At 69.8% G+C, this 226,640-nt stretch carries 198 protein-coding genes and 1 pseudogene (1 of these 199 running past the window's edge); 81 read left to right on the top strand and 118 right to left on the bottom strand.

What is annotated here, in order from left to right:
* Positions 1 to 120: 120 nt before the first annotated feature.
* The 7 genes from AB0J16_RS25820 to AB0J16_RS25850 are packed head-to-tail and all read right to left on the bottom strand — an operon-like array spanning position 121 to position 12,652.
* Positions 121 to 2,859, bottom strand: a complete 2,739-nt coding sequence (locus AB0J16_RS25820) for a hypothetical protein (protein WP_358544034.1) — start codon at positions 2,857 to 2,859, stop codon at positions 121 to 123.
* Complete coding sequence (locus tag AB0J16_RS25825) at positions 2,859 to 5,114, bottom strand: glycoside hydrolase family 3 N-terminal domain-containing protein (RefSeq protein ID WP_358544036.1); 2,256 nt, start codon at positions 5,112 to 5,114, stop codon at positions 2,859 to 2,861. Before AB0J16_RS25825 ends, AB0J16_RS25820 begins: the two co-directional genes overlap by 1 nt.
* Before the next feature lie 46 nt (positions 5,115 to 5,160).
* On the bottom strand, positions 5,161 to 6,462 hold the full coding sequence (locus AB0J16_RS25830) for a glycosyl hydrolase (RefSeq protein ID WP_358544039.1): 1,302 nt from the start codon (positions 6,460 to 6,462) through the stop codon (positions 5,161 to 5,163).
* A gap of 1 nt (position 6,463) precedes the next feature.
* Positions 6,464 to 7,312, bottom strand: coding sequence for a carbohydrate ABC transporter permease (locus tag AB0J16_RS25835; protein ID WP_358544042.1), 849 nt, complete (start codon positions 7,310 to 7,312; stop codon positions 6,464 to 6,466).
* Positions 7,312 to 8,241, bottom strand: coding sequence for a sugar ABC transporter permease (locus tag AB0J16_RS25840; protein ID WP_358544044.1), 930 nt, complete (start codon positions 8,239 to 8,241; stop codon positions 7,312 to 7,314). Before AB0J16_RS25840 ends, AB0J16_RS25835 begins: the two co-directional genes overlap by 1 nt.
* The gene (locus AB0J16_RS25845) at positions 8,238 to 9,530 is read right to left on the bottom strand and encodes a sugar ABC transporter substrate-binding protein (RefSeq protein ID WP_358544046.1); all 1,293 of its coding nucleotides are present in this window, start codon (positions 9,528 to 9,530) and stop codon (positions 8,238 to 8,240) included. Before AB0J16_RS25845 ends, AB0J16_RS25840 begins: the two co-directional genes overlap by 4 nt.
* Positions 9,527 to 12,652: a glycoside hydrolase family 38 C-terminal domain-containing protein gene (locus AB0J16_RS25850; protein WP_358544049.1), complete on the bottom strand. Its 3,126-nt coding sequence runs from the start codon at positions 12,650 to 12,652 to the stop codon at positions 9,527 to 9,529. Before AB0J16_RS25850 ends, AB0J16_RS25845 begins: the two co-directional genes overlap by 4 nt.
* A gap of 139 nt (positions 12,653 to 12,791) precedes the next feature.
* On the opposite strand from AB0J16_RS25850, the gene AB0J16_RS25855 reads away from it, so the two are divergent.
* The 3 genes from AB0J16_RS25855 to AB0J16_RS25865 all read left to right on the top strand — a co-directional run bounded on the left by AB0J16_RS25855 (position 12,792) and on the right by AB0J16_RS25865 (position 16,711).
* Entirely contained in the window at positions 12,792 to 13,892 is a 1,101-nt protein-coding gene (locus tag AB0J16_RS25855; RefSeq protein WP_358544051.1) for a LacI family DNA-binding transcriptional regulator, read from the top strand.
* Positions 13,889 to 15,850, top strand: a complete 1,962-nt coding sequence (locus AB0J16_RS25860) for a beta-N-acetylglucosaminidase domain-containing protein (protein WP_358544053.1) — start codon at positions 13,889 to 13,891, stop codon at positions 15,848 to 15,850. Before AB0J16_RS25855 ends, AB0J16_RS25860 begins: the two co-directional genes overlap by 4 nt.
* A gap of 105 nt (positions 15,851 to 15,955) precedes the next feature.
* Positions 15,956 to 16,711 carry a hypothetical protein gene (locus AB0J16_RS25865; RefSeq protein WP_358544056.1) on the top strand — a complete coding sequence of 252 codons (756 nt, stop codon included), beginning with the start codon at positions 15,956 to 15,958 and terminating at the stop codon, positions 16,709 to 16,711.
* Positions 16,712 to 16,762: 51 nt separating this feature from the next.
* Here AB0J16_RS25865 and AB0J16_RS25870 read toward each other — a convergent pair whose 3' ends face one another.
* From AB0J16_RS25870 to AB0J16_RS25880, 3 genes are all read right to left on the bottom strand, one after another.
* Complete coding sequence (locus tag AB0J16_RS25870; protein WP_358544058.1) at positions 16,763 to 18,196, bottom strand: RICIN domain-containing protein; 1,434 nt, start codon at positions 18,194 to 18,196, stop codon at positions 16,763 to 16,765.
* A gap of 8 nt (positions 18,197 to 18,204) precedes the next feature.
* The gene (locus AB0J16_RS25875) at positions 18,205 to 19,623 is read right to left on the bottom strand and encodes a pectinesterase family protein (RefSeq protein WP_358544060.1); all 1,419 of its coding nucleotides are present in this window, start codon (positions 19,621 to 19,623) and stop codon (positions 18,205 to 18,207) included.
* A gap of 145 nt (positions 19,624 to 19,768) precedes the next feature.
* The gene (locus tag AB0J16_RS25880) at positions 19,769 to 20,371 is read right to left on the bottom strand and encodes a LacI family DNA-binding transcriptional regulator (protein WP_358544062.1); all 603 of its coding nucleotides are present in this window, start codon (positions 20,369 to 20,371) and stop codon (positions 19,769 to 19,771) included.
* A gap of 247 nt (positions 20,372 to 20,618) precedes the next feature.
* On the opposite strand from AB0J16_RS25880, the gene AB0J16_RS25885 reads away from it, so the two are divergent.
* Genes AB0J16_RS25885 through AB0J16_RS25900 form a run of 4 tightly spaced genes read left to right on the top strand, consistent with a single transcriptional unit; the run spans position 20,619 to position 25,061 of the window.
* The gene (locus tag AB0J16_RS25885) at positions 20,619 to 21,467 is read left to right on the top strand and encodes a sugar ABC transporter permease (protein ID WP_358544064.1); all 849 of its coding nucleotides are present in this window, start codon (positions 20,619 to 20,621) and stop codon (positions 21,465 to 21,467) included.
* Positions 21,464 to 22,336 carry a carbohydrate ABC transporter permease gene (locus tag AB0J16_RS25890; RefSeq protein WP_358544066.1) on the top strand — a complete coding sequence of 291 codons (873 nt, stop codon included), beginning with the start codon at positions 21,464 to 21,466 and terminating at the stop codon, positions 22,334 to 22,336. The genes AB0J16_RS25885 and AB0J16_RS25890 overlap by 4 nt, the downstream gene beginning before the upstream one ends.
* Positions 22,333 to 23,781, top strand: a complete 1,449-nt coding sequence (locus AB0J16_RS25895; RefSeq protein ID WP_358544068.1) for a glycoside hydrolase 43 family protein — start codon at positions 22,333 to 22,335, stop codon at positions 23,779 to 23,781. The genes AB0J16_RS25890 and AB0J16_RS25895 overlap by 4 nt, the downstream gene beginning before the upstream one ends.
* The gene (locus AB0J16_RS25900) at positions 23,778 to 25,061 is read left to right on the top strand and encodes a sugar ABC transporter substrate-binding protein (RefSeq protein ID WP_358544070.1); all 1,284 of its coding nucleotides are present in this window, start codon (positions 23,778 to 23,780) and stop codon (positions 25,059 to 25,061) included. Before AB0J16_RS25895 ends, AB0J16_RS25900 begins: the two co-directional genes overlap by 4 nt.
* 12 nt (positions 25,062 to 25,073) lie before the next feature.
* On the opposite strand, the gene AB0J16_RS25905 is transcribed toward AB0J16_RS25900, so the two are convergent.
* From AB0J16_RS25905 to AB0J16_RS25915, 3 genes are read right to left on the bottom strand one after another with little or no spacing between them, the layout of a single operon-like run.
* Positions 25,074 to 26,825, bottom strand: a complete 1,752-nt coding sequence (locus AB0J16_RS25905) for a biotin carboxylase N-terminal domain-containing protein (RefSeq protein WP_358544469.1) — start codon at positions 26,823 to 26,825, stop codon at positions 25,074 to 25,076.
* Between the two features lie 2 nt (positions 26,826 to 26,827).
* Positions 26,828 to 27,088 carry an acyl-CoA carboxylase subunit epsilon gene (locus AB0J16_RS25910; RefSeq protein WP_358544072.1) on the bottom strand — a complete coding sequence of 87 codons (261 nt, stop codon included), beginning with the start codon at positions 27,086 to 27,088 and terminating at the stop codon, positions 26,828 to 26,830.
* Positions 27,085 to 28,623, bottom strand: a complete 1,539-nt coding sequence (locus AB0J16_RS25915; protein WP_358544074.1) for an acyl-CoA carboxylase subunit beta — start codon at positions 28,621 to 28,623, stop codon at positions 27,085 to 27,087. Before AB0J16_RS25915 ends, AB0J16_RS25910 begins: the two co-directional genes overlap by 4 nt.
* An 88-nt stretch (positions 28,624 to 28,711) precedes the next feature.
* Here AB0J16_RS25915 and AB0J16_RS25920 point away from each other — a divergent pair, with 88 nt between their 5' ends.
* A complete protein-coding gene (locus AB0J16_RS25920; protein WP_358173446.1) occupies positions 28,712 to 29,386 on the top strand; it encodes a TetR family transcriptional regulator in 675 nt (224 codons plus the stop codon).
* A gap of 6 nt (positions 29,387 to 29,392) precedes the next feature.
* Here the strand turns inward: AB0J16_RS25920 and AB0J16_RS25925 are convergent, their stop codons facing one another.
* From AB0J16_RS25925 to AB0J16_RS25940, 4 genes are all read right to left on the bottom strand, one after another.
* Positions 29,393 to 30,457: a TIGR03617 family F420-dependent LLM class oxidoreductase gene (locus AB0J16_RS25925; protein WP_358544076.1), complete on the bottom strand. Its 1,065-nt coding sequence runs from the start codon at positions 30,455 to 30,457 to the stop codon at positions 29,393 to 29,395.
* Positions 30,458 to 30,466: 9 nt separating this feature from the next.
* A complete protein-coding gene (locus tag AB0J16_RS25930) occupies positions 30,467 to 32,011 on the bottom strand; it encodes an AMP-binding protein (RefSeq protein WP_358544078.1) in 1,545 nt (514 codons plus the stop codon).
* Positions 32,012 to 32,060: 49 nt separating this feature from the next.
* Complete coding sequence (locus AB0J16_RS25935) at positions 32,061 to 32,978, bottom strand: SDR family NAD(P)-dependent oxidoreductase (protein WP_358544081.1); 918 nt, start codon at positions 32,976 to 32,978, stop codon at positions 32,061 to 32,063.
* A 488-nt stretch (positions 32,979 to 33,466) separates the two neighbouring features.
* A complete protein-coding gene (locus tag AB0J16_RS25940) occupies positions 33,467 to 34,087 on the bottom strand; it encodes a TetR/AcrR family transcriptional regulator (protein ID WP_358544083.1) in 621 nt (206 codons plus the stop codon).
* A gap of 109 nt (positions 34,088 to 34,196) precedes the next feature.
* On the opposite strand from AB0J16_RS25940, the gene AB0J16_RS25945 reads away from it, so the two are divergent.
* A complete protein-coding gene (locus tag AB0J16_RS25945; RefSeq protein WP_357952409.1) occupies positions 34,197 to 34,493 on the top strand; it encodes a DUF3817 domain-containing protein in 297 nt (98 codons plus the stop codon).
* Positions 34,494 to 34,635: 142 nt separating this feature from the next.
* Here the strand turns inward: AB0J16_RS25945 and AB0J16_RS25950 are convergent, their stop codons facing one another.
* Complete coding sequence (locus AB0J16_RS25950; protein WP_358544084.1) at positions 34,636 to 36,135, bottom strand: serine/threonine-protein kinase; 1,500 nt, start codon at positions 36,133 to 36,135, stop codon at positions 34,636 to 34,638.
* A 151-nt stretch (positions 36,136 to 36,286) separates the two neighbouring features.
* A complete protein-coding gene (locus AB0J16_RS25955; RefSeq protein WP_358544085.1) occupies positions 36,287 to 36,664 on the bottom strand; it encodes a PPOX class F420-dependent oxidoreductase in 378 nt (125 codons plus the stop codon).
* Between the two features lie 101 nt (positions 36,665 to 36,765).
* On the opposite strand from AB0J16_RS25955, the gene AB0J16_RS25960 reads away from it, so the two are divergent.
* Positions 36,766 to 37,218 carry a helix-turn-helix domain-containing protein gene (locus AB0J16_RS25960; protein ID WP_358544086.1) on the top strand — a complete coding sequence of 151 codons (453 nt, stop codon included), beginning with the start codon at positions 36,766 to 36,768 and terminating at the stop codon, positions 37,216 to 37,218.
* Positions 37,219 to 37,244: 26 nt separating this feature from the next.
* Here AB0J16_RS25960 and AB0J16_RS25965 read toward each other — a convergent pair whose 3' ends face one another.
* Complete coding sequence (locus tag AB0J16_RS25965; RefSeq protein ID WP_358544087.1) at positions 37,245 to 38,303, bottom strand: D-2-hydroxyacid dehydrogenase; 1,059 nt, start codon at positions 38,301 to 38,303, stop codon at positions 37,245 to 37,247.
* 127 nt (positions 38,304 to 38,430) lie between these two features.
* Here AB0J16_RS25965 and AB0J16_RS25970 point away from each other — a divergent pair, with 127 nt between their 5' ends.
* Entirely contained in the window at positions 38,431 to 39,255 is an 825-nt protein-coding gene (locus AB0J16_RS25970; RefSeq protein ID WP_358544089.1) for an IS5 family transposase, read from the top strand.
* A gap of 46 nt (positions 39,256 to 39,301) precedes the next feature.
* On the opposite strand, the gene AB0J16_RS25975 is transcribed toward AB0J16_RS25970, so the two are convergent.
* Both AB0J16_RS25975 and AB0J16_RS25980 read right to left on the bottom strand, forming a co-directional pair.
* The gene (locus AB0J16_RS25975; protein WP_358544091.1) at positions 39,302 to 39,853 is read right to left on the bottom strand and encodes a hypothetical protein; all 552 of its coding nucleotides are present in this window, start codon (positions 39,851 to 39,853) and stop codon (positions 39,302 to 39,304) included.
* Positions 39,854 to 40,143: 290 nt separating this feature from the next.
* Positions 40,144 to 40,860 (bottom strand): FadR/GntR family transcriptional regulator, encoded by a 717-nt coding sequence (locus tag AB0J16_RS25980; RefSeq protein ID WP_358544094.1) that lies wholly within the window; start codon positions 40,858 to 40,860, stop codon positions 40,144 to 40,146.
* Between AB0J16_RS25980 and AB0J16_RS25985 the strand changes: the two genes are divergently transcribed.
* The gene (locus AB0J16_RS25985) at positions 40,861 to 41,634 is read left to right on the top strand and encodes a carbohydrate ABC transporter permease (protein WP_358544096.1); all 774 of its coding nucleotides are present in this window, start codon (positions 40,861 to 40,863) and stop codon (positions 41,632 to 41,634) included. It begins immediately after the preceding gene.
* Positions 41,631 to 43,286 (top strand): alpha-amylase family glycosyl hydrolase, encoded by a 1,656-nt coding sequence (locus AB0J16_RS25990; protein ID WP_358544098.1) that lies wholly within the window; start codon positions 41,631 to 41,633, stop codon positions 43,284 to 43,286. Before AB0J16_RS25985 ends, AB0J16_RS25990 begins: the two co-directional genes overlap by 4 nt.
* Positions 43,287 to 43,334: 48 nt before the next feature.
* Here AB0J16_RS25990 and AB0J16_RS25995 read toward each other — a convergent pair whose 3' ends face one another.
* The gene (locus AB0J16_RS25995) at positions 43,335 to 43,823 is read right to left on the bottom strand and encodes a hypothetical protein (protein ID WP_358544100.1); all 489 of its coding nucleotides are present in this window, start codon (positions 43,821 to 43,823) and stop codon (positions 43,335 to 43,337) included.
* A gap of 209 nt (positions 43,824 to 44,032) precedes the next feature.
* The gene (locus tag AB0J16_RS26000) at positions 44,033 to 44,470 is read right to left on the bottom strand and encodes a MarR family winged helix-turn-helix transcriptional regulator (RefSeq protein ID WP_358544102.1); all 438 of its coding nucleotides are present in this window, start codon (positions 44,468 to 44,470) and stop codon (positions 44,033 to 44,035) included.
* Between the two features lie 114 nt (positions 44,471 to 44,584).
* Between AB0J16_RS26000 and AB0J16_RS26005 the strand changes: the two genes are divergently transcribed.
* Positions 44,585 to 44,977 (top strand): glycerophosphodiester phosphodiesterase family protein, encoded by a 393-nt coding sequence (locus AB0J16_RS26005; protein ID WP_358544105.1) that lies wholly within the window; start codon positions 44,585 to 44,587, stop codon positions 44,975 to 44,977.
* Between the two features lie 65 nt (positions 44,978 to 45,042).
* Here AB0J16_RS26005 and AB0J16_RS26010 read toward each other — a convergent pair whose 3' ends face one another.
* A complete protein-coding gene (locus AB0J16_RS26010; protein ID WP_358544108.1) occupies positions 45,043 to 45,345 on the bottom strand; it encodes a hypothetical protein in 303 nt (100 codons plus the stop codon).
* A 405-nt stretch (positions 45,346 to 45,750) separates the two neighbouring features.
* Here AB0J16_RS26010 and AB0J16_RS26015 point away from each other — a divergent pair, with 405 nt between their 5' ends.
* Together AB0J16_RS26015 and AB0J16_RS26020 are read left to right on the top strand one after the other, a co-directional pair.
* Positions 45,751 to 46,851: a hypothetical protein gene (locus tag AB0J16_RS26015; protein ID WP_358544111.1), complete on the top strand. Its 1,101-nt coding sequence runs from the start codon at positions 45,751 to 45,753 to the stop codon at positions 46,849 to 46,851.
* A 149-nt stretch (positions 46,852 to 47,000) separates the two neighbouring features.
* Positions 47,001 to 47,990 (top strand): GNAT family N-acetyltransferase, encoded by a 990-nt coding sequence (locus AB0J16_RS26020; protein ID WP_358544114.1) that lies wholly within the window; start codon positions 47,001 to 47,003, stop codon positions 47,988 to 47,990.
* Here AB0J16_RS26020 and AB0J16_RS26025 read toward each other — a convergent pair.
* On the bottom strand, positions 47,987 to 48,931 hold the full coding sequence (locus AB0J16_RS26025) for a helix-turn-helix domain-containing protein (protein ID WP_358544117.1): 945 nt from the start codon (positions 48,929 to 48,931) through the stop codon (positions 47,987 to 47,989). The genes AB0J16_RS26020 and AB0J16_RS26025 overlap by 4 nt on opposite strands.
* A 161-nt stretch (positions 48,932 to 49,092) precedes the next feature.
* Between AB0J16_RS26025 and AB0J16_RS26030 the strand changes: the two genes are divergently transcribed.
* Entirely contained in the window at positions 49,093 to 49,533 is a 441-nt protein-coding gene (locus AB0J16_RS26030) for a DUF6010 family protein (protein ID WP_358544120.1), read from the top strand.
* On the opposite strand, the gene AB0J16_RS26035 is transcribed toward AB0J16_RS26030, so the two are convergent.
* Both AB0J16_RS26035 and AB0J16_RS26040 read right to left on the bottom strand, forming a co-directional pair.
* Positions 49,530 to 50,297, bottom strand: a complete 768-nt coding sequence (locus AB0J16_RS26035) for a hypothetical protein (RefSeq protein ID WP_358544123.1) — start codon at positions 50,295 to 50,297, stop codon at positions 49,530 to 49,532. The genes AB0J16_RS26030 and AB0J16_RS26035 overlap by 4 nt on opposite strands.
* Positions 50,191 to 51,081 carry a BTAD domain-containing putative transcriptional regulator gene (locus AB0J16_RS26040; RefSeq protein WP_358544471.1) on the bottom strand — a complete coding sequence of 297 codons (891 nt, stop codon included), beginning with the start codon at positions 51,079 to 51,081 and terminating at the stop codon, positions 50,191 to 50,193. Before AB0J16_RS26040 ends, AB0J16_RS26035 begins: the two co-directional genes overlap by 107 nt.
* Before the next feature lie 135 nt (positions 51,082 to 51,216).
* Here AB0J16_RS26040 and AB0J16_RS26045 point away from each other — a divergent pair, with 135 nt between their 5' ends.
* Entirely contained in the window at positions 51,217 to 52,008 is a 792-nt protein-coding gene (locus tag AB0J16_RS26045; protein ID WP_358544126.1) for an acetoacetate decarboxylase family protein, read from the top strand.
* Positions 52,009 to 52,011: 3 nt separating this feature from the next.
* Here AB0J16_RS26045 and AB0J16_RS26050 read toward each other — a convergent pair whose 3' ends face one another.
* Together AB0J16_RS26050 and AB0J16_RS26055 are read right to left on the bottom strand one after the other, a co-directional pair.
* Complete coding sequence (locus AB0J16_RS26050) at positions 52,012 to 52,527, bottom strand: HAD domain-containing protein (RefSeq protein WP_358544129.1); 516 nt, start codon at positions 52,525 to 52,527, stop codon at positions 52,012 to 52,014.
* A gap of 124 nt (positions 52,528 to 52,651) precedes the next feature.
* The gene (locus AB0J16_RS26055) at positions 52,652 to 53,203 is read right to left on the bottom strand and encodes a helix-turn-helix domain-containing protein (RefSeq protein ID WP_358544132.1); all 552 of its coding nucleotides are present in this window, start codon (positions 53,201 to 53,203) and stop codon (positions 52,652 to 52,654) included.
* A gap of 74 nt (positions 53,204 to 53,277) precedes the next feature.
* On the opposite strand from AB0J16_RS26055, the gene AB0J16_RS26060 reads away from it, so the two are divergent.
* On the top strand, positions 53,278 to 54,123 hold the full coding sequence (locus AB0J16_RS26060; protein ID WP_358544135.1) for an alpha/beta hydrolase: 846 nt from the start codon (positions 53,278 to 53,280) through the stop codon (positions 54,121 to 54,123).
* Here the strand turns inward: AB0J16_RS26060 and AB0J16_RS26065 are convergent.
* Positions 54,107 to 54,613 carry an ATP-binding protein gene (locus AB0J16_RS26065; RefSeq protein ID WP_358544138.1) on the bottom strand — a complete coding sequence of 169 codons (507 nt, stop codon included), beginning with the start codon at positions 54,611 to 54,613 and terminating at the stop codon, positions 54,107 to 54,109. The genes AB0J16_RS26060 and AB0J16_RS26065 overlap by 17 nt on opposite strands.
* 201 nt (positions 54,614 to 54,814) lie before the next feature.
* On the opposite strand from AB0J16_RS26065, the gene AB0J16_RS26070 reads away from it, so the two are divergent.
* Positions 54,815 to 55,636, top strand: a complete 822-nt coding sequence (locus tag AB0J16_RS26070; RefSeq protein WP_358544141.1) for a helix-turn-helix transcriptional regulator — start codon at positions 54,815 to 54,817, stop codon at positions 55,634 to 55,636.
* A complete protein-coding gene (locus AB0J16_RS26075) occupies positions 55,627 to 55,848 on the top strand; it encodes a DUF397 domain-containing protein (RefSeq protein ID WP_358544144.1) in 222 nt (73 codons plus the stop codon). Before AB0J16_RS26070 ends, AB0J16_RS26075 begins: the two co-directional genes overlap by 10 nt.
* Positions 55,849 to 55,924: 76 nt before the next feature.
* Here the strand turns inward: AB0J16_RS26075 and AB0J16_RS26080 are convergent, their stop codons facing one another.
* Positions 55,925 to 56,803: a helix-turn-helix transcriptional regulator gene (locus AB0J16_RS26080; protein WP_358544147.1), complete on the bottom strand. Its 879-nt coding sequence runs from the start codon at positions 56,801 to 56,803 to the stop codon at positions 55,925 to 55,927.
* Positions 56,804 to 56,885: 82 nt separating this feature from the next.
* Positions 56,886 to 57,008, bottom strand: coding sequence for a hypothetical protein (locus tag AB0J16_RS26085; protein WP_358544150.1), 123 nt, complete (start codon positions 57,006 to 57,008; stop codon positions 56,886 to 56,888).
* 448 nt (positions 57,009 to 57,456) lie between these two features.
* On the opposite strand from AB0J16_RS26085, the gene AB0J16_RS26090 reads away from it, so the two are divergent.
* Entirely contained in the window at positions 57,457 to 58,374 is a 918-nt protein-coding gene (locus AB0J16_RS26090; RefSeq protein ID WP_358544153.1) for an aldo/keto reductase, read from the top strand.
* Positions 58,375 to 58,413: 39 nt separating this feature from the next.
* On the opposite strand, the gene AB0J16_RS26095 is transcribed toward AB0J16_RS26090, so the two are convergent.
* Positions 58,414 to 59,853, bottom strand: a complete 1,440-nt coding sequence (locus AB0J16_RS26095) for an NAD(P)/FAD-dependent oxidoreductase (RefSeq protein ID WP_358544156.1) — start codon at positions 59,851 to 59,853, stop codon at positions 58,414 to 58,416.
* Between the two features lies 1 nt (position 59,854).
* On the bottom strand, positions 59,855 to 60,415 hold the full coding sequence (locus tag AB0J16_RS26100; protein ID WP_358544159.1) for a hypothetical protein: 561 nt from the start codon (positions 60,413 to 60,415) through the stop codon (positions 59,855 to 59,857).
* Between the two features lie 139 nt (positions 60,416 to 60,554).
* Here AB0J16_RS26100 and AB0J16_RS26105 point away from each other — a divergent pair, with 139 nt between their 5' ends.
* On the top strand, positions 60,555 to 61,157 hold the full coding sequence (locus tag AB0J16_RS26105) for a helix-turn-helix domain-containing protein (protein ID WP_358544162.1): 603 nt from the start codon (positions 60,555 to 60,557) through the stop codon (positions 61,155 to 61,157).
* A 126-nt stretch (positions 61,158 to 61,283) separates the two neighbouring features.
* Positions 61,284 to 62,459, top strand: coding sequence for a glycerophosphodiester phosphodiesterase (locus AB0J16_RS26110; RefSeq protein ID WP_358544165.1), 1,176 nt, complete (start codon positions 61,284 to 61,286; stop codon positions 62,457 to 62,459).
* Between the two features lie 51 nt (positions 62,460 to 62,510).
* On the opposite strand, the gene AB0J16_RS26115 is transcribed toward AB0J16_RS26110, so the two are convergent.
* The 5 genes from AB0J16_RS26115 to AB0J16_RS26135 all read right to left on the bottom strand — a co-directional run bounded on the left by AB0J16_RS26115 (position 62,511) and on the right by AB0J16_RS26135 (position 65,601).
* Positions 62,511 to 63,710, bottom strand: a complete 1,200-nt coding sequence (locus tag AB0J16_RS26115) for a hypothetical protein (protein WP_358544168.1) — start codon at positions 63,708 to 63,710, stop codon at positions 62,511 to 62,513.
* Positions 63,707 to 64,225: a SigE family RNA polymerase sigma factor gene (locus tag AB0J16_RS26120; RefSeq protein ID WP_358544171.1), complete on the bottom strand. Its 519-nt coding sequence runs from the start codon at positions 64,223 to 64,225 to the stop codon at positions 63,707 to 63,709. The genes AB0J16_RS26115 and AB0J16_RS26120 overlap by 4 nt, the downstream gene beginning before the upstream one ends.
* 208 nt (positions 64,226 to 64,433) lie before the next feature.
* Positions 64,434 to 64,661, bottom strand: a complete 228-nt coding sequence (locus AB0J16_RS26125; protein ID WP_358544174.1) for a CATRA conflict system CASPASE/TPR repeat-associated protein — start codon at positions 64,659 to 64,661, stop codon at positions 64,434 to 64,436.
* Positions 64,648 to 64,803, bottom strand: a complete 156-nt coding sequence (locus AB0J16_RS26130) for a CATRA system-associated protein (protein ID WP_358544473.1) — start codon at positions 64,801 to 64,803, stop codon at positions 64,648 to 64,650. The genes AB0J16_RS26125 and AB0J16_RS26130 overlap by 14 nt, the downstream gene beginning before the upstream one ends.
* A 153-nt stretch (positions 64,804 to 64,956) precedes the next feature.
* The gene (locus AB0J16_RS26135) at positions 64,957 to 65,601 is read right to left on the bottom strand and encodes an acyl-homoserine-lactone synthase (protein ID WP_358544176.1); all 645 of its coding nucleotides are present in this window, start codon (positions 65,599 to 65,601) and stop codon (positions 64,957 to 64,959) included.
* Positions 65,602 to 65,785: 184 nt separating this feature from the next.
* On the opposite strand from AB0J16_RS26135, the gene AB0J16_RS26140 reads away from it, so the two are divergent.
* The 4 genes from AB0J16_RS26140 to AB0J16_RS26155 all read left to right on the top strand — a co-directional run bounded on the left by AB0J16_RS26140 (position 65,786) and on the right by AB0J16_RS26155 (position 70,306).
* Positions 65,786 to 66,217 carry a hypothetical protein gene (locus AB0J16_RS26140; protein WP_358544179.1) on the top strand — a complete coding sequence of 144 codons (432 nt, stop codon included), beginning with the start codon at positions 65,786 to 65,788 and terminating at the stop codon, positions 66,215 to 66,217.
* Between the two features lie 102 nt (positions 66,218 to 66,319).
* Positions 66,320 to 66,958 (top strand): hypothetical protein, encoded by a 639-nt coding sequence (locus AB0J16_RS26145; protein ID WP_358544182.1) that lies wholly within the window; start codon positions 66,320 to 66,322, stop codon positions 66,956 to 66,958.
* A gap of 72 nt (positions 66,959 to 67,030) precedes the next feature.
* The gene (locus tag AB0J16_RS26150; protein WP_358544185.1) at positions 67,031 to 67,984 is read left to right on the top strand and encodes an alpha/beta hydrolase; all 954 of its coding nucleotides are present in this window, start codon (positions 67,031 to 67,033) and stop codon (positions 67,982 to 67,984) included.
* Positions 67,985 to 68,071: 87 nt separating this feature from the next.
* Positions 68,072 to 70,306: an Orn/Lys/Arg decarboxylase N-terminal domain-containing protein gene (locus AB0J16_RS26155; protein WP_358544188.1), complete on the top strand. Its 2,235-nt coding sequence runs from the start codon at positions 68,072 to 68,074 to the stop codon at positions 70,304 to 70,306.
* A 35-nt stretch (positions 70,307 to 70,341) separates the two neighbouring features.
* Here the strand turns inward: AB0J16_RS26155 and AB0J16_RS26160 are convergent, their stop codons facing one another.
* Entirely contained in the window at positions 70,342 to 71,184 is an 843-nt protein-coding gene (locus AB0J16_RS26160; protein WP_358544191.1) for a hypothetical protein, read from the bottom strand.
* A 428-nt stretch (positions 71,185 to 71,612) separates the two neighbouring features.
* On the opposite strand from AB0J16_RS26160, the gene AB0J16_RS26165 reads away from it, so the two are divergent.
* Positions 71,613 to 73,229 (top strand): phospholipase A2, encoded by a 1,617-nt coding sequence (locus AB0J16_RS26165; protein ID WP_358544194.1) that lies wholly within the window; start codon positions 71,613 to 71,615, stop codon positions 73,227 to 73,229.
* Between the two features lie 257 nt (positions 73,230 to 73,486).
* On the opposite strand, the gene AB0J16_RS26170 is transcribed toward AB0J16_RS26165, so the two are convergent.
* From AB0J16_RS26170 to AB0J16_RS26205, 8 genes are all read right to left on the bottom strand, one after another.
* Complete coding sequence (locus AB0J16_RS26170) at positions 73,487 to 78,340, bottom strand: DUF4132 domain-containing protein (protein WP_358544197.1); 4,854 nt, start codon at positions 78,338 to 78,340, stop codon at positions 73,487 to 73,489.
* Between the two features lie 72 nt (positions 78,341 to 78,412).
* Complete coding sequence (locus tag AB0J16_RS26175; RefSeq protein WP_358544200.1) at positions 78,413 to 79,315, bottom strand: SPFH domain-containing protein; 903 nt, start codon at positions 79,313 to 79,315, stop codon at positions 78,413 to 78,415.
* A gap of 160 nt (positions 79,316 to 79,475) precedes the next feature.
* Positions 79,476 to 80,372 (bottom strand): hypothetical protein, encoded by an 897-nt coding sequence (locus tag AB0J16_RS26180; RefSeq protein WP_358544202.1) that lies wholly within the window; start codon positions 80,370 to 80,372, stop codon positions 79,476 to 79,478.
* 184 nt (positions 80,373 to 80,556) lie between these two features.
* Entirely contained in the window at positions 80,557 to 81,039 is a 483-nt protein-coding gene (locus AB0J16_RS26185; protein ID WP_358544205.1) for a S26 family signal peptidase, read from the bottom strand.
* The gene (locus AB0J16_RS26190) at positions 81,036 to 82,937 is read right to left on the bottom strand and encodes an ABC transporter ATP-binding protein (protein WP_358544207.1); all 1,902 of its coding nucleotides are present in this window, start codon (positions 82,935 to 82,937) and stop codon (positions 81,036 to 81,038) included. Before AB0J16_RS26190 ends, AB0J16_RS26185 begins: the two co-directional genes overlap by 4 nt.
* On the bottom strand, positions 82,934 to 83,560 hold the full coding sequence (locus AB0J16_RS26195; protein WP_358544209.1) for a hypothetical protein: 627 nt from the start codon (positions 83,558 to 83,560) through the stop codon (positions 82,934 to 82,936). Before AB0J16_RS26195 ends, AB0J16_RS26190 begins: the two co-directional genes overlap by 4 nt.
* Before the next feature lie 132 nt (positions 83,561 to 83,692).
* Positions 83,693 to 83,878 carry a hypothetical protein gene (locus AB0J16_RS26200; protein WP_358544212.1) on the bottom strand — a complete coding sequence of 62 codons (186 nt, stop codon included), beginning with the start codon at positions 83,876 to 83,878 and terminating at the stop codon, positions 83,693 to 83,695.
* A 157-nt stretch (positions 83,879 to 84,035) separates the two neighbouring features.
* Positions 84,036 to 86,765 carry a BTAD domain-containing putative transcriptional regulator gene (locus AB0J16_RS26205; RefSeq protein ID WP_358544215.1) on the bottom strand — a complete coding sequence of 910 codons (2,730 nt, stop codon included), beginning with the start codon at positions 86,763 to 86,765 and terminating at the stop codon, positions 84,036 to 84,038.
* Between the two features lie 84 nt (positions 86,766 to 86,849).
* Here AB0J16_RS26205 and AB0J16_RS26210 point away from each other — a divergent pair, with 84 nt between their 5' ends.
* Complete coding sequence (locus tag AB0J16_RS26210) at positions 86,850 to 87,371, top strand: MauE/DoxX family redox-associated membrane protein (RefSeq protein ID WP_358544218.1); 522 nt, start codon at positions 86,850 to 86,852, stop codon at positions 87,369 to 87,371.
* A 47-nt stretch (positions 87,372 to 87,418) separates the two neighbouring features.
* Positions 87,419 to 88,330 carry a LysR family transcriptional regulator gene (locus tag AB0J16_RS26215; protein ID WP_358544220.1) on the top strand — a complete coding sequence of 304 codons (912 nt, stop codon included), beginning with the start codon at positions 87,419 to 87,421 and terminating at the stop codon, positions 88,328 to 88,330.
* Here the strand turns inward: AB0J16_RS26215 and AB0J16_RS26220 are convergent.
* The 14 genes from AB0J16_RS26220 to AB0J16_RS26285 all read right to left on the bottom strand — a co-directional run bounded on the left by AB0J16_RS26220 (position 88,317) and on the right by AB0J16_RS26285 (position 102,637).
* Positions 88,317 to 88,868, bottom strand: coding sequence for a HupE/UreJ family protein (locus AB0J16_RS26220; protein WP_358544222.1), 552 nt, complete (start codon positions 88,866 to 88,868; stop codon positions 88,317 to 88,319). The two genes, AB0J16_RS26215 and AB0J16_RS26220, sit on opposite strands and share 14 nt — an antisense overlap.
* A gap of 140 nt (positions 88,869 to 89,008) precedes the next feature.
* On the bottom strand, positions 89,009 to 89,908 hold the full coding sequence (locus AB0J16_RS26225; RefSeq protein ID WP_358544224.1) for a CHRD domain-containing protein: 900 nt from the start codon (positions 89,906 to 89,908) through the stop codon (positions 89,009 to 89,011).
* 210 nt (positions 89,909 to 90,118) lie between these two features.
* Positions 90,119 to 90,991: a BNR-4 repeat-containing protein gene (locus AB0J16_RS26230; protein WP_358544227.1), complete on the bottom strand. Its 873-nt coding sequence runs from the start codon at positions 90,989 to 90,991 to the stop codon at positions 90,119 to 90,121.
* Positions 90,886 to 91,449: a BNR-4 repeat-containing protein gene (locus AB0J16_RS26235; protein WP_358544230.1), complete on the bottom strand. Its 564-nt coding sequence runs from the start codon at positions 91,447 to 91,449 to the stop codon at positions 90,886 to 90,888. Before AB0J16_RS26235 ends, AB0J16_RS26230 begins: the two co-directional genes overlap by 106 nt.
* Positions 91,450 to 91,647: 198 nt before the next feature.
* A complete protein-coding gene (locus AB0J16_RS26240; protein WP_358544232.1) occupies positions 91,648 to 93,483 on the bottom strand; it encodes a glycoside hydrolase family 97 catalytic domain-containing protein in 1,836 nt (611 codons plus the stop codon).
* Between the two features lie 110 nt (positions 93,484 to 93,593).
* On the bottom strand, positions 93,594 to 95,321 hold the full coding sequence (locus AB0J16_RS26245) for a protein kinase (RefSeq protein ID WP_358544235.1): 1,728 nt from the start codon (positions 95,319 to 95,321) through the stop codon (positions 93,594 to 93,596).
* A gap of 207 nt (positions 95,322 to 95,528) precedes the next feature.
* On the bottom strand, positions 95,529 to 96,416 hold the full coding sequence (locus AB0J16_RS26250; protein ID WP_358544237.1) for an amidohydrolase family protein: 888 nt from the start codon (positions 96,414 to 96,416) through the stop codon (positions 95,529 to 95,531).
* A 1-nt stretch (position 96,417) separates the two neighbouring features.
* Positions 96,418 to 97,587: a VWA domain-containing protein gene (locus AB0J16_RS26255; RefSeq protein ID WP_358544239.1), complete on the bottom strand. Its 1,170-nt coding sequence runs from the start codon at positions 97,585 to 97,587 to the stop codon at positions 96,418 to 96,420.
* On the bottom strand, positions 97,580 to 98,443 hold the full coding sequence (locus AB0J16_RS26260) for a MoxR family ATPase (protein WP_358544240.1): 864 nt from the start codon (positions 98,441 to 98,443) through the stop codon (positions 97,580 to 97,582). The genes AB0J16_RS26255 and AB0J16_RS26260 overlap by 8 nt, the downstream gene beginning before the upstream one ends.
* Positions 98,440 to 98,742 carry an EthD family reductase gene (locus AB0J16_RS26265; RefSeq protein ID WP_225295367.1) on the bottom strand — a complete coding sequence of 101 codons (303 nt, stop codon included), beginning with the start codon at positions 98,740 to 98,742 and terminating at the stop codon, positions 98,440 to 98,442. The genes AB0J16_RS26260 and AB0J16_RS26265 overlap by 4 nt, the downstream gene beginning before the upstream one ends.
* Positions 98,736 to 99,755, bottom strand: coding sequence for a molybdopterin cofactor-binding domain-containing protein (locus AB0J16_RS26270; protein ID WP_358544241.1), 1,020 nt, complete (start codon positions 99,753 to 99,755; stop codon positions 98,736 to 98,738). Before AB0J16_RS26270 ends, AB0J16_RS26265 begins: the two co-directional genes overlap by 7 nt.
* A gap of 2 nt (positions 99,756 to 99,757) precedes the next feature.
* Positions 99,758 to 101,194, bottom strand: coding sequence for a molybdopterin cofactor-binding domain-containing protein (locus tag AB0J16_RS26275; RefSeq protein ID WP_358544243.1), 1,437 nt, complete (start codon positions 101,192 to 101,194; stop codon positions 99,758 to 99,760).
* Positions 101,191 to 101,697, bottom strand: coding sequence for a (2Fe-2S)-binding protein (locus tag AB0J16_RS26280; protein ID WP_358544244.1), 507 nt, complete (start codon positions 101,695 to 101,697; stop codon positions 101,191 to 101,193). The genes AB0J16_RS26275 and AB0J16_RS26280 overlap by 4 nt, the downstream gene beginning before the upstream one ends.
* Before the next feature lie 49 nt (positions 101,698 to 101,746).
* Positions 101,747 to 102,637: an FAD binding domain-containing protein gene (locus tag AB0J16_RS26285; protein ID WP_358544245.1), complete on the bottom strand. Its 891-nt coding sequence runs from the start codon at positions 102,635 to 102,637 to the stop codon at positions 101,747 to 101,749.
* 97 nt (positions 102,638 to 102,734) lie between these two features.
* Here AB0J16_RS26285 and AB0J16_RS26290 point away from each other — a divergent pair, with 97 nt between their 5' ends.
* Complete coding sequence (locus AB0J16_RS26290; protein ID WP_358544246.1) at positions 102,735 to 103,412, top strand: GntR family transcriptional regulator; 678 nt, start codon at positions 102,735 to 102,737, stop codon at positions 103,410 to 103,412.
* Between the two features lie 214 nt (positions 103,413 to 103,626).
* The gene (locus AB0J16_RS26295; RefSeq protein ID WP_358544248.1) at positions 103,627 to 104,094 is read left to right on the top strand and encodes a hypothetical protein; all 468 of its coding nucleotides are present in this window, start codon (positions 103,627 to 103,629) and stop codon (positions 104,092 to 104,094) included.
* 81 nt (positions 104,095 to 104,175) lie between these two features.
* On the opposite strand, the gene AB0J16_RS26300 is transcribed toward AB0J16_RS26295, so the two are convergent.
* Together AB0J16_RS26300 and AB0J16_RS26305 are read right to left on the bottom strand one after the other, a co-directional pair.
* Positions 104,176 to 104,457, bottom strand: a complete 282-nt coding sequence (locus AB0J16_RS26300; RefSeq protein ID WP_358544249.1) for a hypothetical protein — start codon at positions 104,455 to 104,457, stop codon at positions 104,176 to 104,178.
* Between the two features lie 548 nt (positions 104,458 to 105,005).
* Entirely contained in the window at positions 105,006 to 105,611 is a 606-nt protein-coding gene (locus AB0J16_RS26305; protein WP_358544251.1) for a hypothetical protein, read from the bottom strand.
* 445 nt (positions 105,612 to 106,056) lie between these two features.
* Here AB0J16_RS26305 and AB0J16_RS26310 point away from each other — a divergent pair, with 445 nt between their 5' ends.
* A complete protein-coding gene (locus AB0J16_RS26310; RefSeq protein WP_358544252.1) occupies positions 106,057 to 107,469 on the top strand; it encodes a hypothetical protein in 1,413 nt (470 codons plus the stop codon).
* An 18-nt stretch (positions 107,470 to 107,487) separates the two neighbouring features.
* On the opposite strand, the gene AB0J16_RS26315 is transcribed toward AB0J16_RS26310, so the two are convergent.
* The 3 genes from AB0J16_RS26315 to AB0J16_RS26325 form a co-directional block, all read right to left on the bottom strand.
* Positions 107,488 to 108,312, bottom strand: a complete 825-nt coding sequence (locus AB0J16_RS26315) for an ATP-binding protein (RefSeq protein WP_358544253.1) — start codon at positions 108,310 to 108,312, stop codon at positions 107,488 to 107,490.
* Entirely contained in the window at positions 108,302 to 109,171 is an 870-nt protein-coding gene (locus AB0J16_RS26320; protein ID WP_358544254.1) for an MEDS domain-containing protein, read from the bottom strand. The genes AB0J16_RS26315 and AB0J16_RS26320 overlap by 11 nt, the downstream gene beginning before the upstream one ends.
* 344 nt (positions 109,172 to 109,515) lie before the next feature.
* Positions 109,516 to 112,056 carry a glycoside hydrolase family 6 protein gene (locus AB0J16_RS26325; RefSeq protein ID WP_358544255.1) on the bottom strand — a complete coding sequence of 847 codons (2,541 nt, stop codon included), beginning with the start codon at positions 112,054 to 112,056 and terminating at the stop codon, positions 109,516 to 109,518.
* 203 nt (positions 112,057 to 112,259) lie between these two features.
* On the opposite strand from AB0J16_RS26325, the gene AB0J16_RS26330 reads away from it, so the two are divergent.
* Positions 112,260 to 113,177: an LLM class F420-dependent oxidoreductase gene (locus AB0J16_RS26330; protein ID WP_358544256.1), complete on the top strand. Its 918-nt coding sequence runs from the start codon at positions 112,260 to 112,262 to the stop codon at positions 113,175 to 113,177.
* A 4-nt stretch (positions 113,178 to 113,181) separates the two neighbouring features.
* Here the strand turns inward: AB0J16_RS26330 and AB0J16_RS26335 are convergent, their stop codons facing one another.
* From AB0J16_RS26335 to AB0J16_RS26355, 5 genes are read right to left on the bottom strand one after another with little or no spacing between them, the layout of a single operon-like run.
* A complete protein-coding gene (locus AB0J16_RS26335; RefSeq protein WP_358544257.1) occupies positions 113,182 to 114,078 on the bottom strand; it encodes an oligopeptide/dipeptide ABC transporter ATP-binding protein in 897 nt (298 codons plus the stop codon).
* Positions 114,075 to 115,169, bottom strand: coding sequence for an ABC transporter ATP-binding protein (locus AB0J16_RS26340; protein WP_358544258.1), 1,095 nt, complete (start codon positions 115,167 to 115,169; stop codon positions 114,075 to 114,077). The genes AB0J16_RS26335 and AB0J16_RS26340 overlap by 4 nt, the downstream gene beginning before the upstream one ends.
* On the bottom strand, positions 115,166 to 116,035 hold the full coding sequence (locus tag AB0J16_RS26345; RefSeq protein ID WP_358544260.1) for an ABC transporter permease: 870 nt from the start codon (positions 116,033 to 116,035) through the stop codon (positions 115,166 to 115,168). Before AB0J16_RS26345 ends, AB0J16_RS26340 begins: the two co-directional genes overlap by 4 nt.
* A gap of 4 nt (positions 116,036 to 116,039) precedes the next feature.
* Positions 116,040 to 117,026: an ABC transporter permease gene (locus tag AB0J16_RS26350; protein WP_358544261.1), complete on the bottom strand. Its 987-nt coding sequence runs from the start codon at positions 117,024 to 117,026 to the stop codon at positions 116,040 to 116,042.
* Between the two features lie 53 nt (positions 117,027 to 117,079).
* A complete protein-coding gene (locus AB0J16_RS26355) occupies positions 117,080 to 118,636 on the bottom strand; it encodes an ABC transporter substrate-binding protein (RefSeq protein ID WP_358544262.1) in 1,557 nt (518 codons plus the stop codon).
* On the opposite strand from AB0J16_RS26355, the gene AB0J16_RS26360 reads away from it, so the two are divergent.
* Entirely contained in the window at positions 118,626 to 118,850 is a 225-nt protein-coding gene (locus tag AB0J16_RS26360; RefSeq protein WP_358544263.1) for a hypothetical protein, read from the top strand. The genes AB0J16_RS26355 and AB0J16_RS26360 overlap by 11 nt on opposite strands.
* On the opposite strand, the gene AB0J16_RS26365 is transcribed toward AB0J16_RS26360, so the two are convergent.
* The 5 genes from AB0J16_RS26365 to AB0J16_RS26385 all read right to left on the bottom strand — a co-directional run bounded on the left by AB0J16_RS26365 (position 118,825) and on the right by AB0J16_RS26385 (position 125,049).
* Positions 118,825 to 121,218: a glycoside hydrolase family 2 protein gene (locus AB0J16_RS26365; protein WP_358544265.1), complete on the bottom strand. Its 2,394-nt coding sequence runs from the start codon at positions 121,216 to 121,218 to the stop codon at positions 118,825 to 118,827. The two genes, AB0J16_RS26360 and AB0J16_RS26365, sit on opposite strands and share 26 nt — an antisense overlap.
* A gap of 92 nt (positions 121,219 to 121,310) precedes the next feature.
* Positions 121,311 to 122,333: a LacI family DNA-binding transcriptional regulator gene (locus tag AB0J16_RS26370; protein WP_358544266.1), complete on the bottom strand. Its 1,023-nt coding sequence runs from the start codon at positions 122,331 to 122,333 to the stop codon at positions 121,311 to 121,313.
* Positions 122,330 to 123,565 carry a CoA transferase gene (locus AB0J16_RS26375; RefSeq protein ID WP_358544268.1) on the bottom strand — a complete coding sequence of 412 codons (1,236 nt, stop codon included), beginning with the start codon at positions 123,563 to 123,565 and terminating at the stop codon, positions 122,330 to 122,332. Before AB0J16_RS26375 ends, AB0J16_RS26370 begins: the two co-directional genes overlap by 4 nt.
* A gap of 69 nt (positions 123,566 to 123,634) precedes the next feature.
* Complete coding sequence (locus AB0J16_RS26380) at positions 123,635 to 124,003, bottom strand: nuclear transport factor 2 family protein (protein WP_358544270.1); 369 nt, start codon at positions 124,001 to 124,003, stop codon at positions 123,635 to 123,637.
* Between the two features lie 335 nt (positions 124,004 to 124,338).
* Positions 124,339 to 125,049, bottom strand: a complete 711-nt coding sequence (locus AB0J16_RS26385) for an SDR family oxidoreductase (protein ID WP_358544271.1) — start codon at positions 125,047 to 125,049, stop codon at positions 124,339 to 124,341.
* 353 nt (positions 125,050 to 125,402) lie between these two features.
* On the opposite strand from AB0J16_RS26385, the pseudogene AB0J16_RS26390 reads away from it, so the two are divergent.
* The 5 genes and pseudogenes from AB0J16_RS26390 to AB0J16_RS26410 form a co-directional block, all read left to right on the top strand.
* A pseudogene (locus AB0J16_RS26390) lies at positions 125,403 to 125,459 on the top strand (twin-arginine translocation signal domain-containing protein); the annotation flags it as partial.
* 57 nt (positions 125,460 to 125,516) lie between these two features.
* A complete protein-coding gene (locus AB0J16_RS26395; protein ID WP_358544475.1) occupies positions 125,517 to 126,806 on the top strand; it encodes a glycoside hydrolase family 28 protein in 1,290 nt (429 codons plus the stop codon).
* Positions 126,807 to 126,900: 94 nt separating this feature from the next.
* On the top strand, positions 126,901 to 128,127 hold the full coding sequence (locus tag AB0J16_RS26400) for a barstar family protein (protein WP_358544273.1): 1,227 nt from the start codon (positions 126,901 to 126,903) through the stop codon (positions 128,125 to 128,127).
* Between the two features lie 57 nt (positions 128,128 to 128,184).
* Positions 128,185 to 130,788, top strand: a complete 2,604-nt coding sequence (locus AB0J16_RS26405) for an AAA family ATPase (protein WP_358544275.1) — start codon at positions 128,185 to 128,187, stop codon at positions 130,786 to 130,788.
* A gap of 169 nt (positions 130,789 to 130,957) precedes the next feature.
* Positions 130,958 to 131,671 carry a hypothetical protein gene (locus tag AB0J16_RS26410; protein ID WP_358544276.1) on the top strand — a complete coding sequence of 238 codons (714 nt, stop codon included), beginning with the start codon at positions 130,958 to 130,960 and terminating at the stop codon, positions 131,669 to 131,671.
* A gap of 2 nt (positions 131,672 to 131,673) precedes the next feature.
* On the opposite strand, the gene AB0J16_RS26415 is transcribed toward AB0J16_RS26410, so the two are convergent.
* From AB0J16_RS26415 to AB0J16_RS26430, 4 genes are all read right to left on the bottom strand, one after another.
* Positions 131,674 to 132,417, bottom strand: coding sequence for a class I SAM-dependent methyltransferase (locus AB0J16_RS26415; RefSeq protein WP_358544278.1), 744 nt, complete (start codon positions 132,415 to 132,417; stop codon positions 131,674 to 131,676).
* 160 nt (positions 132,418 to 132,577) lie between these two features.
* Positions 132,578 to 132,751, bottom strand: coding sequence for a hypothetical protein (locus tag AB0J16_RS26420; RefSeq protein ID WP_358544279.1), 174 nt, complete (start codon positions 132,749 to 132,751; stop codon positions 132,578 to 132,580).
* 235 nt (positions 132,752 to 132,986) lie between these two features.
* On the bottom strand, positions 132,987 to 133,472 hold the full coding sequence (locus AB0J16_RS26425; RefSeq protein WP_358544280.1) for a GNAT family N-acetyltransferase: 486 nt from the start codon (positions 133,470 to 133,472) through the stop codon (positions 132,987 to 132,989).
* Between the two features lie 64 nt (positions 133,473 to 133,536).
* Positions 133,537 to 136,203: a serine/threonine-protein kinase gene (locus AB0J16_RS26430; protein WP_358544281.1), complete on the bottom strand. Its 2,667-nt coding sequence runs from the start codon at positions 136,201 to 136,203 to the stop codon at positions 133,537 to 133,539.
* Between the two features lie 296 nt (positions 136,204 to 136,499).
* On the opposite strand from AB0J16_RS26430, the gene AB0J16_RS26435 reads away from it, so the two are divergent.
* The 3 genes from AB0J16_RS26435 (at position 136,500) to AB0J16_RS26445 (ending at position 138,395) form a co-directional block, all read left to right on the top strand.
* Positions 136,500 to 136,877, top strand: coding sequence for a nuclear transport factor 2 family protein (locus AB0J16_RS26435; protein WP_358544283.1), 378 nt, complete (start codon positions 136,500 to 136,502; stop codon positions 136,875 to 136,877).
* Positions 136,878 to 137,040: 163 nt separating this feature from the next.
* On the top strand, positions 137,041 to 137,622 hold the full coding sequence (locus tag AB0J16_RS26440; RefSeq protein ID WP_358544285.1) for a hypothetical protein: 582 nt from the start codon (positions 137,041 to 137,043) through the stop codon (positions 137,620 to 137,622).
* 14 nt (positions 137,623 to 137,636) lie between these two features.
* On the top strand, positions 137,637 to 138,395 hold the full coding sequence (locus tag AB0J16_RS26445; RefSeq protein WP_358544286.1) for an SDR family NAD(P)-dependent oxidoreductase: 759 nt from the start codon (positions 137,637 to 137,639) through the stop codon (positions 138,393 to 138,395).
* A gap of 4 nt (positions 138,396 to 138,399) precedes the next feature.
* Here AB0J16_RS26445 and AB0J16_RS26450 read toward each other — a convergent pair whose 3' ends face one another.
* From AB0J16_RS26450 to AB0J16_RS26465, 4 genes are read right to left on the bottom strand one after another with little or no spacing between them, the layout of a single operon-like run.
* Positions 138,400 to 138,792 (bottom strand): OB-fold domain-containing protein, encoded by a 393-nt coding sequence (locus tag AB0J16_RS26450; RefSeq protein ID WP_358544287.1) that lies wholly within the window; start codon positions 138,790 to 138,792, stop codon positions 138,400 to 138,402.
* A 10-nt stretch (positions 138,793 to 138,802) separates the two neighbouring features.
* Positions 138,803 to 139,966, bottom strand: a complete 1,164-nt coding sequence (locus AB0J16_RS26455; RefSeq protein WP_358544288.1) for a thiolase family protein — start codon at positions 139,964 to 139,966, stop codon at positions 138,803 to 138,805.
* The gene (locus tag AB0J16_RS26460) at positions 139,963 to 140,751 is read right to left on the bottom strand and encodes a crotonase/enoyl-CoA hydratase family protein (protein ID WP_358544290.1); all 789 of its coding nucleotides are present in this window, start codon (positions 140,749 to 140,751) and stop codon (positions 139,963 to 139,965) included. The genes AB0J16_RS26455 and AB0J16_RS26460 overlap by 4 nt, the downstream gene beginning before the upstream one ends.
* Positions 140,744 to 143,275: a CoA transferase gene (locus AB0J16_RS26465; RefSeq protein ID WP_358544291.1), complete on the bottom strand. Its 2,532-nt coding sequence runs from the start codon at positions 143,273 to 143,275 to the stop codon at positions 140,744 to 140,746. Before AB0J16_RS26465 ends, AB0J16_RS26460 begins: the two co-directional genes overlap by 8 nt.
* Before the next feature lie 355 nt (positions 143,276 to 143,630).
* On the opposite strand from AB0J16_RS26465, the gene AB0J16_RS26470 reads away from it, so the two are divergent.
* On the top strand, positions 143,631 to 144,548 hold the full coding sequence (locus AB0J16_RS26470) for a LysR family transcriptional regulator (RefSeq protein ID WP_358544292.1): 918 nt from the start codon (positions 143,631 to 143,633) through the stop codon (positions 144,546 to 144,548).
* 276 nt (positions 144,549 to 144,824) lie between these two features.
* A complete protein-coding gene (locus AB0J16_RS26475; protein ID WP_358544294.1) occupies positions 144,825 to 146,231 on the top strand; it encodes an MFS transporter in 1,407 nt (468 codons plus the stop codon).
* Positions 146,232 to 146,305: 74 nt separating this feature from the next.
* Here AB0J16_RS26475 and AB0J16_RS26480 read toward each other — a convergent pair whose 3' ends face one another.
* From AB0J16_RS26480 to AB0J16_RS26490, 3 genes are all read right to left on the bottom strand, one after another.
* Entirely contained in the window at positions 146,306 to 147,202 is an 897-nt protein-coding gene (locus tag AB0J16_RS26480) for a sugar phosphate isomerase/epimerase (RefSeq protein ID WP_358544295.1), read from the bottom strand.
* A gap of 9 nt (positions 147,203 to 147,211) precedes the next feature.
* Positions 147,212 to 149,365 (bottom strand): PQQ-dependent sugar dehydrogenase, encoded by a 2,154-nt coding sequence (locus tag AB0J16_RS26485; protein WP_358544296.1) that lies wholly within the window; start codon positions 149,363 to 149,365, stop codon positions 147,212 to 147,214.
* 185 nt (positions 149,366 to 149,550) lie between these two features.
* Positions 149,551 to 150,198, bottom strand: coding sequence for a TetR family transcriptional regulator (locus tag AB0J16_RS26490; RefSeq protein ID WP_358544298.1), 648 nt, complete (start codon positions 150,196 to 150,198; stop codon positions 149,551 to 149,553).
* A 135-nt stretch (positions 150,199 to 150,333) separates the two neighbouring features.
* On the opposite strand from AB0J16_RS26490, the gene AB0J16_RS26495 reads away from it, so the two are divergent.
* From AB0J16_RS26495 to AB0J16_RS26505, 3 genes are all read left to right on the top strand, one after another.
* On the top strand, positions 150,334 to 151,812 hold the full coding sequence (locus AB0J16_RS26495; RefSeq protein WP_358544299.1) for an MFS transporter: 1,479 nt from the start codon (positions 150,334 to 150,336) through the stop codon (positions 151,810 to 151,812).
* A 150-nt stretch (positions 151,813 to 151,962) separates the two neighbouring features.
* A complete protein-coding gene (locus AB0J16_RS26500) occupies positions 151,963 to 153,147 on the top strand; it encodes a PASTA domain-containing protein (protein WP_358544300.1) in 1,185 nt (394 codons plus the stop codon).
* Positions 153,144 to 153,743 (top strand): hypothetical protein, encoded by a 600-nt coding sequence (locus AB0J16_RS26505; RefSeq protein WP_358544302.1) that lies wholly within the window; start codon positions 153,144 to 153,146, stop codon positions 153,741 to 153,743. The genes AB0J16_RS26500 and AB0J16_RS26505 overlap by 4 nt, the downstream gene beginning before the upstream one ends.
* Before the next feature lie 103 nt (positions 153,744 to 153,846).
* On the opposite strand, the gene AB0J16_RS26510 is transcribed toward AB0J16_RS26505, so the two are convergent.
* Complete coding sequence (locus AB0J16_RS26510; RefSeq protein ID WP_357952302.1) at positions 153,847 to 154,218, bottom strand: helix-turn-helix domain-containing protein; 372 nt, start codon at positions 154,216 to 154,218, stop codon at positions 153,847 to 153,849.
* A 68-nt stretch (positions 154,219 to 154,286) separates the two neighbouring features.
* Between AB0J16_RS26510 and AB0J16_RS26515 the strand changes: the two genes are divergently transcribed.
* Positions 154,287 to 155,123, top strand: a complete 837-nt coding sequence (locus AB0J16_RS26515) for an SDR family oxidoreductase (RefSeq protein ID WP_358544303.1) — start codon at positions 154,287 to 154,289, stop codon at positions 155,121 to 155,123.
* A 123-nt stretch (positions 155,124 to 155,246) separates the two neighbouring features.
* Here AB0J16_RS26515 and AB0J16_RS26520 read toward each other — a convergent pair whose 3' ends face one another.
* On the bottom strand, positions 155,247 to 156,848 hold the full coding sequence (locus AB0J16_RS26520; protein WP_358544305.1) for a carboxylesterase family protein: 1,602 nt from the start codon (positions 156,846 to 156,848) through the stop codon (positions 155,247 to 155,249).
* A 381-nt stretch (positions 156,849 to 157,229) separates the two neighbouring features.
* Between AB0J16_RS26520 and AB0J16_RS26525 the strand changes: the two genes are divergently transcribed.
* Genes AB0J16_RS26525 through AB0J16_RS26545 form a run of 5 tightly spaced genes read left to right on the top strand, consistent with a single transcriptional unit; the run spans position 157,230 to position 162,813 of the window.
* Positions 157,230 to 159,872, top strand: a complete 2,643-nt coding sequence (locus AB0J16_RS26525) for a sensor histidine kinase (RefSeq protein ID WP_358544307.1) — start codon at positions 157,230 to 157,232, stop codon at positions 159,870 to 159,872.
* Positions 159,865 to 160,290, top strand: a complete 426-nt coding sequence (locus tag AB0J16_RS26530) for a roadblock/LC7 domain-containing protein (protein WP_357641159.1) — start codon at positions 159,865 to 159,867, stop codon at positions 160,288 to 160,290. Before AB0J16_RS26525 ends, AB0J16_RS26530 begins: the two co-directional genes overlap by 8 nt.
* The gene (locus tag AB0J16_RS26535) at positions 160,287 to 160,637 is read left to right on the top strand and encodes a DUF742 domain-containing protein (protein ID WP_358544308.1); all 351 of its coding nucleotides are present in this window, start codon (positions 160,287 to 160,289) and stop codon (positions 160,635 to 160,637) included. The genes AB0J16_RS26530 and AB0J16_RS26535 overlap by 4 nt, the downstream gene beginning before the upstream one ends.
* Positions 160,618 to 161,199: an ATP/GTP-binding protein gene (locus AB0J16_RS26540; protein ID WP_358544309.1), complete on the top strand. Its 582-nt coding sequence runs from the start codon at positions 160,618 to 160,620 to the stop codon at positions 161,197 to 161,199. The genes AB0J16_RS26535 and AB0J16_RS26540 overlap by 20 nt, the downstream gene beginning before the upstream one ends.
* A 54-nt stretch (positions 161,200 to 161,253) precedes the next feature.
* Positions 161,254 to 162,813, top strand: a complete 1,560-nt coding sequence (locus AB0J16_RS26545) for a helix-turn-helix domain-containing protein (protein ID WP_358544311.1) — start codon at positions 161,254 to 161,256, stop codon at positions 162,811 to 162,813.
* Between the two features lie 40 nt (positions 162,814 to 162,853).
* On the opposite strand, the gene AB0J16_RS26550 is transcribed toward AB0J16_RS26545, so the two are convergent.
* From AB0J16_RS26550 to AB0J16_RS26610, 13 genes are all read right to left on the bottom strand, one after another.
* Entirely contained in the window at positions 162,854 to 163,969 is a 1,116-nt protein-coding gene (locus AB0J16_RS26550) for an NADH:flavin oxidoreductase (protein WP_358544313.1), read from the bottom strand.
* On the bottom strand, positions 163,966 to 164,571 hold the full coding sequence (locus AB0J16_RS26555; protein ID WP_358544314.1) for an urea carboxylase-associated family protein: 606 nt from the start codon (positions 164,569 to 164,571) through the stop codon (positions 163,966 to 163,968). Before AB0J16_RS26555 ends, AB0J16_RS26550 begins: the two co-directional genes overlap by 4 nt.
* Before the next feature lie 83 nt (positions 164,572 to 164,654).
* Positions 164,655 to 165,905 (bottom strand): hypothetical protein, encoded by a 1,251-nt coding sequence (locus AB0J16_RS26560; RefSeq protein ID WP_358544316.1) that lies wholly within the window; start codon positions 165,903 to 165,905, stop codon positions 164,655 to 164,657.
* Positions 165,906 to 165,946: 41 nt separating this feature from the next.
* Positions 165,947 to 166,357: a hydroxyphenylacetyl-CoA thioesterase PaaI gene (paaI, locus tag AB0J16_RS26565; RefSeq protein WP_358544318.1), complete on the bottom strand. Its 411-nt coding sequence runs from the start codon at positions 166,355 to 166,357 to the stop codon at positions 165,947 to 165,949.
* Positions 166,354 to 167,217, bottom strand: coding sequence for an SDR family NAD(P)-dependent oxidoreductase (locus AB0J16_RS26570; protein WP_358544319.1), 864 nt, complete (start codon positions 167,215 to 167,217; stop codon positions 166,354 to 166,356). Before AB0J16_RS26570 ends, paaI begins: the two co-directional genes overlap by 4 nt.
* Positions 167,214 to 168,467 (bottom strand): MFS transporter, encoded by a 1,254-nt coding sequence (locus AB0J16_RS26575; protein ID WP_358544321.1) that lies wholly within the window; start codon positions 168,465 to 168,467, stop codon positions 167,214 to 167,216. Before AB0J16_RS26575 ends, AB0J16_RS26570 begins: the two co-directional genes overlap by 4 nt.
* On the bottom strand, positions 168,464 to 169,693 hold the full coding sequence (locus AB0J16_RS26580; protein ID WP_358544322.1) for an AMP-binding protein: 1,230 nt from the start codon (positions 169,691 to 169,693) through the stop codon (positions 168,464 to 168,466). The genes AB0J16_RS26575 and AB0J16_RS26580 overlap by 4 nt, the downstream gene beginning before the upstream one ends.
* Positions 169,690 to 170,682, bottom strand: a complete 993-nt coding sequence (locus AB0J16_RS26585; protein ID WP_358544324.1) for a hypothetical protein — start codon at positions 170,680 to 170,682, stop codon at positions 169,690 to 169,692. The genes AB0J16_RS26580 and AB0J16_RS26585 overlap by 4 nt, the downstream gene beginning before the upstream one ends.
* On the bottom strand, positions 170,679 to 172,049 hold the full coding sequence (locus AB0J16_RS26590; protein WP_358544325.1) for a lysine 2,3-aminomutase: 1,371 nt from the start codon (positions 172,047 to 172,049) through the stop codon (positions 170,679 to 170,681). The genes AB0J16_RS26585 and AB0J16_RS26590 overlap by 4 nt, the downstream gene beginning before the upstream one ends.
* Entirely contained in the window at positions 172,046 to 173,746 is a 1,701-nt protein-coding gene (locus AB0J16_RS26595) for a class I adenylate-forming enzyme family protein (RefSeq protein ID WP_358544327.1), read from the bottom strand. The genes AB0J16_RS26590 and AB0J16_RS26595 overlap by 4 nt, the downstream gene beginning before the upstream one ends.
* Positions 173,739 to 175,079, bottom strand: a complete 1,341-nt coding sequence (locus tag AB0J16_RS26600) for an FAD-dependent oxidoreductase (RefSeq protein ID WP_358544328.1) — start codon at positions 175,077 to 175,079, stop codon at positions 173,739 to 173,741. The genes AB0J16_RS26595 and AB0J16_RS26600 overlap by 8 nt, the downstream gene beginning before the upstream one ends.
* Positions 175,076 to 175,312 carry a phosphopantetheine-binding protein gene (locus tag AB0J16_RS26605; RefSeq protein ID WP_358544329.1) on the bottom strand — a complete coding sequence of 79 codons (237 nt, stop codon included), beginning with the start codon at positions 175,310 to 175,312 and terminating at the stop codon, positions 175,076 to 175,078. Before AB0J16_RS26605 ends, AB0J16_RS26600 begins: the two co-directional genes overlap by 4 nt.
* A gap of 12 nt (positions 175,313 to 175,324) precedes the next feature.
* On the bottom strand, positions 175,325 to 177,025 hold the full coding sequence (locus tag AB0J16_RS26610) for an amino acid adenylation domain-containing protein (RefSeq protein ID WP_358544330.1): 1,701 nt from the start codon (positions 177,023 to 177,025) through the stop codon (positions 175,325 to 175,327).
* 204 nt (positions 177,026 to 177,229) lie between these two features.
* Here AB0J16_RS26610 and AB0J16_RS26615 point away from each other — a divergent pair, with 204 nt between their 5' ends.
* A complete protein-coding gene (locus AB0J16_RS26615) occupies positions 177,230 to 179,197 on the top strand; it encodes a BTAD domain-containing putative transcriptional regulator (RefSeq protein ID WP_358544332.1) in 1,968 nt (655 codons plus the stop codon).
* Here the strand turns inward: AB0J16_RS26615 and AB0J16_RS26620 are convergent.
* A complete protein-coding gene (locus AB0J16_RS26620; RefSeq protein ID WP_358544333.1) occupies positions 179,170 to 181,047 on the bottom strand; it encodes a S8 family serine peptidase in 1,878 nt (625 codons plus the stop codon). The genes AB0J16_RS26615 and AB0J16_RS26620 overlap by 28 nt on opposite strands.
* Positions 181,048 to 181,092: 45 nt before the next feature.
* Between AB0J16_RS26620 and AB0J16_RS26625 the strand changes: the two genes are divergently transcribed.
* Positions 181,093 to 182,673 carry a hypothetical protein gene (locus tag AB0J16_RS26625; RefSeq protein ID WP_358544334.1) on the top strand — a complete coding sequence of 527 codons (1,581 nt, stop codon included), beginning with the start codon at positions 181,093 to 181,095 and terminating at the stop codon, positions 182,671 to 182,673.
* A gap of 24 nt (positions 182,674 to 182,697) precedes the next feature.
* Positions 182,698 to 183,111, top strand: a complete 414-nt coding sequence (locus tag AB0J16_RS26630) for a helix-turn-helix transcriptional regulator (RefSeq protein WP_358544335.1) — start codon at positions 182,698 to 182,700, stop codon at positions 183,109 to 183,111.
* A gap of 38 nt (positions 183,112 to 183,149) precedes the next feature.
* Here AB0J16_RS26630 and AB0J16_RS26635 read toward each other — a convergent pair whose 3' ends face one another.
* The 6 genes from AB0J16_RS26635 to AB0J16_RS26660 all read right to left on the bottom strand — a co-directional run bounded on the left by AB0J16_RS26635 (position 183,150) and on the right by AB0J16_RS26660 (position 188,370).
* Positions 183,150 to 183,689 carry a DUF1707 domain-containing protein gene (locus AB0J16_RS26635; protein WP_358544336.1) on the bottom strand — a complete coding sequence of 180 codons (540 nt, stop codon included), beginning with the start codon at positions 183,687 to 183,689 and terminating at the stop codon, positions 183,150 to 183,152.
* Positions 183,686 to 184,489: an ABC transporter permease gene (locus tag AB0J16_RS26640; RefSeq protein ID WP_358544338.1), complete on the bottom strand. Its 804-nt coding sequence runs from the start codon at positions 184,487 to 184,489 to the stop codon at positions 183,686 to 183,688. The genes AB0J16_RS26635 and AB0J16_RS26640 overlap by 4 nt, the downstream gene beginning before the upstream one ends.
* Positions 184,486 to 185,454 carry an ATP-binding cassette domain-containing protein gene (locus tag AB0J16_RS26645; RefSeq protein ID WP_358544340.1) on the bottom strand — a complete coding sequence of 323 codons (969 nt, stop codon included), beginning with the start codon at positions 185,452 to 185,454 and terminating at the stop codon, positions 184,486 to 184,488. The genes AB0J16_RS26640 and AB0J16_RS26645 overlap by 4 nt, the downstream gene beginning before the upstream one ends.
* Positions 185,455 to 185,495: 41 nt before the next feature.
* The gene (locus AB0J16_RS26650) at positions 185,496 to 186,401 is read right to left on the bottom strand and encodes a DUF4097 family beta strand repeat-containing protein (RefSeq protein ID WP_358544342.1); all 906 of its coding nucleotides are present in this window, start codon (positions 186,399 to 186,401) and stop codon (positions 185,496 to 185,498) included.
* A gap of 68 nt (positions 186,402 to 186,469) precedes the next feature.
* Positions 186,470 to 187,012 carry a histidine kinase gene (locus tag AB0J16_RS26655; protein WP_358544343.1) on the bottom strand — a complete coding sequence of 181 codons (543 nt, stop codon included), beginning with the start codon at positions 187,010 to 187,012 and terminating at the stop codon, positions 186,470 to 186,472.
* A 158-nt stretch (positions 187,013 to 187,170) separates the two neighbouring features.
* Complete coding sequence (locus AB0J16_RS26660; protein WP_358544344.1) at positions 187,171 to 188,370, bottom strand: DUF1266 domain-containing protein; 1,200 nt, start codon at positions 188,368 to 188,370, stop codon at positions 187,171 to 187,173.
* A gap of 189 nt (positions 188,371 to 188,559) precedes the next feature.
* On the opposite strand from AB0J16_RS26660, the gene AB0J16_RS26665 reads away from it, so the two are divergent.
* On the top strand, positions 188,560 to 189,624 hold the full coding sequence (locus AB0J16_RS26665; protein WP_358544346.1) for a peptidase: 1,065 nt from the start codon (positions 188,560 to 188,562) through the stop codon (positions 189,622 to 189,624).
* A 136-nt stretch (positions 189,625 to 189,760) separates the two neighbouring features.
* On the opposite strand, the gene AB0J16_RS26670 is transcribed toward AB0J16_RS26665, so the two are convergent.
* The 4 genes from AB0J16_RS26670 to AB0J16_RS26685 form a co-directional block, all read right to left on the bottom strand.
* Positions 189,761 to 190,249 carry a hypothetical protein gene (locus tag AB0J16_RS26670; protein WP_358544348.1) on the bottom strand — a complete coding sequence of 163 codons (489 nt, stop codon included), beginning with the start codon at positions 190,247 to 190,249 and terminating at the stop codon, positions 189,761 to 189,763.
* Between the two features lie 243 nt (positions 190,250 to 190,492).
* Positions 190,493 to 192,127, bottom strand: coding sequence for a GMC oxidoreductase (locus AB0J16_RS26675; protein ID WP_358544350.1), 1,635 nt, complete (start codon positions 192,125 to 192,127; stop codon positions 190,493 to 190,495).
* A gap of 75 nt (positions 192,128 to 192,202) precedes the next feature.
* The gene (locus AB0J16_RS26680; RefSeq protein WP_358544351.1) at positions 192,203 to 192,709 is read right to left on the bottom strand and encodes a carboxymuconolactone decarboxylase family protein; all 507 of its coding nucleotides are present in this window, start codon (positions 192,707 to 192,709) and stop codon (positions 192,203 to 192,205) included.
* Entirely contained in the window at positions 192,706 to 193,785 is a 1,080-nt protein-coding gene (locus AB0J16_RS26685) for a dihydrodipicolinate reductase (protein WP_358544352.1), read from the bottom strand. Before AB0J16_RS26685 ends, AB0J16_RS26680 begins: the two co-directional genes overlap by 4 nt.
* A 669-nt stretch (positions 193,786 to 194,454) precedes the next feature.
* Here AB0J16_RS26685 and AB0J16_RS26690 point away from each other — a divergent pair.
* The 8 genes from AB0J16_RS26690 to AB0J16_RS26725 all read left to right on the top strand — a co-directional run bounded on the left by AB0J16_RS26690 (position 194,455) and on the right by AB0J16_RS26725 (position 204,535).
* Entirely contained in the window at positions 194,455 to 196,308 is a 1,854-nt protein-coding gene (locus AB0J16_RS26690) for a DUF1996 domain-containing protein (protein WP_358544354.1), read from the top strand.
* 470 nt (positions 196,309 to 196,778) lie between these two features.
* Positions 196,779 to 199,490 carry a tetratricopeptide repeat protein gene (locus tag AB0J16_RS26695; RefSeq protein ID WP_358544355.1) on the top strand — a complete coding sequence of 904 codons (2,712 nt, stop codon included), beginning with the start codon at positions 196,779 to 196,781 and terminating at the stop codon, positions 199,488 to 199,490.
* A gap of 1 nt (position 199,491) precedes the next feature.
* On the top strand, positions 199,492 to 199,743 hold the full coding sequence (locus AB0J16_RS26700) for an SWIM zinc finger family protein (protein WP_358544357.1): 252 nt from the start codon (positions 199,492 to 199,494) through the stop codon (positions 199,741 to 199,743).
* Positions 199,744 to 199,747: 4 nt separating this feature from the next.
* Entirely contained in the window at positions 199,748 to 200,362 is a 615-nt protein-coding gene (locus AB0J16_RS26705; RefSeq protein ID WP_358544358.1) for a hypothetical protein, read from the top strand.
* Between the two features lie 50 nt (positions 200,363 to 200,412).
* Entirely contained in the window at positions 200,413 to 201,264 is an 852-nt protein-coding gene (locus AB0J16_RS26710) for a PfkB family carbohydrate kinase (RefSeq protein ID WP_358544359.1), read from the top strand.
* Entirely contained in the window at positions 201,261 to 202,052 is a 792-nt protein-coding gene (locus AB0J16_RS26715; RefSeq protein ID WP_358544360.1) for a caspase family protein, read from the top strand. The genes AB0J16_RS26710 and AB0J16_RS26715 overlap by 4 nt, the downstream gene beginning before the upstream one ends.
* On the top strand, positions 202,045 to 202,647 hold the full coding sequence (locus AB0J16_RS26720) for a nucleoside-triphosphatase (RefSeq protein WP_358544362.1): 603 nt from the start codon (positions 202,045 to 202,047) through the stop codon (positions 202,645 to 202,647). The genes AB0J16_RS26715 and AB0J16_RS26720 overlap by 8 nt, the downstream gene beginning before the upstream one ends.
* A 58-nt stretch (positions 202,648 to 202,705) precedes the next feature.
* A complete protein-coding gene (locus AB0J16_RS26725) occupies positions 202,706 to 204,535 on the top strand; it encodes a glycoside hydrolase family 15 protein (protein WP_358544363.1) in 1,830 nt (609 codons plus the stop codon).
* A gap of 84 nt (positions 204,536 to 204,619) precedes the next feature.
* Here the strand turns inward: AB0J16_RS26725 and AB0J16_RS26730 are convergent, their stop codons facing one another.
* Positions 204,620 to 205,819 (bottom strand): esterase-like activity of phytase family protein, encoded by a 1,200-nt coding sequence (locus AB0J16_RS26730; RefSeq protein WP_358544364.1) that lies wholly within the window; start codon positions 205,817 to 205,819, stop codon positions 204,620 to 204,622.
* A gap of 202 nt (positions 205,820 to 206,021) precedes the next feature.
* Between AB0J16_RS26730 and AB0J16_RS26735 the strand changes: the two genes are divergently transcribed.
* From AB0J16_RS26735 to AB0J16_RS26745, 3 genes are all read left to right on the top strand, one after another.
* Positions 206,022 to 207,506 carry an alkaline phosphatase PhoX gene (locus AB0J16_RS26735; RefSeq protein ID WP_358544366.1) on the top strand — a complete coding sequence of 495 codons (1,485 nt, stop codon included), beginning with the start codon at positions 206,022 to 206,024 and terminating at the stop codon, positions 207,504 to 207,506.
* 140 nt (positions 207,507 to 207,646) lie between these two features.
* On the top strand, positions 207,647 to 208,774 hold the full coding sequence (locus AB0J16_RS26740) for an inorganic phosphate transporter (RefSeq protein ID WP_358544368.1): 1,128 nt from the start codon (positions 207,647 to 207,649) through the stop codon (positions 208,772 to 208,774).
* 49 nt (positions 208,775 to 208,823) lie between these two features.
* Positions 208,824 to 209,054, top strand: a complete 231-nt coding sequence (locus AB0J16_RS26745; RefSeq protein WP_358544370.1) for a hypothetical protein — start codon at positions 208,824 to 208,826, stop codon at positions 209,052 to 209,054.
* An 84-nt stretch (positions 209,055 to 209,138) separates the two neighbouring features.
* Here the strand turns inward: AB0J16_RS26745 and AB0J16_RS26750 are convergent, their stop codons facing one another.
* A complete protein-coding gene (locus tag AB0J16_RS26750) occupies positions 209,139 to 209,645 on the bottom strand; it encodes a DUF1761 domain-containing protein (protein ID WP_358544372.1) in 507 nt (168 codons plus the stop codon).
* A 155-nt stretch (positions 209,646 to 209,800) separates the two neighbouring features.
* On the opposite strand from AB0J16_RS26750, the gene AB0J16_RS26755 reads away from it, so the two are divergent.
* The 5 genes from AB0J16_RS26755 (at position 209,801) to AB0J16_RS26775 (ending at position 219,263) form a co-directional block, all read left to right on the top strand.
* Positions 209,801 to 210,658, top strand: a complete 858-nt coding sequence (locus AB0J16_RS26755) for an SseB family protein (protein WP_358544374.1) — start codon at positions 209,801 to 209,803, stop codon at positions 210,656 to 210,658.
* Between the two features lie 28 nt (positions 210,659 to 210,686).
* The gene (locus tag AB0J16_RS26760; RefSeq protein WP_358544376.1) at positions 210,687 to 211,079 is read left to right on the top strand and encodes a hypothetical protein; all 393 of its coding nucleotides are present in this window, start codon (positions 210,687 to 210,689) and stop codon (positions 211,077 to 211,079) included.
* A 132-nt stretch (positions 211,080 to 211,211) separates the two neighbouring features.
* The gene (locus tag AB0J16_RS26765; protein ID WP_358544378.1) at positions 211,212 to 211,595 is read left to right on the top strand and encodes a YbaB/EbfC family nucleoid-associated protein; all 384 of its coding nucleotides are present in this window, start codon (positions 211,212 to 211,214) and stop codon (positions 211,593 to 211,595) included.
* Entirely contained in the window at positions 211,582 to 211,935 is a 354-nt protein-coding gene (locus AB0J16_RS26770; RefSeq protein WP_358544380.1) for a hypothetical protein, read from the top strand. The genes AB0J16_RS26765 and AB0J16_RS26770 overlap by 14 nt, the downstream gene beginning before the upstream one ends.
* 98 nt (positions 211,936 to 212,033) lie before the next feature.
* Positions 212,034 to 219,263 carry a hypothetical protein gene (locus AB0J16_RS26775; protein ID WP_358544382.1) on the top strand — a complete coding sequence of 2,410 codons (7,230 nt, stop codon included), beginning with the start codon at positions 212,034 to 212,036 and terminating at the stop codon, positions 219,261 to 219,263.
* 106 nt (positions 219,264 to 219,369) lie between these two features.
* On the opposite strand, the gene AB0J16_RS26780 is transcribed toward AB0J16_RS26775, so the two are convergent.
* Positions 219,370 to 220,167 carry a hypothetical protein gene (locus AB0J16_RS26780; RefSeq protein ID WP_358544384.1) on the bottom strand — a complete coding sequence of 266 codons (798 nt, stop codon included), beginning with the start codon at positions 220,165 to 220,167 and terminating at the stop codon, positions 219,370 to 219,372.
* Positions 220,168 to 220,306: 139 nt separating this feature from the next.
* Here AB0J16_RS26780 and AB0J16_RS26785 point away from each other — a divergent pair, with 139 nt between their 5' ends.
* The 6 genes from AB0J16_RS26785 to ugpC all read left to right on the top strand — a co-directional run.
* Complete coding sequence (locus tag AB0J16_RS26785) at positions 220,307 to 221,794, top strand: mannitol dehydrogenase family protein (RefSeq protein ID WP_358544386.1); 1,488 nt, start codon at positions 220,307 to 220,309, stop codon at positions 221,792 to 221,794.
* Positions 221,795 to 222,046: 252 nt separating this feature from the next.
* A complete protein-coding gene (locus AB0J16_RS26790; RefSeq protein WP_358544388.1) occupies positions 222,047 to 223,396 on the top strand; it encodes an extracellular solute-binding protein in 1,350 nt (449 codons plus the stop codon).
* Positions 223,397 to 224,332: a sugar ABC transporter permease gene (locus AB0J16_RS26795; RefSeq protein ID WP_358544390.1), complete on the top strand. Its 936-nt coding sequence runs from the start codon at positions 223,397 to 223,399 to the stop codon at positions 224,330 to 224,332.
* Complete coding sequence (locus tag AB0J16_RS26800; RefSeq protein WP_358544392.1) at positions 224,329 to 225,273, top strand: carbohydrate ABC transporter permease; 945 nt, start codon at positions 224,329 to 224,331, stop codon at positions 225,271 to 225,273. Before AB0J16_RS26795 ends, AB0J16_RS26800 begins: the two co-directional genes overlap by 4 nt.
* Before the next feature lie 8 nt (positions 225,274 to 225,281).
* Positions 225,282 to 226,295, top strand: coding sequence for an NAD(P)-dependent alcohol dehydrogenase (locus AB0J16_RS26805; protein ID WP_358544394.1), 1,014 nt, complete (start codon positions 225,282 to 225,284; stop codon positions 226,293 to 226,295).
* Positions 226,296 to 226,310: 15 nt separating this feature from the next.
* Positions 226,311 to 226,640, top strand: the 5' end (the start) of a protein-coding gene (gene ugpC, locus AB0J16_RS26810; RefSeq protein WP_358544396.1) for a sn-glycerol-3-phosphate ABC transporter ATP-binding protein UgpC. Its footprint extends 780 nt past the window's final position; only the first 330 of its 1,110 coding nucleotides appear in the window; it begins with the start codon at positions 226,311 to 226,313; its stop codon lies beyond the right edge, outside the window.

The raw sequence follows: 226,640 nt of genomic DNA on the forward strand, positions 1-226,640 counted from the left end.
ACACCAACACCGCTTGGCCCCGGCCGCCCGCACTTGGGGGCGGTCGGGGCGCCACGGCAGCCCCCCGGGCGCCGCCAAATCGGGGGGGGGGCCCCCCCGCGGGCCCCCACGCCTTGGTGATCAGTTGCCGCGAAGCACCGTCGTGGCCTTGTTGCCGGCGTAGTCCTCCAGGATGGCGACCACCTTGCTGGCGGCGCCGGACATCGTCACCGTCTCGGCGGCACGCGTGGTGCGGCCACGGATGATGTACGGCTTGGCGCCCGAGCCGTAGGTCGTCGTGAACGACTTCGCCTGGCCGTCCTCAAGGATGGTCAGGGTGTGCCAGTCCGGAAGCGTCGGCCGGGAGAAGGTGAAGGTGTTCCCGTTGATCGCCACCGCCGACGCCGGGTAGGGGCTGATCTCGGTGTCGGCGAACGTCCCGCGTACCCCGGTGACCGTGCCCGTTCCCGACCGCAGGGTCAGGAGGTAGCCGTCGCCGTTGACGGGTACGCCGGTCAGCGTCGTGGTCGAGCTCGTTCCGGGGACTTCGACCTCCTTGGTGTACGGATGCGCGGTGTCGAGGCTTGTGACCTTCAGCGTGATCGGCTGCCCGCTCGCCGGAGGCGTCCAGGTGGCCGTCAGCGTGCCGTCCGGCTTCGCCGCCGCCTGCGCCTTGCTCGGCGCCGTGGACAGGTTGAACGACGTGCTCGCGGCCGGGCTCTCTGACCCGTCCGGACCGACCGCCACCAGCTTGATCGTGCCCGAGGTGGCCGTGAAGCGCTTGACGTAGTAGACGTCGTCGTAGGCGCCACCGAGGTAGGTGTCGTCCAGGTAGACGTCGTAGCGGCGTACCTTGTCGTAGGCGGAGCGCTTCCAGGACAGGAACAGTTCGCCGGTCGCGGGGAGCAGCTCGGTGATGCGCAGGTCCTGCGGCGCGGCGGGGGTGTGGTTCGTGCCGTCGCGCAGGGCCAGTGCGCCGAGGTTGACCTGGTATCCCGGGATGGGGCGGGCGCCGGCGGCGACGACCAGGCCGAGCGCGGCCACCTTCTGACCGGCGTACGCCGACAGGTCGGCCGACCGGGTCGTCCAGCCTGTAGTGTGCCGGCCCGAGCCGGTCAGCGGGAGCTGGATCACCTTGGCTGTGCTCATGGTCGCGCTCCCTACGGGCCCGGCCTGGTCACGCAAGCTACCGCTGCCGAGCCCTACTCGCCGCTCCGGGTCGGAGGCGAGGACGAGGCCAAGCCGGAGTTCGGAATCGTCGCTGGCCGACGGCTTGTTGTAGGTCAGGTCCAGGGTCGAGCGCTTGTTGATCCGCAGGTCCGTCTTGTAGAGACGCACGGTGTTGTCGCTGTCGAGGTTCCCGCTGAGGACGAGGGAGCTGCCGCCGTTGTAGGCGCCGATCTTCTGGTAGGAGAACCGGCTCGCCGGTGTGTACGCGGGGCCGTAGTCGAAGTCGGCGCTGAGCGGCGTTCCGGCCGCGTCCACCCACCACTGCCAGGTCACCGGGATGTCCTGGAGGTTGATGTTGCCCCACTCCTGCTGATTGGACAGCCGGCCCTTGGTCCAGGTGGACAGGCCGTGGCCGGTGTTGAAGGAGGTGGCGAACGTGGTGCCGCCGATGACGGAGCGTTCGGCGACGTACTTGGAGATTCCCTTCCAGGTGCCCTCCGGCGTGGTGGTGCCGGCTGAGGAGCCGGTCCACCAGCGGCGTTCCCGGTCGAAGACGTCCCGCTGGGCGGCGTCGTCGGTCTTGTTCGCGTAGTCGGAGGAGACGAAGTCGGCGCCGAGGGTGGCGATGGCGTTCATCGGCGCGCCGTTGGCGTCGAGGTTGTCATCGAGGTTGTACGGCTGATTGAACTGGTACTGCCCGGCCTCGACACCGGCGAAGACGCTCTTGCGGGAGTCCAGGCCCAGGCCGGCGGCGTAGCTCTTGGAGTTGGTGAGCTTGGTCCTGTTCCACCAGTAATTGAGGAAGATGGAGTCGGACACGTCGCCGAGTTTCGCGTCACGCACGAACGGGCCGTTGACCGCGTTGAACTCGTTCTGGTACGAAATGGCGCCGGTGGAGTTGTCGATGGAGTCGTACCACTGCACGTACAGGCTGCCCGCGCGCAGTTGCCGCAGGAACTCCTTGTACGCCGGGATGTCGGCCGGCGCGACCCGCGCCTCCTGGTTGATGAAGTAGCCGTCGAAGCCGTAGAACTTGGCCGTCTGGATCAGCTTGGCGGCGACGGGGAAACCGCCGTCGGCGTCACGGACCAGGAGCTCGTTGTAGGTCTGGTCGCCGCGGTCATTGTCGGAGAAGAAGAGGCAGCCCAGCGAGCGCACCCCGTTCGCGTGGGCCGCGTTGGTGTATCCGGGGTTCGGCAGGTTGAGCATCCCGAACTCGAACCACTTCTCGCGCCAGTCCTTGGTCGGGTCGTAGTAGCTCGTCGGCACCCCCTCGGTGGGCATGCCGTGCCAGGAGCCGTAGAAGTCGGCGTACTGCCAGTAGGAGAACAGGTACTGGCTGAACTCGTTGGTGTAGGGGTGGCTTTCGAAGAAGGCGTTGCCGTAGTCGCCCGCCAAGGTGAGCTGCTGGGTGGCGGCGGGCAGCGCCGGGTCGCGTTGCGTGGCGGCGTTGGCGGCGTTGCGCTTCTGGAGCGGCACCTTGGCGCGTAGGAGCTCGGCGTGGGCGTCGTCGGCGGGGTTCCAGCGCAGCAGGTCGGTGACGGAGTAGCCGTGCTGGTACGGCTGGTTGGCACCGACCGCGCTGTCGCCCGTCCAGGGCAGCGTGTCGCTGGCGGCGGCACCGCCGGCGGCGAGCACGACGGCGAGCATGGCGGCCAGGGCGGCGGTGCCCGCACGGGTCGTCGCCCGTCTGCGATGTGATCGGGCCATCACAACTCCTCACTGTCGGGAATGGGCTCGGCCGCTCCGGAGTGGATGGCGGCCTGGGGGTGACTGAATGGTCGGATGGTCGCGTGCAGGTCTTCGACGTACAGGTCGGTGACGGCCCGGTCCGTCGCGCCCTCGGCGAAGCAGCGCGCCGCGGGCAGGTTCCAGATGACGGTGGTACGGGCGCCCGGCGGGACGGTGACCCGGCGGAAGGCGAGCAGTTCGCGGAGGCGAGGCAACGCGATGCCTCCGGTACGCCGCCCGAACACCGGCACGACGACCTCTGCTTCGTGGACCTCGGCTTCGGTGGCGTCAGGGTTGACGACCTCGACGCTGACCTCGACCGTGTCCGCGTGCGCCGTCGCGGTCAGGCGGTCGAACCTGATGGGCCGGTAGCGCAGGCCGGAGCCGAAGGGAAAGAGCACCGGGTCCGGGGCGTCCTGGTAGACGCCGTGGGCCGGGTGCCGGTCGTTGTGGCGTACCGGTATGGCCCCCGGATGGCGTGGCGCGGTGAACGGTAGGCGGCCGACCGGCTCGTAGCCGCCGAGCAGCGCGTCGACGATCGCGTGGCCGCCGTGCGGACCGGGGTAGCCGGCCCACAGCATGGCGTCGGTATGGGCCAGTACGCCAGTGAGCACGTGCGGCCGACCGGCGATGACGACGGCCACCACGGGGCAGCCCGCCTGCGCGCGGACGGCGGCGACCAGGTCGTCCTGACCGCCGGGCAGGGTTATGTCGGCCAGGTCGACGCCCTCCCCGGCGGTCGCGACGGCCGCTGTGCCGGTGATCGCCCCGTTGGCGGCGAAGTCCTCCGCGTACGTGCGGTGGCTCGTCCCGCCGAGCGCCAGGATCACGACGTCGGCGCCGCTCAACTCGGCCGCCGTGGGTGCTCCGGAGGCGCACACCACCTCGGCGTCCGGTATCGCCTGCCGCAGTGCCAGATCCAGTCCGGCAGCCGAGCTTGCGGGCAGCGGCGGTACGTAGTCGCCCAGCAGGGCGGTGACGTCGCGGGCGTTCGGACCGGCGAGAACGACCTTGGTCAGGGTCCGCCGGTCGAGGGGCAGGAGGTTGTCGGCGTTGTGGAGCAGGACCAGCGACTGCCGGGCCAGACGACGCGAGAGGCCGTCGGCGGCCCCCAAGGTGAGCTTTTCACGACCGGTCTCGGGTGGGCGATCGGCGAGCAGGCCGACACGCTGCTTGAGTGTGAGCACTCGGCGGCAGGCGTTGTCGACCAGCTCAGCCACTCGCGGATCCTCGCGGGCAGCCTGCTCCAGCAGGCCGAAGGAGTCGTCCCAGAGCGACAGATCCACCCCGGCCTCGATCGCGGCCACCGCGGCGGTCGTCGCGTCGCCCGTCATCGCGATGAGTCGATCCACGGCCAGGCCGTCGGCCATGACGATCCCGTCGAAACCGCACTCGGCCCGCAGAAAGCCGGTGAGGAGGTCGCGGTTGGCGCAGCACGGCACCCCGTCGATGTCGTTGTAGGCCGCCATGAACCCCATGGCCCCGGCCTCCACCGCGGCCCGGACGGCCGGGAGGTGCAGCTCGCGCAGGTCGCGGGGGCCGATGACGGCGGATTGGCCGTTGCGCCCGCCGACGGCCTCGCCTTGGGCGGCCAGATGCTTGAGGACGATCGCGACCCCGCCGCGACCCACCGCGCCGCGATCGCTGCCCTGCATGCCGATCACCAGCGCCCTGGTGAGCTCCGCCGCCAGCAGCGGATCCTCTCCGAAGCACTCCTCCGCCCGGCCCCAGCGCGGGTCGCGCAGCAGGTCGAGCGCGGACACCAGGGCCAGGTGCACCCCGCTGGCCGCGAGCTCGGCCGCGACGGCGGCCGCGGCCTCGGCCAGCAGCTCCGGGTCCCAGCCCGCGGCCACCGCGAGGTTGGTGGGCAGCAGCGTCCCGCCCAGCGCCTGGTGACCGTGCGGGGCCTCTTCCGACAGCAGCACCCCGATGCGGTGGTCGCCGGCCCGCGACACCTCGTCCTGGACGAGGGCCGCGACCTCGGCGCGTTCCTCCGGCCGGATCCCGTCGGCCCACGAGCGGCCCGACCAGGCGTCGGCGCGGAAGACCCCGTACAGCGCGCCGAGCCCGCCCCACCGGTCGAGCTCGGCGCGGGCGCGGTCGGTGATCCTGAACCCGCCTCGGGGAGCCCGCTCGACGGCCTGCCAGCCGAAAAGGCGCTGGTTGAGCTGCCCAACCTTCTCCCGCAGGGTCAACTCGGAGAGCAGCCGCTCCACGGGCCCGGCGCTCCGCATGCGCGGCTCCACAGGCCCGGCGCTCCGCACACCTGGCTCGACGGGTTCAGCGTTCCGCATGTGCGGCCGTCCGGTTGAGTACCTCCACGTCGCTGACGGAGCTGTAGAACGTGCGCCCCGTCGGCTCGGCGTGGACGAGCCGTTCGACGCCGCGAGCCCGCAGCGCCGACGGGTCGCCCGCGACCGTGGAGGTGACCAGAGTGGGACGGGCTCCGGCGCGGGCGCGGCCCATCCAGGTCTCGAAGACCCCGCCGCCGGGCGACAGCTCCGCCCGGGACACGGGAACGTCCTCGGAGTCGACCGGTACGACAACGGCCTCCCGCCGTGGGGAAGGCCGCGGCCGGTTCCGCAGTTCGGCGGCCAGTTCGGCGATGCGCCGGCCGATCGGCTTGACGGTGGCGTCGGCGTCAATCAGGCCGAGGCTGTACTCCAGGCCGGGGAAGTCGGCCAGCCGGCGTTCCACGTCGTGCGAACACCACCACGTGACGCCCCACAGGGCGTCGCTGTCGGCCGCCGCGCGCACAGTCGCCTCACAGAAGTCCGGCGCCTGGTCCTCGGTGAGGTGGTTGAGCGGCGCGCCGACCTCCTGCAACCACACCGGGCGGGCCGGGTCGAGGGCGAAGGCGCGCGACAGCTCGATGAGGTACGCGGCGTGGCTGACGCTCTCGTGGGACATCGCGCCGTACCCCTGCGCCGTGCCGTTGAAGATCCACGAGTGGATCACGCTCATCTGGCCGTGCCGGGCGGAGTGCGCGGGGGTGAAGGCGTGACCGTCGGCGTACCAGACGGCATCGTATTCGGCGTTGAGCCGGAAATGGCGCCGGTCGCGCGGGCCATCGCCGTGCAGCGCCCGGAGCCAGGCCGTGACCTGCCGCGCGGTGGCCGGCATCGGGCTCGGGTGCAGGGCGGAGGTGAACTGGTTGACCTCGTTGCCCAGGGTCAGGCCGAGGAAGTTGGGCAGGTCGTACAGGTGCCCGTCAAGCGCCTCGACCAGGTCGGCCTGCGCGGCGATGGCGTCGAGGTCGGTGAACATGCTGCGCCGATGCCAGTCCGTCAGCCAGCTCGGCACGAAGTCGAACCCCGACAGGTGGCCCTGCAGGACGTCCACGCTGGCGTCGAGGCCGGCCTCGCCGGCGATCTCCACGACGCGGCGCACGTCGTCGAGGGCGCGGCGGCGGATCAGCGTCCGGTTCGGCTGCAGAACGGGCCACAGCGGCATGACCCGGACATGATCCAGGCCGAGACCGGCCAATGCCTCCATGTCGCGCCGGGTGACCGCCCAGTCCGGATCCAGCCAGGAGTAGAACCAGTCCCGAGAAGGCGTGTAGTTGACCCCGAATCTCAGCATTTCACCCTTTCAAGCCTCCCGCTTCGAGCCCGCGGAAGAAGTAGCGCTGCAACATGGCGAAGAACGTGACGATGGGCACCAAGGCGATGATCGTGCCGGCCGCGATGAGGCGTGGATCGTCGTAGAAGGTGCCGCGCAGGCGGTTCAGTCCGACGGTGAGGGTGTAGTTGTCCTCGTCGGACAGCACGATGAGGGGCCACAGGAAGTCGTTCCACGAGCCGACGAAGGCGAAGATCGCCACGACCGTGATGACGCCCTTGACCTGGGGAACGGAGACGCGGATGAACCGCTGCCAGGCGTTGGCGCCGTCGATGACGGCCGCCTCGTCGAATTCGGCGGGCAGGTTGGCGAACGCGTTGCGCATCAGCAGGACGTTCAGCGCGGCCACGATCGTCGGCAGGACGACACCCAGCAGGGTGTTGGCCAGGCCGGCACCCCTGACCAGCAGGAACTGGGAGATGAGGACGGTCTCGGCCGGGACGAGCAGGGCCGCGACGAAGATCCCGGCCGCCACCCCGCGCCCGCGGAAACGCAGCTTGCCCAGGGCGTAGCCGGCGCAGGTGGCCCCCACCACGTTGCCCGCGACGGCCATGGCGGCCACCATCAGGGAGTTGACCAGGTAATGGGGTACGGGGATGCGGTCGAGCACCGTGGCGAAGTTCGCCAGCGTGGGATGGCCGGGGATCAGCTCGGGCGGCCGGGCGTACAAGTCGTCGCCGGCGCCCTTGAGCGACAGCGAGAGCTGCCAGATCAGGGGACCGGCCAGCAGCACGGCCATCAGGATGAGGATCAGGTAGCGGCCGACGAGGCCCGGCGAGACGCGCCGCCGTCCGGCGGCGGGGGTGGGCATCAGACGGTCCTCTGCTTGCGCTGCATGACGAGCTGCGCGATCAGCAGCGCGCCGAGGATGACGGACATGACCAGGCTGATCGCGCCGGCGTATCCGGTACGCGCCTGCAGGCCGGTGCCTTCGCGCTGGATGAGCATGGTCATCGTGAGATCGCCGCCGCCCACCCCTCCGGTGCCGTCGGTGAGCACATAGATCTCGCCGAAGACCCGGAAGGCCGCCACGGAGGACAGGACGCCGATGAGCGCCATCGTCGAGCGCACGCCGGGAACGGTGACGTGCAGGAAGGTACGCACCGGGCCGGCGCCGTCCATCGCCGCCGCGTCGTACAGGCTCGGGTCGATGTTCGCCAGCGCGGCCAGATAGATGACCATGTAGTAGCCCAGGCCCGTCCACACGGTGACGAACATCGCGCTGAACAGCAGCAGCCAGCGGTCGGTGAGGAACGGCACCGGCTGGGCGACCATCTTGAGCGTGCCGAGCAGCTCGTTCACCAGGCCCTGCTTGTCGAGCAGGTTCGTCCAGATCAAGCCGACGATCACCGGCGACATGATCACCGGCAGGTACATGGTGGTGCGGAAGAACCCCATGAGCCGCCCGGCGCCACTGAGCAGCGAGGCCAGGACGAGAGGCAGGACCACCATGAACGGCACGACGCACACCACGTACAGGCTGGAGTTCAGCAGCGCGGTGCCGAACCGCTCGTCCTCGAACATCCGCCGGAAGTTGTCCAGCCCGACGAAGTCCCCCGGCCGCAGCAGCATCGAGTCCGTGAACGCCAGCCGCAGCGTGTTCACGAACGGCACGAGGACCAGGACAACGACGACGGCCAGCCCCGGCAGCAGGAACAGCCACGGAGTCGCCCGCCACCGGTGGGTGGCCAGAGCGGTGTCCCCGCCGCGTGGCGGGGACGCCTGGTGCTTGGTCGTCATCCGTGCGAGGCCAGCCGGTCGTTGGAGTACTTCACCGACGCGTCCAGCGCCTCTTTCACCGTCTTCTTGCCCAGCAGCGCCTGGGCGATCTGCTCGCGCAGGGTCTCGGCGTCGGTCGAGCCGGAGAACGCCGGGGGCCACCACACGATCGCCTTCTTGACCTGGGCGGCGCTCTCCAGCCGCACCTTCGTGGCGGGGTCGCCGTCGTCCTTGGTGAAGTACTCGTCGTCCATCGACCCAGCCGACGAGGGGAACACCGACGCCTTCTTGCCGAAGGCGAGCTGGTTGGCGGGGTTGGTCACGTACTTGGCGAAAGCCATGGCCAGCGGCTGGTTCTTGCCGGTGGCGTTCACGACGAGCGACTCGATGTACATGTTGGGCGCGGCGGTGCTGATCCGCGGCCCGATCCCGAGATTCTTGTAGATGTCGGGCGCGGTGTCCTTCAGGTCGTTGAGCGTGTACGAGCTGCCCGACAGGTACGCCAGCCGCCCGGCCTTGAACTCCTCCACCTCCTTGGTCTGGAGGTTGTTCAGCGACTCCTGGGTCAGGCCCCGGCCGGCGTACAGCTTCTTGTAGCGCTCGACGAACTCCACGCCCTTGGCGTCGTTGTAGGTGAACTGCTTGCCCGCGGCGTCCATGAGGGGCACGCCGTACTCGCCGAAGTTCTCGATGGCCGGCATCCTGACGATCATCGACACGTCCGTGCAGTTCTTGGCCATGGTCTCGGCCTGGGTGAACAGCTCGTCATAGGTGGCGGGCAGCTTCTCCGGGTCCAGGCCGCACTTCTTGAACAGCGCCTTGTTGAAGAACGACGGCCCGGTGTTCAGGTACCACGGGTAACCGAAGGTCCCACCGCCCAAGCCGCTGAACGTCATCGCCTGCCACGCCTTGTCCAGGAACAGGCCCTTGGCCTGGGGGTCGGCCTTGTTGAGGTCGAGCAGGACCCCCGCCTGGGCCAGGGTGTAGGCGGCCTCGGGGCCCATGTCGACGACGTCGGGGAGCGCCCCCGCCGCGGCGTCGGCGGACAGCTTGTCCTGGTAGCCCTCGGCGGGCTGGTCCACCCACTTGATGTCGGTGCCCGGATTGGCCTTCTCGAAGGCGGCGATGAGCTCGGTGAAGTAGGGCGTGAACTTGTCGTTCTTCAGGTTCCAGGTCTGGAACGCGATCGATCCCGACAGCTTCCCGTCCGACGCCTTCTGCGTCGTGTCACCGCCGCCACACCCGGACAGCAGCAGCGATCCCAGGGCGAGCGCCGCGACGCCGGTCCAGCCTCTTCCGATTCTGGTCATTGGGGGTCCTCCTTAGGTGATGCGTGAGGGGCGATCCGCAGGGTCGCCACCTGGAAGGGGCCGAGCTCCAGCCGGGCCTCGCTCACGGGACCGCGTCCCTGGGCCAGTGCCACGGGCAACAGGTCCTCGTCGCCGCCGGGCTCGCGTTCGCCGCCGAGCTCACGTTCCTCGCCGAGCTCGCGTTCGAGCAGGTCGGTCTCCCACAGGACGGCTCCCGTGGCGAGTTCCTCGTGGCAGTGCAGCCGGGCGCTCGCCCGTCCGCCCCGCGTCTCGTACACCCGTACGACCAGGTCCCCGGAGCCGTCGTCGGCCAGCTTCACCCAGTCGATGAGCGCGTGCCCGGTGAGCGGCTCCAGCCGTACCAGCGGCGACAGCCGTGACAGCCCGGCGATGTCGGGCGCGTTGAACGCGTAGGCGGCCTCGGCCGCGGCGGGCACGTCCGCGCCGGGCAGCACCGCCCAGCGGAAGGCATGGGTGCCCATGTCGGCGCGGGGGTCGGGGAAGCGGGCGCTCCGCAGCAGGGACAGCCGGACCACGGTGGAGTCGCCGTCGGCGCGGGCGTCGGCTCCGTACATCGAGTCGTTGAGGACCGCGACACCGAAGTCACCGTCGCCCACCTGGACGTAGCGGTGCATCGCCGCCTCGAACATCGCCTCCTCGGTCGCGGTGTTCGACAGCAGCGGACGTTCGACGTATCCGTACTGGGTCTCGAACCGCGCGGTCCGCGCCATGACCCGCACCGGGACGGCCACCTTCAGCAGGCGTTCGCGCTCCTGCCAGTCGACGGCGCACTCGGTCTCGAACCGCCCGGTGCCGGCGCGCAGCCACATGGTCAGCGTGATCGTCGACGTGCCGGCCCGCCGGACCACCTCCACCCCGGCGTCGGGCCCGTCGCGGACCACTCTGCGGCTGGTGACCTGGTCGAGCACCTGGGGGTGGCGCAGCGTGTGCCGGTCCACGTCCCAGGCGTCCCAGCGCACCGGCTCGTCACGGAAGAGCTGCAGCTCGTTGAGGCGCCGGCCGGGCGGGACGACTTCCCGGCCGCCGCGCAGGTCGAGGAGCGAGGTGACGTGGCCGTCGTCGCCGATCACGACCCGCAGCAGGCCGTCCTCCAGTACGGTGCCGCCGTCGTCGGTGACCTCGACGGCGCGCTCGTCCGGTTCCGCTGTGGCGAACGGGGGGAGCGCACTCCGAACAGAGCCGCCTTCACCGTCGCCCAGTGCCGCGCTCGCCTGCTTGATCAGGTCGTTCAGCCGTTCCTCGACCGCCCGATAGGTGTCGCGGGCCTCGCGGTGCACCCAGGCGATCGAGGTGCCCGGGAGGATGTCGTGGAACTGGTGCAGCAGCACTGTGCGCCAGATGTCGTCCAGGTCCGCGTGCGGATAGGGCGCCCCGCGCAGTGCGCTCGCCGCCGCGCTGAGATATTCCGCCGCCCGCAGCAGCGACTCGCAGCGCCGGTTGTGCCGCTTCATGGCCGCCTGCGAGGTCAGGGTGCCCCGGTGCAGCTCCAGGTAGAGCTCGCCACGGTAGACAGGCTCCAGCGGCCCGGCATCACGCAGTTCGGCCTCGGCCTCCTGGAAGAACTCCGCCGGAGACCTGGAGGTCACGCGGGGCGCGCCTTCCAGATCGGCGAAGCGGCGCAGCCGCTCGGCCATCTCCCTGGTGGGTCCGCCGCCTCCGTCGCCGTACCCGTAGGGCAGCAGCGAATGGGAGGCGATCGCCTTGTCCTTGAAGGTGGTGACGGCATGGCGGAGTTCGGCGGCGGTCACCTCGGCGGCGTACGTCTCCGCGGGCGGGAAGTGGGTGAAGATCCGCGTGCCGTCGATGCCCTCCCACCAGAAGGAGTGGTGCGGGAAGACCGTGGTGTCGTTCCAGGAGATCTTCTGGGTCAGGAACCAGCGGGACCCGGCCCGGCGGGCCAGCTGCGGCAGGGCGCCCGAGTAGCCGAACGAGTCAGGCAGCCACATCTCCCGTGGTTCCCGGCCGAATCGGTCAATGAAGTACCTCTTGCCGTAGGTCAGCTGGCGCACCATGGACTCGCCGGTGGGAATGACGCCGTCCGCCTCGACCCACATGCCGCCGACCGGTACGAACCGGCCCTGCTCGACATGACGCCGCACCCTCTCGAACAGCTGCGGATAATGCTCTTCGAGCCAGCTGAAGTGCTGCGCCGCCGACATCGTGTAGACCAGCGAGGGGTCCGCGTCGAGCAGGGCGAGCGCGTTGGAGACCGTACGGGCGAGCTTGCGCACCGTCTCGCGCAGCGGCCACAGCCACGCCGTGTCCATGTGCGCGTGCCCGACGGCGGTGATCCGGTGGGCGCTGGCGTGCGCCGGCGCGGCCAGGAGCGGGGCGAGGATCGCGCGCGCCCGCCGCGCGCCGGCCTCGGCGTCCGCCTCGTCGTAGGCGTCCAGCGCCTCCTCTATCGCGCGCAGCAGCCGCCAGTGACGCGGCTCGTCCGGGCTCAGCTCGGCGGCGAGCCCGCCGGCGACGTCCAGGTCACAGCTCAGGGCGTGGATCTCGGCCGAGTACGCGGCGACCTCCGCGCGGCGCAGCCTGAACTGCTCGAACGGCTCCTCCGCCTGCTTCTCCCCCAGCTCGGTGACGACGAACGGCGGCAACCCGAGCAGCAGGGGGTTCGCCGCCGCCTCGACGTAGAGCAGGAACGCGCCATCGGCGTCGAGCACACCGGGGACGGCTCCGTCACCCCGTAACCGGATGGCGGACTGCCGGGGGTGCAGGCCCTTGACGATCGTGCCGTCCGGGGTGAAGACCAGGCCCTCGCAGTGACCGCCCACGGAGTGGTCGAACCAGCCCAGGTCGAGCACGAGGTCGACGGGGGTGTCCCCCTGCGGTCCGACCGTGCCCCGAATCCGGAACCAGGTCGTCGACCACGCCTCCCCCCAGGCCGCGCCCAGCGGGAAGGGGCGGTAGCCGGGAGGGGTGCGGCCGGGGTCGCGGGCCAGCCCGAGGGCATGCCGGGCACTCACCGGCTCCCCGTCGTCCGCGACCGTCCATGCCTCGACGTCGACACCCGACAGCCGGGTGTGTGTCCGGGACAGGATCCGTTCGCGCTTCACGCGGGCGAGCCGCTCAAGCGTGCGGCTGAGGTGGTTGTGCATCTCGTACCTCTCCGTAGCGGAGATATGACAATATGCCTGATACGTTTTAGTTGTCCTGAGTGACCGCAGACTAATACGTTTGAGTCCCCAAGGTCACCGGGGAGGATCGTCTCGTTTGCGTAACGACGATGGAGGAGCGATGCCGCCGAAAGATGAGGTTCCGTCGCAGGACGCCGCCGCTTCATCGGACCCTCCCGCGGCGCCGGCCCGGCTGCGGAGCACCGACATCGCGCGGCTGGCGGGCGTCTCCGTCTCGGCGGTGTCGCTGGCGTTCAACGCCCGTCCGGGCATCAGCGACGCGACGCGCAAGCGCATCCTCGACGTCGCCGAGGAGCTCAACTGGCGCCCGCACCGGGCCGCGCGCGCCCTCAAGGGGGCCAACAACGACGCGGTCGGCATCGTCATCGCACGTCCGGCCCGCACGCTGGGCGTCGAGCCGTTCTTCGCGCATGTCCTGTCCGGCCTGCAGTCCCGCCTGTCCAACGAGGGCATCGCCACGCAACTCCTCATCGTCGAGGACACCCAGGCGGAGGTGGCCGTCTATCGCCGCTGGGCCGCCGAGTACCGGGTCGACGGGCTCGTGCTCTTCGACCTCGCGGTGGACGACGTACGGCCACGGCTCGTCGCCGACCTCCGCATCCCCGCCGTCGTCCTGGGCGGCCACGGGGCCCCCTTGCCGCTGAGCAGCGTCTGGGTCGACGACCACGCGGCGATGACGCGCGTCCTCGCCTACCTCGCCGGGCTCGGCCACCGGCACATCGGCCACGTCAGCGGCATCCCCTCCTACCAGCACACGCGACGCCGCCTCCAGGCCATCGCCGACGGGCGCGAGACGCTCGGCATCGACATCGTGAGCGTGGCGACCGACTACTCCGACACCCAAGGCGCCTCGGCCACGCGCCGACTGCTGGCGTCGAGCCCTCCGTGCACGGCGATCATCTACGACAGCGACGTCATGGCGGCTGCGGGTCTGGGCGTGGCTACCGAGCTGGCCGTACGGGTTCCCGGTGACGTCTCCATCGTGTCCTTCGACGACTCCATCCTCACCCAACTGCCGCACCCCTCGATCACCGCGCTCACTCGCGACACGTTCGCGCTCGGCACGCTCACCGCGACCGAACTGCTCCACGTGATGGCCGAGCGTCCTGAGCCCCGTGCGGTGCAGGCTCCCACCCCCGACCTCGTGCTACGCGCCAGCACCGCCCCTCCAGCCGACACAGACGAATGGAGAGTTCCGTGAGAAGTCGCAAGATCACCCCCACCGCGGTCCTCGCACTGGCCGCGACCCTGTGCGCCGGGGTGCTCCTGCCCATCCCCGCGGCCTATTCCGCGCCGGTTCCGAGCGGCTCCTTACCCTCGGTGTCGCCGACCCCGCAGTCGCTGAGCGGCATCGGCGCGGCCGCCGTCGTCACCAGCCGGGTGCTCGTGATCGCCGACGACCAGACCGACCCCGCCGCCCGCGACCGCCTCGTACGGGAACTCAAGGCACACGGCGCCGGCCGGGTGGACATCATCGCCCCTGACCGGACCCCCACGGCCGGCCTGCTCACCGTGCGCCTCGGCCCCGCGGCACGCCCGGACATCGCGCGGGCGCTCGGCGACGCGGTCGTGCCCGACAAAGCCGAGGGATACGCGTTACGGGTCTCCGGCGGCCGGTCGCGCCAGATCGCTCTCGGCGGCAGGGACGCGGCGGGCCAGTTCTATGCCGTACAGACGCTGCGCCAGTTGTTCGTCCCCGCCAGCGACGGCTGGACGGTGGCGGGGGTCCAGGTCAGCGACTTCCCGTCCATGCCGCTGCGCGGCACCATCGAGGGCTTCTACGGTGCGCCGTGGACACACGCCGAACGCCTCGACCAGATGAACTTCTACGGCGACGTCAAGGCCAACACCTACATCTACGCCCCCAAGGACGATCCCTACCACCGCGACAAGTGGCGCGACCCCTACCCGGCGGCCAAGCTCGCCGAACTGGGCGAGCTGGTGACCAGGGCCGCCGCGAACCATGTCCGCTTCACCTTCGCGCTGTCCCCGGGCGTGTCGATCTGCTACTCCGACCAGGCGGACCGCGACACCCTCAAGCGGAAGCTGCAGGCGCTCTACGACCTGGGCGCCAGGGCGTTCTCCATCCCGCTGGACGACATCAGCTACACCAGCTGGAACTGCGCGGCGGACGAGGCCGCCTACGGTACGGCCGGACGCACCGCCGCGGCGAAGGCCCAGGTCGATCTGCTCAACGACCTGCAGCGGAACTTCATCGCCACCCACGAGGGCGCTCAGCGGCTGCAGATGGTGCCCACCGAGTACGGCGATCTGACCGACACCACGTACAAGCAGACCATGCGGGCCTCCCTCGATCCCGCGATCGAGGTGATGTGGACCGGCACCGACACCGTGCCTCCAGAGATCACCAACGCGCAGGCCGAGAAGGCGGCGGAGCTGTTCGGCCGCAAGGTGTTCGTCTGGGACAACTACCCGGTCAACGACTACGGCAACGCCAGCGGCCGGCTGCTCCTGGCCCCCTACGACAAGCGTGAGGGCGGCCTGGCCGCGCACCTGTCCGGCATCGTGGCCAACCCGATGAACCAGCCGTACGCGAGCAAGGTCGCGGTCTTCGGCGCCGCGGACTTCACCTGGAACGACAGAGCGTACGACGCGAGGAAGAGCTGGCCGCGCGCGATGGCCTATCTCGCCGGCGGCGACAAGGCGGCCACTGAGGCCCTGCTGGTCTTCGGCGACCTGGAGCACGTGGCGCCGACCTTCGGCGGCACCCCTTGGCAGCCCCAGGCACCCGAGCTCGCCGCGCGGGTGGCCGAGTTCTGGCGGGCATGGGACGGCGGGCGGCCCGCCGACGCGATCGCCGCGCTGCGTCCGTACGCGAAGGCCATCGCCACGGCGCCGGCCACCATCCGCGGCGGGTCGGTGCAGAAGGGCTTCACCGATGACGCCGCGTCATGGCTGACCGCCACCGAGCTGTGGGGCAGGGCGATGGTGACCACGCTGGACGCGCTCCAGGCTCGGCAGGCCGGAGACGAGACCAAGGCCGCCGCGTTGCTCGCCGAGTCGCGTGAGTCGCAGCGGCAGGCCCGCGCGATCCGGGTCAGCCCGCCGCGCAACCGCTGGGGCGCGGCCCAGCCTCAGGTCGGCGACGGGGTGCTCGACGTCTTCCTGACCGACGCCGAGACCCGGTTGCAGGGGTGACGCGGGTCAGCCGAACTCCTCCGAGGGTCCCAGCTCGGGGCGGTCCCGAGTGCCAACTGACCGAGATCGCCGTCCACCACACGGGATGATCGCTAATGTACCGGGATGAGTGAAGCGTTCCCCAGGCATGTGCTGTGCGTACTCAGCTCCGGGCTGGCCCTTTCCGAGATGGAACGGATCGCGTCCGGCTTCGGCGGGTTCGTCCTCGACCGTGAGTACTCCGAGGCCGAACCCGACCCCCGGATGCCGGAGGCGTTCGAGGCCAGTATGGCCGCGGCCTCGTTCGACGAGGCGGACTGGGCCGCGGTCGAGTCGCACGGCACGGTCGGCTACCTGCTGTCCATGCCGATGATGCGGGAGTTGGCGTTCGACACGTCCCGGCGGCTGCTGGCGGTGACGGCCGCTCTGCTGCGGTCCGGCGCCACGGCGGTGAAGAACGAGAGCAGCGGGATCACGCACGGCCGGGACCGCTGGCTCTCGTTGGCCGACCGGGCGGCTGGCGCCAAGGAGGAGGACTTGGCCGACGCGCTCGTCACCGCCTGGGTGAAGCGGCCGATCTACGACGGCCAGGTGCTCTACAGCTGCGGTATGCACCTGCTCGGCGCGCCCGAGGTGCAGATCGAGATCGGTGCGGAGCCGCCGACGAAGGACGAGCTGCCTGAGCTGGTCGAGCACCTGGACACGCTGGCGATCTACCTGCTGACCGATCCGCGCGCGGCGGAGATCGAGGACGGCGCCGGGTTCCGGATGACCGAGGACGCGCCCCGATGGCTGCTGCGCACCGGCCCGTGCGACCGTTACGACGAGGACGATCTGTTCTTCAACCCGTACGGATACGCCCGGCTGACTCACGCGCGCTGACGGGCCGCCCGCGTCACAGGTGAGGGACGCGCGCGGCCCGCGACGGAAACGTCAGGTGCCGATGTTCGCCTGGGGTCCCGCGTAGGTCCTGAGCAGGGACGGGACGTCGGCGGCCGGGTCGAGGGTGTAGGAGTAGAACGAGCCGGGGGTGAAGGCCGAGCCGCTGGTGGTGCTCTTGCCCGTGCAGCTGACGCAGACGCTGCCGCTCTGGCGGAGCTGGGCGGTGGCGTCGGGGTAGTAGGGGTCCTTGACGTGGTCGTAGTAGCTGTTCTCGATCACCATCTTGGTGGCGCCGCGCGAGTAGTTGCCGTAGCCGGTGATGTTCTGCAGGTAGTTGTTGTACAGGTGGGCGTAGGCGACATTGTCCGTGCTGGGGTTGCGCTGGTTGTTGTCGTGGATCCAGTTGTGGTGGATGGTCATGCGGGCGGTGACGTTGTCGGTCCAGCCGATGCCGAACGACTTGTTGTTCTCGGCCATGACGTTCCAGGAGACCGTGAGGTAACTGGTGTCCTTGCGGCTGTCGATCAGGCCGTCGTTCATCCGGATGATGCGGTTGTGGTCGATCCAGACGTGGTGGGCGGTGTCCATCTGGATGCCGTCGTAGTCGTAGAGCTTGTCGTCGGGGTCGTCGTCGGCCATGCGGGTGTCGCGGATGGTCAGGTTGCGGATGATCACGTTGCTGACGCCGGTGCCCAGGAAGAAGCCGCCGTTGACGATGTGGCCGCTGGTGCCCACGCCGACGATGGTCTTGTTGGAGGCGACCTTGATCTCGGTGCCGTACGGGGTGACGGTGATCGCGCCATTGACCCGGATGGTGTACGGGGTGGCGGAGGTGGCGTACTTCACCAGGTCGGCGTAGGTGGTGACGGTCACCGTGGCGCCGGCCGCGCCGCCGGTGGTGGTGCTCAGCCCGTTTCCGCTGGTGGCGGCGAAACCGTCGGCGGTGCTCGGCCAGGTGCGCGCGGCGCCCACCGGGTCGAAGGCCCATTGCTTGTTGGTGTTGGCGGTGCAGGTCTCCTGGATGATCGACGCGCCGGAGGCGGTGGAGGCGCCCTCGTCGCTCACGCACAGGCCGCTCGCGACGTTGACGACCTGGTACGTCCCGCTGCCCGAGGCCACCAACCGCCACTGCTGGTCGGTCTTGGTGCCGTCGCCGCAGCCCCACTGCTGCAGCCGCACACCGGAGGCGGTGGTGCCGCTGGGGACGTCGACGCAGCGCCCGCTGTTGACGTTGACCAGGTGGTAGATGCCCGTCCCGGCCGAGCGGAGGGTGAACTGCTGCCAACTGTCACCGCTGCAGCTCCACTGCTGCAGCAGCCCGCCGTTGTCCTTCGACCCCGCCGTCACGTCCAGGCATTGGCCGCTCTTGGTCACTTTGAGCTGGTAGGTTCCGCCGGCGACTGGGGTGGCCGCCTGGGCGGGCGCGGCGGCCACCCCGAGCGCGGCCAGGACGGTCAGCGCGGTGAGCGTTGCACGGAGGTTCATGATCGTCCTTAGGAAAGGGGGTTCCAGCCGTCGGAGCCGGCCAGGTACTTCTGGGGCGTGTAGTTCGCGGCCTGGGCGTCGCTGTACTGCGGCCGGTTGGCGTTCGAGCCGGCGCCCGAGCCGGTGTTCCGGTACTCGAAGAAGCGGGCGTTCTTCCATGAGTTGCCGGACATGTCGGTCCACGGCTGGCCGGTATTGATCACCGAGCTGAGCGTTGACTCCCGGTAGAGCACCTGTGCATCGGGACGCCAGGGACGGCCCAGGGTGGTGGTCCCGGCCGAGGACCCTCCGGAGATCCGCGACTTGTAGAACAGGAAGCCGTAGGTCTTGGCCGCGTCGGTGCTCGCGGCCGTGATCGGGCCGCCGGTGCTGCGCTTCTCGTAGACGTCGCAGTTGTCGAAGACGATGGTGCCGCCGCCGAAGACGAAGTCGACCGTGCCCTCGACGTAGGAACCGGCGACGTAGGCGCGGGCCGCGTTGTTGACCAGGAAGGTGTCCTGGTCGCCGAGCAGGCGTACGTTGCGCAGGACCGCGCGGTCGGCGTTCAGGTTGAGCGCGACCGCCTGATGGCCGGTGACGTTCGGGTTCTCGTCGAAGTCGTTGGAGATCGTCAGGTTGGTGGCGATGAAATCGTGGCCGTCGACGAAGGCGGTGGCGCTGTTGAATGTCCCGTACTGGCCCGCATAGTGATTGTTAACGATCACAGTCTGGGCCGCCGAGGAACCGAGTCCCTGGAGCGTGATGTACGGCTTGTTCGAGGGGACCCGGACGATCTCGCGATACGACCCGGGCGCGATGGTGATCGTCACCCGACTGGCGTTGCCCGCGGGCACGGCGTCGACGGCGGCCTGAACGGTCCGGTAGGTGCCGGAACCATCCGCCGCCACTGTGGGTTTGGCCAGGGACTCGAAGGCCCATTGCTTGTTGGTGTTGGCGGTGCAGGTCTCCTGGATGATCGACGCGCCGGAGGCGGTGGAGGCGCCCTCGTCGCTCATGCACAGGCCGGTGGCCACGTTGACGACCTGGTACGTCCCACTGCCGGAGGCCACGAACCGCCACTGCTGGTTGGTCTTCGTGCCGTCGCCGCAGCCCCATTGCTGTAACCGCAGCCCGCTGGTGGCCGCGCCGCCGGGCACGTCCACGCAACGCCCGCTGTTGACGGCGCGCAGGGTGTAGATGCCGGAGCCGGCCGAGACGACCGTGAACTGCTGCCAGGTGGCTCCCGAACAACCCCACTGCTGCAGTAGGCCGCCGTTGTCCTGCGAGCCACCCGTCACGTCCAGGCACTGGCCGCTCTTGGTCACTTTGAGCTGGTAGACGCCACCGGCGACGGGTGCGGCCGCCGCCTGCGCGGCCTGCGGTACGGCTCCGCAGACCATCGCCGTAGCCGCCAGCAGGGCGACGCCCGCATGCTTGCGCACGAACATGTCGTTTTTCTCCTTCCTCTCGACGCCGCTGAGGCTCTCGACGCCGCAGAGGCTCTCGTCGCCACTGAGGAAGGGCCACCTTCACTAGGGATGTCAACTCAACAAGCGCGGGCGAGTCGAAATCCCAAGGTCACGCTTGAAACTTTCAGGCGGGAGCGGTGCTGGCGCGGACGACGACGATGGCGATCCGCTCGTGCCCGAGGCCGATGAGGTGCTCGGTGGCGGCCCGGGCACCGGCCACGTTCGTGGAGGCGACGACGGGCAGGCCACGCGGGACGGCCCGCCGCGGCTCGACGACCACGGCCGGGATGCCGTGGTCGCTCAGCCAGGCCCGTTGCGTGCTGGTCGGCAGGGTACGCACCAGCAGCACTCCGGCGCTGTCACGGGCGCTGAGCCGGTTGAGCCACGCGGGCGGCGGCTGGCCGTGCTTGGTGCGGTCGACCACGGCGGAGACCACCAGGTCCACGCCCAGTTGCCAGGCCGCCTCCTCCACTCCCTGGAGGATCGCCAGCGCGTACGCCGAGCCCAGCCCTTGCAGCATGACGTCGACCAGGCTCCCCTTGAGGGGCTTGGACCGCTGCCGGGAATAGCCGCGCCGCGCCAGCACCTCGGTGATCAGCTGCCGGGTGCGCGTCGAGACATCGGCTCGCCCGTTGAGCGCCTTGGAGACCGTGGCCACCGAAACGCCCACCTCTCGGGCGATGGCCGCGAGCTTGGGCATCGGCTGGAGTGGGTCTTCGGTTGCCATGGACCTCACCCTCCTCCGCCGCACCGCACGGGGCCAGCAGTAGCGCCCGAAAATTTCGAGTTTTAGGCCATTTCTCCTGTTGAGGAGGTTGTTGGTTGCTTTTGTGCCGTTGACGCCGCGTTCGTACTGTCGCAACGTGTCTGCAACCGATTGCATCCGCATTCCGAAGGAGTCAGGCACATTGGCCGTCGTCTCGGCGCATCCGCCACTCTCGAAACCCCGCCGGCGAGGGTCGTGGACGCCTTACGTGCTGATCGCGCCGTCGGTGGTCGCGATGCTCGGGTTCCTCGTGTACCCGATGGCCAGCGTGATCTACTACAGCCTTCAGCGCTACAACGTGACCAAGCCCCGGGACAACGGCTTCGCCGGGCTCGACAACTTCCGCACGCTGCTGTTCGAGGATCCGATCTTCTGGCAGAGCCTCGGCTTCAGCGCCAGGTGGGTGGTCGTCGAGGTCGTCCTGCAGTTCGCGCTCGGACTAGCGCTGGCGCTGATCGTCAACGAGAGTTTCGTCGGCCGCGCGCTGTCCCGGGCGATGGTCTTCTCCCCGTGGGCGGTCTCGGGGGTGCTCACCACCGCGATCTGGGTCCTGCTGTACAACCCGTTCACGGGGGTGTCGCGCTATCTGGCCGACCTGGGCCTGATCGATTATGGTGCGGCGCCGCTGGCCAACCCGGGAAGCGTGTTCTGGGCGGCGGTGCTGGCCGAGCTGTGGCGCGGGGTGCCGTTCTTCGCGATCCTGCTGCTGGCCGACCTGCAGTCGGTGTCGAAGGACCTGTACGAGGCCGCCTCCGTGGACGGCGCGACCCGGACGCGCAGGTTCTTCCACATCACGCTGCCGCACCTGCGCGACGCGATCATCCTGTCCACGCTGCTGCGCTCGGTATGGGAGTTCAACAACGTCGATCTCCTCTACACCCTGACCGGCGGCGGCCCCGCCCACCAGACCACCACGTTGCCGCTGTACGTGGCCTCGCTGGCCGCCCAGTCGCACGACTTCGGCTACGCCACCGCGCTGACCATGGTGGCGCTCCTGATCCTGACCTTCTTTTCCATCGTCTATCTGCGGCTGAGCAAGTTCGGGGCGAAGTCATGACCCTGGTGACCGAACGTCCCGTGGCCGCCCGCCGCGAGCAGGCCCCGCCCCCGAAGCGCGGTGACCGCGTGCCGCGCTGGCACATCTACCTTCCGCTTGGGCTGTATCTGCTGTTCACGCTGGTGCCGTTCTACTGGATGCTGGTCTTCGCGTTCCGGCCCACCGGATCGACGGCGATCTTCCCGTGGCCGATCACGTTCGAGCACTTCGACACGGTCTGGAATGGGATGGGGTTCGCCGTCTTCTTCCAGAACAGCCTGCTCGTCGGGTTCGCCTCGCTGGTCGCGACCACGGTAATGGCCCTGGCCGGCGGGTACGCCCTGGCCCGCTACAGCTTCCGCGGCAAGGCCGCGTTCATGGTCGGGATGCTGTGCACGCAGTTCATCCCCGGCGCCCTGATGATCATCCCGTTGTTCGAGATCTTCAGGACGCTGTCCCTGACGAACTCGCTGTGGAGTCTCGTGATCGCCGAGACGGTCTTCCAGCTCCCGCTCTCGCTGATCCTCATCAGCGGCTTCATCCGCAACATCCCGTACGAGCTGGAGCAGGCGGCCTGGGTGGACGGCTGCGGCCGGCTGCGCGGTTTCCTGGCCATCGTGCTGCCGCTGCTGCGGCCCGCGCTGGTCGCGGTCGGCTCGTTCGCCTTCATCCACAGCTGGAACAACTTCCTTTTCGCCCTCATGTTCCTCAACGACCAGGAGAAGTTCACCGTGCCCGTGGGCCTGGCCTACAACCTCGGCGAGAACAGCGTCGACTTCGGCGCCCTCGCCGCCGGCGGCGTCGTCGCCGCTCTGCCCGTCGTCATCGTCTTCGCCTTCATCCAGCGCTATCTCGTCGAGGGGATGTCGGCGGGGGCGGTGAAGGGATGACCGCGACCTACCGCAACCCCGTCCTCAACGCCGACTGGTCCGACCCCGACGTGATCCGCGTGGGCGACGACTTCTATCTGACGGCCTCCACCTTCACCAAGGTCCCCGGCCTGCCGATCCTGCACTCGCGCGACCTGGTCGGCTGGACGATCATCGGGCACGCCGTGACCAGCGGCTATGCCGACGTACGGCCCGGCTGCGGGGTGTGGGCGCCGTCGCTGCGCCACCACGACGGCCGGTTCTGGATCTTCTACGGGGATCCCGACGTGGGGATCTACCAGGTCAGCGCGGCGGACCCGCGGGGTCCGTGGACCGCGCCGCATGTGGTCAAGCCCGGCTCGGGGCTGATCGACCCGTGCCCGCTGTGGGACGAGGACGGGCAGGCGTACCTGGTGCACGGCTGGGCCAAGAGCCGCGCGGGGATCAACAACCGGCTCACCCTGCACCGCATGGCCCCGGACGCGAGCAAGGTGCTGGATGAGGGCACGCTGGTCATCGACGCCGACCTGCTGCCCGGCTACCGGACCCTTGAGGGGCCCAAGCTGTACAAGCACGACGGGGTGTACTGGATCTTCGCGCCTGCGGGCGGGGTCGAGCAGGGCTGGCAGTCGGTGTTCCGGGCTGAGTCGATCTTCGGCCCGTACGAGGACCGGATCGTGCTGGAGCAGGGCGGCACCGACGTCAACGGCCCGCACCAGGGCGGCTGGGTGGACACCCGGTCCGGCGAGCACTGGTTCATGCACTTCCAGGACCGCGGACCCTACGGCCGGGTCGTGCACCTGCAGCCGATGGCGTGGGAGGACGGCTGGCCGGTGATGGGCGACAAGGGCGAGCCCGTGGCCGAGGCCGCACTGCCGGTCCTGGGCGATGTGCCGGGCGAGCCGGCCACCTCCGACGACTTCGCCGGCCCCGCGCTGGGGCTGCAGTGGAGCTGGCAGGCCGACCCGGACCCGTCCTGGTGGGAGCTGAGCCACGGCACGTTGCGCCTGACCTGCGTGCCGGGACCCGAGGACCTGAGAGACCGAGGCGCCGTGCTCGGCCAGCGGCTGCCCGGCGCGCCCTGCCTGGTCACCACCACGCTCACCTTGTCGGGCGAGGGCCGGGCGGGCCTGGTCGTGCTCGGCTTCACCTACGCCTACGTGGGTCTGGCGAGCACGTCGGACGGGCCCGTGCTCGTGTGCGGTGACGCCGAACCCGTACCGGTCGACGGACCCGTCACCGTCGGCGCGCGGATCGGCGACGGCGCGCTCGTCACCTTCCTGGCCGACACCGGAGAGGGACTGCGCGAGATCGGCGCGCCGTTCCAGGCCACACGGGGCCAATGGGTCGGCGCGGTGCTCGGCCTGTTCGCCGCCGGGAGCGGAACCGGCGAGGCGATCTTCGAGGCGTTCACCGTGGACATCGAGAGGCGTTCACCATGGACATCGAAAGGTAGAGGGCAATGAGACGACGTGTGCCTGCCATGCTCCTGGCCGCGGCCGTGCTGGCCGGATGCGGCTCGGGTACGGGCTCCGGCGGCAAGACCGAGATCACTTTCTGGGACACCAACGCCGGTCCCGCGCGGACGCCGATCTGGCAGAACGCCATCGCCGAGTTCGAGAAGGCCAACCCGGCCATCAAGGTCACCTACGTGGGCGTGCCGATCGCGCAGGCGGCCCAGAAGCTGGACACGGCGATCGCGGGCGGCGGCGTGCCCGACGTGGCCGATGTGGCCACCTCCGGCCTGGGCAACCTGGTCGCCCAGAAGGCGCTCGAACCCGTGGACGCGCGCATCGCCAAGAACCCCGCGCTGAACGGCAAGTTCAACGACGCCCTCCTGACCACCGTCAAGAACGTCGTGCCGAACGGCAAGACGTACATCATCCCGACCTCCACCAACGCCGGCGCGTTCTGGTACCGCAAGGACTGGTTCGCCGCGGCCGGGCTGGCGCCGCCCAAGACGTGGTCGGAGTTCTTCTCGGCGGTGGACAAGCTGACCAAGCCCAAGGAGAACCGGTTCGGCTTCACCATCCGCGGCGGTGCGGGCTCGATCGCGCAGATGCTGGAGGTCGTCTACGGGCAGTCCGGCATCACGGAGTTCTTCGACGCCTCGGGCAAGGCCACGCTCAATGACCCGCGCAACGTGACGGGGCTGGAGAAGTACGCCGGCCTCTACAAGAAGAACACGCCCGAGGCCGACCTGCAGAACGACTACGTCAAGATGGTCGCCCAGTTCGACACCGCGGGCAGCATCGCCGTCATGCAGCACAACCTGGGCTCCTACCAGGACCATATGAAGGCGCTCGGCCCCGAGAAGGTGGCCTCGTTCTCCGTGCCCAAGTCCGACTCCGGCGTCCAGACGGTGCTGTCCAACCCGGTCAGCGGTGTCGGCGTCTTCTCGGCCGGCGAGAACAAGGACTCCGCGTTCAAGCTCGCGGAGTTCTTCGCCGCCAAGGAGATGGACGGGTACATCGCCGACAAGACCGGCGTCATCCCGGCCAACACCGACGTGCAAGGCACGCGGGCCGCGCACATCGTCGAGGCGCGGCGGGTGCTGAACGACCCGGCGACCAAGGTCGTGCAGATGCCCTACCACCTGCCGGAGTTCAACGAGATCACCAAGACCTGGGCCGAGCCGCAGTTCCAGAAGGTGCTGCTCGGCCAGCTCAGCGCCAAGGACTTCCTGGACCAGTTCGCGGCCAGGCTGACCGAGGCGCAGGCCGCGTACAAGAAGCGGAACGGCTGACGCGCGCCGCGGTCACGACGGGTCCTTGATCTCGCAGATCACCGCGCCCGCCGCGACAGTGGCGCCCACCTGGGCGGACATCCCCACCACGGTGCCGTCCTTGTGGGCGGTCAGCGGCTGCTCCATCTTCATGGCCTCCAGGACCACGATGGTGTCGCCCTCGCGCACGGTGTCGCCGTCGGCGGCCACCAGCTTGACGATGGTGCCCTGCATCGGGCTGACCAGGGCGTCTCCGCTGGGCGCGGAACGCACGGCGCCCGCGCCTCGACGCCGGGGGGCGGCGGCCCTGGGCGTACCGGCGCTCTGCGGGCCGGTGATGCCGGCGGGCAGGACGACCTCCAGTCGCTTGCCTGCCACCTCGACGGTGATCCGGTCCCGCTCCGCCGGTTCCGCCGTGGCGGCCGGTCCGGCGTACGGGGTGAGGCGGTTGTCGAACTCGGTCTCGATCCAGCGGGTGTGGACGGTGAACGGCTCGGCGGTGAACGCCGGGTCGTCCACGACCGCCCGGTGGAAGGGCAGCGCGGTGGGCATGCCGTCGACCTCGAACTCGGCCAGCGCCCGGCGGGCGCGCTGGAGCGCCTGCTCGCGAGTGGCGCCGGTGACGATCAGCTTGGCGACCAGGGAGTCGAAGGAGCCGGGCACGGTCTCGCCCTGCTCGTAGCCGCCGTCGAGACGGACGCCGGGACCCGAGGGGGCGTGCCAGCGGGTGATCGTGCCGGGGGCGGGCAGGAAGCCGCGGCCGGGGTCCTCGGCGTTGATCCGGAACTCGATCGAGTGGCCGCGAGCGGGCGGGTCGTCGTAGCCCAGCGGCTCGCCGTCGGCGATACGGAACATCTCGCGTACGAGGTCGATGCCGGTGACCTCCTCGCTGACCGGGTGCTCGACCTGCAGGCGGGTGTTGACCTCCAGGAAGGAGATCGTGCCGTCCTGGCCGACGAGGAACTCGCAGGTCCCGGCGCCGACGTAGCCGGCCTCGCGCAGGATGGCCTTGGAGCTGTCGCGCAGCAGGGCCTCCTGCTCCGTGGTGAGGAACGGCGCGGGCGCCTCTTCGACCAGCTTCTGGTGGCGGCGCTGGAGCGAGCAGTCGCGGGTGCTGACCACGACCACGCCGCCGTGGGCGTCGGCCAGGCACTGGGTCTCGACGTGGCGGGGCCGGTCGAGGTAGCGCTCGACGAAGCACTCGCCCCGCCCGAACGCCGCCACCGCCTCGCGGACCGCGCTGTCGTACAGGTCGGGGATCTCCTCCAGGGTGCGGGCGACCTTGAGCCCGCGCCCGCCGCCCCCGAACGCCGCCTTGATGGCGATCGGCAGGCCATGCTCCCGCGCGAACGCCAGCACCTCGTCCGCCCCGGACACCGGGTCGGCCGTTCCGGCCACCAGCGGAGCTCCTACCTTCTGGGCGATGTGCCGGGCCTCGACCTTGTCGCCGAGGGCGGTGATCGCCGCCGGGGGCGGGCCGATCCAGATCAGCCCGGCGTCGATGACCGCTTGGGCGAAGGCGGCGTTCTCCGCCAGAAAGCCATAACCGGGATGTACGGCGTCGGCGCCCGACCGCGCCGCCACCTCGATGATCTTGTCGATCGACAGGTACGTCTCCCCCGGCGTGGCGCCGTCCAGCGCGTACGCCTCGTCGGCCAGGCGGGCGTGCAGCGCGTCGCGGTCGGGATCGGCGTAGACGGCCACGCAGCCGATGCCGGCGTCCCGGCAGGCGCGGACGATGCGGACGGCGATCTCGCCGCGGTTGGCGATCAGCACTTTGCGCAGGCTCACAGGTGTCCTCCCAGGTTCCAGCTCGACTCCCGCCAGCCGCGCGGGCCTGGCACGAGGGGACGGCGCAGCACGCGCCGGGCGCGGGTGACGGCGGGTGGCGGGGCGTCGGCCGCCGGTCGCACCAGACGCAAAGCCACGACCAGGGCGGCGAGCTCCTCCGGCGTCGGAGCGCCCTTCACCACGCGCACGGCGGGCGGATCCGTCGGCGCCCCGGCCGCCCGCTCGGCTCCCTCGCCCCCGGGCTTGATGTTGCTCACAGCGGGATGTTCCCGTGCTTCTTGGGCGGCAGGGCGTCGCGCTTGCCGCGCAACAGCCGCAGCGCCCTGGTCACCTCGCGGCGGGTCTCGCTCGGCCGGATGACGGCGTCCACGTAACCGCGTTCGGCCGCCAGGTACGGGGTCGCGAGGGTGTCCTCGTACTCGTGGACCAGCTCGGCGCGCAGCGTGTCGGGGTCGTCGGCGGCGGCCAGGCGTTTGCGGTGCAGGATGTTGACCGCGCCCTGGGCGCCCATGACCGCGATCTGGGCGGTGGACCAGGCCAGGTTGACGTCGGCGCCCAGGTGCTTGGAGCCCATCACGTCGTACGCGCCGCCGTAGGCCTTGCGGGTGATGACGGTGACGAGCGGGACGGTGGCCTCGCCGTAGGCGTACAGGAGTTTGGCGCCGCGCCGGATGATGCCGTTCCACTCCTGGTCGGTGCCGGGCAGGAAGCCGGGCACGTCCACCAGCGTAAGGACCGGGACGCTGAAGGCATCGCAGGTGCGTACGAACCGGGCGGCCTTCTCGGAGGCGTCGATGTCGAGCGTCCCGGCCAGCCGCATCGGCTGGTTGGCCACCACGCCGACCGGCCGGCCCTCGATCCGGCCGAAGCCGACCACGATGTTGGGCGCGAACAGCCCCTGCACCTCCAGGAACTCGCCGTCGTCCAGCAGCGCGCCGATCACCTCGTGCATGTCGTACGGCTGGTTCGGCGAGTCCGGGACCAGCACGTCCAGCGCCAGGTCGTCGGCCGAAGGCTCCAGGTCCGCCTCGAACACCGAGTGCGGCGGCTCGTCGAGGTTGTTGTCCGGCAGGTACGACAGCAACGCCCGGACGTAGTCCAGCGCGTCGTCCTCGTCGTGCGCCAGGTAGTGGGCCACGCCGCTGCGGCTGTTGTGCACCCGCCCGCCGCCGAGCTCCTCGAACGTGACGTCCTCGCCGGTCACGGTCTTGATCACGTCCGGGCCCGTGACGAACATGTGCGAGGACTCGTCCACCATGACCGTGAAGTCGGTGAGCGCCGGCGAGTACACGTGACCGCCCGCGCAGGCGCCCATGATGAGGGAGATCTGCGGGATCACACCGGAGGCGCGGATATTGCGGCGGAAGATCTCGCCGTACAGCCCGAGCGAGACCACACCCTCCTGGATGCGCGCCCCGGCGCCCTCGTTGATGCCGACGATCGGGCACCCGTTGCGCATCGCCAGGTCCATGACCTTGCAGATCTTCTGCCCGTACACCTCACCCAGACTGCCGCCCGCGACCGTGAAGTCCTGTGAGAACACGCACACCTGGCGGCCGTCCACCGTCCCGTACCCGGTCACCACGCCGTCACCGTAACCGAGCGAACCCTTCATGAGGGCGTCCAGTTCGACGAACGAGCCGTCGTCCAGCAGCCGCTCGATCCGCTCGCGGGCGGTCAGCCTGCCCTTGGCGTGCTGCTTGGTCGCCGCGCGCGCCTCGGCGACGTGGACGGCCTCGTCGAGCCGCTCCTTCAGGCGGGCGAGGCTGCCCGCGGTGTCAGGTGGTCTCATCCATCACCGTCCATGGGACTGAGTTTCATAAGTACGGTACTGAGTTTCGTACGTTTTGGACACCCCTGAATCCGGAAGAATGGCCCCTGTGCCGAACCCGAGCATCAGCCACCGCCTGGCCGAAGCCGCCGTCGCCCTGTTCGACGAGAACGGCTACGACGCCACGACCGTGGACGACATCGCCGCCCGGGCGGGCGTGAGCCGCAGCACGTTCTTCCGCCATTACCACTCCAAGGAAGACGCGATCTTCCCCGACCACGACGCGCTGCTGGCCAAGATCGACACCCGCCTGCGCGCCTCCGCCGCCGACACCGCGATCGTGGCCATCACCGACGCCGTACGCCTCGTGCTCGCCCACTACGTCGACGACGCCGAGGTGTCGCTGCGCCGCTACCGCCTGGTCCGGGAGGTGCCCGCGCTGCGCGACCGGGAGATCGCCAGCGTGGCCCGCTACCAGCGGCTGTTCCGGGAGTTCGTCGGCGAATGGCTCGGCGACTCGCCCGACGCCGGCCTGCGGGCCGAACTCATGGCCGCCTCCGTCGTGGCGGCGCACAACCAGGTCCTGCGCGGCTGGCTGCGGGCCGGCGGCGCCTACGATCCCTTCGGGCTCCTGGACCACGCTCTCGGCTATGTGATCGCCACGTTCCGCCACCTGGAGCAGCCCCAGGAGAAGGGCGAGCAGGTGGTGGTGGCCACCTTCAGCCGCTCGGCCTCGCCGCGAGCCGTCATGGACGCCATCCAGGCCCACCTCGAGACCCGCTGAGGCGACCTATCGCTCGCCCGCAGGAAGGGCTCGCTCTCCCACGGGCGGGACGGAGTCGTGGAGCGTGGCCAGGGCGGCGCGGATCTCCGTCTCCGGCGTGCCCGCCGGTGGATGGAGGTGCACCTGGTCGACCAGCCCGCCGAATCGGCGGCGCAGCTCCGCCGCCACTTCGGGCAGCGTGCCGCTCGTACAGAACGTGTCGAGCACCTCGTCATCGACCAGGTCGGCCATTCGGTCCCAGCGGTCGGCCTCCGGACGGACGGACAGCGCGTGGAGCCGCTCGTGCAGTTCCTCCCAGCCGTGGAGGGCGAGAACCCCTCGGTAGGCGGGGGTGGAGCCGTAGAAGGCGATCCGGCCGCGCAGCATCCGCCGCTGCTCGTCTATGGAGCCGTCCGGGGCGTACACGTGCGCGAAGCCGGGACAGTGGACGCTCACCTCGGACCGGTCACGACCGGCCCGTTCCAGGCCCTCCTCCAGAGCCGACAGGGTGACCTCGCGGAAATACCGTTCGGTGCTGAAGCCGTGCGGTATCAGCCCGTCCGCCACCTCACCGGCCAGCCGCGTCATGGCCGGGCCGACCGCGGCGAGGTGGATCGGCGGATTGTCGTGTCCGTGCGGCGCCGAGCGGAAGGTCGCCGTCATGAGCGTGTGCCGGTAGTACTCCCCCACGTGCCGCACCTCCTCGCCCTTGTTCCAGTCGTTCCAGATCGCACGCAGGGCGGTGATGTACTCCCGCATCCGGGTCACCGGTTTGCCCCACTCCATGCTGAAGCGGCGGGTGATGTGGGGCTTGGTCTGGGTGCCGAGGCCGAGGACGAAGCGCCCGCCGGAGAGCGCCTGAAGATCGTTGGTGATGTACGCCAACGCCATCGGCGTGCGCGCGAAAGCGACCGCGATGCCCGTCGCGAGCCGCACCCGGCTGGTCGCCTGGGCGGCCAGCGCCAGTGGCAGAAAGGGATCGTGATCGACCTCGGTGGTGGTGACGACGTCGAAGCCGGTCTCCTCGGCCCATCCGGCGAACCGCGCGACGTCCGGCGACGGCGGGCCGCCGACGTGCACACCTACCTTCACGTGTACTCCTTAAATGTAGGCATCGCGCAGCTTGCGGCGCTGCAGCTTGCCCGTCTCGGTCCGCGGGAAGTCGGCGCGGAACTCGTACCGGCGCGGGATCTTGAACGAGGCCAGATACTCGGCGCAGTGCGCGCGGAGTTCGGCGGCCAGCTCGTCACCGGGCACCGCGCCGGCGGCCGGTTGAATGACCGCGAGCACGCTCTGGCCCCAGTCCGGATCCGGCACGCCGATGACCGCGACGTCGGCGACGGCGGGATGCGTGATCAGGGCCTGCTCGATCTCGGCCGGGTAGATGTTCACGCCGCCGGAGATGATCAGGTCCGTCCGCCGGTCCAACAGGAACAGGTAGCCGTCCTCGTCGAAGTAGCCGTAGTCGCCGGCGGTGACCAGGTCGCCCCGCCGCGCGGCCGCGGTCTTGTCCGAGTCGTTGTTGTACTCGAAGGCCGGCCGCCGCCCCCGCGTGCCGAAGTAGATGGTGCCCGCCTCCCCGGCAGGCACCTCCTTGCCGTCCTCGTCGAGGATCTTCACGTCCGTGTTCGGCACCGGCCGTCCCACGGTGCCGGGCTTTGCCAGCCACTCCTGCGGGCTCACCAGGGATACGCTGCCCTCGGTGGACCCCAGGTACTCCCACACCCGCGGGCCCAGCCACTCCATCATCTGCTGCTTGATCGGCACTGGGCACGGCGCGCCCGCGTGGATGACCGCCTCCAGGCTGGACAGGTCGTACGCGGACCGCACCTCCTCCGGCAGGCGCAGCAGGCGGTGGAAGTGCGTGGGAACCATGTGCACGCTGGTCACGCGGTATCGCTCCACCGCCCGCAGCACATCCTCGGCATCGAACCTGTCCTGGAGCACCACCGTGTGGCCGAGGTGCAGGAAGGCGGAGGCGTGGCCGCTGGGAGCGGCGTGGTAGATCGGCGAGCACACCAGGTGTACCCCCTCGGCCACGGTGATCTCGTAGCGGGAGACAAAGGCCGTGAACGACGTGATCGCCGCCTCCGGAAGGACGTCCGGCAGCGGGAACCGTACGCCCTTGGGGCTGCCCGTGGTGCCCGAGGTGTAGCCCATGACGGACCCGAGCCGGCGCTGCGGCGGCGTGTCGGCCGACTCGCCCGCACCCAGCTCCGGATAGGGCAGCCAGCCGTCCAGCGCGCCACCGACCACGAACCGGTGCTCCGGGAGCGACTCGAGCGGCAGCGTCGCCGCCTGCTCGGCGTCCATGACCACGACCTTGGCCCCGGAGTCCTGGATGATGTACCGCATCTCGGCCGGGGCCAGCCGCCAGTTCACCGGAACCAGGAACATCCCGACCTGCCCCAGGGCCAGCGACAACTCCAGATACTCGTGACCGTTGTGCACCGCCACCGCCACGGCGTCGCCCGCCGTGAGACCGTGCGACCGCAGGGCGCGTGAGACGCGGTTGACCCGTGCCAGCAGCTCGCCGGAGGTGAGAGCCGATCCGTCCGGATCGATGATGGCCACCCGGCCGGGGTCGGCGGCGGCGATCTCGTAGAAGCCGATGGGTGCCGTGGTTGATGGGGTGGTAGAGGACATAGGGCTTCCCTCTCCTGTCGGCATGGACGGGCCTAAGGTGCTGATCGGCTCACTTCGGGATCTGGGCCATGAAGAGCGATGGCGGCAGGCCGTCGGCCTTGGGGCGGAACGACTTCGCGACCTTGTCCGCGAGGTCCTGGAGGTCCCACGGGCCGTCCGAGGCGACGGTCTCGACGACCTCGGGCGTGTTCCACAGCCTGACCTCGTACCCGGCGGCGCCGAGCGTACGCCCCGACAGCCAGTCCGACTCGGTGCCGGCGATGTAGGTGACGATCGGCCCGATGTTGTCCGGCGACATGACCTCCGCGAGGCGGGAATCGTCGCCGAGCTTCTTGTCGTCCGGGACGGTCGCGGTCAGGCGGGTGGCCGCGCCGGGGGCGATGGCGTTCGCGGTCACGCCGTACCGGGCCAGGCCGTTGGCGAGCGAGGCGGTCAGGCCGATGATGCCCATCTTCGCGGCGGCGTAGTTGGGCTGGCCCGGGGAGCCCTGGAGCGCCGAGTCCGAGGTGAAGTTGATGACGCGATAGTGGCCGTCCGGGTTGCGCTGGCCGCGCCAGTACGCGGCCGCGGGCTTGATCGTGCTGTAGTGGCCGCGCAGGTGCACCCGGATGACGGCGTCCCAGTCCTCCTCGGGCAGATTGAAGATCATTTTGTCGCGGAGGATGCCGGCGACGTTGACGACGATGTCGAGCCCGCCGTAGTTCTCCACGGCCAGGTCGACCAGGCGCCGGCCGGTCGCGGTCTCGGCGATGTCGCCGGTGTCGGCAACGGCCTGGCCGCCGAGGTCGTTGATCTCCTCGGCGACGTCCTGTACGGGACCGGCGTCGCCGCCCGTGCCGTCCGGGCCGGCGCCGAGGTCGTTGAGCACGAGCTTCGCGCCCTGGGCGGCGAACATCCGGCCGATGGAGGCGCCGATGCCGCGGCCCGCGCCGGTGATGATGGCGATCCTGCCGTCAAGAGCTCCCATGGAATGCCCTTCATGTGTGCGCAGCGGTGTTCAGGACTGTTCAGTAGGGATCGGTTCCGTCAGGTGGGGGGCCGTACCTTGCTGGTCGGCTGCAGATCGCCGGACGCTAGATCGCCGGACGCTAGATCGCCGGACGCTAGACCGCCCGACGCTAGACCGCCCGACGCTAGACCGCCCGACGCGTTCGGGCAGCCTTGGGATGACGGCCGCCACGAGGGTGAGCATCATGGAGACGACCATGCCGCCGAAAGCCAGCACCGCGACGATCCGGCCGGGGCTGCTCGCGTTCGTGAGAGTCACGGGCTGGGGGCCATGTCTGTGCTCCTTCCGGGAGGCCGCGTCAGGGCCATATCCGTGAGCCGATCAAGCCGTTGGCGCGCTGATCCGCACGCTAATACAGACGAACTTGGTCTGTAAATAGCCGCCCGGCAAGTGACCGACCAAGGACAAGCCAGACGCCCCGGAACCGGTCCTGCGTCCGCGACGGATCAGACGTCTTGGGCCGCTGACCGGTAGCCGACGGCCGACAGCACGAAGTCGACGGTCTCCTCGGCGAACTTCTCCTTGCGCTTGATCAGCGCGGGCATCTGGCTGGCCGGTGTCGACAGAACGTGGTTGGTCAGAATGCCCGCGACCGCGTCCAGCACCCGAGCCGGGGACGTCCCCGCCGGAAGCTCGCCTCGGTCGATGCCGCTCACCACGATGGCGCGGCCCTCCCTGATGCGCTCTCGCTGGAGCCGCTCCAGCGCATGACCGAACAGCTCCGGATAGACCTTGGCCTCGATCTGCGCCCGCAGGATGACCAGACCCCGGCGGTCGAAGTAGCCGTCGAGGATGTTCACCGCCATGACGACCAGGTCCTCCCGCAGCAGCCCCGACCGTTTCGGGGCATTCGGGTCAGGGTCGGGGTGCATGGCCGTCAGCGCGTCGACGATCAGCTTCTCTTTGCTGCCCCACCTGCTGTAGAGGGCCGCCTTCCCCACGCGCGCCCGCCGCGCCACCACGTCCAGGCTGAACCCCGCCCAGCCCACCTCGCCGTACAGGTCGAGCGCCGCGGCATGGACCCGCGCTTCGAGGTCCGGGTCTGGCGGGCGACCTCGTCCACTCATGGACTTAGTGTGCCAGACGATCATGCACCCCAGAACGACCCTCGGTCGCCGTTCGCCATCCTCTACAGCCTGTAGAGTATCCGCGTCATTTCGGGCGAAAGGGTGAGAAATGCTGGGTTGGTTCCGGGTCGTGGCGGTGGCCGAGGCATGCTCGTGGGCAGGGCTGCTGGTCGGGATGTTCTTCAAGTACGTGACCGCGACCGGCGAACTCGGTGTGAAGGTGTTCGGGCCGATCCACGGAGCGCTGTTCGTGCTGTACGTGATCGGAGTCCTGCTCTCGGCGCGCGAGGCGGGCTGGAGCCGGGGCGCGGTGGTGCTGGGCCTGGCGTGCGCGGTCCCGCCGTTCTGCTCCCTGTGGTTCGAACGGCGGATGGCGGCGCGCGCGACGGCCGACCAGCCCGCCTAGCCGACCAGCCCGTCTAACTGAAGCCACCGGGGATGCCGTTCGCGCCGACAGCGGTCACGGTCGGCGCGCCACCGCCGGGCGGCGAGGTGGTGGCGCGCGAGCCGGGCGAACGTGCGCCACGCCGAACGCCGTCCGGGCCGGGCTACAACGCCTGGACCAGGGCCACGATCACCGAGGTCAGCGCGATCGGTCCCATCACGGCCACCGACACCACGGTCGCGGTGCGGCCGGGCAGGAAGCGGTCGAGGATGTGCGAGGCGGCCCACCGTACCGGCCCCGAGCCGGGCAGCACGAACAGCCCCAGCGTGAACGCGCCGGCGGCCAAGGATTCCGCGTGGCCGACGCTCAACCGGCCGGCCATGTGCAGGAAAGTCGCGGCGGCGATGCCGAACGCCAGCGACAGGAGCAGGTGACCCCCCGCCACGAGCGCCTCCCTGGACCACGTCCGCTCGGTCTCGCCCAAGAAGTATTCGGCCACGCGCAACGCCAGCGTGAGCGCCGCCGCCAGCAGCCCCATGGCGACCGGCGTGACGACGGTCAACGCCATCAGCGTCACGACCGCGAGCACCCCGACGAACCCGCTACTGGCCAAGAACCGCTGGAGGTCGAACGGCTCCTTGGGGGCCGGGGCCGGGCGGCGCTCCTCCGGCTGATCGGTGTGGACGGTCGGCGCCGGGGCGGGTACGTACGCCGGCTGCTCCTGGCGCCTCGCGGCGTAGTCGACCGGCGGGAGCAGGTCGGAGACGGCGTCCATGGTGAGCGTGCCGTCTCCGCGCCCCTTGGCCTCACCCAGGCGGCTCGCCGGCGTACGATCTCCGTGCCATTCGGCCCGAGCCGGGCGGCCCGCCGGATCGAGCGCCCTGGCCATCCGCTGCAGTTCCCGCGCGCTGGGCCGGGCCGCCGGATCGACCTGCAGCGCCCGGCCGAGCCAGTCCCGCAGCCACATCGGCGCCTTGTCGAGCTGCACCCGCCCTTCCATGGTGTTGAAGCAGACCGTCTCGAACGCCCCCGTCCCGAACGGCGGCAGCCCCGTGGCGGCGAAGAACACCGTCGAGGCGAGCGCGTGCACGTCGGCCGCCTGGGTGATCTGGGAGTCGCGGATGATCTCGGGCGCGAGATAGCCCGGCGTCCCCACGAACATGCCCGTCAGCGTGAGCCGGGTCGCGTTCACCAGATGCGCGATGCCGAAGTCGATGACCAGCGGCTCGCCGCCGACCAGCATGACGTTGGACGGCTTGAGATCCCGATGGATCACACCGGCCGCGTGCACGTCCACCAGCGCCTGGCACAGCCCCTGGGCGAGCCTGATGACCTCGCGCGCCTCCATCGGGCCCTGGGACAGCACGGCGTCCTCCAGCGTGCGGCCCGCGGCGAAACGGGTCACCACATACGGCCGGCCGCCCGCCAGCTCGGCGTCGATCACCTCGGCGACGTACGGGCTGCGCACCCGCTGCATGGTCTCCACCTCGCGGACCAGCCGGTCACGGGCCTTGAGGTCGGCGGCCACATGCTGGTGCAGCACCTTGATCGCGACTTTGCGGCCCGCGCCGTCGAGACCGAGATGGACGACCCCCATACCGCCTTCGCCGATCTTCTCGATCATCCGATAAGGGCCGAGCTGCTCCTGAGCCTGAGTGCCCATTCCCGACGTCATCCTCCGTGATCCCCCCTGGCACGCCGCGCATCTATACGCCCTGGCTCGGACATTCTGCCTCAGCGATTTCCCCGAGATGCACAGTAAGCGAAGATCGATGCTCCTCTTCACGAAGCAGGACGACGTGCGGCAGGGCGTCTCAGCCCATGCTCTGCCGATCGGGCTCGATGAGCGCGACGACCCGCTCCACATCGCGCGTGTAGGGGCCGCCGATGTACTTCGTCGAGATCCGGTCGACGATCTCCCAGGCAGCGTCGCCCTCGATCCACTCGACGACCCTGCCGCGGACGAGGACCGGCTGGAACGGGTTGTCGGGCGGCGTCAGGGAGAGTGCGACCCGGGGGTCGCGCCGCAGGTTGCGGGCCTTCTGGGAGCCCGGGCCTGTCATGATCGCGACTTGGTCGCCGTACGTGCCGACCCAGACCGGAACGGAGTGGGGAGCGCCGTCGGGCAGGACGGTGGCGAGGTGGGCGAGCGAGGTGCCGTCGAGCACGCGGCGTACGTCGGGCTTGAGCATGGTGACCATCTCCTGGCGGCAGTATTTGAGTTCCTTGAAGAGACTCCATGACCGTAACACTCTAAGTTCCCTAAGGGAACCCCAATTGCTAGACTCCGCTCATGCAACGCACGAACTTCAGGGAGATGGCCTGCTCCATCGCACGCACCCTCGACGTGATCGGGGAGCCGTGGTCGCCGTTGATCCTGCGTGACGTGTGGGCCGGGGTGAGCAGGTTCGACCAGATCCAGGTCGACCTCGGGATCTCCCGCAAGGTGCTGACCGAGCGGCTCAACCACCTCGTCGACCAGGGCGTGCTGGAGCGCCACGCCTACGACATGCGGCCGCGCTACGAGTACCGCCTGACGGCGAAGGGCGGCGAGCTCGTCGACCTGCTCATGGTCATGGCCGGCTGGGGGGACAAGTGGCTCGCGGGCGAGGCCGGCCCGCCGGTGCTCTACCGCCATCACGCGTGCGGTGAGATCAGCAGGGTCGACCTGCGCTGCGCCCACTGCGGCGAGCCGATGCACGCGGGCGACGTCGACCTGCTGCCCGGCCCCGGCGCGGCCGGGTGACCGACTTCTTCCAGGAAGCCGGCAGGTCAATAGAACTCGACCGTGTCGACGACGTTCACGAGCGGATGCCCGTCGAGCAGCCGCGTGGCATTGTCGGCGAACAGCTCGACGACGGCCGTCTCCTCGTCGACGGCGAGGGCCGCGGTATGCGGGCTGATCAGGACGTTCGGCATGGTCCAGAGCGGGCTCTCGGCGGGCAGCGGCTCGACCTCGAACACATCGAGGGCGGCGAAACCGATCCGTCCGTCCTCCAGCGCCGCGATGAGCGCCGATTCGTCGACCACGGTGCCTCGGCCCACATTCACGAGTGTGGCACCGGGTTTGACCCGGGCGAGCAGTCGTTCGTCGACGATTCCTTTCGTCAGATCGGTGCCCGGCAGCGCGCACACGATCGCGTCCATGTCTCCGATCACCTCGGTCAGTTCATCGACGCTGACACATCTGTCGACATCGGGGTGCTTGGCGTCGGCGTGGCGCGAGGTGGCCGTAACGCTCATGCCCAGCGCGGAAAGAGATCGAGCGACGGCCCGGCCGATCCCGCCGAAGCCAAGAATCAACACCTTTTGCCGGGAGATCTGCCGAGACATCCACCGTTCGCTCCAGTGGCGCCGGCTTTTCAATTGCAGCAGCCGGGGAAGGTCTTTGGCACCACTGAGAATGCCCAGCACCACGAACTCCGACAGCGGCGACCCATGCACGCCGGCGGAGGTGGTGAAGGTGACCCTCTCGAGGTGCGACGGGCTCAGTCCGGCCCTCCCGACCTGCTGCCCACCGCCGGCCGAGGTCGCGTGCACCCAGCGAAGACGTGAGTTCGACCGCACCGCCCGGCCCAGCGCCGCCGCATCGACGTCAGGGATCCCGAGCAGCGCGTCGGCTGAATCGAGGAGGGCTTCGAATTCCGCCTGCTGTTCAGGGGTACGCCGAAATTCGGGGTCGCCGGAGAAATCCGCCCGGTGCCGTGTGGGGGGAAGCAGTGAAAGATCATTGAGCAGCGTCACGCGGGGTTCGCGCTCTACGATGCGCTGGTAGGACTCCTCATGAAGAGGATTGGCAACAGCTACTCGAAGGCGTTTCTGGCCGGGCAAAAGTCGTTCCTCGTTCAGTTTTTCTTTATCATTAAATTTTCGTCATCACTGAGAGCGTGTTTGAGAAGATCGTCCATGTTCGGTGTGGTGGCGTGACGATGGGTGCCGATGCCGTCAGGGTGGACGAATGCCCCCAGATCGCTACCCTTCGGACTTGACCGACGCGCAGTGGGAGCTGATCGAGCCCATACTCCCCAAGCCGAACACCGGCGGGCGTCCGGAGAAGCACTCGCGCCGGGAGATCGTGAATGCGATCCTGTACGTGGTGCGCTCGGGCTGCCCGTGGCGGTACCTGCCCACCGATCTGCCGCCCTGGCAGACGGTGTACTGGTACTTCCAGCAGTGGGAACAGGCCGGCGTCACCGAGGCGCTGCTGAGCGAGCTGCGCATCAAGGCCCGCCGTCAGGCCGGACGAGACGATGAGCCGTCGGCGGGCATCATCGACTCGCAAAGCGTCAAGGGCGCAGACACCGTTGGCCGGACTAGCCGCGGCTACGACGCAGGCAAGAAGGTCAACGGTCGTAAGAGGTTCATCATCACTGACACGACCGGCTTCCTCGTCACGGTCGCAGTGCTGGCGGCGAGCTGGCAGGACCGTGACGGCGCCAAGACGGCCCTGCTGTCGGCGTACCTGACTACTCCGGTCCGGCACGTCTTTGCCGACCAGGGCTTCGCAGGAAGGCTGGTGGACTGGGCACGAGACACCCTGCGCACCACGCTGGAGATCGTGCGCAAGCCCGCTGACCAGCGCGGCTTCAACATCATCTCCCGCAGGTGGGTGGTGGAGAGGACGCTGGCCTGGCTGACCGCCTGCCGCCGCTTGGCCCGCGACTATGAACGCGACCCCGCCGTGTCCGAGGCCATCATCCGCTGGGCCGCCATCGCCGGTATGGCCCGCCGCCTCACCCGAGGAGGACCCGCCCAACGCCAACCGCGCCACGCCTGCGACTGACGTCGATCACCACCTGAACGCTCGATCACCCGGAGCCTGCCAACCATTAGACGAATTCTGTGATGGGCTGGAACTGGTGGGTTGTGGCAAGCGGGCCGTCAAAGTAGACGGAGTCGAGGTTTCCGGTCATGGCTGCAAAGAGGTACTGGCTGCACGACAGGGGGTGACTCTCCCATTCGGGGCCGCGTCCTTCGTTCATGATGACAGTCCAGTCGTCCGGTGCCTGGCCAGACTGAAGGACCCAGTAGAGGAAGTGGCCGCTCCCTTCGAAAAAGGCCCAGGGCAACACGCGCGCCCCGTCTTCGCGGAGCTCTGCGGGCTTGTCCTCGAACTCCCAGAGGTCGGCCAGCACCTCGTCGCGTTCCTTGGCCGCAGACACCAAGTTCAGATCGTCTTTGAAGATCTCGTGGTGGTCGCATCCAGGTTCCAGAAGCCAGATCTCCTCATCGAAGACTCCCGCGCCGTAGATATCGGCAAGTTGCTTGTAGTCGGCGGGCAGCGGAGTGCCGAGCTCGTTCTCTACAGACTCCCAGTTCCGGGATCGTGGGGTGGTTCGAGGGGGGATGAGCTCGGTGATCCGTGAGACGGCAGAAGGCATGAGAACGGTCCTTTGACGAGGAAGGTCGACAAGGTACGTACCGCAAGGGATAGCCGGACCGCAACATGTAAAGGATTGGGTTCACGACCTTCCGCCGCGGACGTTCCTCCGGGCGACCACCGGTCTTCGGACCCGGCGTGGGACCCCGATCCCCGGCTTCACTTTGCGCCGGTCAAGTGCGAGGCGTAAGGAGGCCACGGCACCCGACCACCCTGGCGACATATTGCACCGCCGTCACACCGCCACACCGAACATGGACGATCTTCTCAAACACGCTCTGATTTCGCGGGTCAGCTCTCGACAAAGAGCCGCTGCGCACGCTGCCAAGCCTCTACGGAAGTCGCCATGTGCACCTTCATCGCGTGCCGCGCCTGATCAGGGTCGCGTTGTTCGATCGCGCGCAGGATCTCCGTGTGCTCCTCCAGCGCCAGTGAGATCGCGCCAGGAAGACGATCAGTAAGCTGACGCGCGTTCAGGAGCAGATCACCCACGCCTTCGAGCACGTTGCGGAACGCCACGTTGTGACTGGCGACCGCCAGCGCCGCGTGAAAGGCGACATCGGCGCGGTAGGCGCCGTGGCCGTCCCGGTGGGCGCGCTCGTAGTCCTGCAGGGCGAGGCCGATCGCTTCAAGGTCGGCGGGTGTCGCCTCGGTCGCCGCACGCTCGGCGATCGCCGTCTCCAGCACTCGCCGCAGTTCATAGATGTCCCCAACGACCTCTCCTGCCAGTAATGCCGAGATGGCCGCGGACTCGACGGCCTCGTCCACCGGTACGGAGGTCACCCTCGCCCCGACGCGTGGGCGGACATCGAGGTACCCCATGGTCACGAGCGACTGAACCGCCTCCCGGACGGTGTTGCGGCCAACCCCATAGGCCGCCATGAGCTCCTTCTCGTTCGGCCCCTTCGAGCCCGGTGGCAGCTGACCGCTCTTGATCTTGAACAGGAGATCGTCGGCGATCGAGGCCGACAGGTTCCTCCTGGTCGCCTTGACACGAGGTTCGATCATGTGCTCTCGCTCGTGCCGCTCTATTGGCTCATCAACACCTCGTTGAAGGCAGGGCCCGATCTCTCCACGGCGAGTCTCACCCCGCCGCACCCCACTCTCGGGAACTACCTGGCGATTCTCGGCGACAGCCATTTCCTGGGCGCCCTGGTCAATTCCGTCATCGTGGCGTCGACGACGACCATCCTCGCGCTCGCCGTCGCGTCGTTCGCCGCCTATCCCCTTGCCCGGCTCAGGATGCGCGGCAAGTTCCTCATCCTGAGCATCGTGCTCTCGGTGACGACTTTCCCCGGCATCGCGATCGCCGCGCCGATGTTCGCCCTGTGGAACGATCTGGGGCTCTACAACACGCTCGTCGGGCTGATCATCCCCTACCTGACGTTCACGCTGCCACTGTCGATCTACACCCTCGTGTCCTTCTTCAAAGAGATCCCCGTGGAACTCGAAGAGGCGGCCTACATCGACGGCACCTCTCCTTTCCAGGCGTACTACAAGGTCATCCTGCCGCTCGCCGCGCCCGGCATCGCCACCGTGGGAATCCTCGCCTTCATCTTCGCCTGGAACGAGTTCCTGCTCGCGGCCACGCTCACCTACAGCCCCGAGGCGCGTACAGTTCCGGTCGCCATCGCGTTCTTCACGGGCGCGAGCGAGTACGAGCAGCCGCTCGGCACGATCAGCGCCGCGTCCGTGATCATCTCCATCCCGCTCGTCCTCCTGGTGCTGGTCTTCCAGAAGAAGATCGTCTCCGGCCTCACCGCGGGGGCGGTGAAGGGATGACCACCCGGGAACCAGGACAGTGGTGGCGCGAAGGGGCCTTCTACCAGGTGTACGTGCCGTCTTTCCAGGATGGCGACGGCGACGGGTTCGGCGATCTGCGGGGCGTGGAGCGGCGCCTCGACTACATCGCGGCACTCGGCGTGACCGCGATCCGGCTGAGCCCGATCTACGCTTCGCCGCTGCTGGACTTCGGCTACGACGTGTCCGGATACACCGAGGTCGGGGCGATGTTCGGCGATCTGGCGACCTTCGAGCGGATCGTTCGGGGGGCGCACGATCGAGGGCTGCGTGTCGTACTCGACTACGTGCCCCAGCACACCTCCAGCGAGCATCCATGGTTCCGTGACGCCCTGTCGAGTCGCGACAGCGCGCACCGGGACTGGTATCTCTGGCACGACCCGAAGCCGGACGGCGGCCCGCCCAACAACTGGGCCTCCGCGTTCGGCGGCTCCTCCTGGACCTTCCACGAGCCGACCGGACAGTATTACTACCACGCGCATCTGCCGGAGCAGCCGAGCCTGAACTGGCGCAACCCGGACGTCAAACACGCGATGTTCGACGTGATGAGATTCTGGCTCGACCGTGGGGTCGACGGGTTCCGCGTGGACGCGGTGTGGCGGCTCATCAAGGACGCGTTGCTTCGCGACAATCCGATGGATGACGGCAGCGAGTCGTTCGAGATCGGCGGCGCGGCGGCCCACACGACGGTGCGGCAGATTCAGAAGTACACCGCCGACCAACCCGAACTCCCGGGCCTCCTCACGGAGATGCACACGGTCACCGAGGACTATGCCGACCGAATGCTGATGGGTGAGCTCCACCTCAAACTCGAACGCGTCGCCGCGCTCGGGTCGCGAGGGCTGGACATCGCGATGAACTTCTCCCTCATCGACACCCCCTGGAACGGGGTCGACCTGGCGGAACTCATTCAGCGCTATTACGCCGCGCTCCCGGCCGGCTCGCACCCCAACTGGGTGCTGAGCAATCACGACCCCTCTCGTCTGGCCAGTCGAATCGGAACGGAACGCGTACCCGGCGCACTGACCGTGCTGCTCACCCTCAAGGGAACGCCGACGCTCTATTACGGCGACGAACTCGGCCTCCCCGACTCCCCCGTCGACAGCGGGCACGCCCGCGACTGCGCCGAACTACGCGCGCCCGGTCTCGGCCTCGGCCGTGACCCGCAGCGGATGCCCATGCCGTGGCAGGAGAAGCCGGCGCACGCCGGATTCGGTCCCGATGACGTCGAGACTTGGCTGCCCATACCTTCGTGGGCGGGAGAGTTCAGCGTCGAGAGCCAGGAATTCGACCCCGGCTCGGTCCTCTCCCTCGTCAAAGAACTCCTGACGCTCCGAAAAGAGCTGGCCGTACTGCGCGAAGGCGGTATCACCGTGTTGTCCGCCCACCCGAACCATCTCGTCTATCGTCGCGGTGACGGCGAAGACGCGGTTCTCGTGGCGGTGAATCTTTCCGACCGTGACCAGAGAATCGCGCTTCCTGATGCCAGGAGCACGCTTTGGTCATCGCACGCGGCCGTCGACGAGCGAGACCGGCCGACCGACGCGGTCACCCTCGCGCCTTTCGAGGCACGGCTCCTTACTGGGTCCTTCGCCTCCGCCGTACAGCCAGCAGTCCATCGACGCCCGGAATGACGGCGCGCCAGCGGACGCCCGACGGGAGGGCGGCCGTACGCGGGAAGGTCATGCCGTGGCCGAGCCGGGACGGACGATCATCAGCACGACGACGGTCGCCCAAAGCAGGTTGTAGATCCCGGCGAGCATGGAGAGCTTGCGCAGCCGCTCGCCGCCGTCGGGGGTGGCGAGCGCGTCGCGTTGCCGGGGGTAGATCTGCAGGGCCAGCAGGCCGCCCGCCACCGCGGTGAGGATCATGGAGACGGTGATCCAGATCTCGCCGATCCGGCCCTGCACGAGGGCCGCGGCGATCCCGACCACCGGCACGACAATGCCGAAGAGGCCGTAGCCCCGGGTGATTCGGTGCAGCGCGATGGCCACGGCCCGATTCCGCTCGGTCTCGGTTGAGACCTGCGTCGGCGCGTCGCCGACCGCCGAACCCACGCCGACGTCGGCGGTAACGGGTACGTAGCGGGGAAACAGGCTGGCCGCGATGGCCGATCCGCCGACGAACACGATGCCGGCGAGTACATGTATCGACAGCAACAGACCTTCCATGGATACTCCCTCATAGCCTTCAGGTAGCCTGAAGGCTAGCACGAAAGCTTCAGGCAAACTGAAGGTTGTTTGGGCGGGATGTGCCACAAAGTCGCGCGACCAGTCAGCGCGAACAGTCAGTCAGCGGCGCTCGAAGGAGCTAGCGACGCCGCGCCAGGAGTGCCAGTTGGTGTAGTGGGCCCCGAAGCTGTTAGCGACCCTCGGTGCGGTCAGCGGGGTTCGAAGGCGGCGCGGACCGCGTCGGCGATCTGCCGCTGGATGGGGTCGGATTCGGGGCCGAACAGGTGCTCATCGACTCCGGCCACCGCCTCTTTGGCCGCCTCGAGGAGGCGCGCACCGTCAGGCGTGAGCTCGATCGTCGAGGCGGAACCGGCGCGGGCGACACTGTCACTCACGAGCCCGGCGGCGGCCAGCGCCTTCACCGCGCTGTGGGCGCTCTGCACCGTGGTCCCCGACATCCGCGCCAGATCGCTGAACGACACCCCGGGCACACCGGCGATGTGACCCAGCAGCCCGAGCTTGCTGACCGTGAGGTCGAGCGCGGCCAGAGCGGCGTTGAGCTCGGCCTCGATCCGGCGCGCCAGAGTCAGCAGCACGACGGAGACACTGGTCACGGGCGGACCGGGACGGCCGTTCTCGGTGGTCATCTCTCCAGTTTCCCGCACCCTGGAAGGCCGTATCGACGCAGTAGGGCTCGCGCACCTGGTCAAGCGCTACCGTGCGAACGACGTGAGCGCCAGGTCGAGCCGCGCCTCCCCCTGGTGGCGCTGACGAACATCGACTTCCTGCAGACCGGCAAGCCCGGCGCCTCCCCGTGGCTGGGCAGGATCGACATCGACGACTTCGGCGGCGACCCGCTCAGGGCCGTCAAGTCGTTCGGCGCCGGCGCGTTCTCGCCCGTGCACGGCACCCCGCAGAACGGCAAGGTGACCGATCCCGGCTACCAGGCCTACGTCACCCGGGAGATGGTCGACCAGGCGCACCGCCTCGGCCTCAAGGTGATCCCGTGGACGATCGACGACGAGGCCACCATCAACAAGCTCATCGACGACGGCGTCGACGGCATCATCACCGACTACCCCGACCGCCTGCGCACCGTGCTGGAGACGCGCGGCTTCACACTGCCGAGGCAGTACGCCGAGCCACGCGCCTGACCGTGCTCATCGTGCGTGGCTCGCTCTCACCAAGCCTGGCCCAGTGTGCCACGCGCGCCACTCCGTCAGTCTTCGCCGTGATAGGCGCGCAGTTCGCGGCGCGCCTGGCGGCGGCTACGGCGGCGTCCTTCGCGCCGGAAGAAGTACCACTCCCGGCCCCCGTCGCCACCACCGCAGTCGAACCAGTAGCGGTCGCTGGCACGCCAGTAACAGCCGCTCGTACGGTGGCTCAGGGACGCGCTGGCGGCGGTGATCTCGTCGGGGAGCGTGCATGGCCCGAACCGATGATCATGGATGGGCAGACAGGTCACCATCGGCTCGTCGGCGATCCGCACCCACCAGGGCCGGGTCTTGTCGGTCTTGCTCATACGGTCACCTTTCGGCTCCGTGACACCCCGGGATGGGGCTGTCATGAGACCGGATGCACCGTGATCACCTCCGACTTGACGCACGCAATATCAGGGCAGAAAGCGACATTGACCCTGATTCCAACATCACCCCGAAGACTAGCCAACAGGACGTCTCAGCGGCGGCGGGCGAGGCTGTTGATGGCGACATGGACCGATCTTCGAGGCCCCCGCCCCCAGGCGAACCTTTCTCGGACGCCCGGCGTTGTACCCCTTGTGGATCTTGCCAGGCGTCGTGTCGCGGCCGCAGCTGTCGCCCTGTTGTTAGCCTCAGGCGTCGCTGACCGGCCGATGGCGCCCCTGTTGCCAATACCCGTACAGGCGGCGACTTCGGCGGAGGAGATCGCTGAGCGGCTGCGGAGCCGCTTGGATGACGACGTCGACCGCCGCCTCGAGGACATGGGCCTCACCGTCGCCGTTCCCGCCGGGATGAACCTGGACTTCCCCCTTCTGTTTTCCTGCTGGCCGGAGCACGGCCTCGACGCGCTGCCCCCCGAGGGGGTTCCGGCCTACACCGGCCTGCTTCGTGTTCCGGAGGTGTCCTCGGCGCTGGACGTCAGGTTCTGGATCACTTCGCCCGGCACTGCGAGCCGCCTGGTCCGGGAGGCCCGTCGCGGCGCGGAGGACTGCGCCCGCCAGCCCCAATCCGATTATTCGGGCAGTGATCTGGCGGACTTCGATCGCTGGGGATGGCACGGAGTGCGGGCCAGGGTCAACGAAGAGGAGTACACGAAAGATGGCGACCCGGACATCATGTCGACGATCGTGGCCGCCAGAGGAGGGCTGCTGGCCGAGGTGTCATGGAGAACGATGGACCCGCTCCTGCTCCCGCTCGGCCCGGAAACCGGGGCAGTGTCCGTGTTGGCCGCTGTAGGCGGCGACCCCGACAGCCCCGCCCCGGCCGGCACCTCCCCAAGATCGGCCTTGAGCGCCATGGCTGCGGCGTTGCCCGCGCCGTCCGCGTACGGCAAGAACATGAAGTCGTGGCAGACCTTCGATCCCGAGCACGACACCGTCTGCCCGTCCGCCGGTTTCGACCAGAACGTGTACGGTGGCGCTCCCACGATCAGGCGCCGCCTGGCCGGCGAGGTATCCATCCGTACGGACGTGCTGCTCCTGCCCGACGAGCAGGCCGCCGAACAGGCGCGCACCCGCCCGCTCGGCTGGGGCGACTGGGTCAATTGCGAGGACGACGACAAGTCGCACGTGAGTGGCAGTCACCTGGTCAGACCCCTCACCTCAGGACCCTGGACCGGCGAGATCGAGACCTTCGTCATACGACGTCGCGACCTGTCGTCCCGGTCGGCCCATCACCTGGTCGCGAATGTCTCGGTGGCCGTGCGTCATGGCACCACCATGGTCTATCTCCGATGGCAGGGACCAGCCGGAACCGATCGGACCGCTGCCCTACGCAGGGGTCGCGCCGCGCTCACCCGGACGCTCGCTCTCCTGCCGGCCGCCGATTGAATCAGTCCGGCGACGTTCACCGATGACAGGCGGCCCAGGATCTTCGGGGCGGCAGGCCAGGCAGCCTGGCCGACAGGAATCTCAGCGGCGGCGGGCGGGGCCGGTTCTGTAGGTTGATGGCGACATGGACCGGCCTTTGGGGAGGCTCAGTGCGAGATGGGCAGTGGATGATCCAGCCGATCGATTTCGACCAGCCGGGTGATCTGGTCACGGGCCTGTACGACGCGTTCGTGGCCGGCAACGGCGACGACCACGGCCCCGTACCGTCCCTGCCCTGGTTCTCCTACGTCGTCACTACGGGCGGAGCGGGCGGGCGGTCCGAGGCGTGGGTGGCGGCCGAGGGCGGCAAGGTGGTCGGCGGGTACGCGCTGGCGCTGCCCGAAGACGACAACACCCACGTGGGCCGGCTGTTCACCCTCGTGGTGCGGCCGGAGCGGCGCGGGCGGGGCCTGGGCTCGGCGCTGTTCGAGCATGCCCTTGAGCGGCTGCGTGCCCACGGTCGGACGCTGGTCCTGACCGCGACGCCCGACACCGGGTCGGGCGCCCGCTTCGCCGCCGCGCGCGGGATGACGCTCTCGCTCACGGAGGCCCGCCGCACGCTCGACCTGCGTACGGCCGACTGGGCAGCGCTGGAGCGGATGCGGCCCGAGGTGGACGGCTACCGCCTGGAGCGCTGGGTCGGCCCGGCCGGCCCCGAGTTGCTGCAGGACCTGGCCACGCTGATGGACGGCATGAACGACGCCCCGCGCGACGCGGACATCGAGGCCGCGAACTTCTCCGTCGACCGCGTGCGCTCCCGCGAGCAGGCCCTTCCGGTCATCGGCCGCACTCCGTACACCATGATCGCCAGGCGCACGTCCGACGGCGCCCCCGCCGGCTACACGCGCATCCTGGTCGACGAGGACCGCTCCGACAGCTGGGGCTATCAGGGGGACACGACCGTGCTGCGCGAGCACCGGGGCCACCGCCTGGGCCTGCTTCTCAAGATCGGCAACCTGCTCTGGCTGCGCGAGCGGGAGCCCCACATCGAGCGCGTCATCACGTGGAACGCCGTCTCCAACGCCCACATGCTGGACATCAACGAGGCCATGGGATTCGAGTTCTTCGACGAGCAGAGAGAGTGGCGTTTAGAGATCTAAGCGCTCCGGAAGGAGGCGCGATAGGCGTGCGGGGTGACGCCGACGACGCGCTTGAACCGCTCCCGAAAGGCGGTGGGCGAACCGAACCCGGCCTGCGTCGCGATGCGCTCGACGCCGTGGTCGGTGGTCTCCAGCAGGAACTGCGCCCGGCGTACCCGGGCTCGTAGGAGCCACTGCAGCGGAGTGGTGCCGGTCTGCTCCCGGAAGCGGCGGCTGAAGGTCCGCTCGCTGAGCCCGCCGCGCCTGGCCATCTCCGCCAGGGTCACCTCCCGGGCGAGGTTGTCCTCGATCCACGACAGGACGGGCTCCAGCAGCGAGCCCTGGGGCACCGGCGGCTGAGCGTGCGTGATGAACTGCGCCTGTCCGCCCTCTCGTTCCAGCGGCATCACCGACAGCCGAGCCGAGTCGGCGGCGATCGCCGAGCCGAAGTCCCGCCGGATGAGGTGCAGGCACAGGTCCAGGCCGGCCGCGGCGCCGGCCGAGGTCAGGATCTGGCCGTTGTCGACGTACAGCACGTCCGGCCGTACATCCACCCGCGGAAACAGTTCGGCCAGCCGGTGGGCCGCGATCCAGTGCGTGGTCGCGCGCAGCCCGTCGAGCAGCCCGGCCGCGCCGAGGATGAACGCCCCCGCGCAGATGGAGGCGATCCTGGTTCCCGCGGCCGCCGCCGCGCGCAGGGCGTCGAGTGCTTCCCGGTCCGGCGGGGCTGCCTGTTCCGAGCAGCCCGGCACGACGATCGTGTCCGCCTCCCGCAGCGCCTCCAGCCCGTACGGGGCGAGGAGTGTGAACGTGTCGCTGGCCACCCGCGGCGTCGCCGCGCAGACCAGGACCCGGTACGGGCGGCTCCCGTCCGCCAGCCGGGCCCGCCCGAACACCTCGATCGGGGTCGCCATGTCGGCCGCCACCACATGGTCCAGCGCCAGGACCGCCACCGTGTGCATAGGGACACGGTAGGTCGCGCTGGTCAACGGCCTGGCGGCGGATGGCGGGAACCCGTTGGAAATTGTCGATTCAGCCCATGGGGCCGATGGGGCGAGCCGATCTAGCCTGGCGCTGCTTTCGACTTCAACTCGCATGTTCGCAGAACGGATCACCACTCTTCATGTCCATCCTCATGCCGATCCTGATCGGTCTGATCGCCGTCTCCGTCATCTCCCTGATTCCCGAGCCGCACCGGCGCCGCGCGAATGCCGTGGCGGTCGCCGGTGCGGGCGCCGCCTATCTCAGCGGTGGCGGGCTCGGTTACTGGGAGTTCGTGCTGCCGGTCGTCATGTCGTACGTCGCCTATCGGGGGCTGGAAAGCTGGCGGTTCATCGGCATCGGCTGGCTGCTCCACACCGCCTGGGACGTGCTGCACCATCTCCAGGGCAGCCCCCTGCTCCCCTTCGCCGCGGACTCCTCCTTCGGCTGCGCCATCTGCGACCCCGTGATAGCGCTATGGTGCTTCGCGGGTGGGCCTGCGGTCTTCGGCTGGCTCCGCACCCGCCTGTCCCGCCGTCGGCCTGCGGCTCCGCTCGCCTCCCCCGACGGGCAACCTCATTAGAGCTCTCCGCGGGCGAGGTCGATCATGTGGCGCGCACGCGCGGGCCAGGTCGGATGTCCGTGCCTGTTCATGAGGTCGTGGCAGCGTACGAAGTAATCCGCCGCCGCTTGCCGCTCCCCGCGTTCAAGGCTGAGTTCGCCAAGGAAATAGGCGGACAGCGCCTCGCCGTACATGTCGCCGGCCTTCGCCGACATGGCCGACAGCTGCTCCATGGTGCTCACCGCGTCGGCGTGTCTTCCGACGGCGTGATAGACCTCGCCCAGCCTGCGTAGCACATAGCGTTCGCCCGGACCCCAGCCCAGGTCATGAGTGAGGTCGAGGCAGTCCTGGTAACGAGCGATGGCTGCTTGCGGGGCGTCCTGGCGAAAGAGGGTGATTCCCGTGATCAGGGTGCGGAGGAACTGCATGACGGGTTCGCGGCACTGCGGGTTCTGGGCAAGCAGTAATGCCTGCCGGAAGATGCGAATGACTTCCTGATGATCCTGCGGCTGTGCTCCGCATATGGCGATCAGACCGTCGAGCAGATTGTCGATGCCGTCAGCGGACTTGAACCGCGAGAGGACTTCCCGGATGCTGGTTCGCGTTCGTTGATCGGGTTCTGCTGCCAAGAGATCGCAGGCGACCAGGCCGGTGAGCGCGTAGGCAGCCGAATGGGCATCATCCCCCCAGTCGAAGTGGTCGAACGCTGTTTGGAACATGGTCCGCGCCGGCTCGAAGCGCCGCCGCTCCAGCTCGATGTCGGCCAGGGCGAGGTGCGCGAGCATGGCCGTGCCGTGGACGCGTGCTCGCTGGGCGATGTTCCGCAGGATCCTCGACGATCACGGTGTCGGCCAGGATGTCGGCCTGGAGTCGCTGAAGCTGCCGGCCGGGCTCGATGCCGAGCTGATCAACAAGCGCCGCGCGGGCGCGCCGATAAGCGTCCAGGGCCGCATCACGTTGCCCGGCCTGCGAAAGGGCCAGCATGAGCAGACGCCACGCATGTTCGCTCAGTGGCTGCTCGGCCACGAAGGCGCAGAGATCTTCGACCACCTCCGCCGACCGGCCCAGGCCGAGCTTCATCTCGGCCCAGCGCAGCCGTACAGCTGCGCGCCGCTCTTCCACCTGGGTGGCACGGGCGAGCGCCGGTCCCGCGAGCTCGGTCCCTTCGGCCAGCTTCCCGCGCCATAAAGAGAGCGCTCGCTCGTACTGATGGACCGCGCCCCAGACGTTTCCCTGGGCATGCTCGGCCTCGGCCAGCCGTACCGTCTGTTCGAAGGCGAGCAGGTCCACCTCCTCGGGAGTCGCCTCGAAGAGGTATCCCGCTGCTCTGGTGATAAGCCGGGTGCCTGGCGGGAGGGCTCGGCGCAACTGGGCGATGTAGGTCTGCAGGTTGGAAACGGCCGAGGCGGGAGGAACCTCCCACAGCGCCGCCATCAACCGTTGCTTGGAGACCAGGACGTTGACATGGAGCAGCAGGCTGGCCAGCACGGCGCGCTGCTTGCCGCTCAACGAGGCTTCCCGCCCATCTGACCAGCGCACTCCCACCGGTCCCAGGATCGTGAAGGTCACCTCGCCCAAGTCCGGCTCCCGCCTGTGCTGACTTCATGGTGCATATGTGGCACCAGGGCCCATTGTTGGTCACGAGCCGCTCGCGGTCGAGGCTCACTGTGAAATGAAGCGCATCGTCCCTTTTGGAGGCATTCCATGCTGCACGGCTACACCCTTCCCCTCTCCCCGCGCGGCGAGGCCAACCTGGTTGGCGCACCCCCTTGGCACTATGCGGGTGACGTGATCGGGGTGGAGTTCTGGACCACCTCCGAAGCCGCGGCCGCCGCGTTACCCCCGGGCTTGAGCCCGGATCCGTCCGCGTCCGGACATGCCACCGCCATGTTCATCGACTGGCAGTTCTCCGCCGCCGGCCAGGACTACCTCGATCCGGTACGCAGCCAGTACCGCGCGTTCATGGTCCTCATCGACGCCATGTGGCAGGAAACGCCCGTCGCCTGGTGCCCGTACATTTACGTCGACAACGACGCCGCTCTGGCCCGCGGGTGGATCCAGGGCTTCCCCAAGAAGCTCGGAGCCGTACACCAGACCAGAGCCTTCTCCGCGCAGGGCCCAGCCACGCCGCAGGTCGGCCCGGGCGGCCGGTTCGCCGCCACCGCATCGGCCGCCGGCCAGCGCATCGCCGAGGCCCTGGTCACCTTGGACCAGTCCGTCCCCGACGCGACGGCGTTGCTGTCCCGGCCCACCGTCAACCTGCGCCACTTTCCCCAACTCAGCGCTGGCCGGCACGACAAGCCCGCCGTACACGAGTTGGTGATGGCCGTCTTTGACGACATCCGAATCGACACCGCCTGGATCGGTGCGGGGGAATTGTCCTTCTTCCCCGCACGTGGTGAGGAATTGGCGGCGCTCGCTCCGGTACGCACCGGGATGGGATTCCGCGCGTCCCTGTCCTACACGGTCAACGACCTGCACGTTCTCGACAGCTGAGTTTCACGAGTTGCTGGACGTCTCCCGAAGCCAGGCGTCGAGTATGGCGAAGTCCTCATGGGTGAGACCGTTCGCGGAGTCGACGCGGTGAAGAAGAGCCGGTCCGCGATGGTGTCTGGCAACCCATATCCGGTCGAGGTCGGTGATCTCATCGTCGACCCAGACAAACGGGCGGCTGGCTGCCGCCTCGACGAGAGCCTGCGTCTTCCAGTGCAGCACACCAGGGTCGTCTTCCTCAGGGGCGTCCGGGAGGTCGGCCACCGGGAGCTCCGGCAGGCCGAGAAGCGGAGCGATCACCTCGTTGGCGTCGTGCATCCACGCGGTGGCCCAGACGAGCTCGCAGGACAGCGCCAGCAGCCGCGGGCCGTGCGCGGGATCGATCTTCGCCAACTGCGGATTGGCCGCGTCCTGCCATGCCGCCCACTCATCGAGGGCTGACGGGAGCCGTCCACCGCCATAGGGCAGGAGCGTCCCGTCGACGTCCAGGAACAGCAGTGGGCGCTGGACATGATCGGTCATGGCGGCACGATATCGGCCGGATCGCCATCGAGGGGGGTGTCGTGCGCACACGTCGCGTGCTTTAGGTCGCGTGCTTTAGGTCGCGTGCTTTAGGTCGCGTGCTTTGTGTCGGGAGCGACTGTGGCTAACGACCGGCTTCAGGCGCGGGCGGCTGCTCGGCAGGGAACAAGATCGCGCTGAGCAGGTACGGCGTGCGGCCTGGCGTGGGTGCGTTGACCAGCCGGTCGCGCAGCACCACGAGCAGGTCGGCCAGCATGTCAGCGAGCTCGTCCGGGCTCAGCCAGACGGTGCCCTGCCGGTAGGAGACCGAGTCGGCCTCCGGGCTGGCGCCGTCGCGGTCCAGGTAGGCGTTGAACTCGGCGATCAGGACGGCCATGGCCGCGGCGAATCCCCGGCGGTGGTCGTCGAGCGACATCGTGGCGGCCTCGTCGGCGCCGATCCTGGGCCGGTCCTGACGCAGCCGGTAGCGGCGCTCGACGGCGCCGCGTACCCGCTGCTCGCCGTCCACTTCCAGGAACCCTCCCTCGGTCAGCTGGGCGACCTGCCGGTACATCGTGATCTTCGGCACCTCGGGCATGCGGGCGCACATCTGCGCGATCGTCAGCGCGCCCACTGCGGACAGGGCGTGCACGATGCGCAGCCGCACTGGGTGCAACAACTGCTCGACAGGATCCATGGCTCAACGATTTCATATGAGATACCGTTATCAAAAATGAAAACGTTGCGCTCGAAGGACTCGAAGGAGGAGCCATGCGAGACGCCCCTGGACAGCTGGTGCCCGTCAACGGCCGGACCGTCCATGTCGAGGAGTCCGGCCAGGGACAGGACTGGGTGGTCTTCGAGGCGGGCAGCGGATGCGGCCGGACCTTCTGGGACCCGGTGCTGCCACCATTGACCGACAAGGCGCGACTGGTGGCCTACGACCGCGCCGGGCGCGCGCTCAGCGGCCCTACCACCCAGCAGCTCAGCATCGATGACCTGGCCGCCGACCTGATCGCGATGACCGAGGCCGTCGTCCCGGGCGAGTTCGTGCTCGCCGCGCACAGCATGGGCGGGCTGGTCGCCCGCCGCGCCGCCGAGCGCCTGGGATCGCGGCTGCGAGGGCTCCTGCTGGTCGACCCCACACCGGAGACCTCGCCGGTGTACGACATGTGGGACCAGACCACCAAGAAGATCGACCGCATGCTGGCCGTGACGCAGACGCTCAGCCGCTTCCGCCCCCTGGCGCGGCTGTTCAGCGGCAATGTCCGGCCCTTGTTCTCCGCCGACACCTACCAGGCCATGCTCGCCGAGAACTTCACCCCCGCCGGGACCGCTCAGACCCGCAAGGAGATGCAGGCGGTGGCCGCCGCCATCCCGCGGTTCCGCGCCCGCCCGCCCCAGCTCCCGAAATGCCCGACGATCGTGCTGTCGGCGGCGCGCGCCGCCAAAGGGCGGGAGCGCCAGAACGCCGCCATCCGCGAGCACCAGCGGCGGTACGCCGAGACCCTGCCCGACGGGCGCCACGAAGTCGTCGACTCGGCACACTTCATCCAGGCCGAGCAACCGCACCTCGTCGCCGACCGGATAGGCCGGCTGCTCAGCCGTGGCTCCTGATCACCCGCCCGCTTGCCTGATCGACGATCTGCCCTGGCGCGTCCAGGCACGCCATGCTCGCCGCGATAGGGCCCAGCTCAAACCATACGGTCCGGCCGAACAAGTGCCTTCTGACGCCCCATCTCGTCGCCACGGCCGCCAAGATCTGCAGCCCTCGCCCGCCGGTCTCGTTCGCGTCGTCGTTGCGGAGCCGTGGCCCCGACCACCAGCCCTGGTCCCTGACCTCAACACGGATCCGGCCGCCGCTGCCGCGCCACATGCGGACGCGAAAAGCTCCATTTCTCCAGCGGCCGGAAATAGTATGCCTTATTGCGTTGGTGGCGATTTCGGTAACTAGAAGTCGTACGTTATCCAGAAGATTTGCATCGTCAGCGGCTTCAGGCAGCTCCCCGACCAGCCAGGTTACGGCATAAATCCGTACATCGCTGACGACCTCGGGGCGCCCGGGAAACCGCATGTCGCCGACGAGCCGCATGCCGACTTCTGTCATATTTACCACCCATTTCCCACCCGTCGCAGTTTGGCGCATGCCACCATCGCTCGCGCCGGGACTCTGTTATGCGATTTGACAGCACCCAGCTTCCGGTTGCCACTTCAAACAGTGCATGCAACGAGCTACATTGTGTTGGGAAACAATCCCTCCTGGCATCAAACCAGAAGAGCTGGAACAGTCGCGGCCACAGGGGTATCGATGCCAGCACCCAAAGAGCTCGACCCAACCACCGGCCCAATGGCACGTTTCGGTGCCGATCTACGGAAATACCGATACGCGGCTAAATGGACTCAGGCGCAGCTCGCCGAGCGTATCGGCTACAGCAAGAGTCGTATTGGCAACGTAGAACGCGGAGACGAGAAGCCCACGCGCGAACTGATCGAGCTCTGCGAAAAGGCGCTGGGGCTGGACGGCGCGCTGCTGACGCACTGGCCGGCCATCAGCGGCGACCGGATACCCCAGTGGTATCGGCAGTGGCCACCGATCGAGCGGAAGGCGGATCAAATCATCAGCGTTGCCCCATTGATCGTGCCGGGACTGGCACAGACCGAGGAGTACGCTCGCGCGATCTTCACCGGGGAGCCACAAACGACACCGGAGCAGGTAGAGGAAGCCATCCAAGCCCGATTGGAACGGCAAACTATCTTCAACCGGCCCATTCCTCCCCAATACCTCGCGGTCGTGGACGAAGGCATCCTGTATCGTCCAATTGGCGACGGCTCTGTGACCCGCCGCCAGCTGGAACATCTGATCGCCATGGCCGAGAACAACTGGTTCAGCGTCCAACTCGTCCCATACGAAGCTCTGTGCACGGCAGCTCTGGTGGGGCCGGTCGTTCTCGCCCAGGAGAATGGAGTGACGATCGCTGCGTATGTCGAATCCGCCCTCCACGGTCACGTCATCGACAAACCCACCGAGATCAAGCGACTGGTGGATCGGCTCGAATGCATACGCAAGGCGGCACTTCCCGAGTACCTGCCAATGCAGCGGATCAAGGGGAGAGTGGCAGCATGGAGTTGAGCGAGAAGATCGGGCGAGAGATCGCGAGCCCCACAGGATGGATCACCGCGTCAAGCGGCCAGGGCGGCGAATGCCTGGAGGCCAAGCATCTGTCCGACGGCCGCGTCGCCCTGCGTGACACTGAGCAACCAGACGCCGAGCCCTGGGTGGTCCGTCGGGCCGTCTGGGACAAGTTCGTAGCAGGCGCGAAGAACGGAATCTTCGACTTCTAGCGCCATCAACCATGCGGCCCCCGACAAATCCATCGGGGGCCGCACACGTTGGTCGAACCCCCGCCTGGGCCGGAGGTCAGCGCTTGGTGTCGGTGTGTGCGGCGGCTTTGTCGTGCTCCTGGGTCGCCGCCCAGCTGGCGAGAAGCTGCAGGGCGTCCGCGGCCGGTGTGCCGGGATCGGCGCTGTAGACGGTGATGGACAGTCCTTCGTCGCCGGGCAGGTCCAGGGACTCGTGCCTCAGCTCCATCGCGCCGACCACCGGGTGGTGGAAGCGTTTGGTGCCTCTGGTGTAGACGTGCACGTTGTGGGCGCCCCACAGACTGCGGAAGGCGTCGCTGCGGGTGGACAGCTCGCCGATCAGGTTCGACAGTTCGCGATCGTAGGGGTTCTTGGCGGCTTCGACCCGCAGGACGCCGACGCCGTCGCGGGCGACGCGTTCCCATTCGAGGTAGAACGTTCTGGCCCGGGGGTCGAGGAAGACGAAGCGGCAGCAGTTGGCCGGCTCCTGTTCGAAGCACTCACAGTGCAGGGCGCGGGCCAGCGGGTTGGCCGCCAGGATGTCCATGCGGTTGTTGCGTATGTAGGCCGGCTGGTCGTGCAGGCCTTCGATGATGCGCAGCACGCTGGGCCGCACGGCGACCCGTTGGGGGCGGGGCCGCTCGCGGAGGGGCCGGGCGTTGACCGCGTGTGCCAGGGCGTACAGGTGGTCGCGTTCGGTGTCGTCCAGGCGCAGGGCCCGGACGAGGGCGTTGAGGACGCTGTCGGAGACACCGCCGAGGTTGCCGCGTTCCAGGCGGGTGTAGTACTCGACGCTGACCCCGGCCAGCGTCGCGACCTCGCCTCGGCGCAGGCCGGGCACGCGCCGCTGCCCGTACGCGGGCAGGCCCGCCTCCTCCGGCGTGATCTTGTCGCGGCGGGATCTCAGGAAGGTGCTGACCTCGGCCCGGTTGTCCATAACCTCAGCATAGGAAGGATGTAGCGGCCGGTGAGGGCGCGTGAGAGTCCCTGCCAGTGCCCCCCACAGGCATGGACGCGCATCACAGGGACGCGTTCGGCTTGTCGGCGTACGGACTGGAGCGGTTTCCGACGGCCAGACCGGCGGCGATGGCGAAGATGAGTGTGCGCGCCGGAGTCATCCGGCGGTCGGGCATGGAGGGCACGAAGAGTCCCTTTCACAGAGCAGAAGCGACGGGCGGCTATTTGCGGACGATCGCGACGTTGAAGTCGTACGTCCCCATCCCGGCCGAGACCGCGAAGAGCAGCGGCGCACCGACCACTGACCATGCAACGCAAAGCAGCTGTGACCTGGGAGTCTCCGCTGTGAGGGGTACTGGCAGAAACCCCCAGCGCCCAAGACGGGGCTTCAGGTAAACCCGGCTCCCGGTCAAGAAGGCCCGCGAAGGGGGTCCCTGGCAGTACCCCCCTGCCTCGCGGTAGGACCCGCCATCCGGCATTAGAGTCGGAAACAGATCACTCGCGGGCGCGAAGCCGCAGGCCAAAGAGTCGGCCCATACCTTCCGGGCGACGCGTCGAAGATGACGACAACTGCCAGGCCGCCGACCCGCGTCGCGTCATGGCCGCGACCCGAGCACACATCCAGGAGGACCCGTGACCACCTCGCACAGCAGGACACTCGCACCCGGGGTCGACATCCCGCTCCTCGGGTTCGGCACCTACCTCATCCCCGACGCGGAGGCCGCCGACGCCGTCGAGGCGGCGCTGCGCGCCGGCTACCGCCACATCGACACCGCGGAGGTCTACCAGAACGAACGCGGCGTCGGTGAGGGGATTCGCCGCGGGATGGCCGCCGAGGGGCTCACCCGCGACGACCTGTTCATCACGACCAAACTGTGGCCGGGAGACGGAGACGAATCCTTCAAGTCGACGCAGCAGGCCGTCGACGCCTTCGAGGAGAGTCTCCACAGGCTCGGCCTCGACCACGTCGACCTGTACCTGATCCACGCGCCGTTCAACCGGGCGCAGCGGCTGGAGCAGTGGCGTGCGCTGGTCGAGCTGTTCGAGAAGCACAAGACGCGGGCGATCGGCGTGTCCAACTTCAGTGCCGCGCACATCGAGGAACTGACCGCGGCGGGTCTCCCCTTGCCACACGCGAACCAGATCGAACTGCACCCGTGGTCTCAGAAGCCCGAACTCGTGCGCTTTCTCGACGAGAACGGCATCGTTCCCATCGCCTACAGCAGCTTGGTGCCCCTCTCGACCTGGCGGACCGCCCCGGGCCATCACAGTGGCAAGACGGATGAGATGCGGGCCGACAGCGCCAGTGGCGATTCGCCCTTCAAGGCCCTTGCCGCCAAGTACGGGGTCACCGAGGCGCGGCTGCTGCTGCGGTGGGGCGTCCAGAACGGGTACCCGGTCCTGCCCAAGAGCACCAACCCCGCGCGTATGCGGGAGAACGCGGACTTGTTCTCCTTCTCCATCGACGACGAGGACATGCGGGCCATCACCGCGATGGACCGCGGCCAGGGCGTCGCGTGGGGCTCATCCGACCCCACGCACGCGACTTGATCGCCGCGCTCAACCCCTCGCACCCTGGTGAGCGTACGGTCAGCGGCCGTACGCCTCCAGCAGCCGCAGCCACACCTCGCTGACCGTGGGGTACGACGGGACCGCGTGCCACAGCCGGTCCAGCGGAACCTCGCCGACGACCGCGATCGTCGCGGCGTGCAGCAGTTCCGCGACGTCCGGACCCACGAGCGTGAAGCCGACGATCACTTTGCGGTCCTCGTCGACGACCATGCGGGCGTGCCCCCGGTATCCGTCGGCGTGCAGGGCGGATCCGGCGACGGCGCCCAGGTCGTAGTCGAGGACGCGGATCCGTACCCCGGCGGCCTCAGCCGCGGCCGCGGTCAGCCCCACCGACGCGATCTCCGGTTCGGTGAAGACCACCTGGGGCACCGCGCGCTCGTCGGCCGTGGCCACGTGCCGGCCCCAGCGGCCGTCCTCCACCGCTTCGCCCTTCGCCCGCGCCACGATCACGTCGCCGACCGCGCGGGCCTGGTATTTGCCCTGGTGGGTCAGCAGCACTCGCCGGTTGACGTCACCGACGGCGTACAGCCACCCGTCACCGATCGCTGCCCCGTCCTCCCCGACCACTCGCAGCGTGTCGTCCACCGTGAGCCAGGTACCCGGCGTCAAGCCGACGGCGCCGAGACCGATGTCCTGGGTGTTCGGTGTCCGGCCGATCGCCACCAGAACCTCGTCGGCCTCGACCCGCTCGCCGTCGGTCATCGTGATGCGCACCGTTCCGGTCTCGTCGCGGTGCACCGACGCGGCTTCCGTGCCGAGGCGTACCGACACACCGGCCTCCCGCAACGACTCGGTGACCCGCTCGCCGGCGAACGGCTCGGCCAGCGGCAGCACACCGTCACGGACCAGCATCGTCACCGAGGACCCCAGGGCGGCGAAGGCGGTGGCCATCTCCGACGCCACCACGCCACCGCCGATGATCGCGAGCCGGCCGGGGACCGCGCTCGCGGCGGCCGCCTCCCGGCTGGTCCACGGCGCGGCCTCCCGCAAACCGGGAATGTCGGGCAGTAGTGCGCCGCTTCCGGTCGCGATGACCACCGCGTGCCGGGCCGTCAACGTGATGGGGACGCCGTCGTCGCCGGTCACCTCGACCACGCCCGCGGACACGATCCGGCCCTGGCCACGGTGCAGGGCGATCCCGGCCGAATCGAGCCAGCCGACCTGACCGTCGTCCTTCCAGTACGAGGCGAAACCATCCCGCCGGTTCAGCACCGCGGCCGCGTCGAGACCACCGGTCACCGCCTCGCGGGCACCCGGCAACTGACGCGCCGCCCGTAACGCCGCCGCGCTGCGCAGCAACGCCTTGGTCGGCATGCAGGCCCAGTAGGAGCATTCTCCGCCGACGAGCTCGCGCTCGACGACGGCGGCGCTCAGGCCGCCCCGCACCACCCGGTCGGCGACGTTCTCCCCGACCGGACCGGCCCCGATGACGACGACGTCGTACGTTCTGCCGTCCACGTCAGTTCCCCTTCGCGGCGCGGCCGAGGCGGAAGGCCGAGATGAGGAAGAAGATGCCGCCGGGGATGGCGTAGCCGGCCGCGTTGGTCAGCGTCGGGTCGGCCGCGGCGGCGCCGACGATGAACGACGCACCGGCGAGTACGGAGACGCCGCCGCTGATGATCATCGGCCACTGGCCGCCCATCTTGCGCCGGGTGACCCCCACGATCAACTGGACCAGCCCGGCGACGACCGCCCAGGCGCCCCACACGCGCAGCACCGCCGGGATGCCGGACGCGCAGGCGATGGCCACACCGATGGCGGTGATCAGGCTGACGGCGACGTTCACGTACAGCAGGGCAGGTGATCCGGTGGCGCGCGACGCGCGGGCGTCGATGACAGCGGCGCCCACGTCGAACAGCGGGTAGAGCACGAGCAGGGTGACCGCGAGCGGGCCCAGGTTCGAGGCGGTCGTGAACATCACGAGGGCCCAGACGATGGCGAACGCGAACCGGACGAAGTACAGCCGCCGCAGCGCGGACGCGGTCCCGGAAATACCGGGCGACGCGGCGATGGTGCTCATGATGATCCTTTCGGTGGATGAGTGATGCGGAGAGCGCTTCAGCGCCCTCTCCACAAGACCGAACGTTCTATCGCGGCACAGCATGGCAATCGTGGCGCGGACTGTCAAGACCGAACGTTCTATCCGCTAAGCTGGCGGCATGCCCACCCCATCCGAGGGCCGGCCGTCCGAAGCACGGTCCCGGCTGCTCAACACGGCCACCCGGCTCTTCTACGCGGAGGGCATCCACTCCGTCGGCATCGATCGCATCGTCGCGGAAGCGCAGGTGACGCGGGCCACCCTCTACCGGCACTTCCCCGGCAAGGAAGACCTTGTCCTCGCCTACCTGAACGAGGTCGACCGGGCCATGCGGGGGCAAGCGGACGAGGCCGTCACCGCCGGGCTACCGGCCGCCGGCACCATCCGGGCCCTCAGCGAGTCCATCGCCCAAGGCATCCGGTCCGCCGGATTCCGGGGATGCGCCTTCCTCAACGCCGCCGCCGAATATCCCGACCCGGAGTCCCCGGTGCACAAGGCCGTCCTCGCCCACCGCCAATGGTTCCTCGAAACCGTCACGGAGCTGCTGACCAAGATCCAGGAGACCGGCGCCGAGCCCGCCGCCCGCCACTTCGTGATGATGCGCGACGGCGCCATGGCCGCCGGCTGCCTGTTCGACCCGGCGCTGATCTGCGAGACGTTCCTGCACGGAGTCGAGAGGCTGTTGAAGGTCTATGCCGCCACCGACTACAGCGACCCGGCCTGAGAGGGATGGCTCGTCACCGGAAATTCCGCCGTTATTGGCCCATAGCTAAATTTCGGTCATTACCATAATCCCTCGCGGTGATCATCGGTGAGAGTCTCCGGTACAGATGCCGCAGGGAGTTTCAACGTGCGGAAGATCGCAGCCACCACCCTCGCCATCCTCGCCGGAACCGGAGCCGGAGCTGGAGCTGGAGCCGGCACGGCTCCAGCGGCAGCCGCGGCCGAGTCCGCACCCGACCGGTCCCAGGTCGTCATCATCGGCCACCGCGGCGCGGCGGGCCACCGCCCCGAGCACACGCAGGGCGGCTATGAGCTGGCCGTGGCCATGGGCGCCGACTGGATCGAGCCCGACCTGGTGCCGACCAAGGACCACAAGCTGGTCGTCAGGCATGAGAACGAGATCTCCGGCACCACCGACGTGTCGCTGCGCCCCGAGTTCGCCGCGCGCAAGACCACCAAGGTCGTCGACGGGCGCAACGTGACCGGGTGGTTCACCGAGGACTTCACCCTGGCCGAGCTGAAGACGCTGCGCGCGGTCGAGCGGCTGCCCGCGATCCGCCAGCGCAACACCGTCTACAACGGCTACTACCAGGTGCTCACCTTCCAGGAGGTGCTCGACCTGGCCAAGCGGCTCTCGCGCCAGTACGGCAAGCAGGTCGGGGTCTTTCCCGAGACCAAGCACCCGACCTACTTCAGGTCGATCGGGCTGCCGCTGGAGGAGCCGCTGATCGAGACCGTCAAGCGCAACGGGCTCGACCGGCCGAACAGCCCGGTGGTGGTCCAGTCGTTCGAGCCGTCCAGCCTGAAGCGGGTGGCGAAGGAGCTCCGCGTGCCGCTGTGGCAGGCCCTGGGCACCACCGGCCAGCCGTACGACCTGACCGCCGCCGGAGACCCGACAACCTACGCGGACATGATGAAGCCCGAAGGGCTGGCGAAGATCGCCCAATACGCGAAGTGGATCGGACCGGACAAGTCATCGGCGATCCCGCTCAACCCGGACGGCAGCTCGGGCACCCCGACCACGCTGGTGTCCGACGCGCACAAGGCCGGGCTGAAGATCGGCGTGTACACCTTCCGCAGCGAGAACCAGTACCTGCCCCTGCAGTTGCGGCGCGGCCAGACCCCGACGGACCACGGTGACGCGCTGGCGGAGTACCGGGCGCACATAGACCTGGGGGTGGACGCCTTCGTCACCGACTATCCCGACGCCGCCGCCCTGGCGAAGGCGGAGCAGGGCAAGCCGCGCGAGCAGGTACAGCCGAAGCAGTTCGACAACGGTCTGCCGGAAGAGGGGCAGGAGTAGACAAACGCCCCGCCTCCCGGCCGGGAGGCGGGGTCACATAGGGCCGACTCGTCACAGGGTCCCGGGGTTGCCGGGGAGCACGAGGGCGAAGAAGTCCTGGGCTCTGTAGGTGGCGAGTTTCCTGGCCTGGCCGGTCTTGACGTTCACCGCGTAGGCCGTGAAGGGAACGTACGGAGGGTCGAGGGTCGGGGCAGGGTCGTAGTCGCCGCTGTCCTTGCACACAAAGGGCCGGGCGAGGGCGGTGATCTCCTGAGGGCCGGTCCAGCTGCGCAGGTAGACGAAATTGCCGGTCATGGACAGGCCCCGAATGGGAACTCTCCGAACCACCTTGCCGGTTTCCCGGTCCAGCTGCACGAGATCCCCGCCGCTTCTGAAGCATCCGGTGCCGGGGACCCCTACGCTCTCCACCGCGGCGACGGTCTTCCCATCGGGAGCGAGCCCGCCGGCCAGGTAGTGCCCGGTGACGTCGACGGTCTTCACGTTGACCGCCTTGGCCGGTTGCCAGAGGCGGGTGAGAGTCCGCAGCCGCGTCTTGCCCGCGTACTCCGCCAGGGTGATCGTGTCGCCGTCCGGGGACAGGCCGATGGGATTCCCGCCGTTGGGAAATAGCTGGACCCTGCCCTCGCGCATGTCGAACAGCCTGGCCGGGTCCTTCAGCGGCGGCCTCTTGGTGAAGGCCAGAAAGCGGCCATCGTCCGACAACAGGAGATGGGCGATGCTGCCGAGCTGGGCCTTGGGCACCCTCGCCCAAGGCGCCATCAGGACAGATCCGGAGGCGAGGTCGCGCACCGCGAAGGTGCGGGCCCCGACGTCGTAGTAGGCGATCTTACTGCCGTCCTGGCTGATTGCCAGGGGGCTGTCCACGAGCCCGGACTGGGTACCGCGCAGTGCCTGCGCCACCCGGTATGTCCTGCCATCCTGGGTGACCACCCGCCAACCGCCGTTCACGCACCCGGACGGCGCCTGGCCGCTCTCCGGCCGGCAGAACGTCATATAGGCGTGGCTCAGCGGCCCCACCCCGCGAGCCGGCAGGTCGGACACCGCCTTGGGGTCGGTGGCCGCGTGCGGCTCCGCCGGCAGCAGTCGTACGGCGGCCGTCGCGGCGAGCGCGGCGGCGATGACCGCGGCGGCCGCCACGAGCGGAGTCGCCCTTCGCCGTCGCCGTTCGCGGGTTCTGATCGTCCGCTCGGTCAGGTCCACCTGGGGCGCGTCGTCGGCCATGTCGTCCAGCGCGTCTCGCAGCCAGGTCATCGGTGTGCCCCCTTCAGCTCTTCCATCTCGGCGAACTTCGGTGCCAGCTCCGGCGCGAGCGCCCGTAACCGGGCCAGCGCGTCGTGGGATTGGCTCTTGACGGTGCCGAGCGAGCAGTTCAGCAGCCTGGCGGTCTCATGCTCGGTGAGATCCTCGTAGTAGCGCAGGACGATCACCGCCCGTTGCCTGGGTGGCAGCCGCGCGAGCGCCTGCCGCATGGCGAGCCGGGCGATCGTGGACTCCTCGCTGGAGTGGGGCCGCTCCGGTGGCTCGGCGCTCGGCAGCTCAGTCGTCCAGACAAGCCGACGACGCCAGGAGATGTACTGGTTGACCAGCGCCTTGCGGGCGTACGCCTGAGGGCTGGCCAGCTTGGGCCAGCGCCCGAGCAGCTTGACCAGCACGCTCTGCAGCAGGTCCTCGGCGAGGTGGGCATCCCCCGTGAGCAGATACGCCGTCCGCATCAGCGACTGCTGGTGGGCGGCCATGAACTCGCGGAAGCTGTCATTGTGGTCCAAGACGACTCCTCTCGCCGTTAGCGACGCAGTCGGGCGGGCGAAAGGTTGGGTCGGTTCAGTAGCTCAGGGGCCGACGTGCACGTACGCCGCCCAGAAGATCGGAAACCCCGGACGGCGGCGACGCAGCGGCAGCAGTCAGGCCCGCCACGGCGCGGCGGTGCAGGTCGATGGCCTGGAGGAGGTCCTGCTGCGGTCACCCCGAAGGCCGTCAGTGCCAGGGCGGCCACGATGAAGTGCTTCTCGCCTGGCGCAGTGGCAGGCCCCGCGCCGTCCGGACCTCGACCGTGCCCACGGTCGTGGTCGGCATGTGTAACCGGTCGCCGAGCGCGTCCCACACCTGGCGCAGCCGCCGCTCGCCCGCGGCCGCCTCCGGTCCGGCGGCGGCCACGAACACGTGGACGATCAGCCCTGGGGCGGCAGGCTCACCCGGCCTCATCGGCCCGGTCCGCGACGGAGGCCGACAGGCTGTGGATCAGCTCGTTGACGCGCTCGCGGGTCTGCTCGGGCATCGGAGCCACCGGTTCTTCGGGGTATTTGGTGATGATCCGCATGGGCCCGGCCAGCTCCAGGTAGCCGATCTCCGCGTCCGGGACGCCCCGGCCTCCAGCGAGACCGGGGCGTCTTGGCCCGTGCGCTTTGGTGCCTCAGGGCCCCCGACTGAGGCATGTCGAGATTATTCCTTTGCGTCCGTTTTGTACAGCTTTTCGCAGATGGGACCCGCTGGAGCGCCTTCAGCGCCGCCCGTTCTGGCAGTGCGGCTCCCCTTCCGGCGCGGTGAGGGCGTTCTCCAGGAAATCCCTGGTCGACGTGGTGTAGGCCGAGCAGAGAAGCTTGCCGAAGCGCGTCGCCTTGCCGTCGCCGAGGCGCTGGCTAGGAACGCCCATGGCATGCACGCTGCGTTCCACGGCCACGCTGGAGACCGCGACGATCGTGTCACCGCGCTGGTCGACCCAGCGGAACGCCTCCCAGAGCAACGCGCGGGCGCGAGGGCCGAAACCCGCCACTACGGAACGGGACCAAGCCCGAGCCGTGGCCAGACGGCTGAGCTCCCAGATGGCCGGATCGTGCGGAGCCGGGTCACCCCGTAACGCCTCAGGGAAGACATCGCGGAGCATGTAAGGGCCCTCGGTGGGCAGCAGCCGACAGCACCCCGTGATCTCCCGGCAGCGTTGCGCGTAGCTGATCACATAAACCGGATCGCAGTCGTCGAAGGAATCGCGTTCCCTTCCGTGGAGGGTGTGGACGTCCCAGCGAAGGCGTTCGTGGAACACCTCGTGACGCAGCCGGAACATACCGTCGAGCAGCCAGGCCGGCAGTTCGCCCGCACGGCCGGCGACGATCTGTTGCGTGCATTCCCCCACCGACGGATCGTCCATGTGCGTCCTCCGCGAAAGAAGCGACTCCTGGTGATCGCTTTTCTTTCCGTCATTCGCGGAATCGCGGTTTCCGGATGGCACATAGGGCAATCGCCAGCGGCCGTCAGAGCACTGAAAGCGCATTGCAGGCGGCGTGCCTGTCAATGGTTACGCATACGGTTCACGCCGTCACCAAGGAGATCCGATGAAGCGCACCATCCGTACCATGTTCGGAGTCGCCGCCACCGCCGGCATCCTCGCCCTGGGCGCCCCGGCCTTCACCGGCGCCGCGAACGCGTCGACCACGTCCGCCACATCCGCCACCGCCGGTCTCAGGCAGGGTCAGTCCTTCCTGTTCAATTACACCTTCAACGGCCATCTCAAGGTCGCCGGCGGCAATTTCACCGTCGATCACCGGGTCTACCTGGTCGTCAAGTTCAACACCGGCCGGGTGGCGTTCTCCAAGTGGGAGATCGCCCGGACGCACCCCATCACTCCCGGCGGGGCCATTTATGTGGAGACGACGATCGCGGCGCCGTGCGCGCCGGGCAACAACGGCTACGCCCGCGCCTATGACGAGGCCACCAGGACCTGGTCGCCGAAGCTGCCGGTGACCATCTGCCAGCGGATCGACTGACCTTCGCCAGACCATTGCCGGCAGGCCGCTCGCGCCTGGCTAGTATCGTCCGATGATCCCGGAAGACCACCGTCCCGACACGCGATCGTGGAAGCTGCCGACGTGACCGCCCCTGCCGACGACGGCTCACCAGAACGAGCGGGCTACCGGCGATCGGCGGGGTCCCCGCGCGGCGAGGCCAGGCGCCGCGAACTGCTCGATCGTGTCACCGACGACCTCGCGGTCAACGGGCTCGTGGACTTCTCGCTCCGGCGCGCCGCGCGGGCGGCCGGCACCACGCACAAGGTGCTTCTCTACCACTTCGACGGGGCCGAGGACCTGCTCAGGCAGGCGATCGGCCGGCTGCGCGAAAGGCGCATCGGCAACGCGCTGGCCGCCACCGCCGTGGGGGCCTCCACGCGGACGCTGTCGGCCCAGGTACGCGCCGTATGGGCCAGCCTCATGGCAGAGGAACCGGGCCTGCGGCGGGTGCTCGACCAGGCGATCGGCTTGGCGATGTACGACCCCGACCGCTACGCGGAACTCGGCTCGGAGGCGTCGGCACAGTACCTGCCCGTACTGACGTCCTTCTGTCCTGAGCACTGGTCCGACCGGCGCAAGCGGGCGGTCGCCGAGATGATCCTCGCGTCGCTTCGAGGGTTCCTGCTGGAGCGGCTGATCAGTGGCGATGTCGAGCGACTCGGCGCGGGAGTCGATGCCTTGATCCGGATGCTGGAGCGCGAGGAGGCGGTCGACGAGTAGCCGTGGACAATTTGCGAACCACGTGGTTCACTTTCGCCCATCGGTGTTGATTCAGATCGCTCGGAGGTCGCGGTGCCCATTCCTGTGGAGCGGGAGAAGGTCTGTTTCGTCAGCGGCGACGCCGAATGTGCCGCCTGGCACTACCCGGGGACCAACGGCGCCCTGGTGATCATGGCCGGAGGGTTCGCGGTGACGAAGGAGCCGGGCACCGACGTGTTCGCCCAGCGGTTTCACGAGGCCGGGTTCGGCGTACTCGCCTTCGACTATCGCCACATCGGGGAGAGCGGGGGGCTACCGCGTCTGGTGCTGCCCGTCAAAGATCAGCTCGATGACTGGCAGGCGGCGATCGCCTTCGCCGCGACCCTGCCCGGAGTCGACCCCGCCAGGCTCGCCGTCTGGGGTTTCTCCACCAGCGGCGGTCACGTCATGCGGGTGGCGGCGCGCGACCCGCGGATCGCCGCGGTGATCGCGCAGACGCCGAACGTCGACGGCCTCGACGGCACGCGCAACGCCGCACGCCATCAGAAGCCGCTGGCGATGCTGCGTTTCACCGGCAGGGGCCTGCTCGATGCCGTCGGTGGGCTCCTCGGCCGCCCGCCGCTGCTGGTGCCGCTGGCCGGTGCGCCGGGAACGCTCGCGCTGCTCACCACCCCGGACAGCGTCGATGGCGACCGGGCGCTCAACCCCGGCGGCAGATACTCCGGCTGGCAGCAGGCGGTCGCCGCCCGCTCCGCGCTCCGCCTGGCTTTCTACCGGCCGGGCCGCGACGCCTCCCGGGTACGGTGCCCGCTGCTCGTTCTGGTGTGCGACCAGGATCAGACAGCGCTTCCCGGACAGGCCCTCGCCGCGGCACGGCGCGCGCCCTGCGCGGAGGTGGTTCACCTGCCCGGCTCCCACTACGCGCCCTTCATGGACGCGCACGAGCAGGCGGTCGACGCCGAGCTGTCCTTCCTGCGCCGGCACCTGCTTGATCGTTCGGCAGCGGGGAGTCCCGCCGCCGGGACCGCGGATTCCGCGCTGCCGTAGGCGGTTCGCCTGCCGGGCACCCTGAGTGACGATCAACGACTCAGGGTAAGGAGCGGAGCGACAGTCCCCCCGGCCATGGAGTTTCGCATGGAACGTACGGTTCTCGCCGCAGTCGCCGAGCGCCCCGACGCCGACACCGCCCTCGCCGAGCAGATCCGCCGCGTCGGCGCGGCGATGGACGACCTCGGCGTCCAGGTGCGCTGGACGCATCGCACGCAGGACGCCCTGGCGGTGATCGGCTCGGACGCCTCGCTGTCCGGGATGCTGGCCGACTGGGACGCGCCCGGCGCCGACCAGGTGCTGGGCGCGGTCACCCAGCGCTTCCGCGGCCTGCCGGTCTTCCTTATGACCGCCGAACAGGAGCTCCCCCTGTGGGTGTACGAGGTCATTCAGGGCTATGTGTTCCCGCTTGAGGACACCCCCGACTTCATCGCCGGCCGCATCGCGCACGCCGCCGAGGAGTACGCCGAGCGGATCCTGCCGCCGTTCTTCCGCGCGCTGCGCAAGCTGCAGGACCACCACCAGTACTCCTGGCACACCCCGGCGCACGCCGGCGGCGTCGCGTTCCTGAAGTCGCCGGTCGGGCGGGCGTTCTTCGACTTCTACGGCGAGCGCCTGCTGCGCACCGACCTGTCCATCTCCGTCCCCGAGCTCGGCTCACCGCTGGACCACACCGGTCCGATCGGCGAGGCCGAACGCAACGCCGCCCGCGTCTTCGGCGCCGACCGTACCTTCTTCGTGATGAACGGCAACGCCACCGCCAACCGCATCGTCGGCCACCATGCCATCGCCCGCGACGAGACCGCCCTGGTTGACCGCAACTGCCACAAATCCCTCCAGCACGCGCTGACCATCAGCGGCGCCCGCCCCGTCTACCTGGTGCCCGAGCGCAACGGCCTCGGCCTGGCCGGCCCCATCCCGCCCGCCGCACTGCAGGCCGACGCCCTGCGTGCCCGCCTGGTCGGTCACCCGCTCGCGCAGACCGACCCGGCCTACGCCGTGATCACCAACTCCACGTACGACGGGCTCTGCTACGACGCCGTACGCGTCGCCGAACTGCTGAGCGAGAGCGTCCCCCGCGTGCACTTCGACGAGGCGTGGTTCGCCTACGCCCGCTTCAATCCCCTGTACGCCCGCCGCTACGGCATGGCCGTGGACGAGCGGACGCTGCCGGGGCCGCGGCGCCCCACCGTGTTCGCCACCCAGTCCACGCACAAGCTCCTGGCGGCCCTGTCGCAGTCGGCGATGCTGCACGTCCGGTCGGCCGATCGCGCCCCGGTGGACTACGAGCGGCTCAACGAGACGTACCTGATGCACTGCTCCACCTCGCCGCTCTACCCGATGATCGCCTCGCTGGACGTGGCGGCGGGGATGATGGACGGTCCGGCCGGGCCGTACCTGACGGGCGAGGCCGTCATCGAGGCGGTCAGGTTCCGCCAGGCCATGGTCCGGCTGGCCGCCCGCATCCGCGAGGACGGCCGGCGACCGGACTGGTACTTCGGCGTCTGGCAGCCCACACACGTCACCGACCCCCACACCGGCCTGCCCGTCTCCTTCGCCGAAGCCGACCCCGGCCTCCTGAGCACCGATCCGGCGTGCTGGACGCTGGAGCCCGGCGCCGCCTGGCACGGCTTCCAGGGCCTGACCGACGGCTACTGCCTGCTCGACCCCATCAAGGTGACGATCACCTGCCCCGGCGCCGACGCCGCCGAAGGCACCCTCGACTGGGGCATTCCCGCTCGGATCGTCGCCACCTATCTGCGGGAGCGCGGCATCGCCGTGGAGAAGACGGGGGATCACACGCTGCTGGTGCTGTTCTCCATGGGCATCACCAAGGGCAAGTGGGGCACGCTGATCGACGCGCTCACCGACTTCAAACGCGCCTACGACGACGACCTGCCCCTGGCCGAGGTGTTGCCGGGCTTCGGCCCGCCGGCCACTACGCTGCGCCGCTTCTGCTCCGACGTACACGACAAGCTCCGCGCCCTCGAGCTCGGCGCGCTCCTCGACCAGATCTTCACCACCCTCCCCCAGCCCGTCCGCACCCCGGCCGACAGCTACCAGGCCCTGATCCGCTCACGCACCGAACGTGTCCCGCTCGCCGACCTGCCCGGCCGCATCTCGGCCGCCACGGTCGTGGTCACGCCGCCGGGGATCCCCATGCTGATGCCCGGGGAGGCGACCGGGCCCGCCGACGGCCCGCTGATGGCCTACCTGCACGCCCTGGAGGACTTCGACCGCTCCTTCCCGGACCTGGCCACCGACATCCACGGCGCGCACCGCGGCGACGACGGCCGCTACCACGTCGAAGTCGAACGCTGAGGAGCGGTCACCGGCCGGGCCGGCGCGGATGAGGTTCAGTCCTCGTGGAGCCTGGCCAGCTCTCCTGCCTCGACGGGGTGCACCGAGCGCAGCGCGGCGAGCAGCTCTTTCTTGCTCAGCGTCGGGCTCTCGATCCGCACCAGGTCGTCGCCGTACCACGCGAAGATGATCTTCTGGGTGCCACTGGAAGCGAGCCATGCCCCCGGTGACACCTGCCGGCACTTGTCCTCCTCCGGGAGGTAGAAGTTCAGCGCGGCATAGTCGCAGGCGCCTTTGGGGCTATCCGTGCTCCCTGACTCGACGGCGACGTCAACCCGCGCGATCAAGTCATCGCGAGCGTACCTGAGCTCCAGCCGCCCATCCACGCCCTTCAAGGACCAGAGCTGGTAATCCGGCAGCGTGGGCGCGACGAGCGGGACCCCGGAGCGGGTCAGTCTGTGGGCGTGCGCCGAGTCGGCGAGCACGTCCTGTGCCGACCACACGGCCAGGTACGCCACCGCGACGCCCGCGACCGTCAGGACGCGGAGTCGCCGGTGCACCGGCATGACCAGAGCGCCCGCGGCCAGGTAGGCGGTCGCGCCCAGAGCCACGAGCGACAGGCCCATCTGCCAGTCACCCGAGTCCATGGTCTCGGTAGCGCCTACGAGGGGGAGATCGGCGAGGAGGAACATCACGATGATGGCCGGGCCCACCAGGCCCACCCCCCACCAGCTCGGCAGACCGCCCCACCAGGACAGGAAGAACCCCAGGCCGGAGGACAGGACGACCGTCATCAGCAGGTCGAGCATTCCTATGTCGTCTCCCCGCCAGCAGAGGAGGACGAACTGGGCCAGTCCGACCACTGCCCCTACGAGCGCGGCCCGCAGCGATGCGTTCATGTTCCGATCATGTCGAAAGAACTGCGTCCATGGCGGAAATCAGGCGATTTGGTACGGCGACCACCGCCGCCCGCCTGCGGCCGCCGGCGCGCCCACGGATCCCGGCGAGCGACCTCAATGCCACGCTGGACCATGCCTGCACATTGTTGAAACAGTCCCCCACGATCACAATGAAACGTCTTTACATTACACGAACAGAATTATCCGTTAAGGTGCCACATAGTCACTACATTTCCGCCACACAGGTAGCTCTACCTGCATAGATACATATCAGTCGGCTCACAGGAACTTTTCAGAAATCGCCTTTAAGGCGCGGCTTCGTACGTGATTTGAACATCGAATTAAACATCCGTCCAGACCCTTGTTGAGCGAGTTTCCATCATTTACTGTCCAGGAGATCAATTCGCTCGCTAAATGAGGAGGACCGGTTGCGTCGATTAACATTCACCGTCGCCGTCGCGGCAGTGCTACTCCCCCTGCTCTCCCCCACGGCGTCTGCCGTCACCACCACCACCAGCGCCACCAATGAGGCAGACCCGGACAACGTCCAGCAGGTCGGTCCGGGGCTGTACTTCACCGACACCGACACTTTCAAGATCAGCGATACCGACGTACCGGCCGGGGCGATCGGCCGCTCGCACGGCGTGGCCACCGGAGGCGGCGACCTGGCCCGACCGCAGTCGGCCCTGGCCTCCCGCCCTGAGATGGCGGTGTTCGGGCCCGGCTGGACGGCGGAGTTCCTCGGCGGGATGGTCGACCGGAAACTGGAGACCCAGAACGGCGCCATCGTCGTCACCGAACTGGACGGCGGCACCACCTCGCGCTACGACCTCAAGAGCAGCATCTCCTTCCCCGACGGTGGCGGCGTCCAGCGCTACGAGACCACCGACGGCTCCAAGATCACCGAAACGACCCGGTGGGACACCGCCGCCGGAGCGATGCGTACCTCCATCACCGAAACCATCGCGATGGACAAGGGCGCCACGGAGGCCGGCGACGACACCTTCACCCAGAGCAACGCCGACCTCAGCCTCACCTACACCTGGAGCAAGATCGACGGCCTGCAGAGCACCGACACCTGGCGCGCTACCAGCACCGGCAACACCGCGTACGGCACCTCATCGGTGACCTACGACCCCCAGGGCCGCATCAGCACCATCAAGGAACCGGCCGGTGGCGAGACCCCCGAGGAAACCCTCACCATCCACTACGCCGCCACGACCACGGCCACCGCCGCCTCCTTCGGCGACTTCGCGGGCCGCCTCAAGGACATCACCCTCACCTCCGGCGCAGGCACCCCGCAGACCGTGGCCCAGTACGGATACGACCCCAACGGCCTGCTGCGCACCGTGGCCGACCCTGGCCTGAGCAGCTCCCCCGCCGCCACCTATGGCTACGACCAGCTCGGCCGCCTGAACTCCATCGACTCCCCCACCGACGGCAGCTGGCAACTGGCCTTCGCCAACGGCACCGCCGCCCCCACGGCGACCGCCACCGGCACCGCCCTGCCGACTCCCGGCGACCCGATGCAAGGCGCGACCGGCATCAACGACCCCAACGCCACCGAGCCGTCCCCGGGCGACTTCCTGCCCGGCGACACCTCCAACCCCCAGGCGTACCCGTCGTACTGCAACGACGCCTGGAAGTGGCTGTACTACCAGCGGGCCGGCTGTTCGACCTGGGTCGCGCACAACGGCTGGCACAAGCCGCTGTGGAAGAAGCTCCCCAGCAAGCGCTATGTCGTCGGCATCACCTTCGACCACTGCACCAACGCCCCCGACCGGCCGACGGGCTTCGACTTCCGGCCCGCCTGTGACATGCACGACTACGGGTACGGCCTGATCGGCAACACCTACAAGCACTACAAGTACTACCTCGACAGGTATCGCAAGTCCCAGGTGGACGACGTCTTCTACAGCACGCTCAAGAACTGGACCTGCAACGCCTACTTCATCCTCGTCCGGCCCGCCTGCAGGAGATGGGCCTTCATCTACCGCCAGGGGGTTCGCCTCGGCAACCCCAAGAACGGCGCTGACAAGACCTGACCCACAGCACACTCTGATCTGAGAAGGCCGGCCGGATGGCGTGATCGCTCGCCATCCGGCCTCCCTTCGTCACATGACCGCCTTGATCCCTGTGACGGTCCATCGGGGCTGGGGACTCTGGGGATGTACCCCCTCCCGGGGGAGCGAAGAAAACGGTCCGTCGTGGCTGAGGGCTTTGGGGATGTACCCCCTCCCGGGGGAGAGAAGAAAACGGTCCGTCGTGGCCAGGGGCCTTGGGAGGGATCCCCCCGGGAACGTCACTCCAGCCGGGCCGCGGCCTCCAGTGGCTCGGACGAACGGAGGAAGCGCAGGTCCTCCATGACCAGGGCCGCATCGGTGGCGCCGCCGCGGCGGAGGGCCGGGCCCAGCGCGTCCAGGTCGGACCAGCGGGACGGGCGGAGGTGGACGCGGTAGCCGTCTCCGGCGGGCTCCAGGGTCAGGGCTTCGCCGATGGCGAGCCTGCTCTCCGGGAGGTGGGCCGCGGTCGCTCCGGCGGCTCGTTCCAGGGCGGTGACCGAGGTGACCCCGGCGGCGATGGGCAGGGTCGTGTCCGGGCCGGTGACCTGTTCGTGCAGGTCACGCAGGCGGGCGGCGGCGGTCGTACGGGCGGGATGGTCCTTGGGCAGGCGGTCGGCCAGGAGCCTCGCGGCGCGGGCGAGGTGACCCAGCGGCGGTACGGACGCACGCTCGCCGAGCAGGGCGATCAGCGCCTCCAGGGCGTCCTCGGCGCCGGAGGCGAGGATGACCCACTGTTTGGTGGTGAGCGGGGTGAGCCTCGGGTGGCGTTGCGTCCAGTACGCGACCGCCCGGTCCAGGTCGGGGCCCGTACGCCAGAGGTCGGCGGGGTCATCGGGCATGAGCAGCTCGACGACCTCGATGGCCTCGTCGTTGGTGGTGAGCGCTTCCAGGGAGAGCGCGGCGATGTGCGGTTCGATCTCGGTCAGGTCGAGTTCGCGGGCGGCGTCGCCCTCGCGGAAGGCGGCGACGCGGCCCCGCGCCCAGCCGTCCGGCCAGGAGAGCGTGCGGGCCGAGGTGGACAGCAGGATCAGGCACTGGGCCGGTGACAGGCCGGTGGCCGCGGCGAACGCCCGTACGGTCGCCTCCCGGTCCACGGGCGGCGGGCCGTTCTCGGCGATCAGGTCGAGCGCCCGCCGCAGCCGGTCCGGGTCGCCCCAGCCGCGGCAGGTCCGCAGCTCGACGGCGCGGTTGCGGGTGAACAGGAGCGGGTCGGGGCCGTCCGGGGTGTAGAGGAGCGCCGTGACCATGTACCCCCACCCCACCTTCTCGTAGTCGGCGACGGCGGCGACCGCGATGGGGCCGTAGCCCGAGCGGATCTGCCCGAGTTCGTACTCTGGGCGCAGCCGGGCGACGTGCCAGGTGCCGTCGGTACGCAGGAGTTCGGGGACGGCGGCCAGTTCCAGAAGCCGCGCGCGCCCGCCGCCGTCTCCCCACGCGGCCTCCAGGACGGCGGCGCCGAGGCGGCCCAGCGTGTTCTCGACCCCCTTGACGGCGGAGGAGTCGAATATCGCGATGTCCTTGTCGTAGGGCACATCGACGGCGGCACGGGTGAAGTGGACGATCCTCTCGTACGCGGACTCAGGCCCCGGATCGTCCGGCTCGGGGGACTTCTCGGACCGGACGGCGGGTGCCGCGGCGGCGGGCGGCGGGCGCAGGTGGGGCGGCGGGGTCAGCGCCAGGCGTTCCAGCAGGGCGAACGCGCGCTCGCGGCATTCGACGGCCGTCCACACCAGGAACGTGACGCCCTTCCAGAGCGACTCGTCGGTGATCTCCGGCAGGAGCGGGCGGAGCCGTCCCGCCAGCTCGTCGCGGGCGGCGTCCCTCTCCGGGTACCCGCTCTCGGGGTCCAGCACCCGCATGAGGTCGGCGGCGAGGGCGGCGTCCGCGACGTCGATCAGGGCCTGCGCCTGCTTGTCGTCGACGGCGCGCAGCGCCCTGGATCCTTCGGGGTCGCGCGGCCGCATCGCCGACCACCGGCCGGGCGGCGCGACCAGGCGGGTCCCGGACGCGTAGCGGTGGTGCGCGACCGTGCTGATGTTCTCGGCGCCGTCGTGCTCGGGCACCCTGCTCCAGCCGCGGACGTAGCGGCCGATGGTCCGCCCGGCCGGGTCCCGCAGCTCGATGATCCGGCCCTGGCCGCGCCACACGGTGGCCTCGGCGCCGCCGGGGAAGGCGACCTGTTCGCCGTCGGCCGGTACGACGCGGGGGGCGGCGGGGTGCGCGCTGCCGTGCGGGCAGTGCGGGCCGCCGTGGTCAAGTACGGTCACCCGGCCGTTCACGGCGATCAGGCAGCGGTCGTAGAGGTCGCGCGCCTCGGTCCGCTCGTGGGACCGGCTGGAGACGTCCTCGTACGTTCCGAAACCGTGTGATGCGCCGACCCCGTCCGGCGTGACGACGGAGGCGCGGAACTGGTGCTCCCAGAGCCGGCCGGACTCGATCAGGAGCAGGTCGGTGCCACTCTCTTCCAGGTAGTCGGTGATGGTGTTGACATGGCCGGGGACGAAGGCGGGCAGCTCCAGTTCGTCGAGGACGCCGCCGCTCAGCGTGGCGGCGAGGGCTCGGGCCGGGTCCGTCCCGGTCGCGATCGTCCGGACGCTGTCCAGGAGGGGGCCGGGGACTCCGGCGATGGTGAACCGTTCGGCGTCGCACAGGGCGGCGTGCGCGTCCGGAAGCCCTTGATCGGGAACCCGCTCGGCATGCTCGGCCAGGATGGCGGCGACGATCCGCGCCGTTCCCGGCGTCGTGGTCAGGGCCCGTACGGTCTCGGGGGCGGTCTGCTTCGGGACGGCGGGCTCGGTGACGTTCAGCTGATTGGTCACCTTGCCCACGATCGCGTCGCGCAGCAGCGGAGCCCAGTCCGGGTCGGCGGCGACGGCGGCCAGGTCCGTGCCCGCTCCGGAGGCGAGCCGATCGTACAGCTTGAAGGTGTGCAGCAACCGGGGCCGTGCGAGCGGGACGCCGCGGTCCAGGAGGAGATCGAGGAGCGGGAGGTCGGCGGCGGTCTCCTCCCAGCGGTTGACCTCGTCCTCGTCCACTCCCAGCACCGCCTCATGGCCGTCGCAGGTGAGGCCATCCGCGCGCAGCCGCGTACCGGCGTCGTGCAGGAGGTCGCCGAGACCGGCGACGGGGAGCGCGAGCCCCGCGTACAGCTTCAGTAAGCGGCCGAGCCAGACCTTCGCCGCCGCCCCCGTCAGCCCGGGGGACGTGGTGAACGGGGCGGTCAGGCCCACGCCCGCGAGGTTGCCGAGCAGGAGAGACACCGCCGCGCTCTTGGCCTTGGGGGTGTCCGCGGCGGGCAGCGGCAGGACGCCGAGGAGCGCGCGGCCGATGCCCGCGTCCGCCCGTGTCATCGGGCCGAGCAACGGAAGGACGAACTTCCAGAGGGCCTGCGGTGCCGCCTCCATGCAGCCGCTCTCCAGCAGGGCCCGTACGGCGCGTTCGTCCTCGGGCCCGCCGAGCGCGTGCCCGGCTGCCTTCGCCAGGGCCGCCCAGCCGTCGGCCAGGGCCAGCGCGCCGTCCGCGCCGTCCGGGACTTCCTCGCACCACTCGGTGAGCAGGCCGCGGTGCCAGCGGTACGCGCCGGGGGCGAGATGGCGGGCGGCGAGCCGCTTGCCGTGCTTCTTGAGCGTGGGCGTTCCGGCGGCGTCCGGCCCTGCGGCGAGGTGCGCCGCGACGAGCGCGGCCTCGTCGACCGGCAGCGCGTGCGCGTCCTCGGCGGCGCGGGCCTTCTCGAAGAAGGCGGCGGCGAAGCGGGTGCTGCCCGCGGCGGCCATGATCCGCGCGCACTCCTCGTAGAACGGCGGCAGCAACTCGGGCGCGTGCGTCTCCAGGTCGTCGCCGGTACGGGTGAGCGCGGTGCACGCGAGGCCGGGCTTGCGGGCGGCCTGGCCGCGGGCGGCCCGCAGGTCGGTGTGCCCGGCCAGGATGCGGGCGCGGTGCGCCGGGTACCGGTGCAGGGCGGAGGCGAGGAAGCCGAGCGGGCCCGCGTGCACGGTGCCGACGCCGGTCTCCGCCACCGGGTCCAGGTCGTACAGCGACTTCTCGGTCTTGTCGCCGTCGACGGCCGCGCGCCGGACGAGCTCGACGACCGGCTCGTCCAGGACGGTGTGTTCGTAGCGGACGGCGACGCACGTGTCCTCGCCGGAGCCGGCGGGCGGGCCCGGCAGCACCGCCCCGGCGCGCAGCAGCACGTCGCGGGTCGGGGCGGCGATGCCGGAGGGCGCCACGGTGCCGGGCTCGCCTTGGTGGGCGTCGCAGTAGTGGGAGTACGCCTCGGCCGCCTCCATCACCGGCTCCGTCTCCTCCACGGTGCGGTCGGCGTACAGAGCCATGAGAATGCGGACGCCCTCGGACCAGGCGATGTCGCCGATCTCCCGGCCGCCCGCGGCGAAGCTCAGCTCCGCCATGTAGGCCGGGCTCATCGGCCCGCTCCAGTGCAGGTCGATCTCGATGCCGAGCGGCTCGGGCGCGTGCACGGTGAAGCGCGCCCTGTCCCCCTTGATGCGCCCGCCCAGCTCGTGCACGCGGCGCTCGAACGCGGCGCCGCTCTCGTAGTGGGCGCTCATGTATCCGAAGGTGTCGACCACGCCGAACGTACGGTCCATGCTCGCGGGACGCGTCCACACCTCGCGGCGTACCTGCTCAACGACCTGCGTGAGGTACCGTCCCCGCCAGATGGGCAGCTCGTCGCCGAGCAGCAGCGGGTGCGGGATCGCGAAGTCGTTCGCGCCCGTCCACGCGCCCTCGCGCAGGAGCGCGCAGCGGGCGAGGTCGGGCGTGCCGTCAACGATCGGGGCGATGACCAGGTCGGTGAGCGTCTCGCGCCACACCGGGTCGTCCCACACGGCCGCGAACACCGCGGCCGGGACAGGCAGCGACCGTACCATCCAGGACTCGATCTGGTCGTGCACCGCCCGCACGTGCTCGCCGAGCCGGTCGCGGAGGGCGGCGAGCCGTACCGCGATCGGATCCTTCCTGACGTTGGCCGGCACCTTGGCCAGCACGCGGCCCGCGGCCGTCCGGCAGGCGAGCACCGGCCGCCGCGTCCCCTCGACGGTGAGCTCGTGGCCCGTCGCGATCCCGATCCATCTCATGGCGCCATTCTTGATCAGCCCTGCGACATTCCGCTGTTGATCTCCCGGAGCAGGGCTGGCATGTGTATATGTCTATGTGGCGCGCGAGGCCCCGTTCTTCGCGGTCGAATGGTCGAAGGAGGGCTCTGGTGGAGCCAGCTCGGGCGTGGCGGAGTCCGTCACGGCCTGCTGCTCCTCGGCCTGCCGCTCCGGTGAACTGGCGGCGTCCACGGCCGGCCCGCTTCTCGCGGAGCGCTCGAAGAAGCGCAGCAGCTCCACGGGTAGCGGCATGACCAGCGTGGAGGTCTTCTCGGCCGCCACCTCCACCACGGTCTGCAGCAGCCGCAGCTGAAGCGCGCCGGGCGCCTCGGTCATGATGGCCGCGGCGTCGGAGAGCTTCCGCGCCGCCTGGAACTCTCCGTCCGCGGTGATCACCCGCGCCCTGCGCTCCCGCTCGGCCTCGGCCTGGCGGGCGATGGATCGCTTCATGCCCTCGGGCAGATGAACATCCTTGATCTCCACGCGGTCGATGTGGATGCCCCAGCCGAGCGCAGGGCTGTCGATCATCAGCGCCAGGCCCTTGTTCAGCTGCTCACGATTGGACAGCAGGTCATCCAGGTCGCTCTTGCCGATGATCGAGCGCAGTGAGGTCTGCGCCACCTGCTCGATCGCGAACAGATAGTCCTGCACCGCGATGGCCGCCCGCAGCGGCTCCACGACGCGGAAATAGGCGACGGCGTCGACCTGGACGGAGACGTTGTCACGGGTGATGCCCTCCTGTGTGGGCACCGGCATCGTGACAATCTGTATGTTCACCTTCTTCATCCGATCCGCGACCGGAATGAGGAAAGTGATCCCTGGCGGGCGGACCTCCCGCTGAGCCTTGCCGAAGCGGAAGACCACACCGCGCTCCACCTGGTTGACGACCCTGATGGAACTGACGGCCAGCCAGACCGCCAACAGGACGATCAGCCCGAGCACGATATTGATGATCATGGCGTGCCCCTTCCAGCTCAAGGCTAGATCCGGGGACGCACCTGCCAGGCAAGGAAGGCGTCAAGTCCTGGTCAACGGCACGAACAAAGCCGAGTTTCCCCCGAGGCCCGAGGAGGGTGACGGCGCGCGGTCGTCGCTCTCCTCGGGCGTCATCGATGGTTCAGCTCGGCGGGATCATTCCGTTCTTGGAGACCGGTACGGCCAGTTGCAGAGCGCCGGTCAGCCTGGCGTCCTCGGCCGGCAGGTTCGCCAGCACCGGGTTGAGGTGTTTCAGGGTCAGCGGCACCGGCGAGATGGCCGAGGCGGTGATGTCGAACTTCTCCAGGTCGACCCATCGCACGATGTTCATGATGTCCGCCGGGATGTCGTCACCGGACTTCTGCACCGGCACGCAGAGCTGACGGGCGGCGGCGACCCGGGCGTCCGAGGTCGGGATCTGGTTGGTGAGCACCGGGTTGAGCTGGGTGAGGGTAAGGCCGACGTTCATGAGCGGGTTCGGGGTGTGGGCGTAGCACAGCAAGTCGATGTGGGAGATGAGCCGCACGACGTCCGGGGCGGGCACCACGCCGTTCTTGGAGACCGGCACGCACAGATGCTGGGGCACGTTCAGGACGACCCCGATGCCCGGTACGTTCGCCAGCACCGGGTTGAGGTGGCGCAGTGCCAGGCTCAGGTTGAGCGAGGGGCCGGTGACCCGATAACACGACAGGTCGACGAACCTGACGAAATCGAGGACGCCCGGCGGCGGGATCACGTTGTTCTTGGCCACCGGAACGCACAGTTGCTCACGCTGTCCGAGCGTGACTTGCAGGTTCGGCTGATTGGCGAGCACGGGGTTGAGGTGCCGCAGCTTCAGGGTGGTGGCCGGTGGTTGGTACGGGGTGGTCTTGAAGCATTCCAGGTCGAGGTTCGACACGAATGCATTCGGCGTCGGCAGGGCCAGGGCCTGCGCGGGCGGCGCGACGAGGAAGGCCACGACGAACATGGCGAGGCCAGCGGATAAGAGACGTCGTACGAGGTTTTTCGCGCGGCGTTGTGGTGCGACCGTTCCGTCCATAAATAGCGCTCCATTCCGGTGGGCGGTGCCTCGACTGTGCGCCCGCGCGACCGGCCTAACAAGGCTGCTGACCGCTTTTTGCCACAATGCTCAAACGACCGGGTCCGATGAAAAGGCGAACCCATTTTCGGCCAGAAATATCCAGCCTATTCTTCGGGTATTCAATAGCGAATCGGCGAAGCGGCTAACCGACCTTGCGGAGCACCACGCCGAGCAAGCGGTCCGTCGTCAGATACCCGGAGCGGCGGGAGTCGTACGAACGGTCCGCGTTGTCCCCCAGCACGACCAGGTGGCCGGCGGGCACATGCGTACCCGGCGCGGTCCGCAGCGCGGGCACCGTGTCCCTCGGTATCGGGTCACCCGGGACGGCCGCGACGCGCTTGACGATCCAGCCCGTGCCCGGGTCGTCCACTGGCGACCCTCCCACCGCGCCGGCGCGCGGCCCTCTCGCCGCTCCAGCGCGCGACCCCTTCGCCACTCCCGCGAGCACCACGACCTGTCCGGTACGCAGTGAACGGGGAGATGTCCGCCGGACGACCAGGCGCTCGCCCGGCCGATACGTCGGCAGCATGCTCTCCCCATGAACGGTCACCACCACATACCGCCTGCGCAGCCACAGGACGATGACGAGCACCACCACGGCGACGCCGACGAGCGCGCCGATCAACGCGCTGCTCCCGTCGGGTGAACCTCGTCCCGAGAGCTCGGGTGGACCTCGCCCCGAGGAGACGAGCTGACCTCGTCCCGGTAACCGGTGGCCTGCCGGGTGAACAGCCGCGCGTACGTCCCCCCGTCCGACAGCAGGGCGGCGTGCGTGCCCTCCTCGGTGACCACGCCGTCGGCCAGCACCACGATCAGGTCGGCGTCGCGCACCGCGCCGAGGCGATGGGAGATCACCACGCTGGTACGCCCGGACCGCAGCCTGGCGAGCTGGCTGTGCACCTCGTACTCGGCCTCGGGGTCCAGCCCGGCGCTGGGCTCGTCGAGGATCATCAGGTCGCGGTCGCGGCGCAGGAACGCCCGCGCCAGCGCCACCCGCTGCCACTGCCCGCCCGACAGCAGCACACCCGCGCCCTCCTCACCTTCCTCCTCCGGGGTGAATTGGCGGCTCAGGAGCGTGCGATAGCCGTGCGGGAGAGCCGCGACAGTGTCGTGGACGCCGGCGTCGCGTGCCGCTCGTTCGACGCGCGTCCGGTCCTCGGTGGCGGCCGGGTCGCCCAACGCGATGTTGTCGGTCGCCGTCATCTCGTAGGCCACGAAGTCCTGGAAGACCGCGCCGATCCGGGCGCGCAGCGTCTCGGGCGCCACGTCGCGGAGGTCCACGCCGTCCCACAGGATCGCGCCGCGCGTCGGGTCGTAGAAGCGGCACAGCAACTTCACCAGCGTGCTCTTGCCGCCGCCGTTGCGGCCGACGAGCGCGACCGTGCGGCCGTGCGGGATGAACAGGTTGACGCCGCGTAGCACCCACGGATGGTCGTCGCTGTACCTGAACCAGACGTCCCGCAGTTCGATGCCCCGGCGCAGCGGCGCGAGCGGCCTGGGCTCACCCGGCGCCGGCAGGTCGGGGCCCGCGGTCACGATCGTGAAGTGATGGTGGAACGTCAGCAGCTGTTCGTGGGCCATCACGCCGGCCGACACCATGACGTTCAGCGCGGCCTGCACGCCGGCGACGGCCGCCACGAACATCGACACGTCGCCCACGCTGAGCTGCCCGCGGCCCGCCGCGAGGATGGTCCAGACGAGTCCCACGCCGGCCACGGCCGCCGACGTGCCCGACAGGCTCGCCTGTACGAGGAACTCCCGCCGATCCATCCGCCGGCGAGCCACGTTGGCGGTCCGCAGCTCGGCCAGCATGCGCAGGCGCAGGAAGGCGCCGAGGTCGAACAGGCGGATCTCCTTGGCGGCGTCCGCGGTCGACATCAGGTGCGCGTAGAACAGCTCCCGCCGCTCGGCCGGCCCGATCCGCCACATCATCGCGACCCGCTGCCGCGACAGCCGCAGCTCGATCAGCAGCGCCGGTACGGCCGACAGCAGGACCAGGACGGTGAACGCGGGACTGATCAGCGCCAGGGAGCCGACGAACCCGACGACGGTCACCGTGCCGCGCGCGGCGGAGCACGCGGTGTCCACCAGCCGGCCCGGGTTGCTCGCGCTCTGCTGGGCCAGGCGCAGCCGGTCGAGGAAGGCGGGGCTCTCGAACGGGGCCAGTCCCGTGAAGCGGGTCACCGCCGCGAACAGCTCGTCCTTGGCGCGCTGTGCCGCCCGGCGGTCCACCTCGGCCCGCAGGTAGTGCGCGGCGTGCGTCGCCGCCACGGCGGCCGTCGTCACGACGGCGATCGTCACCGCCAGGCCGAGCAGCACGGTGGTCCGCCGGTCAGCCAGGCCGTCCAGCACGGCCTTCGTCAGCCAGGCCAGGGCGATCGGGGCGACCGCGCCCACGAGCGTGACCGCCAGATATCCGAGTACGTGGGCCGGCGCCGACCGCCACACCATCCCGGCGGCGCGCAGCCCGCATCCCGCCAGGACCCGGGGCGCCGGTGCCGTCCCCGGTCGGCGATCGCTCACGCCGGCTGCTCTTCGGCCTGCCGCTCCGACGAACCGACGGTGTCCGCGGCCGGCGAACCAGCGGTGGACACGGCCGGCGAAACGGCCGGCAGCCGAGAGATCCGGGGCGCCCTCGCGAGCAGCTTGCCGCCCTCGGCCACCTGGAAGAAGGTCGGGAAAGATTGGACGCGGAACGCGTTGGCGACCCCCGAAGGCGCCTCCTCCACGATCACCTGGGCGACGGGCGACAGCTTGGTGACCAGGGACGCGGGATCACCCGAGCGTCCGTCGACCACCGCGAGCACCCGCGACCGGTCCTGGCCCGCGGCCCAGGAGACCACCTCGGGAAGCTGCTCATGGCAGCCCTGGCAGTCCGGCGACATGAACGCGACGACCGTCCCCTCGGGCAGAAGGTCACGCGCGACGCGGGTGCCGTCCACGGTCGTCGCGTCGAAGTCGCCGACGACCTCTCCGACGGGCAGACCGTTGTCCGCTCCGGCCAGGACGCCCGTGCCGACGGCTTCGTACAGCGCGTCGATCAGCTTCGTCTGCTCCCGGAGCCGCCGGATGACGCCGAGGGTCAGCAGCAGGTCCAGCAGGCACAGGGCGCCGACGAGGACCACGATGGCGATCAGGTAAGGCACTAGACATCTCCGTGTCGAAAGCTCATGAGGGTGTGCCCGGCCGCGGCCGACCACCGCCGGGCACCGGTCATCGCGGCGTACTCGTCACCGTGAAAGCCCGCGCGCTACGTGAGCGGGCTCGGGGACGAGTGGTTACGAGCAGTAGATGTAGCTCTTGCACCCGCCGCACGACACGTGACCATTCGGGTAGTAGCAGCAGTACTTCGCGGTGAATGCGGGGAACTTGCAGCACTCATAGGCGCAGTCGGCTGCCCGGGCCACAGTGTGCGGCGCGACCAGCTCAAGGAGCCGGTCGGCCATTTTGGTCACGACGCGCATCGAACCTCCATATCGGCGGCGGTCCCGGCGGGCCATCGCCCGGCCGGCACGGCGGAGCACGGCCGGCCCACGCCGGCCGTCCCGCCGCGCCTCGCAGCCTGCACCCGGGCGCTGAGCGATTTCTCAACGAATTCTTAACGGCCTAACGAGAACGGGCTCACCCCTCCTGGTCGTGGGCCGCGATGCGGGCGCGTACCTTGTCGGCCTGGGCGTCGCCGAGGGCGTCGTAGCATTCCGCCGCCCGCTTCCAGGCGTCGAGCGCGGCGGCGGTGTCGTCGGCCCGCAGGTGCGTCTCGCCCAGCCGGACCAGCGTCTCGGCCGCCGGGTGGAGGTCGTCGCAGCCGCGCAGCAGCTCCACCGCCCGCTCGTAGGACGCCACGGCCTGCGCGAGGTCGCCCTTGGCCTCCAGTACGACGGCGATGCTGTCCCAGGTGTGGCCCTCGCCCTGGGCGTACCCGAACTCGGCCAGGATGCGCTGTGCCCGGCGGCAGTCGGCCAGCGCCTGGTCGTACTCGCCGAGCTGGGCCCGCAACCAGCCCGCGTTGTTCAACGCCCGCGCCTCGCCGATGGCATCGCCTGCCTGCCGGAACAGCTCCCGCGCGCGCAGCGTGTGGCCCAGTCGTTCGGCGGGTCGCACCCGGTTCAGCGAGACCGTCAGGCCCAGGTGGACGTGCGCCTCCAGGACCGGCTCGTCGAGGTCGCGATGCAGCTCGATCGCCTGCTGGAAGTGTTCGATGGCCGCCAGGTCGCGGCCGAGCCTGACGTGGGCGCGCGCGATGCAGTTGTGGCCCCGGGCCCTGGCCAGCCGGTCGCCGAGCCGCTCGGCCGCCTCCAACGCCACCGCCTGAACGCCCAGCACCTGCTCCCATGGGCCGCGGCGCTGCATGAACTCCGAGAACGCCCACGCCAGCTGCCACACGTGCCGGTCCAGCCCGGCCTCGGTCGCCTCCGTCAGCAACGCGGGCAGCGCCGCCGACTCGTCGGCGTACCAGCGCAGGGCCTCCGCCTGATCGGCGAACCGCTCCGTCACGACGCCTCGCGCCCGCGGTTCCAGGTCGAGCTTTTCGCGGTGCGGGTAGCAGACCTCGCTGGCCGCGCACGCCGAATGCAGGTAGTGGTCCAGCAACCGCCTCGTCGTCCCCCGCCGTACCGTCCGGCTGTCGGCGGCCCGCTCCTGCTCCGACGCGTACACGCGCAGCAGGTCGTGCAGGTGCAGGCGGCCGGGCGCGCGGAGGTCGAGCAGGTTGGCGCGGTCGAGCCGCGCGGCCAGTTCCCGGGTGCGGTCCACCGGCAGGGCGGCCAGGCTCGCCGCCGCGGCGAGCGACACGTGCGGCCCGGGGTGGCGACCGAGGCGCCGGAACAGCCGGATCGCGGGCTCGGGCAGGTCCCGGTACGAGCGCCCGAACACTCCGCGCAGGTCGATCGCCGGGTCGCTGTGGGCGAACGGCTCCAGATCGGCGCCGGGCCGCGCGAGGTCCGCGGCGACCTCGGCCAGCGGCAGGTCGGTGTGCCGCGCCAGCTGCGCCGCGACGATCGCCAGGGCCAGCGGCAGCCGGCCGCACCGGCGAATGATCAGCGCGGCGGCCTCGGGCTCCGCCGCCAGCCTCGGCTCGCCCAGGCGCGCCGCCAGCAGGTGGTAGGCGTCGTCGTCCGGCAGGGCGTCCAGGCGAACCAGGGAGGCGCCCGAGGTGACCGCCAGGCCGGTCAGCTCGGCCCGGCTGGTGATCAGCGTCAGGCATCCCGGCGCGCCGGCCAGCAGCGGGCGTACCTGCTCGGCGCCGCGGGCGTCGTCGAGCACGACGAGGACCCGCCGGGAGGCCAGCAGGCTGCGGTAGAGCCCGATCCGGGCCTCGACGTCCGACGGGATCTGGGCTTCCGGGACCGCGAGCGCGCCGAGGAAGCGGGGCAGGACCACGGCCGCGTCGGCCGGGTCGACCGTGCTGAGGTCGGCGTACAGCTGGCCGTCCGGGAAGCGGTCACGATTGAGGTGCGCCCAGCGCAGCGCGAGCGACGACTTGCCCACGCCGGGTGGTCCCGAGATCGCGTAGACCGCCGCGCTCGCCGGCCGGTCGCCGCTCGCGGCCTCAGCCAGCCGGTCCAGCTCCGCCGCCCGCCCGACGAAGCCCCTCAGGTCGACCGGCAGCTGGGCCGGGACCACGTGCGTGGTCTCGGCCACGTCGCCGGAGCGCAGCAGCATCCGGTGGACGCGCCGTAATGCCGTACCGGGCTCGACGCCCAGCTCGTCGGCGAGCGTCCGGCGTACCCGGGCGAAGTGCGCCAGCGCCTCGGCGGTCCGCCCCCACGTGTGCAGCGCCTCGATCAGCGCGGCCGCCAGGAGTTCGTCCAGCGGGTGTTCGTCGGCCAGCGGCGTCAGCGCCCCCACGGCGGCCGCGGCGTCGCGGCCGGTCACCGTACGCGCCCACCGCAGCATGGTCGCCTTGCGCTCGTCGCGCAGCCGGTGGCGGGCGCGCTCGGCCCATTCGCCGGGCAGGCCGGTCAGCGGGTCGCCGCGCCACAGCGCCAGAGCCTCGCCCAGCAGCGGCGCCGGGTCCGGCTCGGCCATCGCCTGATAGGCGAGGCTCCGGAAGCGCGACACGTCCACCGCGGACTCGTCCACGTCGAGTAGGTAGCCGCCGGTCCGCTGGACGACGGCGCCATCGCCGGCCAGTACGTCGCGGCGGATGCGGGTGATGACGGTGTACAGGGTGCGCCGCGCGCCGGGCGGAACCTGCTCGCCCCAGACCCGGGCGAGGAGCCTGTCGACGGACACGACCCGGCCGACCTCCCACGCGAGCGCGGCTAAGGCGAGCGCGACCTGCGGCGGCCGTACGGGGCGGGTCTGGCCCGAACGCTCCACCTCGACGGGTCCGAGTAACCGAATCAGCACGACGGTCTACTTCCTGCTCGTGGATCTTCGAGCGTAACGAAGTCCCTCTTGCTGGATCCGCTCGCCCGTGGCTACGTTGTGATCATGCAGTACGTCGATGTGGCGAGCAGACTGCTGCTGCTCACGATGTTCACGCTCGCGCTGGTGGGCAAGGTCTCCAGCCGCCGGGCCTGGGACGAGTTCGTCGTGTCGGTCGGCGCGATGGGGCTGGTCGGCGCCGTGAAGGTCCCGGCGGCGGTCGCCACGGTGGTGGCCGAGGGCGGGGTCATCGTGCTGGCCGCGGTTCCCCTTCGCTGGGCCGGATCGGCGTCGTTCGTCCTCGCGGCCGGGCTGCTCGCGTGTCTGACCGTCGCCGTCGCCCTGGTCGTCCGGAGGGGCAACACGGTGGCCTGCCGCTGCTTCGGCCCCACCCAGACGCCCTTGGGCGTAGAACACGTGGTGCGCAACATCGTGCTCGTCGTGATCGCCCTGCTCGGGCTGGCGGGGTCGCTGGTGAGCGGGTCCTTCGACCCGGCGCTCAGCGTGGTGGTCGGCGTCTTCGGCGCTGTTCTGGGGCTGCTGTTCGCCCGATGGGACGATCTCGTCTCGTTGCTGGCGCCGTCGTGATCAGTGCGGGTGATTGATCGCCGAGGTCCGTCGCTACTCTGAGCGAGATGGACATCCAGCAGCTCCGTTACTTCGTGGCCGTGGCCGGGGAGCTCCACTTCGGGCGCGCCGCCGAACGGCTGCACGTGACGTCGTCCCCGCTCAGCCGCCGCATCCGGGAGCTGGAGAAGGAGCTCGGCAAGGATCTGTTCGACCGGGGCTACCACCAGGTCGAGCTGACCGCCTTCGGGCGGGTGTTCCTGGAGCCGGCCCGCGACGTGCTGGCCCGCTTCGACGCGCTGGCGGACCTCGCGACCGGACCCGCCGTCGTCGCCCCGGCCGTGCGGGTGGGGGCCACGCCGCTCGCCCCCACCCAGGTCCTGGACCTGGTGCTGGAGACGTTCGCACGGGTGAGCCCCGGGATCGAGCTGCCGGTGAGCCTGGAGCCGTCGGCGGGGCTGCTCGCCCTGCTGGCGGCGCACCGGCTGGACATCGCCGTCGTCCACCTGCCCGTGGACGCCCCCGGCCTCGACAGCCTCGCCCTCGCCGAATACAGCTTCGCCATCGCCATGCGGGCCGACGACCCGCTGGCCGGCCGCGCCCGGCTCACGCTCCGCGACCTGGCCGACCGGCAGATGCTGCTCACCTCGTTCAAGGTGCACCCGCTGGTGATGAAGGGGCTGCGCGACCACCTGCGCGAGGGCGGGGTCACCCGGATCCGGGAGATGCCGCACAGTGACGTCGTACAGATCGCCGCGCACATCACCCACTCGCGCGCTCTGTCCCTGATCACGCCCAACACGATCGCGGGCCGCGTCCTGACCGAGTCCGGGCTCGTCCTCGTGCCGCTGGACGACCCGGACCTGCACTTCCGGCTCGGCGTGGTCTGGCCCGCGGGCGCGGCGGATCGCGGCGGCCCGCTCGCGAGCGTCATCAGCGCCCTGCGCGAACGCGCCGCCGACCCGCTCACCATCCTCTGACCGGACCTCGGCCGGGCCGGTGCCCGGTCAGAGCGGCAGCGGGATGCGATCGACGAACCAGTACAGGCTGACGCCACGATGGGGACCGACAGCGCGACCACCCCCAGCGGGCGGCGGGCGTGCGGCGCAGCAGCACCAGCAGCGGGAAGAGCACGGCGATGATCGCGAGCTGCGCGGCCTCGATGCCGAGGTTGAAGCTCAGCAGCGACAGGAGCAGCTCCCATGATCCGCTCTGGTCGATGTCCAGCGCGCCCGCGAAGCCGAGCCCGTGCACCAGCCCGAAAGCGAACACGACGGGCAGCCGCCACCTGCCCAGCCGGTCCTCGCCCCGGCCCAGGAGGTTGGCGAGGGCCACGACGATGATCGACCCGGCGGTGATCGGCTCGACGATCTGACCCGGAACGTCCACGACCCCCATCGCCGCCAGCAGGAACGTGATGCTGTGGGCGGCGGTGAAGGCGGAGGCCGTGATGACGACATCCCGCAGGCGGCGCGCGCCGATGAGCAACGCAAGCAGGCGCCCCAAAAGGGCACTCACAGGCGGGCCTACACCATTCCGCCTGAAGTCGGGAGCACTGGCCCGCCGCCGTCAGCCATGACCTCGATCATCCGCTTCGAAAAGGCTCACGCGCCGTGCTCGGACGGCGCGTGAGCCTTGCCTTGTAGAGGCGGGGCGGCTTACCAGTCGCCCTTGTAGAGCTGGCCGCGTACCGCGCCGCCCGGGAACGCGGCGGTGTGCAGGTTCGCGTACCAGTTCTTGGGCTTCTTCCAGATGCGGCGGGCCACCGCTGTAGAGGTGGTCGTGCTACCGGCGATGCCGTTGACGCTGGCGGGCAGGCCCTTCTCCGCGGCGAAGAAGGGCACGACCACCGGCCCGTTCTTGCCCTTCGGGGCGCGGTGGATGTGCGCGCCGACCGGTGGCCCGACCCCCGCCCACGCGGCGGCGAACCACACCCGGTTGCCCTCCGGCTGTACCAGCCACCCGGCGCGCCCGTCGCGGTCGCCGACCTTCATGCCGGGTGCCGGTATCTCCTGGCGCCCGTCGGCCCGCGTGGTGAGCGTGGCGCCGAACCCGTGCGCCAGCACCGACTCCAGTTCCACCGGGCGGATCCGGTACAGCTGAGCCCGTACGGCGCCGCCGCCGAACTCGGCGTTGTGCAGGTTGGCGTACCACTTGCCCGGATGGCTGACGATACGGCTGAGCAGAGCGCCATCCTGCACCTGGACCGTGCCCTTGACGGCGTGGAACGTGTTGGGCAGCGCCTCGACGAAGAACGGGACCCTGACGTCGCCGTTCTCACCCGCTTCGCCACGGTGGATGTGGAATCCGCTGGGCGCGTCTACTTTGCTCCACCGGACGGCGTAGTCGACCCGGTTGCCGTGGATGCGGAACACGGCGAGCGCGCTTCCGTCCGCGTCACCTACCTTCATGCCCTGGGCGGGAACTTCGTTCGAGCCTTTGAGCGATGCGGCCAGGTAAATGGGGGTGGTCGCTTGTGCGGAAATCGGGTTGAGCGAAGTGGCGATCAGTACGAGGGAGGCAGCAAGGCCGGGGACAATGAGGGTGCGCATGTTCATGATTACCCTTTCCGTTCTCTCTCGGCCTGGTACGGCTGCCTCCCTTGTGGGGTTCAACTGCGGACAAATGCGCATTCTCGGTGATATGCGGAAAAGATGGCATCGCAGTGGCGCTGACCTGGGGAAACATGGCGCCGATCCGCGCCCGCCTGGACGACCGGCTCCGCCCCCGCCTGGACGACCGGCTCCGCCCCCGCCCGGACGGCCGGCTCAGTCCTGGCCCGCCACGTAGACGTCGCCGTCGGCCACGGTGACCTCGCGGGCGCTCGACGCTCCGGTGGCCAGGATCCTGGCCGGGTCGCGGAAGCGGGTGATGAGCTCGATCCGCGCGACCGGCTTGGGGGTGGGGATCACGGTCTCGGGCGTCCACCGCCGGCCGTGCTCCAGCCGATGGGTCGCGATGCCGGGCTGTCCGTCGACCGTGGTGTACACCCGCCACGTGTCCGGCCCGATCTGCTCCATCTCCCTGGTACGCAGCCCGGTGGCCACCTCGCTGGTCTGCCAGCCGCGCGGCGTCCACACCGAGGCGAAGTCGTGGAATCCGAGGGCGGCGTCCCTGGTGAACCAGACCACGAACGGCCGCCCGTTCCGCAGCCAGCCGACCAGCTGGATGTAGTCGGGCGAGACGACGTCGGCCGGACGCTCAAGCGGCGTCACCGCGACCTTGCAGGGTCCCTCCATCTCGTCGTTGGTGAGCTGCGGCCCGAGATCGGTGCCGTCGGCGGCGTGGAAGGTCAGCGCGTTGGGGTCGAACCAGGCGTAGTGGATGTCCTTGTGGTAGTAGTCGTGCCGGTGCTGGGCGGGACCGCCGCCGGCCAGCGTCCATACCAGGTGCACGCGCTCGGGCCATCGCTGGTACCTCAGCTGCCCGACGTAGATCTCGTTGAGGTTGTCCGCCCTGTCGGTCGAGCCGAGCACGTACGGCAGGCCAGTGAGCTGCTTGGAGCTCTGCCAGGTGACCCCGTGGTCGGTGGACCTCATGAACAGCATCGGCCGGTTGTCCGTCGGCGCGCTCGGGTCCACGGTCCGGGTGGTCTCCCGGAAGAACACGAACAGGTGCCCGTTGGCCGCCTTGAACGGCATCGGATGCTGGCCGCCGCGCCCTCCGCGACGACCCGGGAGCTCCACTCGCCGTCGATGGTGTGCGGTTGCGGGGACCTGGCGACCACGGTCTCGCCGTTGTGCATCCCGACGACCACCACGAGATGCCCGTCGTCGGCCTGCACCATGGTCGGGTAGTTGTGGGAGTCGCCCCGCCCGTCGATGATCTTCCGTGGCGCCGACCAGCGGCCGTGGCGGAACGCCTGGACGTAGCTGTCCTCGTTCGTCCCGCCCCAGGAGATGAACGTCGTCCCCGCCTTCGGATCGTGGACTCCCCCTGCGACGGGCCGCCGGTCTGTCCTCGCCGCCACGCCGGTGGCGGCCGTCATCACCCGGAAGGCCACCTCTCGGGCCGCCGACGCCGGTCCGGGTAAGCCGCCGGCCAGCAGTGCGCTCCCGGCCAGGACGCCTCCGGTCTTCAGCAGGTGTCGCCGATCCATAGGGTGCCCTCTCGTCGTGAAGAGATCGGAGGTGTTAGGCACCAATGACGGTATTTCCGGCGTGGAGCGTGGTCAAGGCCCTGTAAAGATCCGAGTTTCTGGCTTCTGCAACCGCTTGCCGGGCTACTGAAGCGTGTTCATGGTCGGTCAGGGACGCGGGCTTGGGTGCCCGCGTCCCTGACCGCTGTTTGCTCAGCCTCAGCGGGCGCAGGTTGTCAGGCCGGGGCGCCAGCGGCAGGCGATGGCGGCGAATCCGCCCTCCGGCTTGACCTCCACCGGCAGCGTACCGCCCTGCACCACGTGCGCCTCACGGACCAGCCCGTCGGCGCCGTCCCCGGTCACCTCGACCAGCCACCGACCCCGCAGGAAGCCCGTCGGCACCTGCAGCGTCCGGGCCGCCCCGGAGACTCCGGCGCCGATGAACCAGCGGTCGCCGCTGCGCCGGGCCATCACCGTGTGGTCGGCCGGCTTGCCGGACAGCAGCCGCGTCTCGTCCCACACCGTGGGCACCTGGTCGAGGAAACGCTCGGCCTCGGGCCGCGCCCGATATGCCGCCAGCGACCCGGCCAGGTTCTCCAGCCCCGACTCGAACACCACCGACAGCGCCAGCTCATGCGCGTCGGAGGTGGGCCGATTGGGGCGCTGGAAGGCCATCGGCGTGTAGTCCATCGAGCCGATCTCGTTCCTGGTGTACGGCAGGGCCGCCAGGTGGCTGGTGGTCAGGTTCGACGACTTCTCCGCGCCGTGCACGCCTTCCATGCTCATGACCTGGGGCCACGTGCGGTTGATCCCCTTGGGCACGGTCGAGCCGTGGAAGTTGACCATGAGCTGGTTGTCGGCCAGGTCGCGCAGCGTCCCGTCGTACCACTGCAGCCGTTCCTGCGCCTCGGAGTCGATGAAGTCCAGCTTGACACCCTTGACACCCCATTGACGCAGCAGGCCGAAGCGCTGGACGCGCTTGTCGTGGGTGTCGAAGTCGGAGAATCGCAGCCAGGTCATGATGCCAACGCCGCGCGCCTTGCCGTACTCGACGAGCTCGGGTATCCAGGTGAACTCGGCCGTCCGATCCGTCCAGGCCCGCTCGCCGGTGACCGGATCGTCGTACCAGCCGGCGTCCACCAGCACGTACGGCCAGCGGTGCCGCGCGGCGTAGTCGACGAACTCCTTCTGCTGCTCAAGGCTCTGCTGCACGCTCCGGCCACCGGCCAGCCAGCTCCACAGCACCTTGCCCGGCTTGATCCACGAGGTGTCGGCGACCTGGGATCCGGGCGCGAGGTCGTCGACGAGGGTGGACTCGGTGACGGTCGCGAGGTCGCCCGTGACCATGACCCGCCAGGGCGTGGCCAGGCCATGGTCGTAGGGGACCCGCGCGTCCCAGAGAGCGATCTTGTAGGTGCCCTGGTCGCTTACCAGGCGGGGACCCGTGTAGGAGCCGTTCAGCGCCGATTCGGCCAGCAGGAGGTAGTTCTGGCCCACTCCGAACAGGGCGGGCATCTGGTATTCGGCCGGGGGGACGTCGGCGTACTGGATGAACGGGTTCTCGTAGTCGCGGCGGTGGCCGGCCAGCCAGGCGGTGGCCCCGGCGGGGACGGCGAACGCCGACGCCTCGCTGAGGACGGCGCCCGCGCCGGGCAGTTCGTAGCGGTAGGCGACGCCGTCGCGGGCGGCCCTGACGACCAGGTCGAGCTTGGCGTCTCCGCGGGCGAAGCGGAAGTGGGTCTCGTTCATCACGGACAGGCGATTGAGGCGCTTGCCGGCCGTGGTCGTGTACTTCTCGACGACCACGCGGCCGGAACGGCCGGTCAGGCTCAGGCCGGTGGTGAGGTCGGCCTGTTCCGTGGTGACGCCGAGCGGGCTGGGTTCGAGTACGGTCGCGCCGTCTCGCGACACGGCCACGGACGGGCGGCCCTGCGCGTCGAGGTGGACGGTGGCGACGGGCCCGCCTGTGGGGGCCTTGACGGCCCAGGTGTCGGTGGGGGTGGTGGGAACGGTGAGCAATCCGGCCAGCAGTGTGCCGGTGATAACCCAGTGCAACTGGTGCCTCCCGAGAGGGCTGGGGTGTGCAACCGATTGTACTGGTAATTAACTTCCTCAAGAATTGAATTGTCCAGCGGCGACGTCACTGCGCCTTTGAGGGCTGTGGGTCAGCACATGGTCCACGAGGTCGACTTGGTGCGCTGTGTCGGCGAGGTGAGCCGGAAGACGACCGTGTGCTTGGTACCGAGCTCGGGGGTGATCTGCTTTTTCGACCCGAAATAGTCGCTTCGGCCGTAGGACGGGATCCGCCTGGAGCCGCTCTCGATCACCTGACCGTCGACGAGCCACTGGTAGGAGAACGCGGCTCCCATCTCGGAGGAGTCGATGCCGATGCCGAAGCCCAGCGAGCCCCTGTAGCAGGTGATCCCCTCGTCGTTGATCTTCGACGAGCCGGCGACCCGCACATAGGCGAGGCTGAACGAGGCGGCCTTGGTCTTCTTGGTCGCGGTCGGCGACGGTCGCGTTGTCGTCGGTTTCTTCGTCGCCGTGCTCGTGGGCTTGTTCGTAGGCGTGCTCGTCGGCCTCGGCGTGTTCTTGGGCATGTTCTTGGGGGTAGAGCGGACGGGCGTGCGCTCCTGCGACGGCTCGGGGGTGGAGGGCGAGTGCGTGGGCTTCGGCGTGGAGCGCGAGTGCGTGGGCTTGGGAGTGATCGGTGAGGTCTGCGGCTTCTTGGGCGCTGCGGTCTTTTTGTGCTTGGTCGTGGTGGCGGAGGGGGACGACTCGCTGGAGTTCGCGGCCAGAGCCGATAGAGCGGCGCCCCCGTTCAGCGGACCTTTCCAGACGACGACGCCGGCCGCCAGACACACGGCGACCGCTCCGGATACGCCCGCGACCAGCGGAAAGCGACGACGCGGCCGCGCGGGACGCTGACCACCACCTGCGGGAGCGTGCCCCGGACCGGATGGGGCGTACCCGGGGCCGGGTGGGGTGTGCCCGGAGCCGGGTGGGGTGTGCCCGGAGCCGGGTGGGGTGTGCCCAGAGCCTGGCGGGACGTACCCCGGGCCGGGCGGGGCGTGCTGAGGCGCTGGCGGCATGTGCTGGTTTCCGGCGCTGTTGGCGCCGCCGAGCAGGCGCAGCAGGACGTCCTGCATCTGTGGGCGGGCGGCCGGGTCCTTGGCCAGGCAGGTGTACACGACCGAGCGCAGCGGCTCCGGCAGGTCGCCCAGGAACGGCTCCTGGTTGAGGATGCGGTTGATGACCGCGGGCAGCGAATCCTCGCCGAACGGCGGCGTGCCCGTCGCCGCGTACACCATGACCGAAGCCCAGGCGAAGACGTCCGCCGCCGGGCCGACGTACGCGCCCGCGAGCTGCTCAGGGGCCATGTACGCGGGCGTCCCGACGACGCTGCTGGTGACGGTGACGGCGGAGTCGGCGACGCGGGCGAGGCCGAAGTCGACGACACGTGGCCCGTCGCGGCCGAGCAGCACGTTGGCGGGCTTGAAGTCGCGGTGCACGATGCCCGCCTGGTGGATGGCGGTCAGCGCGGTGGCCGTGCTGACGGCCAGGCGTTGCAGGTCGCCGCCGCCATGGCGGCCCGCCTGCTGCAGGGAGGGGCCTTCGACGTACTCGCTGACGATGTACGGACGGCCGCCCATCGACGCGTCGAGCACCTGGGCGATGCAGAACGGCTCCACGCGCCGGGCCGCGGCGATCTCCTTGGCGAAGCGGTCGTCGCCGCCGACGGACTGCCGCAGCACCTTGACGGCCACCGGCCGCCCGTCCGGGGCCTGACCGAGGTAGACGATGCCCTGGCCGCCCTCACCGAGACGCCCGACGATCCGGTAGGCCGCGATCGCCTCGGGGTCGCCGGGGCGCAGGGGTTCGGCATTCGGCATGAGTGGAGTGGCTCCTGTGACGGCCGGAACGGACCCCATGCACCTTAACGGGATAGATCCCGATTTTCAGGCACGTTACGCGATCTCCACCGCAGCCGGAGCCGCACGCGGGCGCGGGCGCGGCGTCGCGGGCACGCCGTCGCGGGCACACCGTCGCGAGCACACCGTCGCGAGCACACCGTCGCGAGCACACCGTCGCGGAGCCGGTCAGAGGCGGTAGACGCGGGTGGCCGTCGCGGCGAACACGTCCCGGATCTCCTCGGCGGATCGCCCCGAGAGCACGTCCTGCCAGGTAGAGAGCAGGGTGGGCAGGTCGGTCCAGAGCTTCTCGATCGGGAAGTTGCTGCCCCACATACACCGGCCGGAGCCGAACAGCTCCAGGCACGTGGCCGCCACCCGCTCGATCAGCGACCGGTCCACCCGGTGCACGAAGGTGCCCTGGCCGGTGAGCTTCACCACGACATTGGGCCGCTCGGCCAGCAGCCGCAGGCCAGCGGTCCACTCCGCGACGGCCGGCGGCTCGGCGCCCACCGGCATACCGGCGTGGACCAGCACGAACGTCACGTCCGGGAAGTCGGACACGAGGGCCGCGGCATCGGCCATCTGGGCGGGGAACACCTGCAGCTCGAACAGCCACCCCAGCTCGGCGAGCACGCCGATGTTGCGCCGGAAGACGGGATCCTTCATGCGGTCCGGGGCGGCGGCGAAGCGGAACTCCGGCCGCTCGTGCCAGTGCAGTTGCAGCCGGGTGCCACGAACGAGCGGGGTCACGGCGGCCTGCCGGCGCAGCACGTCGGCCGCGCCCTCGTCGAACAGGTCGGCCGATCCCACCACGGCGGTGGGCCAGCCGGTCTCGGCGTGTACGTCGCGCAGCCACCGCACCTCGTCCACGGAGCGGTCGAGCGCCCAGTTGGCCTGGACGTAGACGGCCGAGGTGATGCCGCAGGCGGTGGCCTCCCCGACGTACTCGGAGGCGGGGTAGTCGCGGCGGATCGGCTCGTACGGGCCGAAGATGCGCGGGACCATCTCCCCCTGGAGCCAGGGCAGGTCGGCGGCCCGCCAGATGTGGTGGTGCGCGTCCACGATTCCGGCCAAACTAAGCTCCCAGATGTCGCAGGGTGGACCAGCGCCGCGCCGCGGTGTGGCGGGGGCCGGACAGGACGGCGGGGAGGCGGCGTACCTCCTCCAATGCGGTGGGCAGATCGCGTACGCCGCCGAGGTGGTCCAGGCTCGGGAGCTGGGCGGCCATGGCGCGCGTGGCGGGGCGGTAGGTCGGCGAGCAGGCCAGCGGGGACCACCAGACGAGCCGGTGGCCGAGCCGCGACAGGCGGGCCGTGGCGCGCACCATGGGGGTGCAGTCGCCGCGTTCGAGCCCGTCGGACAGCACGATCACGAGCGCGCCTCGGGCCAGCGCCGCGAAGCGCGGGTTGCCCAGGAACCGGGCCAGCGCCGCACCGATCGCCGTACCGCCGTCCGCGTCCGTGACCAGCCCCGACACGGCCCGCAGCGCCTGGTCGGCGTGCGGGTGCGACAGCGCGGCGGTGATCCGGGTGAGCCGGGTGCCGAAGGTGAACACCTCCGTACGGGCCGGCGCCGCGCGCAGCGCGGTGTGCGCGACGCGGAGCAGGTCCGGGGTGTGCAGCCGCAGCGAACCGGAGACGTCGACCAGGATCAGCAGGCGGCGCGGGCGCGGCGGGCGGGCCAGGCGGCGCAGCTCGATGATCTCCCCGTCGTGGCGGTGGGCTCGCCGCCACGCGTGCCGCACGTCCAGCCGGTCCCCCGACCGGGCCGGGCGGCGGCGCCGTGACGGCGTGGCGGGCAGTACGGCGGGCCAGGCGGCTTCGAGCGTGCGCATGAGCGCGTGCCGCTGTTCGCCGGTCCGGCCGAACTCGCGCGTGCCGTAGGTGTTCAGGGTGCTGGCCTCGATGCCGTCGCCCGGCCGTACCTCACGCGCCGGGTCGTCCTCGCCGGGTCCGCCGGGGGACGGCGCCTCGCCGTCGTCGCCTTCGGGCGGCGGGCCGTCCTCGCCGGGTCCGCCCTGCCGGAACCAGGCGTCGAAGACCCGGTCGAAGGCGGGCAGGTCGCCGACGTCCTGGAGCAGGGTGATCCGGGCGTACCAGTACAGCGTGGTCAGGTCGGGCGGCGGGGACTCGGCGATCGACCGGAACAGGTCCGCGCGCTTGGTCGGCGCGGCGGGCACGCCCGCGCCGCGCAGCGCGGTGAGAAACCCCCAGAGATGGTCCGCTGCGGGGGTCAGGTCAGGCATCGTCGAACACCTCCTCCGGGTGCGCGAGGAGCAGCCGGGTGTCCTCCTCGTCCTTGATCAGCAGGCCGAGTGCCCGGCGCAGCGCCACCGGCCACGGGCTGCCGCCGTCGGCCAGCGCCAGCGCGCCGCGCGCCCACTCCACCGACTCGGCGATGCCGGGCCGCTTGAGCAGCGGCAGCCGTCGTACGCGCTGCACCGCCCGTACGAGCCCCTCCGCCGCCCGCTCCTCGAGCCCGGGAACGGCCGCGCGCAAAATCGCCCGCTCGCGGTCCGGCTCGGGGAAGGCGATCCAGTGGTAGAGGCAGCGCCGCTTGAGCGCGTCGTGCAGCTCGCGCGTACGGTTGGAGGTCAGCACCACGATCGGCGGCGTACGCGCCCGTACTGTGCCCAGCTCCGGGATCGTGATCTGGAAGTCGCCCAGGAACTCCAGCAGGAACGCCTCGAACTCGCTGTCGGCCCGGTCGATCTCGTCGATCAGCAGCACCACGCCCCGCTCGGCCTGTACGGCGCGCAGCAACGGCCGGCGCAGCAGGAACTCCTCTCTGTACAGATCGCCGACGTCCTGGCCACGGCTCTCGGCCACCCGGACCTGGAGGAGTTGCTTGGGGTAGTCCCACTCGTACAGGGCCTGGCCGGAGTCCAGCCCCTCGAAGCACTGCAGGCGGATCAGGTCCAGGCCGGTGACACGCGAGAGCACCGCGGCGACCTCGGTCTTGCCGACGCCCGGCTCGCCCTCCAGCAGGAGCGGCCGGCCCAGCCGCAGCGCCAGGTGGATGGCCGTGCACAGCCCCTCGTCGGCGAAGTAGCCCGCCCCCTCCAGCGCGGCGGCCAGCTCGGGCTCGCGCAAGAGGGTCACAACTGGGCGTGCTCGGTGGTCAGCAGATGGACGCGCTGGGAGGTGTGCGCGGCGGCGTCGGCCGCGGCGGCCTTGCCGTCCTCGGAGCCGAACGCGGCGGCGCGGGCGTCCTCGTCGTCGAAGTACAGCTCGTTCACCGAGTCGTAGGCCCCGCCGTCGCCGGTGGTGACGCTGACCGTGTACTTGCGCAGGCCGGGCAGCCGCTTGGCGAACTCGACGTGGTCCTCCACCACCCATTTGGCGAACTCCTCATGGGACAGGCCCTCGGCCCGCTTGAGCAGGGAGACTACTTTCAGCATGATTCCTCCACTTTCAGGCGCAGAGCGTCGAGCCCGCGCAGGACGCGTTCGGGGGTGAACGGCATCGACTCCAGGCGCACGCCGCAGGCGTCGAAGATCGCGTTGGCGATGGCCGGGATCGGGGCGTTCGCCGTCATCTCGCCGATCCCCTTCGCGCCGTACGGGCCGTTTCCGGCCGGGCGCTCAAGGAACAGGCTGTGCTGTACGGGAATGTCGGCGGGGCCGGGCATCAGGTACCCGGCGAAGTCGCGCGGCCCGTGGTCGCGCGACGGGTAGTAGGGCTCGGTGGTCTCGAACAGGGCGTGCGACACGCCCATCCACGCCCCGCCCTCCACCTGCTGCGTCGCCATCGCCGGGTTGAGCGCCCGGCCGATCTCGTACGCGTTGTACAACTCCAGCACCTCGACCACCCCGGTCTCGTCGTCGACCTCGACGACGGCGGCCGTACACGCGTGCGCCTGGCAGGAGTCGGGATCCATCTCCCCCGTCTCGGGCACCGGCGCGCTCGGCTCCTTGAGGTAGATGCCGCGGCCGGAGATCGTCCGTCCGTGCTTGAAGTGCGCGGCCAGCGCCAGGTCCGTGATGTGGATGCGCTTCTCCTCCGCGCCCTTGAGCCGGATGAAGCCGGTGCCGTCGGTCTCCAGGTCGGCGGCGTCCACTTCCAGCTCCTCGGCGGCGACCTCCAGCATCACGCCGCGTGCCTCGGCGGCGGCCATGATGACGGCGTTGCCGACGCGGTGGGTGCCGCGGCTGGCGAAGGTACCCATGCAGTGCGGGCCGGTGTCGGTGTCGGCGGTGTCGACGAGCACGTTGTCGATCGGCAGGCCGAGCGTCTCGGCGGCGCACTGGGCGGCGATCGTCTTGATGCCCTGGCCCAGGTCCACCGAGGACAGCGAGATCACGAACGTGCCCGTGGTCGTGGCGTGGATCAGCGCCTGCGAGGGGTCGCCGCCCAGGTTCATCCCGGTCGGGTAGTTGACCGACGCGTACCCGCGCCCGCGCAGCTTCGCCATCGCTACAGCCCCTCTCGGGTCGTGTCTCGGGTCGTGTCTCGGGTCGTGGAGGACATGCGGCGGTACGCCTCGGGCAGCTCGTGCCCGGCCATCTCCGCCGCCTTCTGGATCACCTCGACCAGGGCCGTACCCTCGGCGACCTTGCGGTGGGCCTTGAGATCCCCGTCGCGGTAGGCGTTGAGCAGACGCAGCCGCAGCGGGTCCAGGTCCAGCGCGCGGGCGATCCGGTCCATCTGCGACTCCAGCGCGAAGTCGGCGATGGTCACGCCGAACCCGCGCATGGCGCTGGAGGGCGTGCGGTTGGTGAAGACGCAGTGGCAGTCGGCCCACACGTTCGGGATCGAGTAGGGGCCGGGCAGGTGCGCTGCGGCCTTGGTGGTGCCGTACGGGGTGTGGCGGGCGTACGCGCCGGCGTCGACGTACAGCGTGACCTTGCGGCCGATGATCCGGCCGTCGGCCATCACCGCGTCCTTGATGTAGATGCGCTCGGCCGCGCGCGGCGAGGAGACCTGCATCTCCTCGGCCCGGTCGTACACGAACTTGACCGGGCGGTCGGCCGCCATCGCCGCCACGCACGCGACCGGCTCGACCACCACGTCCACCTTGCCGCCGAAGCCGCCGCCGACCGTACCGCCGACGATGCGTAACTTGTTGAACGGCGTCTCCAGGATCAGCGCAGTGTTGTCCAGGGTGAAGAAGCACGCCTGGGTGTCGGAGTGGATGCGCAGCCGCCCGTCGGCCTGCGGGACCACGACGCAGCCGGTGGTCTCGGTGGGCGCCTGCTCGATCGGCGCGGACTGGTAGCGCCACTCGAAGACGTGATCGGCCCGCGCGAACGCCGCCTCCACATCACCGAACCGGATCCGCCGGCAGTGGTGGCCCTCGTAGATGAAGTGGTTCTGCCCGTGGTACTCGTTGACCAGCGGCGCGCCCTCCTTCAACGCCTCCTCGACGTCGAAGACCGGCGGCAGGTCCTCGTAGGCGACCCTGATCCTGGCCGCGCCCTCCAGCGCGGCCGCCTCGGTCTCGGCGACCACGGCGCAGATGGGCTCACCGAGGTAACGCACCTTGTCCACGGCCAGGATGGGCTCGTCGTCCGGTCCGACACCGATCAGCTTGAGCGGGGTGTAGAGGTTGTTCGGGATGTCGGCGTGGGTGAGAATCCGCAGGACACCGGGCACGGCCAGGGCCTCGGTCAGGTCCACGTCCAGGATCCTGGCGTGGTGCCGGTCGGAGCGGTGCATCTTGAGGTGGGCGAGCCGCGCCGGGGCCACGTCCTCGAAGAACTCGGTACGGCCGGTGACGTGGCCGCGCGCGTCGGACCGCTGGACCACCGAGCCGATCACGGTGAAATCGCCACCGCCGTCCACCCCGGTGCGCGCGGCGGCCCGCTCGTCGGCGAACGTGCTGGTGTCAATGGGAGCGAGCCGGTAGATCATCGTGTGACCGCCTCCTCCTTTTGCTGGGACTGGGCACGCCGACGCCTGGCCGCCTCCAGGATGGCGATCACGATGGGCCGGTAGCCGGTGCACCGGCAGACGTTGCCCGAGATCGCTTCCACGACGTCCTCCTCGCTCGGATCGGGATCCCGTTCGAGCAGCGCCTCGGCGACCATGATCATGCCGGCCGTACAGAAGCCGCACTGGGTGGCGAAGCAGTCGACGAAGGCGCTCTGCACCTCGTTCAGCTCACCACCGGTGGCAACCCCCTCCAGCGTGCGGACCTCGCGACCGGCGACGGTCTCCACCGCGACCAGGCAGGCCACCTCGGGCCGACCGTCGACCAGGACGGTGCAGGTCCCGCAGGCGCCCTGCGAACAGCCGCGCTTGGCCGCGGTGAGCCCCAGCGACTCGCGCAGACTCGCGAGCAGCGTGGCCCCTGGCGCGGCGATGAACTCCCGCTGCTCGCCGTTGACCACGAGCGAGACGATCTGTGACGGCACGGTCCACCTCTTTCTGTCGTGTCACGAACCACCCGGGGAACCATCGTGGTCACCGCACCACGGGAGGGATGAACGCACGCCGCAGATGCACGGGCAGCACCCGCCTCCGATACCACGCACTGGCGTAAGCGTCATCGAAGGGGTCGATATCACCACGGGCAGCCGCCTCACCCGCCTCGGTGAGGACCTCGTGGGTCAGCGGACGCCCCCGCAGCAGGCGCTCGGCCGACACCGCGCGCACCGGACGCGGGGCGACACCGCCAAGCGCGATCGTGGCGGAGGTGACCACGCGATCGGAGGTGACCACGCTGTCGGAGGCGACCAGGCCGGCGGAGGTCACCACGCCATCGGCGGTGACCGCGCCGTCTGCGGTATGGGTCACGGAGGCGACGGTCACGATCGCCGCCGAGTTGAGGCGGCGGCGCATGGCCTTGTGGTAATACCAGGTGCCCGGTTCCGGCACCGTAGCCCGTACCGCCACGACGACCTCGCCCGAGCCGACCCCGAAACCCAGCACCTCGGCCACCGGTGCGTCTCGCCGACCGTCCGGCCCGGCGATCTCGCAGGTCGCGTCGAGGGCGAGCAGGCACACGGCCAGGTCGCCGTACGGCTGCGCGACGAACAGGTTGCCACCCACGGTGGCCTGGTTGCGGATGGTCGGAGAGGCGATCGTCCGCAGCGCGGGGCGCAGGAAGGCGAGCCCGGGATGCTCGCCGACGGCGGCGAGGGTGGCCGCCGCCCCGATCCTGGCCACCCCGTCGCGTACCTCGACGCCGTCCAGCCCCGCCCGGCGCAGACTGACCAGCTCGGTCGCGGGCGCGGCCCCGCTGTTCACCAGCGGCATCACGACGGTGCCGCCGCCCATGATCCAGCCTCCCCGCGCCGAGCAGGCGACCACGGCCTCGGCGGACTCCGGCACATGCACCGCCTGGATCACCATGTCGCGGCCCTCCTAGCCCTCGGCACCTAATTATCGATAATTGATTATCGAGGTATCGTCAGTCAAGACGGCTATCGATAATCGGTAGGATCACTCCATGGCTGATGAGCCCTCCAAGCTGCCGCGTCTCACGTTGGCCCGGCAGATCCGTGACTCGCTGGTCGGCAGGATCGTGTCCGGCCAGTTCAGGCCCGGCGAGCGGCTGGTGGAGACCCGGCTCGCCGCGACCTACGGCACCAGTCAGGCGCCCGTGCGCGAGGCGCTGCGCGAGCTTGAGGTGATGCGACTGGTGGAGACCCAGCCGCGCCGCGGCACCTTCGTCCGGCCCTTCGTCCAGGAGACACTGCGGGAGAGCTACGTCGTACGGGCGGCGCTGGAGGAGACGGCCACCCGGCTCGCCCTGCTGGCCGGGACCATGCCGGTGGAGGCGCTGCGTACGGACGTGGCCGCGATGCGGACCGCCGCCGAGAGCGGCGACGGCGAGGCGTCGGCGCGGGCCAGCGTGTCCTTCCACCGGCGCATCGTCGAGGCCGCGCACAACGAGCTGCTCAAGCTCTCATGGGAGGGCTTGCAGATCGAGGCGCGCACGTCGGTCACGATGGTCGCCACCGAGGTCGACCTGCACGACATCGTCCGCGACCACGCCGACCTGCTGGCCACGATCGAGGACGGCGACCTGGAGACCGCGTGCCGGCACGCCCGCGACCACCAGTGGCACTACGCCGACCTCCCACACGACGCCCACGGCCGCACCCGCGACTCCGCCGCAGGCTGACCACCGACCTCCCACTGGTGACGGCACACTCCAACGCCCGGCTTACTACGGCTGGTTGACGTCGGATGCGCACTACCGCAGTTGGTGGACGCGAATGTCCACTCAGCGGTTGACGACCGCCAAGCGGCTGATGGATAGCTTCGTCAGCACGACAGACCCCAGGCTTGGCGCGGCGTTCGACTCGTCGCGACTTCGATCAACAGGGAGAGTGACCATGCACATCACCCGCGCGATCAAGGCCCCGCCAGTCGGCCTGGCCTGTGCGGCGACACTCACGCTGGGTCTCGTCTCCTTCTCGACCTCCGCGAGCGCGACCCCGGCGACAGTCGCGGCCGTGAACGCGGAGAGGGCTCCCGTGGCGGCCGGCAAATGGATCAACCTCTGGCACGACTCTCATTCCCCGACGAAGACTTGGACGACCCGTAGCTGGAAGTCCAAGGGCCGCGTGCTCCAGATCGCCGCCCGATGCTGGGGCGCGGGTGCGCAGATAAAGGTCTACCTCCAATACGAGCGGCCCGGCCCACTCGGGTACAAGATCGTCAAGGACGGCAAGTGGGACTGCACCGGCACCAACGGCTACATTCGCGTGCACAATGCGAAGATCGGCGGCACGTTCCGCGCTGACTTCGTACTCAACCGCAAGCACACGATCGAGTACTGGGCGCAAAACTGGATGCCCTAACCCCAGCGGTCGTCCCGTCAAACGGGGCCGGATCGTCTTCGATCGTGATCGTTCCGGCGGACCTCCTCAGGTCGCCAGAGGTCAGAACATCACGGCGCGCCGGGCGATCACGAGCCACACCGCGAGCGTCGGGCCGAGCACCGCCATCACCACGTACAGGTTGAAGCGTTCCTCGTTGTCGTCGTTGACGGCCTTTTCGCGGTGCCACGCGTACGCCGTGAACCCGGTCGAAGAACTGGTGATCAGGAGCGCCGTGGCCATGAACCAGAGGCTGACGGACAGCTGCACGCGCTCCATGGGGGTCGTGTATTCCTTGGCCAGGTCGTCATATCCGAAGATCCAGCCGAGGGCGGAGAGACTCACGAAGCCCCCGATCCATAGGGATGCCGGCGCGATGTAGTCCCGCAGGCCAGGGATGATACCGCGCGCGGCATCCTCGGACGGGGCGTCCGGTGGCGGAGGGGTGGGGCGAGATTCCGCCACCTGCGGATCCAGACGCGGGTTGGACTGCGGATCGAGGCGCCGATGGCCCTCTTGATCGTGGCGCCGATGGGGCTCTGCGAGCGGTGGCTCAGTGGGGGCGTCGTGGTGTGGCTGTGCAGGGCCAGGAAAGACCGTCGGCTCGGTGGGTGCGTCGTGGGGTGGCTGCGCGGGGTCGGGAGAGGCCGTCGGCTCGGTGCCTGTGGCAGCCGGAGGCGATGGGGGACGGGGCGCGTTCTCGGCCCGGCGCGTCCGCCGGGGTGTCGCCTGGTGCCGGGATAGGCGTACCTGCTGCCAGGCGAGGTAGATCTGTGGAACACCGATCGCGATCGAGACGATCAGACTGATGATTCCTAAATCCACCGCTCCAGCTTGCCGCCCATGCTCATGGACTCGCAAGAGAGGGCGGTTCGGCAACTCAGCCAGCGGAGTCACTGGCTATTGGATTGGATGGGCTGGGGACTTCGAGTCCAGCGCGGGTCGACGGCGTAGTCCTCGATCGTCGACATAGCCACCAGGAATCGGTTCTTGCGGCGGATCTTGCGCCAATCGGCGAGCCACGGCTTCCCCTCGACGACCCAGTGATAAGGGTCGTCGATGCCGGAGTCGGGATCCATGATGATGGCGCCTGGCTTCAGCGTTTCCAGATCCCGCCGCGGTGTCGCGGAGGTGGCGAATTCGATCTCCACGGCGCTGCACTCCAAACCCGGCAGGTCGCCGGCGTCATAGGTGCGCGCGGGGTCTCCCGGGGCCGGTTTCCCGCGCAGCTTTCGCCAGTCGTCCCTGTTCATAGGTATGTATTCGCACTTGGGGAAACGGTCGAGGAAGCCGTTCACGTCTCCATCCCAGACATATGCCCGTTGCTGGATGAGGCTGCAGATCGACAGGAAGTCCTCGGTGTTCTTCGCGTCGTCGTTGCCTCGCCTGCATCGGTCGATGGTCAGACGGCTTATCTCCTTGGTCACGCCGGCGGTTCGTCTGGCTTGGTCGAGCCGGGCCGCGACAGTACGCCGGGCGGCATCCCTGCGCTTGGCCACGTTCCCATCGGACGGATCGATAGTGCGCGACTGTGAGTAGCCGCAGGCTGAGAGTCCCTCGATGGCCAAGGTCGCCGTCACTAGCGCTATCACGAGACGCCTGGACCTTCGAGACAGGAGCCGGGCCACCGAGGTTGCTTTCGGCCGGAGGTATCTCCCGCCACATCGCCAATGACTGGATGCAGCCGAGAGCTGGCCTGTTGACCTCTCCAACTGCCCCGCCACGGCGCTGATCCTTTCAAATGATGATCAACATGACAAGATCGGCGACCTCGTGACAAGGCGTTCCATGATTCGCGAAGCCGCTTGGCCTGGACGTATGAGCGCGCTCACACCGGAACCCCAGCCACGGCGGACCGTCAGACCCGGTGCGGATTGGTGATCATGGCGGCGCGGCGGCCGCTAAGCTGCTCCGGCCCCCCTACACAGAGCGCGGAAAGCCCCGATGCGCGTAATGAAGTTCTTCTGGTCGGCAGCGGTGGCGCTGTCGCTGTGGAAACTGCTGGTCGAGCCGCTGCTCACTGAAACAGTGATGGTCACCTGCAGCAGTGCCGGGCCGATGGACTGGCCCCAGCCCGTTCCGGCGGCCCAGGTGGCCAGTTTCCTCGGTGACTGGGCCATCTGGCTCCAGCCCGTACTGCTGGCGCTGACCGCGTCCTGGGCGATCCGGTCGCGACACCGAGGCGGTCTCAACGCGAGCCGGGGCAGTTCCTTGCTCCCCGCCACTCTGGGACTGGCGGTCGCTCTGCTCCCCGCCGCGCTGGACGAGGCCGAGAACCGGTTCTCTCCCGACCTGCCCTTCATGTGGCAGGAGTGCCTGCACGCGCAGCTGCCGCCGTCGTCCTTCGTGGCGGCGCGCCTGATGCTGGCCTGGCTGCTCTCCCCCGCCGCCATGGTCCTGCTGGCAGGGATGGCGGGTGCGGGCATTCGGCCGCGTCTGACCGAACTGCGCGCCGCCGGGGTGGCCGTGGCGGCCGTCGTACTGGCCGCGTTCCTGCCCGCCGTGCTGATCGGGCTGCCGGTCAACGCCGACGGCACTCCGCGGTACGCGGTGGCCAGCGTGGGCCAGCCGTACGTGCTCGACGTGGAGTCCGGTAAGCCGGTGAGCCTGCTGCCTCAGGCGACGCCCACCTACGCTCAGTACGATCTCATCGTCCGCGACACCGAACCCGGCCACTACGTGGCGGCGCTCACCAGCCCGTCCGGCCGCTACTCCCGCCTCTACCGGCTGTCCATGGGCGACGACGGCCGGATCACGGTCGGCGAGCGGCTCACCCCCACCCTCGAAGGCATGGTCAACGGTCTAGCCGTCTCCGCCGAGGGCCGCATCGCCTACGGTCGGATGACGGACAAAGCCAGCTTCGCGGGCACCCTGGAACGAGAATGGCCGGTCAGCGGCTATCGGCTCCAGTGGCTGGACGCCCGGATCCTCGTCCTCCCCGGCCACAGTGTCCCGGTCGGCGCCGTGGCCACGATCGACGTGGGCACGGGCGCGATCGGGGAGGTCGCCGCGCCGGCCGAGCACGAGTACACCCGTCCGCTCCTTCCCCTGCCAGGCGGGCGGCAACTGCGCGCGCTCGGCTGGCCGACCCGCGCGCTCGTCCTGCATGAGGGGACGCGGCTGGTCAAGAAGATCCTGGCGTTGGACTGCGGCCACATCGAATCGCTGGCGCTCGACCCGACCGGCCGCTACGTGCTGGTCGGCGTCGACCGGGAGGCGGAGGCGATGGACCGGTCGCCTCTGGCCGGACTGCCTCCGTGTGGCGGCGTCCGCTCACAACTGCTGCGCCTCGACCTCGAAACCGGTCACACCCAGGTGGTGCCCGACGAGCAGGACCCCTTGGTCCAGGCATGGTGACCGGAAAGGCTCGCCGCTCTAGTGGCTGGTGTCGTCGTAGGTGAAGGAGACGAATCCGAGGGAGTCAAGGCGTCCCTGATGCTCCGTCGAGAGCCCGGCCAGGGCCATGGTCGCGCCCGGAGCGGCGGCGACGTGCTCCTGTGAGGTGACGAGGGCGGTGATGCCGGTGGAGTCCCAAAACGTCATGCCGCTCAGGTCCAGGACCAGCCGGAGGGGCTTGGTCGTCGAGATCAGGTCCTCGACGGTGGCGATGACGTCCGGAGCCGTCCGCTGGTCGAGGTCGCCCACCAGGCTCAGTGTCGTGCGGCCGTTCTGGGCTTGGCGGGTCAGCTTGAAGGCCGGGCGGAGCGGGCTGGGCAGCGCGAAACCCACGGTGACGACGGTGCCGCCGGGGCCATGGCTCACGGTGTGGAAGTCGCTGAGGAAGCGGGCCATCCACAGCCCGTGCCCGAACTGGTACGGCCATCCAGGAGTCCCCTGCTCCGGGTGAGCGGCGCCGCTGTCGACGACCTCGCAGCGCAGCATGCCGTCCGCGACCTCCAGGCGTACCCATCCGTTTCCGGAGCCGTGCAGGATGACGTTGCTCGCCAGCTCGTGCCCGATGAGGACCATGTCCGAAGTTCGGCCCTCGGGCAGCCCCGCCTGGCTCGCGTGCGCCTCCAGTGTCGCCCGCAGCGCGTAGAGCGAGTCGCGGTCGAAGGGCTGGTCCAGGAGTACGGCCGACTCGACCGGCCCCTTCCCATCTCGCTGGCTCTCCAGACGACGCTGGCCCTCCAGACGACGCTGGCCCTCCACCTCGCCGGAGGGCGACGCCGGACGGTCAGGTGGCCGGTTACCCGTCATGAGTGGCCACCAAGCTGAGTCCGGGCACCGCGGAAGCGCCCAGCAGGGCGAATCGCGAGTGGATGGCAGGGCTGCAACGCAGCGTCGCTTTGCGAGGCGCGGGCAGGCTGTGGACGGCGTCAATGATCATACGAGCGCTGGACAGGTCGATGAAGGAGAGTTCGGCCATGTTAACGGTGATGTCGTCATCGACCCGGATCGTTTCGCTCAAGGCCAGCCTGAGCGCGTCTTCGGCCGACCGGTCGAGCTGCCCGGCCAGCCGTATGCCCGGCGGGGCGTACTGGCGGCAGATGCGTAGCAGCGCGTCGTGGTGATAGGTGGCCGCGGCGACCGTATGGGTGTGATAGCCCGAGACCGAGGCGAGGGTGATCGGGTCGAAGCGTTCGCGGTCATACTGGCACAGGACCGCCGCGCCGCCGCCCGCCAGCGTCGCCGCGATCTCCTCCTCGAAGGCCGGCAACTGCTCGATGCCGCTCACAGGCGTTAAGGCCCAGCTCATGTCGAGCGCCACGCGCAGTCCGGGGTAACCCTCGCGCGCCGTGCGTACCATCTGATCGCGCAGCCACCGCATGGCGTGCTCCGCGGTGAACGCCTGCCCGTCCAGCAGCCCGTCCTTGCAGGTCATGACCATCATTCGCCCAGCCGTCGTCGCCTCCCGCGCGACCACTCCCCGTCGGCCCAGCTCCGCCAGACTGCGCGCCGGCTCCTCTGCCAGCCAGACGACGCGCTGCCCTTCGGCCAGCCCGTCCCGTACGAAGGCGGTGGTGAGGTCGAGCAACTCCTCATGCTCCCCGAAAGTCAGGCAGGCATGATCGTTGATGGTCAGATCCGTGATCTGCGTTTCAGCACCGACCGTCACCCATGCCACCTTCCCGATCGCGGCCACCTCCCGGAGCACGCATCGTTGCGGAACTTAGAGTAGTGACCAGCAGACCGTAAGGCATTCGGGGTGCCGCCCGTAACTCTTCCCCGCCCCATCTGCCCGATGAGCGCCCGCATAATCCGTGAATCGCGGATTCAGGCGCCACTCCATACCACTCCGACGTGCTGTTTCTCGACGCAGGCTGTCGTCCGGTAGCGGGTCTATGACCGTCTGTCGTGGGGGCGGCAGGGCGGGTGCCCGTTGTGGGCACGGCAGGGCGACCGCCCGCGACGGGTACGACGGAGCGGCCGCCCGCAGCGGGTACGGCAGGTCGGCCGCCACTATGGGGCGCCGGTCAGCAGCGGCGGGACCGCGTTCCGGGCCCGCTCAAGGGCCTGGTCGGGCCACCACTGGCCGGCGGCCGGGGTGACGATGCCGTACGCCGGGTCCACCGGTCCCCCGGTGCCCCGCGTGCACTGACCGTTGGAGAACCCCGGACTGTTGAGCCACAGCGACGCGTCGGCCAGCGGGCTGCCGGTGTCGGCGGTCGGCCGGGCGCCCGCGCCCCTGCCCGGAGGGTTGCACCATTCGTCCGGTGCCGGGAACCGGCCGGCCGGCGGCTGCCACTCGCCCGTACCGTTGCGGCTCGTGTCGACGACGAAGCGCGGCAGGCCGGGCGTGTCGTCCGGCACGGCGGCGAGGGCCGTGTCGGCGCACGGGGCCGTCCGCGACGCCGCCCTCAGGTAGACGCACTTGGACAGCTTCGCGGCGTACGTGAGCGAGCGGGCGGTCGGGCGGTAACCGACCGCGTTGACGTAGAAGCCATCGGCGCGGACCGCCCCCGCGTTGACCAGCCGGTCGGCGATCTGCGTGAACGCCGGCCACCCCGCCAGCCCGCCGTCGAGGTAGACGGCGGTGCCGGCCAGGCCGGTGAGGGTCTCCACGGCGTAGGAGAGGTCGGCGTACCGCTGGACGGCGGCGGCCTCACCGCCCTGCGGGCACTCCGGGCTGCCGGGCAGCCGGGCCAGGGCGCTGGGCTCCAGGGCGACGACGGCGGGCCGGTTTCCGATACCCTCGGCCACGGCGTCGATCCAGGTGCGGTAGGTGCCGGTGTTCGGGGCGCCGCCGTTCCAGCAGTCACGTCCTGGGATGTTGTTGGTGACGAACACCGGGACGGTCCGCTGCCGGTCCGCCTGGGTGACCGTCTCGCGGACCGTACGGGAGATGTCGGCGGGCGAGCCGCCGCTGAGCCAGATGGCCTGGGGGACCTCCGACAGAGCCCGCATCAGGGCGGCGTCGGCCGTTCTTCCCTGTGCCGACCAGGTCCGCGCCTGGCGGGCCGCGTCGGTGTCCGGCTGTACGTAGAAGCGGACGTCGGCGGCGCGCAGGGGGTTCTGGCCGGGGAGTTTCCGCCACCGCGTGCTCGCGTCCTGCGCCACGGCGGGGTCTCCGGGTGGCCGCGTGGACGGGCCGGGAAGCGGCGGGTCTTGGTGGGTGATCGCCAGGGAGGTGAGTACGGCGCCCGCCGTCACCAGGGCCAGAGCGGCACCGCCCCAGACCCGCCGTCGTCTGGACACCCGCCGTCTCGGCGTGGCCCTGCGGCGACGTCGCTGGTCCTTGCCTGCCCCGGCGACACCGCCGCCGTCTGACTCCGGGGTGGTCGGCTGGCCCCAAGAATCGCCGCCCGGCGGCTCGCTCCCGAACGCTCCCGGTGATGCACGCGGGGGCTCGTCCCCGAACGCTCCTGGTGACGCGTATGAGGGCTCGGTCTCCAACGCCCCGAGTGACGCGCCCGGCGGCTCGGCACCCAACGCTCCGGGTGACGCGCCCGGAGGCTCGGGGTCGAGCGCGCCAACCGGGGCCGCACGCGCGGGGGCAGGTGGCCGTGGGCCGAGACGACGGGGCTCGGTCGTGAGCGCGTGCGCCGGAGCCGAAGCGGCGGGAGGCGGAGCGGCGGCGGGCGGCAGGGTGGCGGGCGGGCCAGTGTCAGGCAGGACAGCAGGCGGGAGGCGTCTCGTCGGGCCGTCTGCGAACGCGTCCACGAGCTCCGCCGCCGTGGGCCGCGCCGCCGGGTCCTTGCTCAACGCCCTCGGCACCAGCTCCCCGAGAACCCCCTCCAGCTTGGGCAGTACGGGATCGTCGTGGACCACCCGATAGAGCACCTCGTGCCCCGCCCCGTAGCCGAACGGCGGCTGCCCGCAGGCCGCGAAGACCACGACCCCGCCCCAGGCGAAGACGTCGGAGGCCGTCGCGAGCGGCAGCCCTCGTACCTGCTCCGGAGACATGTACGCCGGCGTGCCCATCCTGGTGACCGAGAGGGTGGTGGAGTCGGCCGCGAAGGCGAGGCCGAAGTCGATGACCTTCGGGCCCGCAGGAGACAGCAGTACATTGGACGGTTTGAGGTCCCGGTGAACGACGCCCGCCGCGTGGATCGCCCCCAGCGCGACCGCCATGCTCATGGCGAGCCCTTCGAGCTCCGGGCCCACCATCGGGCCCCACTCCCTGACCGCGCTGTACAGCGTCGGCCCCGGCACGTACTCGGTCACCACATAGGCCAGGTCGCCGTCCAGATCGGCCTCGAGCACGGGAGCCGTGGAGAAGCGGGCGACCCGCTGCGCGGTGGCGACCTCGCGGCGGAAGCGTCGGCGGAACTCCGGGTCGCCGGCGAGGTGCCGGTGAATGACCTTGATCGCCACCAGTGTCCGCGTCCCGCCTGTCCGCGCCCCGCCCTCGGCGAGGTAGACCACGCCCATCCCGCCCGCGCCGATCCGGCGGATGATGCGATGGCCGCCGACCCGCCGGGGCTCACCGCCGATCATCTCGTCCACCGCGTCGCCGTGCTTGGTGCCGTGTGCCATCGCCTGCCCATCTAGAAGACGCACAGGCGCCAGGTCCTGCTGACGCCTGTACGCAACAGGACTTTCCGCTCCAGACAGTCGTCAGAAGGTACGGCTCCCACAGCACCCGGGTTCAGGCACATTGCGGACGGCCGGAATACGGCAACCCGTGAATCGGGCATTAACCTGCCCCGATGATCCTTTACGTATCGTGAGATCCACGGTGACAACGAGGCGGGGGAGTTGTGATGCCCGATAAGACGATTGATGTCGCGGCGCTGAAGCGGCGCATGGGCCGAGTAGGGGTCTGGAACAGCACGCTCGGCGGCGAGTCGGCCTCGTTCGAGCGGGACGCGGCCGCCGAGATCGAGAGCCTGGGTTACGGGACCCTGTGGGTGGGTGAGGGGCCGAAGGCCAAGGAGGCGCTGGTCCATTCGGCGATCCTGTTGAGCGGGACGCGGCAGATGATGATCGCTACCGGCATCGCCAACATCTGGGCCCGGGACGCCACCGCCATTTCGACCGGGGCCAGCGCCCTCGCCGAGGCGTACGACGGCCGGTTCGTGCTCGGCCTCGGCGTGAGCCACGCGCCCTTGGTGTCGGCGCGAGGCCACGACTACAGCAGACCGGTGTCGGCGATGCGCGACTACCTCGATGCCATGGACGCGTCGGAGTACGGCGGCCCCCTGCCCGAGCCGGCGCCACGGCTGCTGGCCGCGCTTCGCCCCAAGATGCTGGACCTGGCCGCGAAGCGCGCCCAGGGCGCACACCCCTATTTCGTCACCCCGGAGCACACCGCGCGCGCCCGCGCGGTCCTCGGCCCCGATCCGGTGCTGGCGCCGGAGCAGACGGTCCTGCTCGACACCGACCCGGAGCGGGCCCGGCGGACCGCCCGCGGTTTCACGAAGCACTACCTCACGCTGCCCAACTACGCCAACAACCTGCGCGAGCTGGGCTGGGACGACAAGGACCTCGCCGACGGCGGCAGCGACGCCCTGGTCGACGCCATCGTGGCCTGGGGCGAGCCGGAGACGATCATCGAGCGGGTACGGGCCCACCTCGACGCCGGCGCGGACCACGTCTGCATCCAGCCGCTCGCCGAGACCGCCGGCGACATGCTGGAACACCTGCGCATCCTTGCCCAAAGCGACGTGGTCTCCAGCTGACGCCTCACGCCGCGGGCTCGCCCTCCCCCAGGACGCATCGGACGCGGTGCTCCTCGCCGTAGGTGGGGATCTGGCCGGCGCACGCGTCGGCGGCGTACGGGCAACGGTTGCGGAACAGGCACCCATCGGCGACGGGCGGGCCGCTCTTGCGCTCCTGCCGGGCGGGCCGCCCGTCCTCGTGCGCCGCCCAGGGGTCGGGGGCGGCCTCGGCCAGCAACCGGGTGTACGGGTGCCGCGGCGCGAGGATGACATCGTCGGCCGGGCCGCGCTCGACGATCTGCCCCCGGTACATGACCATGATGTCGCGGGCGAAGTAGCGCGCGGTGGCCAGGTCGTGCGTGACATAGAGGACGGCCAGCTCCTCCTCACTCTTGAGCCGGTCGATCAGGTTGAGGATCTCCAGCCTGATCGACACGTCCAGCATCGAGACCGGCTCGTCGGCCAGCAGCACCTTGGGGCGCGGCGCCAGCGCGCGGGCGATGGCCACCCGTTGCCGCTGGCCGCCGGACAGCTCGTGCGGATACCTGCGGGCGTAGGCGGCGGGCAGGTTGACCCGCTCCAGCAGTTCCTCGGCCGTGCCCGGTGTCTTGTGGATCTCCAGGGGGCGGCGCAGGTGGTAGCCGATCGTGTGGGCCGGGTTGAGCGAGGCGAACGGGTCCTGGAAGACCATCTGTACGTCTTTGCGGTAGTTCGAGGTCTCCAACCGGATCTCGCCCGAGGTGGGCTTGGCGAGTCTGGCCAGCATGCGGGCGATCGTGGACTTACCGCTGCCGCTCTCCCCCACCAGCGCGGTGGTCTCGCCGGAGCACAGCTCGAAGGAGACGTCGTCGACCGCCCGAAGGTACTCCTTCCTGGACAGCTTGAAGGTCTTGCTCAGGTGGCTGACCGTCATCGGCGTCATGACGTCACCTCGTGCTCAGAGTGGTCGACTTGCTCGAAGCGGCGCTCCCGCAGGCGCCGGTCGGGGCGGGCGGGGTGCAGCCTGCGGTCGTACTGCAGGCAGGCCACCAGGGAGTCCTGGATCGAGTCCAGCTCGGGCTCGTGGGTGTGGCAGCCCTCGAACGCGTACGGGCAGCGGGGCGCGAACGAGCAGCCCGTCAGCTCCTTCGACAGGTCGGGCGGGCTGCCGGGGATGCCGTGCAGCGCCTGGCGTTCGCCGCGCAGGCTGGGGAAGGAGTTGAGCAGGCCGACCGTGTAAGGGTGGCGGGGTTGGAGGAGGGTGTCCTTGCTGGTGCCGTACTCGACGATGCGGCCGCCGTACATGATCGCGAGATGATCGCTGATCTCCAGCAGCAGCGACAGGTCGTGGGTGATGAAGACGACGGCGAAGCCGAACATCTCCCGCAGCCGGTCGATCTCCTCCAGGATGTCGCGCTGCACCACCACGTCCAGCGCCGTGGTGGGCTCGTCCAGGACGACCACATCAGGGTTGAGCGCCATGGCCATCGCGATCAGCACCCGCTGGCGCATGCCGCCCGACAGTTCGTGCGGATAGGCGGTGATGCGTCCCGGATCGATGCCGACCAGCTCCAGGAGCTCGCGGGAACGCTCCTCCCGCTCGCGCCGGGACATCGACGGCTCATGGGTGGTGAACACGTCGTGGAGCTGGCGCCGGACGCTGAGCACGGGATTGAGCGCGTTCATGGCGCTCTGGAAGACCATGGCCACCCGCCGCCACCGGAAGCGCCGCAGCTCCTCGCCCTCCAGGGCCAGTACGTCGATGGGGTCGCCGTCCTTGGGGTGGAAGACGACCTCGCCGGAGGTGGTCCGGCCGGGTGGCTGCAGCAGCCGGTTGACCGCGTACGCCAGCGTCGACTTGCCGCAGCCGCTCTCGCCCGCGATGCCGAGCACCTGACCGCGGCCCAGCTCGAAGCTCACGCCGCGGACCGCGCGGGTCTGCCCATAAGCCACGCTCAGGTCGCGTACGGACAGGACGGTGTCGTTCATGTCGCGGTCGTTCATGTCCCGTACGGACAGGACGGTGTCGTTCATGCGGCCGCCTTTCGCAGTCGCGGGTTCATCAGCTCGTCGATGCTGAAGTTGATCAGTGACAGCCCGGTGCCGAGCGCGGCGATGAACGCCCCCGGCGGTACGAACCACCACCAGGAGCCCATGGAGAGCGCGGAGCCGTTCTGGGCGTAGTAGAGCATCCCGCCCCAAGAGGTGACCGCGCCGCCGCCGAGGCCGAGCGCGGACAGTCCCGACTCGGTGAGGATGGCGCCGATGATCGCCCAGACGAAGCCGGAGGCGATGACGGGGACGAGGTTCGGCAGGATCTGGAAGACCATGATCCGCCAGCCGGGCTCGCCGCTCACCCTGGCCGCGTCCACGTAGTCGCGGTTGCGCAGCGACATGACCTGGGAGCGGATGACCCGCGCGGGTCCCGCCCAGCTGATCATCGAGATGATCAGGGCGTAGGTGAACGGGCCGCTGTCCTCGACGTAGTCGGCGACCAGGATCAGCAGCGGCAGCGTGGGGATGACCAGGGCGACATTGCTCAGCAGGGAGAACGCCTCGTCCACCCAGCCGCCGAAATAGCCGCCGACGACGCCGATGAGCAGCGAGCCCACCGTGCCCAGCACCCCGGCGATCACGCCGATCAGCATCGACCCCCGCGTGGCGTGCATCAGCTGGGCCAGTACGCTCTGCCCGGTGTCGGTCGAGCCGAGCCACTGCTCCGCCGATGGCGGTTCGAGCCGGCCGGCCACGAGAGCCTCGGGGTCTCCGGCCAGGATGGGGCCGACGATGGCGAGCAGGGCGAAGAAGCCGACGATCACCAGTCCGGCGACGAGCTTGCCCGATCTGGGCAGGCCGAGCACCCGGTCCCGGGGAGCGGCCAGGGTCACAACAGCGGTCACTGCCTCAGCCCGCCTTCCGCACTCGGGGGTCGATCAGCCCGTACAGCAGATCGACCAGGAGATTGGCGGCCAGCACGGCCACCGAGATGATCAGGAAGAGGCCCTGCATGAGCGGGTAGTCGGCGCTGCCGACGGCCTGCAGCAGCGCGAACCCCACGCCCGGGTAGGAGAAGACGACCTCGGTGGCGACCTGGCCGCCGACGAAGAAGCCGAGCGTGATCGCGAACCCGGTCACGCTGGGTAGGACGGCGTTGCGGGCCGCGTACGCGACCATCACCCGGCGCGGCCGTAATCCCTTGGCCTGCGCCATGACCACGTAGTCCTCGGCCATGGTCGAGACCATCATGTTGCGCATGCCGAGCAGCCAGCCCGCGATGCCGGAGATCACCAGCGTGAGCGCGGGCAACGCGCCGTGGTAGAGCACGCTGCCGATGAAGTCGCCAGTGAAGCCCATGCGTACGTGGGCGTAGTCGTAGGCGCCGTTCAGCGGGAACCAGCCGAGCCCGGCCCCGAGGAAGAACAGCAGCAGCAGGGCCAGCCAGAAGTACGGGATCGCGGCCAGGAACGTCGTGGTCGGGATCAGCCCGTCCAGCCAGCTCCCCCGCCGCCACCCGGCCACCATGCCCAGGCCGACGCCGAGCCCGACCGTGATCAGCAGCGCTATCGAGACCAGCCCGAGCGTCCAGGGCATCGCCTGGCCGATCACCGTGCCCACCGGGGCGGGGTAGTAGGTGACGGAGGTGCCCAGGTTCCCGGTCGCCAGCTGGCGCAGGTAGGCGAAGTACTGGACCCATAGCGGGTCATGGCTCACCCCGAACATGACCTCCAGGGTCTTGCGGAACTCCGGCGGCGGGGGCTGTCTGCTCTGGAAGCGCGACAGGATGATGTCGACCGGGTTGCCCCTGATCAGGCGCGGGATGAGGAAGTTGATCGTGAGTGCGGCCCACAGCGCCACCGCGTAGAACCCGAGCTTGCGCCAAAGGTATGCCATGTGATTCTCCCCGGGCGACCGGGGCGCGCGCCCCGGTCGCGTGCTCGTCGTTCCTACTGCACCGGCTGGAGGTTCTTGGCCACGATGCCGTTGTCGGGGTGGGAGAAGGGCAGGCCGAGCGCGTACGGGTTCTGCTCGCTGGGCCACCCGGTGACGTTGGTGGTCCGGAATTCGGCCAGGGCGCTGGACTGCTGCAGCGGGATATAGGGCAGGTCGGCCACGACGGCGTCCTGAATGGCGTAGATCGCCTGCTTGATCGTGTCCGTCTGCTCCGGCGGGGTGTCGGCGATGACCTTCAGCGCGGCGTCCACGGCCGGGTTCTTGTAGCGGGCCATGTTCTGGTTGGCGTTCTGGCTGCCTGGGGGGATGCTCTTGCTGTTGAGGATGTTGTCGTACATGTAGTACGGGTGCGGGCCGCCATAGGCGTTCCACATCATCAGCTCGAAGTCGCCCTTCTGCTGCATGTCGACGAAGGCGTTGAAGGAGACCTCCTTCGACTTGAACTCGATGCCGACCTCCTTGAGCTGCTGCTTGATGACCTGGGCGGCCGAGACGTAGTCGGTCCAGCCGCTCACCAGGTGACAGGTCACCGACAGGCGCTTGCCGTCCTTGGCGTAGTAGCCGTCGCCGTCCTTGGCGTACCCGGCCGCCTCCAGGGTCTGGCGGGCCTTGTCCTGGTTGAACTCCAGCTTCGCGGTGGCGTACTTGGGCGAGAGGTAGTCCTGGAAGAGCGGCAGCACTATGCCCGCCGGGCTGGCCGGCTTGCCGAGCCCGGCGAACGCCAATTCGATGATCTTGTCGCGGTCGAGCGCGAAGTTGATGGCCTGCCGGACGGCCAGGTCGTTCATGGGGGCCTTGGTCAGGTTCGGCACCAGGTTGGTGACGTAGAGCTGGGACTCGTTCTTGTAGGCGTTGTGCTCGGGGTCCTTGGCCACGAACTGCTTGTCGGGGTCGGCCATGAACATGCCGCCCCAGTCGAGCTGCCCGGTGACCATCGCCTGGAGGGAGGCGTCGTTGTTGTTGTACGACCAGAACCGCATTCCGGCGATCTTGGGTTTGCCGGTGTCCCAGTGGTTCGGGTTCTTGACCATCGTGTAGCTCTGCGGCGTGAACTCGCCCATCATGAACGGCCCGGTGCCGACCGGCTTGGTGTTCGTCTCTTTGGTGGGCTTGTCGACCTTCTCCCAGATGTGCTTGGGCACCATGTACTGGTGACCGGCCACGTCCCACAGTTTGGTGTACATCTTCTCGGTGAAGCTGATCTTCACTGAGGTGGGGCTGAGGACCTGGGCGTCCTTGACGTTGCTGCCGCCCGCGTTCAGGTCCTTCTTGTCGCGGCGGTAGAGGAAGTTGAACGCCACGTCCTCGGCGGTGAACGGCTTGCCGTCGCTCCACTTCACGCCGTCGCGGAGGGTGAAGGTGATCGACTTGCCCTCGTCCCCGAACTCGTACTTGGTGGCCAGCAGGGGCTGGACGTCACCCGACTTCGACTGGTTGAAGAACATGAGCGTCTCGTAGATCAGCCCCCAGGTGCCCATGAGGTTGGGCGCGCCCTGGACCAGGGGGTTGAGGTTCTCGTTGAACTGGCCGGTGCCGGCGATGACGTTCACGATGGTGTCTTTGGCGGCCCCTCCCGAGGTGGAGACTGAACCGGAGGAGGGGGCGGTGCTGCCGGCGGTCAGTGGCACCCCGCCGCCCGAGCAGGCGGTGAGGAGGGCAAGCGTGGCCGCTGCCACGATCACCGAGGTTCTTCTCACCAAGGTTCTTTTCACCGAGGTTCTTTTCACCGAGGTTCTTCTCATGTACTTCTCCCTGGGGGGTTAGGCAGGAGGGTTGAGGAGCGGTCGTTCACCCACCTCATGGGCACATCAGCCCCGATTTCACGATTTATCGTGAAACGATGGCTTTCGCCGGGCAGGAGGGTGATGAGCTGGTCGTCCACCTCGGCGTCGGGGTGGATTTGGTCAGGGAAGATCGCCAGATCCCGTACCAGCGTGTGCGCGCTGACGATGACGTCACGCCCCTCGACCGTCACCGTGCACCGTCCCTCGGGCAGGTCGAGGTCCTTGTCCGGCAGGAAGAACCACAGTGCCCTGCGCTCCCCCACGCGCACCGCGATCAGCTCCCTCGCCGGATCGGCCGGCTCACCCACGCCAAGGGGCACCGTCACCAGGCCGCGCGGCGGCACTTCGAGGTCGAAGCTCTCGGTCCGCAGCTCCGTACCGTCCACGCCGAGCCGCGCGGCCACCGCGCCGCCCACCCACGGCTCGTCGGTGTCGTTGACCGCCACGAGCGCCAGCCCGCCGTCGCGCGGCTGCACGGTCAGCAGCCGGTCGGCGTACGCCCGGCGCAGCGCGTGGAACAGCGGCTTCCTGCGCCCGTCGCCGTCGATCGCGGACCATGAGGTGACGGGCCAGCAGTCGTTGAGCTGCCACACGATCGTGCCCGCGCAGTGCGGCCACAGGGATCTGAAGTGCTCGACCCCGAGCTGGATCGCCCTGGCCTGGTTGACCTGCGTCAGGTAATGCCAGTCGGCGAAGCCGGCGGGCGGCGCGAAGTGCGGCTTGAGCCCGGCGGCCAGCTTGAGGTCACCGTCGATCGCCTTCTGGTGGAGGCGCATGCCGGGCGAGTCGGGCGCGAGCGGCTCGTCGCTGATGGCCCGCTTGATGGTCGCGTACGTGGCCGGCCCCTGGAAGCCGAACTCCGAGACGAACCGGGGCCGGTATTCGCGGTAGGCGGTGTAGTCGCGTTCGTTCCAGACGTCCCAGATGTGGATGTTGTGGTGGCCGGGGTCGTTGGGATGGACGTCCATCGACCCCGAGTACGGGCTGCCCGGCCAGTACGCCCGGCCCGGATCGAGCTCGGCCACGATGCCGGGCAGCAGGTCGAGGTAGTAGCCCTCGCCCCAGGTCCGTCCGGCCAGCCGCTCGCGCCAGTGCCAGTCGAAAAAGCCCCAGATGTTCTCGTTGTTGCCGCACCACAGGGCCAGGCTCGGGTGCGGCATGAGGCGGGTGACGTTCTCGCGGGCCTCGGCCTCGACCTCCGAGCGCAGCGGCTCCTCCTCCGAGTAGGCGGCGCAGGCGAAGGGGAAGTCCTGCCAGACCAGCAGCCCCAGCTCGTCGCACAGGTCGTAGAAGTCGTCGCTCTCGTAGAGCCCGCCGCCCCAGACGCGCATCAGGTTGACGCCCGCCTCACATGCCTGAGCGAGGCGCTCGGCGTAGCGGGCGCGGTCGATCCTGGCCGGGAAGCAGTCGTCGGGGATCCAGTTGACGCCCTTGGCGAAGATCGGGCGGCCGTTGACCATGATCGCGAAGGCGTCGTCGGCCGTGTCCAGCTCGACCGTCCTGAAGCCGATCTTCCTCTGCCAGCTGTCGAGGCCGTCGCCGAGTGTCACGGTCAGCTCGTGCAGCGGCTGCTCACCGTACCCGCGTGGCCACCAGAGCTCGGGCTGGGGAATTTCGACCTCAAGTACCGCCGTGTCCGATGGGAGCGCTCCCATAGCAGACCTGCCGCAGACCGTGGCGGTGATCTGCAGTTCCTCCCGCACTGCCTGTACGGCCCGCTCGATCTCCACGTGCACGGCGACCCGGGCGACGCCGTCGGTGACGGTCACCACCGGCCGCACGGCGGCCAGCCGGGCGCCGCTCCACTCGTGCAGCCCGATCGACCGCCAGATGCCCGCCGTGACCAGGATCGGCCCCCAGTCCCAGCCGAAGTTGCAGGCCATCTTCCTGATGAAGTTGTAGGGCTCGGTGTAGGCGCTCGGCCGGTCGCCGAGCTCCTCCTTCAGCCGTTCGGCGTACTCCCCCGCCGACCGGAAGGTCACCGCCAGCCGGTTGCTCCCGACGCGCAGCGCGGGCCGGACGTCGAACCGATAGGAGCGGTGCATGTTCGCGGTCTCGCCCACGCGCACGCCGTTGAGCTCGATCTCGGCCACGGTGTCGAGTCCTTCGCAGACCAGATCGGTGCGCTCGTGCTCGGTGCCGTCCCACGAGAACTCCGTCTCGTAACGCCACTCCGTACGCCCCACCCAGGCCAGGCGGGTCTCATTGTCGTCGAGATAGGGATCCGGGATCAGACCGGCGGCGAGCAGGTCGGTGTGCACGCAACCGGGCACGGTGGCCGGAGCCCGCACGTCGCCGCTCGCCGAGCGGACGGTCCAGGAATCGGTCAAGGGGCGGAGCGGGGTCATCAACCCTCCGGAGTTGAGCAGCGGAGATTAGCCGCCATGCCATCACTAAACCCGTTTAGTTTCAATGACTGGTCGCGGACATTTCCGCTCGATTACTGAACCGATTCAGGGCAGGGGGCCGTGCTCCCCCTGCTCACCAGGCGCGGCTCGGCCTGCCGCGAATCGGCCACCTCCCGGCCCTGGACCAGGCTGAGCAGCGACCGGGCGGCGTTGGCGCCGAACGCGGCGATGTCCCTGCTCACCGCCGTCAGATGCGGCCGGGTCAGCAGGCACAGAGCGGAGTCGTCCCAGGCCACGACCGACAGATCGGCGGGCACCGAGAAACCCTCCTCGCGAGCGGCGGCGGTGCCGGCCACGGCCATCACGTCGTTGTCGTACACGATGGCGGTCGGCCGGTCGGGTCCGCGCAGCAGGTCGAGGGTGGCCCGCTCGCCGCTCTCGCCGCTGTAGTCGGCGTACACGGTGACGGCCATCACGCCCAGCCTGGCCGCCGCCTCTCGCATCGCCGCGGTCCTGACGCGGGTGTGCCTGAGCTCCTCCTGCCCCGCGACCCTGGCGATCCTGCGGTGCCCCAGCCCGGCCAGGTGCGCCAGCACGACGCCGATCGCGCCGGCGTCGTCGCTCCAGACGGCGGGCAGCCGGCCGACACCCTCCGGTCCGCCGATGACCACGGCGGGCAGCTTCAGCTCCTCCAGCACGGCGATCCTTGGATCCTCGGCCCGCAGGTCGACCACGAACACCCCGGCGACCCGGTGCTGCGCCCACCATTTCCGATAAATCGCGATTTCGGTTTCGGGGTCCTCGGTCATCTGCAGCAGCAGCCCCACGGACTCCGCCGACAGCGTGGCCTCGATGCCGGAGATCAGCTGCATGAAGAACGGCTCCAGCCCGAGCGTGCGCGCCGGCCGGTCCACCACGAGGCCCAGCACGTCGGGCCGCCCGTCGAACAGGGCCCGTGCCAGGCTGTTCGGCTGCCAGCCCAACTCGGCGGCGATGGCCTGGATACGGCGGCGGGTCTCGCTGGAGACACCGGGACGGCCGTTCAACGCGAACGACACCGCGCCCTTCGAGACGCCGGCCCGGCGGGCGATGTCGTCGATCGTGGGTCGCTTCATTCGGCCGTCCCTGGGTTTACCGGTTCAGCTACGACACCCTGCTTGCGCAGCGTCGCGACGTCCTGGGCCGACAGTCCGAGCTCGGACCGCAGCACCTCGCCGGTGTGCCGGCCCACCTGCGGCGCCGCCGCGGGCGGCGACTGCTCCCCGTCCATCACCACGGGCGAGCCGGGCGCCCAATGCCCGCCGACACCCGGCTGCTCGACCACGCCCATCAGCGGGCTTTCGCTCAGCAGCGCGGCCAGCTCGGTGAAGCTGCGATATCTCGACCACAGCACCCGGGCGGTACGCAGCGCCGACTCGGCCTCGGCGAGCGTACGGCCCTCGAACCAGCCCGCGAGCAGCTCGCCGAGCACCTTGCGATGCCGGTAGCGGGCCGGCTCGTCGGCGAAGTCCACCCCGAGCGCGATGGCCAGCGCGTTGACCACGTCGGTCAGGCCGGTCGCGGCCAGCAGCCCGCGCCAGTGCCGGGCGGTCAGCGCCACGACCATCAGCCGCCCGCCGTCGGCCGTGGTGAAGTCGCGGCCGAAGGTGCCGTAGACGTAGTTGCCGCCGCGTTCCCTCGGGGTGCCGCTCAGCTGCGCCTCGGCGAGGTAGCCGAGGTTCCCGGCGGTGGCCAGGGCGACGTCCTCCAGCGCGACCCGTACCTGCTGTCCCTCGCCCGTCAGCAGGCGGTGCCGCTCCGCGGCCAGCAGCCCGACCGCCAGGTACAGCCCCGCGGTCACGTCCCAGGCGGGCACCAGGCTGTTCACCGGCTCCGCCACCTCCTCCGGGCCGGTCAGCAGGGGGAACCCGGTCGCCGCCTGCACCGTGTAGTCCACCGCGGTCCCGCCGTCGCGGCGGCCGGTGAGCAGCACGTGGATCACGTCGGGGCGGCGCGCGCGCAGCGCCTCGAAGGACAGCTCCGGGTAGCGCTCGGAGTTGCTGATCACGATCCCGCCGCGCGGCCCGCCGCTGACGATCAGCTCGCCGACGAGCGCGCGGCCCTCCTCGGCGGACAGGTCCACCTCGATGGCGCGCTTGCCCTTGTTCAGCCCCGACCAGTACAGGCTCGTCCCGCTCTCGGCCAGCGGCCAGCGCGTACGGTCGACCGCGCCGCCGATCGGCTCGACCCGGATCACGTCGGCGCCCAGCTGAGCCAGCGTCATCCCGCTCAGCGGGGTCGCCACATAGCTGGAGATCTCGACGATCCGCAGACCGCGCAACGGCTGCGAGCGCCGGGTATCCGTCACCGGGCCGCCCCCTTCAGCACGACGACATCAGCAGTGTGACGATAGCCGCCCTTTCCGCGCTTCAGGGGATCAGGGCAGCCGTGAGACCTGATAGTGGTCGATCAGCCAGTCGTCGCCGACCCGCCGCGCCAGCACGCACAGGTTGACCGTCACGACCGGCCGGTCGGTGAAGGTGAAGTCGACGTGCAGGTAGCCGAGGACGAGGCCGTCGGCCATCCACCGGGTCTCCAGGATGTCGTACGCGGCGGTCATGCCGATCGGCTGCGAGTCGTAGTACTCGGCGACGCTCTCGGGACCGATGCCGTACGGGTGCAGACCTTGGAAGATGGCGTCGTCGGTGAAGTACGACGCCACGCGCTTGGGGTCGTGCGCGTCGACGGCGCTCTTCCATCGGTCCAGGACGGTGCGGAGGATCTCGGCCTCGGCGGTACTGGTCATGGCGCTCTCCTGTCAGTGGTCGGTGGTCGGTCGGATGTCAGCAGTGGCTGGGTGGATCGTGATGGGCATCGGCGCTCAGCTCCGGCGGGCGGTGTCGACCGGTCGGGGCAGGGGGCCGAGGTGGTGCGGGAAGCGGTAGCGCAGCGCGGCGGTCGCGACCGACCCATGGCCGCCGCCAGCGCCGCCGTGCCCTGCCCGACGACCCGCCAAGGCCGCTCCAGCGCGGTCGTCTCGACCGTCTGCTCCGGTACGGCTGTCAACATGGGCCTTTCTCTCAGCTCTCACGGCAAGTGGGACGGTCGGCGCCTGAAGTCACCGACCGCCCGCCCACCAGCTCAGTGACCGGCGCTCTGGCCGCCGTCGACGTGCAGAATCTCGCCGGTGACGAACGGAGCGTGCTCGAGATAGATGATCGCGTCGACGATGTCGCTGATGTCGCCCATCCGGCCCACTGGGTGCAGTTCGGCCAGGAATTCGTGGGTCTCGACCGGGTGCATCGGAGTGCGGATGACGCCGGGCGCTACCGCGTTGACCCGGATGCCCCGGGTGGCGTACTCGGTGGCCAGCGATTTGGTGACCGCGTTGAGGCCGCCCTTGGTCAGCGACGCCAGCGCGGACGGCACCTTGCTGTCGGCGTGATCGACCAGGCTGGTCGTGATGTTGACCACGTGTCCGCCGCCGTCCTGGCTGAGCATCGCCTCGATGGCCCGCTGGGAGATCTCGAAGAACCCGCGCAGGTTCACTCCCGTGACCAGGTCGTAGTCCTCGTCGGTGTAGTCGGTGAACGGCTTGGACACGAAGAGGCCGGCGTTGTTGACCAACGTGTCGATGCGGCCGAACGCCTTCAGCCCCTGCTCGATGACGCGCGCCCCGACGCCCGAAGCGGCGATGTCGCCGGCGACGGCCCGCACCATGGGGTCGTCGGAATCCGCGATCGACCGGGAGTTGGCGACGACCGCGTAGCCGAGCTTCCGGTAGGCGGTCACCAGCGCCGCGCCTATGCCCTGGGACGCGCCGGTGATCACGGCGACTTTTGGCGTACTCATTGCTTCCCCCTCGTGAGTGACTGTGGACATGTGGCACCCACACCGCTTCTGGGCGGTGCCGGCGTGGGGGGAGTGGCTCAGACAGCGGGCGGCCGGGTTCCGGCCTGCCCTGGGGCCATGGATTCCATCGTGCACCCAGCGGTCGCCGTCGCGCCACGACGGGCTTGCTCTCTGCTAGTAGGCACAGCCTCCTACCGCACTGGTCACAGGGCCGACCGACGATTAGCTCCGCGCCACAGAGGCCAGCAGGAGATCGAGCGAATCCCATCATTTACTTCGTCAAGAATTGAATTCCGACTAGGCCGCATTTACGCTCCAGAGATCCGATGTCTCCGCACCCCCCGGTGGTGACCATGCCATCCAGACGATCTCTATTGAAGGCCGGCGGCGCTCTAGCCGCCGCAACGCTCATCCCCGGAACCACGTCAGCGCAGGCCGAGGCCCGATCGGCTGATCCCTGGCATCAGGTGCCGGACATCCTGCGCAAGATCCGTCCTCCTCGCTTCCCCAACCGAAGATGGGATGTCACCGCGTTCGGCGCCGTGGGTGACGGCACGACCGACTGCACGGCCGCGTTCAAGGCGGCGATCGGCGAGTGCCATCGCAGGGGCGGCGGCCGGGTCGTGGTCCCGCCGGGACGCTTCCTCACCGGGGCCATCCATCTGCTCAGCAACGTCGAGCTGCACGTGTCCGAGGGCGGCGTGATCGCCTTCAGCACCGATCCGAACGCCTACCTGCCGGTCGTCTTCACCCGGTGGGAGGGCACGGAATGCTACAACTACAGCCCCTTCATCTACGCCCACGGCCAGCGGAACATCGCGGTCACGGGCAAGGGCACGCTCGACGGCCAGGCCAGGCAAGGGCCGTGGGAGAGCTGGTACGCCAACAGCGGCCCGCAGGGCGCCGACCAGCGGGCGCTGCGCAAGATGGGCGACGACGGCGTGCCGGTCGAGCAGCGCGTGTTCGGGGCGGGCCACTATCTGCGCCCCGCCATGGTCCAGTTCGTGAAATGTCAGAACATCCTGGTCAGCGACCTCACAATCCTCGAACCGGCCATGTGGACCGTGAACCCGGTCCTGTCCACGAACGTCACCGTGCGCGGCATCACCGTCGTCAGCACGCTGTACAACACGGACGGCTGCGATCCGGAGGCGTCGTCGTACGTGCACATCCACGACTGCCGCTTCAACACCAACGACGACTGCGTGGCGGTGAAGTCGGGACGCGACGCCGACGGCCGCCGGGTGGGCGTGCCCAGCGAGAACATCGTCGTCCAGGACTGCGCCTTCTCCGGCCGCTGGGGCGGCATCACGGTCGGCAGCGAGATGTCCGGCGGCGTCCGCAACGTCTTCGCCGAGCGGTGCGTGATCAACTCCCCGGACTTCCCCGGCAACTACCCGGTGAAGTACCCCGTCTACATCAAGGCCAGCAAGAAGCGCGGCGCGTACATCGAGGGCGTCTACGTTCGCGGCTTCACCGGCCAGAACGTGGACCGCGAGGTGATGTTCGTCAACATGGCCTACAACAGCAACGAAGGAGGCACCGAGCCGGTGTCGGTCCGCGACATCCGGATGGAGCGGACCAGGCTCGACGGCGCCGACGCCGTACTCAACCTCGTCGGCCTGGAGACCGACCACCTGACCGGAGTGCGCCTGGAGAAGTGCGCGTTCACGAACATCATCGGCGCGAACACGATCACGTTCACCGACGACCTGACCCTGCGCAAGGTGTTCGTGAACGGGGTGGAGCAGCGCTGAGGCCCTGCAAGGCCTTACCTTCTATGATCGGCACGCCGGGCAAGATCCGCCTGGGGGCGGTAGCTCGTGGGTGATCGGGGGTCGCATGAAGCCTGTGTGGAGGTGGGATCAGGACGAGCCGCTGCGGTGGCTGCTGATCGACGAGTACACCGGCTCCCCCGATGTCACCCTGGGGGTATGCGCTGACATCGACGGACTGTTCGTCGATCCCGAGCCGCCGTCGGCGCCGGAAACGTACACCCTGCTCGGGTGCGAGCCGGTCGGCCCGTTGCTCGAAGCGCTGCGGCGGCCTGATGGTGTGAGCGCCTGGCTGCCCAGCGTCGTCCTGAGCCCGATCCACGATCCGCGACGGCCGCAGTCGGGTTGCCTGGACTACGGCTATTCCTGTTCATGCGAGGAAGAGCTTTTCGACGTCACAGTCCTCGACCACCGCCCGTCAAAGGTGCGGGATGGCCTGCTGGATATCGAATTACGCGGATATATCCGCTTTGACGAGGAGAGCGAATGGCCGTCGGAAGAGCCGCCCGATGGGACCGGGTTCCGGCTCTGCGGCGTCGATGACGAACCGCTGGGCACCTGCCTGGACACCACCGGCGTCTTCCACGCGCGTCCGCTCCCGGATGCGCGTCCGCCTACGCTGATCGGTTGCCGTCCCGAAGCGCCGCTGCGCGCCGCCATCGAGGCCCGATCCCCCAAGCGACGCCTGGTCCAGGCCTCGATCCAAGCCGTCGACGCCGCCGGCCTCGCGGTGGGGACGCACAGCATGTTCAGCGCGACCGTCGTCGAATCACGTCCCTCGCGCCTGGGTGACGGGCTCGTCGACATCGCTTTCGACACCGACGTCCACAACCCTCTGCCCATCGGCGCCCGTCCGATCTGGCAGATGTGGTACGAGGGCCGCCCGACCGAGCCCAACCTGTGGACCCACCTCGACCGAACCCTGCAGCACACGTGGTCGCGCGCGGCCCTGGCGCACCATCCGCACGAGCGACCGGACCGTCCGGCCGGGCGCACGTACCAGCTCGATGGCCGGTACGTCACCAGCATCGACAGCTTCTACTGTGCCATCGGTGAGGCGATCAACGGCCCGGGCGGCTACTTCGGCTGGAACACCGGCGCGCTTGCGGACTGCCTCCGCTGGAAATGGGGAGCCAGGACGCCGTTCCGGCTCATCTGGCACGACGCGGACGTGGCACGTCGGCACCTCGTCCCCGGATACGACCGGCCGGAGTACAGCCGATGGACATGGGGACCGGCGATCACCCTGGAATACCTGCTCAGCATCTTCACCGAGAGGGGGGTCGAGGTCGAACTGCGCTGAGCGGGGTCGCCCGCGATCGGCCTTACGGTTTCCGTGGATTTATCGGATACTGCGGGCATGCGGTTGCTGGAGCGGGAGCCGTCGCTGGCGGCGCTGGCTGAGTACGCGGCCGAGGCCAGGAAGGGTGCCGGGCGGCTGGTTCTGGTCTCGGGTGAGGCGGGCGTCGGGAAGTCGGCGCTGGTGGAGCGCTTCCAGGAAGAGCTGCCGGAGGCCCGTTGGTCGTGGGGGATGTGCGACGGGCTGTTCACTCCGCGTCCGCTCGGGCCGCTCTTCGACGTGGCGGACCAGCGTCGTGGCGCGCTGCTGGAGCTGTGTCGCGCGGGGGCCGGGCGTGAGGAGCTGTTCCGCGGGCTGCTGCATGAGGTCAGTGAGCCCGGGACGCTGAACGTGGTCGCGGTCGAGGACGTCCACTGGGCCGACGAGGCCACCCTGGACATGCTGCGGTTCCTCAGCCGGCGGCTGTGGAGCGCTCCGGTGCTGGTCATCGCCACCTACCGGGACGAGGGCCTGGCAGCGGATGATCTGTTCCGGGTCGCCCTGGGCGATCTGGCTTCGCAGCGGTCGACGCGGCGGATCGCGCTGGCGCCGCTGTCCGCCGGCGCGGTGGAGTTGCTGGCCCGTGGGAGTGGGTGGGAGGCGGCCGCGCTGCACCGGCTGACCGGCGGGAACCCGTTCTACGTGACCGAGGTCGTACAGGCCGGCGTGACAGAGGTACCGCCGTCGGCGCGGGACGCGGTGCTGGCGCGGGCGACGCGCCTGGACGGCGGGGCCCGTCAGGTGCTGGACGTGGCGGCGCTGACCGGGACCAGGGTCGAGTCGCGATTACTGGAGTCGGTGACCGGCTGCCCGCCGTCCGCCCTGGACGAGCTGCTCGGGTGCGGGCTGGTGATCGAGGACGGCCCGTGGCTGAGGTTCCGTCATGAGATCGCGCGGCTGGCGGTGGCGGGGGCGGTCTCCGCGCATCGCGGCCGGGCCATTCACGGCCTCGTCCTGACCGCGCTGGCCGACCTGGGGTGCGACGACGAGGCTCGGATGGCCTTCCACGCCGAGGCGGCCGGCGATGCCGAAGCGGTCCTGCGGCACGCGCCCGCCGCCGCTCGCCGTGCGGCGTGGCTGGCCTCGCACCGTGAGGCGGCGGCGCAGTTCCGGCGGGCCCTGCGGTTCGCGGACGGGGCGGACGCCTCGACTGTCGCCCGGCTGTACGAGGGGCTGGCCGATGAGGCGGCGCTGCTCGATCAGTGGGAGGACGCGGCCGATGCCTGCGAGCACGCGCTGGCGCAGTGGCGCGAGGCGGGTGATCGGCTGCGGGAGGGCGACGCGCTGCGGCGGCTGTCACGCACTCTGTGGAACCTTGTCCGCGCGGATCAGGCGGTCGCCGCCGTCGAAGCCGCCGTATCGGTTCTGGAACCACTCGGGCCGAGCGTCGAGCTGGCCTGGGCGTACGCCATCTTCGCCAACCGGCGCATGCTGCAGGCCCAGCACGACGCGGCGATCGACCTGGCACGGCGGGCGAAGACGATCGCCGAGCGTCTGGGTGCCACCGACGTGCTCAGCGATGCGCTCAACACCATGGCGGCGTCGGCCGCGGCCAAGGGCGAGGACTGGGTGGGGGGCATGCGCCGGGCGTTGGACCTCGGTCTGTCCGGGCATCACCAAGATCAGGCGGGCCGGGCGTTCGCGAACTTCTGCGCCACCTACGTGGGCGAGCGGCAGTTCGCCGAAGCCGAGCCGTTGCTGGTCGAGGGCCTCGCCTATTGCGATGAGCGGGATCTCACCACGTACGCGATGCACCTGCGCAGCGAGCAGGCCACCATGATGGAGCGGACGGGACGCTGGGACGAGGCGGTGACGCTCTGCGCCAAGATCCTCGCTGTCACGCCGCTCTCCTCGTGCAGCCGGTTGTGCATCGTGCGCAAGCTCGGGGCGATCCACGCCCGCCGTGGCGAGCCCGGGGTCTGGGCGTACCTCGACGAGGCGGCCGAGATCGCCGACCGTACCCGCGAGCCGCAGCAGATCGTGCCCGTCCGGCTCACCCGCGCCGAGGCGTACTGGCTGGAGGGGAAGGCGGACCACGCCCGCCGCGAGGCCGAACTGGCCGCGGACGCCTCCGAAGGGTGCGACGCCTGGGATCTCGGCGCGGTCGCCGTCTGGCTGCGGCGGACCGGCTCTCGCCGCCGGGCGCATGGCGCGCACGCCGAGCCGTACCGGCTGGAGCTCGGCGGTGACGTGACGAAGGCCGCGCATGCCTGGACCGAGCTGCGCTGCCCGTACGACGCCGCGCTGGCCCTGGCACACGCCCCACGGGAGCCGGAGCTCCGTCAGGCCCTGGAGATCCTCACCGGCCTCGGCGCCTTCCCCGCCACCCGCATCGTCAGACGCAAGCTCCGCGAACTCGGCGCCCGGTCCCTCCCCGCTGGTCCGCGTGCGGCGACCCGAGGGCATCCGTTCGGGCTGACCCGGCGCGAACACGAGGTGCTCGCCCTGCTCTGCGCCCGATGCACCAACGCCGAGATCGCCGCGAAGTTATTCATCTCCGCCAAGACCGTCGGTCACCACGTCTCGTCCATCCTCGCCAAACTGGGCGCCCCGAGCCGCACCGCCGCCGCCGACCAGGCCATCAGGCTCGGCCTGGCCGAGTGGGAACCCAGGACGGAAAGTTAGGCATCGCCCGCCGCAATATAGGGATCGGCCACCGATCCCCACCGCCGCCCCGTCCCCGTACGGTCGAGCCACTCACCACGGCACGGGGATTCATTACGGCGATAAAGGGGGCGGCATGGCGCGGCGTACCAGCCCGTCTGTCATAGACATGCGGCCGATTGTCATGGACATGGACTTGCGGCCGATCACCGGCGACGGTCGCGCCGACCTGCTCATGGAGCTGCTGCGGCGCATCATCGACCTGTTCCAGCCCACGGACTCGCGCGCCGAGCGGTGCCTGCTGGAACTGGGCACCCTGCTGGCCCGGCCGATCGAAGATGCCGGCCGGTCGGCCGTGTCCTGCCAGCGCTGGGGACGGCAATGGCGGATCGAGCTGGCCGGCCGGACCGCGTACGTCGAGCACAGCGTGGGGATGAACCACCTGGCGCTCCTGCTGGCCAACCCGTACCAGGAGATCTCCGCCCTCGAACTGGCCGCCGGCTCCATCCTCCCCGGCCGGTCGACGGGCCGGGACGGCGAAAGCGCCCAGCCGGTGCTCGACGACCTGGCCAAACGCCGCTACATGCAGCGGCTGTCACACCTGCGGGCCGAGATCGACGAGCTCGAGTCGATGAACGACTCGGAACGGGTCGCCGCGGTACGCGCCGAGCGCGACTGGCTGCTCGACGAGCTGGCCGCGGCCACCGGCCTCGGCGAGCGGACCCGTCACTTCACCGGCAGCGCCGAGCGCGCCAGGGTCGCGGTGGGCAAGGCCATCAGGCGTACGCTGAGCCGCATCGCGGAGGCCGATCCGGTTATCGGGGATGAACTGCGCACCACCGTACAAACGGGTATGCGCTGCTGCTACCAGCCCAGTTGGCCACGGGCCTACCAGGACAGGTGAAGCTAGTGGTCCGGGGGGATGCGGTAGACGGACACGTGGGAACGCGACTCGGCGGTGAAGTCGGCTCCGGTCCAGTCGGCATGCCTGGTCTCCAACTCGAACCCGGCCAGCTGCGCCATGAGGTCGAGCTCGGTCGGCCAGATGTAGCGGTGCGGGCTACGGTACAGCTGAGCCTGCCTGCTCTCGTCGAACCTGAAATGGTGGGAGACGACGTGCTGCCGCAGAATGTCGTAGGTGTCCAGGCCGATGTAGCCGGGCTCGCAGTGGTAGACCGTGGCCTGCTGACCTGGTGGCAGCTTGCGCAGCTCGGGCACCCAGAGCTCGATCACGAACCGGCCGCCCGGTGTGAGGTGGCGGGCGGCATTGCGGAAGCACGCGACCTGCTCGGCCTGGGTGAGCAGGTTCGAGATCGTGTTGAAGACGAGGTAGACGAGCGCGTACTTTCCCGGAGCGACGGCGGTCGCCATGTCGCCAACGATCACCGGGACCGTCGCGTCATCCACCTTCGTCCGCAGTTGGGCGACCATCGGAGTCGACAGCTCGATGCCGGTTACAGGCACCCCTCGCTCGGCAAGCGGCACGGCCACGCGGCCGGTTCCGATGGCGAACTCCAGCGCCCGTCCGTCGCCCGCAAGCTCGGCGAGGCGGTCCACGGTCGGGCCCAAGACCTCGGGCGCGAACATGCCGGTGCCCGGCGTGTCATAGCGCTCGGCGGTCTCGAGATCCCAGATCTCTTCCTGTCGCATGCCTGCCAACGATGGTCATGGGTGTCCGCGTTGTCCAACGATTTTGCGGGTCATCCGGTGGCGTCAGCGGAGTGACGCGTGTCATGTCTCAGCGGTCGGCGGTGCTGGGGTGACGAGAAGGGGCCCAACCTGGCGAAGGGCTGGGTCCCTTCCTTCGCGTCTATAGGTGGTGCTTGAAACAGCCGAGCAGCCCCCACAGAACGGCGCCGCCGGCGGCGAGACCGGTCAGGAGTGCGGCGGGCCACGTGGAGCCGTCCGCGAGCATGAGAGCGGTCGAGATGCTGGTGGAGGCGACTATCGCGAGCGCTATAAGCAGCGCACGTTGCAAGTCCATACGAACCAACTCCTATCCAACGAAGAACCCCATCCGAAGCAGGCTCCATGCGCGCCATGCGCAGGGGACGCCGTCCGGGGTGGATCCAGTAGGAGAAGGCCCTCTACCTGGCACGATACGGGGCCTTGCCGTACGAGCCCACGTTTTCGCGCAGTTTTGACATTGGCGTGTCCCAACGGAAACGCGCCCTGTCGACGCTGAACACCGACATGCTCCCGATCAGGCCAAGCTGTGATCACGACATGTGACGGGACCGAAGCGAGGACATCCGGTACGAGCGGTCAGGCACCCTGCGGACCATGAACACGTCCACCGGATCCTCGGTCTCCAGGGTGAACCCGTGCCGCTCGTACAGCCGCCGGGCAGGACTTCCCTGCAACACGTTCAACCGGACAGGGACACCGTCACGGTCGCACCGATCCAGCAGCTCGCGCAGGACGCCCGAACCGATGCCGGAACCCTGTAGGTGCGGGGCCAGGAAGAAGTGCTCCAGCCAGCGGGCGTCCTCGGCCTCCCGTAGCGCCACGCAGCCGGCGAACTCGCCGCCGACCTCGATCACCCAGGTGTGCGACGGGTCGTAGGCGTCTCTCATTCGCTGCCGTACTCGCTGCTCGTCGTACCGGCCGAGCCGCTCCAGGTCGGCCCGCATCACCACGGCGCGTAGCTCGACCATCGCCTCGATGTCCGCCGCCAAAGCCCGCCGAATACCCCAATCCACCATGATGTGGCACTTTACGGCACACGTGCGGCCCCTCGTAGCCAGGGATCCGGCGCGTTCTGCGGTGCTATGTGGCGCGCTTGGCGTTTGGGGGGGCCGCCGAGCCCATGGCCTGCTTGATGATCGATACGGCGAGGGCGTTGAGTGCCGCGTACCGCAGGGAGTCGTCGGTGATCTCCTGGGCGAGCTGTTCAGCGCGATGGGCGTCGGTCGCCGCGAACGCCGCTGCCGCGATGTACCGCAGATGATCCCGGCCGGGACCGCGGGACTCCCGCAGGAGCTGCTCGACGACATGTGGGTTCGGTACGGCGGTCTCGGTGATCGACAGGTACTTGGTCGATCCTGCGGCCAGGGCGACCTCCAGCAGGTGGCGCAGGATGGGGCGGGTTCGTTCGGGCCTGGAGTCGGCCCACGCTGTCGCCACGGTCATCAGGGTCCTGGCGACGCGCTCCAGATCTCTTTTGTCGAGCCGTGTCTTACCGGGCTGTTGTGCTCGGGTCTCTGCGAGGTCGATGAGGCGTATGGCCAGCTCCGGGTCGACGGCGACGACATCTCGGGCAATCGTTGTCAGCCGCTCCGCGTTCAGGTCCGTGGCGTCGGCGTGGGTCGTGATGTACTCGACGGCCTGCTGCGCGGTTTCGGGGGCGACGGTGACCCCGGCCGCCGCGATCGTTCCCATCACGGGGAGAACCCATTTCGCCTCGGCTTCGAGGGCGGTCTGGTACGCGGTGTTGAGCCACCACCGTGCCTGCAGAGGATTGGCCTCGGCGATCTCGCCGGCCATATCGGCGAATGCCTCACTCCGATGTTGGGCATCAGTGATCAGCGAGGCGATGGTTTCGGCCCGCGACGGGTCACACCAGGCCGCGCCGATGGTGATGTATTTCAGATGCCACGGACCGTAGTACCTCTTGTTGGCGCCGGGCTTGGGCCGGGCTCCCCAGCGGGCCCACCAGGGGTCGGGCTTCACCGGGGCCGGTTTCTGGGCCGCGAGTTTCGCGAAACTCTGTTCGGCCGCGTCGAGCAGAGGCCGATGATCCTGCCGGGCGGAGGCCGCCGCCTTGATGCTGTCGCCCCAGGCAGATGAGCGGATGTGGGCGTCCCTGATCTTGCTGATGGTCTGTTCCGCCCGGGCGGGATCGACCTCCGCGACCTCCACAGCGGTCACCTTGAGCGCGAAGTTTCGCTCGTCGCCCTGGCCCGTGACGTCGAGCGCGGCCGCTTCAGCTAGATCGATCAGCTGCTCGGCGTATCGCCGATCGGCGGCATAACCGATCTTGGCGATCTCCGCGAGCCTTTGGGGCAGGACGAACGCGTAGTCGGCGTTGGGTGGGATCATGCGGGCCGCGTCTACTGCCTGGGCCATCAGCCTGGTGGCGCGATCAGGGGCGTCGACGGCCATCTTGGCGGCCAGGGCCGCCAGCGCCTTGGCTCGCAACTCGGGATCGTCGAAGTCCACGACCCGCCGCTCAACGTCGTCGAGCAACGCGAGCGCCCGCTGAGGATCCACCGCGATGAGCTGTTCGACCAAGTACTCGAACTGTTCGTATCCCACGGCGTTCGAGACATCGTCGAGGAGCTGAGTGATGAGTTGTTCGGCGTGACCGATCGACTGCTGGGCGCGGTTGGTTTCGGGCAGTTTATCGGCGAGGGCCAGCAGAGCCGCTGCCCGACATACCTCCGACGGGATGCGCCGCAGATACTGCTCCGCGTGGTCGGGATCAGCCTCGACGATCGCGAGGGCGACTCCGCACAGCGCCTCTTCTTGCTCGTCGGGATCGGCGATGGAACAGGCGATCCGTAGGGCGTGGTCGATCGCCGGCTGTTGCTTCGGATCGGCGGCCCGCACAGGGATGGAGGCGACCCGCTCAGGGATCGAAGGGTCGCCAGAAGGTTCGGAGAGGTCCTCTTCGAGCTGGGTGATCAGCGCGGTGACCGTGGGCGGGAGCCATTGCGTGGTGCTTTCGGCCGATGCGGCGAGCCGGTCGAGGAGATCGGCGGGACTGGGCCGGTGCTCAGGAGTCTTGGCCAGGCAGGCGCCCACCAGGTCGACCAGGTCCTTCGGCAGGCCGGTCAGGTCGGGGTCGTCATGGCGGATGCGGTACATGACCGCGTCGCTCTGGCCGGTACCGAACGGGCCGCAACCGGTGGCGGCGAACACCAGCACCGCCCCCAGCGAGAACACATCGCTGGCCGGGCCCACCTCGCCGCCTCGGCTCTGTTCGGGCGACATGAACGCCGGAGTGCCGATCACGGCCCCCGTGACGGTGTGGGAGGCGGCCTCCAAAGCGCGGGCGATGCCGAAGTCGATGACCCGGGGACCGTCGGCGGCCAGGATCACGTTGCCGGGTTTGAGGTCGCGGTGCGCCAGTATCTTTTCGTGGATCGCGATCAGGCCCTCGGCCAGGCCCGCCCCCAGCACACCGATCGCCGCGGACGGCAGCTGTCCGTGCGTGGCGACGGCCTGGTGCAGGGTCGGGCCGGGGATGTAGGCGGTGGCCATCCACGGCGGATCGGCGTTAGTGTCCGCGTCCACCACGTGAGCGGTGTAGATCCCGCCGACCTCCCGGGCCATGCTCACTTCGTACTCGAACCGGCGCCGGAACTCCGCGTCGCCGGCCAGCTCCGACCGCACCACCTTCACCGCGACCGGCCAGCCGCCCCGGGTACGGCCCAAGTACACCTGCCCCATGCCGCCGCCGCCCAGCCGGCCCCTCAGCCGAATTAACCCCACTTGGCGTGGATCATCGGCCCATAGCGGCTCCATATGCCACCCTTTCCGCTGAACAACCCGGCACGCAGACAAACACACTCTTTCAAGAAACGGGCTGTCCGGGGCACTTGGTTCCATGCACACGACTGATCAGCGGCTCGCGATGTCACCGGGCGGGCCCCGAGAAGACATGACGCGGGCCAATTTTCGGCCATCACCAGGAAGGTAGTCCAGGGCATTAACCGGACAATTCGGGAGGGCATTTTGTCCGGTGACCATACCGGTTCTCCCGCTTATGCTCGGCTCCCATGGAGAACATGGAGACAACGGAGAAAGAGACGGTTCTCGGCCTTCAGCGGCAGTTCGACGCGGCGGAGCTGGCCGCCGACGCCGGACGCCTGCGCGCGTTACTGGCCGACGACTTCCAGTCGATCGGGCCCAAGGGGTACGTGCTCGACAAGGAGCAGTGGATCGGTCGCCACGCCCAATTCCAGTACCACGCCCTGGACACCAGCCAGATCGACATCCGAATGTATGGCGACGCCGCGATCGTGCGCAATGTGCAGAGCAACCAGGCGACCTCTCATGGGCGGGCGGTGGCGCTTCGGGTGCGGGTGTCCCAGACGTGGGTCAGGCAGGAAGGCTCGTGGCGGCTGGCGGGCATCCAGTTCAGCCCGATGGCAGACGACGCGTAGCCCATCCCCATCTCCGGACATGCTGCCCGATGCCCGGTAAATGTCCGGGCCCAATGTCCGGTAAATGTCCGGTTGCTGTCCTGGCCCCGATGATCCGCCGGGATAGAGGATGACGAGAAGAGGATGAACGCAACTGCGCGACCCCCCGAGGCGGTAAACGACGATGACGACACAGACGACCCCTCCACTCAGCCAGGCGCTGCGGCACTGGCCGGTTCTGGTCGGGGTCGGGACCGCCGTGCTCATGATCCTGGACATGGCCACGGGCCTCGAACTGGCCAAGGTGCTGGCCGCCTCGGCGGTGGTGTACCTGGGTGCGGCCGCGTTCGGGAAACCCGCCTCGACCTGGCCCGTGTTCTTCCTGACCTTCGCCGTCATCCTGGCCGCGGAGCTCATCGATGACGACTTCGAGGCGACCTGGGCGGTGCTGGGTCTTGGCGTCCTGCTGGGCGGTTACGGTCTGCTGCGCGGCTACGGTCCCCTGCGCGGTACGCGGCCTGAGCCCGGTGGGCTGCCGTTACAGCTGATCGCCATGCTGGGTTTCGGCGCCGCGGCCACGATCGCGCTGTTCGTCAACCCGACGGTCGGCAGCTACCTGGTGGCGCTGGGCCTGCTCGGCCACGCCGCATGGGACGTCTACCACTACCGGGCGAACCGAGTGGTGACCCGGTCGCTCGCCGAGTTCTGTCTCGTGCTCGACACCGCCCTGGCCGTGGCGATCATCGTCCTGACGGCGACGGCCTGACCCCCGGAGGAACGATGAGCCTTCTCAAGGACCGGGTCGCCCTGGTCACGGGCAGCTCCCGAGGGATCGGGGCGGCCATCGCGACCACGTTCGCGCAGGCCGGGGCCCGAGTCGTGCTGCACGGCCGCGACGAGGCCGCGCTCGCCGCGGTCCAGGCGCGCGTCGACGACCTCGGCGGTGAGGCCATCAGCGTGACCGGAGACGTCACTGTCGCCGCCGACCTCAACCGGATCCGCGGGCAGATCCTCGACCGGTACGGCCACGTCGACGTGCTGGTCGTCAACGCCGGCAGCACGGCCAGCCGCCCCACGCCCATCGAGGACATCACGGAGGAGAGCTGGCGGGCCGACATCGATCGGAACCTGACCGGTACCTTCCTGACCGTCAAGTGTTTCCTGCCCGGCATGAAGGAGCGCCGGACCGGCAACATCATCACCCTGTCCTCGGCGGCCGGGCGTAAGCCGAGCGAACGGACGATCGTCGCGTACGCCGCGGCGAAGGCCGGTGTGCAGCTCTTCACCCAGGATCTGGCCGCCCAGGTGGGTCCGTTCGGCATCCGGGCCAACTGCCTCGCCCCGGAGACGATCCTCACCGACACGAATCAGCAGTGGATACCGGCCGACGTCCAGCGCTCGCTGGCCGAGTCACACCCGCTGCGGCGGCTCGGCACGTCCGAAGACGTCGCACGGGCCGCGCTCTTCCTCGCCTCCGACGACTCGAGCTGGATCACCGGCGTCATCGTCGACATCGCCGGCGGCGCGGTATTGGTGTGACTCCTCAGCCCGACCCTGCGGCCGGGCGGAAGACGGGGACCGCTTCGCCGCCCTCGGGGTGCTCGAAGGCGACGCGGACCCGCAGGCCCGCGTACACCTCCTCGGGCGCGGCATCGGTGATCTGGAGCTGCAGCCACGGCTCCTCCTCCAGCTCGACGATCGCGACCACGGTCGGCGGCGCGCCCTTCGTGTGCACCACCGACCAGCTCACGACCGATCCCGTCCCGGAAGCGGCTGTCCAGGACAGCTCAGGTGAGCCGCACCTCGGGCACGTACGCGCCTGCGGAGCGGAGAAGCCGCCGCACTGAGCGCAGTGCCGGATCAACAGTTCGCCGCGCGCGGTGCCGTCGAAGAACTCGGCGGTGGCCGCGTCACGGTGGACGATTCCCACGGGCATCGGCATGCTCCTATCGCGCGTGCGGGCTGAGGATGAGGGTGGAGTGGTGGTCGAGTACGCCGCCGTTGCCGCTGACCAGCACCATGTCGTTGCGCGGGGCCTGACGGTCGCCGCCCTGGCCGCGAGCCTGGATGACGGCCTCCGACAGCGGGGTCATCCCCCACATGTAATAGGAGGAGAGCTGGCCGCCGCCGGTATTGACGGCCAGCGTCCCCTCCGGTCCCAGTACGCCGCTGGCGACGAAAGGGCCGCCCTCGCCCTTGGCGCAGAAGCCGTAGTCCTCCAGGGAGATGAGCGCGGTGTAGGTGTAGCAGTCGTACAGCTCGGCGATGTCGATGTCGTCGATCGACACCCCGGCCATCTTCAGCGCCGTCGGCCCCGACAGGGCGGCCCCGCTGACCAGGCCGAACTCGCTGTCCCTGCCCATGACGTACCCGGGGTGCGCCTGTCCCCAGCCGCGGATGTGCACGGCGGGCTGGGCGAGGTCGGCGGCCCGGTCGGCGGAGGTGACGATGACCGCGACGCCGCCGTTGCTGACCAGGCAGCAGTCGAGGAGGTGGAACGGCTCGGCGATCCACCGGGAGCTCTGGTGGTCTTCGAGGGTGATCGGGGTACGCATCTGGGCCAGGGGGTTCCTGGCCGCCCAGGCGCGCTGCGCGACGGCTATGTGCCCCAGTTGCTCGCTGGTCGTGCCGTACTTCTGCATGTGCCGGCGGGCGGCGAGCGCGTACATGGTGTTGGCGCTGTAGATCCCGGAGGCGGCGGTCAGGCCCTGCCAGCCGGCCAGTTCGCGGCCGGCGCCGGCGTAGGCCGCGCCGCCCCCGGACGCCTTGTCCTTGAGCGGCGCGTCGGCGAAGACGCAGGCCACGACGTCGGCCATGCCGGAGGCGACGGCCATGGCGGCGTACTGGACCATGGCGCCGGCCGACGAGCCGTACGCCTGCACCTCCGACAGCAGGCGCAGCTCGCGCAGCCCCAGGTCCCGCTGCAGGCTCAGGCCGACGTCGGCGGTGAGGCCGGTGTTGGTCAGCAGGCCGTCCACCTGGCGCAGGTCGAGACCGGCGTCGGCGGCGGCGAGCCGTACGGCCTCGGCGGCGAACTCGGGCGCGCTCCGGCCATAGACCTTGCCCATCTCGGTGATGCCGAGACCGGCGATGACCGATGTGCGGTTCATCGTCCCTCCCAAACCGGGGCGCGCTTCTCGGCGAAGGCGCGTGGCCCCTCCTTGGCGTCCGCCGACCGCATGAGCGCGGCGCTCTCGGCGGCGGTCCGCTCCCAGGCGGCCTGCTCGGACGGGATGGTGCCATCGGATATCCCGCGCGCGATCCGCTTGCTGGCCTGCACGGACAGCGGGGCGTTCGCGCTGACCGTCTCGGCCAGGGCGAACGCGGCGGTCAACAGCTCGGCCCGCGGTACGACCCGGTTGACCAGGCCGAGCCGCAGGGCCTCGGCGGCGGTGACGGGCTCACCGGTCAGCAGGATCTCCATGGCGACCTTAGTGGGCAGCTGCGCGGCCAGCCGGAACGCGCCGCCCGCGCCCGCGAGGATGCCGCGCTTGACCTCCGGCAGCCCGAACGCGGCGGCCTCGGCGGCCACCACCAGGTCGGCCCACAGGGCGATCTCGGTGCCGCCGCCGAGCGCGAACCCGTTGACGGCGGCGATGACCGGCTTGGCGATGGGATGCGTGACGCATCCGGCGAAGCCCCAGTGCGGCTTGAGCCCTTCGGTGGAGAATTCCCCGCGGGCCACCGCCTTCAGGTCGGCACCGGCGCAGAACGCCTTGTCCCCCGCCCCGGTCAGCACCACGGCCCGGACCGACGCGTCCGCGTCGGCCTCGTCCAGGGCCTCACCGACGGCGCGGGTCAGCTCCGCGTTCACGGCGTTGCGGACCTCGGGCCGGTTCAATGTGATCAACACGATGTGGTCGCGGCGCTCGACGAGCGCGGCGGGCTCACCCATGGTCTGCTCCTTCATTCGTTGCCTCTTCCAGCACGCCCGCGTCGATGAGCGCCTGGATCTCGGACTCGGCCAGGCCGAGCAGCTTGGCGGCCACCAGCCGGGTGTGCTCCCCCGCCAGCGGCGCGGGGCGCAGCTCGGGGTCGGCGACCCCGCGGAAGGTCGCCGGGGCGTTTTCGGTACGCAGGGCGTGCTCGATGTACGGATGGCGCATCTCCCGCAGGAACCCACGGGCGTTGAGCTGGGGGTCGTCCAGATACTCGATGACGCGCCGCATCATCCCGGCGGGCACCCCGGCCTCCTGCAGCCGCTCCATGGCCACTCGCGGCGGGGTGGCGGCCGTCCACTCGGTCACGGCCGCGTCCACGAGGCCGCGGTGCGCGCGGCGGCCCGCGGCGGTGGCCAGCCGCGCGTCGGCGCGCAGGTCGGCGCGGCCGATCACCTCGCACAGGCGCCGCCACTGCTCGTCGCCGTCGACGCTCACCACGCACCACTCGTCGTCGCCCGCGCACGGGTAGACCCCTTGGGGCGCGTCCCACTCGCCGTTGTTGCCGTGGGCGGTGAACGAGCCGGGTTCCAGTGATTCGCGCAGGAAGCCGGTGGACAGCTGGGTGAGGATCGTCTCGGCCTGGGCGACGCTGACCGTGCCGCCCTTCCCGGTACGCCGCCGCTCGATGAGCGCGGCGAGCACGGCGACGGCGCCGACCCGCGCGGCGATGTGGTCGGGATAGATGGTGATGCCGTCGCAGAATCCGGCCTCGACCTCGGTGTCCCGCCAGAGCCCGGTCAGCCCGGCGGAGGCGCGGACGAGCGGGCCGTAGCCCATGCGCCTGCTCCACGGCCCGGTCGGGCCCAGGGCGCTGCTGTCGGCCATGATGATCTTGGGGTTCAGCTCGCTGATGACGTCGTAGCCGAGACCCAGCGACTCCAGCGTGCCCGGCTTGAAGTTGGACAGGATGACGTCGGAGTCGGCGGCGAGCCGCTTGAAGAGGTCCAGGCCCTCGGGTGAGCGGAGGTTGATCCCGGCGCTGAGCTTGTTGCGGTGGCCCCAGGCGAAGCCGGCGCTGATGACCTCGTCGCCGAGCGACTGGCGGCTGCCGTCCGGGTAGGCCCGGCTCTCGATCTTGACGACCTCGGCGCCCTGGTCGGCGAGCAACCGACCCAGCTCCGCACCGACCACGATGACACCCAGGTCCAGCACCCGAAGCCCGTCGAGGGGCCGCCGCGGCGCGACCTCGGCCGCGTCGGAGGCGACCGGCTCATCGGAGGCCGTTTCGGTGGTGACCGGCCTACCGGGAGCCGTTTCGGTGGTGACTGGCCTGTCGGAGGCCGTGTCGGAAATAACCGGCGTACCGGGGGTGAGCGGGCTGCCGGGCGTCACCTCGGCGAAGACCTCGTCGTCGTGTTCCCCCGGCTCGGGGGCCCGGTGCCGGAACCCGGCCCGTACCCCGTTCACCTCGACATACCCGGACGGCACGCGGCCGGTCAGCCCCGGGGCGACCTCGGCGTCCAGCAGGCTGCCCCGCGCGCGGAAGTGCGGGCTGTCAAGCACTTCGCCGGGGCCGAGCAGCGCCGCGATCGGCACGCCGCGCTCCTGCCCCTGGGCCACGAGCTCGTCCCTGGTCCGGTCCCTGAACAGCTCTCCCATGAGGACGCGCAGCCGCTCAGCGGCTCCGAATCGGGCGCCCATGCTGTCGTACTTGGGGTCGGCGAACTCCTCCGGTTCCTTCAGCCAGCCGAACATCCCGCGCCACTGACGTTTGGCCAGCACGCAGATCCGGACGTATCCATCGGCGCACGGGAAGATCGGGTACAGGTCGCCCGCCTGCGGACGGCCGCGCGGCAGGCGGGTGGCCGGGACCCCGCCGGTGGCCGAGCCGCCCATGCCGAAGCCCGGGTCCAGTACCTGGGCGGTCATCTCGTACACCGAACAGTCGACGTGGTCGCCGCGCCCGGTGTCGAGCCGGTTCAGGTACGCCAGCAGGCCCGCCCACGCCGCCTGGATGGCCGCCGACTCGTAGGCCAGCGGGCCGGGCGGCATGACCGGCCGACGGCCGGGGATGCCGGAGCGCGACAGCACCCCGCCGAGCGCCATGTGCGTCCAGTCGGTGCCGATCCAGTCCCGATACGGGCCGGTCTGCCCGAAGTCGGTGATCGAGACGACGACCAGCGCCGGGTTGCGCGCCAGCAGCGCGTCCGCGCCGAGACCGAGGCCGTCGAGGGTGCCAGGGCGTTCGGTCTCGATGAGGAAGTCCGCTCCGGCGGCCAGATCGAGCAGCCGGTCACGGCCCACGGGGTCGCGCAGATCCAGGGTGATGCCGCGCTTGTTGGCGTTGTGCGTGGCGAAGTAGAGGCTCACGCCGTCGTGGACCGGTTCGCGGTGACGGGTCGGCGCGCCGCCGGGCGGCTCGACGCGGATGACGTCGGCGCCGAGGTCGGCGAGGAAGCGGCCGCACATCTCGGCCTTGCCGTCGGCCAGGTCGATGACCCGAAGACCGGCGAGGGGAAGGCCCCTGGCTGCGGGCATGGTGAATCACCCCACGGTGTGAAGGATGCGCGAGTACGCCGGACATGACCTGTCGCGGCGGAGGGATCCCGGCCCGCGAGCGGCGGTTCGGGGCCGCGCGCCGGGATCGTCGAGCGGTTCAGGACCGCTCACCAGGATTTCGAGCGGTTCATGGCCGCTCGCCAGGATTGTTGCGAACAGGTTTCCTACAACCGTGAGGATGCCACTCGGTTTCCGGTCTGAAAACGTCCGAATCGGCAACGTGGCACGCGTCCCAATCGGCAACATGACCGCGTCAGGCCAACCCCGTGGTCACCAGCGCGAAACGGAACATGCCGGTTGACGCGCGGCGACGGCCCGCCACAGACTCCCGCTCATGGACGTACAGCAGCTGCGATGCTTTCTCGCCGTCGCCGAGGAGCTTCACTTCGGTCGCGCGGCGGATCGGCTGCATCTGACTCCGTCACCGGTCAGCCGCGCCGTCAAGGACCTTGAGCGCGAGCTGGGGGTCGAGCTGTTCGTCCGCCGCTACCACCAGGTGGAGCTCACCGCCGGCGGCGCGGTCCTGGTCGAGCGGGTACGCGGCATCCTGGAGCAGGTGGACGGCCTGAAGGAGGCGATCAGGGAGGCGTCCGGCACCAGGAGCCGGGTGGTGCGCGTGGGCGGCACGCACCTGTGCCCGCCGACCGTGATGGACCGGTTCTTGGCGGTGACCGAGCAGGCGTTCCCCTCCTTCGCGGTGGACGCGACAGCGGCGCCGTCCGCCGAGCTCCTGCCGGCGCTGGTGCGCGGCGAGCTCGACGCGGCCCTGGTTCACCTCCCGTTGGACCGGCCCGAGCTCGACAGTCTCGTAGTGGCCCGCTACGTGTTCTCGGCGGCGATGCGGGCCGACGACCCGCTGGCCGCCGCCGGCGAGCTGACGTTGCGGGACCTCACGGACCGGATCTTGACCGTCGGCCCGCTCACGCCCCAGCCCCTGGCGATGGACCGGCTGCACCGGCGGCTGAAGAGCGCCGGTATCACCTCGCTCCACGAGATGCCGGACAACGACTCCGTCATGCTGGCCAGCCACATCCGCCGCAGCCACGGGGTCACGCTGACGCTCGACCCGCGCAACGGCGGCGCCGCCCGGGTCTTCGACGACCCGGCCTTCGTGATCGTCCCGCTCCGCGACGACCTGGAATTCCTGCTCGGCGTGGCCTGGCACCGGTCGCGGGCGAGACAGGACGACGTCGTACGGCGGCTCGTCCACGCGCTGCGACAGGAGTGGGCCGGGCAGGCGCTCACCCTTTAGGGCGTCCCCTTCGTTGCGTTTTCGCGCATGTGCACATGCGCGAAACCGCGATGGTCACCACCGCCGGGACCTGCCTACGGTTCCCAGCACCGCCTCTCCGTGAGCCCTGTCACAGCCCCCATCCCGCGGGCGCGGACCGCTCACCGCTTCATGTCCGCTCATTGCTCATGTCTCAAAGCTCATGTCTCAAAGCTCATGTCGCAATGCTCATGTCCTGGAAACCGCAGGAGAGCGCCTCCAGCTCGTGCTTCGTTGCCCCATTCCAAGGAGGCCGCCATGTCTCAGACGCCCCTCGACTCGCCCGCCCCGGAACCGCCCGTACCGACTCGCGGCGTGAACGCCCGCAGTGTGGACGCCCGCATCGACGCCATGCCGAAAGTCGGGCTCAGCCGCGCGGGCTGGCTCGCGCTCATGCTCTGCTTCTTCTTCGCCAACTACGACATCTCCGTCCTGACCATCACGCTGCCCTCCATGCGGAGCGCGTTCGGGCTGGCCGGGGCCGAGCTGGGTTACCCGATCACGTGGAACCTCGTCGGATACTGCATCGGCGCGTACGCCTTCGGGCACATCGCGGACCGGCACGGCCGGCAGAAGGGCCTGGCGCTGACCATTCTGGCGCTCGGCATCGGCGGGCTGCTCACGGCGTTCTCGTGGGACGTGTGGTCGCTGACCTTCTTCCGGTTCCTGACCGGGTGCGGGATGGGGGCGGTGCTCGCGCTGTGCTCGGCCTACATCGGCGAGCTGGCGCCCAAGAACCAGCGCGGCGGCTACCTGTCGCGCCTGTACATGGTGGGCACGGTGCTGCTGCTGGCGATCGGGTTCGCCTCGCTGCTGGTCCTGGGCGCCTCCCCCGACGGGTGGCGCTACCTGCTGGCCTTCGGTGGCCTGGTGCTCCTGGTGCTGCCGCTGGTCGGCAGGCACGCGCTGGTGGAGTCGCCGCGCTGGCTGGTGGCCACGGGCCGCGCCGACGAGGCCGACCGCATCGTCCGCGAGATGGAGACCCGTGTCGGCCTGCCCCCGGGCGGTGCCGAGGGCGCGTACGACGAGGAGCCTCTTGAGAGCGCTCCAGCCGAGGAGACGATGCCGGCCCGCGCCCTCTTCAAGGCCCCGTACCTGGGTCGCATGCTGATCGTGCTGGGTTTCTGGTTCATCTTCTACATTGCCATGTACGGCTACGCCAGCTACCTGCCGCTCATCCTGGAGGGCATCGGCATCTCGACCTCCGACGCGGTCCTGGTCAGCGTGCTCACCCGGGCCATGCCGCTGGTCTCCACCGTCGCGGCCGTACTGCTGGTGGAGCGGATGGAACGCCGCACCATGGTCATCATCGGCACGCTGGTCTTCGCGGCCTCCCTGCTGCTCATCACCCTGGACATGGGCGAGGCGGTCGCCACCGTCGGTGCCCTGTTCAGCTCGTTCGGCATCGCCTTCATGGCGACCCCCGCCTACACCTACACGGCGGAGGTGTTCCCCACCCGGGCACGGGGTACGGCGTCGGCCATCGCGGACGGAGTCGGGCATCTGGGCGGCGCGGTCACCCCCTTCGTGGTGCTGCCCATCCTGACCGGCTTCGGCGCGCGGCCGGCGTCGTTCGTCCTGGTGGGGCTGCTGGTGATCGCCGCCGGCATCATCCGCCTGGGCGTCCGCACCCGCGACCGCTCACTGACCGATATCGCCGCCTGACACGGACGCCCAGACAAAAACCCGAACGCCCAAGGAGCCGGGCGCCCAAGAACCTGGGTGCCCGGCAACAGACCCTAGAACCGCACCTTCCGCAGGTAGCGATATCCGACCTCGGCGGTACGCCGGGGAGTCACATCGGGGGTGTCGTTCTCCACGATGTACTCCGCCACGCGGTGCTTGTCGAAGATGCGCCGGAAGTCGATGGTCCCGGTGCCGAGGTCGGCCATGTCGCCGTCAGGCGCGCGATCCTTGACGTGGAACTGCAGCACCCGCTGCGGCGCCCTGCGGATGACGTCGAGCGCGAAGCGCACGGGGTCGGGGGCCCCGCGCCCGACGCCGCCGGTGACCGCCCAATAGAGGTCGATCTCCAGGTGGACCAGGTGCGGATCGAGCTCGGCGGTGAGCACGTCCCAGGGCGTCTTACCGCCGCCGAGGTCGGTGGTGAACTCGTGGGCGTGGTTGTGGTAGCCGTAGCGCAGCCCGGCCGAGCGGGCGGCCCGCGCCTCGACGTTCATGCGCTCGGCCCACGCCTTCCACTCGTCCTCGCTGGTGGAGTTCAGGTAGGGCACGACCATGAAGGACTGGCCGAGGGTCAGCGCGTTGGAGATCTTCGTGTCAAGACCGGCCTGGTCGGTGGTGAGGCCGTCGTGGCTGGAGCTGGCCCGGATGCCGATCCCGTCGAGGAACTGGCGCAGCTGCTGGGCCGTACGACCGAAGTAGCCGAGCGCCAGCTCGACCTTCGGGTAGCCGGTCTCGGCCAGGTAGGTGAGCGTGGCGTCGTAGTTCTGGGCGAGGTCGTCGCGTACCGTCCAGAGCTGGATGCTGATCTGGTTCGGCGGGATGCGCTCCCCGCCGGAGTGGTGCGGCGGCGTCGCCGCGGCGGCGGGGGAAGCGGCGGCCAGCGCGGCCGCCCCGAGTCCGAGGCCCGCGGCGAGTAGGGACCGCCTGCTGGGGCCGTAGCCGTAGCACATGGGAAACTCCTAACGTGTGGGCTGGAGGACGACCTGGTCGCTGCCGGTCAGCGGTGGCAGGTCGGTGCCGCCGGGGTCGGTGTAGCCGGCGACGAAGACGCCGGTGAGATGGTCGGTCTCCGGATCGTGTCCGCTCGGCAAGGTGGTCTGGATGGAGCCCGTGCAGCCGCGGGCCGTGGTCTGCGGGTGACCGTGGTCGTCGTGGCCGAGGATGTAGTCCACGGTCACCTTGGCGCAGTCCACCGGCTGGTCGTCGGTGACCCGCACCTCGAACTCGACGACGTCGCCGAAGTGGAAAGCCTGCCCTTCGGCGGGCCGGACCAGCTCCACGACCGGCGCGGCGTTGCCGACCACGATCCGCACCGACGTCGCCGCGGACATGCCGGAGGTGTCGGTGACCCTGAGCGTGGCGTTGTAGAGGCCGTTCTTCTGGTAGGTGTACGACGCCTCGGGGCTGCGGGAGTCGACCTTGCCGTCGGCGTCGAAGTCCCAGGCGTAGCGGAGCCTGTCGCCGTCGGGGTCGGTCGTACCGGCGCTGGTGAAGCGGACGGTCAGGGGCGCGTGGCCGTCGGTCGGCGAGCCGACGGCGGCCGGGACGGGAGTGTGGTTGCCGGTGTTGCCGATGTAGTCGTAGCGCGAGAGCTGGGCGTCCGGGTTCTCCTGGAAGTAGCCGTCGCCGTACTCCAGCACGTAGAGCGCGCCATCTGGGCCGAACTCCATGTCCATCGGGTTGTCGAAGACGAACGAGGGCAGCACGTCCTCGATCCGCCCGTCACGATGGAACGCCTTGACGTAGTCACGGGTCCACTCGTAGAAGAGCGGAACGCCGTCGAAGTACTTCGGCCACCCCACGGCGGTCCGGCCGCGCGTGTTGCGCGGGTCGAAGTGGTACGCCGGACCGGCCATCGGCCCGATGCCGCCGGTGCCCAGCTGCGGGAACTCCGCTGAAGCCCCGTAGGAGTACCACACGTTCGGCTGCGTCACCGGTGGCAGCGCGCGCAGGCCGGTGTTGTGCGGCGACTCGTTGACGGGCGCGGCGCAGTTGAACGCCGCGCCTGACGCGCCGGTCGCGAAGTCGTAGTCGACGTACGGGAGCCGCGCCGTCGCACAGTACGGCCAGCCGTAGTTACCGGCCTTGCGGATCACCGTCCACTTGCCGGTCCCCGACGGGCCGCGCTGAGGATCGGCCTCCCGCGCGTCGGGCGAGTAGTCGGCGACATAGAGCTCACCCGTGGACCGGTTGAGCTCGATGCGGAAGGGATTGCGCAGGCCCATCGCGTAGATCTCCGGCCGGGTGCGCGCCGTACCGGGCGGGAACAGGTTGCCGCGCGGAATCGTGTAGGACCCGTCGGCGCGGACCTTGATGCGAAGGACCTTGCCGCGCAGGTCGTTGGTGTTGCCGGCGCTGCGCTGGGCGTCGAAGGCGGGGTTGTGGTCGGGCCGCTCGTCGATGGGGTTGTAGCCGTCGGAGGAGAACGGGTTGGTGTCGTCGCCGGTGGACAGGTAGAGGTTGCCGTCGGCGTCGAAGACGATGTCCCCGCCGACGTGGCAGCAGAGGCCGCGGTTCACCGGCACATCGAGGATGCGCTGCTCGGTACGGAGGTCGATCGTGGCGCCGGTGAAGCGGAAGCGGGACAGCCGGATCAGCCCGTTGAACGGCGCGAAGTCCGCCGGTGTGCCGGTGACCGGGGCATCGCCCTCGTTGAAGTCCGGCGTCGCCGGGTCGTCGATGGGGGTGTTGAGCGGCGGGGAGTAGTAGAGGTACACCCAGTCGTCCGCCTTGGAGCCCTTGCCGAAGCCGGGGCTGAGGGCGATGCTCTGCAGTCCCTCCTCGTCGTGCCGGTAGACGTCGAGCCGGGCGGCCTGCGTGTTGAGGCCGGTCTTCGGATCGTGCAACCAGACCACACCGGGCCGGGTGGTGTGCAGGACCCTCGAATCCGGTAACACCGCCAGGTCCATGGGCTCACCCGGATTGTCGTTCAGCGTCACCTTCTGGAACTGGGCGTCGGGCGGCGGAGCCGTGGCGCCTGCGGCCCCGGCCGCCTTCACGGCGGCGGTCCCGAGGGTGTTCGCGTTGGCGGCGGCGGTCCCGGTGGCGTTGGCGGCGGCCGGCATGAGGATCGCCGCAGCGGTCAGGGCGGCGAGCGCGGTTCTCGTTCTCATGCCTCTCCCTTCGTTCTGCTCAGGGGGATAAGAGAGGGCAAATTAACGTGAATGTAACCCGGCTTACGCCGATCGAGGAGGGCCTAATTACGCACGATCAAACAGCTTTCGCCTCAGATCGGACTAAGTACCGCACGCCGCTGGACCGTTCAGGTGCGGTGCGCCTTGCCTGAACGGTCCAGCGGTTACGAGCGGGGCGTGACCGGAGCCAGCCAGAGACCGACGATCGCGTCGATCAACCCGGTCGCGGCGTCGTGCCAGCTGGACCGGGGTGTGGGGGCGCCTTCGGCGAGCGCGCGCTCACGCTCGGCGATCATGTGCACCATCAGCTGACGCGCCATGTCGCCGCGTTCGAGGCGTACCTCCAGCGGCAGGTCGGGAAGACACCGGTTGAGCCCGTCGATCGCCTGGCGCAGGGACGGCGAGCTGATCGTCTCCTCGATCATGATCTCGCGCAGTGCGGGATCGGTCATCACCTGGGCGCTGAACCGGGCGAACCAGGTGGGGTTCCCCAAAGCGCCCAGGTGCTCGGTGATCGGGCGCAACAGGCAGCCCACCCAATCACGCGCGTCCGTGGAGTCGGCGATCTCGGCCAGCATGCGCAGGCGCAACCGCTCCATCGGCTCGGTGTGCTTACGCACGATGGCGCGTACGAGATCCGCCTTGGTGCCGAAGTGGTAGCCGACCGCCGCCGTGTTGCCCTGGCCGGCGGCCTCGCTGACCTGGCGGTTGGACACGGCGAAGACCCCGTGCTCGGCGAACAGCCGCTCCGCCGCCGTCAGGATCTGCTCTCGCGTCGCGCTCACGCGCTCGGCCCGGGCGGTTCTCTCCATCAGATCACCACCGTACCCCTCGAATTCGGCCCTCGGTACGCGCCCAGTCAACCGGCCCTGCTAATTTAAGTCAAACAGTTGATTTAAGTTGTGGCCGGATCGCAGATATCCGGCCGCTCGGACGGAGACCTTTCCATGCGCCATGCAACAGCTCAGCCCTTCGAGGCCGAGCCGCCCGGCCCGCCGCGGACCAATGCCGTCGTAGTGGTGCTGGCCTTCGCCGGGATCGTGGTCGCGCTGATGCAGACCCTCGTGATCCCGCTGATCCCCCAGCTCCCCCGGCTCCTGAGCGCCTCGCCCTCCGCCGCCACCTGGGCCATCACCGCGACGCTGCTGGCCGGCGCCGTCGCCACCCCGGTCATGGGACGACTGGGCGACATGTACGGCAAGCGGCTCATGCTGCTCATCAGCCTGACCCTGCTGGTGGCCGGCTCGACCGTCGCCGCCCTCAGCGACTCCCTGGCGCCTATGGTCGTCGGACGGGCCCTGCAGGGGCTGGCGGCCGGCGTCATCCCCCTGGGCATCAGCATCATGCGCGACGAACTGCCGGCCGAACGCCTCGGCTCGGCCACCGCGCTGATGAGCGCCTCACTCGGTGTGGGCGGCGCGCTCGGCCTGCCCGCGGCCGCCTTCCTGGCCGAGCGCACCGACTGGCACGTGCTGTTCTGGACCGCGGCGGGATTCGGCGCCGTGGCCGCCGTGCTCGTGCTCACGCTCGTGCCCGAGTCCAGTGTCCGCAGCGGGGGACGCTTCGACCTGGTGGGCGCGGCCGGACTGTCGGCCGCGCTGGTGTGCCTGCTGCTGGCCATCTCCCAGGGCGCCGGCTGGGGCTGGACCAGCGGCCGTACCATCGGGCTGTTCGCGGTCTCGGTCGTCGTCCTGCTGCTGTGGGGCTGGTGGGAGCTGCGTACCAGGCAGCCGCTGGTGGACCTGCGCGCCACCGCGCGCCGTCAGGTGCTGCTCACGAACCTCGCCTCCGCCGTGTTCGGGTTCGCGATGTTCGCGATGTCCCTGGTACTCCCCCAGTTGCTGCAGCTGCCCGAGGCCACCGGCTACGGGCTGGGCCAGTCGATGCTGGTCGCGGGCCTGGTGATGGGCCCGTCGGGCCTGGTGATGATGGCCATGGCACCGCTGTCGGCGCGCATCTCCCGGGCCAGGGGTCCCAAGACGACGCTGATGGTCGGCGCCGTCGTGGTCGCCGCCGGCTACGGCCTGGGCGCCGCGCTGATGTCCGCCATCTGGCAGCTCGTGCTCGTCTCCGCCGTCATCGGGGCCGGCATCGGGCTGGCGTACGGGGCCATGCCCGCGCTCATCATGGCCGCCGTGCCCCTGTCCGAGACGGCCGCCGCCAACAGCCTCAACACCCTGATGCGCTCGATCGGTACCTCGATCTCCAGCGCCGTCTCGGGCGCCATCCTGGCCCAGCTGACCATGTCCCTGGGCCCTGTGATCGTCCCCTCCCAGAACGGCTTCCGCGTCGTGCTGGCCCTCGGCGCCGTCATGGCCCTCATCGCCCTGGTGATCATGTCGTTCATCCCCGGGCGCCGCCCGGCCGCCTCCGCCGGGACGACGCGCCCCGCCGTCCCCGCACACGCGAAGGAGCCTTCCCGCTGATTCCCTCCGGCGGCCCTGGCCCCTGCGGGAAGGCCGCCACGCGAGTTGAGCAGCGGGCTGCTCAAGCCGCCACGCAAGTTGAGTAGAGGCCTACTCATGACCCGGCCGGGCTGCGCGCCTAGCATCAAGCCCTGAGCCGGGGAGGTGGCGATGCGCCGGTACGGCCTGGTGGCCTACGTACTTGCCGCGAGCGTGATGGTGCTGATGGCCGCATGCGTGATCGGGCTGAGCCCGGCTACAGCCGGGGCAGCGGGGCCGACGACGGCCGGGACGGTGAGGGCGGCAGCGGCGGAGGCCGCGGAAGCGGCGGGGGCGGCGGAGCCGACGACCGAGGTGACGGAGGCGGCGCCGACGGCCGAGCCGTCCTGCCCGACCTTGTCCGAATGGAACAGCGTGACGCATGACGGCACCCGCTCGGGGCCGGTGCCGAACGTCATGGGGATGACCCGGGACAGCGCGGTCGCCGCGCTGGCCCAGGGCGGCTTCGGCGCGCAGTCCACGCCTTCCGACGCGGCGGGCGACTGGACGGTCACCGACCAGACCCCCACCAGCGAGGAGCTCGCGAACTGCGGCTCCACCGTCACCATCGACCTTCAGGCGCCGACTGTGGAGGTCCCGGACGTCGTGGGCGACCAGCGGGACACGGCGGAGAAGAAGATCCGCGACAAGGGGCTCGTCCCGTCGGTGACCGAGGGAGACGGGACGGGCGTGGTGGACGCCCAGGATCCCGCCGCCGGCACGCAGGTGCCCAACGGCAGCACCGTGACGCTGACCCTGCGTCCCCCCGCGCCGACGTCCCCGACACCTGATGACCGCGTCGAGGTCCCCGACCTGAACGGGCTCAGCGCGAACGTGGCGCGGCGGCAACTCCAGGGCCTGGGGCTCACGCTCGTCGTCGGCAGCGGGGACTCGGGCCGCGTGAGCGAGCAGGATCCGGCCGCCGGCACCATCGTCGACCGCGGCAGCTCCGTCACCGTCACGCTGACAGCGGGACCCACGCCGACCGACCCCGCGAGCCCGAGCCCGGACGTCACCCCCACCGGGACCGATGAGTCACCGCGGGTCAGCGACATCGACTCGCGGGAAACCGACTCGTCGAGCACGCCGCTGCCCGGCTTGCTGGTGGGCGCGCTCGTGGCGGTGGGCGTAGTGATCTGGGCGCTGCGCCGCGCCCGTCGTGGCCGGCAGAGCTCCACGACGCCCTCCGTGGTCTGCGTCCCGTACGCCGACCTCTCGCCGAGCTTGCAGATCCGTGAGTTCGCGCCCTCGCTCAACCTCGACTTCGTCTGCCACCACGACCCGGGCCGGCAGGAGATCAGGGAGATCGTACGGTGACCGTTACCTTAATCGCCCACCCCAGCACCGCCGACCTGCTGCTCTACGCCGACCCGAGACAGGCGGCCCAGGAGCTCGCGCGGGCCGTGGACGCCCGCCGGGTGCTCGACGAGATCGACCGGCAGGTCCAGACGCCGCCCGGCGAGCTGGCGCGCCGGGCCGCGGAGGCGGGCGCCGACCTGCTCGGCGGCATCGACGTGGGGTCGGTGCTGCTGGGCGGCTGGGCGAAGTACCGCAGCCTGCGCGCCGCGGCCCGCAGCACCTTGGACAACCCAGGTATGGGAAAGGTCGTGCCGCTGGCCGAGCACGAGGTGGTCTCCCACCACGAGCCCTATGTCGAGGTACAGGTCAACGGCCGGCCGGTCGGCCGGCTGACCTTCGGCGTGGACCTCATCCTGCATCTCACGATGGTGCAGGCCAGGGTCCGCGGCGGGCGGCTGATGGGGCTGACCGGGGGCGACTGCACGGCCGCCATCGCCTGCAAGATCCAGGGCGTCGAGGTGGCCAGGAAGGAGTTCGTGGTGGTCACGTTGCCGATCAACCGCGACTTCGGGCAGGGCTTCGCCTTGCTGCCGGAGGCACGTACGGCGAACTGACGGCCGACTGACGTACCAGCGCGGACGGCACGGCCGACTGACGTACCAGCGCGGATGGCGCGGACGTACCAGCGCGGACGGCCAGCTGATGTATCGGCGCGCCCTAACGACCCTGGTAGCCCTCGCGGGCGGTCACGACGTCGGGCATGCGGTCCTCCAGCCAGGTGATGAGGGGGATCAGCCGCTCGGCGGCCTCGCGACCCAGCGAGGTGAGGCTGTATTCGACCCGGGGCGGAATCGTGTGCTCGGCCACCCGCAGCACCATGCCATCGCGTTCCAGGGTCTGGAGGGTCTGGGACAGCATCTTCTCGCTCACCCCGTCGACGCGGCGGCGCAGCGCGTTGAAGCGGTAGGGCCCCTCGTAGAGGGCCACCAGCGCCAGGATCGCCCAGCGGCCGGTGATCGTCTCCAGCACCGAGCGAGAGGTGCACTTGCGCGAGAAGACGTCGGCCACCAGATTCTCGAACTCCTCCATGCGTGCTACCTTACAGTGCTTTCTGATAGAAAGTACTAACCGATAGTTCGTACTGATAGGGAGTAATCATGATCGTGGTAACCGGAGCCAGCGGACACCTCGGCCGACTGGTGGTCGAGGAGCTCAAGAAGCGGGTTCCCGCCGGGCAGATCGTCGCGGCGGCGCGTACCCCGGAGAAGGCCGCGGATCTCGGCGTCGAGGTCCGCGAAGCCTCCTATGACCGGCCCGAGACGCTCAAGAGCGCGTTCGAGGGCGCCGGCAAGGTGCTGCTCATCTCCGGCACCGAGGGCAACCGGCTCCAGCAGCACTCGGCGGTCGTCGACGCGGCCAAGGCGGCCGGCGCCACGCTCACCTACACCAGCGCGCCCAAGGCCGACACCACCGAGGCCGGCCTCGCCGCCGACCACAAGGCGACCGAGGACTACATCAAGGCGTCCGGCGTGACGTACACGATCTTGCGCAACAACTGGTACCACGAGAACTACGAGCAGTCGATCGCGGGCGCTCCCCAGCTCGGCGCGGTCTACGGGGCCGCCGGCGACGGCCGGATCGCCTCCGCCTCGCGTGCGGACTACGCCGCCGCCACGGCCGCCGTGCTGGCCGGAGAGGGTCACGACGGCAAGGTCTACGAGCTGGGCGGCGACACCGCCTGGACGCTCGCCGACCTGGCCGCCGAGATCTCCAAGGTCACCGGCAAGGAGGTCGCCTACCAGAACCTGCCGAAGGACGACTTCGCGGGTGTCCTGGCCGGCGCCGGCGTTCCGGCTCCGTTCGCGGCGCTCCTGGCCGACGTGGACGTCAACATCTCCCGTGGCTGGCTCGCCGACACTCCCGGCACGCTGAGCGAGCTCATCGGCCGGCCGACCCAGCCGATCGGTGAGTATGTCCGCTCCCTGCTCGGCTAATTACCGCGGAACCTCGCTAAGGGCCGCCCGTACGACCGGGGCGGCCCTCAGGATCGGATGATCAGCGTGGTTGTCGCGGCTCTTTCGTCGTGCTGTCCTCGCTCTGGTCCGCCGGGCAAATGGTCAGAGCGCGTCCCACAGGTCGCAGTTGTGTTCGGTGGCCATCTCGGTGGCCGGGACCATCACCGACCGTCCGCCCGCGCGCAGTGACATGACGCGCGAGGTGCGGTTGTAGTCCGGCCACGGCGACGCGTACGGCGCCTGCGGCCGGGCGAGCCGGGTGAACGAGCCCCAGTAGTGCACCATGTCCGCCGCCAGCCGGCGCTCGGCCGCGTCGAAGGTGGGTGCGATCGGTGTGCCGTTGTCGAAACTCGGCCACAGGTAGGCCAGCTCGGCGGCGTGCCCCGCGCCCCACTCGTAGCCGACCGGCTCGGGGGTGAGGCCCGGCCCCGTACGGTGGTCGAACCGATAGGCGAACACGCGGGTGTAGGCGGACAGGTCCTTGATGAACTTGAGCGTCGGGCAGCCGCCCAGACCGGCGATGAACCCCGAGTCGGTGAAGATCGCCGCCGCCAGGTACGCGCCGGTGAACCGGTCGGGCGTCGCCGGCCAGGGATACCGGCGCAGGATGGCGTCGGCGTTGGCGCCGTACAAGGACCGGACGAAGTTCTCGTACTGCGTTTGGGTCCAGTCCAGATTGCCCTGCGCGAACGTACGGCCCTCGTCGCGGGTGGAGCCCACGATCAGAGGGACGCGCTGGAAGTGACCCGCACGGACGGCGTCAACGGGAGCCTCCGGAAACACCGGGCCGCCGGCCACGAACGAGCTGAACTGCGGCCCGTCGACGAGCCGCGCCGGGGACAACGCGCGAAGGCAGGCGACGGCGGTCGCGTCGTCGGCGCAGCCGAGCTGGCCGGCGATGGAGGTGCCGGACTGCTCTCCCTGGCTGACCGGCTGGCTGACGCAGGCGCCGCTCTGGATGATCGCGCGGTTGAACAGGCCGCTCGATCCGGGGGCGGTGAGGTGGCCGCAGACGGAGAACCCGCCGGCCGACTCGCCGTCGATGGTGACCTGCCGGGGGTCGCCGCCGAAGGCGCCGATGTTGCGCTGTACCCAGCGCAGCGCCGCCTGCTGGTCGAGGAAGCCGTAGTTGCCGGACTGGCCGGCCTCGCGGGTGAGCGCCGGGTGGGCCAGGAAGCCGAACACGCCCAGGCGGTAGTTGATGCTCACCACCACGACGTTCTCGAGCCGGGCGATCAGGCTGCCGTCGTGCTGGTTGCCGGAGCCGTTGACCAGGCCGCCGCCGTGGATCCAGAACAGCACGGGCAGCCGCTGCCCGGCCTTGGTGCCGGCGGGCCGGAACACGTTGAGGTACAGGCAGTCCTCGGTCTCGGAGCGCGGTCCATTGGTGCTGGCCGCGGCGGGACAGCGGTTGCCCCATGCGGCGGCGTCGCGGACGCCCGTCCACGCGCGGGCCGGGCGGGGTGCGCTCCAGCGCAGGTCGCCGACCGGTGGCTGCGCGTACGGTACGGCCAGGAACCGCTCCACGCGATCAGCCACGGCGCCCTTGAGCAGACCGGTCTCCGCCCGCACCACCGGGCGGGCCGCGCCGGCGAGGGCGGGGGTCGCGGGGAGTCCTAAGAGAAGGGCGACGACGGCGGTCAGCAGCGCGACGACGCGACGGCTCGTTCTCCTTTTCGGCGTCGGAACGAGGGTTTCAGGCATGTACGCAACTCCTTCGGACGGGCCGGAGGGAATCAGGCGCCTGAAACATAGCTCTGGTCCGATCTCTCGGATAGCGCTCTCCCGGTGGATGGAAGGCTTTTACCCCAAATCCCCGAGCCAGTCGGCGATCCGGGCCGCGGCGGTATCTACGCTCGTCACTGTGCGTCAGCTGCAAACCGTCACGATCACGAACCGTGCACTGACAAAGAGTCAACACACCATTGTGCACGAATCTTCACATCTGGAGCTTGAAGTACATCTGCCCCATCGGCATAGTGGACGCACCACAGGCGTATCAGTCGTGGCGGGCATCCTGGGGGGCCGCTACCAGTTCACGACTGCCTAGCGGCGCACCACTACGCGCGGAATTGGACACGATGGATGAGCTCGCCTCCGCCGATCCGCACCAAACTGCTGAGGATCCTGCTGCTTCCGCTGGTCTCGATGATCGCCTTATGGGGGTTCATCGCCTACTCCAGTGTGGATGAGATCGCCGCGGTCTCCCAGAGGCAGGACCGGTGGGACGCCATCGGGTCGCCGGTCCTGGAGCTGATCATCGAGCTGCAGCAGGAGCGGCAGCTTTCGGCGGCGGCGCCGCGCGGCACCGGCACGTACGCGCTGCTGGCCGAGCAGCGGCCGATCACCGATGGCAAGGTCGCGCGGCTGCGCGAGGCCATCGGATCCATCGGCACCGGTGGCGAAGGGTCGGAGGACGACACCCCGGCCGAGGTGCGGGAGCTGGTACGGGCGCTCGACGGCCTCCAGTCGCTGCGCGAGCGCGCGGACGAGGGCGCGCTGTCTCCGCCGCTGAAGATCATCGATGCGTACAGCAACCTGATCAGCATCGCCAACCGGCAATTCACCGACTACGACGCGTTGAGCAGCCTCTCGTCCTACCGCGCGGTGCGCGGCATGGCGGCCTACAGCTCCACGGCGGAATACCTGGGCCAGGAGCACGCCGTGCTCACCAGCACGATCGTGCGCCGCAAGATGACCCCCACGGACCGTGCCTCGTTCGTCGCCGCCATGACCAGCCGCCGGCTCGTCTTCGCCAACGCCGAACGTGACGCGGCCCCCGAACTGCGGGAGAACTACGACAAGCTGGTCGCCAGTGCCCCGTACAAGCGGCTGCTGACGGTGGAAGACCGGCTGTTCAACTGGGACACCAACGGATCGCCGCCGGTGGACCCCGACGAGTGGAAGGCCGACGCCGAGACCCTCCTCAGCGCCATCAACCTCGACACGCACGCCGAGCTGGGCCGCACCTCGGTGGAGGCCGAGGATCAGAAGACCGGGGCGTACTGGCGGATCTGGCTGGTCCTGATCCTGGGCCTGGCCGCGGTGGTCGCGTCGGTGGCGCTGTCGTACCGGTTCGGCCAGTCGCTGATCAGTGAGCTCAGACGGCTTCAGGCGTCCGCGGTCGAACTCGCCGAACAACGACTGCCCCGGCTGGTCGAGCGGCTGCGCCGCGGCGACGACGTCGACCCGGCCACAGAGGCGCCCGGCCTCGACCCGGCCCACACCGCCGAGGTCGATCGCGTGGTGAACGCGTTCTCCGCCGTACGCCGCACCGCGGTCGAGGCCGCGGTCGGCCAGGCGACGCTGCGCAAGGGCGTCGCCCAGGTCTTCCTCAACCTGGCCTGGCGCAACCAGGCGCTGCTGCATCGCCAGCTCGCGCTGCTCGACACCATGGAGCGCCGGGTCGACGATCCGGAGGTCCTGGAAGACCTCTTCAAGCTCGACCACCTGACCACCCGCATGCGGCGGCACGCGGAAAACCTCATCATCCTGTCCGACTCCGCCCCCGCCCGCCGCTGGCGCGACCCCGTGCCGCTGTTCGACGTCGTACGCGCGGCGGTGCTGGAGGTCGAGGACTACACCCGCGTCACCGTCGCGCCGATGCCGGACTCCCCGCTGCTGGTCGGCGCCGCGGTCACCGACGTGATCCACCTGATCGCCGAGCTGGTGGAGAACGCCGCCGTCTTCTCCCCGCCCGACACGACCGTGCACGTCCGCAGCATGACGGCGGCCAACGGCTTCGCCCTGGAGGTGGAGGACCGGGGCCTGGGGATGAACCAGGACACCCTCGACGAGCTCAACGCCCGCCTGGTCAACCCGCCGGAGTTCGACCTGGCCGACAGCGACCGGCTCGGCCTGTTCGTGGTGTCCAGGCTCGCGGCCCGGCACAATATCAAGATCATGCTGCGCCGCTCGCCGTACGACGGGACCACCGCGATCCTGCTGCTCCCCACGGCCCTGCTCGCCAACGCCGAGGCCCTGGCCGTCGCCGCGGCGCACCCGGTGGGCCACGGCGGTCGCGCGCCCAGGCCCATGCGCGCGATCGGCACCGCGCCCGCCGAGGCCCGGCCCCGCGTGGTGTCCCTGTCCCCGGAGCCGTTCTCTCCGGAGCCCTTCTCCCCCGTCGCCTCAGATGCCTTCTCCGCCTCGGACGCCTTCTCCGCCCGCGGAGCCGAGGCCGTGAACGGCCGAGAGGTCCCCGGGAACCCCGGCGGCCACGGGGTCTCGGCAGACCCGGACGGCCCGCCGGACGCGCCCGCCCCCGCTCCGGAGCCCGAGCGCGCGACCTGGTTCGAGGCCGGCCCCGTGCCGAGGCCGGCACCCGGCCCGGCTAGCGAGGGGCTAGGGAACAATGGGCTGGGGAACGGGCTGGGGAACGGACCGGCGACCGGGCCGGGGAGTGAGGCCGTCGCCGAGCCGAGTACCGGACCGATTTCCAGGCGAGGGGGCGGCTCCCCCGGCCCATCCGTAGAGTGGAGCCGCACGGTGCCCGCCCAGGAGGCCGATGAGGACCTCGACGGGCTGCCCATGCGCGTACCTCAAGCCAACATGGCTCCTCAGCTGCGCACCGCGCGGCGCACGGACCGCAGCGCGGTCTCGGTGCGCTCGCCGGAGGAGCTTGCACAGATCATGTCGTCCATGCAACGTGGCTGGCAGCAGGGTCGCGGCCAGACTGAGCAGGAACGCGACGTGTGGAATCGAAAGGACGACCAACCCGATGCCTGACGCCAGAAGTGAACTGAGCTGGCTCCTCGACGACCTCACCCAGCGGGTCCCCGGCATCCGGCACGCCATCGTGCTGTCCGCCGACGGGCTGGCCATGGGCGGGTCCCGGGAGCTGACGCGGGAGGACTCCGAGCACCTGTCCGCCATCTCCGCCGGCAGCCACAGCCTCGCCATGGGCGCGGGACGGCACTTCGGCCTGGGTGGCGTACGACAGACCATCATCGAGTTGGAGGGTGGCTTCCTGTTCGTCACCGCGGCGGGCCAGGGCGCCCGGCTGGCCGTGCTCGCCTCGGGTGACGCCGAACTGGGCATGGTCACCTACGAGATGGCGCTCATGGTCAAGCGCGTCGGGGAGCACCTCTCCTCTCAGCCGAGGGGAGCGGCACCGGCACCCGCCTGGAACGGCGCCAGACCGTGACCGGGGAGGATCCCGGGCCGCTGATCCGGCTCTTCGGGCTGACCGGAGGCAGGGCGCGACCGCGTGGCGAGACGTTCGACCTGGTGGCCATCGTCACCACGGTCGGCGGTTCCTACGAGATCGCGGACCTGATCCCGGAGCATCGCACCGTGCTGTCGGTGTGCCGCAGGCCCACACCGGTGGCGGATGTCGCGGCCCACCTCAAGCTGCCGCTCAACATCACGCGGGTGATCCTGGGCGACCTGCGACGCGAGGGTCTTGTCACCATCGAGCGCCCGCGCCCCGCGGCGCAGACGATCGACGAACGCATCTACAGGGAAGTGCTGCATGGGCTACGCAGCCTCTGAGCCGGGGGCGACCGCGGTCGCCTCGGCCTTGGCCATCAAGATCCTCATCGCGGGCGGCTTCGGCGTCGGCAAGACCACCATGGTCGGCACCATCAGCGAGATCCGGCCGCTGCACACCGAGGAGCTCCTGAGCGAGCGGGGCATCGGGGTGGACGACACCTCCGGCGTGGACTCCAAGATCACCACCACTGTGGCGCTGGACTTCGGCCGCATCACCATCCGCGACGGCTTGTGGCTGTACCTGTTCGGCACCCCCGGGCAGGACCGGTTCTGGTTCATGTGGGATGAGCTGTCGGTCGGCGCGCTCGGCGCCGTCGTGCTCACCGACACCCGCCGCCTGCAGGACTGCTTCCCGGCGGTGGACTACTTCGAGCAGCGCGGCATCCCGTTCCTGGTCGCCGTGAACTGCTTCGACGGGGCCAAGCGCTACGACCCGGCCAAGGTACGGCGGGCGCTCGGCCTGGCCGAGACCACTCCGGTGGTGCTGTGCGACGTACGCGAGCGCGAGTCGGTCAAGGAAGTGCTCACGTCGCTGGTCACGTACGCGGTGGAAGGGGCCTGACCCCCATCGGAGGAAGCTCCATAGAATCAGCTGTCGGCTGTCTATAGTTACACCGTGTTCACGCTTCAAGCCCTGGTGGATCGCGCCTCACTCGAACTGCGGGTGCTGGTGCCGGGCCGGCCGGGCGCGCTGGACGAGCCGGTCGCCTGGGTGCACAACACCGAGCTGCCCGACCCTTCGCACTACGTACGCGAAGGCGAGCTCGTACTGACGAACGGCCTGTGGATCGACCAGGTGCCGCCGGAGCACTTCGTGCGCAACGTCATGAAGGCCAAGGCCGGCGGCATTGTGTTCGGCCTGCGTGCCGAGACGCCCGCCACTCCCCTGGAGCTCGTCGAGGCCTGCCGCGAAGGGGAGCTGCCGCTGCTGGAGATCTCCATCGCGGTGCCGTTCACGGCGGTTTCGCAGGCCGTGGCCGACATGCTGACCGACGAGCGCAAGCAGTCGCTGGTCGGCATGGTGCGCCGGGGAGACGCCCTGGCCACGGCGATCTCCCGGGGAGCGGGCGCCTCCGGCGTGCTCGACGTCCTGCGGCGCGACCACGACCTGCCGCTCGCGGTGGTCGACAGGATGGCGCGGTCGCTCGCGATGGCCGGCGCCGATCTCGACGCGGACCAGCTGCACGCCGTGGCCATGGGATTGGCCAAGAGACCTCCGGCTCTGGAGGTGGATCTGGGGGGCGCGGGACGCGCGGCGCTGTTCCCGGTGGGCGCCGTCGGCGACACCGACGCGGCTCTCATCTGTCTGCGCCCCTTGCGCCGGCTCGCGGCGGACGAGCGGGCGGCGCTGGAGCAGACGGCCCGCTTCCTCAGCCTGGAGGTCGCGAAACAGCAGGCGGTCCAGGCGATCGAGATGCGCTTCGCCAGCGAGCTCCTGGAGATGATCCTGTCCGGCGGCCGGCGCTCCGCCGAGGTCCCTGGCCGGCTGCGCGCCTTCGGCGTGGATCCGGGCGGTCCGCTGGCCGTCTGCGCCGTGGCGTTCGCGCTCGGCGAGACCGCGACCATGCACGGGCTCGCCGAGGTGATCGGGGAGTTCTTCGCGGCCGAGGGAGTGCCGGTCGTCGTGGCCGATGGCACGCAGGACGTCGTCGCCGTACTGCCCTGGCGCCATCCCGAGCGTGAGCTGCCGCTGCTCGCCCAGCGCCTGGTACGCGACGTCGAACGGCGTTTCCCCGGCCGCCGCCCGGTCGCGGGCCTGGGCGGACTCGCCGCCCACTCGGCCGAGCTGCGACCCGGGCTGCTGCAGTCCAGGGAGACCTGCCGCGTGCTGCGGCGGACCCGCACGGGGCCGTCCGTACGGGCCTTCGCCGACTTGGGTACGCACCGGCTGCTCCTCGGATCGCTCGACGTGGAGACCTTGCACCAGTTCTCCGGCGAGCTCCTCGGGCCGATGAAGGACCATGACGCGCGGCGCGGCGGTGAGCTCGAGCTGACGCTGCGGACCTACCTCGATCACGATGGGCAGTGGGCGGCGACGGCCGGAGCGTTGCACGTCCATGTCAACACGCTCCGCAACCGGCTGGCCAAGATCACCGAGCTCACCGGCAGGGACGTGGGACGCACCGAGGATCGGGTGGATCTGTTCCTGGCGCTGACCATCGACGCGATGGACTGAGCTCGTCTCGCTGGACTGAGCTCGTCGCGCTGGACTGACCTTAAAGCGTCTGCCGCCACCGGCGGGCGTTGCTCAGCGTCGCCATCGGCTGGAGCATCTGATGGTCGAAGGCCGCCATGGGCAGCCCCTGGGCCAAGCGCCGCGGGAAGTCGGGGTTGGCGAGCGCGCCCCGGCCCAGGGTCAGCACGTCCGCGTGGCCGTCCTCCAGCAGCATGGCCGCCTGGTCGAGGTCGTGCATGCCGCCGTTGGCCAGCACGGGCAGTCCTGTCACCTTCCGGGCGAGGCCGGTGATCGTCATCCCTCCCTCCAGGGTCGCCGTCTCCACCCAGTCCCGTCCTTCGCTGGCGATGTGCAGGTAGCTCGCGCCCGCCTCGGCGAGCGCGGCGAAGATGGTCTCCGCGTCCCTGGAGCCGCCTGCCCATCGGTGCGTGAAGTCGTTGACCTTGCCCTGTGACAGCCGGATCCCCACGCAGAAGTCCGGGCCGAGCTCCGCGCGGATGGCGGAGACGATGTCGGCCGCCAGCCGTACCCGACGGGCGACCGTGCCGCCGTAGCGATCGTCGCGCTCATTGGTGTAGTCGGTCAGGAACTGGTCCACCAGATAGCCGTTGGCGCCGTGCACCTCGACCCCGTCGAAGCCCGCCCGCCGGGCGCGGACGGCCGAGGCCACGAAACCGGCCACCGCGCGGTCGATGTGCTCCTGGCTCATCGCGCGGGGTGTCGGCCATGAGCCGTGCCCGCCGTACTCGGGCATCTTCTCCCCGCGTGGCGGGACGGCCGACGGCGCCACCGTCTCCTCGCGGTAGCGGTTGCCCTGCGACAGCGCGCCCGCGTGCATGAGCTGGAGGATCATCGACGCTCCCGCGTCGTGCACCTGCCCGACGATCTCCCGCCAGGCGGCCTCGTGGCCGTCGGTGACGATGCCCGGCTGGTTGGTGTACCCCTGGCTGTGCCAGGTGTCGGTGTAGGTTCCCTCGGTCACGACGAGGGAGAAGCCACCCTGGGCGTACGCCCGGTAGTAGTCGGCCATCTCGGCTGTCGGCGTGCCGTCGGCGGCGGCGGACACCCTGGTCATGGGCGAGACCGCCAGCCGGTTGGCGAGGCTGAGCTCGCCGACACGTTCCGGCCGTAGGGCGGGGTGCTGGACGTCGTTCATCGTTCGCTCTCTTCTTGTGTGATCAGGTCGATCGCCAGCGGCGTCGGCCGGTGCCCGTTGATCCCGACCAGGTCCTGCGGGCACGCCGAGAGCACGAACACGCAGTCCATCGCCGCCTCGAACGTGATCGCGTCACCGGGGCGGCTGACCGAGCTCAGCCAGCTCAGCCGGCCGTCGTCCGCCACGGGAATCCGCATGAACACGTTGACGGGCTGCGGGATGCCCGGACGGGCCAGGCCGAGCCGGGACAGGCTCTCGCCCAGGTTGTCCGCGCAGGAGGCATGGAACCCGGGCACGCCCAGAGCGCGATAGCGCGCCGGGTCGCAGGCCGCGATGAGCATGTCATGCCGGCCCGGCGAGGTGTCCGCCACCAGAGTGAGGATGGGCCTGCGCCGGTCGGTGACGAACTGCTCGCCGACCAGCGGGAACAGGCGGCTGATGGCGGTCCGCGTGTGCGACGCGCTGAGGTGCTCGCTCACGTCGTCCGCGGCGAACGCGAACACGTCACCGACCTGACCTCCGTCAAGATCGGTGACGCGCACGCGCTGACCGGTACTGACCTTTACCGCCCGCCCTTCGCCGGCGGGCACGCTGACTCGCATGCCGACAGCCAAGCAGCCGGGCTATGCGCCTGACCATGGAGATTGCTACCGCATTCGACATCTATGATGGATGAATCTCCATGTCAAGAGCGTTCGTCCACGACCTGGAGGACCTTCCCCGTACGTGGATGCAGCGCCAGCTCCGAAGGCCGTACCCATTCGACCGTCAGCGGATGGACGCCCCCTTCCTCCACCGTCTGGGGGTACAGCGGCCTGGCCGCGTACACCGCGTCGATGAGCCGCTGCGTCAGCTCGGGCGGCGGCTCCTCGGTGCAGGCCAGCCGCAGCGTCAGCCCGTCCTTGCCGTTCCAGCGGCGCTGCACCATCTGCATCCCCGACATGGCCCGGTCCGGGTCGGCCGCGATGAGGACCGCGCGGATGGCCTCCGTCGACATCGACACCGTCTCCACCCTGGCGCCTTCGGCCGACCTGCCGAGCAGCCGGAATGCGCGGCAGTCCGTGTCCGTCCACTCCGCCATGTCGCCGGCCGGATAGCGGATGATCGGCATCAGCGTCCTGAACAGATTGGTGACGATCACCCGGCCGGGTACGCCGGGCACGGTGATCGGCTCGCCGGTCGAGTCGTCGATCAGCTCCACCAGGGTGCGGTTGGCGAAGGCCTCGTGCACGCGCACGTCGTCGCCCGGCAACGGGCCGCCAACCAACCCGGCGTCCACGGAGGCGTATCCGAGCGAGGCGATCTTGGCCCCGGGAAACGCCTTGGCCAGCTGGGGACGCAGGTCGTCGAAGAGGAAGTCGCCGGCGAACAGCAGCAGCTCCACCGTGTCGGCCACCTGCCCACGGGCGGTCACCGCGTCGGCCACGGTGGCGAGCTTCATCGGCGGGCCCGCCAGCACGTCGACGCCGAAGTACGCGATCAGGTCGGCGACGGAGTCGTCTGAGGCGTGGCAGGCGATGGGCAGCCGGACGTTCTCCACCGGGGCGTTGTGCAGCGAGTGCTCGATGTAGAGGAAGCCGCCGTACATCTCGCCGGCCGAGAACAGGTTCGCCACCCGGTGCCCCGGCTTCAGACCCGCCCGGACCATGCCCGCGCCGAACGCGGTCACCGAGTCGGCGTGCTCCGTGCGGGTCCACGGGGAGAACTTCGGCGCGCCGGTGGTGCCGCCGGAGGTGTACACGCCGGCGTCGGTCAGCGGTCCGGTCAGCAGCCGGTTGTCCGGGTAGACGTTCGCGGCCCAGAAGGCCGTCTGGTCGATGATCGGCAGCTGGGTGAGGTCGGAGGCGCCGTCGGGCACGTCGCGGTACGCCTCGGCGTAGAAGGGCGAGTGGCGCCGGGCGAAGTCGACCAGGTCACGCAGGGATTTGGCGGGCATGTGTCTCTCCTAGATCCTTGTCTCAGATCCGGTCCTGGCGGTCATGGAAGCTTCCCGTCGTCGCCCGGCGGCCTGCCGGAGACCGTCACGCTCTGGCCGCGGAACTCCGCGACGATCTCGCCCGCCGGGCGGCGTACGGTCACGTCGTAGACGCCGTTCCTGCCGTACCTGACGCGCTCCGTGGCCTCGGCGACCAGCTCGTCCCCGGCCGCGGCCGGGCGCAGGAACGTCACCTGCGCGCTGTGCGCCAGCGTGACGCGGCCGTGGGAGTTGCAGGCGTAGGCGAACGCGGCGTCGGCGAGCAGGAACAGGTAGCCGCCGTGGGCGATGCCGTGGCCGTTCACCATCTCGTCGGTGACCCGCATCCGCAGCCGCGCCCGGCCGGCGGCCACCTCCTCCAGCGCGATGCCGAGCGCGCGACAGGCCGGGTCCTCGGTGGTCATACCGTTCATACCGTGGCCCTTCGTACCGGGGCCCCGATCCAGGTCCTGGCCTGCGCCTGGACGGCCGACCCGTCCGGATCGGCGAGCTTGCGCGCCAGGTACGCCGCCACCCACTCGCTGGTGGGGACCCGGAACGGCGGCTCGTCCTCACTCAGCGCGCGCACCACCACCTCGGCCACCTCCCACTTGGACTGGCCTGCTCCCTCCCAGCCCGCGCCGCGCACCCAGTCGAGGTAGCCGTCGAACGTCGGCGCGTACGGCCCCGAGGCCGCCCGGATGGTCCCCCGGTTGATGTCCGGAAAAATCCCGAACTCGGTGTCTGGTACGAAGCCGGGCACGACCACGCTCACCCGCACCCCGTGCGCCGCCGCGACCGGCGCCAGGCTCTCCATGAACCCTTCGACGGCGCACTTCGCCGCCGCGTACGCCTCGTTGAACGGCTGGCCCACGACCCCGTGCACGCTGCCGATGGTCAGCAGGCGGCCACGGGCGGCGCGCAGCAGCGGCATCGCGACCCGGCTCACGGCGATGACGCCGAAGAAGTTCACTTCCAGGTTGGCCCGCAGCGCCTCCATGGTGGACATCTCCATCGTCGGGTCGAAGTTGGAGACCCCGGCGTTGTTGACCACCGCGTCCAGCCGCCCGTACTCCTCCCGCACGCCCTGGAGGCACGAGTCGATGGACGCGGCGTCGGTGACGTCCAGGCGGCGGATGTCCAGCGTGACCCCGGCCTGGTCGGCCACCTCGCGCAGCGCGCCGTCCTTGCCCGGGTCGCGCAGCGTCGCCACCACGGTGAACCCGGCCCTGGCGGCGGTGACCGCGGTGGCCAGGCCGATGCCGGAGGACGTACCGGTGATCAGCACGGTCATGCCGGGCTCTCCTCAAGGTTCTTGGCGCGGTTCATCAGCGGCTGGATCCCCACCGCGGGCAGGAAGGAGAACGCGGCCAGCAGCGTGCCGGCGACCATGACCACCTTGGCCGCGTCGAGCACGCCCAGGCCGCCGGTCAGCAGGGTGACCGCCGTGCCGCCGACGAGCGCGGCCAGCGGGATGACTCCCCAGGTCACGGTGCGGAAGGCCGCGTGCATCACGCCCTGGTTCTCGGCCGTCATCCGCGACTGGCGGATCGGGGCGCTGCAGACGTTGATGCACGACATGAAGAAGCCGTAGCAGCTGAAGGTCACACCGATCACGGCCGCGGCGGGCAGCGCGGGCGCGGCGAGGATGCCCAGGCCGACCAGGCAGTGCAGCAGCAGTCCCCAGGCCATGGTCCGGCCGAGGCCCAGCCGTTCGCTGATCTTGGGCGCGACGAGCGCGCCGATCACCGCGCCGCCCGCCCCGGCCGACATCGCCGCCCCGAACACGCCCACCGAGATGCCCAGGCCCTGGTAGGCGAGCACCGGCAGGACGGTGACGAAGATCGGGCCGCCGGAGTTCAGGGTCACGGCCGCGATGACCACCCGGCGCAGCACCGGATCGGCCCAGTTCAGCCGGAACCCCAGCACCAGCCGCGACCACACGGAACCCTGCTGGACGGCCTTGACCCCCCAGGGCCGCATGGCGCGGAAGCACGCCGCCGAGACCAGGTAGCTGGCCGCGTCGACGAGCAGCGCGGCCACCCCGAGCACGTGGTACAGGCCCGCGGCGATCGACGGCCCGGCCACCTCGGACACCGTGCTGCTGCCCTCAAGGCGCGAGTACGCCCGCACCAGCTTGTCCTCCGGCACCGTGGTGGGCACGGCGACGAGGTAGCCGACGTTGAAGAAGATCGTCGCGCCGCTGATCAGCGCCACGCAGACGAACAGCAACGGCGTCGACAGCACGCCGAACCAGTAGGCCACGGGGATCACCGTCACCGCCACCAGCCGTACGACGTCGCACATCAGCATGGTCAGGCGCTTGTCCCACCGGTCGACCAGCACCCCGGCGACCGGGCCCAGCACGGGGATGCCGAGGTACTGGGCCATGGCCACGACACCCACCTCGAACGCGGAGGCGTGCAGCACGAAGATCATCAGTGTCGGGACCACGAACACCGTGACCCGGTCGCCGACGAGGCTCACCGTCTGACCGCCCCAGTACAGGTTGAACTGCCTGCCCAGGGACTCCGGTAACCTCACGGCTCCTCCCGTACGACGAAGCCGACGGTCTTGCCGGTGCGCTCGTTGCTGATCAGCGCGTCGACGACCGTGACCCGGAAGGCGTGCGGGTCGTGCTGGAAGGCCGTGCTGATCGTGAACGTCGCGGACATGAGCTCTGCCCGCAGCCGTTCGGGCAGGTCCGGTGGCGCGTCCGCGTCGGTCAGCAGCAGCACGTCCACCGCCGAGACCCGGCCGCGCTGCTCGGTGATGAGGATCTGCGCCCGGGAGACGCCCGGCTCGCGCTCCGCCTGGGCGACGATGTCGTCCACGTGCAGCCCCAGCCCGCGTACCTGGACCACCGAGTCGCGGCGGCCCAGCACCCGCAGCGCCCGGTCCTCCCGGCCGCACTCGCAGGTGACGAAGCGGCCGGCGTCGCCGGTGCGGTAGCGCAGCACCGGGTTGAGCATGTCCGGGTCGAGCGTGGTGAAGTCCAGCAGCTCGTCGGCGTCGGTGTGCACGAGCTGCGCGGGCAGCGGGTGGAAGACGTCGGCCGGGCACCGCGGGGTGTTGGTGCCGATCACCCAGGTCTCCGTGCTGCCGAACATGCCCCAGCGGCGCGCGTCCGGCGCCACCACGGCCATGTCCTCGTCGAGCTGTGGGTGCCACGCCTCCCCGAGCCAGAGCACCTTGCGCAGCGCGGGCAGGCGCACGCCAGTGGCCCGCGCGTGCGCGAACCACAGCCGCAGCACGCTGGGGGTGCCGCCGAACGCGGTCACGCCCTGGGCGGTGAAGAACGACAGCCAGTCGCCGTACTCCTCCTTCGTCACCGAGCCCAGCGCGATGACCCGGCAGCCGGACAGGTCGGCGAAGGCCCCGGCCAGGAAGTGGGCGCCCCACATGCGGCCCGCGCCCCAGCCGTTGACGAAGACGTCGTCCGGGTCCAACGGCCGCCACTGCTCGTACACGCCGGCCATGTAGAACCCGGTGGGGGCGTAGCCGACCTTGGGCGCGCCAGTGCTGCCGCCGCTCTGGAACAGCCAGGTGGCGCCCTGCTCGGCCTTCGGCGTCAGGTGCGCCAGCGCCACGTTCAGGTCGTCCTTCACCAGCGGGGGAAGCGCGGCGACGTCCTCCAGCGTGAGCAGCTTGTCGCAGCCGGCGTAGCGTGGCGCCAGCGCGGGCACGGTCTTGAGCCGCTCCAGGGCTCGGCGCGGGACGCGCAGATGGGGCTCGGCCGCCTCGGGCGACAGTGAGAACGATTCGGTCATTTCTTCACCTGACTTTCGGTCAGCCAGCGGGTGTGGGCGTCGCGGTAGGCCGTCCAGCGGGCCCGGGTGACCTCGCGCTGGAGCGTGCGGTGCGGGTCGCCGTAGTCCGGGGCGATCACACCGTCGGGTTCGAGCTCGGAGAACCAGTACCGCTCGCCGTCGTACAGGAAGTCGACGCAGAAGAAGGGGATGGGCAGTTTCTCGTAGAAGTACGCCGTCGCCTCGGCCAGCTCGGGTGGGACGGGCGGGAACTCCATCGCGCCGCCCCGGCTGGCGTTGGCGACCGGCGAGCCGGGCTCGGGGATCCGCTTCATCACGGCGTACGGCTCGCCGTCGACGACGTAGACCCGGTAGTCGACCGTGCCGTCGCCCAGGTAGGGCTGGATCACGAGGGTGGTGTCGCCGCCCTGCGCGAGGCTGGCCAGGCCGCGGATCTCCTCGGCGTCGCGGGCCAGGTTCACTCCGCCGCCGCCGCACCAGCCGGACGGCTTGACGATGGCCGGGTAGGTCAGGTTCGCCAGCGCCACCTCGTACAGGTGCTTGCTGGTGTCCCGCCCGGTTCCGATGCGGAGGGTGGGCACCGGCGGGATGGGCGAATCGTGCAGGTAGAGGACCGTGGCCAGCTTGTCGTTGGCGATGGGCGACAGGCTCGGCGGGAACGACAGGTAGAAGCCGGCCTGTTCCAGCACGGCGTACAGCGCGTACTGGTTGAAGACGTCCATGGACTGGTAGGGCAGCGAGTACAACGCGGTGATGAAGAGCGTGTCCTCCGGAGTGACGAGTTCGTCGTCCACGTAGACGCGCGGTTTGCCGGTCTCCAGGCCGTCGACCGTCACCGCGTCCGGGGAGTGCCGGCACCAGCTCAGGCCGAGCTCGGCGGCCACGTCGGCGTAGAGGTCCCAGAAGAAGGGGTGCCACATCGCGGTGCCCCGGGTGGACTCGCGGTCGGGAAAGATCCAGCACATGCGGCGCAGCGTGCTCGGGGTCATGGTCGTCCCTCTCCGTCGGCCCACCAGCGGCGGCCCGGCTCGGGCAAGGTGTCGATCGGGTCGTAGAAGGGGAACAGGCGGTCCTCGACCGGCTGGAGCCCGATCCCGTGGTTCTGGGCCCAGTACGAAATGCCGCGTTCGCGGTCGTACTCCACCACCTGGTGCACCCAGCGCTTGCCGACGTACGGCACGTCGCACACCAGCCGCGGCGTCGCGTAGCCGGGGAGGTAGCCCATGATGGCTTCCTGCAGCCGCTGGGCCTGGTGGACCGGGATCCGCCAGTGTTCGGCGTTGGGGATCAGGTCGCAGAGGTAGAAGTAGTAGGGCAGGATTCCGGCCTCGCCCTGCAGCGCGAAGCACAGGTCCAGCAGGTCGCCCGGGGTCGTGTTCACGCCCCGCAGGAGCACGCCCTGGTTGCGCACGTCCCGTACGCCCGCCTCGAACATGGCCCGGGCCGCCTCGGCGACCAGCGGCGTCACCGACCGCGCGTGGTTGGCGTGGGTGTGAATGGCCAGGTTCACGCCGCGGGCGCGGGCGATGGCGGCCACCCGGCCCATCCCCTCGACCACGCGGGGCTGGAGCCAGTGCTGAGGCAGGCCGATCAGCGCCTTGCTGGCCAGGCGGACGTCCCGGACGGACTCCAGTTCGAGCAGCCGCAGCAGGAACGCCTCCAGTCTCGGCCACGGCAGGTTGGCCACGTCGCCGCCGGAGACCACCACGTCGCGCACGCCGGGCGTGCGCTTGAGGTAGTCCAGCATCAGCTCCTGCCGGTCCACGGGCTTGAGCGCGAGCCGGGCCTTGACGACCTGCGGCGTCGAGGTGCCGACCAGGTCCATCCGGGTGCAGTGCCCGCAGTACTGCGGGCAGGTGGACAGCAGCTCGGCCAGCACCTTCGTCGGGTAGCGGTGGGTCAGCCCCTCCACCACCCACATCTCGGCCTCGTGCAGCGAGTCGCGGCGGGCGCGCGGATGGCTGGGCCAGACGGGATGCCGGTCGGAGCGGACCGGCAGCAGGTAGCGCCGGACCGGGTCCGCCAGGAAGGCCCGGGTGAACGCGGCCGGATCGCTCACGGGCTCCGGCGCCATCACGTTGAGCAACTGCGGTGTGATCAGTATGGACATGGTCGCGAACCGGGCCACGTCGGCCGCCAGATCGGCGTAGAAGGACCCCTGGAGCAGGTCGCCCACCACCGCGCGTAGCTGCCCGGCGTTCTTCACGCAATGGGCGCGCTGCCACTGGGCATCGCGCCACTGCGCGTCGGTGACGCCGCGCCAGCCCGGCAGCCGCCGCCAGTCCGGCTCGACGAGCGGACGGCGCACATAGGTGTACGGGCCGCGGGCGACGTCGGCGTTCATCTGATGGCTCATCCGGTGAACAGCACCGCGTGGCGGGTACGGAGCTCGCGCTTGAGCACCTTGCCCGTGGGGCCGAGCGGGTAGTCCTCGTCGGTCCGCGCGATGATCACGGTGGCGAGCGTGGCCAGACCGGCGTCGGCGAGGGCCTTGTTCGCCTTGTCCATGACCTCGTCGGCGGTGGCGTCGGCGGCGCCGGCCTGCAGCCGCACCACGGCGATCGGGCGCTGCCCCTCCCCCGCCTTGCCGGGCACGCCGACGACCGAGCAGTCCTGGACGAGGTCGGCGCAGTCGGCGATGAGGATCTCCTCGATGGGCAGGCTGTAGACCGGCCCCGTCGCGGTGTCGATGACATCCACGGTGCGGTCGAGGTGGTAGAAATTGCCCTCGCTGTCGCGGCGCGCCACGTCCCCGGTCAGCCAGTAGCCGTTGAGCTCGAAGCTGCTGGTCAGCCTCGGGTCGTTCCAGTAGCCCGGCGTACGCGAGGGGGTGATCACGGCCAGCAGGCCGACGGTGCCGTCGGGCACCTCCTCGCCGTTCTCGTCCAGCACCGCGGCCTTGATCACCGCGTCCTGCGCCTTGCCCACGCACCGGTCGTCGCGCGGGGTCTCCGGCGCGGTCACCTGGCCGAAGAGCGCCATCCCCATCTCCGAGGAGCCGAGCCCGTCGACGAACTGGGAGCCGGGCCGCGGCTCTCCGGCGTCGCCCTGCGGAAGCAGCCACGACTTGATCAGGCCGGCGGGCCGCTCGCCGAGCTCGACCAGCCGCCTGATGTGCCCGTAGTGGGCGCTGTCTCCGGTGTTGAACCAGGAGTGGACCTTCGCCGCCCCCTTCACCGGGAGCTCACCGGTGGCCAGCTCTACGAACGTCCGGGGGAAGGAGGCCACCATGGTCGGCTGGAACGCCTCCATCACCGGCTCCACTGCCGTGCGCCGCCAGTCCGCCATGACCACGGTCGGCAGTCCGAGCAGCACCGCCGTGAGGAAGTAGCTGAGGCCGCCGGCGTGGGTGTGCGGCATGAGCGACATCAGCTTGTCGTACGGCTCGGCGGGGAAGCGCAGCATCCGCGGCTGCTTGCCGTCCCAGAAGCTGCGATGCCCGAGCGTCGTCGACTTCGGGGTGCCGGTGGTGCCGGAGGAGTGGATCAACGCCACGATGTCGTCGGGCGCGTGCTGGTAGGGGTACTCCTCCGGTAAGCGGCCGGAGTCGGCGTCGTAGGCCCGCACCTCGGCGGCCAGGGCGATGAACCTGGGCCTGGTCTGCGGGGCGTTCCGGTAGGCCATCTGCAGCCTGGTCGTGTCGTCGGCGACGATGCCGACGACGCCCACGTGGTCGAGGTAGCGGACCATGACGTCGGCCCGCATCGCGTCGTTGATCATCGTCGGGATGGCGCCGAGCGCCGTGAGCGCCAGGAAGTGGAGCAGCGGTTCGAGCCCTTCGGCCACCACGATGCCCACCGGCTCACCGGGCCGCACGCCGTTGGCCCGGTACCACTTGGCGTACCGGTCGCGCAGCGCCGCCAGGTCGACCAGGCTGTGGCCGCGCAGCACCACCCGGCCACGGTGGTCGTTGTGATGGCTGTAGACGAACGGCACCGCCCGGTTCGGGTTGGCCGCGAGGGCGTGGTCGAGGAAGTTGCCCGCGCCCAGGCCGGGCTCGGTCATGAATCCCTGCCGGACGGCCAGGGGGGCGATGGACGTGCTGTCAGTCATGGATGTTCCTCCATCGGTACGTCGCGCTTATCTCCGCGGCCACCCGGTGTCCCGATCGGATGGCTCCTTCCATCAGTCCGAAGAACTCGGTGCTCGTCTCGGTGCCGGCCCAGTGCACCCGCCGGTGGGGGGCCGTCAGCCGCGGGCCGAGCCGTGGCCAGTCGCCCGGCCCGAACAGCGCCGCGTAACAGCCCCGGCTGTAGCGCTCGTGGACCCAGTCGGTGACGTGGCAGCCGATCGGCTCCGGCAACCCGGGGAACAGCCGCGCGGCCTGGGCGACCGCCTGCTCGCGCTGCTCGTCGGCGGGCAGCGCGGCGTACCTGTACGCCTCCCTGCCGGTCACGAACCCGGTCAGCACGCCCACCCCGCCATCGGCGGGCGAGTCGTCCACGGTGGACAGCAAGGGGCCGCGCGCGTTGACCGACCAGCCGGACAGCCCCTGCTCCCGCCAGGCCGGCGTCGGGTACACCAGGTGGACCTTCACCGCGCAGCCGGGCCCCGTACGCTCGCCGGAGCGGGTCGCGGGCAGCCCTGGCCGGTGGTCGATCGCGTCGGCGAGCGACGGCGGCACCGCGACGACCACGGCCTGGGCCCGCACCGATTCGGTCGCGGCCACGACGGTCACGCCGTCGTCGTCCTGGTGGATCGCGCGCACCGGCTCGCCGAGCCGCACCCGGTCGCCCAGTCCGGCGGCCAGCCGACGGCACACCTGGTGCGCGCCGCCGTCGATCCGGTCCTCCTGCGCGCCGCCCGCGAAGGCGTTCAGGTAGCGGATCCCGCCGCCCGAGCGCAGGTAGAAGGCCATGTGCAGAACGGACACGTCCGCCGGGTCGGCGGCCATCATCTCGCCGAGGAACAGCGGGAAGAACAGCCGCGCGTCCGGATGACGCAGGTGCTCGCGCGCCCACTCGGCCGCGGTCAGCGCGTCCAGCCGGGCGGCGCCCGCCGACAGCCAGGGGGCGTCCGCGCGCACCCCGCGGTCCAGCTCGTCCAGCGCGTCGAACAGCTCGCCGAGCGCGACCGCCGACAGCGGCGGGAACCGGCCCGCCCGGGTCTGCCCCTCGCCGCCGAGCGCGAACCGGCTCGCGCCGGCCATGGTGGTCGGGGTGGTCTTCAGGTCCAGCTCGGCCAGCAGGGCGATCAGGGCGGTGTGCCGGTCTCCCAGGTACGCGGCGCCCGCGTCCACCCAGACGCCCGGGGCGACCTCGATGCCGTGCGTACGGCCGCCGACCCGCTCGCGCGCCTCGAAGACGGTGACCTCCACGCCGCGTGCCGCGAGGTCGGTGGCGGCGGTGAGCCCGGCCAGGCCGGCTCCCACGACGACGACACTCATGCCGGGCTCGCGCTCTGCTCGGCGCTCGCGATCTTTTTCGCCAGGGCGCTCGGCGTCGACGCGTCGAGGAAGTCGTCGAAATCCAGTTCAACGCCGCTGGTACGGGCGATCGCGCTCAGTACACGGGTGGCGAGCAACGAATCCCCGCCCATGACGAAAAAGTCTGAGTCCGCGCTGACTTCCGGGTTCTCCAGGACACGCTGAAATACCGCCGAGACGGCGTTGACATTCACGGAATGGTCTCCTCAAACGGTGGCGGACGCGTATCGCCGATGCGAGCCGGCCCGGTCGACTTTTCCGCTCGCCGTGTAGACGAGTTCGGGGACGACGATGATCCGGCTGGGCACGAGATGGCAGGGGACGCGGTCGCGCAGATAGTCCCGGACATCGGCGGCCAGCGTCGTGTCGTCGTCGGCGGGTGAGCCGGGGACGATGGTCGTGTCGTCGTCGGCGGGTGAGCCGGGGACGATGGTCGTGTCGTCGTCGGCGGGTGAGCCGGGGACGATGGTCGTGTCGTCGTCGGCGGGTCGGCCGGGGACGATGTAGGCCGCGAGCGTCGTGTGGTCGGCGACGGTGACGCCCGTCACCGCCACGGCGCCCACTCGCGGATGACCGGAGATCTGCGCCTCGACCTCGCCCGGATCGACCCGGATGCCGCGGATCTTGAGCTCGTGGTCGAGCCGGCCTTCGTGCGTGAGCGTGCCGTCGGCGGCCAGGCCGACCCGGTCGCCGGTACGGAAGTACCGCTCGGAGCCGAGCTCGACGAACCGCTCCGCCGTCGCCTCCGGCAGGCCCCGGTAGCCCAGCGCCAGTGAGGGGCCACCGACCAGCAGTTCGCCGTCCTCACTGACATGCTGCCCGACGTGCGGGAGGGGCCGCCCGATCGGCACCCGCTGCCCCGCTCCCCCTGCGGCCAGCGGGCCGTGCAGGTCTAGGGCGTGGGTGATGAGCGTCGTCTCCGTACACCCGTAGGTGTTGACCAGGCGGATCCCATCGGTGTCGAGCGCGCGCCAGTCGGCCAGCCGCGCCGCGCTCACGGCCTCCCCGCCGATGACGACCAGCCGGACGCAGGCGGGCAGCGTGGCCCCCTCGTCCACCAAGTGGCGCACCAGCTCGTGCCAGAACGCCGACGGGAGGTCCATCACGGTGATCCCCTCGGCGGCGATCATGCGCAGCATGCGGTGGAACGATCCCGAGTGGGCGTGGTCGTGGAAGACCAGCGTCGCGCCCGTGGTGAGGGTGGGCAGGATCTCCTCGAAGCAGGTGTCCCAGTTCAGGGACGCGAACTGCAGGACGCGGTCTTCGGGGGTGAGGCCGAACAGCTCCCGCAGCGCGCCGGTCACGACGGCGATGGCCCGCCTCGGGGTCACCACGGGCTTGGGCGCGCCGGTGGATCCGGACGTGAACAGGATGTAGGCCGGATCGTCCCCGGCGACGACGACCTCTGTCTCCGGGGAACGGGCGGCCTGGCCCGCTTCGGCGCGGGAGGGGAGATCGGGAAGATCCACCAGGCGCACGCCGAGCTGACTGGGGTCGGCGGGCCCACTGGGGTCGGCGGAATCTGCGGGATCGGCGGGGTCAGTGGGACTACTGGTGGGCTTGGTGGAATTGGTGGACTTGGTGGACTTGGTGGTGGGGATCACTGTCGTGCAGCCGCTCGCCGACATCAGCGCCTGACGCCTCGGCGACGGAAACGCCGGGTCGATGGGCACGTACGTTCCGCCCACCGCCAGGATGCCGAGCAGGGCGGCCACCGTCGCCGGCGACCGGGACGCCAGCACCCCGACCACCCCGGGACGCGGGCCCAGCCGCCGGCCGGTCGCGTGCGTCCACGCGTGGAGTTGGGCGTAGGTGAGGGTCTGGCCGTTGTACGCGATCGCCGGGCGGTCCGGATGGCGGCCGACCGCGCCGGCGAAGTCCTTGATCAGGTCGTACGGATAAAACAAGGTTGCCTCTTTCCGAGCTGACCCCGGGGAGCACCGCGTATTTTCATCCCACGTGCATTCGACGTCGAATGCACCCCGGAGAACGCGTTCAGAGTGCCGCAGGGCGCTGCAGGGGGGCTTGATTCCGGAAGGATTTCTACTGGACTGCGTCTCGTGTCTTTCGTATGGCGGCCTGTAACCACGACGTGCCAGACGGGGAGCGATATGCCAGACGGATTAGAACTGCAGGGCCTCGGCCAAGCGCTGAAGATAGGACTGCTGGGAGCGGTGCGAGCGTGGCACGGACATCAGGAGGTCTTGCTCGGACCACCCCGGCAGCGGGCGGTGCTGGCCTTGCTGGCGCTGGAGGCGGGCCGGACCGTGTCGGTCGAACGATTGATCGAAGGGCTGTGGGGAGAGCGGGCCCCCACAGGCGCCCGGGGCATGGTGCAGGGGTACGTCTCGCGGCTGCGGCCCGCCCTGGCCAGAGCCAACGTCACGATCGCGTACTACTCGCAGGGTTACCTGCTCAGGCTCGCCGCTGAGCAGGTGGACGTACACGAGTTCAGGAACGCGGTCGCCCGCGCGCGGACGATGGAGTCCGCCGAGGCACGGGCCACCGGGCTGAGACGCGCGCTGGCGCTGTGGCGGGGCGAGCCCCTGAGCGGTGTCTCCGGCGGAGGGCTGCTGGACCTGCTGCGCGATGCCCTCGTCGAGGAACGGCTCGCGGTCACCGAGGAATGCCTGAACGCCGAGACGCGGGCGGGCCGGCACGCCGGGCTGGTTCCCGAGCTGATCGCGCTCGTCGCGGAGAACCCCTTCCGGGAGGGCCTGGTCGGATTGCTCATGCTGGCGCTGTACCGGGCGGGCCGGCGGGTGGACGCGCTGGAGCGCTACGAACGCACCCGCCGCCGCCTCATCGAGGAGCTGGGCCTGGACCCCAGCCCCGAACTGCGGCAGCTTCGCCAGCGGATACTCCGGGGGAAGGTCTCCACCATCAGGTCGCCCGACCTCTTCGCTCTCACCGGGTCCGCTCTCACCGAGTCCGCTCTCAACGAGGGCGAGACGTGGGAGGCGTCGGCGATGCCGGCGCAGCTGCCGCCGGAGCCGGGGCAGTTCACCGGGCGGGCGGCCGAGCTCCGTCTCCTGGACTCGGCCGCGACCGGCGGCGACACGGCGGCGATCTCCATGGTCACCGGCACGGGCGGGGTCGGGAAGACGGCGCTGGCCGTCCACTGGGGGCACCGGATGCGCTCCCTGTTCCCCGACGGCCAGCTCTACGTCAACCTGCGCGGCCACTCGCCGGAGCGTCCGCTGCGTCCGATCGAGGCGCTCGGGCAGTTCCTGCGCGGGCTCGGCATGCCCGCCGAACGGGTGCCGCACGCGGAGGAGGAGGCCAGCGCCGCCTACCGCAGCCTGCTCGCCGACAGGAGGGTCCTGGTGATCCTGGACGACGCCGGCAGCGAGGAGCAGGTCCGTCCGCTCCTGCCCGGCGGCCGGCGCTGCGCCACCGTGATCACCAGCCGGGACCGGCTGACCGGCCTCGTCGCCCGGGACGGCGCGATCCCCGTTCCGCTCGGCATGCTGGCCCCGGACGAAGCGGGCACCCTGGTCGGCCGACTCCTCGGCGACGAGCGCCTGGCGGCCGAGCGGGACGCCGCCCGTGAGCTGGCCAGGGCCTGCGGCTACCTGCCGCTGGCGCTGCGCGTCGCGGCGGCCGGCGTCCTCGGCCGGCCCGCCGGGGGCATCGCCGGCCAGGTGCGCCGGCTCGCCGGGACCCGGCTGTCCTTGCTGGCGGTCAACGGGGATCCGCACGCGGCGGTGCGCGGAGCGTTCGACCTGTCCTATCGCCGTCTGGACCCGCCGTCACGGCGGCTGTTCCGGCTGCTCGGCCTCGTCCCCGGGCCGACGTTCACCGCCGAGACCGCCGCCGCGCTCTCCGGTGCGCCCCCGGGCGAGACCGACCTCCTGTTGTGCCGGCTCGCCGCCGCGCACCTCATCGAGGAGGGTGAGCCGGGCCGCTACACCTTCCACGACCTGATGCGGGAGTACGCCCGCGAGCGTGCCCGGGCCGAGGAGAGCGAGCTCGACCGTACCCACGCCGAAGCCCTGACGCGCCTCGCGCGCCCCCGGCGGGAGCCGGAGGCGCGCGATTCACTCCAGGATCAGGGCTTCTTCCAAGGCTCGAAGTAGGCCACCGTCGCGAAGTCGATCTCCAGCGCGTCGGGTGGGCTCCCGCCTGTCGCGCTGGATCCGGTCACGAAGATCCGGACCCCGGCACCGCCGGCCGCGTCCACGGCGAGCGCGTGCGCGTTGTCCGAGGCGCCGGCCGGGCCGTCGTAGTGGCCCGTCCAGGTCTGCCCGCCGGTCGCGGCGTCGTAGGCGATCGTCACGTAGTCGTCGCCCCTGGTCTCGTCGTCGGTGCTCCGACCGGTGACGACGACCGTGCCGCCGTCCGGCGTCACGGCGACGTCCCAGGCGACGTCGTCGCCCTTCGCCTGACCGTCGTAGCGCTGGACCCAGGCCCGCTTACCCGTGGCGGGGTCGTAGGCGATCGTGGTGTAGTCCGACCGCGTCCTCTCGCCCTCGGTGTTGCCGGTGACGTAGGGCACGTTCAGCTCACGCGCCTGGAGCGAATAGCCCTTCTTGGCCAGCGCGTCGCAGACCTGCTCCGACACGCCCTTGGTCGTGGCGCACAGGAACGCGATCCAGTCCTCGATACCGCTGTCGTAGACCAGGCCGGGGTCGGCGGCGCTGTTCGGGGTGACGTGGCCGGCGCCCTGGCTGAAGATCACCGACGGATCGGTGCCCGGCCCATCGAGGATGTCGGAGCCGCTTGTCATCAGCGCCGACTTGATCGCCATCGGCGACCAGTCCGGGTGCAGGTCCTTCAGCAGCGCGGCGAGCCCGGCGACATGCGGGGCCGCCATGGAGGTGCCGCTGGAGATGTTGAACTCGGCCCCGTTGGCGCCCGGCGGCGCGTACGCCGCGAGGATGTCCTGCCCCGGAGCGATCACGTCCGGCTTCAGCAGGTCGCCGCCCGCGGCGTACAGCGGGCCGCGCGAGGAGAACTCCGCGACGTACGGAGCCGGCGTGTTGTTGTTGATCTTGGCCTGGTCGATCGTCGCCGTCGCGCCGTCGGCGGCGGCGTAGTCCTTGACCGCCTGCCTGTCCTTGACGGCCAGGTGCACCGTGGGCAGGGAGTGGAGGTCGGCATTGAGCGAGTTCTCGTCGGTGTTGGTGAGGATCATGCCGATGCCGCCCGCCTCGGCGACGGCCACGCTCTTGTTGACGCGGGGCGTCTCGCCGCGGTCGCAGACGACGATCTTGCCTTTCACCTTGGCCGGGTCGAGCACCGCCTTGCCGTCGTTGTCCCTGGCGGCGTAGCACTGCGCCAGCCGTGTCGGGTCGGCGCCGGGCAGTTCCGCCGCCGTGGCGTCGACGAGCGGCGCGGGCCCGGCCTTGGTGGCGGCCAGCGAGGCGCCGCTGTAGGTGGTGCCGTTGCCGAGCGTCGCCGACCCTTGCGTGCCGCGGTTGTGCGTACCGGCCGCGACCGTGGTCACCCAGGGAGAGGGGTGCGCCACGGTGGTGGCGGCCGGGCCGCTGTTGCCGCCCGCGGCGGCGACGAAGACGCCCGCCTCCGCGGCGGACAGGAACGCCATCTCCGCCGGGTCGAGGAAGTCCGACTGCGTACCCGAGACCGAGTAGTTGATGACGTCGACGCCATCCGCCACCGCCTGGTCGATGGCGGCGACCAGGTCCGAGTAGTAGCCGTTGGCCGTCGAGGCGTCCTGCGTCGACCAGAGCGCCTTGTAGGCGGCTATCCGGACCCGTGGCGCGATGCCGCTGATCTCGCCGAACGCCGCGGCCGCCCCCGTCGCCCGCACGCCGTAGTTGCCGCCCGAGGTGGAGGAGGTGTGCGTGCCGTGCCCGTTGTAGTCGCGCGGTGACAGGAACTCCCACGGAAGCTGCTCCTTGACTCCCGCGTCACCGCCCCACCCGGCGTCGAAGTGCTTGGCGGCGATCAGCTTGCCGTTGCACATCCCGCTGTTCCAGGAGTCGTCCGGGCTCCCGGTCGTACACGTGCCGTGGAATCCGCGAACCGGGCCGTACGGCTTCCCGTCCGCGTCGCGGCCGGCGGCATCCCGTTCGTGGTGGAGGAGGTGCTCCGTACGCTCCTGGAGCGCCTGCCCGCGAGCGTGATCCCCGGCCGGTCGGACGTCCTGGCCGAGCTCGCCGTTCCGACGGTGTTGCGCGACGTGGTGCTGCGACGGCTTTGCTCGCTCGACGACGCGGCGCGGGAGATCCTCGGCGCCGCCGCGGTCATCGGCATGGCGCCCGATGACGGGGTGCTCGCGGAGGTCACGGAGCGCGGCCCGGCGCAGATCGCCCGTGCTCTCGGGCAGGCGCAGGCGGTCGGACTCCTGCACGAGGAGGACGGCCGGTGCCGGTTCCGGCACGCCCTGGCGCGGCAGATCGTGTACGAGTCCGTAGCGGTGTCCGGCCGACGGTGGCTGCATCTCAGGACCGCGCGGGCCCTGGAGTCGGTGGCCGGTCCCCGACCGGTGGCCAGGCTCGCCCACCATTTCCGGCTCGCGGGCCAGACGACGGAGTTCGTCGGCAACGCCGAGGCCGCCGCCGACACCGCCTTGTCCCACGGCAACGACGCCACGGCGGCGAGGTTCCTGCTGCAGGCGCTGGAGATCGGCGAGCTTCCCCGTGAGCTACGCGTGCGGCTGGCCGTCAAGCTCGGCCGGGTGGCGGTCGACGGGCTGGCGCACGCCCAGGCCGTACCGATACTCGAACGCCTGCTGGCCACCGAGCCGCTCCCCGCTCCGCTACGTGGCGAGTTGCGCTTCGCCCTCGGCCGCCTGCTGCGTCAGCAGGGTGAGGCGCGGGCGGGCTACCTGCAGATCGAAGGCGCGATCGACGATCTCGCGGACCGGCCCGCGCTCCTCGGCCGCGCGCTCGCCGTGCTCGCCGCGCCGGAGACCGTGGTGAACCGGCACGTCAGCGAGCACACCGCGCGCTGCGAGCAGGCCGAGGAGGCCTCGCGTCGCAGCGGCGACCGGGACGTCGACATCGCGGTACGCATCGCGCGGGCGTCGCTTCTGCTGGAACAGGGCGACCCGGGAAGCTGGCGGCTGATCGATGACCTGCTGCGCGACGACGGTCTGCGGTCGGCGCCCAAAGAGCACGCCCGCGCCTGCCTCAACTGGGCGCAGGGCGCCCTGCACATCGGCCGGCTCGAACGCGCGCAGGGCCTGCTGACCGAGGGCCGTCAGGCCGCCGACCAGGCCGAATACCTCCGGGTGGCGGACGTCGTCGAGCTGGTGACGGCCGCCGTCGACCGGGCCGCCGGGCGGTGGGAAGGGCTGGAACACCGCCTGCGGCCGCTGGAGGGCGCGGCGGCCACGTTCGCCGCCGGGTCCCTGGACTCGCGGCTGATGCGGGGCGCGCTGCTCGCGGCGACAGGCCCGGCGGAGGAGGCTGTGGCGGGCCTGGGCGAGGTGATCGCGATCGCCGAGCGGGTCGGCGCCGTCTGGCCGCTCATCTCCGCCCGGATGACGCTGTCGCGGCTCCTGCTGACCCTCGACGACGCCGTGGGCGCCGTCGGGCAGGCCACCGCCGGGCTCGACCAGGTGCGGGCCAAGGGGAACTGGGTGTAGGGCGCCGAGACCGTACTGTGCCTCGTGGACGCCCTGGACACTCTCGGGACGGCCGGCGAGGCCGCCGCGCTGGTCGACGAGCTGAGCGCGGAGATCGACGGCGCCGAAGCGCCGATCGCGCAGGCCGCCGCGCTGAGCGCCCGGGCCGTCATCGCCCGGATCTGCCGGATCATGCGGCAGAACGGGGTGCCCATCCCTTATCCGTGGCGCGGCGGGCGGCCCTCTCATGGGCAGACGCTGTCGTCACGGGAGCGGGAGGTGGCGCTGCTGGCGGCGGCGGGGAAGACCAACCAGGAGATCGCGACCGAGCTGTTCCTGTCCAGGCGGACCGTGGAGAGCCACGTCTCCAGCTCGCTGCGCAAGCTCGGCCTGCTGTCGCGCAAGGAGCTCCGGGGCCTCACGACGTTTCCGGCCGACCCGTCTGACGCGCCTGTCTGAGCCGAGCCCGGCTGCTCTTCCAGGTCCGTCGGACGCGCCTATCTGACCAGGCCGCGCGGGTGGCGGACCCGAAGATGGCCGTACGCGAACTCCCCGGCGATCTGGACATGCAGCCGTCCGGGACGCGGACGACCGGGCGCCTTGCAGATCACCCGCCCCCACTCGGTCCGCGCCTGGTCGACGTTCGCCGTCGCGCCGGCCGGCAGGATGATCAGCGCGGAGCCGTACGCGAGCCGGAGCTCGATCCCGATCTCGGGATGGTCGATGACGGCCTCCGACAGGTCGAGGTGCACACCGCCGTACTCGGACTCGACCCGCAGCACGCGCGGGACCTGCCAGTCGCCCGTCCGTCTGACGCGCCCGCCGGTGGACCTCAGCAGGACCACCTCCTCCTCGGGAGGGTCGGGCAGGTCGGCGACCGCCCGCGCCAGATCGCCCTGGGTCACGGCGGTGAGGGCCCGTTCGACCCGCTCCTCCATCTCGGCGAAACCGAGGCGGCCGTCGGCGTAGGCCTGCTGGACGCGCTGAACGATCCGGTCGCGCTCGACGTCGACGTGCCGTCCCGCGGGGAGGTTCATTGGGAGACCGCCCTCTTGTACAGGCGCGTGGCCAGCGGGACGAACACCGCCAGGATCAGCACGCACCAGCCCACCGACACCGCCACCGCGTGCTGGAGCGGCCACGCGTCGGGCACCGGCCTGAGGGCGGTGGTGTTGCCGAACAGTTCGCGCGCCGCCTGGACGAAGGTGGAGACCGGGTTCCATTCGGCGACGGGCTTGAGCGGGCCGGGCAGCCGGGAGCTGTCGACGAAGACGTTGGACAGGAAGACCAGCGGGAACGACACGAGGGTGGCGATGTTGTTGAACACCTCCGGCGTACGGAGGGCCAGCGCGATCGTCGCCGTCACCCACGAGAAGGCGTAGGCGAACAACAGCAGCAGCAGGAACCCCGCGAGAGCCTCGAGCGGAGAGGAGTGGACGCGCCAGCCGACCAGGAGTCCCACCAGCGCCATCGTGGCGATGCTCGTGATGTTCATGAGCATGTCGCAGAGCGTCTGCCCGACCAGCACCGCGGACGGTGCCATCGGTAGCGTGCGGAACCGGTCGAAGATGCCCTTCTGCAGGTCCTGGGTGAGCGTGTAGCCGGTGATCTGCGCGCTGGTGACGATCGTCTGGACAAAGATCCCCGGGAGCAGATACTCCGGGTACGAGATGCCGGGCAGGTCGATCATGCTGCCGAACACGTACACGAACAGCAGCACGAACACGACCGGCAAGATGATCACGCCGCCGAGCAGGTCGGGGGCCCGCCTGATCTTGAGCGCGTTGCGCTTGCTGATCGTCATGCCGTCGGCGATCGCCATCTGAAGGGCGCTCATCGGACCGTCTCCCGGGTGTCGTCGGTGGCGGCCTGGTGGCCGGTGAGGCTGAGGAAGACCTCGTCCAGGGTCGGCCGCCGCAGCCCGGCGTCGCGTACGGTGACGCGCTCGGCGGCCAGGTGACCCAGGGCGGTGGTGAGCGAGGCGGCGCCGCCCGCCACGGGGATGGTGATGCTCAGGGAGGTGGGGTCGGTCCGGACGTCGGCCACGGCCAGCGGCGCCAGGACCCGGCGTACGGTCTCCAGGTCGGCGGCGTGGCTCAGCGTCAGCTCGATCCGGTCGCCGCCGACCTGGTCCTTCAGCTGGTCGGCGGTGCCGAGCGCGATCACTCGCCCGTGGTCGATCACCGCGATCCGGTCGGCGAGCCGGTCGGCCTCCTCCAGGTATTGGGTGGTGAGCAGTACGGTCGTGCCGCCCGCGACCAACTCGGAGATGACCTCCCACAGGGCCACCCTGGCGCGGGGGTCCAGGCCGGTCGTGGGCTCGTCCAGGAACAGCACCGGCGGATCGGCCACCAGCGCGCCGGCCAGGTCGAGCCGGCGCCGCATGCCGCCGGAGTAGCCCTGCACCGGGCGGTCGCCGGCGTCGGTCAGGTCGAAGCGCTCCAGCAGCTCGCGGGCGCGTTGCCTGCTGCGCTTGGTGCCCAGGTGGTAGAGGCGGCCGACCATCTCCAGGTTCTCGGCGCCGGTGAGGTGCTCGTCGACCGCCGCGTACTGGCCGGACGCCCCGATGTGGGAGCGCAGGCGCTGGGCGTCGGCGACGACGTCGAGTCCGGCGACGGTGGCGTGTCCGGCGTCCGGCCGCAGCAGGGTGGTCAGGATCCGCACGGTCGTCGTCTTGCCGGCGCCGTTGGGGCCGAGTAATCCGAAGACCGTGCCTTCGGGGACCGACAGGTCGATGCCGTCCAGGGCGGTGACGGTGCCGTATTTCTTGACCAGACCCTCGGCCACGATCGCGGGGGGCATGAGATCTCTCCTTTGGTTTTGTGTCATGAATGGTTCTTGTGTCATGAACGACGGATCACGATGTCGCCGTAGGCGGTGTGGGCGCGTACCTCGACGGTCTTGTCGGCCTGCGCCGGGCCGTCGCAGGCGTCCAGGTCGACGTCGACGGTGCCGTACTGGGAGCTCACATCCAGCCAGGCGGCGCTGCCCTCCCGGATGCCGAGTTCGAGCCGGCCGCCGGCGGTCTCCAGCACGACCGCGCCGGACACCACCTCACCGATCCGGACATTGCCGTAGGCGGTCTTGGCGGCGACGCCGGCCAGGGCGTGGTCGACGATGATGTCGCCGTAGGCGGTGTTCAGCCGCAACTCACCGGTCACCGCGCCGAGGACGAGGTCGCCGTTGGAGGTCTTGACCACCGCCGTGCCGTCGATCTCGCCGACCCGGATGGTGCCGTTGGCGCTGGAGATGTCGGCGTGCCCGACCGACCGGGTCACCGAGATGTCGCCGGAGCCGGTCTTCAGCTGCAGCCGGCCCGCCCGTTCCAGCCGGATGTCGCCGTAGGAGGCGGTGAACTTCACGTCGCCCAGTCGGCCCCTGCAGCGGAAGTCCGCCGTCCCGTTCGCGTCGACGCGCGAGCCGGCCGGCAGGTCGATCGTCACGTCGACCGAACCGTCCCATCCGAGCAGCGAACGGGCCCAGTTCTTCGGCGACTCGACCAGCATGTCGATCGAGCCGCTCCACCCGGACAGCGACGCGGACCGGGGCTTGCCCACTTTCACCAGGAGCCGGCCGCCGGCGTACTCGATCTGGGCCTGCTCGGCGGCCTGCCGGTCGGCGTCGTTGGACTCGTCCCTCGGGCGTACGTCGACGACGGTGTCGGTGCGATCGCTCGCGTTGATCCGGACGTTGGCGGTCGCCAGATCGATGATGGCCACGATGGGCTCGGGGGTGTCGAAGGTTGGCATGGCGTTTCCCTCATGGATTCGACGGCTGGATTCGGCGGTGTTCCGCTTACGCGTGGCTGTGAGCCCGGCTAGCGCACCCAGCCGGTATGGCTCCGAACGGTCTGGGCGCCCCGGTGCCGGCTCCCGTCGCGTTCGAGCGCGGCGGAGACCGCGCGGACCAGCCAGGTGTTGACCGAGAGCCCGTCTCCGGCGGCCGCCTCCTCGATGCGCGGCTTGAGGTGGTCGGGGACGCGAAGCGAGATCCGCGAGGTCCCGCCCTCGTCGGCCCTGACGCCTGCGTCCGCTCTGGCTCCTGCGTCCGCTCTGGCTCCTGGGTCGATCACCCTGGCCGACGCGGTCTCGCCCGCGTCCCCGGACGACTGGCCGACGGGCGGTGACGTCACGACGAAGCCGGGCTCGCGTCCGCGCAGGCGCACCTCCACCGAGCCCGGCGCGAGATCACGGGTGATCTCGTCCGCAGCGGCGGAGAGCGCCTCCAGCAGGGCGAGCCGGGTGGCCGGCTCAAGCGCCGCGGCGAGACGCTCGGCGATCGCGCGGGCGTCGTCGTCGCCCGCTTGGGCGGTGGCCGCGAGTTCGCGGCGGAGGTGATCTACGTACGGCGCGAGGTCCATGACGCAACTATGACGTCATGATGGCGTCATCGCAAGTGCCTTGCGTCGACCGCCGTGATGTCATGGAGACGTCAAAACGCCGAGCGCCGACCGGACGGGCTCTTCAGCCGTCCGCTCGGCGCTCGGTGACCAGCGGCTTCGGGGGTGTCAGGTCGCCTTCATCGTTTGAAGGGGATGTTGAGCCAGGGGCTGTTCGGGTCGGTCGTCAGAATTCGGTGGGCGTTGAGCATCTCCCCGTACCAGTCGCCGAACTCCTCCTCGTCGAAGTGGAGACAGCGGCCCAGGATGTAGGCGGCGGAGAACTCCTCCCAGGAGCGGTAGTTGATCCGGCTGACCGCGCCCGCGCGCAGGACCGCCCTTTCGGCCTCCGCCAGGTCGCAGTAGCGGGCGCCGAGCCCCCAGCGGGCCATCTTCGACGCCCGCCCGTAGTCCCACGCCTCCACCGTGCGTACGAACCCGCCCTCGGGAAGCAGCCCGTCCGCGCGGAATCGCGCCTCGTAGCGGATGATTCGTCCGATGAGCCGCTGCGCTCCGGCGACCTCGGCCTCCGTCTCGAGGTCAGGGGTGGTCGCGTTCTCCGCGGCGCGATGCCGTATGACCCGTGACGTCACCTGACGCCAGTGATCCACCTCGACCGCGCCACCGAAGTCGCGGGCGAGCGTGCCGCGTATCCCCAGCACGAATCCCCAGACCGAGCTGCTCATCCGGCCCTTGAGCAGCTCCTCCTGGGCCTGCTGCCACCCTTCCCGGCTGGTGATCTCCCACCACTCCTCCAGGCGTCTCCGCTCACGGACGTAGCCGGTGCCGTGCCAGCCCATCGCGTTCCAGAGCGAGGCGTTGTTCACGCAGAGCAGCGCCCCGCAGGCCAGGCCGTGAGCGACGTCGCCGTGCAGCGGGCCCCCGACCCACAACGTGCGCAGTTGGTTGCGGCGCGTGCTGGAGATCCGGTCGGCATGCCGGCGCCACGTCTGCCGATGGGCGGCCGTCGCGGGGAAGAACGCCTCACATGGGGTGCCCGGATTGATGGCCAGCCACTCGTCGTCCTGGGGCCAGTCCTGGACCAGCTGTCCCAGGTCGACCTCGAAGAAGACCGGGTCGGGGGCGGGCGCCGGAAGCATCCCCTCGGTGACGAACGCGAGGCTCAGAGGGCTTCCGGGCTGAGGGCCCCAGTACGCGGCGTTGTAGTGAAGCCAGCCCGGCTTGGCGTCGGCCTGAGCGCGCGACATCGCGTGATAGAGGTCCGTGCCCGCGAGAACGTCGAAGTACGCGGCCCAGTCGCCGCGCGTCTTGGCCGCGTACAGGTCACGTTCGACGTCGGTGGGCGCCAGCCATACGGCCTCGGGGGCGGCGGGATTCATGGCATCACATTGTGAAGCACGGCGTCAGGAGGCCTTGACCCGACTCCTCCGCAGGATGGCCGAAATAACCCGCAGTATCACCGCACAATCGCCCAGTAATGCTGCCATACCCGAATGAGCATGACTTGAGGAAGATGGCGGCTTCCATACGTACCTCCTGACGGCAGATTCCGGTTTCGGGAGGTATGTATGCACCGCAGAGTCGCCCTGCTCTCCGCCGTCGCGCTCACCGTGGCAGGCGCCCTGGTCCCAGCGGGCGCCGCCCAGGCCAGGAGCGGGACCGGCCTCGACCCCAGGCCCGTCAGGTGGTCCGCCACGGACTCCTCGTCGGAACGCAGGAACGTCCTGCAGTACTGGACGCAGCAGCGCACACTGGCGGCGCGGCCACTGGATACGCCCACGCCGCGACGTGGTACTCGGTCGAGCGGGCCGACCCAGGGAACCCCGTGGGCGACCCGCGGCGCCTCGGCCACCATCACCCAGCGCACCCCCTGGACCAGCGGCGGCGCGACGCGCGTCCAGACCGCCTCGGCCGCCACCGCACAGCAGGGAGCCCGGGTGCCCAACAGCCCCGGCCTCCGGTGGACGGACGGCGGCGCCGTCGTACGTACCACCGGACGCGTCTTCTTCACCACCGCCGAAGGCGGCAACGCCTCCTGCTCCGGTACGGCGGTGACCAGCGCCAACGAGAGCGTCGTGATGACCGCCGGGCACTGCGTGAAGATCGACGGTGCGGCCCACCGCAACTGGGTGTTCATCCCGGGCTTCGACAACGGGCGGCGGCCGTTCGGCACCTGGGTGGCCAGCAGGATGCTGACCACCCAGCAGTGGAACGCCAACGAGGACATCAACTTCGACATCGCGGCGGTCGTGGTCGCGCCGCTGCAGGGACGGACGTTGACCGACGTCGTGGGCGGGCAGGGGGTGGCGTTCAACCAGCCGAGGCAGCGGCAGATGTTCTCCTTCGGCTACCCGGCGGCGCCGCCGTTCGACGGCTCCAGGCTCATCTACTGCAGTGGGCGCGCGTTCAACGACACCGTCATGACCCGGGACCAGGGGCTGCGCTGCAACATGACCGGCGGGGCGAGCGGCGGTCCGTGGTTCCAGGGGTTCAACGAGTCCACCGGGCTCGGCTGGCTGAACTCCGTCAACAGCTTCAAGTACGACTTCGCCCCGGACTTCATGTTCGGCCCCTTCTTCGGGAACGAGGCGATGGCCGTCTACCAGGCCGCGCAGAACACCAACGCCACCTGAGACCCCGAAACCGGCCCCCCGGCCCCGCCCGTACCTAACATCTCCAGACGGCGGGGTCGGGCCGCCCAGACGAGCGACCTTTTCCGCCGCGTCCGGACGGGCGACCCTGTCCACCGCGCCCGGACGAGCGGGCTCGTCAATCGCGCGCACGGCGGCGGGCCCAGACGAGTGATCCCCTCTTGGTCACGCGCAACGGGGTGGCCACGCGGAGCGAAGCGTCGTGTGCCGCCGACTCCGACAGGCCGCGGCCCCGCAGGTAGAGGGCGACGGCCGCGCGGTCGGGCAGGCTCACCAGCGGTTCGTCCCAGGGCGTCGCCCCCACCACGTCCAGAACCTCGCCGACGACAGATGTCTCCCGCTGCCGAGAACCGGGACGTCGCCCGCTGGTTCGCCGCGAAACGGCCCGGATCATCGTCATAGTCAGCGGGCAGCGCGTCACCGCGCGATGCGACCATCCCGCCACGATGCCAACCGACCCGAACACTCCGCCACCCGTTTTACAGCGGGTGTCTTCGCCACCCCGGCTCGCCGCCACCACCTCGGACGCCCGCCGCTCCGCCTGCCCTCGCCACCCCACCTCGCCGCCACCACCTCGGACGCCCGCCGCTCCGCCTGCCGTCGCCACCGAAGGGCTTCCTCGTCTGTGATCAGTACAGCCGGCAGGCGCGTCGAGTGGCGCCGGTGGCGGGCGTGTCGGATGGCGAGGCGGCCACGGCGGGCGTGGTGGCGAAGGCAGCGGCGTGGCGAGGCGCCCGGGTCGTGAGAGCGAGCGTGGAAAGGGGCCGCGGCGGGCAGGCCGCAGCCCCTTCCAGAGCGGCCGATCGACCGACCGCCCGCTCACTCAATCGCTCGCTCGCTCGCTCGCTCGCTACAAGTCAGTGGCGATGATCTTCTCGATGTTCCGTTCCGCGAGCGCCGTGATGGTGACGAACGGGTTGACGCTGGTGTTGCCGGGGATCAGCGAGCCGTCGATGACGTACAGGCCCGGATACCCGGCCAGCCGTCCGTAGTTGTCGGTGGCCTTGTTCAGGACCGCGCCCCCGAGCGGGTGGTAGGTGAGGTGGTCGCCCCACACCTTGTAGACGCCGAAGAGGTCGGTCCGGTAGATCGTCCCCTCCTTGTCGTTGATCTTGTCGAAGATCGACTTGGCCATGTCGATGGCCGGCTGCTTCCAGGCGGTCTGCCAGTTCAGATCGACCTGACCGGTCGTGGCGTTCCAGGAGAAGCGGGCGCGGTTGGGGTTCTTGGTGATCGACAGGTAGAACGAGGCGAAGGTCTCGATCCCGGTGGGCAGCGGCGCGACCTCGGCGAACGCGCCACCGGCCGCCCAGTTGTCGATGCCGGCACAGGGGATGGTCGACTGGGAGGCGCCGGTCGGGTCCCACAGGTGGTTGGCGCGGCCGCACATGACGTTGCCGTTGTCGCCCCAGCCGTTGCCGACCTCGCTGTTGAGGTTGGGCAGCGCGCCGGTGGCCTTCAGCTTGACCAGCAGCTTGCTGGTGCCGACGCTGCCGGCGGCGAAGAACACCCGGTCCGCGGTCACGGTCTTGGTGGCCGTGGTGTCACCGGTGGTGTTGATCTGCTGGATGACGACCGTGTAGCCGCCACCGGCCGCCGGGGCGACCGAGGTGACCTTGTGCAGCGGCGAGATGGTGACCCGGCCGGTGGCCTTGGCCTGGGCGAGGTAGGTCTTCTGGAGGGACTTCTTGCCGTAGTTGTTGCCGTAGAGGATCTCGCCGGCCAGGGCGGACTTGGTGGCGGTTCCGGCTGCTTCCTGCTCCATGTAGTTCCAGTCGTACACGTCGGGTACGAAGACGAACGGGAAGCCGGACCGCTGCGCGTGCTTACGGCCGACGCGGGCGAACTGGTACCAGTCGGTGGAGTCGAACCAGGCCGAACGGATGGTGCCCACCCCGAGACCGGCGTTGGCCCGCGGGTAGTAGGTGTTGTACATCTCGTCGGCGTTGACCGACGGGAGGATGGCGGCGAAGTTCTCCCGCTTGGGGGTGACCGCCATGCCGCCGTTGACCAGCGACCCGCCGCCGACGCCGCGACCCTGGTAGACGGTGATGCCGCTGAAGTCCTCGGCGTCCAGGACCCCGGTGTAGCGGGAGATGTCCCGGTCGATCGGGAAGCCGAGGAAGTAGTTGAGTGGCGCCTTGGTCCTGGTACGTAACCAGTAGGAGCGGTTGTCCGGGGAGAGCGTGCTGCAGAAGATCTTGCCGTCGGAGCCGGGGGTGTCCCAGGCCATGCCCATCTCGATCATGTGTACGTCGACACCCGCCTGGGCGAGACGCAGTGCCGCCACGGAGCCGCCGTACCCGGTGCCGATCACCAGGGCCTGGACATGGGCCCCGTTGCCGATCGGACCGGCCGCCGCCGGAGCCGCGGCCTGGGCCGCGGTGGGGTGGGCCGCGAGGGCCAGAGCGCCCACGCTTCCGGCGATGAAGCCACGACGCGAGACACCTCTGGAACCGGCCTCGCCCGGGGTGTTGTCACTCATCCGATGTTCCTTACTCTCGGTGGGATGAGAACAGGTTCTTGCTGCAGCTCGCGCCTGGAGAAAGCCTGGAAAGATCTAGCGTGCCCGCCGCGTGGCGGGTGAACGGCCGCTGGGCAGCCGGCACACGGTGTCGAGGCCCAGTACGTGGTTGAGCCGCCCGAAGGCCAGCCAGGACCCGATGCTCATGCTCAGCTCGACGATCTCGAGCTGGCTGTAGTGCGCGGTCATCCGGGTCCAGAACTCGTCGTCGAGGCCGTGGTGGTCCAGTGCGTACCGCTCGGCGTACTCGGCGGCGAGCCGGGTGCGGTCGTCGAAGGCGTCGGTGGTGCGCCACTGGGTCACCGCGTCGGCGAACTCCTCCTCGACCTTCTGCCCGTCCCGCTCGGTACGCCAGTCCAGGCAGAAGGCGCATCCGTTGATCTGCGCGATCCGCAGCCGTGCCGCCTCGAACTCGCGGAGCCCGAGGGTCGTGTGGGCGTACACCGACAGGGAGAAGTGCGAGGCGGCGGTCCCGATGCCGGGCACCATCTCACCCCAGACGTACTCGATCGCGTCCTTTCCCTCGGGGATGTCGAGGTTCATGGCTGTTTCCTCCCGAGTTTGCCGATCGCGGGGCGCAGTGGGACGTCGAGCGCGTCGTAGAGCCCGGGTTCGGCCGCCACGAGCCAGTCGATCGCGCTCACCAGCCGGCCGACCGCGGTGGCGTTGCCGCCCGCGGCCCGGTTGCCGCCCTCGTCGGTGGCCTCGATCGTGACCTCGATGCGCGGGCGGCCCTCGATGATCACCCGGTGCGCCGCGTGGCCGTCGGGCGGCGTCGGCCAGTCCGGCGCGCAGGACGGGTGAATGCGGGTGACGTGCTCGATGACGATGCGGGGCTCGCCCTCGACGATGCCCTGCACCTCGAAGCGCACCGCGCCCTGGGTGCCGGCGTCGAACTCGCCCATCGTCTCCGTACGCACCGTGGCGTCGAGCGGGCGCCGGTCGCGGCTCTCGCGGATCTCGTCGAGTTCGACGCCGAGGGCTCTGGCCATCAGCCGTACCTGGCCGCCCCACACCATGGTCGGGACCGTCGGCGCGATCATCGGCGGCTCGTAGTCCATCGGCTGGCCCATGCCGACCAGGTACCGGACCGAGTCGGGCTGGTCGTAGGTGGAGTAGTCGAAGATCTCCTGGCAGCGGATCACGTCCACGGTGCCGCCGAGTCCGCTGATCAACAGGGGCAGCACGTCGTTGCCCCAGCCCGGGTCGATGCCGGAGACGAACAGCGAGCCGCCACCGTCCGCGATGGCCGCCAGCACCGGCTCCCGCAGCTCCGGCGGGGCGTTGCGCTGGTCATAGAGCGCGTACAACGAGGGGGTGACGACCACGGCGCCGGCCCGGATCGCCCTGATGATGTCGGCGAGCGCCTCGTCGGGGCGGATGTCGCCGGACGCCGCGTAGACGACGGCGCGGGGACCGGCGGCCAGCACCGCCTCGACGTCGTCGGTCGCCGTGACCCCCAGATCATGGTCGAGCCGGGCGAGCGCGCCCGCGTCGCGGCCGACCTTGCCGGGATCGTGGACGAGTACGGCCGTGAGTGTCAGTGCCGGATGAGCCTCGACGGCACGGATGGCCGCACGGCCGACATTGCCGGTGCCCCAGACGATCGTGGACAGCATGAGCGGAGCGTAGCAAGCGCTTGGTTAGGTGCATAGAGCCATCGCGACACCGACCGCGCCCGGCGCCGCCCGGACCTGCTACGTGGAAATGAAGCTTTCATCGGCCGGAATTCGCATTGTCCGGACCGGTGAGAGATCCGCCGATAACACCTTGCATTCTCCGGTGCAAACGCCAGATCGCTGTTCAGCGACCGCCCTGAAGAGATATCCCGCTGAACGATTGAAAGAGCAAATACCCAGGTGGGACGCGCCATCGCGATCAGCTCCAAGGAGGGCGCGAATTTGCTGCCGCATTTCCCAGGACGCTGTGTGACGAGGTGAATCGTCATCGCCATTGCTTGCCGCGACTCTCGTGCCGCTCACACCACCTATGGCCCCCAACCGCCCGCGATCCTGTACGTGAACACCGACGACGGCGAGGTCGTCGCCGTCAAGCCCGAATCGCCGGTCTGACCTGCTACTTCTCCATCCGGGTGAACCATGCTGCCGATGCTCCCGTATCTGATGAAAAGCGGGCTTTCCCGCCCACGTCATCAATCCGGGAGGAGTTCCCGTATGGCGAATGCCTCGGGGAGCAAGCCATTCAGGCCATGGCTGGGAGTCGTTTCCCTAGTCGGAGGTGTCGCCCTCGTTCTGGCGGGTGGCCCATTATCCGGGCAGTCGCGGAACATGGTGAACCTGTCCGCCAGCGCGGACACGATCACCTGCCCGAACGTCGCCGACAAACTGCCGGACATTCCCGCCCAGGCCCAAGCCGAAGTGGACCGCAACCTCAAACTCCTGCAAACCCAGATCAACGAAGCCAACAACCGGCTCATCTCCTCAGCGGGGGAAGGCGGCCCCAACTTCGTACAGAACGCCATCCTCGGCCCCCTGGCCGACAAACGAACAGCCACCATCAACCGGATCGCCACAGCCATCGGACGAGTCGCCGACCGGCCCACCGGGCTGGACGGCCTGGCCACCTGCAAACTCGGCAACGGCGGCGGCGCGACCGCCCCCGCAACCCAGGACCCTGACGCCTCAGAGCCCCCCACCTCACCGCCATCGGACAACGCGACCACACCGCCGTCCGACAATGCGACCACACCCCCCGCCACCGGCGGGAACAAGATCATCTGCCCGGACGTAGCAGGCAAACTTCCCGACATTCCCGCCCAGGCCCAAGCCGAAATCGACCGCAACCTCAAACTCCTGCAAACCCAGATCAACGAAGCCAACAACCGACTCGTCTCCTCAGCAGGGGAAGGCGGCCCCAACTTCGTACAGAACGCCATCCTCGGCCCCCTGGCCGACAAACGAACAGCCACCATCAACCGCATGGCCACAGCCATCGGACGAGTCGCCGACCGGCCCACCGGGCTGGACGGCCTGGCCAAGTGCACGCTCAGCAGCGGCGGCGCCGCGAGCTCGAAGCCGAGCGCGAGCGCGAAGGCGGCGTCCGGGCCGACGGCCGACGACTTCGTCGACATCCAGTCGGTCGACCCCGTGCAGCAGCAGCAGAGGTCCGCTTCCAGCGGCTCCTTCGTCTCCAGGTGCGGCACGCCCCAGGAGGGTCACGCCAACAGCGACAACGTCATCACCGCTCCAGGTGTGGCCAAGGGTGGCCAGCAGCTGAACGACTACGTGGGCAATGTGTCCACTGACGCCTTCTCCACGAACGAGAGCCTGGCCGCCTCGGACACCACCTGCCGCATCCGCGCCGACAGGTCGACGTACTTCTGGCCGACCCTTCGGGTAGGCGGGGCGGACGGCAACGCCGTGCGGCCGTCTCTGGTGCAGTTGCAGTTCCGTGGCAACGCCATGTCGAAGGTCACGGCCGCGCCTCAGTTCCTCAGGCTGATCACCGGCGACGCGCAGGCGGTGAGCGGCGGCAAGCCCAGTGACACCGCCAGTGACGCGCCCAGCGACACTGCCAGTGACGTACCCACTGACCTGCCCACCGATGTGCCCACCGACCTGCCCACTGACGTGCCTACCGACCTGCCCAGCGATACGGCCAGTGACGTGCCGAGCGACCCGCCCACTGACACGGCCAGCGCCAAGGCCAGTGACACGGCCAGTGCCAAGGCCAGTGACACCGCCAGTGCCGCACCCAGTGACGCGCCAAGTGACGCGGCCAACGCCCGGCCCACGTGGACTTGCACCGGCTTCGCCAACAGGCTGACCGACAAGTATCCGATCTGCCCGTCCGGCAGCGACCTCATGCGCGTCTTCGACATGCCCAGCTGCTGGGACGGCCAGAACCTCGACAGCGCGGACCACCGTACCCACGTCGTCTTCCCCGACGAGAACGGAGCCTGCCCGGCCGACACCCAGGCGGTGCCGCAACTGCGCGTCACGCTCGTCTACGACGACGTGCCCAACACCCAGCCCGACGGTACGAACGTCCCCTTCATGGTGGACAGCGCCCCCAGCGAAGGGAACAGCCCGAACACCGACCACGCGGGTGCCATCGCGCTGATGTCGAAGCAGCTCATGAACAACGTCGTGCGATGCATCAACAGCGGCAGGAGGTGCTGACAACCGGAAGGAACCGCTGACAGCCGGAAGGAGGAACGCGCGAAAGGGCCACCCGAGAACCCCCTCGGGTGGCCCTTTGGCGATCAGCGGCCGCTACTGACCGCGTGGTACTGCAGGTCCTGCACCACAGGGGCGGGCCACCACAGTCCAGGGGGAGGTGACGGCGGCCGAGCGGGCCGACGTGGAGCAGGACCGGCGCCGCCCACGTGTCCCTCGACGCGAGACAGGTCAGCATGACCAACCATAAATACATTTAAGAGCCACGCACGGCTGCTTTTGATCAACAAATCGCGCTGATCGCTTACCTGCGATGTGCGCAAAGCGGGCACAGCGCTATGAAGCGCACATCCTTCGCGTTCAACGGAGCGCGGTGTCCGTCAAAAGGTTGCCGGTGTTCTGCGCGAAGTTTCCGTCTAGACTAAGCGAGCGGCTGCATAATTTAGGGCTTCCCCTCATGCCGGGAGGCGAGCGTGACAACGCCCGTAACACTCAACGAGGCCCTGGCGGCGAGCACTGCGCCGATACGGCTGCTCTTGGTCACGCCGTCGCCTATCAACGACCCTGGGCGGCTTCACCCGGAAACCGAGCTTGCGCACGTCACTGCCGCGATGGAGGAAGCGGGGGCGGAAGTGGACATCCTCCGCCTAACGCCGCCGACCATCAGTAACCTTAGGCGCGCGCTTGCCACTGATAAGTTCGACATTGTTCACGTGGCCGCTCATAGTGGTGGCGGAATCGAGTTCGAAGACCGTGACGGCACGGCGATCTTGGTGGGAGAAGACGAGTTCGCCGACGCGTTTCCCAACCGTCAGCAGTGTCTGCTCGTCCTGAACGGATGCTCGACCGAGAGCCTCGCCGACCGGCTGGCGCTCGCCAATCGCAACCTGACCACCATCTCCGTGGCCGGCAGCATCAGCAGGCGTGATGCCCTGCGCGCCATCGAGGAAATCTACGGACTCCTTTTCACCAGGACCCCGCTCAGCCAGGTGGTCAACAGCGCCTCGCAAGCCGTGCTTCGCCGCATTCCCCTGAGAAATACGGCGGATCCCATCCGAGTCCGCGGGCCACGAGAAAGCACGCCCGCGTTCGACGCCATGCCGACCAGCGGACGCCCCAGCTATTTCGCCTGCAATCCGCCGGCGAATGTGCCGACGCAGCACCGCGCGGTCGTCGATCGAGCCGACGAACTGCTCGCCCTCTATCACCGGCTCTTCGACGAAGACCGAGGAAGTCCTTACATAGGTCTTGTCGGCATCACCGGAAACGGAAAGACGACCATAGTACAGACAATGGCCAATCGCTACGGTTGGCGATTTCGTGGCGGCATCGGTTACTTCTCGCTACGGGGCAGCTTCGCGGCATCCGATCTCGCCGAGGTATTGGGCTGGCCGAAAGGGGAAGGCACCATGCGGCCCGAAGAGGTCGCCATGCGACTCTCGCGCGGCCGTTTCCTCCTCATCTTCGATGACATCGATGAAGCGCCCGAATCCGTCCTCGCGGAGGTCATAGCGCTGCTGAGCTCATGGGACACCAGCCTCGGCGGACGTGCCGTGCTCATTTCCTACTCCTATCGCGCCGAGCTGCAGAGCATCATCGGTGCGAATTGGATCACCGTGACAGGTTTGCCCCAGGACGCGTCCCGCGAACTCATGGTCGCCTGTCTGGGCGGAACCGAGAGGGCGCGGAGGCTGGTGGGCGCGGATGAGCACGTAGCCGAAGCCTCTCGGCTGTGTTTCGGGCATCCGAAGACCATCGAGTACACAGCGTCTCTCCTGCAGCTCGGACAACGCTGGACGGAGATGCGGGACGATCTCCTGAGGCTGAGCGGCGGCGGGCCACTCGCGGTCAACAGCGAGATGCTCGGCAGAGTGATCACTCTTCTGGAGGAGCGCACTCCCGCCGTGCGCGACCTCCTCGACGCCTGGGCCGTCTTCGAGGACGGAGCCGAGGAGTCAGCATGGCGGCATGTGGCGATGGGCGGCCGTGAGCTCACCCCCACCACGAGATCCCGGCTCGACGCGGCGCTCAACGAGCTTCATGGCGCCGCGTTGATCGACCGCCACGACCAGCCGGGAGGCGGCACACGCTGCGTCATGCATTCGCTCCTTGTCGCCCATCTGCGACGCCGGCACGCGGGGCTGTCCCAGGAGAAGATGAGCGACCTCGTAAGATCACAACTCGCCCAACAGCTGGAATTGGCGAACGAGGGCAACTATCCCGCCGACGAGTCGGGCAACATCCGCAGAGCGCTGCGCGTCGCCGAAGATCTGGGGCTCTGGCGAGACATCCTGAGCTACTGCGAAACGGTGGTGGGCCACCGGGACCTCCCGCTGATCCGCCGGGGACCGTGGCCCTTGGCGCTCGACCTGCTTGACGCCGCCGTCCGGTCCGCGTCCCAGTCCGGTGATCAGATACGTCAGGCGGCTTTCCTCATCGTCCGTGGCTTGGTGGAATATCGGCTCGCCGCCTTCACGAACGCGGAAGACGCCTACGGACAGGCCGCGTACTTGGCGATGGAGGCGGACGCCCGCGGTCTATGGCTGCAGGCACTTCGCGGGGTAGGCCAAGTGCATTACCGGATGGGCGATTTCGATCAGGCGGAGACCGTCTATCGGGATGCGCGCCGGCTGGCCGACGACGAAGAGGCGATCTCTGACATCGATCATCAGATCGCCAAGATTCTTTATCGCAAGGACCGGCTGGATGAGGCGCAGGAGCTGCTGACCCGCGTATACGAGAGCCGACGCCGCGCCGGTCGTGACGGAGCCCTGGCCAAAACCATCCATGAGCGGGCGCGAATAGAACACGCCGCGCGCCGGACCGACTCCGCCCGGACTCTGTATGAGGAGGCGCTGCTCCTGGAGCAGTTGGTCGGAGATCCGGTGATGGAGCAGGCGACCCTGTTCCAGATGGCCAAACTCGCTCTTGAGACCGGTCAGACCGCGGACGCGGAAAGGCTGTTCATGGAGAGCCGGCAGATCTCCGAGACGCTCGGGGATCAGGTGTGGCTGGTACACGCTCAGTTCGGCCAAGCGCTCCTCGCCTGGGCCAACAGCGCTCGCGAAAGCGCCCGAGACAAAGCGCAGAGCGCTCTGACGGAGAGCCGTGTCCTGCGGATCGGACTTACCACGGAGATCCAGAATTGGCTGGAAACCCATGAAGAAACGGAAAACAATGCCTGATATGACAGCGGCGGTCGCCGCCAAGTGGCAGAAGGCGGAGCGTTACGCCCGGGAGCAGGACAGGTTCTGCCTCGACTCGCTACAGGTCACCATGCGATCCGAACACGATGAGCGGCATATCAGCTTCGAGGCCGGCTCCTGGTCGTGCACGTGCGACTTCTTCGCAGTGCACGCCACTTGCAGCCATGTCATGGCCCTGAACTTGATATTGCGGAAACAGGCCGGTCTACAACTGCCCGACAATCTGGAGTAGCAGCATGCCAAGAGCGATCGTCAGACTCGCTGAGCGCTCGCTGGCGACGAAATTCGGCAGCTGGCGGGAGATTCTCTACTACGACGGGGTCGCGGAGAGCGTCGCCCTGGTCCACGGCGAGGTGAGCGGACAGGAGGAAGTGCCGTGCCGGGTCCACTCGGCCTGCATTTCCGCCCACGTGTTCAACAGCATCGAATGCGACTGCCGCGAGCAGATGGCCGCCTCGCAGGCGACGATCCAGGAACACGGGAGGGGGGTCGTGATCTGGCTCGATCAGGAGGGACGAGCCAACGGGCATTTCGCGCTGATGCTGGCCACTCAGCTGTCCGCCGAGGAGGGCATCCCGCAAACCGAGGCGTACCGGAGGTTGGGCTATGGCGACGACCAGCGGCACTACGAGCAGGCGACCGCCATTCTGTACGACCTGCGGGTGACGTCCATTCGCCTGCTGACCAATAGTCCGGCCAAAGCCGGTGCCATTGCTGGAGACGGAATAAAGGTAGCGAACCTGCTGCCGGTGGCGGTTGATCTGGCACGCCATCCACAGCTACGTGATTACTACCGGGACAAGATCAATCACGGCCACATCCTCGACATGCCCACGGGAACAGAGCGGTGAACGACCCGCCTCGGGTGCTCGTCATGGGCGACCTGTGTCTGGATACCGTCGTGGAGACCTGGCTGCCGAAAACCTGGTCCCGCGTCGCCGCCTCTGGCGAACTGTTGGTGCGCGGTCCCATAGCCGACCAGGTAGGTGGCACCGCTTACCAATTCGCCAGACGGGCCGTACAGTTCGGGCTCTCACCCACAGTCGTCGGCTCGGTAGGCGAGGACGCCGCCGGCGAGATCATCGGCGATGCGCTGGCCGCGGCGCCGTTCGAGTGCCGGGTTCAGCGCAGTACGACGGCTCCCACGGCTCGTACCCTCGTGGCTTACGACGCGTCCGGCGCGCGCCACATGTTCACGTCCTCGGTAAGCGCCAATGACGCCTTGTCGAGCGACTTCGTGCGCGCCGGCGAATTCGGGCCATGGGATCTCATCTGGATCTCGGGGCTTTGTCTTCGTTCCCGCTCCGTTCCACGGTTCGCGGCGGTCGTCGGGGCTGTCGCCGAGGCCAGGCGGAGTGGCGCCCTCGTGGTGCTCGACGTGGTGCCGCATGACTTCTATCGGCTCTTCGACGCGCTGACCGAGGTCGCGGAGATTCTGGGCGGCCTGGACGGAGTGGTCACCGAGGCCAATACCGCGCGACGCATGCTGGGACTGGGGCGTCAGGACGAGAAGCAGTCAGTGACGATGCTGTCCGACACGGCCGATGCGCTGCTGAAAGTGACGTCCTTGGCCATCGTTCGCCTTCGTGACGGCTCGAAGTATCACCAGCTGGCGGCCTCACGCTCCAAACTGCACGCTTCTTACTCATATCCCGTCCCCGATGGGGCGGCGCTCCTGGGCTACGGCGACTTGCTGGCGGCGGAGGCGCTGCGTGACTACCTCGAACACCGCTCGGCAGGGGGTCACGAATGACCCGGCTTCATGCGGTGCTCATCGGCGTGAACAAGTATGCCGATATAACGATCCCCGACCTGTCATACGCCCGAGCGGATGCGCTCGCCTTTGCTGAATTGTTCGGGCGGGCGTTATACGCATCAAGTGTGCGGGTGCATCCACTCGTGGACGATCAGGCGACTCGGTCGGGCATCATCGACCTTATCGGGGTGCGACTGGCACGGATCGTCGACCGCCGTGACGCGGTGCTGATCTTCTTCGCCGGGCATGGCTCCCCCGAAATTCATCCCGGCCTCGATAAAGTGTCACGCTTCTTGGTCTGCCATGACACCCAGCGGCACGCGTTGCTTTCGAGCGCCATCGAGGTGCATACAGATCTGGCCCGGCTGGCCAGCCGGCTCAATGCGCGCCTCGTGGTCTTCATCCTCGATGCCTGTTTTTCCGGCTACTCCGATGGGCGTGGGATAACCGGGCCCCTGCTGGCGGAGCAGCGCCGAACGCACCGACCGCGGATCCGGCTGGAAAACCTGCCGCTCGGTTCAGGAACGATCTTCCTGTCGGCCTGCGCCGACGACGAAGTCGCGCGGGAAGACGGCACTCTCAGACATGGCGTTTTCTCCTACTACCTGCTCGAACAGCTACGCAGTCCGGGAACGACTAACGTCATCGGTCTGGCCAGTCTGTACGACCTGGTTTTCCATCAAGTGCGTGACTATAGCAATGGCCGCCAGAACCCGGTTCTCTGGGGCGACCTCAAGGGCGCCGGTTTGCCGCGGCTACTCATTCCGGGGAGCGATCATGGGTAGGGCACTGCTCTTTACTGGCGTCAAAAAGGTCGGCAAGACGACGGCCCTGAGAAATGTCGTCACCAGACTGGCCCCCAAGAGCGTCGTGGGTTTTTACGCCACCGAGCGGCGGATAGACGGCAAGCGCGTGGGCTTCGAGATCGAGATGCTGGACGGCCGGTCAGGCCGGCTCGCGTCCATTGATTCGGACAGTGATATGCGCGTGGGGCGACTGCTCAGCCATGGACGGCTCAAGTATGGCGTGGACCTCGAATTCCTGGACGGCGTCGCGGTGCCCGCCCTTCGTGCCTCCCTGTCGAACAATCCAGGGGGAATCGTGCTGGTGGACGAGATCGGGCCCATGCAGCTGTACTCGGCGGCGTTTCGGCAGGTCGTACTCGACATGCTCGAAAGCCCGTGCCTCATCCTAGGCACGGTGATGTCCCCCGCCGAGCCGTGGGTCGATGTCCTGAAGGAACATGAAGCGGTGGAGACATTCCACCTCACGCCGCAGAACAGAGACACCGTGACAGAGATGATGTGCCTCTATCTGGAGAAGCGGGTCCTGACCATGAGCGCTTCGTACGGCATGCCCCCACCACCCTCGGCGGCCTGAGCGCGCGTCGAGCCGCTCTGACCTGCATATTTTCCCGGAATCGTGGCAGGGAACAGACATGACGGCTGGACCAGGCGGCTACCCCGAGGACTCGCGGTACCTGCCGATCGGAGAGCACGGGTTGATCGGCGACCTGCGCACGGTCGCGCTCGTGGGCACCAACGGCACGATCGACTGGTACTGCTGCCCGAGCTTCGACGCCCCGAGCGTGTTCGCCTCGATCCTGGACGCCGACAAGGGCGGGTCGTTCGAGCTGTACGCCGACACCCTGGCGAAGACCAAGCAGTTCTACTTCCCCGACACCAATGTCCTGATCACCCGCTTCTTCGCCGTCGACGGGGTGGGCGAGATCCAGGACTTCATGCCGATCGAGGATGACTCCGACGAGGTGGACCGGCACCGGGTGATCCGCCGGGTGACCTGCGTCCGTGGAACCCTCCCGTTCCGCGCCCGGGTGGCCCCCCGGTTCGACTACGCCAGGCAACCCCACACGGTCCACCAGCACGGAACCCGGACGACGTTCGAGTCGGAGTCCCTGTCCCTGGCGCTGTCCGCCAGCGTGCCCATCGAAACCGACGGACGGGACGCCTGGGCGAGCTTCGAGCTCAAGGAGGGCGAACACGCCGTATTCGCCCTCGACCGGATCGGCGACGGGATCACCCCACGACCCTGCCCGAGCGCGGAGGCGGAGGAGCAGTTCGCCGCCACGGTGCGGTACTGGCGGAAGTGGCTGTCCGCCTCCCGCTACCGGGGCAGGTGGCGTGAGGTCGTCCACCGTTCGGCCCTCACGCTGAAGCTGCTCACCTACGCGCCGACCGGGGGGATCGTCGCCGCGCCCACGACCAGCCTGCCCGAGCAGGTCAAGGGCGGACGTAACTGGGACTACCGCTACGTATGGGTACGCGACGCCGCGTTCTGCGTGTACGCGCTGCTCAGGCTCGGCTTCACCGAGGAGGCCGAAGCCTTCATGGGCTTCCTGTCCACGCACGTCCCGCTCACCGGAGCCGGCAGTACCGGCCCGCTGCAGATCATGTACGGCATCGACGGACGCAGCGAGCTGCCCGAATCCGAGCTGAACCACCTGGAGGGCTACCGGGGGTCCGCGCCGGTACGCGTGGGCAACGCCGCCGTCAGCCAGCTCCAGCTGGACATCTATGGAGCACTCCTCGACTCCATCTACCTCTACAACAAATGGGGCAACCCCATCTCCAGCGACCGCTGGGAGCAGGTCTGCACGCTAATCAACTGGGTCTGCGAGAACTGGGACCAACCCGACGAAGGCATCTGGGAGACCCGCGGCGGACGCAAGGACTTCGTCTACTCACGGCTGATGTGCTGGGTGGCCATCGAACGCGCCATGCGCATGGCCGCCCATCGAGGGCTCCCCGCCGACATACCGCGCTGGCGCCGGGCCCGCGACACGATCTACCACCAGATCATGAAACACGGCTGGTCGACCTCGCTGCAGGCGTTCGTCCAGCACTTCGACGACGACGTCCTGGACGCGTCCATCCTGATGATGCCGCTGACCAAGTTCGTCTCCCCCACCGACCCCAAGTGGCTGTCCACCCTCGACGCCCTCGGCAGCGGGCTGGTCTCCGACTCGCTGGTCTACCGTTACAACCCCGAAGCCAGCCCGGACGGTCTGGAGGGGCCGGAGGGCACGTTCTCGATCTGCTCGTTCTGGTACGTCGAAGCCCTGGCCCGCGCCGGCCGCGTCGACGAAGCCCGCCTGGCCTTCGAGAAGATGCTCACCTACGCCAACCACCTGGGGCTGTACGCGGAAGAGATCGGACACACCGGCGAGCAACTCGGCAACTTCCCGCAGGCGATCACCCACCTGGCCCTCATCAGCGCCGCCTTCAACCTCGACCACGCCCTCGGCTAGTTCCTCGGGAGCAGTGTCGACGAACGTCCCGACCGCTCCATTGACAACCGTGGGGGCGGGCGGTGCGGCCCGCCCCCTCTTCGTTCAGCGGGCGTGCAGGCGGAACGGCAGGCGGACGGTGATGAACTCGTCGTTGTCCGGCTGCCCGGCCGTCCGTCCGGACGAGAACGGGAAGTTGTTGTCGTTGAGGATGCCGAGCGTGCGGTCGTCGAGGATCACGACGTCCTCGATGGTCTGGAACGGGAAGCGGAAAGTCTCGCCGAACCCGCCCAGGCCCTTGGGGTTGGCCAGGTCCAGCAGGTCGGCGGCGAGCGTCTTGTCCAGCGCGCCGTCGTGGTCGCGATCGCGGGTGTCGGCCAGGTAGACGCGCTTGAGCTTGGCCGCGTCGCCCTGCTCGTTGTCCCGCTCGATGATGAGGAAGCGGTGCTCGTCCACCGCGATGGCGTCGCCGATCGCGTTGGTCGGGCTGTCCAGCTTGTACGTCCAGCGCTTGCCGGTATACGCCCGCTTCCGGACGTCGAACTCGTTCAGCCGCAGCGTACCCGCCGGATCTCCGCTGACCGTGCCCTCCAGCAGCGGGTAGAGCCACCGGCCGTCGGCGGAACGGGCCATGCCCTCGAAGCCCTTGCTGCCGGCCAGGTTCGGCGTCGCGCCGTTGAGGGTCGGGTTCTCCGGCGCCTTGACGCCGGGCAGCTCGATCGGCGCCTCCAGCAGCGTGCCGGTGGCGGAGAAGTGCAGCAGGAACGGGCCGAACTCATCGCCGATCCAGTACGTGCCGTCCGCCGCCCGGACGATCGACTCCACGTCGAAGTCGGCGCCGGTGAGCACCCGGTCCGCCCTGGTCAGCGGCCACGAGACCCGGCCGCGCGGGTCTGACAGGTTGAACCCGCCCAGCACCCGTACGGTGCCCGCCTTGAAGTCCGGGCTGATCCGGTGCACGCGCAGCAGGAAGTCGGCGCTGTTGTTCTTGCCGCCGTACCCGTTGTCGGACAGCACGTCGAAGCTGCCGTCGCCGCGCCGGACGATGCCGCTGAACCCCTGGACCGGCTGGCCGGCGAAGGGCGGGGTGACGCCGTTGATCGGGGTGGTGCCGATCTGGGAGCCGGAGGGCTCGCTGCCGGGCACGAAGGTCTGCGCCGGGAGAGCGGCGAACCCGGTCAGCGTGGCGCGGCCCGTGTTGTCCCGCGCGCCGTCCTGTGCGGCGGCGTAGGACGCGGGACCGGTCGTGGGGGCGAGGCTCACGGCCAGCAGGGCCGCGCCCACCGCGAGGGAGATGCGTTTCATGACCGGCACGCTAGGAGCGTCACATGACGTGATTCCAAACGCAGTGCGTACGAATCATTCACTTTCGGGCGATCAAGATGATCGATCCGGGTGCCGGTTCTTCCTCAAGCGTTCACCATAAGGACGGAGTGCGGGGTGCCGCCCGTTCCCGCGACGCAATTGGGTCGGCTCCTGCAGACGTCAACGTTGGAGGAGATGTCCCATGTCCGCACCTGTCTCTCGCCGTTCCTTCCTCGGCCGCAGCGCCGCCGGTGGCCTCGGCATAGTGTTCGCCGGCAGCATCGAGGCGATCGCCGGGCCCGCCGCGTTCGCGGCCACGCGGCCCCCGCTCGGCTACGGCCCGCTGGTCGCCGATCCGGCCGGGGTGCTGGCCCTGCCCGCCGGGTTCTCGTACCGGATCGTCGCGGAGGCGGGGGTGACGCTGCTGGAGAGCGGCGAGCCGACGCCGAGCGACGCGGACGGGACGGCGAGCTTCACCCGTGGCAAGGGCGCCGGGTTTGACGGTGACGGAGCGGACAGCGAAGGAGCGGACAGCGAAGGAGTGGACGCAGAGCTCGGGCGTGGCAAGGGCGGCGCCACGCTGGTCAACAACCACGAGATCGGTGGCAGCGAGCCGTACCGGGTGCCCGCGTTGCCTGGCCTCACCTACGATCCGGGCGCGGGCGGTGGCACCACCAACATCGACGTGGACGCGCACGGCGTACGGATCCGCGAATACGTCAGCCTGGCCGGCACGCACAACAACTGCGCGGGCGGCAAGACCCCTTGGAACACCTGGCTGACCTGCGAGGAGACCGAGCAGCGGGCCGGTGGCGCCTTCCAGAAGGACCACGGGTACGTCTTCGAGGTCGACCCGTTCGACCGCAAGGCCAACCAGGACCCGGTGCCGCTGAAGTTTCTCGGCCGTTACTCGCACGAGGCCGTCGCCGTCGACCCGAAGACGTCGGCGATCTACCTGACCGAGGACGCTTCCGGACCGAACGGGCTCTACTACCGCTGGACGCCGCCGAAGGGGTTCCATGGCGGCAAGGGCGCGCTGCGGGAGCTGGCCCTCTCCGACGGCGGCGCGACCGCGGGCAAGCTGGAGGCGCTGAGCTGCTATCGCGACGGCGCGCACGTCGCCGACCTGTCGGAGGCCACCTCCCCCGGCACCCGCTACCAGGTCCGATGGGTGGAGGTGCCCGAACGCGACGCGCTCGTCCAGTCCGTACGCACCCAACTCCCCAACGACCAGATCACCCGCAGCCGCAAGCTGGAGGGCGCCTGGTGGGCGGACGGCGGCGCCTATTTCGTCGCGAGCTACGCGCGCCACACCGACGGCAGCGTCAACGAGCACGACGGCCAGGTGTGGTTCTACGACCCGCGCCACCAGACGGTCACGCTGAAGACCATCTTCGGCGTCAACCCCGACCCCGCCCAGGACACGAACTATGACGGGCCGGACAACATCACCGTCTCGCCGTACGGAGGAGTGATCCTCGCGGAGGACGGAGAGGGCATCCAGCACCTGGTGGGCGTCACCGCGCAGGGCAAGGCGTACCCGATGGCGCGCAACGAACTCAACGACAGCGAGTTCACCGGCCCCAACTTCAGCGCCGACGGCCGGATCCTGTTCGCCAACATCCAGAGCCCCGGCCACGTCCTGGCGATCACCGGCCCGTGGCGCCGTCCCTCCAACGCCGACTGAACCAGTCCGACGCCGGCTAGACACGGCTCGGCTGTGGTGCGGAGACCGGACTTCGTTATCCGGTCTCCGCTGGGTGTTCACGGTCGGTTCACCACACGCGCCTAACGTCCGGGTTACGGCGAGACGATGGGGACAACGACATGGAGCACGTGACGTTCCTGGTCGTCGTGGTGATCATCACGGCGCTGGCCTTCGACTTCACCAACGGTTTCCACGACACGGCCAACGCGATGGCCACCTCCATCGCGACCGGCGCGCTACGGCCCAAGGTGGCGGTGGCGATCTCGGGCGTACTCAACGTCCTGGGCGCCTTCCTGTCGGTGGAAGTGGCCAAGACGATCTCTGGCGGGATCGTGGACGACAGGCTGGTGACGCCGCCGATGGTGTTCGCCGGGCTGATCGGCGCGATCCTGTGGAACCTGCTCACCTGGCTGTTCGGGCTGCCGTCCAGCTCCTCGCACGCGCTGTTCGGGGGCCTGATCGGCGCGGTCTGGGTCGGCGCCGGGATGCGCGGCGTCCACTTCGACACGGTGCTGCAGAAGATCCTCATCCCGGCACTGGCCTCGCCGCTGATCGCCGGGTTCGTGGCCATGAGCGCCACCTACCTGGCGTACACGATCACCGCCCGCGCCCGGCACGAGTCGGTGACCACCACCTTCCGCTTCGGTCAGATCGTCTCCGCGTCGCTGGTGTCGCTGGCTCATGGCACCAACGACGCGCAGAAGACCATGGGCGTCATCACCCTGACGCTGATCTCGACCGGCGCGCTCGCCTCCGGCTCCGGCCCGCCCGTCTGGGTGATCGCCGCCGCTGGGCTGACCATCGGCCTGGGCACCTACCTGGGTGGCTGGCGCATCATCCGTACCATGGGCAAGGGCCTCACCGAGATCGAGTCGCCGCAGGGCTTCGCCGCCGAGGCGAGCGCGACCACGGTCATCCTGGCCTCCTCCCACCTGGGCTTCGCGCTGTCCACCACACAGGTGGTCTCCGGCGCCATCCTCGGCACCGGCCTCGGCCGCCGCCTCGCTCAGGTGCGCTGGGGCCTGGCCGGCCGAATGGCGCTGGCCTGGCTGCTCACCCTGCCCGCGGCGGCCGCGGTGGGCGGAGTGGCCGCCGCCGTGGCCACCACCGGCACGCTCGGCGTCACCATCGCCGCCGTGGTCGCGATCGCCGTCTCAGCCGGCCTGTACGCGGCCAGCCGCCGCGAGCCCGTACACGCGGGCAACGTCAACGAACTGCCCACCCAGCCGGAGCGGGTCGCCGCCTGAAACGACCCGCCCGCCCAACCACGGCGGGTCGCCGCCTGAGGGGATCGTGATGGACATCAAATGGGCCGCTCTCGGCCAGGTCTTCGTCGTCAGCCTCGCCGTCAGCGTCGTCGTCGTGGTCGTCTTCTCGCTCGGTGTGCTGGCGATATCGGCCCGCCAGATAGCCGAGGAGCGGCAGGCCACGGGCACCGGCCCGCTGGCCGCCGCCGTCCTGTGCTTCGCCGCCTGCGCGGCGGTGGTCGGCTACGGCATCTACCTGATCGTCCCGCAGTTCCACTGACCTCCACCTCCGAACGGCGACCACGCGGCGCCTTCCCTCCACCCAAGGACCCGTATACCCGAGGACCCGTATGCCCAAGGACCCCTACGCCCGAGGGCGGGACCAGCGGACGAGGATGGACACCGCGATCAGCGTCGTCATCAGCGCGTCGCCGACGTGCAGGACGTAGAGCCCCACCGGATACTGCTCGTGGATGACGGAGCCCGCGATCGCCAGCGCCTGGAACCCACCCCACACCAGGAGGCCGAGCCGCAGCGCACCCGGCCAGGTCACGATCCGGAGCCAGCTCATGAGCGTGGCCAGCACGAGCATCTCGATGACGTTCCTGCCGAATTGAGCGGCTACCTCCCACGCCTGAGGAGAGGTGGACGCGATCCCACCGCTCAACCTCATCCACACGCCGCCGAACACCGCGTAGTAGACGGCACTGGCGAACAGCGTCGCCAGTGCCGCGCCGACGACCGCCCAGTAGCTGGTCCTGATGGTCGTCATCTCTCGCCGGCCCGCCTGCTGGATCGTCTGCCGCTCCGCCCGCTGACCCATCTGCTCGCCCGCCTGCTGGATCGTCTGCTGGTCCATCTGCTGGTTCATCGCGATCTCCTGATCCGCTCGACTTGCCTTTGGTGGGGACGTCGACGCCGATCGGCCTGTCTCGACATCGCCGGCGAACGGAATGCGAACTGATCACTCAGACCGGGCGAGCGTACGGCGACGGGAGGCGAGCGCGCGCTTATAGGCTGTGCCGTGTGTGGCAGGCCAGTGCTTTCGAAGAACAACTCGCGGCAGCACAGGCGCAAGGAGACCTTGCCCTCTGCCTTGGTCTGCTGCGGGCGGCGGATTTCGCGATGCCGATCAGCGAGGCAGCCGCCGCCGGCGACGAGCCCATGGCCTGGGCCACTCAGGCCGACGACGAGCGTACGTGGCTGATCGTCTACACCTCGGCAGGCGCGCTCAGAGCGGCCACCGGCGTCGAGAACCACCGGGTCGTGTCGATGGTGGAGCTCGCCGCGGGCTGGCCGGACCTCCGGTGGGGGCTGGCGGTCAATGCCGGGCTGGAGCTCGCGTTCTTCCTGGAGCCGGGTACGGTGGCCAGGCTCGCCGTGCCCACATTGGCCCAGGACCACGCGGTCGAACCAGGTGTCCCGATCGTGCAGAAGTTGCTGGGGCCCGCGGAGATCCAGGCACTGCTCGATGACGGCAAGCCGCGGGTGTCCGGTTACTGCCACCACGCCCTCGACGTCGCCCACATCGCGACACCATCCGTGCTCGCTGAAGCGCTGTCACGGGAGGACGCGCTCACCGACCAGGGCGCCCTGAACATCCTGCGCTGGCCCGCGATCGGCGTCGATCTCTACCCGACGCCCTACGGCGGGGAGGACGAGGAGGGGATGCGGGCCGTCGCCGGCTGGGTGGTCGAGGAGCCGCCCTTCGTCGGCATGGGACTGGTGCCGAGCGTAGATCAGACGATCAGGGAGTACAAGGTGACGGGAGTCGCGCTGCCGTACGGGGCGGAGATCGTGGAGTTGGGGATCGACGGGGTCACGCGTGGCCGCGCCGTCTTCGACGGGGACCTCGGACAGTGGCTCCTGCGGGCCGCGCAATGACCCGGTCCCTCTACCGCTGGGCGGCGCGATGACGCGGTCCTTCTACCGCGCCCGCTGGGGCGGGGTCGACTACGAGGCCGCTCCGGAGCTGAGCGCCGACGGGGTGTGGCTGCGTCTACGCGACACCGCCGCGCAGGCCGGGTTCGAGGAGATCGCTTCCGGCGTCTGGGTCAGAGCGGTGCCCGCCGCGGAGTGCGAACGGGTGGACCTCGTCACGACGGTCTGCGTGTGGAAGGGCGCGTCTTTCCTGGTCATCGCGGAGAAGGACGGCGAAGTCCTCCTGGAGTACGCCGGCGCGTCGGTGCCCGTGGCGATGGAGCTCGGGCTGGAGCGGGTCGAGCGGGGCGTGTACCGCCGCTGGATCGCCGGTGACGAGGTGACCGCGCTGCGCGAGCACGCCGCTGACCTTGGGAAACTCTAGTTTTTTGGGAATTCACTATGAACAACGGTGAATGACGCCTATATGATCCGTTACTCCTAGAGCGGGTGTTACCTCTCTGTAATAAGGAGATTACGGCACGTGCGATCGACTGGAGAAGCGGAAACGTCTGGTATGCAGGCTTATGCCGATGAACTACGCCAGGCGTTTATTCGTTTACAGGACGACGGGCTTCGTCTTTTCGCGGAGGCGAAAGCCGTACAAGTGACGGAGAAATCCCAGGACGGCCTGGTCGCGGTAACGGTCGACGCGCGCGGTGAACTGGTCCGGCTGGATCTTGACCCCCGGATTTACCGCCGCCCCGATGCCCGTACTTTGGCCGATGTCATCACCGACACCACCCACCACGCGGCGGAAAAGATGCGGCAGCGCGTCGTGGAGATCTTCGAGCCGGTGATCCCCGCCGAGCAGATGCGGGCGCACCTCGACGGCGACGTGGAGACCGTGCTCGCGCAGCTCGCCGACCAGATGGCGGGGAGGGAGAATGCCGGTTCCTAGCCCCCGGACCCTGTACCTGGGCCCGTCAATCGAGAGCGGCATCGCCCAATGGAACACCATGGCCCTCGACCTGGAGCAGGCGTGGCCGGAGGTGTCCGAGGAACTGAAGGCGCTCAACGCGGCCGCTCCCTGGGGGAACGGCGCGGAAGGCCGGATGTTCGCGCAGGCCTACCTCAAGGACGACGGCCCCAGCAGGCTGGTCGAATCCGGGACCGCGCTGGTCGGCGAGATCGTGGACGTCGGGCCGCTGCTACGCGAGACCATCGCCAACTCCCGCTCCACGGACACCGCGATCGCGCAGGATCTCGCCTCCGGTGGTCGAATCAGAAAGGAAGTGTGACGGTCCAGCGTGGCGGGTCGCGGTGACGTCAATTCACAGACGCCGGATGGGCTGCCATCGGACAGGTTCGGGGGATCTCGGCCAGCGATGTGCGTCCGGTGTGGGAGACGGAGAAGCTGCCGGACTGGGTGGTCTACTGGCTGATCCCGATGCTCATGTCGGGGCAGGCGTGGCCCGAGGCCAGCGAGAGCGGTCTGTGGCGGCTGCGGGAAGCGCACCGGCGGGCCGTGGACACCTATGTGGCCACGTTCGAGCCGACCGGCACGGCGGTTCGGACCATCGCCGCGGGATGGGAGTCTCCCGCCAAACCCGTCACGTTCACCCGCGTGGAGCGGATGTACGACGAGCAGACCGGCGCCCTGGCCAAGATGGCCGCCCACCATCAGTACGCCCAGCAGGCGGACGCCTTCGCGCTGGAGACCCAGTACTCGAAGATCTCGATCAACGTGGCCTTCTGGGTGGCCGTCATCGCGATCGCCGTGGCGTTGCTCGTCTCGTTCTTCTCGGCCGGTGCGACGGCGCCACTGGTGGGCCCCGCGGCGTCGAGCCTGCGGCTGGCCATCAGGAACATCCTCACCCGCCTGGGGATCGCGGCGGCCCGCCCCGCCGGGGTCACTGCGGCGGGCCGACTGACCACCCTCGCGGGCGGCACACTGGGCCGCCGGTTCATGTCGGCCGCGCTGACGCACGAACTGATCGAGGAGATCGGTGAAGAGGTCTTCATCGACGCCTTCACCCAGTACAAGCAGATCCAGATGGGCACCCGGCTGAGCTGGGACTGGGACAAGACCATGGCCGCGGCGGTGGGCGCCGGCGTGGGCGCCGTCGCCGGCACCAAGCTCGGCGCTCCGGTGTCCCGGCTCACCAGCGCCGTCCCGGGGATCAGCCACCTGAACCGGACGGCGGGCGACCTGCCCGGATGGGGCAACGCCTTCCGGCGATTCCCGGGCCGGGCGTTGAACACGGGCCTGAACAACGTGGTGGCCTCGCCCGCCGGCAGTTTCGTGGCCAACGGGCTCGTGTACGGGCAGTGGGAGCCGCCAACCGCCGACTCCCTGGTCGGTGGGTTCATGGGTGGCGCGGGCCGGACGAACACGATCAGCCCGTTCAATCCCAGCGTGGCCGGGGCGGTGCTGCACCCCATGAGCGCCCTGAACTCCGCCATGGACACCGCAGCGGCCACCGACCTGACGCGGACCACCGACCTGGCACAGGCCGACACGGACACGCGGCCCAATACGGACCCTGATACAGGTGCCCGGCCCGGCACGGATGGGCGGCCCGGCACGGATGCGCGCCCCGCTGGTGGTCCGCAGGCTCCGCCGAACGGGACGGGGTCCTACGGCGGGCCGGTCTCCCCCACGGTCCCCCCGCAAGGTACGCCGGGCGAAGGTGCACCGGGCGGTCCGGGACGAGCGACGGCCGAGCCGCCGATGAACGGCTCCCGGCCGGTGGCCTCCCCGGGCGCTCCCGACACGCCCCAGACCAGGCAGCCCGCACCCCCGCCTGGGGATCCGCGACCGGCTGGGGATCCGATGCCGAGTAGGGCACAGCCCGGCTCCAGCGCATCGGCCCCCGAGCCGACCCGGCCCGCCGAGCCCGCGCCAGCCGAGACGGCACGTCCCACCGACCCCGCGACTCTGGCCGACTCCACGACACAGGCCGACTCGGCGACGCGGCCCAACCTGGCGGCACAGCCGGATCCGCAGGCCGCCGACCCGAGCCGACCGGGCCGGCCCGCGAGCATCGACGACCTCATCAACCGGGACACCACACCTCGCACAGACGACCCGATCGACCGGGCTACCGCACCTCGCGCAGACGACCCCATCGGCCGAGCTACCGCACCCCATACAGACGGCCTCGTCAGCCGCGACACCGCACCCCGTACAGCCGTGGACCACGCGACCCGGACCCCGACCCTCAACATGGACCCACCCCCCAGGTCCGGCCAGACGCTCGCCAACGTCCGCGATCCCCGGAACGTTCCGCTGGCCGCTCGGTGGGAGCCCCTGCGCGGATCGGCCACCCCTGAGCCGATCACCGTCCCCCACACCGAGGGCGCGGCCCAAGTGGAGGCCCGCAGGCTGCTCGTCCCGTGGCGGGGCGGGTTGCACCCCGTCACGGAGTTCACCGTCCGGGTCCAGTATCGCGCCGACCCCCGGCTCACCCCCGAGGAGATCGCCGACGCGCACGCCCGCCTGCTCGAAGGGATCGACCTCTACTACAACCACCAGCACCAACTGGCCGACGGATCGCTCCTCCACGTACGGATGGAGTTCGTGGCCGCGCCCGACGAGGCCCCGGACGGCACGGTCGTCCTGCTGCACCCCGGGACCGGCACCCGCGCCGCCGACTTCGCCGACCGCGAGAGCTGGCACAGCGAGGGTGAGGTGATCAGCACCCCGCTGGACCAGCTACGGTCTTACCGCGACCGGCCCCCGATCCACTATCTGAGCTGGTACGCGGGAATGGAGCCGGTCGTGTTCGCGCACGAGACGCTACATCTGCTCGGCATGCTCGACGAATACGTCCACCCGCTCGCCGAGGACCGGCGCGACCTGGCCGCGCGCGACGTGCACGCCGACTCCAATCTGCTGGGTCAGGCCCAGCTGTTCTGGTCGGCCGGCCGGCCCGTCCTCGACCGGGACGGCCGTACGGTGGCCGAAACGGCGGGGCTCCGCGACCGGCACCTGGAGCATCTCTTCGCGCTCCTGCCGGAGAGCGACCAGCGGCCCAAGGTGTCACTCACCCGGCCCGCCCCCGTAGCCCCGGCCGAGGAGTGGTCGCGGCCGGAGTTCGAGCCGGCCGGTCGTCTGCCGGGGAACGTCCTGAGGCTGGTCGAGGAGTTCCCGTCCGACGGGCGCCCGCTCGTGGAGCACCTCCGGCTGCTCGAACGCATGGACGGCCTGTTCGCCGACGGGCGCCCGCTGACGAACGAGCACTTGGCGTACACGGACGCGCTGGTCCGGATGACGCAGGACATCTACGGCACCGGACCGGAGTACTCCTTCGCCATCGCCGAGCTCGCCGCCTTGAAGCACCTGGCCGAACTGCTGCTCGGCGACTCCGTACCGCAGCTCGACCTGCTGCGGACCGCGGTCAACGCGTTGCTGGGCAGGGACGCGACCACTCCGGTGACCACCCAGCAGATCCACCTGCTGGTACGCCTCGCGGCGACCGTGTCACCCCACCCCGGAGAGCCGGGAGCGGACACGTTGCGCCGGGCCATCCAGAGCTTCCGGCGCTCGATGCCGGGCGTCGTCCAGCTCCGCCGCGCGGGAATCAGCCTGCCCACGACCCCGGCGCAGACGGACCCCAGCACGAAAGCGCAGGCGGACCCCACCGCGACGGCGCAGGCGGACCCCAGCCCGGGCCCCAGCGCGGATTCCAGCACGGATTCCGCCCCCAATCCCACCGACGGGCTCCGCTCCAGCCTCAGCCCCACCGGTGACCGGAACGCCGACAGCGATCCCCGCCAGTTCCTGAGATTCTGGCGCGACCTGATGAACCAGGTACGCGCCGAAGCCCACCGGCGCGGCACAGCGCCCCTCGACGAGCTGCAGCAGTTCGCGCTTCAGCGCGCCATCGGCCGTATCTTCGCCGCCAACCCCGACGACTGGATGCTCAAGGGCGGCCAGGCGATGCTCTCCAGGAACCCGGGCGGCCGGGCGAGCACCGACATCGACCTCGTCAGGATGTCGGGGAACCCGGATCCGGACGCGATGGCCGACGAGTACGAGGCCGCGCTCGCCCGCGATCACGGTGACCAGCTGCGGTTCGTCCGGGAGTCCAAGGTCTACATCCTGCACGGCAAGGCGGTCAGGATGGCGCACACGGTCTACTGCGGCGACATGGAGATCATGCGGCTCAGCGTGGACCTCGCCCCGCCGCGTACCCGCGCGGTGTGGAAGGAACCGGAGATCATCCCCTTCCCCCAGCAGATCCTCGCGACGGGGCACCCCGACGAGAGCCCGCGCCTGCGGGTCATCTCCTACCACGACACGCTGGCGCACAAGGTGTCGGGCATCTACACCCACGGCATCAGGACGCTGGAGACGCGCTGCCACGACTGCATCGCCCGGGGCAAGGGGTTGTTCAGCTGCAAGGCGGGCGACCTGCCGTACCGGTGTCAGGACCTGGTCGACATCCTGATGATCATTCTGAACTCGTCGTGGGACGGCCCGGCCACGCACGCGATGCTGCACGCGGAGTTCGCCTGGCGGCTGGAGCAGGGCGAGAACCTGAAGGTGCCGTCGGCCTTCGAGATTCCCAGCCCGGACTGGTTCCGGAAGTTCGACCAGTACGCCAGGACCACCCCCGGCCTGCCGTACGCCGGGCTCACCGAGGCCATTCCGGTCGCGCAGGCGTTCCTCGATCCGCTGCTGCGGGAGGAGGCGCCGCCGCCGAGCCGCTGGGACCCCAACCTCCGCCGCTGGGTGGAGACGGACGACGTCACGGCCCCGGACGCCTCCGGTGACACGGTCGCGCCTGACGGCACCGCGGACGTACGGCATCTGCAGGTGCCCAGCACCGCCCCGGCGTCGGCGGTGCACGCCGACCCGGACATGATCGCGACGTGGGACCGGCTGTCCGCGGGCGACCTTGACGCCGAGCTCTCCCAGCTCAAGCAGCGCACCAACCTCTCCCCCGCCGAGAAGGTCGACTTCATCCGCAGCCGGATGATGTACGACAGCGGGTACGTCGAGCTGACCCGCGTCCCCGGCCCGGACAACCAGCACTTCAAACACCTGCGCTTCTACGCCCACCAGCGCGGCGAGCTGTACAGTCACGCGGCGGCCCTGATGGCCGATCCGGACACGACGGTCGAGATCGCCTACGAGCCGGACCGCGGCTTCAAGACCTTCCAGTGGGACGCCCATCAGTCCCACCTGGCCTACCTCGGCGCCCTGCCGAGCGGCATCACCCTGGACGAGGCCAACGCCGCCGTGCTGCACCAGCTGATCAAGGGGCGCACTGTCAACGACCCGGCGGCGCTGGTCGACGCCCTCATCGAGCTGCACGCCAAGCCGCTCAGGGACGCCCTGGCCTTGCGCCAGAGACTGATCGACGAGTACGGCATAGAACCGCACCGGGTCCGGCTGGCGTTCGCCAACACGAGCCAGAAGAGCCACTACAGCGAGTCGCAGTGGATGCGGGCCCAGCTCTTCGCCCTGCGGGCGATCCAGGCCGACCCGGTTCAGGCGCGGCAGCGCATGGTGGACGCGATGCTCGGGCCGGACGAGGCGACGGCCGCGCGGCGCGCGGCACGGGCCCAGGCGGTGATCGACCGGCTCCACCAGGCGAACGGCCAGGCCGACAGGCAGGCGAACGGGCAGGTCGGCGAGTACGCCCTGCTCTGGGTCCGTGACACCCGGGGCCAGCCGGTGGGCGGCCGGCACGGCCCGCACCTGGACACCCGGCCCGAGGTCCTGCGTCAGACGATCGAGGCGCTCCACGCGCGCCATCCCGGTCGGCGGGTCGTTCTTCTCGGCGACGACATCTTCGCCGGACGTCCTGAGCTGGAGGAGGCGTGGCGTCAGGAAGGGGTGCTGGACGGGGTCGACACCCGGACGCTGGTGGAGTTCTGGGCGGCCGAGCACAACGGCGGGCAGGCGCTGAGCTACGCCGAGCAGGGCCTGTTCTTCCATCGCCTGACCACCCAGAGCGACGTGGTGCAGATCGGGATGGAGAGCGGGGCGCTGGAGATCCCGGCCATGCTCGGCGTGCCCACCGTCTACTTCGAGGCCAGGGAGCACGACGGGAACAAGGGCAACCGCTGGCAGCTGTACTGGCAGGACTGGGCCTACGGCGACTCCGAGCCGGTCCTCGACGAGCAGGGCAATCCGCGCTTCGATCCGAGCGGGCGGCCGATCACGCGGTTCGTCACTACGGAGACCAGCCGGGCCCCGTTGCCTGCGATGCGGCGGCTGCTGTTCGGCCCCGACCTGCCCGACCCGGCCAACCGCCGGGGCCAGCCCGTCGCCGTCTACTACCCGGCCCGCGTCGCGGTCACGGTGGACCGGATCAACCGGCTCATCCGCGGCGGTGAGCTGGATCAGTGGCCGGACCGGCTGGGCCGCAGCGCCACGCTCGACGGTGACCGCTGGACGTACTGGAGCGAGGAGGACTGGAAGCGAAGCGCGTACTACGCCGAGCAGCTGCGCCGGTGGGTGCGCGTGGACGCCAGGACGCCCGAGGAGGCCGGTCGTAAGTGGCACGGTATCCGGCTCGCTCTGCTGGGTGTGCTGGAGCCGCAGTTCACCGTCGATCAGGAGTACGAGGGCGTGTCCCTGGCGCATCCGTACGCCGTGCTGCACCTGGAGCGCTCGCGCATCGACGTGGACGCCATCCGGATCTCCCGGGCGTACGGTCTGGATCCCGGCGAGCGCGCCACTGCCGTCGCGAACGCGATCAAATCCCTGCTCGACTCGCCGGGCTTCGCCCGTCAGGCCCTCGACGATCTGCGGCTCTTCCAGCTCGACCGGTCGGAGGTCCGTGACCTGGGCGAGGCGGTCGGCCGTGTGACAGCGGCGCCGGTACGGCCGTACGCCGACCGGCTCGACGTCCCCTTAGGCGACGGGCAGCCGACGCCCCGTCAGGTGCTCGACCGGTTCGACGCCACCAGGGCGGGGCTGCCGGAGGTGAGCGCGCGGGAGGCCGCCGCCTACATCGCGCGACACGCTGCCACGCGGCCGTGGCTGGCCGCCGCGGCCAGTCTGGATCCCGCCGTCCAGCGCGTGCTGGTCGCCATCGACCAAGGTCAGGGCCATCATCTCGCCCGGCACGGGGCGTTCGCCGCCGACGGCCGGCTCCACGGCCGTGTCGCCCGTCTCGAAGATCCGGCGCAGCTCGATGAGGAGCTGCGGGGGCGCGCCACTGACGCGTTCCGGCCGGGCGACCTGGAGCACCGCTGCCCGGACACGGCCACGGCCATCCACGATCCGGTCGCCTTCGCCGTCGCTTTCGCCCGCGCTCTTGAGCACCCGCTCATGCGCGCTGCTCTCGCCACCCCGTTCAACCCCGATCAGCGGCCCGGCCGGGTGTCCTTGCCGATCGGCGAGCTGCTCGGCCCCGACGGGCATCTGTACTGCGCCGGATTCCGGATCGTGCCGGTCGACGGCAGCCCGGAGACCGCCGTCGCGAACCGGTTGATCTGGGTCAGGGCGCTGCGCGCCGGAGAGCGGCCGGGCGTGCCGGAGCCGCAGGCCACGCCCATGGAGAGCTTCGACGGCGGCACCGTCGAGTTCTTCTTCCAGGTCAACGGGCAGCGGGACGGGTATGAGATCTCCACGATGTTCGCGGATCCGCCGCCGCCGGAGAGATGAGTGAGCGCCAAGAGCGGCCGGCCCGCCAGGAGGTGAGTGGGCGCCAAGAGCGCCAGGAGGTGGATGAGCGTCAGGAGCGGCCAGCCCGCCAGGAGGTGGATGAGCGTCAGGAGCGGCCGATGATTTCGGCGGCTATGTCCCAGCTCAGCGCCTCATCCCCGCCCTCCGGGATCAGCCGCGCCACCGCGGACTGCAGGTCCGCCACCCGATCAGCGTGCGCCAGGGCGGCGTAGCCACGCTGGTTACGGGCGGACAGCTCGGCCGGATCGAGGTCGGGCAGGAAATACGCCACGAACTCCCGGCCGTCCTCCGGGAACCCCTGCCGCCCGGCCAGCGGCGCCAGATCCGCGTGGATCCGACGCAGGTCGACGAGATCCTTCTGTACGGCGTCCATGAGGACGCGGCGCAACTCGCCGTGCTCGGCCCAGCCGGCGGCGAGATCCACGATCGTCCGGGCGGGGGTCGTCACCGGAATCCCCTCGACCACGCCCACCTCATCCGGCTTCAGGGCCGCGACATGCATCTTCGTCGCCCGGGGACCCTCGAACTCCTCCGGCACGGTGAACGTCACCAAGGGGCTCGGCTCGGATCCCAGCCCGTGCAGGCCGCAGGCCGACTCGTGCGAGAGAACAGCGTCCTCATGAAGGGACTGCGACCGCTCCCAGCGGAAACTCTCCGGCATGATCGCCAGCCAGGCGGCCAGCGGATAGGCGTAACGCGGCCCCATGGCCGACCACGCGAGCTGGTAGACCGCCCAATCCAGCTCGACCAGCAACCCGGACTCAGCGAAATGGAGCAGCGCCGGCTTGTCGATCCCCAGCCGACCGGCCTGCGCCTCCGTGATCAGCCCGCTCTGGCGCGCGGCGACGGCCGAAAGCGTGGCGAACTGCTCTTCCCACATCATTCCTCCACCAAAGATCCGCGTGACAAGGACAACCTAGCCGCCCCGGCCTCCGCGACTGGTGCTCACGGGCATACACGCAGGTCAGGAGTTTGAAGCCGGTGGAGCTGGCCATGCTGAGCGTAGGGCCGAAGGGGGACTCATGGCGGTGACGACGCTGACGCAGGAGACGGTGACGAGCCTGTCGGAGCAGGTGACGGCCCCCTCCTACGACCGGTCGCGGCTCACGACCGGCATCGTGCACTTCGGGGTCGGCGGATTCCACCGCGCGCATCAGGCGATGTACCTCGACCGGCTGATGAACGAGGGCAAGGCGTTCGACTGGGCGATCTGCGGGGTCGGGGTCCTGCCCGGCGACGCCCGGATGCGCGAGGCGTTGACGGCGCAGGACGGCCTCTACACGCTCGTGCTGAAGCACCCCGACGGAACGCGCGAAGCCCGCGTCATCGGGTCGATCATCGAGTATCTCTTCGCCCCCGACGATCCGGAGGCGGTCATCGAGAAGCTGGCCGACCCTGCCGTACGCGTCGTGTCCCTCACCGTCACCGAGGGGGGCTACAACATCCACCCCGTCACCGGTGAGTTCGACCCGGAGTCGCCGGCGATCCGCGCGGACCTGGCACCCGGTGCGGTCCCGGCCACGGTGTTCGGCCTGGTCACCGAGGCGCTGCGACGGCGGCGCGAGCGGGACGTGACGCCGTTCACGGTCATGTCGTGCGACAACATCCAGGGAAACGGCGACGTGGCCCGCCGTACCTTCACGGCGTTCGCCCGGCTCGCCGATCCCGAGCTCGCCGCCTGGATGGAGCGTGAGGTGGCCTTCCCCAACTCCATGGTCGACCGCATCACCCCGGCCACCACCGACGAGGATCGCGAGGACGTGGCCCGGCGGTTCGGGGTTCGGGACGAGTGGCCGGTCATCTGCGAGCCGTTCACGCAGTGGGTGCTGGAGGAGCGCTTTCCCGCTGGCCGGCCGCCGTTCGAGGAGGTGGGGGTGCAGGTGGTCGCGGATGTCGAGCCGTACGAGCTGATGAAGCTGCGCCTGCTCAACGCCGGGCACCAGGCGCTGGCCTACTTCGGCTTCCTCAGCGGCCACCACTACGTCCACGAGGCCGCGGCGGACCCGGCGATCGCGACGTTCCTGCTCGACTACATGGACATCGAGGCCACGCCCACGCTGCGGCCGGTGCCGGGCGTCGATCTGGACGTCTACAAGCGGACCTTGATCGAGCGTTTCTCCAACTCCGAGGTACGCGACACGCTCGCGCGCCTGTGCGCCGAGTCGTCGGACCGGATCCCGAAGTGGCTGCTTCCCGTCGTACGCGAGCAACTTGCCAGGGGCGGTTCGGTGACCCGGGCGGCCGCCGTGGTAGCCAGCTGGGCGCGTTATGCCGAGGGCGTCGACGAATCGGGGGCGCCCATCGCGATCGTCGACCGGCTGAAGGACCGGCTGACGGCCATCGCGCGGACGCAGCGCCAGGACCCTACGGCGTTCATCGCGAATCGGGAGCTCTTCGGCGATCTCGTGGATGACGAGCGGTTCGTCCGGCCGTATCTGCGCGCGCTGGAGTCGCTGCGCGCCAAAGGCGCCCACGCCACGGTTCGGGAGCTCGCGGAGCACCGCACCTGACAATTTTACTTAACTCACGAAAGCCAAAATATCCCCTTATTTCTACGAAAATCTCACATATGAGTTTTCAAACAATGTCGATAAGGGATAAACCTAGTCTCATCGCCCTTTTCTTATGCGGTATCGGGGGGTGAAGAGGCGGTGAACTATCCACCTCAACCGAGCAGGCGCGACATTCTCCGTGGAGCCATGGCCGCCGGCGCAGCGGTGACTCTCGGCGGCGGGCTGAGCGCTTGTGGATCTCGCGGGGACGTGACGCGAGCCGGCACGACCGACCAGTGGCGCCAGTTCCAGGGCGCCACCCTGAACTTCATCTCGGAGAACACCGCCCCCACCGCGGCCATCGCCGCCAACACCAAGCCGTTCACCGACCTGACCGGGATCAACGTCAACATCGTCACGCTGGAGCTGACCGCCCTGGTCCAGCGGGTCGCCCTAGACCTGGCCTCGGGCCGGGCCCAGTACCAGGTGATCTACGCCGACCCCTACCAGGTGCTCGCCCCGTACCAGCGCGGGCTGGTGGACCTGCGGACGCTGGAGGCGGACCCGAACCTGCCCCGCCTGCCCGGCGGCATCGGCGACTTCATCCCCGTCCAGATGGACGCCGCCGGCCGGTTCGTCGATCCCGCGGCCTACTACGCCCTCCCCTATGACGCGCCGACGATGATCTGGCAGTACCGGCAGGACCTGTTCGCCAAGTACCACGACCGCATGGCCCACGACCTCGGGTTCGACCCCACTCCGGGCGGAGAGCGAACCTGGGAGGAGTACTTCCGGATCGCCCAGTGGTTCAACAAGAACGCCACCTCGGACGTCAAGTACGGCACCGGCCACCAGGCCAGGCAGCACGACTCCCTCATGAACGACTTCAGCAACGTCCTGTGGTCCTACGGCGGCGCCTACTTCGACCACGGCAAGGAAGTGGGCCGTCTGGGCTCACGGGATCCGGGACCGTGCCGGCTCGACTCCGAGGCCGCCATCGCGGGCGCGGAGTTCTACAACCGGCTGCTGTCCATCGCCGACCCGGCCTCCAAGACGTGGGACTGGGACGGCGTCGGCGCCGCCTTCCGCGCGGGCCGGCTGGCGATGTGCCCGAACTGGCATGAGTTCGCGGCCAGCAACGAGCTGGTGCTGCCCGGCAAGGTCGGCTACGCGGTGCTGCCCAAGGGCCCGGTCGCCACGGCCAACATGTACGGCGGCACGGGGGTCGGGATCAGCGCGAACACGATGCCCAACGAGCGCGGCGCCGCCTGGCTGTTCCTCGTCTGGGCCACCTCCCCCGAGACGCAGCTGGCCAACCTCAAGAGCAAGGCCGGTGGCGGCACCCCCACGCGTACGTCCGTGTATGAGATGCCGGAAGTGCGCGCGGCCGAGAAGCGGCCGTCGTCGATGCCCAACATGCTCACGGCCGCCGCGGTACGGCAGGCCTGGACGCCCGAGCGGATCGGCCTGCGACCCAAGATCCCCATGTGGAACGAGTGCAACACCGCGATCTTCACCCAGCTGTCCACGATGCTCAGCGGGGCGGAGTCACCGGCGAACGCGATGCGTTCGATCAAATCCCGGGTGGACCAGATCGTGGCGCGAGGGTGGGTGGCCTGAATGGCGCACGCGGCGGAGACCTCAGCGTCGGTACCCGGCTCGGCCCAGCCGAAGAGCTCCGGCCGCAAGGAGCCGCGGGTCGGCTTCGAAGGCTGGATGATGGCCCCCGGCCTGCTGCTGCTGGCCGCGCTGTCGATCGTGCCGTTCATCGCCCTGATCGCGATGAGCTTCTCCCGCGTCCGGCTGCTGGGCGGGGTGAAACTCGACCTGGTGGGGCTCAACAACTGGGCGCGCTTCTTCACTGACGCGGACATGTGGCTGTCCTGGCTGCGGACGATCATCTTCTTCGTGCTCACCGTGGGGCTGGAGATGGTCCTGGGGATCGGCATCGCGCTGCTCCTGTTCCGCGTGCTGCGCGGCCGTAACATCCTGCTCAGCCTGCTGTTGCTGCCGATGTTCGCCGCGCCGTCGATCGTCGGCCTGCTGGGGCGCTACCTCACCGACTCCACCTTCGGGCTGTACGCGTGGGTGCTGCGCGGGTTCGGCTACACCGGTGACATCCTCGGCGCCCCGGTCAGCGCCTTCGCCGCCGTCGTGCTCATGGACGTGTGGGAGTGGACCCCGCTGATCGCCCTGATCACCCTGGCCGGGCTGTCCAGCGTGCCACAGTCGGTGCGGGAGGCCGCCGCCGTCGACGGCGCCCGGGGCTGGATGACGCTGCGCTACATCCTCTTCCCGGCAATCTCCAATGTGCTGCTCGTCGCGCTGCTGATCCGCTCGATGGACGCCATCCGCTTCTTCGACATCATCTGGGTCACCACCAACGGCGGCCCCGCCGACGCGACCAAGATCGTGCCGGTCCGGCTGTACGAGACCGCGTTCCGCTTCTTCGACCTGGGCTACGCCGCCGCCATCGGCCTGGCGATGCTGGCCTTCTCGATCTTCATCGCGCGTACCTTCGTCCGGCTGCTGGACGTGAGGGGGTTGACCCGATGAGCACCTCGATGACACCGCCGGCGGCGCCCATACCTCCGGAGACCCTTCCCGGCGAGGCCACCCGGCCACCGGTCACCGCCGCCCCGCGCGGCGAGGCCCAGTCGCCGCTGGAGGAGAGCAGCCGGCGTACGCGGTGGCTGGTGACGCTGCTCATCGTGCTGGCGCTGCTCTGGACGCTGGTCCCGCTGGTCTGGATGCTGATGTCGTCGTTCAAGAACGCCGAGGCCGTGACGGCGGCCACGCCGCAGTTCTTCTTCTCGCCGACGCTGGACAACTACCGCAACCTGTTCACCGGCGCCAACAACCTCGGGCCGTACATCGTGCACAGCGTGCTGGCCGCCGGGATCTCCGCGCTGCTCGCGGTCGGCCTGGGCGCGCTGGCCGGGTACGGCCTGGCACGCACCCACATGCGCGGCAAGAAGCACCTGGCCTTCTGGATCATCTCCACGCGTATGGCGCCCATCGCGGCAGTCGTGGTGCCGCTGTTCCTCATCTTCCGCGGGCTCGGCCTGATCGACTCGATTCCCGGGCTGATCCTGGCCTACCTGACCTTCAACCTGCCCTTCGCCATCTGGCTGATGAGCGCGTTCTTCGCCGAGGTGCCCTCGTCGCTGGAGGAGTCGGCGCTGGTCGCGGGCTGCTCTCGCTGGCAGGCCTTCTGGATGGTCATCCTGCCGCTGACCAAGTCGGGGCTGGTCACCACGTTCATCCTGTGCCTGGTCTTCGCCTGGAACGACTACGCCTTCGCCGTGGTCTTCTCCGGGCCGAACTCCCAGACGCTGCCCATCGCCGCCTCCCAGCTGGTCACGCAGACGGGCATCGACTGGGGGCAGCTCACCGCGATCGGCACGATCGTGGTCGTGCCGATGATGCTCGCCGGGCTCGCCGTGCGCCGCTGGCTGGTCACCGGACTCACCCTCGGCGCCATCACCGGGGAGTAGGTGAGGCTATGCGCGCGGCCGTACTGCACGGCATCGGCAAGATCCTGCTGGAGGAGCGCCCCCGGCCCGAGCCCGGCCCCCGGGAGGTGCTGGTACGGGTCGCGTCGGTCGGCACCTGCGGCTCGGACGTGCACTACTACGAGCACGGCCGCATCGGCGACTTCGTCGTGGAGTCGCCGCTGGTGCTGGGCCACGAGGCGTCCGGCACCGTGGTCGTCAGCGGGCCGGGCGTCGGCCGCGAGCTTGTGGGGCGGCGCGTCTCGGTGGAGCCGGGTACGCCCGACTTCACCTGCCGGCAATGCCGGGCCGGCCGCTACAACCTCTGCCCGCGGATGCGGTTCTTCGGCACCCCGCCGATCGACGGCGCCTTCTGTGAGTACGTCGTCGTGCGTGAGGAGTTCGCCTACCCGGTCCCTGACAGCCTGTCCGATGACGCCGCCGCGCTGATCGAGCCGCTGTCGGTGGGCGTGTGGGCCTGCCGCAAGGCCCGGGTCGAGCCGGGCGCCCGCGTGCTGGTCACCGGCGCCGGGCCGGTCGGGCTGCTGTGCGTGCAGACCGCCCTGGCCTTCGGCGCCACCGACGTCCTGGTCACCGACGTGAATCCCGTACGGCTCAGGGTGGCCCGCGACCTGGGCGCGAGTGAGACCCTCGACGTGCGCGAGAACCCGCTGTCCGACGCCGGGTTCGAGCCCGACGTACTGCTCGAATGCTCGGGTCAGCCGACCGCGATAGGGCAGGCCATCCGCGCCGTCGGACGGGCCGGGCGGGTCGTCCTCGTCGGCATGGGCGGGGACGAGATCCCGCTGCCGCTGGCCCACGTACAGACCCGCGAGCTGGAAGTGACGGGCACGTTCCGCTACGCCGGCACCTGGCCCGCGGCCATCGCCCTGGCCGCCGCGGGCCGGGTCCAGCTGGACGCGCTGGTGACCGGCCATTACGGACTGGCCGAGGTCGAGCAGGCGCTCACGGCCGGCGCCCGTGACCCCGAGCTGGTCAAAGCCGTCGTCCGGCCGCAGGAGTGAGTTTTAGGGGAGATCATGTCCAGAGTTCTTTACGATGAGGCGACCAGGGTCTATCCCGGAACCGAGCGGCCCGCGGTCGACGCGCTCGACCTCGACATCCATGACGGTGAGTTCCTGGTCCTCGTCGGTCCGTCGGGGTGCGGGAAGTCCACCTCCTTGCGCATGCTCGCCGGGCTGGAACGGGTCGACGGCGGGCGCATCTCCATCGGCGACCGAGACGTCACCCACCTGGCGCCGCGTGACCGGGACATCGCCATGGTGTTCCAGAATTACGCGCTTTATCCGCACATGTCGGTGGCCGACAACATGGGCTTCGCGCTGCGGGTGATGAAGGCGCCCAAGGAG

Origin of the sequence: Nonomuraea sp. NPDC049750, assembly GCF_040659625.1 — a bacterium.
Lineage (GTDB): Bacteria > Actinomycetota > Actinomycetes > Streptosporangiales > Streptosporangiaceae > Nonomuraea.

What these genes read in the sequence shown, in the direction of transcription:
- AB0J16_RS25820 (WP_358544034.1), bottom strand. Translation starts at nt 2,859, where the DNA reads ATGGCCCGATCACATCGCAGACGGGCGACGACCCGTGCGGGCACCGCC.
- AB0J16_RS25825 (WP_358544036.1), bottom strand. Translation starts at nt 5,114, where the DNA reads ATGCGGAGCGCCGGGCCCGTGGAGCGGCTGCTCTCCGAGTTGACCCTG.
- AB0J16_RS25830 (WP_358544039.1), bottom strand. Translation starts at nt 6,462, where the DNA reads ATGCTGAGATTCGGGGTCAACTACACGCCTTCTCGGGACTGGTTCTAC.
- AB0J16_RS25835 (WP_358544042.1), bottom strand. Translation starts at nt 7,312, where the DNA reads ATGCCCACCCCCGCCGCCGGACGGCGGCGCGTCTCGCCGGGCCTCGTC.
- AB0J16_RS25840 (WP_358544044.1), bottom strand. Translation starts at nt 8,241, where the DNA reads ATGACGACCAAGCACCAGGCGTCCCCGCCACGCGGCGGGGACACCGCT.
- AB0J16_RS25845 (WP_358544046.1), bottom strand. Translation starts at nt 9,530, where the DNA reads ATGACCAGAATCGGAAGAGGCTGGACCGGCGTCGCGGCGCTCGCCCTG.
- AB0J16_RS25850 (WP_358544049.1), bottom strand. Translation starts at nt 12,652, where the DNA reads ATGCACAACCACCTCAGCCGCACGCTTGAGCGGCTCGCCCGCGTGAAG.
- AB0J16_RS25855 (WP_358544051.1), top strand. Translation starts at nt 12,792, where the DNA reads ATGCCGCCGAAAGATGAGGTTCCGTCGCAGGACGCCGCCGCTTCATCG.
- AB0J16_RS25865 (WP_358544056.1), top strand. Translation starts at nt 15,956, where the DNA reads ATGAGTGAAGCGTTCCCCAGGCATGTGCTGTGCGTACTCAGCTCCGGG.
- AB0J16_RS25870 (WP_358544058.1), bottom strand. Translation starts at nt 18,196, where the DNA reads ATGAACCTCCGTGCAACGCTCACCGCGCTGACCGTCCTGGCCGCGCTC.
- AB0J16_RS25875 (WP_358544060.1), bottom strand. Translation starts at nt 19,623, where the DNA reads ATGTTCGTGCGCAAGCATGCGGGCGTCGCCCTGCTGGCGGCTACGGCG.
- AB0J16_RS25880 (WP_358544062.1), bottom strand. Translation starts at nt 20,371, where the DNA reads ATGGCAACCGAAGACCCACTCCAGCCGATGCCCAAGCTCGCGGCCATC.
- AB0J16_RS25890 (WP_358544066.1), top strand. Translation starts at nt 21,464, where the DNA reads ATGACCCTGGTGACCGAACGTCCCGTGGCCGCCCGCCGCGAGCAGGCC.
- AB0J16_RS25895 (WP_358544068.1), top strand. Translation starts at nt 22,333, where the DNA reads ATGACCGCGACCTACCGCAACCCCGTCCTCAACGCCGACTGGTCCGAC.
- AB0J16_RS25900 (WP_358544070.1), top strand. Translation starts at nt 23,778, where the DNA reads ATGAGACGACGTGTGCCTGCCATGCTCCTGGCCGCGGCCGTGCTGGCC.
- AB0J16_RS25915 (WP_358544074.1), bottom strand. Translation starts at nt 28,623, where the DNA reads ATGAGACCACCTGACACCGCGGGCAGCCTCGCCCGCCTGAAGGAGCGG.
- AB0J16_RS25930 (WP_358544078.1), bottom strand. Translation starts at nt 32,011, where the DNA reads ATGTCCTCTACCACCCCATCAACCACGGCACCCATCGGCTTCTACGAG.
- AB0J16_RS25935 (WP_358544081.1), bottom strand. Translation starts at nt 32,978, where the DNA reads ATGGGAGCTCTTGACGGCAGGATCGCCATCATCACCGGCGCGGGCCGC.
- AB0J16_RS25940 (WP_358544083.1), bottom strand. Translation starts at nt 34,087, where the DNA reads ATGAGTGGACGAGGTCGCCCGCCAGACCCGGACCTCGAAGCGCGGGTC.
- AB0J16_RS25945 (WP_357952409.1), top strand. Translation starts at nt 34,197, where the DNA reads ATGCTGGGTTGGTTCCGGGTCGTGGCGGTGGCCGAGGCATGCTCGTGG.
- AB0J16_RS25950 (WP_358544084.1), bottom strand. Translation starts at nt 36,135, where the DNA reads ATGGGCACTCAGGCTCAGGAGCAGCTCGGCCCTTATCGGATGATCGAG.
- AB0J16_RS25955 (WP_358544085.1), bottom strand. Translation starts at nt 36,664, where the DNA reads ATGCTCAAGCCCGACGTACGCCGCGTGCTCGACGGCACCTCGCTCGCC.
- AB0J16_RS25960 (WP_358544086.1), top strand. Translation starts at nt 36,766, where the DNA reads ATGCAACGCACGAACTTCAGGGAGATGGCCTGCTCCATCGCACGCACC.
- AB0J16_RS25970 (WP_358544089.1), top strand. Translation starts at nt 38,431, where the DNA reads ATGCCCCCAGATCGCTACCCTTCGGACTTGACCGACGCGCAGTGGGAG.
- AB0J16_RS25975 (WP_358544091.1), bottom strand. Translation starts at nt 39,853, where the DNA reads ATGCCTTCTGCCGTCTCACGGATCACCGAGCTCATCCCCCCTCGAACC.
- AB0J16_RS25980 (WP_358544094.1), bottom strand. Translation starts at nt 40,860, where the DNA reads ATGATCGAACCTCGTGTCAAGGCGACCAGGAGGAACCTGTCGGCCTCG.
- AB0J16_RS25990 (WP_358544098.1), top strand. Translation starts at nt 41,631, where the DNA reads ATGACCACCCGGGAACCAGGACAGTGGTGGCGCGAAGGGGCCTTCTAC.
- AB0J16_RS25995 (WP_358544100.1), bottom strand. Translation starts at nt 43,823, where the DNA reads ATGGAAGGTCTGTTGCTGTCGATACATGTACTCGCCGGCATCGTGTTC.
- AB0J16_RS26000 (WP_358544102.1), bottom strand. Translation starts at nt 44,470, where the DNA reads ATGACCACCGAGAACGGCCGTCCCGGTCCGCCCGTGACCAGTGTCTCC.
- AB0J16_RS26010 (WP_358544108.1), bottom strand. Translation starts at nt 45,345, where the DNA reads ATGAGCAAGACCGACAAGACCCGGCCCTGGTGGGTGCGGATCGCCGAC.
- AB0J16_RS26025 (WP_358544117.1), bottom strand. Translation starts at nt 48,931, where the DNA reads ATGCACACGGTGGCGGTCCTGGCGCTGGACCATGTGGTGGCGGCCGAC.
- AB0J16_RS26030 (WP_358544120.1), top strand. Translation starts at nt 49,093, where the DNA reads ATGTCCATCCTCATGCCGATCCTGATCGGTCTGATCGCCGTCTCCGTC.
- AB0J16_RS26035 (WP_358544123.1), bottom strand. Translation starts at nt 50,297, where the DNA reads ATGCTCGCGCACCTCGCCCTGGCCGACATCGAGCTGGAGCGGCGGCGC.
- AB0J16_RS26045 (WP_358544126.1), top strand. Translation starts at nt 51,217, where the DNA reads ATGCTGCACGGCTACACCCTTCCCCTCTCCCCGCGCGGCGAGGCCAAC.
- AB0J16_RS26050 (WP_358544129.1), bottom strand. Translation starts at nt 52,527, where the DNA reads ATGACCGATCATGTCCAGCGCCCACTGCTGTTCCTGGACGTCGACGGG.
- AB0J16_RS26055 (WP_358544132.1), bottom strand. Translation starts at nt 53,203, where the DNA reads ATGGATCCTGTCGAGCAGTTGTTGCACCCAGTGCGGCTGCGCATCGTG.
- AB0J16_RS26060 (WP_358544135.1), top strand. Translation starts at nt 53,278, where the DNA reads ATGCGAGACGCCCCTGGACAGCTGGTGCCCGTCAACGGCCGGACCGTC.
- AB0J16_RS26065 (WP_358544138.1), bottom strand. Translation starts at nt 54,613, where the DNA reads ATGACAGAAGTCGGCATGCGGCTCGTCGGCGACATGCGGTTTCCCGGG.
- AB0J16_RS26070 (WP_358544141.1), top strand. Translation starts at nt 54,815, where the DNA reads ATGCCAGCACCCAAAGAGCTCGACCCAACCACCGGCCCAATGGCACGT.
- AB0J16_RS26075 (WP_358544144.1), top strand. Translation starts at nt 55,627, where the DNA reads ATGGAGTTGAGCGAGAAGATCGGGCGAGAGATCGCGAGCCCCACAGGA.
- AB0J16_RS26080 (WP_358544147.1), bottom strand. Translation starts at nt 56,803, where the DNA reads ATGGACAACCGGGCCGAGGTCAGCACCTTCCTGAGATCCCGCCGCGAC.
- AB0J16_RS26100 (WP_358544159.1), bottom strand. Translation starts at nt 60,415, where the DNA reads ATGAGCACCATCGCCGCGTCGCCCGGTATTTCCGGGACCGCGTCCGCG.
- AB0J16_RS26105 (WP_358544162.1), top strand. Translation starts at nt 60,555, where the DNA reads ATGCCCACCCCATCCGAGGGCCGGCCGTCCGAAGCACGGTCCCGGCTG.
- AB0J16_RS26115 (WP_358544168.1), bottom strand. Translation starts at nt 63,710, where the DNA reads ATGACCTGGCTGCGAGACGCGCTGGACGACATGGCCGACGACGCGCCC.
- AB0J16_RS26125 (WP_358544174.1), bottom strand. Translation starts at nt 64,661, where the DNA reads ATGAGGCCGGGTGAGCCTGCCGCCCCAGGGCTGATCGTCCACGTGTTC.
- AB0J16_RS26135 (WP_358544176.1), bottom strand. Translation starts at nt 65,601, where the DNA reads ATGGACGATCCGTCGGTGGGGGAATGCACGCAACAGATCGTCGCCGGC.
- AB0J16_RS26140 (WP_358544179.1), top strand. Translation starts at nt 65,786, where the DNA reads ATGAAGCGCACCATCCGTACCATGTTCGGAGTCGCCGCCACCGCCGGC.
- AB0J16_RS26155 (WP_358544188.1), top strand. Translation starts at nt 68,072, where the DNA reads ATGGAACGTACGGTTCTCGCCGCAGTCGCCGAGCGCCCCGACGCCGAC.
- AB0J16_RS26160 (WP_358544191.1), bottom strand. Translation starts at nt 71,184, where the DNA reads ATGAACGCATCGCTGCGGGCCGCGCTCGTAGGGGCAGTGGTCGGACTG.
- AB0J16_RS26170 (WP_358544197.1), bottom strand. Translation starts at nt 78,340, where the DNA reads ATGAGATGGATCGGGATCGCGACGGGCCACGAGCTCACCGTCGAGGGG.
- AB0J16_RS26175 (WP_358544200.1), bottom strand. Translation starts at nt 79,315, where the DNA reads ATGATCATCAATATCGTGCTCGGGCTGATCGTCCTGTTGGCGGTCTGG.
- AB0J16_RS26180 (WP_358544202.1), bottom strand. Translation starts at nt 80,372, where the DNA reads ATGGACGGAACGGTCGCACCACAACGCCGCGCGAAAAACCTCGTACGA.
- AB0J16_RS26200 (WP_358544212.1), bottom strand. Translation starts at nt 83,878, where the DNA reads ATGCGCGTCGTGACCAAAATGGCCGACCGGCTCCTTGAGCTGGTCGCG.
- AB0J16_RS26210 (WP_358544218.1), top strand. Translation starts at nt 86,850, where the DNA reads ATGCAGTACGTCGATGTGGCGAGCAGACTGCTGCTGCTCACGATGTTC.
- AB0J16_RS26215 (WP_358544220.1), top strand. Translation starts at nt 87,419, where the DNA reads ATGGACATCCAGCAGCTCCGTTACTTCGTGGCCGTGGCCGGGGAGCTC.
- AB0J16_RS26225 (WP_358544224.1), bottom strand. Translation starts at nt 89,908, where the DNA reads ATGAACATGCGCACCCTCATTGTCCCCGGCCTTGCTGCCTCCCTCGTA.
- AB0J16_RS26230 (WP_358544227.1), bottom strand. Translation starts at nt 90,991, where the DNA reads ATGCCGTTCAAGGCGGCCAACGGGCACCTGTTCGTGTTCTTCCGGGAG.
- AB0J16_RS26235 (WP_358544230.1), bottom strand. Translation starts at nt 91,449, where the DNA reads ATGGATCGGCGACACCTGCTGAAGACCGGAGGCGTCCTGGCCGGGAGC.
- AB0J16_RS26245 (WP_358544235.1), bottom strand. Translation starts at nt 95,321, where the DNA reads ATGCCGAATGCCGAACCCCTGCGCCCCGGCGACCCCGAGGCGATCGCG.
- AB0J16_RS26255 (WP_358544239.1), bottom strand. Translation starts at nt 97,587, where the DNA reads ATGCCTGACCTGACCCCCGCAGCGGACCATCTCTGGGGGTTTCTCACC.
- AB0J16_RS26265 (WP_225295367.1), bottom strand. Translation starts at nt 98,742, where the DNA reads ATGCTGAAAGTAGTCTCCCTGCTCAAGCGGGCCGAGGGCCTGTCCCAT.
- AB0J16_RS26270 (WP_358544241.1), bottom strand. Translation starts at nt 99,755, where the DNA reads ATGGCGAAGCTGCGCGGGCGCGGGTACGCGTCGGTCAACTACCCGACC.
- AB0J16_RS26275 (WP_358544243.1), bottom strand. Translation starts at nt 101,194, where the DNA reads ATGATCTACCGGCTCGCTCCCATTGACACCAGCACGTTCGCCGACGAG.
- AB0J16_RS26285 (WP_358544245.1), bottom strand. Translation starts at nt 102,637, where the DNA reads ATGGTGATCCAGGCGGTGCATGTGCCGGAGTCCGCCGAGGCCGTGGTC.
- AB0J16_RS26290 (WP_358544246.1), top strand. Translation starts at nt 102,735, where the DNA reads ATGGCTGATGAGCCCTCCAAGCTGCCGCGTCTCACGTTGGCCCGGCAG.
- AB0J16_RS26295 (WP_358544248.1), top strand. Translation starts at nt 103,627, where the DNA reads ATGCACATCACCCGCGCGATCAAGGCCCCGCCAGTCGGCCTGGCCTGT.
- AB0J16_RS26310 (WP_358544252.1), top strand. Translation starts at nt 106,057, where the DNA reads ATGCGCGTAATGAAGTTCTTCTGGTCGGCAGCGGTGGCGCTGTCGCTG.
- AB0J16_RS26315 (WP_358544253.1), bottom strand. Translation starts at nt 108,312, where the DNA reads ATGACGGGTAACCGGCCACCTGACCGTCCGGCGTCGCCCTCCGGCGAG.
- AB0J16_RS26330 (WP_358544256.1), top strand. Translation starts at nt 112,260, where the DNA reads ATGCCCGATAAGACGATTGATGTCGCGGCGCTGAAGCGGCGCATGGGC.
- AB0J16_RS26335 (WP_358544257.1), bottom strand. Translation starts at nt 114,078, where the DNA reads ATGACGCCGATGACGGTCAGCCACCTGAGCAAGACCTTCAAGCTGTCC.
- AB0J16_RS26340 (WP_358544258.1), bottom strand. Translation starts at nt 115,169, where the DNA reads ATGAACGACACCGTCCTGTCCGTACGGGACATGAACGACCGCGACATG.
- AB0J16_RS26350 (WP_358544261.1), bottom strand. Translation starts at nt 117,026, where the DNA reads ATGGCATACCTTTGGCGCAAGCTCGGGTTCTACGCGGTGGCGCTGTGG.
- AB0J16_RS26360 (WP_358544263.1), top strand. Translation starts at nt 118,626, where the DNA reads ATGACGTTCACGATGGTGTCTTTGGCGGCCCCTCCCGAGGTGGAGACT.
- AB0J16_RS26365 (WP_358544265.1), bottom strand. Translation starts at nt 121,218, where the DNA reads ATGACCCCGCTCCGCCCCTTGACCGATTCCTGGACCGTCCGCTCGGCG.
- AB0J16_RS26370 (WP_358544266.1), bottom strand. Translation starts at nt 122,333, where the DNA reads ATGAAGCGACCCACGATCGACGACATCGCCCGCCGGGCCGGCGTCTCG.
- AB0J16_RS26380 (WP_358544270.1), bottom strand. Translation starts at nt 124,003, where the DNA reads ATGACCAGTACCGCCGAGGCCGAGATCCTCCGCACCGTCCTGGACCGA.
- AB0J16_RS26385 (WP_358544271.1), bottom strand. Translation starts at nt 125,049, where the DNA reads ATGAGTACGCCAAAAGTCGCCGTGATCACCGGCGCGTCCCAGGGCATA.
- AB0J16_RS26405 (WP_358544275.1), top strand. Translation starts at nt 128,185, where the DNA reads ATGCGGTTGCTGGAGCGGGAGCCGTCGCTGGCGGCGCTGGCTGAGTAC.
- AB0J16_RS26410 (WP_358544276.1), top strand. Translation starts at nt 130,958, where the DNA reads ATGGACTTGCGGCCGATCACCGGCGACGGTCGCGCCGACCTGCTCATG.
- AB0J16_RS26415 (WP_358544278.1), bottom strand. Translation starts at nt 132,417, where the DNA reads ATGCGACAGGAAGAGATCTGGGATCTCGAGACCGCCGAGCGCTATGAC.
- AB0J16_RS26420 (WP_358544279.1), bottom strand. Translation starts at nt 132,751, where the DNA reads ATGGACTTGCAACGTGCGCTGCTTATAGCGCTCGCGATAGTCGCCTCC.
- AB0J16_RS26425 (WP_358544280.1), bottom strand. Translation starts at nt 133,472, where the DNA reads ATGGTGGATTGGGGTATTCGGCGGGCTTTGGCGGCGGACATCGAGGCG.
- AB0J16_RS26435 (WP_358544283.1), top strand. Translation starts at nt 136,500, where the DNA reads ATGGAGACAACGGAGAAAGAGACGGTTCTCGGCCTTCAGCGGCAGTTC.
- AB0J16_RS26440 (WP_358544285.1), top strand. Translation starts at nt 137,041, where the DNA reads ATGACGACACAGACGACCCCTCCACTCAGCCAGGCGCTGCGGCACTGG.
- AB0J16_RS26445 (WP_358544286.1), top strand. Translation starts at nt 137,637, where the DNA reads ATGAGCCTTCTCAAGGACCGGGTCGCCCTGGTCACGGGCAGCTCCCGA.
- AB0J16_RS26450 (WP_358544287.1), bottom strand. Translation starts at nt 138,792, where the DNA reads ATGCCCGTGGGAATCGTCCACCGTGACGCGGCCACCGCCGAGTTCTTC.
- AB0J16_RS26455 (WP_358544288.1), bottom strand. Translation starts at nt 139,966, where the DNA reads ATGAACCGCACATCGGTCATCGCCGGTCTCGGCATCACCGAGATGGGC.
- AB0J16_RS26460 (WP_358544290.1), bottom strand. Translation starts at nt 140,751, where the DNA reads ATGGGTGAGCCCGCCGCGCTCGTCGAGCGCCGCGACCACATCGTGTTG.
- AB0J16_RS26465 (WP_358544291.1), bottom strand. Translation starts at nt 143,275, where the DNA reads ATGCCCGCAGCCAGGGGCCTTCCCCTCGCCGGTCTTCGGGTCATCGAC.
- AB0J16_RS26470 (WP_358544292.1), top strand. Translation starts at nt 143,631, where the DNA reads ATGGACGTACAGCAGCTGCGATGCTTTCTCGCCGTCGCCGAGGAGCTT.
- AB0J16_RS26475 (WP_358544294.1), top strand. Translation starts at nt 144,825, where the DNA reads ATGTCTCAGACGCCCCTCGACTCGCCCGCCCCGGAACCGCCCGTACCG.
- AB0J16_RS26480 (WP_358544295.1), bottom strand. Translation starts at nt 147,202, where the DNA reads ATGTGCTACGGCTACGGCCCCAGCAGGCGGTCCCTACTCGCCGCGGGC.
- AB0J16_RS26485 (WP_358544296.1), bottom strand. Translation starts at nt 149,365, where the DNA reads ATGAGAACGAGAACCGCGCTCGCCGCCCTGACCGCTGCGGCGATCCTC.
- AB0J16_RS26490 (WP_358544298.1), bottom strand. Translation starts at nt 150,198, where the DNA reads ATGGAGAGAACCGCCCGGGCCGAGCGCGTGAGCGCGACGCGAGAGCAG.
- AB0J16_RS26495 (WP_358544299.1), top strand. Translation starts at nt 150,334, where the DNA reads ATGCGCCATGCAACAGCTCAGCCCTTCGAGGCCGAGCCGCCCGGCCCG.
- AB0J16_RS26500 (WP_358544300.1), top strand. Translation starts at nt 151,963, where the DNA reads ATGCGCCGGTACGGCCTGGTGGCCTACGTACTTGCCGCGAGCGTGATG.
- AB0J16_RS26510 (WP_357952302.1), bottom strand. Translation starts at nt 154,218, where the DNA reads ATGGAGGAGTTCGAGAATCTGGTGGCCGACGTCTTCTCGCGCAAGTGC.
- AB0J16_RS26515 (WP_358544303.1), top strand. Translation starts at nt 154,287, where the DNA reads ATGATCGTGGTAACCGGAGCCAGCGGACACCTCGGCCGACTGGTGGTC.
- AB0J16_RS26520 (WP_358544305.1), bottom strand. Translation starts at nt 156,848, where the DNA reads ATGCCTGAAACCCTCGTTCCGACGCCGAAAAGGAGAACGAGCCGTCGC.
- AB0J16_RS26525 (WP_358544307.1), top strand. Translation starts at nt 157,230, where the DNA reads ATGAGCTCGCCTCCGCCGATCCGCACCAAACTGCTGAGGATCCTGCTG.
- AB0J16_RS26530 (WP_357641159.1), top strand. Translation starts at nt 159,865, where the DNA reads ATGCCTGACGCCAGAAGTGAACTGAGCTGGCTCCTCGACGACCTCACC.
- AB0J16_RS26540 (WP_358544309.1), top strand. Translation starts at nt 160,618, where the DNA reads ATGGGCTACGCAGCCTCTGAGCCGGGGGCGACCGCGGTCGCCTCGGCC.
- AB0J16_RS26550 (WP_358544313.1), bottom strand. Translation starts at nt 163,969, where the DNA reads ATGAACGACGTCCAGCACCCCGCCCTACGGCCGGAACGTGTCGGCGAG.
- AB0J16_RS26555 (WP_358544314.1), bottom strand. Translation starts at nt 164,571, where the DNA reads ATGCGAGTCAGCGTGCCCGCCGGCGAAGGGCGGGCGGTAAAGGTCAGT.
- AB0J16_RS26560 (WP_358544316.1), bottom strand. Translation starts at nt 165,905, where the DNA reads ATGCCCGCCAAATCCCTGCGTGACCTGGTCGACTTCGCCCGGCGCCAC.
- paaI (WP_358544318.1), bottom strand. Translation starts at nt 166,357, where the DNA reads ATGAACGGTATGACCACCGAGGACCCGGCCTGTCGCGCGCTCGGCATC.
- AB0J16_RS26570 (WP_358544319.1), bottom strand. Translation starts at nt 167,217, where the DNA reads ATGACCGTGCTGATCACCGGTACGTCCTCCGGCATCGGCCTGGCCACC.
- AB0J16_RS26580 (WP_358544322.1), bottom strand. Translation starts at nt 169,693, where the DNA reads ATGACCGAATCGTTCTCACTGTCGCCCGAGGCGGCCGAGCCCCATCTG.
- AB0J16_RS26585 (WP_358544324.1), bottom strand. Translation starts at nt 170,682, where the DNA reads ATGACCCCGAGCACGCTGCGCCGCATGTGCTGGATCTTTCCCGACCGC.
- AB0J16_RS26590 (WP_358544325.1), bottom strand. Translation starts at nt 172,049, where the DNA reads ATGAGCCATCAGATGAACGCCGACGTCGCCCGCGGCCCGTACACCTAT.
- AB0J16_RS26595 (WP_358544327.1), bottom strand. Translation starts at nt 173,746, where the DNA reads ATGACTGACAGCACGTCCATCGCCCCCCTGGCCGTCCGGCAGGGATTC.
- AB0J16_RS26600 (WP_358544328.1), bottom strand. Translation starts at nt 175,079, where the DNA reads ATGAGTGTCGTCGTCGTGGGAGCCGGCCTGGCCGGGCTCACCGCCGCC.
- AB0J16_RS26615 (WP_358544332.1), top strand. Translation starts at nt 177,230, where the DNA reads ATGCCAGACGGATTAGAACTGCAGGGCCTCGGCCAAGCGCTGAAGATA.
- AB0J16_RS26620 (WP_358544333.1), bottom strand. Translation starts at nt 181,047, where the DNA reads ATGTGCAACGGCAAGCTGATCGCCGCCAAGCACTTCGACGCCGGGTGG.
- AB0J16_RS26635 (WP_358544336.1), bottom strand. Translation starts at nt 183,689, where the DNA reads ATGAACCTCCCCGCGGGACGGCACGTCGACGTCGAGCGCGACCGGATC.
- AB0J16_RS26640 (WP_358544338.1), bottom strand. Translation starts at nt 184,489, where the DNA reads ATGAGCGCCCTTCAGATGGCGATCGCCGACGGCATGACGATCAGCAAG.
- AB0J16_RS26645 (WP_358544340.1), bottom strand. Translation starts at nt 185,454, where the DNA reads ATGCCCCCCGCGATCGTGGCCGAGGGTCTGGTCAAGAAATACGGCACC.
- AB0J16_RS26650 (WP_358544342.1), bottom strand. Translation starts at nt 186,401, where the DNA reads ATGCCAACCTTCGACACCCCCGAGCCCATCGTGGCCATCATCGATCTG.
- AB0J16_RS26655 (WP_358544343.1), bottom strand. Translation starts at nt 187,012, where the DNA reads ATGGACCTCGCGCCGTACGTAGATCACCTCCGCCGCGAACTCGCGGCC.
- AB0J16_RS26660 (WP_358544344.1), bottom strand. Translation starts at nt 188,370, where the DNA reads ATGAATCCCGCCGCCCCCGAGGCCGTATGGCTGGCGCCCACCGACGTC.
- AB0J16_RS26665 (WP_358544346.1), top strand. Translation starts at nt 188,560, where the DNA reads ATGCACCGCAGAGTCGCCCTGCTCTCCGCCGTCGCGCTCACCGTGGCA.
- AB0J16_RS26675 (WP_358544350.1), bottom strand. Translation starts at nt 192,127, where the DNA reads ATGAGTGACAACACCCCGGGCGAGGCCGGTTCCAGAGGTGTCTCGCGT.
- AB0J16_RS26680 (WP_358544351.1), bottom strand. Translation starts at nt 192,709, where the DNA reads ATGAACCTCGACATCCCCGAGGGAAAGGACGCGATCGAGTACGTCTGG.
- AB0J16_RS26685 (WP_358544352.1), bottom strand. Translation starts at nt 193,785, where the DNA reads ATGCTGTCCACGATCGTCTGGGGCACCGGCAATGTCGGCCGTGCGGCC.
- AB0J16_RS26690 (WP_358544354.1), top strand. Translation starts at nt 194,455, where the DNA reads ATGGTGAACCTGTCCGCCAGCGCGGACACGATCACCTGCCCGAACGTC.
- AB0J16_RS26700 (WP_358544357.1), top strand. Translation starts at nt 199,492, where the DNA reads ATGACAGCGGCGGTCGCCGCCAAGTGGCAGAAGGCGGAGCGTTACGCC.
- AB0J16_RS26705 (WP_358544358.1), top strand. Translation starts at nt 199,748, where the DNA reads ATGCCAAGAGCGATCGTCAGACTCGCTGAGCGCTCGCTGGCGACGAAA.
- AB0J16_RS26715 (WP_358544360.1), top strand. Translation starts at nt 201,261, where the DNA reads ATGACCCGGCTTCATGCGGTGCTCATCGGCGTGAACAAGTATGCCGAT.
- AB0J16_RS26720 (WP_358544362.1), top strand. Translation starts at nt 202,045, where the DNA reads ATGGGTAGGGCACTGCTCTTTACTGGCGTCAAAAAGGTCGGCAAGACG.
- AB0J16_RS26725 (WP_358544363.1), top strand. Translation starts at nt 202,706, where the DNA reads ATGACGGCTGGACCAGGCGGCTACCCCGAGGACTCGCGGTACCTGCCG.
- AB0J16_RS26730 (WP_358544364.1), bottom strand. Translation starts at nt 205,819, where the DNA reads ATGAAACGCATCTCCCTCGCGGTGGGCGCGGCCCTGCTGGCCGTGAGC.
- AB0J16_RS26735 (WP_358544366.1), top strand. Translation starts at nt 206,022, where the DNA reads ATGTCCGCACCTGTCTCTCGCCGTTCCTTCCTCGGCCGCAGCGCCGCC.
- AB0J16_RS26740 (WP_358544368.1), top strand. Translation starts at nt 207,647, where the DNA reads ATGGAGCACGTGACGTTCCTGGTCGTCGTGGTGATCATCACGGCGCTG.
- AB0J16_RS26745 (WP_358544370.1), top strand. Translation starts at nt 208,824, where the DNA reads ATGGACATCAAATGGGCCGCTCTCGGCCAGGTCTTCGTCGTCAGCCTC.
- AB0J16_RS26750 (WP_358544372.1), bottom strand. Translation starts at nt 209,645, where the DNA reads ATGAACCAGCAGATGGACCAGCAGACGATCCAGCAGGCGGGCGAGCAG.
- AB0J16_RS26760 (WP_358544376.1), top strand. Translation starts at nt 210,687, where the DNA reads ATGACGCGGTCCTTCTACCGCGCCCGCTGGGGCGGGGTCGACTACGAG.
- AB0J16_RS26765 (WP_358544378.1), top strand. Translation starts at nt 211,212, where the DNA reads ATGCAGGCTTATGCCGATGAACTACGCCAGGCGTTTATTCGTTTACAG.
- AB0J16_RS26770 (WP_358544380.1), top strand. Translation starts at nt 211,582, where the DNA reads ATGCCGGTTCCTAGCCCCCGGACCCTGTACCTGGGCCCGTCAATCGAG.
- AB0J16_RS26780 (WP_358544384.1), bottom strand. Translation starts at nt 220,167, where the DNA reads ATGATGTGGGAAGAGCAGTTCGCCACGCTTTCGGCCGTCGCCGCGCGC.
- AB0J16_RS26785 (WP_358544386.1), top strand. Translation starts at nt 220,307, where the DNA reads ATGGCGGTGACGACGCTGACGCAGGAGACGGTGACGAGCCTGTCGGAG.
- AB0J16_RS26795 (WP_358544390.1), top strand. Translation starts at nt 223,397, where the DNA reads ATGGCGCACGCGGCGGAGACCTCAGCGTCGGTACCCGGCTCGGCCCAG.
- AB0J16_RS26800 (WP_358544392.1), top strand. Translation starts at nt 224,329, where the DNA reads ATGAGCACCTCGATGACACCGCCGGCGGCGCCCATACCTCCGGAGACC.
- AB0J16_RS26805 (WP_358544394.1), top strand. Translation starts at nt 225,282, where the DNA reads ATGCGCGCGGCCGTACTGCACGGCATCGGCAAGATCCTGCTGGAGGAG.